Consider the following 205,954-nt stretch of genomic DNA (forward strand, 5'->3'; position numbering starts at 1 on the left):
GTGTCGTCGATCATCTGCGGATTGCCGCACAACATGACCCGCGAATGTTCAGCCGACAGCTCCACGCCCGCCGCCCGTTCCAGCTCACCGTTTTCGATCAGTGTAGTAATGCGACCGTTCAACGCTCCGGGATGGGCTTCACGGGTGACTGTCGGGATGAAACGCAACTTGTGTGCGTGTTCACTCAAGTATTCACGTTGCGCCAGCCCGGCAATCATCTGCTGATACGCCAGCTCCCGCGCTTCGCGCACGCTGTACACCAGAATGATCCGTTCGAATTTTTCCCAGACCTCGAAGTCCTGAAGGATCGACAGAAAAGGCGCCACCCCGGTACCGGTGGATAACAGCCACAGATCACGGCCGTCAACGAAGCGATCAAGGGTCAGGTAGCCGAATGCTTGGCGATCCACCAGCAAGGTATCGCCGATCTGCAGTCGGCTCAGCTCGCTGGTGAACTCGCCGCCCGGCACTACGATGGAGAAAAATTCAAGAAACTCGTCAAAGGGTGACGACACCATCGAATAGGCGCGCCACACAGTGCTGCCATCGGCCTTGGTCACGCCGAGCCGGGCGAATTGCCCAGCCCGGAAACGAAAACCGGCATCACGACTGGTGCGCAAAGTGAACAGGCTGGAGGTCAAGGGCTGCACGTCGAGCAAGGTCTGAGCGGTAAACTTCTCTGCACTGGCGGTCATGGGGCACTCCGTTGAACGATGACCAGCAGTGTCCCGCAAATCTGCGCGCTTAAACACCGATGATTGGTAATGGCTTTATCAACGCACGCCACCGACAACTATTAACCGCATTTAAAGCAAGCAAGCTATGCAAACTAAAATTTAGGATGACAAGTTGCATACTAAAACTTCGCTATTGCTAATAACGCTTTATGACCACACACGCATTCTCAAGAGCGAAAAAATTTAAAACTCTTCGTAGGAAACGTCCTACACTTCGACCCGTGCCGGATCTTTTGGATCCACTCGGCGCCCCCGCAACACCAACGGAGAGTTTTTAATGGAAACGTGGAAGGAGTCGCAATTAAAGCAACTGACTTTCGCCAAGGGAATAGATGCCGCTTATCCGATCTTGCTGAAATTTGCCGAGAATCTAGGATTTAACTTCTGCGCAATTTCAGTCACTTCGCCGCACCGGGAAATTCATCTTAATGCCTTGCAAATCAACAACTACCCTGACGAATGGAATCAACAATATGCACAAAAAAACTTCCGGAAAATTGATCCGGTAATAGCACACTGCAACCACTCAATGTTACCCATCGTATGGAATGAAACGGTATTCGCCGAAACGCCTCAGTTATGGGAATCACTGAAGGAACACAGACTGCAACACGGCTGGTCTCAGGCGTTCCATAACGAGGAAAGCGGCTTGTGCAGCATTATCAGCCTTGCCCGAAAGCACTGCCCGATCAGTCCGCTCGAGTTGTATGAGCATTTTGGCTATATGTTCTACGCCACCAGCTACTTGAGCGAACTGTTCGCCAGGGCCTTGCCCGCACAGCCCGCCAAGTCCCGCCAACCGCATCTTTCACCCCGAGAACTGGAGGTGCTGCAATTGTCCGCCAGTGGCAAAACGGCTTATGAGATCTCGAAAATCCTCAGCTTGAGCGAACGCACCGTGAACTATCACGTGCAGAACGTTATCGGGAAGCTCAACGTCTGCAACAAGATTTCCGCTGTCATCGCGGCCGCCAGAGCCGGAATCATCTAGACCCATTGCTTTGCCCCCGATTAAAACGTGCGGGTATTCCCGCAGAAAAAAACGTACCATTTATGCCCTTCCTGAGTGATGACGCCAGCCGTTTGCGTTGCAGTCCACTCGGTCGGGTTCCGCCGTACGTCACCCAGGCAGCGGGACATCCGTCGATTATCCTGAGTCCCCGCCCCATGCCTTTGCTCGATACGCCCTTCGCCCAACTCGACCTGATCCGCCAGCCCGAACAGCAAAACGAACCGCTGCAGGCGTTCGATGCCGCCGATGAATATTTGCTCAATCATCTGGCCGCGCAGCAACCGACGGCTGACACGCGGGTTCTGGTGCTCAACGACAGCTTCGGCGCGCTGGCCGCCAGTCTGCTCGGCAAGGTGACGGTCAGCAGTAGCGGTGATTCGTTTCTGGGCTTTCAAGGGCTGGAAAAAAACCTGCTGCGCAATGGCCACGCGTTCGACGCGATTTGCGGTATCCCGGCCAGTGAGCCCTTGCTCGGGCCGTTCGATCGGGTATTGATCCGCGTACCGAAAACCCTGGCCTTGCTGGAGGAACAACTGATTCGCCTGCAAGGACAACTGGCGCCCGGCGCTGAAGTGGTCGCAGCAGCGATGGTCAAACATCTGCCGCGCGCAGCGGGCGACCTGCTGGAGCGCTACGTCGGCCCCGTACAGGCATCACTGGCGGTAAAAAAAGCTCGGCTGCTGATCGCCACACCTGAGGCGAAAACGCCAGCCGTGTCGCCCTACCCGTCTCGCTATCGCCTTGACGATCCGGCCATTGAGTTGCTTAACCACGCCAACGTGTTCTGCCGCGAAGGCCTGGACATCGGCACCCGCGCGTTTCTCCCGCATCTGCCGAAGAATCTTGGCAGTGCACGAGTCGCCGACCTGGGTTGCGGTAACGGTGTACTGGCCATTGCCAGCGCACTGCAAAACCCGGACGCACAGTACACGCTGGTCGATGAATCGTTCATGGCCGTGCAGTCGGCTGCCGAAAACTGGCGCGCCGCGTTCGGTGATCGCGACGTGATCGTGCGTGCGGGTGATGGTTTGGCCGGTCAGGAGCCGCAATCGCTGGACGTGGTGTTGTGCAATCCGCCGTTCCATCAGCAGCAGGTCGTGGGTGATTTCCTCGCCTGGCGCATGTTCCAGCAAGCCCGCGAGGCGCTGGTGGTGGGCGGCGCGTTGTACATCGTCGGCAACCGTCATCTGGGTTATCACAGCAAACTGGCGCGGCTGTTCCGTGGTGTAGAGCAAGTCGCCGCCACACCGAAATTCGTGATCCTCAAGGCCCGCAAGTAAACCGCCAGGCAAAAAAAACCCTCCATCAGGAGGGTTACAAATCCGTACCCGAAGGCGCCGGGACGGAGTGATTCAGTGAGTGGTCAGGCCTGCGGCGTTCATGAACATGCGCATCAGGCTGGCGATGATAAACAGCGCGCCGACGCTACCAACCCAGATCATCGCTAACCAGCCGAGCCGCTGCCACAGCGGCTTTTTTTCAGCTTCTTCAATATCGTTCAGGGAATGTTTGCCGGTCATTGCTTCATCCTCCGTTTGAGGGAGATGGCGCTGCGGGCAGCGCCATCTTGATCACGCCTAGTGATAACCGTCTTCATGGGTGACCTTGCCGCGGAACACGTAGTAGCTCCAGAAGGTGTAACCCAGAATGAACGGGATGATGAACAGCGTGCCTACCAGCATGAAGCCCTGACTTTGCGGCGGTGCGGCGGCGTCCCAGATCGAGATCGACGGCGGCACAATGTTCGGCCACAGGCTGATACCCAGACCGCTGTAGCCGAGAAAAATCAGCACCAGGGTCAGCAGGAACGGCATGTAGTTGGCATTGCGCGCCACGGCACGGATCAAACCGTACATCGTCACCAGCACTAGAATCGGTACCGGCATGAACCAGAACAGATTCGGCATGCTGAACCAGCGTGTCGCGATGTCCGGGTGCGCCAGTGGTGTCCAGATACTGACGATACCGATCACGGCCAGCAGTACGAATGCCAGCGGCCGTGCCAGGTTATGCATCTGTTCCTGAAGCTTGCCTTCGGTCTTCATGATCAGCCAGGTGCAACCGAGCAAGGCATAAGCCACCACGAGCGCAGCGCCGCAGAACATCGTGAACGGTGTCAGCCAGTCCAGTGATCCGCCGGCAAACTGTCGATTGACCACCGGCAAACCATCGATGAATGCGCCGAGCGCCACGCCCTGGAAGAACGTCGCCGCCACCGAACCGCCGATGAATGCCTTGTCCCACAGGTGACGCTTGTCGTCCTTGGCCTTGAAGCGAAACTCGAATGCCACGCCGCGAAAAATCAAACCGATCAGCATGAATATCAACGGCAGGTACAGCGCCGAGAGCACCACCGAATAGGCCAGCGGAAAGGCGCCGAACAACGCCGCGCCGCCCAGCACCAACCACGTTTCGTTACCGTCCCAGACCGGGGCGACGGTGTTCATCATCACGTCACGGTCGGTCTTGCCCGGAATAAATGGGAAGAGAATCCCGATCCCGAGGTCGAAGCCGTCCATGACCACGTACATCATGATGCCGAAGATGATAATCACGGCCCAGATCAGCGGAAGATCAATACCCATGAGTCAAATCTCCTTGGTCAGGCTGGGAGCATCGTGATCGGCATCGGCCGTATCGTCCGCAGCGGACAGCGGACGGGCCGGCGTGCGTTGCTTGCCCGGACCACCTTCTGGCGTTTCTGCGCCTTCGCTGATCTTCGGCCCTTTGCGCACCAGACGCATCATGTAGCCCAGGCCGGCACCGAACAGGGCGAAATACACCACGACGAACATGATCAGCGTGATGCTCATCTGCACGAAGCTGTGATTGGACGACGCATCCGCCGTGCGCATCAGCCCGTAGACCACCCACGGCTGACGGCCGATTTCCGTGGTGAACCAGCCGGCGAGAATCGCGATCAACCCGGACGGCCCCATCCACAACGCCAGATACAGGAACGGACGTGAGGTGTAGAGGGTGTCGCGTTTACGCAGCCACAAGCTCCACAGACCGGTGAAGATCATCAGGAAACCGAGGCCGACCATGATCCGGAACGACCAGAACACGATGGTCGAGTTCGGCCGGTCTTCGGGTGGAAAATCCTTGAGCGCCGGCACTTGCTTGTCCAGCGAGTGGGTCAGGATCAGGCTGCCGAGGTACGGGATCTCCACGGCGAATTTGGTTTTCTCTTCTTTCATGTCCGGCCAGCCGAACAGGATCAGCGGCGTGGGTTCGTCACCCTTGTTTTCCCAGTGGCCTTCGATGGCAGCGATTTTTGCCGGTTGATGCTTGAGGGTGTTGAGGCCATGGAAGTCGCCGATGACGGCCTGGATCGGCGCGACGATCAATGCCATCCACATCGCCATCGACAGCATGGTGCGTATCGCCGGGTTGTCCTTGCCGCGCAACAGGTGCCAGGCCGCCGAGGAGCCGACGAAGAATGCCGTGGCCACAAACGCGGCAGTCGCCATGTGCATCAGGCGGTACGGGAACGAGGGGTTGAAGATGATGGCCAGCCAGTCGGTGGGAATGACTTGGCCGTTAACGATTTCGAAGCCCTGCGGGGTTTGCATCCAACTATTGGAAGCGAGAATCCAGAACGTCGAGATCAATGTGCCGATCGCCACCATCACCGTGGAGAAAAAGTGCAGGCCGCGTCCGACCTTGTTCCAGCCAAACAGCATCACCCCTAGGAAACCGGCCTCGAGGAAGAACGCCGTGAGCACCTCATAGGTCAGCAAAGGCCCGGTGACGGCACCGGCGAAGTCCGAGAAGCGGCTCCAGTTGGTGCCGAACTGGTAGGACATAACCAGACCGGAGACCACGCCCATGCCGAAGTTGACGGCAAAGATCTTCGACCAGAAATGGTAGAGGTCACGGTAGGTGTCGTTATGAGTTTTCAGCCACAAGCCTTCGAGCACCGCCAGGTAGCTCGCCAGGCCAATGGTGATGGCCGGGAACAGGATGTGAAATGAGACGGTAAACGCGAACTGAATTCGGGCGAGATCGAGTGCCTCTAAACCGAACATAAGTCTTCCTCTGTCAGGTAATACCGGCTGCGGGGCTTGTGGCCCCTACGCCTACTGCCCCCACGGATATGGAGTGCGGCGAATTCTGATTCGTTCTTTTTTAACAACCATCGCAACGCAGGGAGTCTGGCCATCGGGCCGCCGGATCAATTCCGTTAGAGGCCTTGATCTGGATCAAGCAACGTTGAAAGAGTAGTCCCATTTCAGACGAAGAACCGCGTGGTCGTTTGCCGCGTGACAAGTTGCCTCACGGTTACGGCAATGCTCTGAAGTACATGCCATGTGGCGAAACGGCGTGCTCCCTTGTCGCAGGGAGTTGAGGGCGCGGGGATAATCGATGTCTGGCTAACTAAATTTTTTTTCATAGCAACTTCCTGTTACAGACTGGTGATAACCTCGCAGTTCCCCCTCGAACCAGACCTGCCTCCAGATGCCCAGCCAAGAGCCCCTGCTGTTACGTCACCATCGTCCGTTTCTCGCGTTCTGGCTGGCCCGGATTTTCACCGCCAGCGGGTTCCAGATGCTCACTGTGGCGATTGGCTGGAACCTGTATCAGTTGACCGGCAACGTGCTCGACCTGGGCCTGGTGGGTCTTGTCGAGTTCGCACCGCGCGTGCTGTTCATGCTGCACACCGGGCATGTCGCCGACCGCTATGACCGGCGCAGAGTCGCGGCGATCTGTCAGTCGTTGCAGGCCTTGATCGCTCTGGCGCTGGCCATTGGCAGCGCCACCGATCACGTCACCCGGGAAATGATCTTCATCCTCGCCTTCTTGCTGGGTGCGGCGCGCTCGTTCGAAATGCCGACCACGCAGGCGCTGCTGCCGAGCATCGTGCCCGCGTCGCTGTTCCCGCGCGCGGTCGCGGCCGCGCAATCGGCGCAACAGTCGGCGACCATCGTCGCCCCGGCACTCGGCGGTTTGCTTTATGCGTTCGGCAGCGTCTGGGTGTATGGCCCGACGGTGCTGCTTTATGTGATTGCCTGCTCGCTGATGCTCAACCTGCCCGCTCGGCAGACCCCGTTGAATAAAGGCAAAGCCACGCTGGATTCGTTGCTGGCGGGGATTCGTTTCATTCGCAGCCGTCCGGACATTCTCGGGGCGATCTCTCTGGATCTGTTCGCGGTGCTGCTTGGTGGCGCCACCGCGTTGCTGCCAGTATTCGCCAAAGACATATTGCTGACCGGGCCGTGGGGCCTCGGCCTGCTGCGCTCGGCGCCAGCGGTCGGCGCGCTGGGGATGTCACTGTTCCTCGCGCGGTTTGCCGTGGAGCGCAATGTCGGCCGGGTGATGTTCACCGCGGTGGGCATATTCGGCGTCGCCACCATCGCTTTCGGCCTGTCGACTTCGTTCTGGTTCTCGCTGGCCGTGCTGGTGGTGCTCGGTGCGGCGGACATGATCAGCATGGTGATCCGCGCCTCCTTCGTCCAACTGGAAACCCCGGACGAAATGCGCGGCCGGGTCAGCGCCGTAAACGGTCTGTTCATCGGCGCCTCGAACCAGTTGGGCGAATTCGAATCCGGCCTCACCGCCCACTGGTTCGGCACCGTGCCGGCAGTGGTCATGGGCGGAGTCGGTACGCTGGTGGTGACGGGGACGTGGATCAAACTGTTTCCGACATTGGCCAAACGGGATCGGATGACGGAGTTGGTGGAAGAAGCGAAGGTTTAGCGCTCGTCAGACCAACAACTCCCCCCCAACTTTCGCCCTTAATGCCTTGCCCCCAAGTTGTTCCACCAGCGCCAGAGCAAATTCCAGCACCGCACCAGAACCCTGGGCGGTGATGCAGTTGCCATCAACCACCACCGGTTGATCAACAAACGTACAGCCCGACAACTGATGACTGGCGCTCGGTAGACACGTCATGCGCCGCTGGCGCAAAACGCCGAAGGCTTGCAGGGCGACTGCCGGGGCTTCGGCGATGGCGGCGAACAGGCGTCCGGCGCTGGCCTGATCCTTGAGCAGTTGTTGCAGCGGCTGATGAGCCGCCAGGTGTTGTGAACCGACGCCGCCGCCGGGCAGGACGATCAGGTCGAAAGTCTGTGCCAGCACATCGATCAGCATGCCGTCGGCGGTCAGGCGGGTGCCGCGGGCACAGGTCAGCATGCGCCGACCTTCGATGCTGGCCGCCATCACTTCGATGCCGGCGCGACGCAATACGTCGATCAGGGTCACGCTTTGCAGATCATCGATGCCCTCGGCGAGGGTAATCAGGGCTCTAAAGGTCATGGGCGCTATCCGCTGAGTGATCTTCAAAGCGTAGTCAGCTTTACCCGGCCTCGTTCGGTCGTCGCCGTTACTTGATGTAAAGCTGCGTCGACATCCTGTTGCCCGGCGCGTTGATGGACATGTTGGTAAAGGTGAAGATACCGTCCTGCTTGCCAGCCAGGTCGAGCACATACAGATAGCCCAAGGTTTTCTTGCCGACCGTGCACTCGGTCAGATTGCCGTTATCAAAAGCGCAGACCGGGGTTCGTGTGCCGTTCACCTCAAAACCGTCCAACGCTACGTGCGCCTCGCGACCGTAGCCGACCTCCAGCACGTAAACCTTGATATTCGGGCCGCTGTGGTCGCAACGCGTCTGTTCCTGACCTTCAGCGATGTCTTCGAAGCCGCAGCTCGGTGACTCGACTTTCAACACCTTTAACTGAGTTAACGGTGGGGCCGACGCAGCCCAGGCGCCAGACGCCCCGCCCATCAGAACGGCCAATAGGCCGAAAGTCTTCAACCAGCGCTTGCTCATGCGTTACCCACCCCCCAAAAAATCAGCGCGCAGTATGGCGCAGTTGGACCCAACGCAAAACTTCGACGACGATCGACACCAACAACCGCCATATTCCTCACGCTGCTGGTATGATGCGCGGCTTTTTCCGGCCCACCACAATTTCTCAGGCGCTTGCGACTGTCTGTGCTTTGCTGTTGAGGTCGATACATTCACGGCGCCATGCGCGCCACGGGGAGCAGACATGCTGGAAAGGCTGTTTCAACTCAAGGCACACAACACCAACGTGCGGACCGAGATTCTCGCGGGCATCACGACTTTCCTGGCCATGGCCTACATTCTGTTCGTCAACCCGAGCATCCTCGGCGAGACCGGCATGGACAAGGGCGCGGTGTTTGTCGCTACCTGTCTGGCAGCCGCCATCGGTTCCACGGTCATGGGCCTGATCGCCAACTACCCGATCGCCCTCGCACCGGGCATGGGCCTGAACGCCTTCTTCACTTACACCGTCGTGCTGCACATGGGCCACACCTGGCAAGTGGCGCTGGGCGCGGTGTTCATCTCGGCCGTGTGCTTCTTCCTGCTGTCGATCTTCCGCATCCGTGAATGGATCATCAACAGCATCCCGCTGCCGCTGCGTTCGGCGATTGCAGCCGGTATCGGCCTGTTCCTGGCGCTGATCGCCCTGCATAACGCCGGCATTGTGGTCAGCAATTCGGCGACCATGGTCGGCCTCGGTGAGCTGAGAGCTCCGGCACCGATCCTCGCCACCCTCGGTTTCGCCCTGATCGTTGCCCTCGAAGCGCTGAAAGTACGCGGTGCGGTGTTGATCGGCATTCTCGCGGTGACCATCGTATCCATCGCCTTTGGCTTCACCGCGTTCAATGGCGTGACGTCGATGCCACCTTCGCTGGCCCCGACCTTCCTGCAGCTGGACATCATGGGTGCACTGGACATCGGTCTGGTCAGCGTGATCTTCGCCTTCCTGTTCGTCGACCTGTTCGACAACTCCGGCACTCTGATCGGCGTCGCCAAGCGCGCCGGCCTGATGGGCAAGGACGGCCACATGCCGAAAATGGGCCGTGCGCTGATCGCCGACAGCACCGCCGCCATGGCCGGCTCGCTGCTGGGCACCTCGACCACCACCAGCTACATCGAATCTGCTGCGGGCGTGAGTGCTGGCGGCCGTACCGGTCTGACAGCTGTGGTCGTCGCGATTCTGTTCCTGCTGGCGTTGTTCTTCTCGCCACTGGCGGCCAGCGTTCCGGCTTTTGCCACCGCACCGGCACTGCTGTTCGTCGCCGTCTTGATGATGTCGGGCCTGGCAGAAATAGAATGGGACGACATCACCGTCGCCGCACCGGTCGTGGTGACCGCGCTGGCCATGCCGTTCACGTATTCGATCGCCAACGGCATCGCGTTCGGCTTCATCGCCTGGACCGCGATCAAACTGCTGTCCGGTCGCGCCCGTGAGCTGAACCCGGCGCTGGTGATTCTGTCGATTCTGTTCGTGATCAAGTTGGGTTGGTTCAACGCATGACTTTCGATTCCCAAGCCTACGCCGCACAGCTCGAAGACAAGGTCACGCGCCTGCGTGACCTGCTGGCCCCGTTCGATGCGCCCGAGCCGAGCGTATTCGACTCGCCACTGCAGAACTTCCGTCTGCGCGCCGAATTCCGCCTGTGGCGCGAGGCCGGTGAGCGTCATTACGCGATGTTCTCTCAGGACGACAAACGCACGCCGATCCTGATCGAAGAGTTCCCGATCGCCAGCCTGCGCATCAATCAACTGATGCCACAGCTCAAGGCTGCGTGGCAGGCCAGCGCGGCGTTGAGCCACAAGCTGTTTCAGGTGGAGTTTCTGACCACCCTGGCCGGCGACGCGATGATCACCCTGTGCTACCACCGTCCGCTGGACGAGCACTGGCATGCGGCAGCGACCAAGCTGTCGGCAGATCTCGGGGTCAGCATCATCGGCCGCTCCAAGGGCAAACGCGAAGTGCTCGGCCAAGACTATGTAGTGGAGAAACTTGAAGTCGGCGGCCGCACGTTCAGCTATCGCCAGCCGGAAGGTGCCTTCACCCAGCCCAACGGCACCGTAAACCAAAAGATGTTGAACTGGGCTTACGAAGCATTGGGCGATCGCACTGACGATTTGCTGGAGCTGTACTGCGGCAACGGCAACTTCACCCTGCCGCTCGCGACCCGCGTCCGCAAAGTGCTGGCCACCGAAATCAGCAAGACTTCGGTCAACGCCGCACTGAGCAACCTCAGCGAAAACGCTGTGGATAACGTCACGCTGGTGCGTTTGTCCGCCGAAGAACTGACCGAAGCCCTCAACGAAGTGCGCCCATTCCGTCGCCTGCACGGCATCGACCTCAAGAGCTACGAGTTCGGCAGCGTGTTCGTCGACCCGCCGCGTGCCGGCATGGACCCTGACACCTGCGAGCTGACCCGGCGCTTTGACAACATCCTCTACATCTCCTGCAACCCGGAAACCCTGGCGGCCAACATCGCCCAGTTGCACGACACGCACCGCATTACCCAGTGCGCGCTGTTCGACCAGTTCCCGTGGACGCATCACATGGAGTCGGGCGTGTTGCTGACCCGCCGTTGATTGCTGTTGCCAGATACGAAGAAGCCGTCGTGAATGACGGCTTTTTTGTGGGCGCTTGTTTCAGGTTGTGCGATCACCGAACAAAAAACGCTAAGGCCGACGCCGTTCAATTGACCGATGTAACCATCTAGTACATTTTATCTCCACAGGCCGAAACTCATGGCCCAAGCCAAAAACAAGAAGTGGAGTTACCCCCATGTCCCCTATCGTTCTGGTGCTCAACGGCCCGAACCTGAACCTGCTTGGCACCCGTGAGCCCGCCACTTACGGCCATGAAACCCTGGCGGATATCTCGGCGCTGTGCGGTAGCGCCGGCGAAGAATTCGGCCTGGCCGTGGAATTTCGCCAGACCAACCACGAAGGTGAACTGCTCGACTGGATTCACGCCGCTCGCGGTCGTTGCGCCGGGATTGTCATCAACCCGGCAGCCTGGACGCACACCTCGGTGGCGATTCGCGACGCGCTGGTGGCCAGTGAGTTGCCGGTGATCGAAGTGCATCTGTCCAACGTCCATGCCCGCGAGCCGTTCCGTCATCACTCGTTTGTCTCGGCCATCGCCACGGCGGTGATGTGCGGGTTTGGCAGCCATGGCTATCGTCTGGCTCTGGAACACTTCAGCCAGCGGCTGAAGGGGCAAGCAGCATGAGCCGCAAAAACGTGATACTGGCCGGGTTGATCGGTGCTGGCATTCAGGCCTCCCGCACGCCGGCACTGCATGAGCACGAAGGCGACGCCCAGGGCTTGCGATATCTGTATCGGCTGATCGACCTGGATCAACTGCAACTGGACACCCATGCCCTGCCCGACTTGTTGCTGGCGGCCGAGCGCATGAACTACACCGGGCTGAACATCACCTTCCCCTGCAAGCAGGCGATTATCCCGCTGCTCGACGAACTGTCACCCGAAGCCCGCGGCATCGGCGCGGTCAATACCGTGGTGCTCAAGGACGGCAAACGCGTCGGCCACAACACCGACTGCCTGGGTTTTGCCGAGGGTTTTCGTCGCGGCTTGAAGGACGCCGCCCGTGAGCGTGTAGTCCAGATGGGCGCTGGTGGTGCAGGCGCGGCAGTGGCCCACGCGCTATTGAGCGAAGGCGTACAAAGGCTGAGCATTTTCGACGTGGACAGTGATCGCGCCGAGCATCTGGCGAACAACCTCAATGAGCATTTCGGCTTTGGCCGCGCAGTGGCCGGGCAGGATTTGCCGAGCGCAATGAATCAGGCTGACGGCTTGGTGAACACCACACCGATGGGCATGGCCAAACTGCCGGGTATGCCGGTGCCAGTCGAGTTGCTGCGCAAGGAATTGTGGGTGGCGGAGATCGTGTACTTCCCATTGGAAACCGAACTGCTGCGCAACGCCCGCGCCATAGGTTGCCGGACGCTGGATGGCGGCAACATGGCGGTGTTTCAGGCGGTGAAGGCGTTTGAGTTGTTCAGTGGCGTGGTGCCGGATGCGCAGCGCATGCTTGCGCACTTCCAAAGCATGAATGGCTAGCCAAATGAGGGGGCTTGCCCCCTCGTCTCATGTCAGGCCTGCAAGTAACGCAACACCGACTCGCAGATCATCTCGCGATGACGCTGCTTGATGCTCTCGTCCGGCAGATCAATCTGAAAAATCTCACCGAATGTGTGGCGGTTCGACACGCGATAGAAGCTGAACGAGCTGATCAGCAAATGCACGTCCAGCGCGTTGAGCCCGCTGCGGAAAACGCCTTCTTCGGCGCCCCGACGCAAAATCTCGCCGAGTGAATCGAGGATGGTGTTGTTCATCGCCTTGATCGCATCGGAACGCTTCACGAATTCGGCGTTGTGGATGTTTTCAATGCAGACGATGCGGACAAAATCGACGTTGCGGTCGTGATGATCGAAAGTGAACTCCACCAGCCGCCGGATCGCTACCACTGGCGACAGCTCGGCAAGGTGCAGACGGCTTTCCGTGTTACGAATATCGCCGTAGAGCTTCTCCAGCACCTCGACGTAGAGCTGCTCCTTACTGCCGAAGTAGTAATAGATCATGCGTTTGGAGGTGTGGATGCGTTCGGCGATCGCGTCGACGCGCGCGCCGGACAATCCTTGCTGGACGAACTCGACGATCGCCTCCTGCAGGATGTTCTCGCGGGTCTTTTCCGGATTGTTCTTGCGACTCTTGCGCGGCTCAACGGCGGGCTCGACGGGGGCTGCGGGGAGTTCTGAAGTCATTGTCATTGCGGGCTCACGGCCATCACTGCACAGGCTGGCGATTATGGGCTGCGCGGCACGGTGAAGGAAGCCGCGCGACCCGTGTTTAATCCCGCGCTTACGAATTTCCTACAACTTCGCCTGACGGACGGCGCCACTGCGTGATTTGGCCATCGCCGCCAGCCGCACCGCGACGTTCGCCGCGCCGTATCCGGCATAGCCGTTTTTACGCTGGATGATCTCGAAGAAGAAACGCCCCTCAAACGGCTCGGTGTAAACGTGAAACAGCTCACCACCCTGGGCGTCACGGTCATAGAGCACGTTGTAATACGCCAGCTCACTGAGGAACTCGTCGTCGAAGTCAAAACGCGCGGCAAGGTCGTCGTAATAGTTGAGCGGAATATCCAGCAGCGGCACGCCGGCCTCTTTGGCTCGGCTGACTTCGGCGAAGATATCGTCACAATCGAAGGCGATGTGATGCACGCCGGAGCCGCGGTAACTCGACAGCGCATGGGAAATCGCGGTGTTGCGGTTCTCGGAAATGTTCAGCGGCAAACGGATCGAGCTGTCACGACTGCGCAGCGCGCGGCTTTTCACCAGACCATAGGGGTCGGGCAGCACCACTTCGTCATCGGCCTCGAAATCCAGCAGGCTCTTGTAGAACAGCACCCAACTGTCGAGGCTATCCGCCGGCAGCGCCATGGCCATGTGATCGATGCGCTTGAGGCCACCGCGCACCTGCGCGTCTGGCAGCAGATTGAAGTCGGTGCCATACACATCGGCCGCCTCATCCACCAGATAAATCAGGCTGCCATCCGGCGCGCGCACTGCCGCCAGTTCCAATTCGTTAGGACCGACCAGACCGCGATAGGGCTGGCCCTTGTAGGCAACGGCACGCGCCAGAGCACTCGCGCTGTCCTTGACCCGCACGGCGGTGGCACACAGCGACGGGCCGTGTGCTTCGAAAAAGCTGTGTGCAAACGAATAGGGTTCAGCGTTGAGGATCAGGTTGATATCACCCTGGCGCAGCAGGCTCACACTCTTGGAGCGATGTTGCCCGGCCTTGACGAACCCCAGGCGTTCCAGCCAGTTCGACAACTTGGCGCCGAGGCTTTCATCGACAGCAAATTCGAGAAACTCGATGCCGTTGTACTCACTGGCCTTCGGCGTTTCGAAAAGGATTTCGCGGTTGGCCACGGGGGCCGCTTCCTGCTCTAGACGCTGACGGGTTTTCTCTTCCAGATAGAGCAGCGAGCGCAAGCCGTCTGCCGCATTGGCCCGTGGCGGTGCGGCGCGGAAGCCATCGTTGAAGATCTCCAGCGACAGCGGCCCGGTGTAGCCACTCTTGATGATCGGCGCGAGGAACCCCGCAAGATCAAACTCGCCCTGCCCCGGGAAGCAGCGAAAATGCCGACTCCACTCCAGAACATCCATCGCCAGAATCGGCGCATCGGCCATTTGCACGAAGAAAATCTTGTCGCCGGGAATCTCGGCAATGGCACGCGGATCGCCCTTGAGCGATAGCGTATGGAAGCTGTCGAGCAGCACGCCGAGGCTTGGGTGATCGGCCTGACGCACGATGTCCCAAACCTGTTGATACGTATTGACGTGACGGCCCCAGGCCAGTGCTTCATAGCCAATGCGCAAGCCACGGGCGCCGGCATGTTCAGCCAGCAAGCGCAGGTCATCGATGAGTATTTGCTGATCGCCGACGCTGTCCGCCGAAGCGTTGCTGCACACCAGCACCAGATCGGTGCCCAGTTCCTGCATCAGGTCGAACTTGCGCTCGGCCCGCTCCAGGTTGCGCGCCAGCCGATCACGGCGGCAGCCTTCAAAATCGCGGAACGGCTGAAACAGGGTGATGGCAATCCCGAGATCGGCGCACATCTGTTTAATTTCACGTGGACTGCCGTCGTAGTACAGAAGGTCGTTCTCGAAAATCTCCACCCCGTCGAACCCGGCGGCAGCGATGGCTTCGAGTTTTTCCGGCAGGGTGCCGCTCAAGGAAACGGTGGCTATGGAACGCTGCATGTTTCAACTCCCGGACTGCGCCGCTTTGTTGCGGGGGACCATTTTTGTCGTGGGGTAAATTATTGGCTGCATCACTTCGCGCAGCAATTTAAAGTGTACTACCCGGTTAGTTTTGCGTGCGATTATCGAACACAATGCCGTTTTGACGAATTGACGATTTTTCGTCCACTGCCCAACATCGACCGCACATTGAGTCCGGGCCTGAACCACCGGTCGCAGCGTGCAAACCAAAAAGCACACCAAATAAAAAATCCAAAAACGGGTGGAACACATGATTCCTTCACAGACTTCCCGCATGGCTCCGGCCATGAGCACTGCCACGGGTGGCATCGGCGACAAGATCCGCGGCGCCATGGCTGTCGGCAAGACCCGTTGGGGCATGCTGGCGCTGGTGTTTTTCGCCACCACCCTGAACTACATCGACCGCGCCGCCCTCGGCGTCATGCAGCCCATCCTCGCCAAGGAAATGAGCTGGACGGCGATGGATTACGCCAACATCAACTTCTGGTTTCAGGTCGGCTACGCCATTGGTTTCGTGCTGCAAGGGCGACTGATCGACCGGGTCGGCGTCAAGCGCGTGTTCTTCTGCGCCGTGCTGCTCTGGAGCCTGGCCACGGGTGCCCACGGCCTGGCGACATCGGCGGTCGGCTTCATGGTCTGCCGTTTCGTCCTCGGCCTGACCGAAGCGGCGAACTATCCCGCTTGTGTGAAAACCACGCGTCTGTGGTTCCCGGCGGGTGAACGCGCCGTCGCCACCGGCATCTTCAACGCCGGCACCAACGTCGGTGCCATGTTCACGCCGATGCTGCTGCCGCTGGTTCTCCACGTGTGGGGCTGGCAGGCCGCGTTCCTGTGCATGGCGGCGCTGGGCGGGATCTGGCTGTTGTTCTGGGGCCTGAAGTATTACAACCCGGAAGATCACCCGAGCGTGAAACAGTCCGAGCTGGATTACATCCAGCAGGAAGTCGAACCGGAGCAGGCCCGCGTGCCGTTCTCGAAAATCCTGCGGATGCGCGGCACCTGGGCCTTCGCCCTCGCCTACTCGCTGACCGCGCCGGTGTTCTGGTTCTACCTGTACTGGCTGCCGCCGTTTCTCAATCAGCAATACAACCTAGGCATCAACGTGACCCAGATGGGTATCCCGCTGATCATCATCTACGTCACCGCCGACTTTGGCAGCGTGGGTGGCGGCATTCTGTCCTCGTTCCTGATCGGTCGCGGGATGAACGCGATCAAGGCGCGGTTGCTGTCGATGTTCCTGTTCGCCTGCTGCATCATCGGCGTGGTCATGGCTGCCGGCTCCGCGAACCTGTGGGTTGCGGTGGCTGCTATTTCCCTGGCGATCGGTGCGCACCAGGCATGGACGGCGAACATCTGGAGCCTGGTGATGGACTACACGCCCAAGCACATGATGAGCACGGTGTTCGGTTTCGGCGGCATGTGCGCGGCGATCGGCGGGATGTTCATGACTCAGATCGTCGGCCACATCCTCACCGTCACCAACAACAACTACACCGTGTTGTTCACCCTGATTCCGGCGATGTACTTCATTGCGCTGACCTGGATGTACTTCATGGCACCGCGCAAGATTCCGACCGTTACCGAGTAACACTGTAAACACCTTGTAGGAGCTGCGGCACGCTGCGATCTTTTGATCCTGTTTTTAAAGATCAAAAGATCGCAGCGTGCCGCAGCTCCTACAGGATTTTGCCTGTTCATTCAGCGGCGACTTTGCTGCCACGCCGCCGCCAACCCGCTGCAACAGATCACCGCAATCCCGATCATCGTCAACAGACTCGGCGTGTGATTGAACAGCAGCCAACCCAACAACCCGGCAAACACAATCTGGCAATAACCGAACGGCGCCAGCAACGCCGGCGCGGCATGGCGGAACGCCTGAGTCAGAAACAAATGCGCGGTCATCCCGCAACTGCCCAGTGCCAGCATCAGCCCGGCGTGAGTCAGCGTCGGCACCTGCCAGAAGAACGGCACCAGCGCACTCATCACCAACGTGTTGCACAACCCGGCAAAGAAGTTGCTGGTGGTCGGGCTGTCGACTTCGGCGAGCTTGCGAGTCAGCAGTTGATAGAAGCAGAAAAAGAGTGCCGAGCAGAAGGGCAGCAACACCGCCGGCGTGAACAGTTCACCGCCCGGGTGGACGATGATCAGCACACCGATAAAGCCGCAAATCACCGCAATCCATTGGCCGCGCGTCACCCGCTCCTTCAGCAGTGGTACCGACAACGCCGTCACCAAAACCGGCGCCAGAAAGTTAACCGCCGTGGCTTCCGCCAGCGGGATGTACAAAAGTGCCGTGGTGAAGAACAGACTCGTGCCAAGCAGACACAGTGCGCGGGTCAACTGCCATAAAGGCTTTTTGGTGCGCAGGACACGCAACCCGGAACGCGGCAGAAAAATCCCCGCCATCAACAAGGTGTGCACGACATACCGCGCCCACACCACCATCACGATCGGATAGAACCCCGACAGATACTTCGACAGTGCGTCATGGCTGGAGAACAGGAAGGTCGCCACGACAATCAGCAAGATCCCCTTGAAGGGTTGGTTGACTCCGGAAAGTGGGGTGCTGACAGTCATTGGCTATCTCTGAAGAAAACAAGCTGAGGAAAAAAGCCTCAAGCAACAATCTAGAACCTGGTTCCAGATTACGACACCCGACAACCATAAAAGTGTGCGAACAGCGCACAGTTTTACAAGCGAGCAGGTGCAGAGGGCCCAAGTGAATTCAAGTTAGACGAACAGCTCCGAAGCCAGACTCGCCGCTGACAACTCTTCAGTGAATTTCAACAGCAACGGTGCCAGTTCGTGCAGCCTCGCCCCCGGCATCCGCGCACTCGGCCCGGCGATGCTCAGCACACCGATCACCCGTCCATCAGCGGGATGGCGCACAACCGCCGCAATTGCCGCAGTCCCCACCGCCGAACTTTCTTCGACGCAAGCATACCCTTGCTCCCGGGCGACCCGCAGACGCTCGAGCAATTCGATATTGGAGCGCGGCGCATTCGGCCCGATATCCGCCGGCACTTCGGCGCCTTGGCGTTCAACCAGCGACAACGCCTCAGCATCGCTCATGCACGCCAGCCACGCATGGCCCGACGCGGTGTAGAACAGCGGCGCATCGCGGCCCATGTCCGGGTCGTAACGCAAACCGCTGCGCGCGCCCTGAGCCTTGGCGATCCAGGTCTGGCGCTCGCCGTCGATAACCCCAAGTCGAATTAGCTCGCCGGTTTCCTGAGCCAAGCGGTCAAGCACCGGTTGCACGATATCGGCGCCGCTGCTCGACAGGTAACGAAACCCCATCGCCACCAGTTTGGTCGACAAGTGATACCGCAAGGTCTCCGGGTTCTGCCTTACATAACCCAGTCGGGTCAGCTCGGCGAGCAAGCGGTGAGTCGCACTTTTCGGGATGTCGATCTGCTCGGCGAGCGTTTGCAGCGCTAAACCGCGCGGCTCACTGGTGAGGTTTTCCAGCACGCTGAAAACCCTTTCGATCTGACTGCCGGCCATGATGAGATCCCACTGAAATTTGGCAGATTCTAAAATACATTCAGCACAACGTAAAATCTGGAACCATCTGATAATTTCACAAAAACCTTTATGGAATGGAATTCACCGAACGCTACAGGTTCTTACCCGTCAACCTGCCTGACGGCGTACGAATAGACGGACGATCGGACTGGCGCCACACTCACACACCAGCAACACTCATCACCACGATTAGAGAGAGGATTCCCACATGCTATGGAAAAAAGGCCGACGCAGTGACAACGTCGTCGATGCCCGTGGTGATGATGCTGGCGGTGGCGGCGGCATGCGCTTTGGTGGCGGCAAGGGGCTTAGCATCGGGGCCATCCTGTTGATCGTCGGCATTGGCTGGATCACCGGCCAGGATCCATTGCAGATCCTCGGGCAACTCACCGGGCAGATGACCGAGCAATCGGCACCCACCTCGCAAACCCGCCAGGCGCCGCCGGCCAATGATGAGCAGGCAGAGTTTGTCCGCTCGATCCTTGGCGACACCGAAGACACCTGGGGCGCGATTTTCCAGCAGGCCGACCGGCAATATAAGGACCCGACCCTGGTGCTGTTCAGCAATCGGGTCAACTCGGCGTGTGGTCTGGCCACCTCGGCCACCGGGCCGTTTTACTGCCCGGCGGATCAGAAGGTTTATCTGGACATGGCGTTCTTCCAGGAGATGTCGCAACGCTTCAAGGCGGCCGGCGACTTCGCCCAGGCCTACGTGATTGCGCACGAAGTCGGACACCATGTGCAGACGCTTCTCGGTGTCTCGGCGAAAATTCAGACAGCCCGCCAGCAAGGTCGGCAGATGGAAGGTGACGGTGGCTTGCTGGTACGTCAGGAGTTGCAGGCCGATTGCCTTGCCGGCGTCTGGGCCTACAGCGCACAGAAGCGTTTGAACTGGCTGGAACCCGGCGATATAGAAGAAGCCTTGAACGCCGCCAACGCCATCGGTGATGATCGCCTGCAACAACAGGGTCAGGGCCGTGTGGTGCCGGACTCGTTTACCCACGGTACGTCGGCGCAAAGGGTGCGCTGGTTCAAAACCGGATTCGCGCAGGGCCAGGTCGGCCAGTGCGACACCTTCGCGGCGAAAAACCTGTAAATGCATAAATGGCTTTTGGCTTTACTGATCTTTGGCAGCACAGCGCAAGCGGCCGGTGTCGACGCGATCAGCTCCGGGCGCCTGCAACTGAAGGCCGGGGAAATGGCGGTGGGCATAGGACCTGCGCCAGAGAAAATCGAGCGCGTGCTGATCGTCATTCACGGTCGCCTGCGCAACGCCGAGACGTATCGCAAGAGCGCCGAAAGCGCCGCCGAGATGGCCGGCCAAACCGCACACACACTGGTGATCGCGCCGCAGTTTCTCAATGAAAGTGATGTGGCCCTGTACTCGTTGCCCGCCACGGTGTTGCGCTGGAAAGGCAACGAGTGGATGGGTGGCGGTTTATCCACAGGGCCGAATCCGTTGAGCTCCTACGCGGCACTGGACGAAATCGTCGCCCGAGTCACCGATCGCAAGCAGTTTCCGGACGTGAAGCAGATAGTGATTTTCGGCCACTCCGGTGGCGGGCAAGTGGTGCAACGTTATGCCCTGCTCGCCAAGGATCAGCCGGCACTGAAGGCCAACGGCATCCGCCTGCGTTACGTGGTGGCCAATCCTTCTTCCTACGCGTATTTCAATGAGCAGCGGCCCGTGGCGTTCGATCACGCCAAGTGCATGGGTTTCAATCGCTGGAAGTACGGTCTGTCAGACATGCCGGTGTACGCCGGTGGGCAAACGCCGTTGCAGCTTGAAAGCAGTTACATCAAACGCGAGGTGATTTATCTGCTTGGGCAGCAAGACATCGACCCGCAGCACCCGGCGCTGGACAAGGGCTGTGAGGCTGAGGCGCAAGGGGCTTATCGTTTGATACGCGGCAAACTGTTTTTCGGCTATTTGCTGCGCCGTCACCCGGAAGGAGTGAATCAGCGGCTGGTGGAAGTGCCCGGGGTCGGGCATAACGGCGATGGGATGTTGACGTCGCCGGAGGGGCAGAAAGCGTTGTTCGAATAGAAGCAAAAGCAAAGATCGCAGCCTTCGGCAGCTCCTACAGGGGATTGCAATAGCAACTGTAGGAGCTGCCGAAGGCTGCGATCTTTTGATCTTAGGCCAACAACATCCGCCGCAACTCGACACAATCCTGCGCATGCCAATCCGTCAGCTCCGGCCACGGGTTATCCGGCAGATTCACCAACACCGTCCGCGCACCCGCCGCTCGCCCGCAATCCAGATCAAAGCGGTAATCGCCGACCATCACCATCTCGCTGGCCGGTACCGCCCAGGCTTCTGCCAACTTGAGCAACCCACCCGGATGCGGCTTGGGCGGCGCTTCATCACGGCCCAGCACATCTTCCACCGCAAAGCAGTCGGCCAGGCCAATCGCTTCGAGCGTCACATGCGCCAACTCCCGCGCATTGCGGGTAAGAATGCCAAGCCGATAACCGCGCGAATGCAGATCACGCACCAGTTCCACCGCCCCGGTGGCCGGCGTCGAGCCGAGCGCCAGATCGCGCTCGTGCTCCAGCAACCACGCATGTTTCTCTGCTGATTCATCCGCCGGCAACGCGGCGAGATGAGTGAGGATGTCGTCCTCCGGCGGAATCGCCAACGCCACACGAATCGCCGCGAAGTCATGCACGGCGACCGTCAGGGTGCCATCCATGTCGAACACCCAGTGCTTCACATCGGCCAGGCTCATGCCCAATCCTTGCGATGACGGATCAAGCCTTCCTGGGTCACCGACGCCACCAGTTGCCCGGCGCGGTTGAACACGCTGCCACGGGAGAACCCGCGAGAATTGCCGGCCCACGGACTGTCCATCGCGTAAAGCAACCAGTCATCGGCGCGCAGATCGTTGTGGAACCACAGCGCGTGATCGAGGCTGGCGACCTGCATGTCTTTCTGCCAGACCGATTTGCCGTGGGGCAGCATCGAAGTGGTCAGCAGGCCGAAGTCCGAGGCGTAGGCCAGCAGGTATTTGTGCAGCGCCGGAATGTCCGCCAGTGCGCCGTCGGCGCGGAACCACACGTACTTGATCGGATCCGCCGGTTGCGGGTTGTAGGGGTCTTTTTCGGTGACTGGGCGCACTTCGATCGGCTTCGGGCACAGCAGTTTTTCACGCATGTGTTCCGGGATCAGTTGCGCGCGTTGCTGGAACAGTTCCAGTTCCGACGGCAGGCTTTCCGGGCCGACTACTTGCGGCATCTGAGTCTGATGCACGAAGCCGTCTTCGTCATACTGAAACGAAGCGCTGCAGGTGAAGATCGGATGGCCCTTCTGGATTGCCGTGACGCGACGGGTGCTGAAGCTGCCGCCATCGCGCACACGGTCAACCGAGTACACCACCGGCAACTTGGCGTCGCCCGGACGCAGGAAATAACCGTGCATCGAATGCACATGGCGCGCTTCTTCAACCGTCTGACTGGCCGCCGACAGCGACTGACCGAGCACCTGACCGCCGAACAACTGACGGAAACCCAAGTCCTGGCTGCGACCACGGAACAGGTTTTCTTCGATCGGTTCCAGGGTCAGCAAATCGACCAGATCTTCCAACACTTGGCTCATTCAGACTCTCCTCACACAAAGCAATGCCGCGCAGTCTTGGCTGCGGCGGGCGATTCAGGTACTGGCACGGGCCAATGATATGGCGGCCATTGTAAACGTCCGTGTCAGCTTATCCATGCAAGGTTTGCAGCCACTGCTCCCGGGTAATCCGATACAGCACATGTCTTCTTAACGGGTGATCGACGGCAAGCTTGGGGTGATCAAAGTCATCGGCCGGCGCGTGATGCATGCCGATCGCCTGCATGACTTTCTCCGAAGGCAGATTTGGTTGCGCAGTGAACGACACGATTTCCTTCAGGGCCAATCGATCAAACCCGCAACGCAGAGCGGTCCAAGCCGCTTCACTGGCGTAACCCAGGCCCCAATGCTCCTTCGCCAGACGCCAGCCAATCTCCACCGCCGGGGTGAACGGCGCGTCGAAACCGACCACGCCAAGCCCGGTGAAACCGATGAATTCGCCGCTGTCCTTGCGCTCCAGCGCCCACAAGCCGTAGCCGTGTTCGGCAAAATGTCCGCGCACGCGACCGATCAACGCGGCACTTTCCAACCGGCTCAACGGCTCCGGAAAATAGCGCATCACCTGAGGATCGGCACACATCGCCGCAAATTCCGGCAAATCCTCATCCTGCCACTGACGCATCAGCAGCCGTGCGCTTTCCAGTTCCAGTATCGGCTCCATCGTGCCCCTCCGTTTCCATGCCGCAAGTCTACATCGCTGGTAGGATCCTTCACTCTTTCCTACACGTCTGACAGAAATCGCCATGCCACTGCCGCTGATCTACCACGAAGACTACAGCCCGGAGTTTCCTGCGGATCACCGCTTTCCCATGGACAAGTTTCGTCTTCTGCGCGATCACCTGGTCGACAGCGGCTTGACCCGTGACGCCGATCTGCTGCGCCCCGAAATCTGCCCCAACGACATCCTCGCCCTGGCCCATGACCGTAGCTATATCGAACGCTACATGAGCGGTGAGTTGTCCCGCGAAGACCAGCGGCGTCTTGGCCTGCCATGGAACGAAGCGCTGGCCCGACGCACGGTGCGCGCGGTGGGTGGTTCGATACTGGCGGCGGAAAAAGCCCTGGAGCATGGGTTGGCTTGCCACTTGGCCGGCGGCACCCATCACGCCCACTACGACTACCCGGCGGGGTTCTGCATCTTCAATGACCTGGCGATCATCAGCCAATATCTGCTGCAGAGCGGCCGGGTGAGCCGTGTGTTGATCTTCGATTGCGACGTGCATCAGGGCGACGGCACGGCGCGGATTCTGCACAACACCCCGGAGGCGATTACCGTTTCCCTGCACTGCGAGAAGAATTTTCCTGCACGCAAAGCGGAAAGTGACTGGGACATTCCATTGCCCAAAGGCATGGGCGATGCCGATTATTTGAAGGTCGTGGACGACACACTCAATTATCTGCTGCCCCTTTATCAACCGGATCTGGTGCTGTACGACGCCGGCGTCGATGTGCACAAGGACGACGCCCTCGGTTATCTGCAACTGACTGATGAAGGCGTCGCTGCCCGGGATGAAAGCGTGATGCGCCATTGCCTGGGCCGCGACATCCCGGTGATGGGCGTGATCGGCGGTGGTTACAGCAAGGACCGCCACGCCCTCGCCCGCCGCCACGGCATTCTCCACCACAGCGCGCAGCGCGTCTGGCAGTCACACGGCTGTCATTGAGCTGTGCTGCGTTACCCACAATGGCTGTGGAACGGCCTGTGGATAACCTGAGTGAAAGGGGCTGCAGCCCATACCGAACATGGCGCGCAGCGCGGCGGTTAATTTTTAACCAACCGCTACAAAGATCCCGGCTGTTAGAATGCGCGCCTTATCCCGCCATACCGCAGCGCACGCCATGACCCAGAACTCCGCCCCCTCCCACGCTCACGTCGCCATCATCGGCGGTGGCCCCGCCGGCCTGATGTCCGCCGAAGTGCTGAGCCAGGCCGGAGTCCGCGTCGATCTCTACGACGGCATGCCTTCGGTAGGCCGCAAGTTCTTGCTGGCCGGGGTCGGCGGCATGAACATCACCCACTCCGAAGCCTACCCGGCGTTCCTCTCGCGCTACGCCGAACGCGCGCCGCACATCGCTCCGCTGCTGCGCGGTTTTGATGCCGATGCGCTGTGCCGCTGGATTCATGAGCTGGGCATCGAAACCTTTATCGGCAGCTCTGGCCGCGTGTTCCCCACCGACATGAAAGCCGCCCCTTTGCTGCGCGCCTGGCTCAAGCGTCTGCGCGACAGTGGCGTAGTTATCCACACCCGCCATCGCTGGCTCGGTTGGGATGAACAAGGTGCGTTGCGCATCGACAGCCCGGAAGGCGAGAAATCCATCAACCCCGACGCCACCCTGCTCGCCCTCGGCGGCGGCAGTTGGTCGCGGCTGGGTTCGGACGGCGCGTGGATGTTGCCGCTGGAGCAGCGCGGTGTAGGACTGGCGCCGTTGCAGCCCAGTAATTGCGGCTTTGAAGTGCAGGCCTGGAGCGAATTACTCGTCAGCAAATTCGCCGGCGCGCCGCTGAAAAATATCGCCATCGGCCTGAACGACGATGTACCGCGCTTGGGCGAATGCGTGATCACGGCGACCGGGATTGAGGGCAGTTTGATCTACGCGTTGTCGGCACCGATTCGTGAGGCGATCAACCAGCACGGTTCAGCCACCATTCATATCGACCTGCTGCCGGGCCGACCTGTGGATAAATTGCAGGCAGCATTGAGCAAACCGCGCGGCTCGCGCTCGATGGCCAAGCATCTGCACAGCCAGATCGGGATTGATGGGGTGAAAGCGGCGTTGTTGCGTGAATTGACTGACGCTGCAACCTTTGCCGATCCGGCGCTGCTCGCTCGGGCGATCAAAGCGTTGCCGCTGACACTGATCAAAACCCGCCCGCTGGACGAAGCGATCAGCAGTGCCGGGGGCGTGACGTTCGAGGCGATGGACGAGCGGCTGATGCTCAAGGCGTTGCCGGGGGTGTTCTGCGCAGGTGAGATGCTCGATTGGGAGGCGCCGACGGGGGGCTATTTGCTGACGGGGTGTTTTGCCAGTGGCCGGGCGGCGGGGTTCGGGATGCTGGAGTGGCTTCGGCACAAAACCTTGTAGGAGCTGTCGAGTAAAACGAGGCTGCGATCTTTTGACCTTTAAAAACAAGATCAAAAGATCGCAGCGTGCCGCAGCTCCTACCTGGATAGCGCGCCTTCAGCAGAGGGTTATGGCTTACGCTTACGCGGTCCGGTGTTAAATACCGGCACCTTGCGCACAGGCTTGATCGAAGGCTCCGGCGCCTGAGTCTCGCCGCTATCGACCCACTTACCGAGATTACGCTTGCCGCCACCGCCGGACGATTTAGGCTTTTTAGGTTTCTTCGGCTTCTTGATCACCTGACCGCTGGCATCGGTATCCGGCACGCGGTGCTCAGGCTCGAAGTCAGGTTCGTTCTGACGCTTCAACGTCTGACGCGTGAGCATCTCGATCGCCGAGAGCATGTTCACCTCATCGGCACACACCAGCGAGATCGCCTCGCCCGTCGCACCCGCACGGCCAGTGCGGCCGATCCGGTGAATGTAATCTTCGGCCACGATCGGCAGGTCGAAGTTGACCACCAGCGGCAAATCTTCGATGTCCAGACCACGGGCCGCCACGTCGGTGGCCACCAGAATCTGCACTTCGCTGAGTTTGAACCGATCCAGCGCACGCTGGCGTGTCGCTTGCGGTTTGTCGCCATGGATGCCGTCGGCGTTGATGCCCAGACCCTGGAGTTTTTCCACCAGCGCATCCACGCCGTTGCGGGTCTTGGCGAATACCAGCACCTGCTTCCACTTGCCTTTGCGCATCAGGTGCACGAACAGTTCGGCCTTGCGCTTCTTGTCCACCGTCACGATCCACTGCTTGACGGTGTTGGCGGCAACGTTGCGCGGGCTGACTTCGATGCTCAGCGGGTCGTTGAGCATTTGCCCGGCCAGCAGGCGGATGTCATCGGAGAAAGTCGCGGAGAACAGCAGGGTCTGGCGCTTTTTCGGCAGCATGCGGTAAATGTTCGCCAGTTCTTCGGAGAAGCCCAGGTCGAGCATACGATCGGCTTCATCCAGCACCAGGGTTTGCAACTGATCGAGTTTCAGCGCGTTCTGGCGGAACAGGTCGATCAGGCGACCAGGCGTGGCAACAAGCACATCGACGCCGCCGCGCAGCTTCATCATTTGCGGGTTGATGCTGACGCCGCCGTAAACCGCATAAGTGCGCAGCGGCAGGTTTTCGGCGTACTGGCGCACGGACTCATGAACCTGCTCGGCCAGCTCGCGGGTCGGCACCAGAATCAGCGCACGCGCCGAATTCGCGGTGACTTTTGGGCCTTCCATAGCCAGCAACTGCAACAACGGCAAGGCGAAACCGGCGGTCTTGCCGGTACCGGTCTGGGCCGCTGCCATCAGGTCGCGACCGGCCAGAACGGCCGGGATGGCTTGCGCCTGCACCGGCGTCGGGGTCTGGTAGCCGAGCGTCTCGAGGGAGCGCAGCAAGGGTTCGATCAGGCCAAGGGAGGCGAAAGTCATGGGAGTACCGTAGGAAAATTCAGCGCAGTTGTGCGACACGAGTGTGCAATGGCGCGCAGTTTACCCTAATTCGCGCGCTGTTCCGTCGGAACGGCCGTCGGCACGTCTACCGGCGGCTGTGCCGGACGACGCCATTGCGGCAGACCGATCAGCACCACGGCACTGATGATCACCAGCATCGCCAGCGCTTCTTCAATGCCGATGGTCTCGCCGACAAACACGATCCCCAGCAACACCGCCACCGCCGGATTGACGTAGGCATAACTGGTGGCCGCCGCCGGACGCACATGCTTGAGCAGGTACATGTAGGAATTGAAGGCGATGATCGAGCCAAAAAAGATCAGATACGCCAGCGCCAACCAGCCTTCCATCGGCGGCACGGCTTGCAAGCGTTCACCACTCACCGCACTGCCGATCAGCAGGACAACACCGCCGACCAGCATTTCCACGGCACTGGCCATCGCGCCCTGCGGCAACGGCAGGTGCCTGCTCCATACCGAACCGAAGGCCCAGGTCGCCGCCGCGAAAATCAGCAAAGCAGCGCCCAAGGGGCTCGATTGCAGGTTGGACCCCATGTTGAGCATGGCAATGCCAACAATCCCCAGCGCCACCCCGGCCCATTCGAGACGAGTATTACGCGCGCCCCAGAAATAACCGCAGAGCAACGTAAACAGCGGCACCGTCGCCACCGCCAATGCCGCCACACCAGAAGCCACCCCCGTGTGCTCCGCCACACTCACCGCACCGTTACCAAAACTGAGCAGCAAAATCCCGATGATCCCCGCCGCTTTCCACTGCGCCCACGTCGGCGCCGGCGCCCCGCGCCAGCGCAGGAACGCGTACATCAACGTGCCAGCAATGATGAAGCGCACTCCGCCGAGCATCAGCGGTGGCCAATATTCAACGCCGATGCGAATCACCAGATAGGTCGAACCCCAAATCACATACAACGCAAAAAACGCGGCGATCAGCGGCAAGGAAAAACGGCGCAAGGCAGGCATGGGCAGCTCGACAGTCTGTGTCAGTAGATTGGTTATTCTAGAAAGGCCAGCGGGCAAAAATAAGTTACAAAACCTGTTTATCAGGCCAGTACACTTTTGAAATCACGGAGATCTACGGAATAAACCACGATTTCGAAAGACTGACACTTTCAGGAGTTAAGCCTTGGATAAATACGACCGCATGCTGCTCAGCGCCCTGCTCGAAAACGGCCGGGCGTCCTACGCCGACCTGGCGCGCAAAGTAAACCTCTCCGCCCCCGCCGTGGCCGAGCGCGTGGCCAAGCTTGAGGCATCGGGCGTGATCACCGGCTATGAAGCGAAAATTGATCTGTCGAAAATCGGTCTGCCGATCCAGTGTGTGATCGAGTTGCGTCTGAATCAAAACGGCAGCCAGAAGGTGTACGACGAATTGGTCAAAATTCCGCAACTGACCGAGTGCTTTCGGGTGACGGGCGATCCGTGCGTGATCATGAAGGCCGCAGTGGGGTCGATGCCGGAGCTGGAGGAGTTGATCAATCGGGTGGCGAAGTTCGGGTTCAGCAAGACTTCGATTGTGTTGTCGAGTGCCATCGAGAAGCGCGTGCCGCTGGGGCATATCGAAGGCAACGGCAAGTCTTGAGGCAATGATGTCCACTGCGGGAGCGGGCTTGCCCGCGAAGAGGGAGTGTCAGACAACACCTTTCTGAATGACACAGCGCATTCGCGAGTAAGTCCGCTAGCGAGAAGCCTTCAACCCTGGCGACGACTTTCCTGAGTCAGCAAGTGCGGCATATCTCGCATGCGCATCCATGGCTCATTGCGCCAATGCAGAAGTCTCAACGTTTCCCCTGCGCACATCATCAAACGTAGATGCGGATCTGAAACTGACTCCGAGCCCTGACGAAGCATCGGCACGACCTCATGGGTCAGCCAACGACGCAAATGACGGTTCTCCGGGGAGTAGTGGTAAACCAGCATTGCGTAAACGCCGGACTCACTCAACATCAAGGTCTCTTGAACACCATCGCTTCCCGACAGATACATTATCCGCCGCTGATCTTCATCAAGCTTCAGAACTTGTCGCCCATTGATTTCCAACCCCATCAGACGACCAAAATCACGGGCACAGAACCAGGCTTCTGCATGCAGCAGAGTTGCCCGCAGTTGAATGTGATGACGAATAAAAGCTTGTGGTGTTACGAAAGGTTCACGGATGAACGCTGAACCAGAATCTTCTGGAGGGTTGGGCGTAGCTTTGAACATGGCAAATCTCCTTTGAACGTCGGAGCTGCCAGCATCACTTGCAGATGATGGGTGGCAGCTGTGCACGGGTCTGCAAGACCGAGTAGGAGACCTCGGCAGACCCTAAGGTCTCCCGCACACAGCTACCATAAATCGATGGTCGCTAATTGAAGCGACGCGATTATAGGTTCGCCAGTGGTCTCCTAACAAACTAACGGCAGGCTTGCAGTCCCGATCGCTGAATTGGCAGCGACGAAAAGAGGTTAGCGGTGGGGCTATCAGAGCTCAAGACGGATAATCCCTAAACTTCAGTAGGATGCTTCGTCGAACTCTACACACCACTAAACAACCCGGTTCGCGAGTTTTTGAAAGCAACGGAAAATAGTCCAGGCCAAAACAAATCCACTGTAGGAGTGAGCCTGCTCGCGATGGCGATGTGTCAGTAAACATTGCTGGCGACTGATGCGCCGCCATCGCGAGCAGGCTCACTCCTACAAGGGTTCTTGTTGAGTTCGGGATCAGCGATAGCGCTGCAGATGCTCGCCAACTTTCGCAGCCGGCACTTTCTGCAATTTGCACAGCAGGTCATGGTTCAACTCGCGCACGCCATGCTTGTCGCGCAACTCTCCGGCCAGATGCGCCATCAAGTTAGCCGCCATCTCCGCATCCGCCATCGCCCGGTGAGCCTGACCAGTGTGCGGCAGGCGAGCGAACGTGGTGAGGGTGCCGAGCTTGTGATTCGGCGCGGCCGGCATCAACCGGCGGGCCAGCAGTAGTGAGCAGGCAAAATTCTGGAGACGGGTGCGTTTGATCCGCCCCAGTTCAAAATCCCAGAACTTCTGGTCGAACGAAGCGTTGTGTGCGACCAGTGGCGTGCAGCCGACAAACTCGTTGACCTCGTTCATCACCTGTTCCGCCGAGGGCGCGGTGCGCAGCATGGCGTTGCTGATGCCGGTCAGTTGTTCGATGAACGCGGGGACGCGCACGCCGGCGTTCATCAGGCTCTGGTAACGCTCGACGATGCGGCCGTTTTCCAGCATGACCACGGCGATTTCCGTGGCGCGGCAGCTGCTGTTCGGCGAGAGGCCGGTGGTTTCAAAGTCGATGACTGCAATGCGTTCCAAACCGGGTTCAACTCCGTTCAAATCAATTCTTCAGTAGCCGCTCAATTCTTCAGAAGCAGCGCGCCTTCGATCGGCACGTAGCGGCTGGCAGCGCGGATCAGCGAGTTGGCGGTCAGGCCCGGGACGCCATAGGCCACCGCTTGCACGCCGTGCTTGTTGATGATGCGTTCGAGCAGCATGTCGAAATCGCCATCACCGGAGGCCAGGACGATTTCGTCGACGTGATCGGCGGCGTCCATGATGTCGAGGGTGATGCCCACGTCCCAGTCGCCCTTGGCCGAGCCGTCGCTGCGCTGGATGTATGGCTTGAGCTTCACGATGAAGCCGAGGTTGCGCAGGATCTGCTGGAATTGCTGTTGCTTGCTGTCGCCACGGTCGATGGCGTAGGCGTAGGCCTCGACGATCTGCCCGTCCTTGCTGATGTCGGCCCACAGCGCGGCGTAGTTGAAGTGGCAACCATAGGCCTGACGCACGGTGTAGTAGAGGTTCTGCACGTCGGCGAACACTGCGATTTTTTTCACCGGAGTTCCTGTGAGCGCGCGAGCGCACGAAGCGGGATCAGGCGCCAGGCCCGAAAAAGGCGCTCAGTATGCCAGCCCGAAGGAAGGTTCCGCGAATAATCGCCCGCAGGCGCAAGGGTGCTACTGACGAGTGGTGAATGTGGCGAGGGGATTTATCCCCGCTGGGCAGCGTAGCGGCCCCGGTTTTTTGGGCCTGCTGCGCAGTCCATCGGGGATAAATCCCCTCACCACAGTTCGATGTCAACCTGGAAGGTTTGGGTCAGACGAAGGAATCGTCGTCATTGAAGAACGATGAGTTGTCATCGCTGTAGTCGGTATCAGTAAAGCCGCTCTGGTCGTTGCCGGCCATGCGCTGGTCATCGCCCCAGCCGTTGTTGCTTTGGTCTGCAACCTGCGCCGGTTCTTCCTTGATCACTTCAACAATCTCTTCCGGTTGCTGATTGTGATGGAACAGGCTGCTGATACCCTGCGCCAGCATCACGCCACCCGCCACACCAGCGGCAGTTTTCAGCGCGCCACCGAGGAAGCTGCTGCCCGCCGCCGGAGCAGCCTGTTGCGCGTAGTTGGGCGGCGGTACGCCGAAGTTCTGTTGTGGCGCGGGAGCGTTGAAGTTCTGCTGCGGTGCCGGTTCGCGCCAGCCGCCCGTCGATGCCGGGGCACTCTGTGTTGGCGCAGGACGCGAGCTGCCGCCGCCAAAGATGCTCGACAGAAACCCACCGCCACCGCTGGGTGCCGGCGCAGCACTCTGCGCCTTGGCCGATTGCAGCTCGGCCTGCAAACGCTGGACTTGCTGGGTCAGTTGTTTGTTCTGCTCGTCGAGGCTTTTGAGCGCCGCCTCTTGCACCAGAATCGCCTGGGTCATGAAATAGCCTGCCGACGGCTGGCGTGTCAGGTGTTCCTTGATCCGCGTCTCGGCCTGGGCATCGCGCGGGGCTGCCTCCGTTTCGGCCTGTTGCAGCCGGGAAAACAGTCCATCGATCAGGGTTTGCTCTTCGCTGTTCATGGCGACCTCGTAGATTGCCGGGGATAACATTGCCCTCGCCCACTTTGGACAAGGTGCTCTCCCGTAATGGAGACAGTGACAGGATGTTTCAACGACCTTTACCGAATGTTTACGTTTGCGTCCGCCCGCACATCATCGGTTAAAGTGAGCCACTGTTTTCGACCTGCGATACCGACTGATGAATGCCTTCGAAGTGCTGCGCGACTCTCTGTATTTTTTCAAACGCCATTTGGTCAGCATCGTGCAGTTGTGCCTGCCGCTGGTGATCGTCGAAGCGCTGTTGCAACAAGTGGTGGATCACGCCAGCGACCCGGACAGTTTTTCGGCGTCCAGCATCATTGTCGGCCTGCTGGTCTATCCGCTGTACACCGCCGCACTGATTCTGTTTCTCGACGCCCGCACCCGTGGCGAAGCCCCGCGCAATCTTGACCTGCTGGCGATGGCCGCACGCTTGTGGCCGCGTTTCGCCCTGCTCACGGCGCTCAACACGTTGCTGATCCTGCTGGGACTGTCGCTGTATTTTCTGCCGGGCCTGATGCTGATGGTGATGCTGGCGTTCGGCGAATATCTGCTGGTGCTGCGCGGCCTCAATCCGCTGCATGCCATGAAGGAAAGCCTGCGTCTGACACGCGGGCATTTCTGGCGGATTCTGCTGTGCATTCTTTGCGTGATGACGCCGTTGTGGTTGCTCAAAGGCGCAACGCTGGCGGTCTATCCAGAACCGCAGAACACGGCCATCACTGTGTTGATCGACAGCGCTCACGGCTTCCTGCAACTGTTCACCAGCGTGGTGCTGTTCCGTCTGTTCATGCTGATCAGCGAATTGCCTGACAAAAGAGACAGAGCGGTCTGACTGCTCTGGCCTTAGGTTTAAGACTCGCCCTCAGGTATGCTCGGGGCCACTTTCTGTAACGCTAAACCCGAGCCATGACCCGTCTACTGCGCTACACCCTGTTGCTCGTTGTGCTCGCCATCGCCGTGATTGGCGGGCTGATGTTCAGCTTGACCTGGCGTCCCGAACCCCGTGAAACCCTGCCGGTCAGTTGCACCGCAACCGCGCCGACGCTGGTGCCCGGGCAGGCACTGAAAGTCATGACCTGGAACGTGCAGTACCTGGCCGGCAAGCGTTATGTGTTCTGGAATGACCTGGCCGGGGGCGACGATGAAGCGCCGACGTTGGAAGACATGGCCTTCAGTCTCGATGAAGTGGCGCGGGTAATTCGAGATGAACAGCCCGACGTGGTGCTGTTGCAGGAGCTGGATGACGGCGCCAAGGCCAGCGATTATCAGGATCAACTCAAATTGCTGCAGGAGCGGGTCGCCGATCTGTACCCGTGTAGCGCCAGCGCCTTTGACTGGAAAGCCGATTTCGTCCCTGAACCGCACATCTTCGGCAGCGTTGGCCGGCAACTGGCGACGCTGAGCCGTTATCGCATCGAACACGCCGAGCGCCTGCAATTACCGGTCGCTTCGAGCAACTTCATCAGCCGCCAGTTCCAGCCCAAAGACGCCCTGCTCGCGACCAAGCTGCCGCTGAGCGATGGCGGGCAACTGACCGTGTTCAACACGCATCTGGAGCGCGCCAGCCAACCGGATGAGACTTTGCAGGCGCAAGTCACGGCGGTGGCCAAGGTGCTCGACAAGTATGAAAGCCAAGGTCTGCCGTGGTTGATCGGCGGCGATTTCAATCTGCTGCCGCTCGGTCAATATCGCCGTTTGCCAGCCGAGCAGCGCACGGCCTACTCCGCCGACAGCGAATTGCATCTGTTGTGGGACAAGTACCCGATGATCCCGACCAACAACGAGGCCAGCGGCATCGACCGCGCGCAGTGGCTGACCCACTACCCCAATGACCCCGGTCTCAATGGTCCGGATCGCACGGTCGACTATCTGTTCTACAGCCCGAAGATCAAACGGGTTGAAGCGATGGTGCGCCAGGACGATACGCTTCGGATTTCCGATCACTTGCCGGTCATTGCGCGGTTCCTGCTGCCGGTTGCGCCGTAGCAACAACTCTACGCCACGAACGATGCTCGGGCATTCGAATCAAACGCACGGAAGACCCATGAAAATCTTAATTGTATGCAAGGACATCGGCGGCTACGCACGCAAACTGGCTGAGCATTTGATGATCGATAACAACGTGTGCTTCATCGATACCTCGTCGATGTCGGACAGGTTTGATCGAGCCCCGAAGATCATTCGACGTCCGCTGAAACGCTGGGCCCAATGGCGGCATGTGAAAAAGACCCTTCGGGCGGCAGGGCGGTTTGACGCTGCCCTAATCATTAATCCGGCGCAAATCGACCCACAGCAATTGGCGGCTGGACTCAAGGCTTCCGATCGCAAGATCGCCTACCTTTACGACAGTTTCAGTCGCTGGCCGATGACCCGGGAAGAACTGGCTGATTATGACGAGGTGTTTTCATTCGACCCGCAGAATGCCGAGAGTTACGGCCTGAAAAAGCTCTACAACTTTATCTATGAAGACTACGTTGCAGACGGTGAACCGGGCGAATACTCGGCTTTCGTAGTGATGGCCGGCAAGGACCGCGTGCCGGCGCTCGAAGGCCTGGCGCGGGAATTTGATCGGCTCGGCGTTACCGATTACAAGTTTCTGGTGCAGTGCAAACCGATTCCGGGTGCTCATCCCGGTATCACTTTTTTCGAGCAGAGAATGTCGCTGGAATCCGTAGGTGAGTTAGTCAAACGCTCCAGGATCATTCTGGACATTTCCAAGCCTGGCCAGGCCGGTTTGAGCTTTCGTTTCTTTGAAGCCATGGCCTCGCGGAAAAAAGTGATCACCACCAACAAAAGCGTTGTCGATTATGACTTCTACAACCCGGTAAACATCCTGGTGATTGACGAGGCCAACCCGCTGATTCCGGAGCATTTCATCACGAGCCCGTATGTGGATGTCCCTGTGCAGATCTATGAAAAGTACACGTTGCAGGGTTGGACCAGGACCGTGTTTTCGCTTCAGTAAAACGCTGCGCGCTCAGGGTTTTCGCGGTTTGATCCGTGCAGTGGCCTCGGCCACCAACGGATCATCCGGCCAGTAATGCTTTGGATACCGCCCCTTCAAATCCTTCTTCACTTCGGCATAGGTGCTGCGCCAGAAGTTGGCCAGATCCTGCGTCACCTGCACCGGCCGGCGCGCAGGGGATAAAAGATGCAGTTTGACCACCTGCCGGCCACCAGCGATCCGCGGCGTTTCGGCCAGCCCGAACAACTCCTGCAAACGCACCGCGAGAATCGGCGGAAACTCGCTGTAATCCAGACGAATCGACGACCCCGACGGCACGCTCAGATGATGCGGCGCCAGTTCATCGAGACGTTGCGGCAGCGGCCATGGCAGTAGATTGCGCACGATGCTCGACAGATCCAGATTGGCGAAGTGACTGAGCCGCGAGACCTTGCCCAGATATGGCATCAGCCAGTCTTCGAGAGCGTTCAGCAGTGTCGCGTCGCTGACATCCGGCCACTGGCTTTCGTCCTGAGTATTGAGCTCCAACTGCCGCAACAACGCGACACGCGCCTGCCACTGACGCAGTTCCGGCGTCCACGGCAGCAGCTCCAGGCCTTTGCGCCGCACCAGATTGACCAGCGCCTGACTGCGCGCGGCTTCATCGAGGCCAGTCAACGGTTCACGACTCAGGATCAGTTCGCCTACCTTTCGCTGACGTTCAGCGCGCAACACGCCTTCGCGCTCGTCCCAATCCAGTTGATCGATGTTGCGTACCTGCTCGGCGAGCACCGAATCAAACAGCGCCGGATCAAAATCCGCCGCCAGATAAATTCGTTCTTCGCGCTGACCCTGTCGGCTGCCGAGGTCGGCGATGACGATCCACGGTTCTTTCATCAGGCTGTCGGCCTCGGCGAACAGCGCGGCGCGACCGTTGGCCAGTCGGTATTCGGCGCCTCCGGCACGACGTTGTTGGGCGACGCGATCCGGGTAGGCCAGCGCCAACAGTGCGCCGAGCCAGCGCGGGTGATCCGGATCGCTGACCGGCTCGCTCGCCTTGCCGCGTAAGTAACCGCGATACTGCCGCGCCAGTTGTCGGGCACGTTGCACGCCGCCCTGAGCGCCGCGTGCCGCGCGTTCTTCGCCGGACAACAACACCAGACGACTGTGCAAATCCGCCCCGGCGCCGCGCAAGATGTCGCGCTCGCCGAGCAACGCGGCGACATCGCAGGCCATGTTGGCCAGGCCCAACGCCTGCCCGCGCAGCAACAAATGGCCGATACGCGGATGCGCTGGCAATTCGGCCATGGCCTGGCCATGGGAGGTCAGCGCTTCACCTTCCAGTGCGCCGAGTCGCTGCAACAATTCCTGCGCCTGAGCATAAGCTGCCGTTGGCGGAACATCGAGCCAGACCAGCTCGCCCGGCGTCACCCCCCAGCGCCCCAATTGCAGCGCCAGGCTGGCCAGATCTGCCGACAGAATTTCCGCACTGCCATAAGCGGCCAGTTGCTCGTGCTGATCCTGCGACCACAACCGATAACACACACCCGGCTCCAGTCGCCCTGCCCGCCCCGCGCGCTGCGTGGCGCTGGCCTTGGAAATGCGTTGAGTGTCGAGGCGGGTCATGCCGCTGCCCGGATCGAAACGCGGCACCCGCGCCAGCCCGGCATCGATCACCACGCGCACGCCGTTGATGGTCAAACTGGTCTCGGCGATATTGGTGGCCAGCACCACTTTGCGCTGGCCGGCCGGTGCCGGGTCGATAGCGGCGCGTTGGGCGTTGAGATCGAGTTCACCGTGCAACGGGCAGAGCAGCACGTCGCTGCGCTCGCCGATGGCGTCGGCCAATTGTTGATGGACGCGACGGATTTCAGCCTGCCCCGGCAGGAACACCAACAGGCTGCCGGTTTCATCGTGCAGGGCTTCAAGGATGGTGGCGGTCACGCGCTGATCGATGTACTCGCCGGGCTGAAACGGCCGGCCCCAGCGCATGGTCACTGGATACATGCGTCCTTCGCTGCGCAGGATCGGTGCGTCGTCCAGCAAACCGGCCAGGCGTTCGCCTTCCAGCGTTGCCGACATCAGCAAAATCTTCAGCGGCTGTTCAGCTCGAAACAGCTCGCGACCGTTCAAACTCAGGGCCAGCGCCAGATCGGCGTCGAGGCTGCGTTCGTGAAACTCATCGAAGATCAGCAGGCCCACGCCTTCCAGCGCCGGGTCGTCCTGCAAACGGCGGGTGAGAATGCCTTCGGTGACCACTTCGATACGGGTGTTGGGGCCGACCTTGCTGTCGAGACGAATGCGATAGCCAACGGTTTCACCGACCTTTTCGCCCAGTTCGCTGGCCAGTCGTTCCGCTGCGGCACGCGCGGCGAGACGGCGCGGCTCCAGCATCAGAATGGTTTGCCCGTTCAGCCACGCTTCGTTGAGCAAGGCCAAAGGCACGCGGGTAGTTTTACCGGCGCCGGGCGGTGCTTCAAGCACGGCTTCGTGGCGTATCGCCAACGCTTCACGCAGGGCGGGTAAAACTTCGTCGATCGGCAAAGAAATCATGCTGGCTCCCAAACAGAGCGGCGAGTATAACGGCGAACTGCCAAGCGTTCGTCAGGGTCTTAACTTCACAAGACGAAGCTTCGTTATCAGATGACTCAGGAGATATTTCCCATGCGCTTACCTTTTCGCCTGATCGGCGGTGTGCTGGTCGCCACCCTGCTCACCCAGATCACCGCGTGCGGCTCGATTTTCTACCCGGATCGACGCGGCCAGATCGATGGCAAGATCGACCCGGCGATTGCCGTGCTCGATGCCGTGGGTCTGCTGTTCTACATCGTCCCGGGGCTGATCGCATTTGCAGTCGACTTCGCCACCGGCGCGATTTACTTCGAACCGGGCCACACCGCGCAAGTCGATCCGGCCAAGCTCAAGCAAGCCATCGGCCCGGACGGTCAGGTCGATAACCTGAAGTTGCAGGCTATTCTCGAATCTGAACTGGGCCGCAATCTGCCGCTGGATGACCCGCGCCTGATCCAGCACAAAGGCAGCACCCAACAACTGGCGATGTTCGGCCTGCAACCCGCCGCATAAGGAAACCATGCCCCCATGACCTCCAGCCCCGAACACGCCCGCCTGCTGCGGTTGGCGACCCGCGCCTCGGTGGCGGTGGCCTGTACGCTGATCATTGCCAAAGCCATCGCCTGGTGGCTGAGCGGTTCGGTGAGCATGCTCGCCGGCCTCACCGACTCGGCGCTCGATGGCATTGCTTCGTTGCTCAATCTGCTGGCGGTGCATTACGCGCTGCGCCCGGCGGATGACGATCATCGTTATGGCCACGGCAAAGCGGAATCCCTGGCCGGCATGGCGCAGGCCTTGTTCATCGGCGGGAGTGCGGTGTTGATCGCGTTTCAGGCCTATGAGCGGATCAAGCAACCTGAACCGCTCGGTGCGCCGTGGATCAGCATTGGCGTGATCATTTTCTCCCTGCTGCTGACGGTGGCCTTGCTGATTTTGCAGCACCGGGTAGTCAAGCAGACCGGCTCCAACGCCGTACGCGCCGACTCGCTGCATTACCGCTCTGATCTGCTGCTTAACGGCAGCATTCTGGTGGCGCTGGTGCTGGCCGGGTTCGGCTGGCAACAGTTGGACGCGTGGTTTGGCCTGGGGATTGCCGCGTACATTTTGTGGAGCGCGATCCAGATCGCCCGGGAAAGCTTTTCGGTGCTGATGGATGAGGAGCTGCCACCGGACGTCAGTCAGCACATGCTCGAACTGGCGTGCAGCGTACCGGGTGTGCTGGGCGCACATGACTTGCGCACGCGGATTTCCGGCAACCACTGGTTCGTGCAGCTGCATCTGGAATTGCCGGGGGAATTGACCCTGTCAGTAGCGCACGGCATCAGCGATCAGGCGGCGGATGCCATTCACAAAGCCTACCCACGGGCCGAAGTGCTGGTACACGCCGACCCGCAGGAAGTGGTCAAGGCTGAACGGGCGCAAACCCGGATTCAGTAACTTACCTGATAACCGCGACTGCTCAGGCAATTGCCCTGGGCCTGACGGTAGGCCTGGACCACTTCGGGCGCCGGCTGGTAAGTCGCGGTACGCGGATCGAAACCGCTTTGTTGCACCGCGTACTGATAGCACTGGTAACCGTCCTGTTGCACCTGCTCCGGCGACTGACCGTTGGCCGGGTAAGCCTCGACATCGTAGCCCTGTGATTGCGGCTGCGGCTGTTGCTGCACCGGCGGCTCGACCACCACGTAGTCCTGAGTCGCTTCCTGATAGGCGTAATAGGAACCGGCGGCAAGGAACAGCAACGCGCCACCTACCCACACTTCACGGGCGTAATCCGGCAAGTACTGGGTACGAATCCCGCGCGGTGGCTGCACGACGATGTAGCGCGGGCCTTGCGGGCGATACCAATAGCCGCCAGAGAAGAAGTAATCCTGCCCGCGATACGGCACGCGATAGTCACGATCCGGGAAACGGTCGATCACATGCCCCGGCCGATATTGCGGCCCCGGCCCCCAACCGTTGCCATGCCCGTCCGGACGACCTGGCCAGCGATTGTCGTTAGGCCGGTTGCCGGTCTGCCAATGCTGGTTGTTGTAGCCGTTCTGTGGACGCTCGTCGCGGTAGTAGCCCTGACGCGGTTCCTGGGTCTGGCGCACGGCGTCGGGACGCGGCTGGATCGGCAGACTGTTGGCCGGTAACTGTGGCGGTGGCGGCGGCTGGCGAACCGGGTTGGGATTGTAGGCTGGACGGTTCTGGTCGCGGTTCTGCCACTGGCCATTATCGTTGCGCTGCTGGCCGTTGTGCTCGAACTGGCGACTGTTGTCGCCACGAATGATTTCATTGTTCTGCGGCCGAGGCTGATTGTTACCGCCATGGCCCTGATTGTTGCCCTGATGCTCCGGACTGCGACCATTATTGTCCGGCCCGCGATTCTGCGGCTCATCGGCAAGCGCTTGCGCACTGACACTCACACACAGCAACCCAACACCGGCCAGACGCCAGATGCGCGACTTCATGCTTTTCCTCGCTGCGGCTCAGGGCCTGAAATTAAGAGGGGACTTGTCACTAAGACCGGGAATGTACACACCGGGTTCTGCAACAGGTTATCAGTCACGAGACTTATTTATTGAGGGCTGCACAAAAATCGCAGGCAAGAAAAAGGGAGACCCGTCGGCCTCCCTTCTAGAGAACTTCGTCCTGGCTCGACGCTTTTGACGTCGGCTCACCTCACGCCGTCTTCTGGACAGTGTGCAGCTCGGGGGCCGGCACATCCCCGGTGGGGGTGGCGACCGCGGCGGGCCTGATAGGCGGGCCGCTGTGGACTTTGTTACCGAGCAGTGATTCTGGTAATAAGAATAGGCCTGAGGCCGCGACAGAGGATTGCGAAGATTGCTTAAATAAACACCACTTGCGCAATTTTTAACCCTGGATAGATAATCCGCCGCAATAGTTACAACCAAGGACTGATTGATGAGCAAACTCGACCGTTACGACCTGAGCATTTTGGCGGAATTGCAGCGCGACGCCCGCATCTCCAACCAGGAACTGGCCGAGCGCATCGGTCTGTCACCCTCGCCGTGCTCGCGCCGGGTCAAGCAACTGGAAGACGACGGCTACATCTCGCGTCAGGTGGCGTTGCTGGATCGCAAGATGCTCGGGCTGAGCCTGACCGCTTATGTGCTGATTGGCATGGACCGGCACACACCGGAGCGCTTCGAGAATTTCGAAGCAGCGATTCGTACGTTGCCGCAGGTGTTGGAGTGCAGTCTGGTAACCGGCGTGGACGCTGATTATCAGTTGAAGGTGGTGGTGCCGGACATGGATCACTATCAGAAATTGCTGCTGGGGCATCTGACCCGGATTGATGGGGTGACCAGTGTGCGCTCGAGTTTTGTGCTGAATCAGGTGCTCAACAGCACCGAATTGCCGCTGACCCATTTGCGTAGCTGATTGCTTTCGTGGCGAGGGGATTTATCCCCGATCCAGTGCGCAGCACTGGCAAGATTTTGCAGCGAGGCGGATATTTTTGGGGTCGCTTCGCAACCCGTCGGGGATAAATCCCCTCGCCACAGGGTTCCAGACCAATGACTGCGGCACACCGACGCAGGTCAATGCCCCGCCGTTCGACCTTGGCGTATACTCGCCGCGCCCTTTTAGCCCCATGCGCGCCGGAGAACCCCGATGGATCCTGCACTACTTGAAGAATGGATGATGACTGGCCTGGTCAGCATCCTGATCATTTTCATGGGTTTCATCGTCTGGGATCTGGCGAAAAAATCCAAGGCCGGGCGCTTTGGCTCGCTCATTCTGTTCTTCGTGCTGGGCCTGGGTGTGGCCGCGTTCATCATCAAGAGTGTGGTGATCGGCCTGATCGAGTCCGGCGCTTTATAAGCGCGCCGGCACTTCTTTCCACTGGCCCTGATCTAGACCTTCGATCGTCCAGTCACCAATCCTGACCCGCACCAGCCGCAACGTCGGCAGGCCTACCGCAGCCGTCATGCGTCTCACCTGACGGTTGCGCCCCTCGCGTATCACCAATTCCAGCCAGCTTGTAGGTATGGTCATGCGAAAGCGTACCGGCGGATTACGCGGCCACAACTCAGGCTCCTCCAGTTGCCGAGCTTCGGCGGGCAAGGTCATGCCATCATTCAGTTCGACGCCGTCACGCAAACACTGCAACTGCTCGGCCGTCGGCTCGCCTTCGACTTGCACCCAATAGGTCTTGGCCAATTTGTGCTTGGGGTCGGCAATCCGCGCCTGCAACTGCCCGTCGTTGGTCAGCAGCAACAAACCCTCACTGTCGCGATCCAGGCGTCCGGCCGGATAAATACCGGGCACGTCGATGTAATCCTTGAGCGTCGCCCGCCCTTCGCCGTCGCTGAATTGCGTCAGCACATCGAACGGTTTGTTGAACAGGATCAGTTTCGGCTCAGCCGGCGGCGCCTTGGCAACACGGCGCGGGGAAGAAGACTGAGGCTTCGCGCCGGGGCGGCGGGAAGGTGGACGCGGGGGACGGGACATGGCGAAAAGAACATCTAACGGTCAGGGCTGCCAATGCTAGTAGCCTGACCGTTAAATGACCATCAACAAATCAGCGGAACGGCGGTTCGTCGAAGCTGCGCAGTTTGCGCGAGTGCAGCGAGTTGAGCTCGGTGCGCAGCAGATCCACCGCTTCGATGCCGATCTTCAAATGCTGGCTGACCGCACGCTCGTAGAACGCGTTGGCCGAACCCGGCAGCTTGATTTCGCTGTGCAGCGGCTTGTCCGAAACGCACAGCAACGTGCCGTATGGCACCCGCAGGCGATAACCTTGCGCGGCAATGGTGCCACTTTCCATGTCCACCGCCACGGCGCGGGACAGGTTGATCAACGGACGTTCCTGCGCCCAGCGCAGCTCCCAGTTACGGTCGTCGTAAGTCAGCACGGTGCCGGTGCGCAGGCGTTTTTTGAGGTCGTCGCCCTTCTCACCGGTAATGTTGGCGGCCGCTTGTTGCAGCGCCATCTGCACTTCGGCCAGTGCCGGGATAGGAATGTTCGGCGGCACCACGCGGTCGAGAATCCCGTCGCGACGCATATAGGCGTGGGCCAGCACGTAGTCGCCGATGGTCTGCGACTGACGCAGGCCGCCGCAGTGACCGATCATCAGCCAGCAATGCGGACGCAGCACTGCCAAATGGTCGGTGATGTTCTTGGCGTTGGACGGGCCGACGCCGATGTTCACCAGCGTCACACCATGGCCATCGCTGGCGATCAGGTGATAGGCCGGCATCTGATAACGGTGCCAGACCACACCGGCGGCAATCGCCGACGCTTCGCCGTGATCCATGCCCTTCTCGATGATCACGTTGCCCGGCAGCACCATGCGCACGAAACGGGGATCGCTGCGCAATTGCTCCAGACCATGAACGATGAACTGGTCGACGTAACGGTGATAGTTGGTCAGCAGGATCCACGGCTGCACATGGCGCCAGTCGCTGCCGGTGTAGTGCACCAGACGACGCAGCGAGAAGTCGACCCGCGCGGCATCGAACAGCGCCAGTGGCAGCGGATCGGTGTTTTCCCAATCGTAGAGGCCGTCGGCAATGCCATCGGTGGCGGCGGACAGGTCGGTACTCGGGAAGACGCGCGCCAGCACGGCGGCAGTGACGCCGGAACCGGCCAGCTCATCGCCCTGCTCGACCACGTACGGGTACGGAATATTTTGCTGACTGACGCCGACTTCAACAGTCACGGTGAAGTCGTGCATCAACGGCACCAGCTGTTCCAGCAGGTATTTGCGGAATGCTTTCGGATGGGTGACGGTGACGCTGTAAGTACCCGGCAGTTGCACCTTGGCGTAGGCGCGAGTGGTCTGCGGGACTTCGCCCTGGCAGTGGTAGGTCAGACGCAGTTCGGGATAACGAAACAGGGCACGCTGCCCGGCGTCGGGCTCGACGCGATCCTTGAGGTACCGCTTGAGCGCGGAATTCAGTGCGGTGGTGGCCTGCTCATGCAGCTCGGCCAGACGATCCACGGCTTGTTCGGCGGTTTGAACGACAATAAACGCTTCGGTCACGATCAGCTTCCTGTGTTCTGACTTGCAGAGCTTCATCTTGCCTGCATCGTGGCGCGACGGGAACAGTGGCGTTGTGGCTGCCGCACAATATATGACCCACCCACGCCCCCTGTAGGACTTGTATGGGGTCAGAAGCTTTGCGGGGTCGAGCGGGCAACGATGGCTTCGACATCAAGCCCACGCGGCAACGCACCATACACACGACCGCTACCACTCAACCGACTGGCAATAAACGCATCGCTCACCGCTGAATTCCCCGACTCCAGCAACAGCTTGGCCTGCAAGCCAAGGGCAATGTCCTCGGTCAATTGCCGTGCCCGATACTGAATATCGCCGGTGTCTTTGAACTGCGCCTGCAACTGCTGGATATGCGCGGCCAAGCGTTTATCGCCATGGCCGTCACCCAGTTCACTGAACAGCACGTCCAGTACACCCGGCTCTTTCGACAACGCGCGCAACACGTCAAGGCACTGCACGTTGCCCGAGCCTTCCCACGTCGAGTTGACCGGCGCCTCGCGGTACAGACGCGGCAGGATGCTGTCCTCGACATACCCGGCGCCGCCCATGCATTCCGCCGCTTCATTGATCATTGCCGGCGCGCGTTTGCAGATCCAGTATTTGCCCACCGCCGTCACCAACCGGGCGAACTGCGCTTCGTGGCGATCGTCCAAATGATCCAGCGCCTTGCCCATGCGCAGGCTCAGGGCCAGCGCGGCTTCGCTTTCCAGCGCCAGATCGGCCAGCACGTTCTGCATCAACGGTTGTTCGCTGAGCAACTTGCCGCCGACCTTGCGGTGCGCGCAGTGGTGGCTGGCCTGGGTCAACGCCTGACGCATCAGCGAACTGGAGCCGACCATGCAATCGAAACGGGTCATCGCCACCATCTCGATGATGGTCGGCACGCCACGCCCCTCTTCGCCGACCATCCACGCCAGCGCCCCGCGAAATTCCACTTCGCTGGAGGCGTTGGACTGGTTGCCGAGTTTGTTTTTCAGGCGTTGGATGTAGAACTGATTGCGCGTGTCGTCCGGGCGATGGCGCGGCAGCAGGAAACAGGTCAGGCCCTTGTCGGTCTGCGCCAGCGTGAGAAACGCATCGCACATCGGCGCCGAACAGAACCACTTGTGCCCGACCAGTTCATAAGCCTGGCCCGGACCGCTGGCGCCGACCGGATAGGCCTTGGTGGTGTTGGCGCGCACGTCGGTGCCGCCCTGTTTCTCGGTCATGGCCATACCGATGGTGACGCCAGCCTTGTGCGCAATGCCGACATTGCGCGGGTCGTATTCGGTGGCGAGGACTTTAGGCAACCATTGCTCGGCCAGATCAGGTTGCAAGCGCAGCGCCGGGACGCTGGCGAAGGTCATGGTCAGCGGGCAACCGCTACCGGCCTCGGCCTGGCTGTGCAGATAGGTCATGGAAGCACGGGCGACATGCGCGCCGTCATGCGGTTGCGCCCAAGGCAGCGAGGTCAGGCCATGCTCGACTGCCGTGCGCATCAGTTGGTGATAAGCAGGATGAAATTCCACCAGATCGATGCGATGACCGTAGCGGTCATGGCTGGCAAACACCGGTTTGTTCTGATTGGCGAGGAACCCGGCCTCCATCAACGGCCCGCCGGCCAGTGCGCCATAGGCATCAATCCGCGACTCGGCCCAACCGGCGCCGAACCTGCGCGACCACTCCTGCAACGGCAGGTCGATGCGATAGAGGTTGGTGCCGTCCAGCGACGGCGGCTGGTTGGTGACCTCGTGGGTTTCGGCAAACTGATGCAGGTTCATGACGGGTTCCTTTTTCAGCGAGAAGGTCAGTTAAGCACCGCCCAAACGCCGAACAAAGTGTCATATCCGCCGAATTTGCGGCGCTTTTACCCTATCAACAGCAGAGCACCCGTCGCTCCAGCGCAGACTGCAAATCTTCGAATTTCACCGGTTTGTTCAGGTAGTCGATCACTGCATCCGTGGCGCAAACCTCGCGATCCGCGCTCAACGCCAGCATGAACACCGGCAAGTGGGCGCACCCCGGCAAGGCGTGGATCTGACAGCACAGCGACGCGCCGTCATGGGCGGGCAACTGGCAATCGATCAAGACCGCATCAACAATTTCGCGCTGCAGGCAATCGAGCGCCGCTGCACCGTTTTCAGCGGTACGCACGCGGAAACCGAGTTTGAGCAGCATGCCGCGCATGACCAGTTGATTGACGGTGTTGTTGTCGACCAATAGCACCGTGCAGTCCTGCGGGGCACGGACGCAATCGCGCACATTCGCAGGGGGCGGCGCCGGCTCGACCACCGGCAATTCGAACTCCACGTCCAGCTGAAAGCGACTGCCACTTCCGGGTTCAGAGCGATGGGTGAGCTTACCGCCAAGCAGTTCGACCAGTTGTCGGCAGATCGCCAGCCCTACTCCCAATCCACCGTACTCACGGGTCATCGAACCGTCGAGCTGGAAGAAGCGCTGGTACATCGTCGCCTCACCCAGATCGGTAAAACCGATGCCGGTGTCGATCACAGCAAATGACAGCGCCAATCGATTGTCCGTCGACGGCTTGCCGGTGACCCGCAGCGCCAGCCCACCGACACGGGTGAACTTGATCGCGTTATCCAGCAGGCATTCCAGGCATTGCGCCAGTTTCGCGCTGTCACCGTGCAGGCGATCCGGCAGAGTCGGCAGCACGTCGACCTTGAAGTCCAGCGACTTGCTTGCCGCGTTGCCTTCGAACTGAGCGCGCAACCCTTCAACCACACCCCGCAGGCTGAAACTGCCCGACGTCGCCTTGAGCCTGCCGGCCTGCAATTCGGTGAGGGTGAGGATGCCGTTGACCATGCGCATCATGTCCCGGGCGGAACCGGCGGCGGTCTGGTGATATTGCTCAAGCTCGGGATCCAGATCGACGGTCTGCATCAGTTCCAGCGAACCGATCACACCGTTCATCGGCGTGCGCAGTTCGTGGGTCAGGGTCGCGAGGAATTCGTCCTTGAGCTTGTTGCTGTGGGCCAGTTGCTGGTTGAGCACTTCAAGTTTCTGCCCGGCATCAAACAGCGTCTGCGCCTGCTGCTCGCGCATCGCGTTGATGCGGTCAGCCAAGGCCAGCGACAACAAAGCCACTTCGATCGCCGAACCGATCTGGCTGGCGTACATCGTCAGGAACACGTTTGGCAGCAGGCCCAACACCATCAGCGTATTGATGACGCCGCCGAGCAGGAACGCCGACCATGCAATGATGAAATAGCGCGCCACGCGCAGGCCGCGCCACCAGGCGAGAATCCCCGCCGCAAAAATCACCACAGTGAAGGTCAGCGCCAGCGTCGTCGCCAGGCGCAGGGCCAGGGCGTAACTGGTCATCAGCGACAAACCGACTACCAACGCACCGAATGCAATCAGGGCGATCAGCAAACGGTCGAGCCAGCGGCTGTGGGTCTTGGTCTGCAAGAAGCTGCGGGCGAACTGGCTACCGAACAGGCCCGCGCAACCGATGAAGAACGGCGTTGCCGCGTTGGCCCACCACGGATTGTCCGGCCAGAAATACTCGACCGCCGCGCCGTTAACCGACAGTTGATAGAGGCCGAACGAGCCAATGTAGAAGATGTAATAGAGGTAGCTGGTGTCGCGCACGCTAAGGAAGATGAACAGGTTGTAAACCAGCATCCCCAGCAGCACGCCATAAATGATGCCCAGCACATACAGGCGCACTGGCTGATCTTCGAGATACGCAGTGCTCGACCACAACGTCACCGGCGCCTGGATCGAGCCTTCGCTGGCCAGTCGCAAGTAAAGGGTTTGTTGTTGATCCGGTTTGACGGCCAGGTTGAACAGGTAATTGTTCTGGCGGATCTCGCGACTGGCGAACGGCAAGGCGTCGCCGGTTTGCCGGATCAGGCGATAGTCGCCATTGGCATCGGCCATATAAAGGTCGAGATGATCGAGCGGTGGATAAGCCAGTTCCAGCAGCCAGGAGCGCTGTGCAGCGGGATTGCTCGGACGGTAATGCAGATCGATCTTCAGCCAGAACGCCGAACGCGAGTAACCGGCATTGAGCGTGGCTTTATCGTGGGCTTTGAAATTGCCGGCGGCGGCCTGCGCGCGGACGTCGGCAATATTCGCCTGACCGCTCGGGTCTTCGAACACTTGCAGCGACCGGCCCAGAGGGAGGCTCTGGGTGAATTCGTCGAATTCGACGGCGCTCGCCATGAGGGGCAAGCAGAACAACAACATCAGCAAATAGCGCATTGAAGCCCCAGCGTGGCTCGTCCGGTTGTGTCAGGAAGCCCCCCCATTCCCTTTGAGTAGACGTAAAACCGGTATTACCTGTTATTGGTTTGGATCCAGACTAGCATAGCCGTTGATGGCCATTGAGCACCATCGAAATTTTTCCTACAAAGGCTCTAGAACGGGCGTTTCAGAGCAAAGTACCGAGCTAGAGCTGTTGAGTTGGTCAGGTTGTGACAAACCGGTCAGCATTCTCTGACCGGGTTATCCGCCAGGCACAACGGCACTGAACCGAAAAATCAGGTTTGGTGGTAAGCTCGCGCACCATGAATATCTACAGCTCCCGCCCCGTTGTCCTCTGTCTCTCCGGCCACGACCCCAGTGGTGGCGCCGGCTTGCAGGCAGATATAGAAGCCTTGCTCGCGCAGGGTTGCCATGCGGCTCCGGCCGTCACCGCCCTGACCGTGCAAGACACCGTCAACGTCACTGATTTCCGCGTCCTCGACCGTGAGTGGGTATTGGCTCAGGCCAATGCCGTGCTCAACGACTCCGAAGTCGCGGCGGTCAAACTGGGCATGCTCGGTTCGCTGGAAATGGTCGACACCGTTGTCGAACTGCTTTCGGCGCACCCGCATTTGCCAGTGGTCTGCGACCCGGTGCTGCGCGCCGGCGGCGGCGGACGCCTGGGCAAGGACGAAGTCGGCTATGCGATGCGTGAGCGTCTGCTACCGCTATCAATCATTGCCACCCCCAACCTTCCCGAAGCCCGCATCCTCGCCGAACTGCCCGAAGGCACAGCGGACGAGTGCGCTGAAAAACTTTTGCCGTTCGTCAAAAACCTGCTGATCACCGGCGGTCATGGCGACGAAACTGAAATCCACAACCGCCTGTACAGCCGCGACGGCCTGCGTGAAACCTTCTATTGCCAGCGTTTGCCGGGCAGTTATCACGGCTCCGGTTGCACCTTGGCCAGCGCTTTGGCTGGCCGACTGGCCCAAGGCGAGAATCTCGCCAGCGCGGTACGCAGTGCATTGGATTACACCTGGCGCACCCTGCGCGATGCCGAACAACTGGGCAAAGGCCAGTTTGTGCCGCGTCGCCTGCCGCTGGATTTCTGCTCGTAACGTCGTGAGGTCTGCCTGATGAAACTACGTGGCCTGTACGCCATCACCGACAGCCAGTTGCTGGCCGGCAAATTCCTCTCGTACGTGGAGGCGGCGCTGGAAGGCGGCGTCACCCTGCTGCAATACCGCGACAAGAGCAGCGACGAGGCCCGGCGTCTGCGCGAGGCCGAAGCGCTGCGCGATTTGTGTGCGCGCTACAAGACGCAGTTGATCATCAACGATGACGCCGAACTGGCTGCACGCCTCAACGTCGGCGTGCATCTGGGCCAGACCGACGGCCCGCTGTCGCCGACCCGCGCCCTGCTCGGCTCGAAAGCGATCATAGGCTCGACCTGCCACGCGCAGATCGAACTGGCCGAACAAGCTGCCAGAGAAGGTGCGAGCTACGTCGCCTTCGGTCGCTTCTTCAACTCCAACACCAAACCCGGCGCGCCGACCTGCAGCCTCGACCTGCTCGACGAAGCCCGCCGCAAGCTGCATTTGCCGATCTGCGCGATCGGCGGCATCACCCTCGACAACGCCGCGCCGTTGGTGGCCCATGGTGTCGACCTGCTGGCCGTCGTCCACGGCCTGTTCGGCGCTGAAAGCACCGCCGAAGTGACCCGCCGCGCCCGCGCCTTCAACGAATTACTGAAAGTCTGATTTGAGAGCCCGATCATGTCTCGTTCCGAAACCCTGTTTGCCAATGCCCAGAAACACATCCCCGGTGGCGTGAACTCGCCGGTTCGCGCGTTCAAGAGCGTTGGCGGCACGCCGCTGTTCTTCAAACACGCCGAAGGCGCCTACGTCACCGACGAAGACGACAAGCGTTATGTCGATTACGTGGGTTCGTGGGGGCCGATGATCCTTGGCCACAGCCACCCGGACGTTCTGGACGCAGTGCGCAATCAACTGCAACACGGCTTGTCTTACGGCGCGCCGACCGCGATGGAAACCGAGATGGCCGATCTGGTCTGCTCGCTGGTGCCATCGATGGACATGGTGCGCATGGTCAGCTCCGGCACCGAAGCGACCATGAGCGCGATCCGTCTGGCCCGCGGTTACACCGGTCGTGACAGCATCATCAAGTTCGAAGGCTGCTACCACGGCCACTCCGACAGCCTGCTGGTCAAGGCCGGTTCCGGCGCACTGACCCAAGGCGTACCGAGTTCGGCTGGCGTGCCAGCGGCGTTTGCCAAACACACCCTGACCCTGCCGTTCAACGACATCGACGCGGTGGAAACAATGCTCGCCGAAGTCGGCCGGGACGTCGCCTGCATCATCGTCGAGCCAGTGGCCGGCAACATGAACTGCGTACCGCCGGCACCGGGTTTCCTTGAAGGCCTGCGCACACTCTGCGACAAGCACGGCGTGGTGCTGATTTTCGACGAAGTGATGACCGGTTTCCGCGTCGCCCTCGGCGGCGCTCAGGCCTACTACGGCGTGACCCCGGACCTGACCACGTTCGGCAAGATCATTGGCGGCGGCATGCCGGTCGGCTGCTTCGGTGGCAAGCGTGAAATCATGGAGCGCATCGCGCCGCTGGGCCCGGTGTATCAGGCGGGCACCTTGTCGGGTAACCCGTTGGCCATGGCCGCCGGCCTGACCACTCTGCGCCTGATCAGCCGTCCGGGTTTCCACGACGAACTAACCGACTACACCACACGCCTGCTCGACGGTCTGCAACAGCGCGCCGATGCCGCGGGGATTCCATTCGTGACCACGCAGGCAGGCGGCATGTTCGGCCTGTACTTCAGCGGCGCTGACGACATCGTCACTTTTGAAGACGTGATGGCCAGCGACGCAGCGCTTTTCGGTCGCTTCTTCCACCTGATGCTGGAAGGTGGCGTGTACCTGGCGCCGAGCGCATTCGAAGCCGGTTTCACCTCGATCGCACATGGCGAAGCCGAGTTGAAACTGACCCTGGACGCTGCCGAACGCGCCTTCGCTGCATTGAAGTAATAGCCGCACCGCTGACGTTGGCTATCGCCGACGTCAGCTTTCACCTACATCCACCCGGTTTTTCCGACGCACCTGCCAGAATTCACCCGTAAAGTGGGCGATATATTCCCCGCGCAGCAGAAAAACGAGTAAAGACTTTGTAAGGTTGGCCCTGCTTATTTCATAATGCGCGCTTATTGGATCCCTCGATGGGTCCGCGTGCCCTTCAGAGGTAAGTCGATTCCCATGAACCGCACCGGCCGCACCCTTGCCTTGGGCTGCCTGTTGCTCCTTCAGCCCCTGCTCGCGCATGCACAAGCAGGCGGCAACTCGTTGTTGATCCCGGCGATGGGTCGTTGCACCCTCAATACTCAGCCGCAAGACGTCACGCAGGCACTGGCCGCCTGCCAGAAAGCGGCGGACGAAGGGGATGCGCAAGCGCAATACGAGTTGGGTGAGTTCTACTACGACGGCAAGAATGCGCCGCGCGACCTCAATCAAGCCCTGAGCTATTTCGAAAAAGCCTCGTTGCAAGGCCACGCTCAGGCGCAATTCAAGCTCGGCACCATGTTCTTCCACGGTGAAGGCGTACAGGCCAACAATATTCAGGCGTACATCGTGCTGAAGATGGCGGCGGTCAACGGCGCCGAAGAGGCACTGGACACGGCCGACGAAGTCTCCGAAAAAATGTCCCGCGAAGATCTCGAAACCGCTACGCAGGTGCTCGGGCAAATTTTCCGTAAATACCTGATGGAACTGCAGAGCGCCGATGGGCGCACGCCGTTTTCGCCATTGCCTTAAGGGCTGTGGTGATTAACTTGTGGTGAGGGGATTTATCCCCGATCGGCTGCGAAGCAGTCGCAAGTCCATTCGGCAAGGCGTGTCAGAAAGAACCGGATTGCGGGGTTTGGGGCTGCTTCGCAACCCATCGGGGATAAATCCCCTCGCCACAAACTCATTCCAATCCAGAATCTGCTGTTACTTCTCAGGCATCGGCATCGGAAACGGCATCACATTGCCGACCGCGCCGCGGGCTTCGCTGATTTTCGGCGTGCCCAGACGCTCGACCTCGTCGATACGCACGATCGAATGCATCGGCACAAAGCTGCGCACCACGCCTTCAAACTGCGCCTTGAGCTTTTCTTCGCTCGGATCGACGACCACTTGCGTGCGCTCGCCAAAGACGAACTCTTCCACTTCCAGAAAGCCCCACAGATCACTTTGATAGATCTGCTTGGCGTACATTTCGAACACCTGGCCCTGGTTGAGGAAAATCACCTTGTAGATTGGAGCTTCGCGTTTGGTCATGGCGGGCGGACAACATCGGGGATAAAAATGAGGGCGCGAACTATAGCATAGCCACTGGACGCACAGCGGTAGGAACCTGAGGGCATGTTCCCTATAATGCGCGGTTCTTTGAATCACGTGACGACCAAAATCCATGGCCAAGAAGCTTTACATCGAAACCCACGGTTGCCAGATGAACGAGTACGACAGCTCGCGCATGGTCGATCTGCTGGGCGAACATCAGGCCCTGGAAGTCACCGCTCGCGCGGAAGACGCCGACGTGATTCTGCTCAACACCTGCTCAATCCGCGAGCGCGCCCAGGATCGGGTGTACTCGCAGCTCGGCCGTTGGCGCGAACTGAAGCTGGCCAACCCGGAGATGGTGATCGCCGTCGGCGGTTGCGTGGCAAGCCAGGAAGGCGCGGCGATCCGCGATCGCGCCCCGTATGTCGACGTCGTTTTCGGCCCGCAAACGCTGCACCGCCTGCCAGAGATGATCGACGCCGCACGCAGCACCAAGCTGCCGCAAGTCGACGTCTCGTTCCCGGAAATCGAAAAATTCGACCACCTGCCCGAGCCGCGTATCGACGGCCCGAGCGCTTACGTGTCGGTGATGGAAGGCTGCAGCAAGTACTGCACGTTCTGCGTGGTGCCCTACACCCGTGGCGAAGAAGTCAGCCGGCCGTTCGACGACGTGATCGCCGAGATCATCCACCTTGCCGAAAACGGCGTGCGTGAAGTGACCTTGCTGGGGCAGAACGTCAACGGCTATCGCGGCACCACCCATGATGGTCGCCTGGCGGATCTCGCCGAGCTGATCCGCGTGGTCGCCGCCGTCGATGGCATCGACCGCATTCGCTACACCACCTCGCACCCGCTGGAGTTCTCCGACAGCCTGATCCAGGCCCACGCCGACGTGCCGGAACTGGTCAAACACCTGCATTTGCCGGTGCAATCGGGTTCGGACCGGATTCTGGCGGCGATGAAGCGTAACCACACGGCGCTGGAGTACAAATCCAAGCTGCGCAAACTGCGCGCGGCGGTACCGGGGATCTGCATCAGCTCGGATTTCATCGTCGGTTTCCCCGGCGAAACCGAGAAAGATTTCGAACAGACCATGAAGCTGATTGCCGACGTTGGTTTCGACTTTTCCTACTCGTTCGTCTACAGCCAGCGCCCGGGCACACCGGCCGCTGATCTGGCGGATGACACCCCGGAAGAGCTGAAAAAGGAACGTCTGAACGCGCTGCAACACCGCTTGAATCAGCAAGGTTTCGAGATCAGCCGACAAATGGTCGGTTCGATCCAGCGGATTCTGGTGACCGATTATTCGAAGAAGGACCCGGGCGAGCTGCAAGGGCGCACCGAGAATAATCGTATCGTCAACTTCCGCTGCGACAATCCAACCTTGATCGGCCAGTTCGCCGACGTGCATATCGACGCGGCGCAACCGCATTCGCTGCGTGGCTCACTGATTCAGTAACACTGCATTGCCCCTGTAGGAGCGAGCCTGCTCGCGCCTACAGGGACAGCGCCAGACCCGGGAATCGCGTTGCGATATTTAAGAGCTTTCGCACCCACGCCTCTGGCGTTATCCTTGATTTCATCTTAATTGCCCCAGGGCGGCTAAATACGACCTTGAACGCACCCATAGAACCACATCGTTTTATCCTCGAGCCCTTTGAGGCTCGCCGCTTCGCCAATCTGTGCGGGCAATTCGACGAGCATTTGCGCTTGATCGAACAGCGCCTGACCATCGAGATCCGCAACCGCGGAAACCAGTTCGAACTGATCGGCGACCCCAAGCACACCACTTCTGCGGAAAACCTGCTGCGCCGCCTGTACCGGGAAACCAAGGGTACCGAGCTGTCGCCTGACATGGTGCACCTGTTCCTCCAGGAATCGGCCGTCGTAGAACTGGACAACCACGCCCCCGCCGAAGCCTCCGTCGCCCTGCGCACCAAGAAAGGCATGATTCGCCCACGCGGCTTGAATCAACTGCGCTATGTGAAGGAAATCCTCGGCAACGACATCAACTTTGGCATCGGCCCGGCCGGTACCGGCAAGACCTACTTGGCCGTGGCCTGCGCGGTTGATGCACTGGAGCGCGAGCAAATCCGCCGCATCCTGCTGGTGCGTCCGGCAGTTGAGGCGGGCGAAAAACTCGGCTTCCTGCCCGGCGACCTGTCGCAGAAGATCGACCCGTACCTGCGCCCGCTCTACGACGCGCTCTACGAGATGCTCGGCTTCGAATACGTGGCCAAGCTGATTGAGCGTCAGGTGATCGAAGTTGCACCGCTGGCTTACATGCGTGGCCGTACACTGAACAACAGCTTCATCATCCTCGACGAAAGCCAGAACACCACCGTCGAACAGATGAAGATGTTCCTGACGCGGATCGGCTTCGGCTCAACTGCGGTCATCACCGGCGACATTACTCAGGTCGACTTGCCGAAAGGCACCAAGTCCGGTCTGCACCACGTTATCGAGGTGCTGAAAGACGTACCGGGCATCAGCTTCACTCACTTCCAGCCTAAAGACGTCGTGCGCCATCCTTTGGTACAGCGGATCGTCGAAGCCTACGAGCGCTTCGAAAACCGTGACGAAGCACCCAAGGAAACCTCGCGAAATGCTTGAGCTAGACCTGCAAATCGCGACTGACGCGAGCGCGCCGAGTGAGGCCGATTTCCGCCTGTGGTGCGAACTGGCCCTGCGCCAGCGCACCGCTGACTCGGAAATGACCATTCGTCTGGTCGACGAGGAAGAAGGCCGCGAACTCAATCACACCTGGCGCCACAAGGACTACGCGACCAACGTCCTGTCGTTCCCCGCCGAAGTGCCCGACGAGTTTCTCGATATCCCGCTACTGGGCGATCTGGTGATCTGCGTGGCCGTGGTCGAGCGCGAAGCTGCTGAACAAGGCAAGGAACTAAAGGCCCACTGGGCACATCTGGTCATTCACGGCTGCTTGCATCTGCTCGGTTACGACCATATAGATGACGAAGAAGCCGAAGAAATGGAAGCACTGGAACGCGAGTTGCTTGCTGAACTGGGCTATCCCGATCCGTACGCGGACGACGAAACCGAACCATTCCCTATCGTTACAACAAAGGATTCAGAGTAATCGCTATGAGCGAAGATCGATCGAGCAACGGGCAGAAGTCTTGGCTGGGTAAACTGACCCAGGCTTTTGCCCACGAGCCGAAGAACCGTCAGGAGCTGCTTGAGCTGCTGCGCGATGCACATCAAAACAAGCTGCTGGACAGCGAAGCGCTGGCCATCGTCGAAGGCGCCATTCAGGTAGCTGACCTGCAAGTACGCGACATCATGGTGCCGCGCTCGCAGATGATCAGCATCAAGGCGACCCAGACACCCCGTGAATTCCTCCCCGCCGTGGTCGACTCGGCCCACTCGCGCTACCCGGTCATCGGCGAAAGCCATGACGACGTGATGGGCGTGCTGCTGGCCAAGGATCTGCTGCCGCTGATCCTCAAGGAGAACGGCGACAGCTTCAACATCAAGGACCTGCTGCGCCCGGCCACGTTCGTGCCGGAGTCCAAGCGTCTGAACGTGTTGCTGCGTGAATTCCGCGCCAACCACAACCACATGGCCATCGTCATTGACGAATACGGCGGCGTGGCGGGTCTGGTGACCATCGAAGACGTGCTGGAACAAATCGTCGGCGACATCGAAGACGAGCACGACGTCGAAGAAGACAGCTACATCAAGCCGCTGCCCAGCGGTGACTTCCTGATCAAGGCCCTGACGCCGATTGAGAACTTCAACGAGTTCTTCGACAGCGAGTTCTCCGATGATGAATTCGACACCGTCGGCGGCCTGGTGATGAGCGCGTTCGGGCACTTGCCAAAACGTAACGAAATCACTGAAATCGGCGCCTATCGTTTCCGCATTCTGAACGCCGACAGCCGTCGGATTCACTTGCTGCGACTTTCGCCAATCGCTCGGTAATCATTAAGGATAGAAATGCGCTGGACAACCCGCCCCGGCTGGCCCGGTAACCTGCTGGCCGTGGCGGCCGGTGCAATCACCACCCTCGCTCTGGCACCGTTCGATATCTGGCCGCTGGCCTTGCTGGCGGTCGGCCTGTTCTATGCCGGGTTGCGCGAGCTGAGCCCGCGTCAGGCGGTGGGCCGTGGCTGGTGCTTCGGTTTCGGCCTGTTCGGCGCCGGCACCAGTTGGATCTACTACAGCATCCACCACTTCGGCGGCGCTTCGGTGTTGCTGGCCGGTTTCCTGATGCTGCTGTTTACCGCAGCGATTGCGTTCTTCTTCGCCCTGCCCGCCTGGATTTGGGCGCGCTGGTTGCGTCGTAACGAAGCGCCGCTGGCCGATGCGCTGGCATTCGCTGCGTTGTGGGTGGGTCAGGAGGCGTTTCGCGGCTGGTTCCTTACCGGTTTTCCGTGGCTGTATTCCGGATACAGTCAGCTCGATGGGCCGCTGTCCGGTCTGGCGCCGGTCGGTGGCATGTGGCTGGTGTCGTTCGTTCTGGCGCTGACTGGCGCGCTGATCTACAACGCGCCGCGCCTGCTGCAAACCGGTCGCAAGGCTTTTGTTGCCGTTGGCCTGCTGTTGCTGGTCGGGCCGTGGGTGGCGGGCATTGCGCTCAAGGGTCACGCCTGGACCAGTCCGTCCGGCGCGCCGCTGACCGTTGCGGCGATTCAAGGCAACGTCGCACAAAGCATGAAATGGGATCCGGCAGAACTTAACGCACAGTTGGCGTTGTACCGCGATCTGAGTTTGCGCTCCAAACCAGTGGATCTGCTGATCTGGCCGGAAACCGCCGTGCCGGTGCTCAAGGAATCCGCCGAGGGTTACCTGAGCATGATGGGGACCTTCGCCGCCGAGCGTAAATCGGCCTTGATTACCGGTGTACCCATTCGCCAAACGGTGCATCACGAGAGACGCTTCTACAACGGTATTACCGTGGTTGGCGAAGGTGATGGCACTTACTTGAAGCAAAAACTCGTGCCGTTCGGTGAATACGTGCCATTGCAGGACATCCTGCGTGGACTGATCGCGTTCTTCGACCTGCCGATGTCCGACTTTGCCCGTGGCCCCGCGGACCAACCTCTGTTGCAAGCCAAGGGGTATCAGATCGCACCGTTCATTTGCTACGAAGTGGTCTATCCGGAGTTCGCCGCCAGTCTGTCGGCGCGTAGTGATCTGCTACTGACGATCAGTAACGACACTTGGTTCGGCACCTCGATCGGCCCACTGCAACACTTGCAGATGGCGCAAATGCGCGCCCTTGAGGCGGGTCGCTGGATGATCCGCGCGACCAACAATGGCGTGACCGGTTTGATCAACCCGTTCGGGCAGATCACCGAGCAGATTCCACAGTTCGAGCAAGGTATTTTGTACGGCGAAGTGGTGCCGATGCATAACCTGACGCCGTATCTGCAATGGCGTTCGTGGCCGCTGATCATTGTCTGCTTGCTGCTGTTTGGCTGGGCATTGATGGCGGGGCGGATGTCAAAAACGGTCTGATCACACAATTTTCAGATCCAACCCAATTGTGAGATTCGCCCCATTGTGGCGAGGGGATTTATCCCCGATGGGTGGCGAAGCCGCCCCGACCTGCAACAGCGGTGTGTCTGATACATCGCGCACACAGGTTTTGCGATGGCTTCGCCATCGATCGGGGATAAATCCCCTCGCCACAAAAACCCTATATCCAGTGGGCTGGGGGATCAGCGGTAAAACAATGAATACCCCACCTGCCCCACCGCTTCATTGAGCAACTGCCCGCTCTGCCAGATCGACTTGAACTCCGGCAGCCAGCCACCAAATGGCCTGGCGTTATCGGTGCCGAGAAACCCGACTGGCGCCGGCACCACTTCAAATCCCGCCTTCTCGAAACTCCAGACCGAGCGCGGCATATGCCAGGCCTGTGTCACCACGACCACGCGCTTGATCCCCTGCGGCAACAACATATCAGCACTGAATTTGGCGTTTTCCCATGTGGTACGGCTCTCACCCTCTTGCCAGCGCACAGTCACGCCGAAGTCATCCAGTAACGAGTCAGCCATCAATTTCGCCTCGGTCGGCGGCGTGCCGTAATGCAAGCCGCCACTGGTCAGAATCGGCAATCCCGACGCCTTAGCCAGCCGTGCCGCATAGCGCTGACGCTCCAGCCCCACGCCGGTCGGCTGATCCTCGCCCCAGGCCAGATCACCGCGCTCACGCCCGGAACCCAGCACTACAATCGCATCGGCCCGTTGCGCGAGCGTCGCCCACTCTTCGCGAGCCAGCGGCGGCTCGCGCTCAAGGGCCTTGGCGCCCCACTGCACGACCACCGGCAGACTCATCAGCCAGAGCCCTCCAAAACCAATGGCAAAACACAATCCAGCGAGGCGCGGCCGCGAGCGGCGCAGCCACCAGGCAGCCAGCAACAGTAGTAAAAGAATGCCGGGCGGCAGCAAAAGTTGTTTGATGAAGTAACGAAAAGGCATCGAGCATCTCCAAAGATGCCCGAAGCCTAAGTGGGTTAAACCAACGCGACAACCGATAGGGTGGGATCCTGTTGAAAAAGATCCGTTTCTTGACCTGCCATGCGCTTACTTGGCCTGCAAAGCACGCACCTTGACGGTGTCTTTGCGGGGCGCCTTGTCCTTGAGCCAGATGACCTTGGCCGAATGTGCTGCATCGAGCTGCTTCACTGCCTGCGACAAGCATCCGTGCGTTTCACGTTCACTGCGATCCAGATAGGCCTTGACCAGTTTGAACTCGGCGGGGCTCAAGCCACGCAATTCCAGTTCCAAGGGGCGCTCATCGCGCAGCCGATCAGCGGTTTTTGCAGCATCCAGGGCCATCCCCAGACGATCCATCAACCGTTCGTACAACTCAGGTTTCGTGACGTTTCTCTGCTGTTGCTCCACCATCCCTCACCTCATTGAAGATAAGACTCACTCCCCAGTTAGAGCTTAGCTTCGCTGCACAAACCGGCTACACGCCGCGACCAACGGCCCTCGCCAAGTATTTACCGGGCCAAACAGCTGTAATCAGGGTTTCCCTAGGCCAAGCGCGGTCATGTATGCTACGGCGCTTCCTGTCATTCCACTTCCAGCTCGTCCGGGCCATCCCGATGCCGCGTTGAAGAGGATTAGGCCACCCATATCCAGTACAAAAGTAGCCATGCACGAACAATATCAGCCCCGTGAAATCGAAGCCGCCGCCCAGTCGTTCTGGGACGAGCAAAAGTCCTTTGAAGTCAGTGAACAGCCAGGCAAGGAGACTTTCTACTGCCTGTCGATGTTCCCTTACCCCAGCGGCAAACTACACATGGGGCACGTGCGCAACTACACCATCGGCGACGTGATCTCCCGCTATCAGCGCATGCAAGGCAAGAACGTTCTGCAACCGATGGGTTGGGACGCCTTCGGCATGCCGGCAGAAAACGCCGCGATGAAAAACAACGTCGCGCCGGCCAAATGGACCTACGAAAACATCGCCTACATGAAAACCCAGCTTCGCAGCCTGGGCCTGGCGGTGGACTGGTCGCGCGAAGTCACCACCTGCAAGCCGGATTACTACCGCTGGGAACAATGGCTGTTCACTCGCCTGTTCGAAAAAGGCGTGATCTACCGTAAAAACGGCACCGTGAACTGGGACCCGATCGATCAGACCGTTCTGGCCAACGAACAGGTAATCGACGGTCGCGGCTGGCGTTCCGGCGCGCTGATCGAAAAGCGCGAAATCCCGATGTACTACTTCAAGATCACCGCTTACGCGGATGAGCTGCTGGAGAGCCTCGATGAACTGACTGGCTGGCCTGAACAGGTCAAGACCATGCAGCGCAACTGGATCGGCAAATCCCGCGGCATGGAAGTGCAGTTCCCGTACAACGTCGATTCCATCGGCGAAGCCGGTACCCTGAAAGTCTTCACTACCCGTCCGGACACGCTGATGGGCGCGACCTACGTCGCCGTGGCCGCCGAACACCCGCTGGCCACCCAGGCTGCGCAGAACAACCCTGAGCTGCAAGCGTTCATCGCTGAATGCAAGGGCGGCAGCGTTGCCGAAGCCGACGTCGCCACTCAAGAGAAAAAAGGCCTGCCGACCGGCCTGTTCGTCGAGCACCCGCTGACCGGTGAAAAACTCCCGGTATGGGTCGCCAACTATGTATTGATGCATTACGGCGATGGCGCAGTAATGGCTGTGCCGGCTCACGACGAGCGCGACTTCGAATTCGCCCACAAGTACAACCTGCCGGTGAAATCGGTGGTGCGTACCAGCTCCGGCGACACCAACCCGGCCCCGTGGCAAGACGCCTACGGCGAGCACGGCACGCTGATCAACTCCGCTGAGTTCGACGGTCTGGACTTCGCCGGCGCGTTCGACGCCATCGAAGTCGCACTGATCAAGAAAGAACTGGGCGCTTCGCGCACTCAGTTCCGCCTGCGCGACTGGGGCATCAGCCGTCAGCGCTACTGGGGCTGCCCGATCCCGATCATCCACTGCGATGCGTGCGGTGACGTGCCGGTGCCGGAAGACCAATTGCCAGTCGTATTGCCGGAAGACGTGGTGCCGGACGGCGCCGGTTCGCCGCTGGCACGCATGCCCGAGTTTTACGAGTGCAACTGCCCGAAATGCGGCCAGCCTGCCAAGCGTGAAACCGACACCATGGACACCTTCGTCGAGTCCTCGTGGTACTACGCCCGCTACGCCTCGCCGCACTTTGAAGGTGGCCTGGTGGAAAAATCCGCGGCCGACCACTGGCTGCCGGTTGATCAGTACATTGGCGGTATCGAACACGCGATCCTGCACCTGCTCTACGCGCGCTTCTTCCACAAGCTGATGCGCGACGAAGGTCTGGTGAGCTCCAACGAGCCGTTCAAGAATCTGCTGACCCAGGGCATGGTAATCGCCGAGACTTACTATCGTCGCGAAGCCAACGGTGCCTACACCTGGTTCAACCCGGCGGACGTCGAACTGGAACGTGACAGCAAGGCCAAAGTCATCAGCGCCAAGCTGATTGCCGACGGTCTGCCGGTGGAAATCGGCGGCACCGAGAAGATGGCCAAGTCGAAGAACAACGGCGTTGACCCACAGTCGATGATCGACCAGTTCGGTGCCGACACCTGCCGCCTGTTCATGATGTTCGCCTCGCCACCTGATATGAGCGCGGAATGGTCCGACTCCGGCGTCGAGGGTTCGCACCGTTTCCTCAAGCGTGTCTGGCGTCTGGCGCAGGCCCACGTATCTCAGGGCCTGCCGGGGAAACTGGATGTTGCGGGCCTGAACGACGAGCAGAAAGCCGTTCGCCGTGCGATCCACCTGGCCATCAAGCAGGCCAGCCACGACGTCGGCCAGAACCACAAATTCAACACCGCCATCGCTCAGGTGATGACGCTGATGAACGTGCTGGAAAAAGCCGCGCAAGGCACCGAACAGGATCGCGCACTGGTGCAGGAAGGTCTGGAAGCCGTGACGTTGCTGCTGGCGCCGATCACACCGCACATCAGCCATGAGCTGTGGAACCGACTGGGCCACGCCGATCCGGTGATCGACGCTGGCTGGCCAGCAGTGGACGAGACTGCGCTGGTGCAGGACAGCCTGACCCTGGTCATCCAGGTCAACGGCAAGCTGCGCGGTCAGATCGAAATGCCGGCCAGCGCGACTCGCGAAGAAGTCGAAGCCGCTGCTCGTGCCAACGACAACGTGCTGCGGTTCGTCGATGGCCTGACTATTCGTAAAGTGATCGTAGTGCCCGGGAAACTGGTCAATATCGTCGCCAGCTAATTGGATCGGGCGTCAGGTGTGCCTGGCGCCCAGTAAAACCTTTCGGGCCGCATGAACGGCCCACATGGTTTCAAGGGGAGCAACACAATGATCAAACGCAATCTGCTGGTGATGGGCCTCGCCGTCCTGTTGAGCGCCTGCGGTTTCCAGCTGCGCGGCACTGGCACCACCGAACTGACCATCAAGGAACTCGACCTGAGTGCGCGTAACGCCTACGGCGAGACCGTCACCCAACTGCGTCAGGTACTGGAATCCAGCGGCGTCAAGATTTACAGCGGCGCGCCTTACAAGCTGTACCTGGCTGACGAACAGGAAAGCCAGCGCATCCTCAGCTATGCCGGTGCCGGTCGTACGGGCGAGTATCAGGTCAACACCGTCTTGAGCTACGACATCCGTGGCGACAAAAACCTTTCGCTGCTGAGCGACAAGCTTGAAGTGCAGAAAGTGTTTATCCACGACGGCAACAACCTCGTCGGCTCCGATCAGGAAGCCAACGACGCCCGTCGCGATATTCGTCGCGAGCTGGTTCAGCGCATGATGCTGCGTCTGCAACAGCTGACCCCGGGTCAACTGGAGCAACTGCAACAGGCTGCCAATAACCGCGCCAAGGCAGAAGCCGACGCGCTGGAAGCGGCGCAAAAGGCTGAAGCGGAAACCCCGCGTCAGTCGCCGCTCGAAGTTCCGCAGCAGTAAGACGTTCGGGGCGCTCAGGCGCCCCGTTCGATTGCTCTTATGAAGCTCGCTCCCGCTCAACTCGGCAAACACCTGCAAGGCGCCCTTGCGCCGGTCTACATCATCAGCGGCGATGACCCTCTGCTATGTCAGGAAGCCGCCGATGCCATCCGCCTTGCTGCCCGCCAGCAAGGTTTCGACGAACGCCAGGTCTTCGCCGCCGACGCCAGTTTCGATTGGGGCACGTTGTTGCAGGCCGGCGCGAGCATGTCGTTGTTTGCTGAAAAGCGCCTGCTGGAACTGCGTCTTCCGTCGGGAAAACCCGGTGACAAGGGTGCTGCCGCCTTCATCGAGTACTGCTCACGTCCTGCCGAAGACACCGTCTTGCTGATCAGCCTGCCCAAGCTCGACGGCAGCGCGCAGAAGACCAAGTGGGGCAAGGCACTGGTTGAAGGCCAGCAAACCCAGTTCATCCAGATCTGGCCGGTGGATGCCAATCAACTGCCAAGCTGGATTCGTCAGCGCTTGTCTCAGGCCGGGTTGTCGGCCAGCCAGGACGCCGTCGAACTGATTGCCGCGCGTGTCGAGGGCAACCTGCTCGCCGCCGCGCAGGAAATCGAAAAGCTCAAGCTGATGGCCGAAGGCGGCCAGATCACCGTCGAAACCGTGCAGGCCGCTGTGGCGGACAGTGCGCGCTTCGATGTGTTTGGCCTGACCGATGCCGTACTCAACGGCGAACCGGCTCACGCCCTGCGCATGCTCGAAGGGCTGCGCGGTGAAGGTGTCGAACCGCCGGTGATTCTCTGGGCGCTGGCGCGGGAGTTGCGCCTGCTGGCCAATATCTCGCTGCAGTACAGCCAGGGCACGCCGCTGGACAAGGCCTTCAGCCAGTCCAAACCGCCGGTCTGGGACAAGCGCAAACCGTTGATGAGCAAAGCCCTGCAACGCTACTCGGCGCAACGCTGGGCGCAGTTGTTGCTGGAGGCCCAGCGCATCGATGCACAGATCAAGGGCCAGGCGGCCGGATCACCGTGGATGAGTCTGAGTCGGTTGGCACTGTTGATGGCTGGCCAACGTTTGTCATTGCCTGCCGAATAAGATCAAGAGATCGCAGCCTTCGGCAGCTCCTACACCAAGCCTTGTAGGAGCCGCCGAAGGCTGCGATCTTTTGATCTTGTTTTCCTACAAAACGACCTGCATTTGCCCTATAGACAGACGCCCGACATCGGCAGATTATTTCCCCCGCAAAACCCACTCACCCAAGAGAACCCTCATGAGCAAAAAGCCATCGAAACATGGCCCGAACAAGGCCAAATCCATCATCGCCCAACCCCTGTTCCGCAGTCGCCAGGAACGACCAACCAAGGGTAAAGGCAGCTACCGCCGCGAAGCCTTCCAGTCTGACAACTGGGAGGCTTCTTACTTTCTGGCTGCCTGAAACGGATGATCAATTCACCGCCTGATCCTGCGCCTGAAACACAAACGTCACTTTATCGGCCAGCGTTGTCGGCATTGTTACTTTGATAATAGGCCGCGTTTCACCAGTGAGCTCTTTGAACCGGAGCTGATCCCTCTGGACTTCCGCCAAGCCCGATGTGTTTCCGACAATCACATAAAAGAACGCCTCAATTGGCAAGACTTTCGCTTGCCCCTTTGCCCATGTCGTCATTTTCACGTCATTGGGTATGTCAAAAGCTCTTGGCGTCACCAGACGTCCTGCCTGCATTCCCTTTACAAAATTGGGGGCCGCCAGCGTATTAGCCGAATCTCTGACATCAAAACTGCATACACCTGCCCTGTTGTGATTAGAAGCAGCATGCTTGTTGTAATTCTCTGCCCATTTTTCAGGGGTATTGATGCCTTGGGCAGCGCAGGCAACGGTTGAGGGATAGCCGGAAATCCCGCCACAACCACGATCACTACGATGATCAGAATCCCCGTCCACTGGAAAGAAGCACAGAACTTCAATCTTGAGCTTCCCTGACGGTGTTTTCAGAACAGGATAGAAAATCAGTCCTTTGGTGTACCCCATGGCCAGTCTTTTCATTTTGTAGTCTGAACGGACAAACGAAAATGAGGTGCCTCCCACCCTTTCAGCGGTGGGGCTCGGATCCCAGACATCGAAGCCGGCCGCAGTAGCCGTTGCACGCAGCAAAATTCCACTGCAAAGAAAGGCGGGTCTGGAGTCCAACCCATCACATCGAAGAGTGGTGGTATCCCTGTAACGCGCCGACAATTCGCTGGCTACTTCCGGGCCGCTGGTGGCTAACGCTGCAACAGTCTGTATGCCCAACTGAGTTTGAACAGGCTCCTGCGAAGGGTCTTTTACAGAGCACCCTGCCAGCAAAAGAAACAGCATTAAAAGCGCTTTGCCTTTCATATGAGATTCCTCGAAAACTTGCTTCAAGAGGCAGCGATCGAGAAATTCAAACCACCACAATCCTGCCGGCATCGCTATTGAATCGAGGAAAAACACTGCTGAATAGCTGATAGAAATGACAGTTGCGCCGCGCTAATTCAGGGCATATGGTGATTAGCCGGCTGAATAGACCTCGTCCATATGCCTGAGCGATAACCGCTTCATTCCGCAGGCATGTTAAGGTCTGCACCTGATTCGTATCCTCTGGACCTGTGCATGCCCTTTTGTCTTTCCCATCGTTGGCCTGTTCGCCAATTGGTTGCTGCCACAAGTTTCATCCTGCTTGTTGCCTGTGCGGAAAAACCTACCGCCGCCGACGCGCAACCTCTTCAAGCGGCCCCTGTCGCCACGGCCCCAGCGATCATTCCGCCGGTAGTGCCGTCCGCCGTCCCTCTCGACCTTCAACCGACCCAGTCCTTTGCCGAATGGCAGGCGGGTTTTCGCAAGGATGCGCTCGCCGCCGGGATCCGCGCCGATCTGTTCGATCGTGCGTTTGCCAACGTCAGCTTCGACGCCAGCGTGATTCGTGCCGATCGCAGTCAGCCAGAGTTCTCCCGCCCAGTCTGGGAATACCTCGATGGCGCGCTATCGCCGCTGCGAGTACGCAAAGGCCAGGCGCTGATCAACCAGTACGCCGACATTCTGCAAAGCATCGAACAGCGTTATGGCGTTGATCGTCAGGCACTGGTGTCGGTGTGGGGTATGGAAAGTAACTTCGGTCAATTCCAGGGCAGCAAATCGGTGATCAACTCGCTGGCCACCCTCGCCTACGAAGGCCGCCGTCCGGGCTTTGCACACGCGCAATTGATCGCCGCGCTACAAATTCTGCAACAAGGCGATATCACACCCGAGAAGATGCTCGGTTCCTGGGCCGGCGCGATGGGCCAGACCCAGTTCATTCCGACCACCTACAACACCCACGCAGTGGATTTCGACGGTGACGGTCGCCGCGACATCTGGGGTAGCCCGGCCGACGCCCTGGCCTCGACTGCGCACTACCTGCAAAGCTCTGGCTGGCAGCGCGGCCAGCCTTGGGGTTTCGAGGTGCTACTGCCGAGCAGCTTCAACTACACGCTGGCGGACGGTGCGATTCGTAAAAGCGTCGCCGAATGGCGTCAGTTGGGTGTGACCCTGCCCAATGGCGGTCAGGTACCCGCAGGTTCCGAACAGCTGTCCGCCGCCCTGTTGCTGCCGGCCGGTTATCGTGGCCCGGCCTTCCTGATCCTTGACAACTTCCGGGCGATCCTCAAATACAACAACTCTTCGTCGTACGCCTTGGCCGTGAGTTTGTTGTCCGAGCGCTTCGATGGCGGTGGTCTGATCAATGGCACCTGGCCGAAAGATGACTTGCCGCTGAGCCGCACCGAGCGGATCGAATTGCAAACCTTGCTGAGTGCCCGCAACTACGATGCCGGCGCGGCGGACGGGATTATCGGCGCGAATACGCGCAAGGCAATCCGCAGTGCTCAGCAGTCGTTTGGCTGGCCAGCGGACGGGTATCCGACGCACAAGCTGCTCGAGAGCCTGCGTACCCAGTAAAAGGAAAAGATCGCAGCGTGGCGCAGCTCCTACACCGATTGATGTAGGAACTGCGGCACGCTGCGATCTTTTTGCATCACCCGGACTAACGTCGAACCACCACATCCTGCTCCAGCATCAACTCCTTCTTCCCCGCATCCAGGCGAACCAACGCCCCCAATGGCAACGTCAGGTTCGGATCACAATGCCCGCTGCGCCACCCGGACAGCACCGGAATCCGCAACGGTTCAAAGGTCTGCTTGAGCAAGCGATTCAACGCCTCGACATCAACTCCCGCGATATCCCCGACCAACACCCCGCGCAACTTGGCCAACTTACCGGCCAGACGCATCTGGGTCAGCAAGCGGTCGATGCGATACAACGGCTCGTTGATATCCTCGATCAGCAGAATGACCCCTTCGACGTCGATTTCGTAAGGCGTACCCAACGTCGCTGCGATCATCGCCAGATTGCCGCCGAGCAAGCGCCCGTGGGCAATACCCGGCTCGACCGTGGTCAACGGATAGGCCACGGGATGGCTGAGCACACTGCCCGCTTTCAGTTGACCGCGCAGCATGGCAAAGAATGAAGTGACGGTCGGCGGCTCTTTGTCACCCAACAGGTCGGCATTGAGCAACGGCCCGTGAAAGGTGACGAAACCCGCGTAACGACTGATGGCCAGATGCAACGCGGTGATGTCGCTGTAGCCGACAAACGGCTTGGCATTGCGACTCAACAGATCGAAGTCGATCCGATCCAGCAGTCGCGGTGTACCGTAGCCACCGCGCAAGCAGATGATCGCATCGACCTCAGGATCGGCGAACGCGGCATGCAGATCGTTAAGCCGCACGTCATCACTGCCAGCCAGATAGCCGTCTTTTTCATAGACTCCGGGAAACACACGCAGTCCATAACCCCGGGCGCGCATCCACTGCACAGCCTTGTCGGTGTCGAGGACGCCGGGGCCGGCGGGTGCGATAACGCCGATCAATCCCTCGGACGGCAGCGCTGGCACGGCACGATAAGGACAAAGTGTGTGGGTCGGTCGAACAGTCATCCATGAGTCTCCGCGTATAAAGTCATGGGCACACAGTAGTCAGGAACCGCGATAAACAGAAGAGGCTTTGCTCCTCCACGGCTCGCAGGAAAAGTGGCTGCGTGTTGTAGGACAGGCAAAAAAATGCCCGCCTGGCGTTGAAGCCTCGGCGGGCATTTTTCAGTTCAGCGCAGAAATCAGGAACCCAGCAGTTCAGCCTTGACCAGCTTCGCCTGCTCGTCGGCGTGGTACGAAGAACGCACCAACGGACCGGACGCAACGTTCTTGAAGCCCATCTTGTAACCTTCCTCGGCGAACCAGGCGAAGGTGTCCGGGTGCACGAAACGCTGCACAGGCAAGTGGCTGCGCGATGGTTGCAGGTACTGGCCCAGCGTCAGCATGTCGATGTCGTGTTCGCGCATGCGCTTCATGACTTCGATGACTTCTTCGTCGGTCTCGCCCAGACCCAGCATCAGGCCGGACTTGGTCGGAATGTGCGGCATCATCTGCTTGAAGCGTTGCAGCAGGGTCAGCGACCACTGGTAGTCCGAACCCGGACGCGCAGCCTTATACAGGCGCGGCACGGTTTCGAGGTTGTGGTTGAACACATCCGGAGGCTCGGCCGCGGTGATTTCCAGGGCGACGTCCATGCGGCCACGGTAGTCCGGGACCAGGGTTTCCAATTGCACATTCGGCGACAGTTTGCGGATTTCGCGGATGCAGTCGGCAAAGTGCTGGGCACCGCCGTCACGCAGGTCGTCGCGGTCAACCGAGGTGATCACCACGTACTTGAGCTTGAGGTCGGCGATGGCGATGGCCAGGCTTTCCGGTTCGTTGACGTCCAGTGGTTTCGGACGACCGTGGCCAACGTCACAGAACGGGCAGCGACGGGTGCAGATGTCACCCATGATCATGAAGGTCGCGGTGCCACCGGAGAAGCACTCGCCCAGGTTCGGGCAGGAGGCTTCTTCGCAGACGCTGTGCAGTTTGTGTTTGCGCAGCAGGCTCTTGATACGGTCAACTTCCGGCGAAACCGGGATGCGTACACGAATCCAGTCAGGCTTCTTCGGCAGCTCGGTGGTCGGAATGATCTTTACCGGGATGCGTGCAACCTTCTCGGCGCCGCGCAGCTTGACGCCGGCTTCAACCTTGGGACGCGGGGCCGGGCGCTCGGTCACGTCGAGCGTCGGGATCATGGTTTGCACTGCATCAGTAGTCATATCAGTCGATTCCGCCCGTCAGGGTCGTCTGCTCAGCATAGTCGAGGTGTTTGACGAGCTGCGCGCGCAGCCGGGCACTTACCTCGGCAAATTCAATCGATCCTGCATGATCGCTCAGCTGGGTCATCGCCAGCCCGGCGTAGCCGCAGGGATTAATCCGTCGAAACGGTTCCAGGTTCATATCCACGTTCAGGGCCAGGCCATGAAAGGAACAACCGTGGCGAATCCGCAAACCCAGAGAAGCGATTTTCGCTCCATCGACGTACACGCCGGGAGCATCTGGCTTGGCCGCGGCGGTCACGCCGTAGCTGGCCAGCAGTTCGATCAGGCAAAGCTCCATGCGGCTGACCAGATCACGCACGCCGAAACCCAGCTTGCGTACATCCAGCAACAGATAAGCCACCAGTTGCCCGGGGCCATGGTAGGTCACCTGGCCGCCGCGATCGACCTGCACCACCGGGATATCTCCCGGCAGCAACAAGTGTTCGGCCTTGCCGGCCTGGCCCTGAGTGAACACCGGCGGGTGTTCGACGAGCCAGATTTCGTCGGCGGCATCGCTGCCGCGTTCGTTGGTAAAACGCTGCATGGCATGCCAGACCGGCTCGTAAGCCATCTGGCCGAGCTCACGAAAGCCCAGCGTGCCCGGCATCACAACACCATGTGCACGAAACCGGTAGCCCGCAGCTCGCTGTTGATGTCGTACAGCTGGTCTTGACCGGTGGCGATGATGTGCAGCTGGATGGTGGTGTACTTGCCGTTGGTGCTTTGACGCTCGTCGATGCGCTCATCATTTATGGTCGCGTGCTTTTTGACGATGTCGATAATCTTGTCTTTGTTGCCAACACCCGTGTCGCTGATCACCTTAACCGGGTAGTCAGTGGCAGGGAATTCGATCTTTGGCGCCTTTACTTCGGTATCGGTCATGGCGTAACGGCCTCTTAAGCCGTGGTAACGCGCATGGCCCCGCACCGGATCGGGGCGAGGCCATGCAGGTCAACACAAATCAGTTGAACAAGCCGTAGAAGAATAGACGGATGCTATCCCACATGCGGCGGAAGATACCACCCTCCTCGACGCCATCCAGAGCGATCAGGTCGGCGCTGTGCACCACCTTGTCTTCCAGTTTGACTTCGACTTTACCGATCACGTCGCCCTTGGCGATTGGCGCGGTCAGTTGCGGGTTCATGGTCATGCTGGCAGCGAGCTTCTTCAACTGGCCTTTCGGCAGAGTCATGGTCAAGTCTTGAGCCAGGCCGGCCTTGACTTGATTGGTGGTGCCTTTCCACACCGGGGCCTGAGCCAGTTCGGTGCCCTTCTGATAGAAGGTCTGGGTTTCGAAGAAGCGGAAACCGTAGGTCAGCAGCTTCTGGGTTTCAGCGGCACGAGCCACTTCGCTGTTGGTACCGAACACTACGGCGATCAGACGCTGGCCATCACGTACAGCCGAGGACACCATGCAGTAGCCGGCTTCGTCGGTGTGACCGGTTTTCAGACCGTCGACGGTCTTGTCGCGCCACAGCAACAGGTTGCGGTTAGGCTGTTTGATGCCGTTCCAGAAGAACTCTTTCTGCGAGTAGATCGCGTAGTGAGCCGGGTCTTCGTGGATGATCGCGCGAGCCAGGATCGCCATGTCGTGCGCCGACGAATAGTGCTCAGGGTTCGGCAGACCGGTCGGGTTCATGAAGTGGGAGTTGGTCATGCCCAGATCGGTGACAGTCTTGTTCATCAGGTCGGCGAACGCATCTTCGCTGCCGGCGATGTGCTCGGACAGCGCCACACTGGCGTCGTTGCCGGACTGGATGATGATGCCGTGCAGCAGGTCGCTGACAGTCACCTGCGAGCCGACTTTGATGAACATCCGCGAACCGCCGGTACGCCAGGCGTTTTCGCTGACAGTCACCGGATCGTTTTCACCGATCTGGCCACGACGGATTTCCAGCGTAGCGATGTACGCGGTCATCAGTTTGGTCAGGCTGGCCGGCGGCAGACGCTGGTCACCGTTGTTCTCGACCAGCACGTTGCCGCTGCTGGCGTCCATGAGCACGTAAGCCTTGGCGGCCAGTTGTGGTGGCGATGGCATCATCTCGGCCGCGAAGGCGGCTGGCGAGAGGAGCAGCGGGACTAGCAGACACAGGCGTTTGGCAAAGGTGGTGATGTTCATCCGTCTCTCGAAATCGCTAATGGAAACTTGCCCAAGGGCAAAAACTAATCAAATAACCTTCTAACGGGTTATCGCGTGTTCAGTTGCTCACTCCAGTCACCCTTGCCGGGCTTTTGTTCTTCGACGAGCCAACAACCTGATTCACCCCCCAATCGCTGGTGAATCGTCAATCAAGTCCTACGTATTACTTACTCGGTGACCACACTTGGCGAACCAAGGTTGGCCAGGCGCACGCTGTTCTGGACCTGGGCAATTTCACCCGGCGAGCCGATCGGCCCCAGGCGTACCCGGTGCAGGGTCTGCTGATTGCGCACGATCGAGCTGATGAACACCGGAGCGCTCACCATCCCGCTGAGCTTCGACCTCAGGAGTTCTGCAGCGTCCGGGTTGGCGAACGCGCCCACCTGCAGATACTGGCCAGACGCTGTTGCAGAAGCGTTTTTTTTTGCGTCGAGCTGAACTGGCACAACAGCCGCGGCGTGTTGCTGCGGCGGGGGAGTCCATTGCTCGACGGTGCCGGCCGAAGCCGTGATCACCGGGGCGCTATTCTGCGCGACTTGCGGCTCGTTGAGCATCAAAGGCGCCGGACGGCCCTTGGCGGCCCACCATTGCTGTGGATCGATGCCTTCAACCTTGACTCGCGCGGTGCCGGTTTCGGCGTAACCGAGTTTCTTCGCGGCGGCATAGGACAAGTCAATGATGCGATCAGAGTAGAACGGCCCACGGTCGTTAACACGCAGGATCACCGTACGGTTATTGTCCAGGTTGGTCACCCGAACGTAACTTGGCAGTGGCAATGTCTTGTGGGCGGCACTCATGCCGTACAAGTCATAGACCTCGCCGTTGGCGGTGTTCTGCCCGTGGAACTTGGTGCCGTACCAGGACGCGGTGCCGGAAGCGACGTACGTCTTGGATTCCTGCAACGGGAAGTAGGTCTTGCCCAGCACCGTGTAAGGGTTGGCCTTGTACGCGCCGGTATGCAGGGTCGGCGTGGCATCAGGAATGCGCGAGACATCGACGTCCCACCACGGCGCGCCATCTTTGTGGGCGCGGTTGATGTCCAGCCCCGGCTGTGCGCGCACAGCGGTAGACGGTGCTTTTTGAGTCGGGGTACGGCTGGTCGAACAACTGGCGACCAGCACCGCCAACGCAGTGAATGCCACCAGCTTCAGGGGTTTATTGATAGGCAATGCCCGCATTACTTGACGCCCCGTGCTTGTACCAGCTGTTCAGACAGTTGATGTACGGCCATGGCGTACATCACGCTGCGGTTATAACGCGTGATCGCGTAGAAATTCTTCAGGCCCATCCAGTATTCAGGGCCGTTGTCGCCTTCGAGGCGAAATGCAGTGACCGGCATGTCATCGCGCAGCGCATCATGACTCGACCAGCCCAGCGCTCGCAACTCCCCGACGGTCTTTGTCGGTTCGATGCCGGTGGTCAGGCCTTCATCGACCTGCTCGCCGCGCACATCGGCGCGGCTGACCACAGGCTCGCCAGCGACCCAGCCGTGGCGCTTGAAATAACTCGCGACGCTGCCGATCGCATCATCCGGGTTGTTCCAGATATTGATGTGGCCGTCACCGTCGAAATCCACCGCATAGGCGCGAAAGCTGCTCGGCATGAATTGCGGCAGGCCCATGGCCCCCGCGTAGGAGCCTTTGAGGGTCAACGGATCGACCTGCTCTTCGCGCGCCAGCAGCAGGAACTCACGCAGTTCCTTGCGGAAAAATTCGGCACGGGGAGGATAGTCGAAACCGAGGGTGGACAAGGCATCGATCACCCGGTAATTACCGGTATTACGCCCGAAAAAGGTCTCAACGCCGATGATCGACACGATGACTTGTGCCGGCACGCCGTATTCCTGCTCGGCACGGGCCAGCGTGGCCTCGTGCTGGCGCCAGAAGTCCACACCACGGGCGATACGCGCGTCGGTGATGAACATCGGGCGGTATTCTTTCCACTGCTTGACCCGTTCGGCGGGCCTGGAGATGGCGTCGAGAATCGCCTGTTTGCGCGCTGCCTCGCGGAACACACCCATCAGTTGCTCACCGGCGAAACCGTAGTCGCGGGTCATTTCACCGACGAATTCGGCCACCTGAGGCGAGCCTTCGTATTCGCCGGCCAGCGCTTCCTGCACGCTGCCCAGGAGGCCTACCAGGCCAACCCATGGCGCGCATCGAGTCGCCCAGCCACGCATTACTTGCATTGAACTCTTCACCTTATTCAAACCTGTGCGATCCACTTGCGATGGGTATGGATCGACATCAAAACCCCAAACGCTGACAGCAGCGTCACCAGCGAAGTTCCTCCGTAGCTAATGAACGGCAACGGCACCCCTACGACCGGCAACAGGCCACTGACCATACCGATGTTGACGAAAACGTAAACAAAAAACGTCATGGTCAACGCCCCGGCGAGCAATTTGCCGAACAGCGTTTGCGCCTGAGCGGTAATCACCAGCCCCCGGCCAATCAACAGCAGATAGATCAAAAGCAGCGCGCAGATGCCGACCAGCCCGAACTCTTCACCCAATACCGCAATGATGAAGTCGGTGTGGCTTTCCGGCAGGAAGTCCAGATGCGACTGAGTGCCGAGCAACCAGCCCTTGCCGAAGACGCCGCCAGAACCGATCGCGGCTTTCGACTGAATGATGTTCCAGCCTGTACCGAGCGGATCGCTTTCCGGGTCGAGGAACGTCAGGATCCGTTGCTTCTGGTAGTCGTGCATGATGAAAAACCACATCGCCACCGACACTGGGATCGCAGCGGCCAGCACGCTGAGGATCCAGCGCCAGCGCAGCCCGCCCATGAACAGTACGAACGCTCCGCCGGCCAGAATCAGCAGCGAGGTGCCGAGGTCCGGCTGGCGCACGATCAGAACGAACGGCACACCGATCAGCATCAGGCTGATGCCAACGTGCTTGAGCTGTGGCGGCAAAGTGCGTTTGGACAGATACCAGGCAATGGTCGCCGGCATCAGAATCTTCATGAATTCCGAAGGCTGGAAGCGGATCACCCCGGGAATGTTGATCCAGCGTGTGGCGCCCATCGCGTTGTGGCCCATGATGTCCACCACCAGCAGCAACACCACGCCGATCACGTAGCCAAGCGGCACCCAACGGGCCATGAAGCGCGGTTCAAACTGGGCGATGACGATCATCGACACCAGACCGATGCCGAACGAAGTGGCCTGTTTGGCCAGCAAATCCCAGCTCTTGCCACTGGCCGAATACAGCACGAACAGGCTGCCGGCGGCGAGGATCAGCAGCAGGATCAGCAACGGGCCATCGATATGCAGTCTTTGTAGCAGCGTCGCGCGGCGACGCATCACATCCTCGCTGGAGAGCATGCGATCAAAATTATTCATCACGGGCCGTAGCCTCCGCACTGATTGGGCTGGCGTATTCGGCCTTCAAACGTCCGTCCTGATCGAGCAGCCAGGCGTCCATGACCTGACGAACTACCGGGGCGGCGACGCCGGAACCGGACTCACCGTTCTCGACCATCACAGACACGACAATGCGCGGATCATCGGCCGGGGCGAAACCGACGAACAAGGCGTGGTCGCGATGGCGCTCCTGAACCTTGGAACGGTCGTACTTCTCGCCCTGTTTGATCGCCACCACCTGGGCAGTACCCGACTTGCCGGCGATCCGGTATTGCGCGCCGATGGCCGCTTTTCGCGCGGTACCCCGGGCGCCATGCATGACCTGTTGCATGCCGTGGTTGACCTTGGTCCAGTCCGACGGATCACGCAGAATGATGTTCGGCATCGGGTTTTCGTCCACCGGCTTCACCCCTTCCAGCGATTTGGCCAGGTGCGGTCGGTTCCACACGCCTTTGTTCGCCACCAGCGCCGTGGCCTGAGCCAGCTGCAGCGGGGTCGACTGCATGTAGCCCTGGCCGATCCCGAGGATGAGGGTTTCGCCCGGGAACCAGGCCTGCTTGCGGGTCGCTCGTTTCCATTCACGGGACGGCATCAGGCCCGGGGATTCTTCGAACATGTCCAGCGAGACCTTCTGGCCGATGCCGAACTTGTTCATGTAAGCCGACAACCTATCAATGCCGAGCTTGTGCGCCAGATCATAGAAGTAGGTGTCGTTGGAACGCATGATCGCCGTGTCGAGGTCGACGAAGCCGTCACCGGTGCGGTTCCAGTTGCGGTATTTGTGGTCGTAGTTGGGCAGCATGTAGTAGCCCGGGTCGAACACCCGGCTGGACGCCGTCACCACGCCCGAATCGAGACCGGCAATCGCCACCGCCGGTTTGATCGTCGAACCCGGTGGGTACAGACCGCGCAACACGCGGTTAAACAGTGGCCGGTCAATGGAGTCACGCAACTCGGCGTAGGCCTTGAAGCTGATCCCGGTGACGAAAAGGTTCGGATCGAAGCTCGGCTGACTGACCATCGCCAGCACTTCGCCGGTCTTTGGATCGAGCGCAACCACCGCGCCACGGCGCCCGCCCAGCGCGGCTTCGGCAGCTTCCTGCAACTTGATGTCCAGGCTCAGGACGATGTCCTTGCCGGGAATCGGATCGGTTCGCTTAAGCACGCGCAAGACGCGGCCACGGGCATTGGTCTCGACTTCTTCGTAACCCACCTGCCCGTGCAGTTCCGGTTCGTAGAAACGTTCAATACCGGTTTTGCCGATGTGGTGGGTGCCGCTGTAGTTGACCGGATCGAGGGTTTTCAGCTCTTTCTCGTTGATCCGCCCCATGTAACCCACCGAGTGCGCAAAGTGCGCGCCCTGCGGGTAGTGGCGAACCAGTTGCGCGACCACTTCAACGCCCGGCAGACGGAACTGGTTCACCGCGATACGAGCGATCTGCTCTTCGGTCAGCTCGAACAGGATCGGCACTGGCTCGAACGGCCGGCGCCCCTGACGCATGCGCTTCTCGAAGATCCCCCGGTCTTCGGGCGTCAGCCCCAGCACTTCGACGATGACGTCGAGCACTTGCTGCCAGTCGCCGGAACGCTCGCGGGTCATGCTCAGGCTGAAGCTGGGACGGTTGTCCGCCACCACTACGCCGTTGCGGTCGAAAATCAGCCCGCGCGTCGGCGGAATCGGCTGCACATGTACGCGGTTGTTTTCCGACAGGGTCGAGTGATACTCGTACTGGATCACCTGCAGGAAATACAGCCGCGCGATCAGCACGCCAATCAGCATCACGATCACAATGGCCCCGAACACGACGCGGCTACGCACCAGGCGTGCGTCCTTTTCGTGGTCCTTGATGCGGATCGGCTGAGACATGTGGGCAGGCTTACTTGTGGTAAGGGTGACCGGACAGCACGGTCCAGGCACGGTACAACTGTTCGCCGATCAGAATCCGCACTAGCGGGTGCGGCAGCGTCAACGGTGACAACGACCAACGCTGATCAGCGCGGGCACAGACTTCCGGCGCCAGCCCTTCCGGGCCACCGACCATGAAATTGACCGTGCGTGAATCCAGGCGCCAGCGGTCGAGTTCGACCGCCAGTTGCTCGGTGCTCCAGGGTTTGCCGTGGACTTCCAGCGTGACGATCCGCTCGTTCGGCCCGACCTTGGCCAGCATGGCTTCGCCTTCCTGGCGGATGAAACGGGCCACGTCGGCATTCTTGCCACGGGTATTGAGCGGTATTTCCACCAGTTCCAGCGCCAGCTCGGACGGAAGACGCTTGGCATATTCATGCCAGCCTTCTTCCACCCATTTGGGCATGCGTGAACCGACGGCGATCAGTCGCAGTCGCACAGCAATCCCTTACAGCTGGTCTTTGTTGAGCTTGGTGAAATGCTCGTGGGTGTTTTCCGGGCTGTGGTGGGCAGCGCTGGCCGAACGGCTTTGCTCGGCACCGGCCCACAGGCGTTCCAGGTCATAGAACTGGCGAGCCGAGGCGGTCATCATGTGCACGATGACATCGTCCATATCCAGCAGCACCCAGTCGCTGTCGCCCTTGCCTTCTTCACCCAGTGGCTTGACGCCTTGGGCTTTGACGGCTTCGCGAACCTTGTCGAGCATCGCGCCGATCTGACGGTTGGACGTACCGGTGGCGATGATCATGTAGTCGGTGATGCTCTGCTTCTCGCGCACATCGATGATCTGGATGTCTTGCGCCTTGACGTCTTCCAGGGCTGCAACGGCAACCTTGACCAGCTCGTCGCCCTTCAGCGGCTCGTTGGAGCTGGCCACTTCTGGCAGCGGAGCGCTTTTGAATGTGCCTTTGCGCTTAACTTTCTTTACGTTGTCAGTCATATAAAACTCGTTTTGCTCATGTATTCGGCGCCTCGTCACACGTAGATCGTGTTACTTGAGCACGCCTTGTTCAATTCGACGCACGGTACAGACCGTGCGCATCGATGTAGGCCAGGACCGCGTCGGGCACCAGGAAACGTACCGACTTACCGCTGGCCAGCAGTTGACGGATCTGGGTGGCGGAGACCGCGAGCGGTGTCTGCCAGACGAATGCAATCTGTCCGCTCGGCCCTTTCAGGGCCAGCGGGTCGCTCACCGAACGCGCTGCCAGCAGGTTGCGCAAGGCATCCGGCGGTTCGCTGTCGGCGTCCGGGCGCTGTAGCACCAGGATGTGGCAATGCTGGAGCAACTCTTCCCAGCGGTGCCAAGTGGGCAGGCCGCAAAATGCGTCCCAGCCCAAAAGCAGAAAAACCTGGGTCTCGGCGGCCATTTCGGCACGCATCAACTCCAGGGTATCAATAGTGTAAGACGGTTTGTCCCGCTGCAATTCGCGGGCGTCTACCACCAGCGGCGGCACTCCGGCCACCGCGCACTCAACCATCGCCAACCGATCCTGCGCCGACACCTGCGGCGTATCGCGGTGTGGCGGTCGCGCGCTGGGCGTCAGGCGCAGTTCATCCAGTGCCAGCGCTTCGGCCACTTCCAGGCCTCCGCGCAAATGGCCGATGTGCACCGGGTCGAACGTTCCGCCCAGGATGCCAATGCGTCGTGGGCGGGACTCGCTGCCGGGCTGCGGCGCTGTCAGGTCGAGGTCGGTCAAGTCAGACCGTCGCCTGGCCGCGCAACTGGCCATCACCGACCACGATGTACTTCTCGCAGGTCAGTCCTTCGAGGCCCACCGGGCCGCGGGCGTGCAGCTTATCAGTAGAAATGCCGATCTCGGCACCCAATCCGTATTCAAATCCATCGGCGAAGCAGGTCGGGGTGTTGATCATCACCGACGCCGAGTCGACTTCCGCTACGAACCGGCGGGTGTCGGCGAGGTTTTCGCTGACGATCGAGTCGGTGTGGTGGGAGCCGTAATGGTTGATGTGCTCAATAGCCTGATCCAGACCGTCGACCACGCGGATCGACAGGATCGGCGCCAGATACTCGGTGTTCCAGTCGTCTTCGCTGGCCGCGACGGCTTCGATGATTGCCCCGGTGCGCTCGCAACCACGCAGCTCGACGCCTTTTTCGCGGAACTGGGCTGCCATCGACGGCAGGAAATCCTTCGCAACCGTTTGATCGACCAGCAAGGTCTCCATCGCACCGCAGATGCCATAACGGTAAGTCTTGGCATTGAAGGCGATACGCTGGGCCTTCGGGAGGTCGGCGTGCTCGCTGACATAAACGTGGCAGATGCCGTCCAGATGTTTGATCACCGGCACTCGGGCATCACGGCTGATACGTTCGATCAGGCCACGGCCACCGCGCGGCACGATCACATCGACGTACTCGGGCATGGTGATCATCGCGCCAACGGCGGCGCGGTCGGTGGTTTCGACAACTTGCACCACGGCTGCTGGCAACTCGGCCTCGGCCAGACCGCGCTGAATGCACGCGGCAATCGCCCGGTTGGAATGAATCGCCTCGGAACCGCCGCGCAGGATGGTCGCGTTGCCGGATTTCAGGCAAAGGCTGGCGGCGTCGATGGTCACGTTGGGCCGGGACTCGTAAATGATCCCGATCACGCCCAGCGGTACGCGCATCTTGCCGACCTGAATCCCCGACGGGCGGAAGCTCATGTCACGGATGGAGCCGACCGGATCCGGCAGCGCCGCGACCTGGCGCAGGCCGACGATCATGCCGTCGATACGCGCCGGAGTCAGTTCCAGACGTTCAAGCAACGCAGGCTCCAGACCATTGGCGCGACCGACAGCCAGATCCCGTTCGTTGGCTACCGCCAGCTCCGTGCGAGCGGCGTCCAAGGCATTGGCAGCAGCCTGCAAGGCGCGGTTTTTCTGCGCGGTGCTGGCACGGCCAATGACCCGGGAAGCTTCGCGGGCGGCGCGACCCAATCGGGTCATGTAGTCAAGAACGGACTCAGTCATGGTCTGCTGGGGTCTTGGCAAAGAGGAAAGCGGCAGATTATAGCTGTCGCGTCCCGGGACTAACAGCGGTGACGGGCGGATGGTCGAAATGGACTACAAATTGCCGATGTTCAGCCGGGATTAAGCCTCAAATTGTTATCATCTCGACCTCATTCAGCCTGGATAAACCTTGCCTGCCATGTCCAACCTCACCGTTCGCACCCGTGACGAGCGCCTGCCACTGGGACTTCCGGACGCTTTTTTCGACCGTGACGCCCAAGTGTTAGCGCAGGATCTGCTGGGCAAACTCATCCGCCACCGGGTCGGCGATTTGTGGCTCAGCGCCCGAATCATCGAAACCGAAGCCTATTACTGCGCGGAAAAAGGCAGCCACGCGTCCCTTGGCTACACAGAAAAGCGTAAGGCTTTGTTTCTGGATGGCGGCCACATCTATATGTATTACGCCCGTGGCGGCGATTCGCTGAACTTCAGCGCGCAAGGGCCGGGCAATGCGGTGTTGATCAAATCCGCCTATCCGTGGGTTGATGAGATCAGCGGCCCGGACAGTCTGGCGCAAATGCTGCTGAACAACCCTGATGCTCAAGGTCGCCCGCGCCCGCCGCAGAAGCTCTGCGCCGGCCAGACCTTGCTCTGCAAGGCGCTGGGACTGAAAGTGCCGGTGTGGGACGCCAAGCGCTTCGATCATGACCTTTTGCTGGTGAAAGAGGCCGGACCTGCGCCCTCGCACATCATTCAAACCACCCGCCTGGGCATCCCCCACGGCCGGGACGAACACCTGATGTACCGCTTCGTCGACGCCGCTTATGCGCAATGGTGTACGCGGAACCCGCTGCGCCGGGGCCAGGTCGAAGGTCGCGATTATTTTCTGCTGTGAACACACCCTTACGGGGTGATCAATGAAATGGAGTGGTTTGTATGGGCCCATGGCTCGATAGCGTTACCGGCTGGCTGGCGGCCAACCCTCAGTGGCTGGCCGTGGCGGTGTTCATTGTTGCCCTTGTCGAATGCCTGGCGATTGCCGGACTGATTGTGCCCGGCACCGTGTTGCTGTTTGCCGTGGCGGTGCTGGCCGGCAGCGGCGCGCTGTCGTTGAGTGAAACCCTGTTGCTGGGTTTTCTCGGCGGCATCCTCGGCGATTTGATCTCGTACTTCCTCGGTCGCCACTTTCACCAGAACATCCGAAGACTGCCGGGCCTGCGCCATCATCCGGAATGGATGGCCGGCGCCGAAAGCTATTTCCAGCGCTACGGCATTGCCAGTCTGTTGGTCGGACGCTTCATCGGCCCGCTACGCCCGATGCTGCCGATGGTTGCCGGCATGTGCGACATGCCCTTCCCGCGCTTTGCCGCCGTCAGCCTGCTCGCCGCCGCTGGTTGGAGCCTGGCCTATCTGTTGCCGGGCTGGGCCACGGGCGCCGCCTTCCGCCTGCCGTTGCCGGAAGGTTTCTGGCCGGAGGCGGGGATCGTTGCTGGCAGCATCGCGGTAATGGTCGGCCTGAGTGTGAACAGCAGCATGCGCCGCCACCGCCGCGCGACTATCTGGATCAGCAGCATGAGCTTGCTGATCCTGATTGGTCTGTTTATCGGATACCCGTACCTGACGGCACTCGACCAAGGCGTGATGACGCTGGTGCAAGAACATCGCCAACCCGTGCTGGATGAAATCGCGGTCACGCTGACCCTGATCGGCGAGTTCCGCAACATGCTGCTGTTCAGCATCCTCCTGACCGGCCTGCTGTTGCTGTGCCGGCAGTGGCGTCACGCGGTTTTCGCCGGCGGCACCCTCCTCGTCACCGCGCTGGCGAACACGGGGACCAAACTGTTTTTCGCCCGGGTCCGCCCGGAAGTACTGACCGATCCGATCACCAGCTACAGCATGCCCAGCGGCCATGCCTCGGGGTCGTTCGCGCTGTTTCTGACTCTGGCTGTACTTGCCGGACGCGGGCAACCGCCACGCATGCGCCTGACGTGGCTGCTGGTCGGCTGTATTCCGGCCCTGTCCATTGCCCTGTCGCGGGTTTATCTGGGGGCGCACTGGCCGACCGATGTGCTGGCCGGCGCGATGCTGGCATCGGGCGTATGTGCTGCGGCCCTGTGGCTGAGTCAGCGCCAGACACCGCTCAATGCCATGCCCTTCAAAGTCTGGTGGCTGATCCTGCCGGCGCTGGTGGTGCTGTTCAGCTTCTTCGTCTTTCGCCATCTGCCTCACACACTGCTGCGTTACGCCTACTAGATTCGGCTGCCCTTCCCTTCCCACGCCACTCTTTGAGGACTATTCCGACAAGAGTGGCGCTCCCGCCCTACGCCTGTTTTTTACCTCGCGGTAATTATTCCCAACTTAAAAACACCAACAACTTACATAACACCTAAATAATTAACTTAAGTTACATATTTAATTGCACCACCACAAACTCTCGCCTATCACTGCTCGAAAAATCATTTACATTCAACCCGCCCCACCCTCATCAACATTCAACTCATCAAGTTGAATACAGACGCCAACATTCAGCGTCATTGAATAAATATGCCCGATACAAAATCACGACATTCAAATACCCATAAATGCTATCGACACAGAGCAATCCATGAGTCCAAAAATAACGCGCAAACCGCCCACGTCGACAACACAAACAACTGAACCTAATACTTCTTTGCCGCGACAAACCGACGCCACATCGACACGAATGCCCGGGGCTGTCGACAACCCGTTTACGATCACCCCGAATCAACCACCCGCTCCCCACTCAGCAACCGATCACACCCGGCACCCTGCGGTGCAGGTCACCGAAATGCCGACGCGCACTCCTGTGGACCGCGCGAGCGAAACCTCTATCGATAAATACTGGTTCCCCGACAGTTTTCTGCGGGGCATGCAGGAAGCGGACGCTGACGGCTGGCGTTTTATCGTCGGGCGCAGATTTGTCGACGTCGAATATGAGGGTGTCCTGTGTACCGCTCACGCCGACTACGATGCAAACCTCAACGTCTATCGGTTGAAGACGCTGAAAGACAGGCATGCGCTCGGCCCGATCATCTATAAAAACGATGGCCGGCCAACCTGGCGCCTGACCCTCAACGAAAGCCAAAGGCCCTCTGTCAGCCCTGCACCACAGAACGTCAGCGACGCCGCACCCAAGCGGCCCAATACCTCCGTGGGCGAACTAGCTGATCAACCCCCCGCCGCTAAAAAGCCTCGCCCGGCCGAAGAGCCGATGTTCATCGACCCCAACCGTTACAGTCCTTCGCACCGTTCTCCGGACACCCAGGGTTATTACGAACTCAAGCCAAGGCTTGGGATGAAGGAAACGGACACATTGTTTGCCTTCAAGGATCAATACGCTCGATGGATTCAGGTCGACCCGCCCAGCGCAGGCTTCGGTTCGCATCCCACACATTTGACGCAATGGACCGATCAGGAGATTTGGGAGGCCTTCGCGATTCAAGGCCAGGACATAGAGCGCTTTCGTCTTCAGGCTCAAGCGTCCGGTAAACCACCGCAATGGGCCACCCCCCGGGAAACAGGAAATCCGCTCGATGTATTGATGCGTGATTCCCTGCGCTGGCTGCATCCGTCCATGACCGCGAAGGAACGCGAGACGTTCTTGCAAGCTTACAACCTGTTACCGAGCCAACTGACCCGCCTGCAACAACACATGAAGACAGCGCTGACGATGCCGGAGTGGGCAACGGTGCATAAACGTCTGATGGAAGAGGTCGACAACCCGCACCGGCTTGACCAATACAGCCTGGATGCAATCGAGGAATTGAATCTCAAACGTGAGGCCCGGCATGACTGGTACGACCCGGAAAGCAGCCTGACCGTTGAATTGCGCGAAGCCCTGCTGGCCAAAATGGGTTATCGGCGCAACGCGCAAAACTGCCTTTATCGAACCGATATTCCGGCGCTGTTCAGGGGCGATGAACGCACCCCGTTCGAGCTGGCAAAAGACGACGCCATGCTGCCCCGTTATGCCCACAGACGCGGTGCCACCACGCACAAACCGATGAGCGCCACGTTCAGCCTCAAGGAGGGGCAAATGTACGCCAGCGCGCCAGACCCTGAGTACCTGCGTTTCAACAGCCAAACCAACAAATACCCCGGCAGGGCCGCTGACGATACGCCCCCGAACAGCGATGCCAGCGACGGCAGCGATAGCGACATCAGCACCTCCTCTGCATGGTCCGACCCTGGGAGCCCCGTCGCGATGGATCGCGAACGCAACTACGAACGGATTCGAGAACGCCAGACGGAGATGTTTCTGTATGTCCTGGACACCCGCCAACTGGAAGTGGTCCCGCATGAACAAAACCATATGTTCAATTCATCCGCCCGGGACAACCCAGACACCTGGTTCCCCTCCGATGACCATGAAGGCCTGATTTCCGTGACTCAAAAGGGTCTGGACGCTGACCGGATCTGGTTGCTGGATTCCACGCTGACAAAAGCGGCGAAAGTGCACGACATCCACGACCAGGCCGGCGCAGACGCTGACCGTATTGAAGCGGTGACTCACGCAGGGCGCTCCAACCGATATGAATACGATCGGTTGATCGATGCCGTGGAAGCAGCGGGCAAACCCATACTTAAACTTTCCGGTAATAAAAACGAGTTTGGGGATGACATAACCTGGCCTGAATAAAGGCTCTTAAGTGCATTGGGTTACACCCAGTTTTATTGTTCAGACAACACAACTCGGCAATCAGCAAACCGGTACGGACACCGGGGCGCAATCACGCTTATTTTCAAAGGATTGAATCGTGTCAAAACTTATTGAACCGGCTATTACAGTTTCAACCGACAACATCATTCAGGTAACGCAGATCAGCACTTCGGCCAACATCCACGCGCCGCAGCCAGGAAGAGTCGAAGTAGCAGCCGATACATCCACTTCAACAGCGGACACCGCGCCCCCGGTTGACACTTCCCGACACACGCTCAAATCCCTCGACAAACATTTCGGGCCTTTGCGCATTGGCGAAATCTGGGTCACTCGCGTGGAACTCAACGCGTTGGGCGCCACCGTCAACGGTCAGGCCTTAAGCCCGTCGAGCGCCAATATGAAAACACCGGATCAGGCCTTTCTGAACGCGCTGAACTTTGATTCGGCGACCGTCGACACCCGCCTGAAGCACGCAGACATCTCCGACAGCGGTGTCGTGGCCACCCTCTTCTTTGAAATTGCCTGCAAGCGCTCGGTCGATGCGCCCCCCTTGTTCGTCAGCGCCAAACCGTTGCCCCCCGGCAGCGGGATGGATCGTCTCAACCAACTGAGCAACGCCGCGCAAAAACTGGATATTCATCGGGTCGACTCCCTCGACGACGCACCGGGCTGGATAAGCAGATCCAAAAGTTACCTGATGAGCGGTGCCGGCGTAGGGCTGCAAGCGTTCGGCATTTACAGCGGTTACAGGGGGATGATGGACGCGATAAAGCAAGGCGACTCGCTGGAGGCGGCATATCAGGGCGGATCGATCGCCGCCGAAGTCGGCTCGCTGATTATCGAGCGAGGCCTGACCAAAACCGGCGAAACGATGCTCAGAAACGGCTCGCAGGCCTTTGGCCGATTCCCGCTGACGTCGGCAGGCAAATTCCTGAGTCGGGGCGCCGGCCTGTTTGCCAGTGCGATCACCCTGCCGTTCGACATCAATGATGCCGTCAAGTCTTTCAATGCTGGCGCAGCGACCAGCGGCAAGGAGGCTCAGGATCACTATGTCAGCGGTGGCCTGAGCGTAGCGGGCGCCGGTATCAGTCTGGCGCTGGGCGTGGCGGCACTGGCCGGTTTCGGCAGTGTCGCCGGCCCACTGGGACTTGCTGCGGCGGCCATTCTTATCCTCGGCTCGATGATCTACCAGGCCGCCCGCGTCGTGGACGATATTGACGACTACATCGAACTGAGCACTCACGAACGCATACGCTCCGGCTGGTTCGCCTTCACCGGGAAGGAACTGGATAAAGAAGTGCTGGATCGTTTCAAAATCTCCAAAGCCTTCAGCGATCACACCAAGCAACTGGAGAGTTCGGCAAAAACCTTGCTGGAGGGTGCGTACAAAAATTTTGTGGAATATGTGGTGAACGGCAGTTTCAGCGTTGAACTCAAGCCTTTGAAAGTCTGGCGTCATGAGTGGAACGAGCATGCCGGGGAGTCAGCGTTCAAGCTCGACAGTGAACCTGTCATCGTCGGCGGCGATGACATCATCGATGCACGCGACGGCATACCGCCAAGCCTCAAGGGCAGCGTCAAAGGCGCGCCCGGCGATGACAAAGGGGTGCTTTGGCGACTCGATGACGGTAACGATCAAGTCGTTGGCGTCAAGGACAAGCCCAATCTCTTCAGTTATCGGGAGGGGCCAAAAAACCTGACGGGCGGCGATAAAGCCGATGAGTTTTACTTTGAGACCACCGAGAACGTACTCAACCAGGTGACAGCCCCAGCGCTTGCCAGCACGCTTGATGGCGGCAAAGGTTCCGACACCCTGGCCTTCGAAGGCCGCCGCCCTTTCACGGATACCCGCCACATCGGTTACGACATCAATCTGCACAGCGGAAAGTTGGCGTTGCGCAGCCACACACCCGCTACGGAAGCGGTCGAGCTGGCGCAGATCCAGGCCATCGAAAATATCTCGACATTGCCAAACGGCGTCAGCCGGGTCACCGGGGACGATCATGCCAATCGAATTTCGGCCAATGGCAACGATCACATCGCGACCGGTGCGGGCGATGACACCATCGCCATCCGCGGCGCGGATTGCCGTGTCGATGGCGGCCCCGGCCAGGATCGCTACTACATCGCCGATACCTCGGCTTTGGTCACGCTTATCGAAGATGGCCAACAATCGAGCACCATCGAGTTCGGTTGGCCCATCGAAAGGATTCAACGCTGGCAAATCGTCGGCACCTCGTTGATCGTCAACTCTTTGCGCGGCAAGGACGGTGAAGATCCCGAGCATGTCCTGACCCTCGAAAATGTCTACCAGTGGGTCGAAGGTCAGCGTCACCTGAAAAATGACCAACTGCTGTTCAAAACCCAGGACGGCTACGAGCTGGTGCTTCTCCTGCCCCCACAGATAAATGGATCTGACGATCCAGATGTTGAAGTCGTGATCAGCGTCATGGGCAAACCGTCCGTCAGCCCCGAGATCATCAACGGCGGCACGGCTCCGCTCACCGCGCAGGGATCGAAACGGCACTTTGTGGCACGGACCAACCGTCGGGTGGAGTTTGTTGCCCGCAGCGATCTGGCCGAAACATCCCGTGTCATCTTCCTTGACTTCAAGGACGCTGAAATTGCCGACGTCATCGTCAATTACCAGGTCGAAAAGCGCGATGGCGTATCGGGTAACGCCCACTTGATCTACCGCAACATCGACATTTCGTTGCTGCTTGCCTCGAAGATCGTGACGTTCAAAGGCGTCATCCAGGTCGCCCCACAAGCCAACGGCTACAGCGGTCGAAACAGCCTGAAGGTCACGACTCCGCGCCTGGCCCAAGACATTGTTCTGATCATGCAGGACGGTATCTCGTATCGACTGCAAATGCCCGACATGCCGTATTTGTCAGACGCCAATGAACCCGGCGACAAGATCCGCAGCGCACGAAGCTGCCTGAAGTTTCGTAACGGAAACTATCTGTTTTCCAGCCCCAAAGTCGCGCGCAACATTGCGCTGCCCGCCAAGCCCAGCCGGGTTGATATCGAGGCGACGTCGCACAACGGTATCTATGTACTGAAGGGCGAAAGCTCGACTTACGATATTTACCTTACGAGCAACACAATCATTCACCTGACGACCCCAGGCGCCACGGCAAAAATTGCCGATGCCTCAACCTGGAGCCTCTACACCGGGCAAATGACTGAAGTGATCACCCGCAACGATATTCAACTCGAAGGCCAACGCTTGAATGTTGGCAGCGCATTGATCGAGCTGCCGAGCATAGAAGATGACGCACCGGTCGAGTCTGTCAGCGTGGTGACCCGCTCCGGCAACATCTATGAGGTGGCATTCCTGTTTGAGTTGCTGCAGCTGTACCTGATCAATGCGCAGAGCTACTCCAGCGTCAATGCCCTCCTGGCCGACATGCGCCTGCACAAACAGCGCAATGAGCTGGCGGCTCGAGTCATTGTCCAGAACATTGGCGTGGTACCGAAAATAGACGGCACGGTGTATTACAACTCGACAAAAGACTACTGGGGAATCGACCAGCAACCGACGTACCGGATCAAACCCGAAGACCTGGTTATCGCATCGGCCAGCATTTCTTGATCCTGACTGAACCCGCTTAACGTCAGGCGCCCGGTGTGATGTTCATCGTCACACCGGTGCCAGTCTCAATCAGCCGACGGATCGGCTGACTTACCCACATGGAGTCACCCTTAATGCGCAACAAACCCAAAGCCACTCGACAATCGACCACGGGCGATACATCCGGCATCTCGACGCCCCGCTCAACCACGCCGGACAACGGGTCGGAGGATCTGAGTTTCAACCTGCCCGGTCGAATCAGGCCGGACGGCTCAAGCGAGACCACGTCAGGCGTGAGAGTCGAAACAACAACGGGAGGAACACTGCACCCGGAGCCTGCCGTCACGGTATCGCCGATAGCGGATATCGCCACGACGCAGCGCACCACCCCAACCTCTCCACTGGAACGCTATGTACAACATCCCGGGAGCGAATTATCCGCACCCGATGCGGCCGGACTGAGGTTGTACAAGAACAAAAAGTTTTTGGACGTTGCAGACGAGACGCCAGAAAGCGGCATACAAACGGTGATGGTGGAGTTCGATGAGGCGATGAAGGCCTATCGGGCAAAGCTGCCTGCAGAACGCAAGCCTTCCGGGCCACCGCTTTATCGTATCGCCGAAAGCAACACCTGGAGTTTGCAAAAGCCGATCGAGTACTACGACTACCCTCGGTACACCTCGTCTTATGCTCCGGATACCCGAGGCTACTATGCCGTTCACGAAAAAGTTACATGGCCCAATGAGATCGCCGGTTTACCACCTCATAGTTACGAGAACAGAGATGTCGGTTTCGCCGTCAAGGATGAACGTGACAGGTTGATCCGGGTCGACCCACTTATGGCTCGCGGAGATACCTCCGTGCCGTTGAAACTTGCGCATTGGACTGATGGCGATATCTGGAACGTGTACCGCCTGCGGGAGACGGAGGCATTGGTCTTCCGTAGCGAGGCAGACGCTCATGGTCGGGCACCTGACTGGGCCAGACGTTTCGATGAGCCGAACATCCACAAGTACCTGACCGACTCTTTGCGATGGTCTCATCCGCAAAAATCCCTGACCGAACGCGCAGATATCTTGCGAACCTACAATTTAAGCATCGCTCAACAGAATCGCCTGCGAGCGGATATGGAAGACGGCGTATTCCCCGAATGGGCCGAACAGCACAAGCGATTGACCCAGAGCAATGACGATCAGCGATTCAAGCAAATCGCTGAAGAACTGGAGCCGTACATTCTCAGACTGAGAAATGAGGGCGAGCGTCTGCGCGACTCATTACCCGACGTTGAAGAGCGATATGAAAGCGAGTTTCTTAACCGCTATCTGGAACATGCAGGTTACAAACGCAATGTACACGGCTTCTTATACCGAACCGACATCCCTGCCATGTTCCGGGCCGATCTGCGCACGCCTTTTGAACTGGCTCGGGACGAACGCCTGGTGAAATTACGAGGCAACCCGTCCGACTCCACGACCAAACGGGCGTTCAGTGCGACATTTGGTCTGGCCGATGGCTTGAACTACATGGGATTTAACTACTATTCCAATCCACGGCATTACAACAGCCAGGCCAACCGGTATCCAGGGCATTTGAGTGACAGCGATTCGTCTAGCGGACGTCGACATAGCACGGATGGGGAATCTGATACGTCGTTTGAGATGGACGACTCGCGAGACTATCCATTACTGCGGCGCGAACAGAAACTTGGCTTCCTTTATGTCATCGACACCCGCGGCATCGAGGTGGTCCCTCAAGCGGAAAACATTTATCTGAACAACATGCATTTTCTCGGGGACACACTGGAAGGCCGGATATCAATGCCTACGCGAGGTATCAGCGCCGAGAGGATCTGGCTGGTGCAATCGGACTTAAAACGGGCTGCCCGGGTTGAAGATATCTTTCGTGAAGCCGACGAAGACGCCGATGGAATCGAAAAAGCAACCTGGGCAGGCACTGACGCCAGCGCTATGTGGCGCTACGGCTACACCCCTTACGACGAGTTGATCAATCGAGTTGCCGATACCGGGGGAGTGATACTGGATTTACAAAAAGGCGAACATACATTTGCCAATGACATTGTGTGGCCCGTCCCCGAACATTACAGACCGTGACCCGCCACAATCCCTTTAACACTTGAATCACGCCATTCATTTCACAAATGAATGGCGTCTGACATCAAGCTCATCTGAGCGATAATTTCGTCCCCTCCAACATCCCAAAACGCCCATTCATCTTCATAAACAGCCATGATTTTCCTTATCATTATTCAAGTTACCCGCGTCCTGCGGACAACTTGAAGTTATGCCAAAGAAAAAAATCAAAACAAGGCTGGCAAGCGCCCCGAGTTAATTCAAAGTAAAACTAGGCGAACAGTTCGCCCTGCAATTCGTCGAGCAATGCCTGAATGGCATCGAGACGCTGCTGCGGGTCATCGAGTTGCAAAAGGTCGATCTTGTCTTCTTCAGCAAATGGCAGCAGATAAGCCAACTGATTCGCCAACGATTGCTGGCCGAGCGCATCAGTGCCCATGTTCAGCGCCTCGACCATCGGATGCTCGGCGAGCGCCTTCAGCAGCGCCACCAGGTCGGCGTCTTCGTCCTGCAACGGCTGCTCGGGCTCATCGTCCAGCCAGTCGACGTCGGCGAGCATCAACTGGTCGCGCTGCACTTCCGTGCGCAGCACATTGAAGCGCCGGCCGCCCTGCACGCGAATACCGAGCAGTCCGTTGTCCTGCTGCTGGAAATCGGTGATACGCGCTTCGCAGCCGACCAGGGCAAAACCCTCAGGAGCGACGCCGACTTCATGGCCGTCGAGGATGCACACCACGCCAAAGCCGCCGCCCTGTTTCATGCAGCGGCCGATCATGTCCAGATACCGCGCCTCGAAGATCTGCAAGTCGAGGTTGCAGCCGGGAAACAGCACCGTGTTCAGCGGGAAAAGCGGCAGACTCATAGTCATTTCCTTACACCACCATCGACACCGCCAACGGCAGGAACACCGCCGTGGCTACGCCCATCAGACTCATCGCCAGCGCCGCGAAGGCGCCGCACTCCTCACTTTCCTGCATCGCCACCGCCGTGCCGACCGCGTGGGCGGTCATGCCCAGCGCCATACCGCGCGCTTCGGGACTGTGTACGCCGAGACGGGTCAACAGCGTCGGGCCGAAGATCGCACCGATCACCCCGGTGATCAGCACGAAAACCGCCGCAAGCGCCGCGACACCACCGATCTGTTCGGCCACCAGCATGGCGATCGGTGAAGTCACCGACTTCGGCGCCATGGTCATCAAGATCATGTGATCGGCACCGAACCACCAGCCCAGCGCCACGCCCATGCCTGTGGCGACCACTCCGCCTATCACCAGCGTAGTAAAAATCGGCCAAAACAATTGGCGAATACGCCGCAAGTTCAAATATAGCGGCACCGCCAGGGCGACGGTCGCCGGGCCGAGCAGGATGCTGAGGATCTCGGTGCTCTTGCGGTACTCGGTGTATGTCAGGCCGCAGCCGACCAGCACGCCAATCACCAACAGCATGGAGACCAGCACCGGTTGCAGAAAGATCCAGCGGGTTTTCTCGAACGCGGCCAGCACCAACTGATAAGCGCCGAGGGTGATGCCGATGCCGAACAGCGGATGGTGAATCACCGACGTCCAGGCGCCGTGCCAATCGAAGAGCATCAGGATTCCTCCGACGGTGGCGCGTGACGCTTGACCAGGCGCTGCATCAGCACGCCGGCGAAGGCCATCGACAGAATCAGCGACACCACGAGGGCGCCGACAATCGCCCAGAAATCGGCGGCAATAGCCGTGGCATAAACCATCACGCCCACCGCCGGTGGCACCAGCAGCAACGGCAGATAGCGCAGCAAGCTACTGGCCGCCTGGTTCAACGGCTCGCCGACTTCGCCGCGAATGATCAGGAACACCAGCAACAACAGCAGGCCGATGATCGGCCCCGGCAGTACCGGCAGCAGCAAATGATTGAGCGCCGTGCCGAGCAATTGGAACAGCACCAGCATGGTCAGGCCACGTAGCAACATCCGACATCTCCGTCTTACTTTTCACCCTGCAAGTCGTCGGCATTATAAGCACGCCTGCGCTATGGATCGGCATTCGCCAAAAGCATGGTCGGTTGACCGGAGCAATTCGCCATGATGATCTACAGTGGTTCGCAGGGCGGTCATATCCCCCACCTGAAAAACTATAAAACCGATGAACCCAAGGAGAGTCTCAATGCCCTATGTTCCAGTTGCAGAGCTCAAAGATTATGTCGGCAAGGAACTCGGACGTTCCGAATGGCTCACCATCGATCAGGAACGCATCAACCTGTTCGCCGAAGCCACCGGTGATTATCAGTTCATTCACGTCGACCCGGTCAAAGCCGCGCAAACGCCATTTGGCAGCACCATTGCCCACGGTTTCCTGTCGTTGTCGCTGATCCCCAAATTGATGGAAGACATCCTGATCCTGCCGCAAGGCGTGAAGATGGTGGTCAACTACGGCCTCGACAGCGTGCGTTTCATCCAGCCGGTGAAGGTCAATTCCAAAGTTCGCCTGAAGGTCGATCTGGGCGAAGTGACCGAGAAAAAACCTGGCCAATGGCTGCTCAAAGCCACCGCGACACTTGAGATAGAAGGCTCGGATAAACCGGCCTATATCGCCGAGCCACTGTCGCTCTGCTTCGTTTAAGCGCCGGGATGCGAAGCAGCGCACGCTGTTTCGCATCCGCTCCCGTTCCAGCGGCTGTATAAGGTCACATAGCTGCGGCATACTCGGTCGCCTAATTGCCCGGATCCCGCTATGCGCTCACTCGCCTGTCTTGCACCCCTTGCCTTGACCCTGATGCTTGCCGCTTGCGGCGACGGCGAATCGCTGCTGCCTCCCGATGCGCGACTGCCGGATGGCGGACGCTATCGCGGCGAACTGGTCGATGGCTTGCTGCAAGGTCAGGGACGGGTCGACTATCCCAATGGCAGTTGGTACGCCGGGCAGTTCGACAAGGGGCAGTGGCACGGCCAGGGCGAATGGCATGGCAGCAATGGCGAGATCTATCGGGGCCAGTTCCAGCAAGGGCTGTTCGAGGGTCAGGGCAGCCTGACTACCAATGCCAGCAGTTACACCGGCAGCTTCAAGCAGGGCCGACGCGATGGCGAAGGCACCCTGAAAGAAAACGCCATGACTTACCGTGGCGAATTCAAGGCTGATCAGTATTCCGGGCTCGGCCGTCTGGAAATGGATGACGGCAGTTCCTATCAAGGCCAGTTCGCCCACGGCAAACCGAATGGCGAAGGCCAGCGCGGCGACTCCAGCGGCAACTCGTTCACCGGCCACTTCGTCAACGGCCAACTGGAAGGCAACGGCACCTTCAACAGCGCGGACGGCGACATCTATGTCGGCGGTTTCAAGAACAATCAGTTGCACGGCAAGGGCCGCTACGAAAACGCTGACGGCGACGTCTGGCTCGGCCAGTTCAAGGAAGGCGCGCTGACCGGCAAGGGCGAACTGATCGGCGCCGACGGCAGCCACTACGTCGGCACCTTCAGCGACTGGCGCTTCAGCGGTCAGGGCCGTTTGAATTTGTCCGATGGCAGCTTCTATGTCGGTGGATTCGACAGCGACAGTTATTCGGGACGCGGCACACTGGTGCTCACCGATGGCAGCGTGATGAGCGGCACCTGGATCAACGGCCAGCGCGTGCGCGATGCCGACGGCAAGTTGCTGCCCGACACTCTGGAACTCGGTTTGCTCGCTCAGGGTCGTCTACTCGACGACGCACTGGCCGCGATCCCGGCTTCGACCCCGGCCGTTGAGCTGTACACCCTGACCCTCGGCGGCGACGGCAAGCAGAGCGTGTTCCTGCGCGAGTCGGACTACGTCGCCAACATGCTCAACACGCGCTTCGGCGCCTATGGCCAGATCCGTCTGGTCAACCACCGCGACCACCTCGGCGACCGGCCGATGGCCACCCGCGAGAACCTGCGCCGCGCCGCGCAAACCCTGGCTGAACGCAGCGGCCCGGAAGACTTGTTGTTCATCTACCTGACCAGCCACGGCACCGCCGAACACGAACTGGTGCTCGACCAGCCGCGCATGGAGCTGGCCGACCTGCCCGCCGACGAACTCGCCGCGGTGCTGGCGCCGTTGAAAAACCGCGACAAGATCATCGTGATTTCGTCGTGCTACTCCGGCGGTTTCATCCCGGCGCTCAAAGACGAACGCACGCTGATCATGACCGCGTCGCGCGCCGACCGGGTGTCCTTCGGCTGCTCGGAAGAGGCCAACTTCACCTACTTCGGTGACGCACTGTTCGCCCAGGCGCTGAACCAGACCGACGATCTCGAACAAGCTTTCAAACTGGCCAAGGCCACCGTTGCCGAGCGCGAACTGGCGGACAATTTCGAAGCCTCGGAGCCGCAGATCTGGGCGCCGAAAACCGTGCTGTCGCACTGGCAACTGCTGCGTAAACAGCAAGCGAGAAAAGCTTTGCAAAGTGCTGCGTTGAACGACGGAGCGACAAAGAGCAACTAAGCTGAACAGTATCAAGGGAGAGACACTATGTACTTGACGCCTCAGCACGTATTGCTTGCCGGAGCCACCGGTTTGACCGGTGAACATCTACTCGACCGTTTGCTCAACGAGCCAACGATTACCCGCGTGCTTGCCCCTTCCCGCCGGCCATTGGCCGAGCATCCGCATCTGGAAAACCCGGTTGGCGACCCACAGGCGTTTCTGCCGCAACTCAGCGGTCGCGTCGACATCGCCTATTGCTGCCTAGGCACGACGATCAAACAGGCCGGCTCCGAAGCTGCGTTTCGCGCGGTGGATCTGGACATGGTCGTGGCGTTCGCCAAACGTGCGCGGGAAATGGGCGCGCGGCATCTGATCGTGATCAGTGCAATCGGGGCCGATCCGAAATCTTCGGTTTTTTACAACCGGGTCAAAGGGGAAATGGAACAGGCATTGCGCGCGCAGGACTGGCCGCAACTGACCATCTGCCGGCCGTCGCTGTTGCTTGGGGAACGTACCGAGCCGCGTCTGGGCGAGCAGCTAGCAGCACCGTTTTCAAAATTGATTCCCGGTAAGTATCGCGGGATCGAAGCCTGCCAACTGGCCCGGGCGATGTGGCGGCTGGCGCTGGAAGAACAGGATGGGGTCCGGGTGATCGAGTCGGATGATTTGAGGAAGCTCGGTAAATAATCCAGCGGTGTCTGGAATTGATCGTTCCCACGCTCCGCGTGGGAACGATCAGAACACCCGACTACAATCCGCCAGTCGCCTGAAACCCCACGCCAATCACCGTCAGCAAAGACAGCGGCAACAACAGCGTATCCAACAACGCACTCGCCGGCAGATCCACGCCCGGATAGCTCGGCGCTTCAGCGCCAAAGCGATCCATCGCACAACACCCGCCATTCAGCGCATACAAATCCAGCCGCGTCCCCGAATACACCACCGGCGCGCCCGGCTTCGCCGCATCGAGCGTGCGCGCAGTGGCACATCCCGTCAGTTGCAGCGCGAGCAAAACCACCAGCAGCTTATTCATCGCTGCTCAGATGATGCTCGCCCCAACGCGGCAGCATGTCCTGAGGAATACCCAGCAGATTGAGAATCCGCGCCACGACGAAATCGATCAGATCATCGATGGTCTGCGGCTGGTGATAGAAACCCGGCGACGCAGGAAGGATGGTCACGCCCATGTTCGACAGCTTGAGCATGTGCTCCAGATGAATGCTCGAATACGGCGCCTCGCGTGGCACCAGAATCAACTGGCGACGCTCCTTCAACGTCACGTCGGCGGCGCGTTCGATCAGGTTGTTGCAGGCGCCGGTAGCAATCGCCGACAGCGTGCCAGTGGAGCACGGCACCACCACCATCGCCGCTGGCGCGCCGGAGCCGGAAGCCACCGGCGACATCCAGTCTTCCTTGCCGTACACACGGATCTGCCCGGCGGCAGCTCCGGTGTATTCGGTCAGGAACGCCTGCATCATCTGCGGCTTGGGCGGCAGCGTGACATCGGTCTCGGTGGCCATCACCAGTTGCGCAGCCTTGGAGATCAGGAAGTGCACCTCGCGATCTTCACGCACCAGACAATCGAGCAGGCGCAAACCGTACTGCGCGCCTGAAGCGCCGGTCATCGCCAGCGTGATGCGTTCGGGGCCATTGCTCTCCAAACAAGTGTTCATTGCAGCGCCTCGGCGAGTTTTCCGTGCAGGCCGCCGAAGCCGCCGTTGCTCATGATGACCACGTGAGTGCCGGGCTGAGCCTGGCTCTTCACGCGTTCGATGATGCCTTCCAGCGAATCGCTGACAATCGACGGCACGGTGCACAGCGCAGCGGTCGCGCCCAGATCCCAGCCGAGGTTGGCCGGGGCGTACCAGATCACCTGATCGGCATCGACCACGCTGGCTGGCAAACCGTCGCGGTGCGCGCCGAGCTTCATCGAGTTGGAACGCGGTTCGATGATCGCAATCAGCGGTGCATCGCCGATGCGTTTGCGTAGACCGTCGAGGGTGGTAGCAATCGCCGTCGGGTGATGGGCGAAGTCGTCGTAAATGGTGATACCGCGAACCTCAGCGACTTTCTCCATGCGACGTTTGACGTTCTTGAACGCACTCAACCCGGCAATGCCCATCGACGGCACCACGCCGACATGACGCGCTGCCGCCAGCGCGGCCAAGGCGTTGGCGACGTTGTGCTGACCGGTCAGCTCCCACTCGACCGTGCCTTGGGACACGCCTTCGAACATCACTTCAAATGCAGAACCGTCTTCGCTAAGCAATTTGACCTGCCACTGACCGCCGGCCCCGGTGGTCTGCACCGGAGTCCAGCAGCCCATTTCGATCACTCGCTGCAACGCAGGCTCGGTTGTCGGGTGGATCACCAGGCCTTCGCTCGGAATCGTGCGCACCAAATGGTGGAATTGTCGCTCGATCGCCGGCAGGTCCGGGAAGATGTCCGCGTGATCGAACTCAAGATTGTTGAGGATCGCGGTGCGTGGGCGGTAGTGAACGAATTTCGAGCGTTTGTCGAAAAACGCGCTGTCGTACTCGTCAGCTTCGATCACAAAGAACGGCGTGCCGCCCAGACGCGCCGACACCGAGAAATTCTGCGGCACGCCGCCGATCAGGAAGCCCGGGCTCATGCCGGCGTGTTCCAGCACCCAGGCGAGCATGCTGCTGGTGGTGGTTTTGCCGTGGGTACCGGCGACGGCCAGCACCCAGCGACCTTGCAGCACGTGATCGGCCAGCCACTGCGGGCCGGAAACGTACGGCAGGCCTTTGTTCAGCACATATTCCACCGCCGGATTGCCGCGGGACATGGCGTTGCCGATCACCACCAGATCCGGCGCCGGATCGAGCTGAGCCGGGTCGTAACCCTGCGTCAGCTGAATGCCCTGGGCTTCAAGCTGCGTGCTCATCGGCGGATAGACGTTGGCGTCGGAACCGGTCACGTGGTGGCCCAGCTCTTTGGCCAGAACCGCCATCGAGCCCATGAAAGTCCCGCAGATACCCAGAATATGAATGTGCATAGTCGACCTCGTAAAACATGGCCGCAGGTTAGCGTAGGGAGGGGGAATTCGCACTCTTTAGGTGATGGGGCGGGAATGGCATTTGTGTTCGGCTGTGGATTGTCGCCCCTCACCCCAGCCCTCTCCCGAGGGAGAGGGAGCCGATCTCGGTTGCTTTCAAATGCTGAGTTCACGTCGATGATTCAGGTCGGCGTAAATCGCCAGAACACCTCGGTCAGTCCCCTCTCCCTCTGGGAGAGGGCTAGGGTGAGGGCTCTAACTGACCCGCCGCTCAATGCCATGTTTACGCAGCTTCCTGTAAAGCGTATTACGACTAACCCCCAACTGCTCAGCCGTATGCGTCATATGCCACCGCGTCTGTTCCAGCGTTTTAAGCAGCGCAACCCGCTCAGCATCTTCCAATGGATGCTCAGATACATCAGGTTGCAAAACCGCCACCCGCGCCTGCCGAATCATCGCCGGCAAATCCTCCACCCCGATCCGCCCTTCATCACACAACGCCGCCAACGTGCGCAGCACATTGCGCAACTGCCGCACATTGCCCGGCCAGTTGAACGCCAGCAGCGCCTCACGTGCAGGTTGTTCAATCAATATCGTTTCGCCGCCAGCCTCCTCGGCCAGCAGGAAGTCCAACAGTTGCGATTTATCACTGCGCTCGCGCAACGCCGGCAACGCCACTTCCAGCCCATTGAGCCGGTAATACAGATCCTCACGAAAGCTGCCGTCCGCAACCCGCTCCAGCAGATTGCGGTGGGTCGCGCTGATGATCCGCACATTGACCGCTTCCGGTTCCCCGCCAATCGGCACCACTTGCCGATCTTCCAGCACCCGCAGCAGGCGAGTCTGCAAGGCCAGCGGCATGTCGCCGATTTCATCGAGGAATAACGTGCCACCATCGGCCTGCTGCAACTTGCCGCGCATGCCGTCCTTGCGAGCACCAGTGAAGCTACCGCCGCGATAGCCGAACAGCTCGCTTTCGATCAGGCTCTCGGGGATTGCTGCACAGTTGAGTGCGACGAACGCCTTGCTCGACCGCTGACTGGCTTGATGCACCGCTTTGGCGAAGGCTTCTTTGCCGGAGCCCGTTTCGCCATTGATCAACAGCGGCACATCACGCTCGAAAACGCGCAGGGCTTTGCGGAAGTTCGCTTGCAGCGTCGCATCACCGAGGCAGATGCCCGACAAGCGTGGTGCCTCGGTGACAACTGGCGAACGCATGATCGGCGGCGGCTTGCGCGATTCGCCACGCAACACGGCAAACAGCTGCCGGCCATCGCAGGTGCGCAACGGCCAACTGGCGCTGGCATTGGCGCTCGCCCGGCCAAGCAATTCATCGAGCGAGCAATCGAAAAACGCCTCCACCGGTTTGCCGAGCAAGCCACCGCGGATATGTCCGAGCAGGTTCAGCGCACTCTGGTTGACCGCACTGATCCGCCCTTCCCCGTCAAACGCCAACAACCCTTCGCTGAACAGCCCTACGGATTCTGCCTGGAGGTGGAAACGCAGCAGCCATTGGTTATCGAAGCAACGCAGGAAGTAGCAGCTCTCGATCATCTTCGCCGACAGATTGACCAGCGCCATGGTGTGGAACTGGCTCTGGCGCGAGACGTCGTGGCGCGCCGAGGACACATCGAGCACGGCCAGCAACTCGCCGTGCGGATCGAACACAGGACTCGCCGAACAAGTCAGGCCCGTATGGCGCCCTCGAAAGTGTTCGTCCTGGTGAATAGTCAGCGCCTGACGCTCGACCAGACAGGTGCCGATCCCGTTGGTGCCTTCACAGGCTTCGCTCCAGTCGGCACCGAGCCAGAGGCCGGCGCGTTCGAAAATCTTGCGTTCGGCCGGCGCGGTGACGCAATTGAGGATCACCCCGCGCGCGTCGGTCAGCAGCACCGCGTGGCCGGCGCCGGAGAGTTGTTGATGCAGGCTGCTCATTTCATTGCCGGCAATCTGCAAGACCTGCTGCAGACGTTCGCGGCTTTCGAGGACGCGCCCGTGTTCAAGCACGGTGGGCGCCATGCTCAACGCGGGGTCGAGATGATAATCCTCAAGACAGCGCAGCCATGAGCGGGCGATTGACGGATCAGCTCCGGGCCCGTGCAGGTGAGGTTTGCCCTGGGTGGCGGTGAGAACCTGTTGGGCATGGCGACTCAAATGGTTGTCGTGCATTTCTTATTGTTCTCCCCGAGGCTCGGTGGCCCAATGCTTGAGGTGACGCCCAGCATCCTCCAGCCACCGGCGCATTGCAATGCTGGCAAGACTGCCCGGTCACTGACTGTGCCAAAAGCGGTACAAACTGTCACCGCATCTGTACCGAAACCGTCACAGCCTTCATCCACCCGTCCGACACAAACCGCGCAAGGCCTTGATTTACCTGACCTGCACGGCAGTGGCCCGACCTTTGCTCTACGCTTATAGCAAGCGCACTTGCGCGTTTCTCTAATAAGTACAAAGCCAAGGAGAACATCATGCGTTACGCTCACCCCGGTACTGAAGGCGCCAAAGTCTCGTTCAAAAGCAAGTACGGTAACTACATCGGCGGCGAGTTCGTCGCGCCTGTCAAAGGTCAGTACTTCACCAATACTTCGCCGGTCAACGGCCAGCCAATTGCCGAATTCCCCCGCTCCACTGCCGAAGACATCGACAAGGCACTGGACGCCGCCCACGCTGCCGCCGATGCGTGGGGCGCGACCTCCGTGCAGGCGCGCTCACTGATCCTGTTGAAAATCGCCGACCGCATCGAAGCCAACCTCGAACTGCTGGCGATCACCGAAACCTGGGACAACGGCAAAGCCATCCGCGAAACCCTCAACGCCGACATCCCGCTCGCCGCCGACCACTTCCGCTACTACGCCGGTTGCATCCGCGCCCAGGAAGGCAGCGCTGCCGAAATCGACGGCAACACCGTGGCTTATCACATTCATGAACCGCTGGGCGTGGTCGGCCAGATCATCCCGTGGAACTTCCCGATCCTGATGGCCGCGTGGAAACTTGCGCCAGCCCTGGCCGCCGGTAACTGCGTGGTGCTCAAACCTGCCGAGCAAACTCCGCTGGGTATTTCCGTGCTGGTCGAACTGATCGGCGACCTGCTGCCGCCGGGCGTGCTGAACGTTGTTCAAGGCTACGGCAAAGAAGCCGGCGAAGCGCTGGCGACCAGCAAACGCATCGCCAAGATTGCCTTCACCGGGTCAACCCCGGTCGGCTCGCACATCATGAAATGCGCTGCCGAAAACATCATCCCGTCCACCGTGGAACTGGGCGGCAAATCGCCGAATATCTTCTTCGAAGACATCATGCAGGCCGAGCCGACTTTCATCGAGAAAGCCGCCGAAGGTCTGGTGCTGGCGTTCTTCAACCAGGGCGAAGTCTGCACCTGCCCTTCCCGCGCACTGGTTCAGGAATCGATCTACGACGAGTTCATGGCCGTGGTCATGAAGAAAGTCCTGCAAATCAAACGTGGCGATCCGCTGGACACCGACACCATGGTTGGCGCTCAGGCGTCCGAGCAGCAATTCGACAAGATCCTGTCCTACCTGGAAATCGCCAAGGGCGAAGGCGCAGAGCTGCTGACCGGCGGCAAGGTGGAAAAACTCGAGGGCAACCTGTCGACCGGCTATTACATCCAGCCGACCCTGCTCAAGGGCACCAACAAGATGCGCGTGTTCCAGGAAGAAATCTTTGGCCCGGTGGTGAGCATCACCACGTTCAAGGACGAAGCCGAAGCCCTGGCCATCGCCAACGACACCGAGTTCGGCCTTGGCGCCGGCCTGTGGACCCGCGACATCAACCGCGCCTACCGCATGGGCCGCGCGATCAAGGCCGGTCGCGTGTGGACCAACTGCTACCACCTGTACCCGGCGCATGCCGCGTTCGGGGGGTACAAGAAGTCCGGCGTCGGCCGTGAAACCCACAAGATGATGCTCGACCACTATCAGCAGACCAAAAACCTGCTGGTGAGCTACGACATCAATCCGTTGGGCTTCTTCTAAAGCATAGGGGCGAGGCAGATATTTCTGCCTCGCCCTTTCGACCGCTTTCGCGAGCAGGCTCGCTCCCACAGGGACTGCGTGCCCCCGCAATGCTCGACTCGACACACATCCAATGTGGGAGCGAGCCTGCTCGCGAAAGCGATGTGCGATTCAACCCAATGGTCCCCGGCCCCGCAACTGGGCCAATAAAACAATAAGAATGGTGAACCCTATGCCTAGCGAATCCCCTGCTGGCGCTCCGGCGACTGGCTCCTCCGTCGACTTCGAAAAAGTCGGTTCGGACTACTTCCAACAACGCGAACTGAAAAAAGGCGCCGCCGGCTGGGTGCTGCTGGTGGGGCTTGGGGTCGCTTATGTGATCTCCGGCGATTATGCCGGCTGGAACTTCGGCCTGGCTCAGGGCGGGTGGGGCGGCATGTTCCTCGCGACACTGCTGATGGCCACCATGTACTTGTGCATGTGCTTTTCCCTGGCCGAACTGTCCTCGATGATTCCTACTGCCGGTGGCGGTTACGGATTTGCCCGCAGCGCGTTCGGCCCTTGGGGCGGCTTCCTGACTGGAACCGCGATCCTTATCGAATACGCCATCGCCCCTGCTGCGATTGCCGTGTTCATCGGCGCTTATTGCGAATCGTTGTTTGGCATCGGCGGCTGGATGATTTATCTGGCGTTCTACATCATTTTTATCGCCATCCACATTTTCGGGGTGGGCGAAGCGTTGAAGCTGATGTTCGTCATCACGGCCATTGCTGCTCTGGCGCTCGGCGTATTTCTGGTGGCTATGGTGCCGCACTTTGACGTCGCCAATTTGCTCGACATCCCAGTGACTAACGCTACCGGCGCCAGCAGTTTCCTGCCGTTCGGCTATGTCGGCGTGTGGGCGGCGATTCCTTACGCGATCTGGTTTTTCCTCGCGGTGGAAGGTGTGCCGCTGGCCGCAGAAGAAACCAAAAACCCCAAGCGCGACCTGCCACGCGGGCTCATCGGCGCCATGCTGGTGCTGCTGGCGTTTGCCCTGCTGATTTTGATCGTCGGGCCGGGCGGCGCAGGTGCCAACTCGCTGCTGACGTCGGGCAACCCGCTGGTTGAAGCGTTGAGCAAAGCCTACGGCGGCTCGACCTGGATGGGCGGTTTCGTCAATCTCGTGGGCCTGGCCGGGCTGATCGCCAGTTTCTTCTCGATCATCTACGCCTATTCGCGGCAGATTTTCGCCTTGTCCCGCGCAGGCTACCTGCCGCGCAAATTGTCCGAAACCAACAAAAGCAAGGCACCGGTGCTGGCGCTGGTGATTCCGGGGATCATCGGTTTCGGGTTGTCGCTGACCGGCCAGGGCGACTTGCTGATTCTGGTGGCAGTGTTCGGCGCGACCATTTCCTATGTGCTGATGATGGCCGCGCACATCACCCTGCGCATCCGCCGCCCCAAAATGGATCGTCCGTACCGTACGCCCGGCGGCATCTTCACCTCGGGTGTTGCGCTGGTGCTGGCCTGCATCGCCGTGATTGCGGGTTTCCTGGTCGATCCGCGGGTCGTGATCGGCGCCGCTATCATCTATGGAGTGTTAATTGCTTACTTTGCTTTCTACAGTCGACATCACTTGGTAGCAGGTACGCCGGAGGAAGAATTCGCGGCGATTCAGAACGCTGAAAAAGCCCTGCACTGACGGTCGAAAACCACGGCGCAGGCCTCGCCTGCGCCGTCACGGAGAATTCTGTATGGCGAGTTTCGCTCACACGGTCGGCGCCCAGACCTACCGCTTCGACAGCCTCAAGGACGTCATGGCCAAGGCCAGCCCAGCACGTTCGGGGGATTTTCTCGCCGGGGTTGCCGCGCTCAATGACGGCGAGCGCGTGGCCGCGCAAATGGCGCTGGCCGACATCCCGCTCACGCATTTCCTGCAAGAAGCGCTGATCCCTTATGAGTCCGATGAAGTCACCCGCCTGATCATCGACACCCACGACAAACAAGCCTTCGCCGTAGTGAGCCACCTCACCGTCGGCGGTTTCCGCGACTGGCTGCTCAGCGACGCCGCCGATGAAACCAGCCTGCGCGCCCTCGCCCCCGGCCTGACCCCGGAAATGGTCGCTGCTGTATCGAAGATCATGCGCGTGCAGGATCTGGTGCTGGTCGCGCAGAAAATCCGCGTCGTCACAAAATTTCGCGGCACCCTTGGGCTGCGTGGACGTCTGTCGACCCGACTGCAACCGAACCACCCGACCGACGAGCCGTCCGGCATCGCCGCGAGCATTCTCGATGGCCTGCTGTACGGCAACGGCGACGCAATGATCGGCATCAACCCGGCCACCGACAGCATCGCCTCGATCTGCGCGATGCTGGAAATGCTCGACGCGATCATTCAGCGCTACGACATCCCGACCCAGGCCTGCGTGCTGACCCACGTCACCACTTCCATCGAAGCGATCAACCGCGGCGTGCCGCTGGACCTGGTGTTCCAGTCGATTGCTGGCACCGAAGCGGCCAACGCCAGTTTCGGCATCAACCTGAATGTTTTGCAGGAAGGCTATGACGCCGGGTTGAGCCTGAATCGCGGCACCCTCGGGCAGAACCTGATGTATTTCGAAACCGGCCAGGGCAGCGCGCTGTCGGCCAACGCTCACCACGGCGTCGATCAGCAGACCTGCGAGACGCGGGCTTACGCCGTGGCGCGACATTTCAAGCCGTTCCTGGTGAACACCGTCGTAGGATTTATCGGCCCGGAATACCTCTACAACGGCAAACAGATCATTCGCGCCGGCCTCGAAGACCACTTCTGCGGCAAGTTGCTCGGCGTGCCGATGGGCTGCGACATCTGCTACACCAACCACGCCGAAGCCGATCAGGACGACATGGATACCCTGCTGACCCTATTAGGTGTGGCCGGGATCAACTTCATCATGGGCATCCCCGGTTCCGACGACATCATGCTCAACTACCAGACCACCTCGTTCCACGACGCCCTCTACGCACGCCAGACTCTGGGCTTGAAACCGGCACCTGAGTTCGAACAATGGCTGGCCAACATGGGTATCTTCACTCAGGCTGACGGCAAGGTCCGCTTCGGCAACAACCTGCCGCCGGCCTTCCGCCAGGCACTGGCGCAACTGGGATGAGCCTTATGGAAAATCCGCCCGTCGACCCGCAAAACCCATGGCTGGAACTGCGCCGCCTAACCCCGGCACGGATTGCTCTTGGCCGCACCGGCACCAGTTTGCCGACCAGTGCCCAGCTTGATTTTCAGTTTGCCCACGCACAGGCGCGGGATGCGGTGCATCTGCCGTTCGATCATGCAGAACTCAGCGCGCAACTCAGTGAACGCGGGCGTGAAAGCCTGCTTTTGCACAGCGCAGCGGTGGATCGCAACAGTTACCTGCAACGTCCGGATCTGGGGCGCAAGCTCAGTGACGGGTCAGCGCAGACCTTGCACGATTACGCAGCCGCGCATCCGGGCGGCGTCGATCTGGCGATTGTCGTGGCCGACGGTTTGTCAGCACTGGCGGTGCATCGGCATACGTTGCCGTTTCTCACTCGCATGGAAGATCAGATGAGTGCTGACGGATGGTCGATTGCGCCCGTCGTTCTGGTGGAACAGGGACGGGTCGCCGTCGGTGATGAAATCGGTCAACTGCTCGGCGCAAAAATGGTCGTGATGCTGATTGGAGAGCGCCCTGGCCTGAGTTCGCCAGACAGCCTCGGTTTATATTTCACCTACAATCCAAAAATCGGACTGACCGACGCCTACCGCAATTGCATTTCCAACGTGCGGCTAGAGGGCTTGAGCTACGGCATGGCGGCGCATCGCTTGCTGTATCTGATGCGCGAAGCCTGTCGGCGGCAGCTGTCGGGAGTCAACCTGAAGGATGAAGCACAGGTTCAAACGTTGGAGTCGGACGCAGGGGCGGACATGAAAGGAAACTTCCTACTCGGTCCGCCCCCAACCTGAACCGTTTCCGCATTGCGTTTCTGCAAAGGTTTCAGGCAGGATCGATGCACGGCCGCCAGGGTTTCCCATCGCCGTCAGAGCAGTTGAAGACAGCCACTTGAAGACGAGACCTATCATGCGGATTATTCAAGCGACCCTCGAACATCTGGATTTGTTGACCCCGTTGTTCGTCAAATATCGCGAGTTCTACGGTTCCCTGCCTTACCCGGATTCCTCCCGCGCGTTCCTCGAAAAACGCCTGCGCCGCAAAGAGTCGGTGATCTATCTGGCCCTGGCCGATGATGACGACAAGAAACTCATGGGTTTCTGTCAGCTGTATCCAAGCTTCTCCTCGCTGTCACTCAAACGCGTGTGGATCCTCAACGACATCTATGTCGCCGAAGATGCCCGACGCCAATTGGTCGCCGACAACCTGATCCGCACCGCGAAAAAAATGGCCAAGGAAACCCAGGCCGTGCGCATGCGCGTTTCCACCAGCAGCAACAACGAAGTCGCGCAGAAAACCTATGAGTCCATCGGATTCAAGGAAGACACCGAGTTCAAGAACTATGTGCTGCCGATCAGCGAAGAGCTCTGACGGCGTTGGCAGCCTGTGATGAGGGAGCAAGCTCCCTCGCCACAAAGAATGCCTACCTGACAATTGTTCACACCCCGACATTCCTCGCTACAAAACCAACACGCGTTTCATCCTTCAGACCGTATAATCCCGAGCTTTCCGGCTTGTAAGAAAAACTACACCTGCTTGTAGGCTTACACGAAGTCATCCGCACGGGCCTGCAGAGTTGGGCCATCACCACAGGTGCCTCCATGGATTTCAACCCGCTCGACCTTATCCTGCATCTCGACGTCTACCTCGATTTGCTGGTGAACAACTATGGGCCATGGATCTACGCCATCCTGTTTCTGGTGATTTTCTGTGAAACCGGTCTGGTGGTGATGCCGTTCCTGCCGGGCGACTCGCTGCTGTTCATCGCTGGCGCCGTTGCGGCTGGCGGTGGCATGGACCCGGTGCTGCTGGCCGGTCTGCTGATGCTCGCGGCAATCATGGGCGACAGCACCAACTACGTGATCGGACGAACGGCCGGGGAAAAATTGTTCAGCAATCCGAACTCGAAAATCTTCCGCCGCGACTATCTGCAGAAAACTCACGATTTCTATGACAAGCACGGCGGTAAAACCGTAACCCTCGCGCGCTTCCTGCCGATCATCCGCACCTTTGCTCCATTCGTCGCCGGCGTTGCGAGGATGCCCTACCCGCGCTTTTTCGGTTTCAGCGTCCTGGGCACCATTCTCTGGGTTGGTGGCCTGGTAACGCTGGGGTATTTCTTCGGCAATGTACCTTTCATCAAGAAGAACCTGTCGTTGCTGGTGGTCGCGATCATTCTGCTGTCGCTGGTGCCGATGATCATCGGCGTGGTTCGCAGCCGTTTCGGCGGCACCAAAGCCCAATCGCACTAAGCCTGTGTGGTCGCTCAGCGCCTGGCGGCGTCGGCGCATTCTGGCGAAGCACCCGATTGCCGACGACCTGTGGCAGCGGGTGCGCCATCACCTGAGTTTTCTTGACGGCATCACGGCCGCCGAAGACCAGTGGCTGCGCGAGGCCTGCGTCTTGTTCCTCGACGACAAACACCTGAGCGCCCTGCCCGGCGTCGAACTGCATCAGGAGCAACGCCTGCTGCTCGCCGCACAAGCGCAATTGCCGCTTCTGCACCTGGGCGACTTGAACTGGTATCAGGGCTTTCACGAGATCGTCCTCTATCCCGACGACTTCCTCAGCCCGCAGCGCCATCGCGATGCCAGCGGCGTCGAGCATGAATGGGATGGCGAACACAGCGGCGAAGCCTGGCAGCAGGGGCCGATCATTCTGGCCTGGCCTGGCGTGATGGCCAGTGGTGGCTGGGAAGGCTACAACCTGGTGATTCACGAACTGGCGCACAAACTCGACATGCTCAACGGCGATGCCAACGGCCTGCCGCCGCTGCACGCCGACATGCGCGTCAGCGACTGGGCCGAGGTGATGCAAAAGGCCTACGACGACCTCAATCTGCAACTCGATGACAACCCTGACGCCGAAACCGCCATCGATCCCCACGCCGCCGAGAACCCGGCCGAGTTCTTCGCCGTCACCAGCGAGTATTTCTTCAGCGCACCGGATCTGCTGTACGAGGCTTATCCACAGGTCTACTTGCAACTGAAGCTTTTCTACCGGCAGGATCCGTTGGGCAGGTTGCAGCAACTTCAGGCCACAGACCCGGTCTATCAGGCGCAAGACTGAGCGCCGAACGACGCTCAGTACATGGCGTAGGTTGCAGAATATGCCTATAATCGCCGCCACTTTTTGGTCAATCCGGCCAAGTGTTTTTGGTCAACTACGGGGGCAACGCCCAATGAGCTACAGCAAGATTCCGGCTGGCAAAGACCTGCCGAACGACATCTACGTCGCGATCGAGATCCCGGCCAACCACGCGCCGATCAAATACGAAATCGACAAAGACAGCGATTGCCTGTTCGTTGACCGTTTCATGGCCACCCCAATGTTCTACCCGGCCAACTACGGTTACATCCCTAACACCCTGGCTGACGACGGTGATCCCCTCGACGTGCTGGTTGTGACCCCTTACCCGGTTGCTCCAGGCTCGGTGATCCGCGCGCGTCCAGTCGGCATCCTGAACATGACCGACGACGGCGGCGGCGATGCCAAAGTCATCGCAGTGCCACACGACAAGCTGTCCCAGCTGTACGTCGACGTGAAGGAATACACTGACCTGCCTCCTCTGCTGATCCAGCAGATCGAGCACTTCTTCGCGAACTACAAAGATCTCGAAAAAGGCAAGTGGGTCAAGATCGAAGGCTGGGCCGGTGCAGACGCCGCCCGCGAAGCGATCACCAAGTCGGTTGCTGCCTACAAAGGCTAAGCGCTTGCGACCTGCGTGATGCTTGCAGAAAACCCCGGTTGATCCGGGGTTTTTTATGCGCGAGATCAGCTTCCTTAAACAGGACGTTTAAAATCCGCGCGACGCGGTTTTAACTTGTTTAATTTCCCACAAGAACGTCTTACATCCAGTCGCAAAATTCAGCCCGTTTTTGAACGCCCGGTTTATTCAAACCGCTCTGGCACGGCCGTAGACTCCGTGTTTATGAGAAAGAACACTAGCGGTCCAAGATTCAAGGCACTCCTGGAAAAAGCGAACATCTCTACCACGGGTTTCGCAAAGTTCTGGGGCACGGAAGCCCAAAATGTCCACAACTGGTACACCCGGGGCGTCCCGGCGTATCGCATGGAAGAAGTCTCACGCCTGCTGTCCGTCAACAGCGAATGGCTGAAAACCGGCGAAGGCACCAAAGAGGCGCCGAGCCTGACGCCGCCTGCCAGCAATGGCGACACCTTTGACGCCCACGCCATCCGCGGCGCGTACACCGTCATCGACCCCAACGACATCGACCTGGCGTTCTTCAAGGAAACGCCGCTCACCAAAGACTCCGGCAAAACCCACGTCATCCTCGATCCGGATCAAACCATCCGCCTGCCCCGCGCCCACCTGGACCAACTGGAAGTGCGCCACAGCGATGCCATCTGCGCCCACATGATCGGCAACAGCATGGCCGAGCGCATCGAAGACGGCTCGATACTTGCCATCGACCGCGGCCTGACCCAGGTCGTCGACGGCGAAATCTACGCCATCGAACACGACGGCATGCTGCGCATCAAATACCTGCACCGCATGCCCGGCAACGGCCTGCGCCTGCGCAGCCACAACAGCGCCGAATACCCGGACGAAGTCTTCCGCCCAGCGCAGATTGAAGAGCAGCGGATTCATATATTGGGCTGGGTGTTCTGGTGGTCGACGCTGAGCAAGAGACGGCCGGTGGTACCGTTTCTCTAACCCGAAGGCTTGCTCCTCCCCTGTAGGAGTGAGCCTGCTCGCGATGAGGCCCGGATAGACAGTACAAATCTCGGATTTTGGCCAGTCAGATCGCTCTAACCCGCACTTCACACTGGGAATCCAAAGCAAAACTCAGTATCCTGCGCCCCACATTCGCGCATCGACCCGCTCCCGCGGCTCAGATGACGCCCGACGCGGCAGACCAACGTCTGCCAAGTCTCACAGCCGGACGCAGATCCGGGTGTACATTTTGAAGGCTGGCGCGGTTTACCAAAAATGAACCAAGCCAGTCCCCGAGAAGCCGGCCACAAGCCGGCTTTTTAATGCCTACTGGAAAGTGCTCAGATCACAGCCGCTCGACACATGATAGAGCCATGAAACAGCGGCTTACGCTTTCACGGCATCAGCGCTAACGCTCGAAGGCATCCTCAGCGAGCGTTAATTTATACTCGCCCGCCGGTCAGTTCAAAAACACCCATCAGCACAGGGATGCGCCCATGTCCGTTCCAACCTACGATCAGTTCATCGAACCGATCCTACGTTTTCTCGCCTCCAAATCTGAAGGTGTACCCGCGCGGGAGGCTCACGAAGCCGCAGCAAAAACGATGCAACTGACCGAGGCACAGCGTGAAGAACAGCTCGCGAGTGGGCAGTTCACCTACAAGAACCGATCAGGCTGGGCGCACGATCGACTCAAGCGTGCCGGTCTTTCCAGCAGTGCCAAACGCGGTTATTGGAAGTTGACTGATGCGGGCGTGCAGTACGCCAAGGAGCATGCATTTCCACTGTCGGCCAAGGATGTGGAGCATTTAGCGATCGGCTACATGAATGTGAAGCTGAAAGTCGCGCCTGATGCCGAGCCACTGGATGACCAACCAAATGTGGAGCCAGATCTGGCCTCCGCTACCGAAAGCCCTGACGACCGACTGGAGCGAGCGCTAAAAGAATTGCGCGATGCCACGGCGGCCGACCTTTTGGATAACTTGCTGCAAGTCAGCCCCAACCGCTTCGAAGTGATCGTGCTGGATGTGCTTCATCGCCTGGGTTACGGCGCCAGTCGTAATGATCTGCAACGTGTCGGCGGTTCCGGTGATGCCGGCATCGACGGCATTATCTCGCTCGATAAATTGGGGCTGGAGAAGGTTTACGTTCAGGCCAAGCGCTGGCAGAACACGGTTGGCCGGCCTGAATTGCAGGCGTTCTACGGAGCGCTCGCGGGGCAAAAAGCCAAGCGCGGCGTTTTCATCACCACCTCCGGCTTTACGGCGCACGCTGTTGACTTCGCCAAATCGGTGGACGGAATTGTGTTGGTAGATGGCACGCGGCTGGTGCATCTAATGATGGATCATGAGGTGGGCGTGACATCTCGTTTGTTGCGGTTGCCGACGCTGGATCGCGATTACTTTGATGAGGAATAACGTTGAAGTTGCTGCTGTTCGAACCTTCTAGCTAAATCTCCACATTGGGCTTGTGGTCAAAAGTGATGGCACACTAGAATTACGGCGACTGTTCTACCACCCCCCACGGATCGAGGGTTACATCAGCGCGGGGCAAGGCCGGGACTGAATTCAGTTTAGGTTGATGTGCAGGTCAAGGAGACCACTATGTCGGACGCAAACATCAGGGAAAAATACTTCGTTTACCACCTCACCTCCGTTGAGAATCTGGATGGAATCTTTAAGGAAGGCCTAAAGCCTCGGGCCAGTCTGGAAAATTTCACCGACGTCGCAGACAGCGAAATCCTCAAGAAGCGCAAAGCGCTCAATCTTGATCGCTATGTGCCATTCCACTGGTTCGCTGCGAATCCGTTTGATGGGCGGGTACAGCTCAGCCGGCCCAAAGAGAAGTTCGTCCTCATCTCCGTCTTTCGATCATTTGCCAAACAAAACGATTGGAAAATTATTCCCCGGCACCCACTCGCTGATGATGCGATCCAACTGCTCGATTACAACGCAGGTTTTGAAGCAATTAATTGGGAGCTGATGAGTACTCGGGATTATCAGAACCCGGAATGCAAAAGCGTTTGCATGGCCGAATGCCTATCTCCGGAAGTGGTAAACCCCAAAAACTTTTCCAGGATTTATACACCCAACGATGAAGTCAGCTCGCTTTGTGAGGCTAAAATGCGCGTGGCAAAGCTTGCGACTCCCATCAGCGTGAATCCCGGAATGTTCTTATAAATGAACTACACCAGCCTGAATCCAGAGAAAGCTCTGATTTGGCGTATCGTCCATCGCGATAACCTGCCCTGGATTCTGGACAACGGTCTGCATTGCGCAAACTCGGAAGCACAGGCACCTCAGTACGTGAATATCGGTAGCGTCGACTTGATCGACAAGCGCCGTTCCCGTCAGGTGCCTATCGCACCGGATGGCGTTTTGGCCGATTACGTGCCCTTCTACTTCACGCCCTTCTCGGTGATGATGCAGAACATTCATTCTGGGTGGAGTGTTCAGCAACGCAGCAATGACGAGATCGTGATTCTGGTCTCAAGCCTGTATCGCGTTGAAGAGCTCGGCCTACCGTTTGTCTTCACAAACGCGCACGCCTATCCGAGTTGGACAAACTATTACAGCGATCTGGCGAATCTCGACCAGATCGATTGGTCTATCCTTCAACGGCGCGACTTCAAACGCGATCCTGATGATCCTCGCAAAATGGAGCGTTATCAGGCTGAGGCGCTGATTCACCATCACTTACCGATTACGGGACTACTGGGCATCATGTGCCACACCGATGCAATGAAAGTACGCATAGAAGCAGACGTTGCCGCTAGAGGCCTGACGTTGCCGGTTCATGCGCGCCCCAAATGGTATTTCCAATGATCAGATTTACCCAAGGCAACCTGCTGGAAGCCAAAACCGAAGCCCTCGTCAACACGGTGAATACCGTTGGCGTGATGGGCAAGGGCATCGCATTGATGTTCAAAGAACGCTTTGCGCAGAATTACCGTCTCTATGCTGCAGCGTGCAAGGCGAAGGAAGTAGAAACCGGCAAGATGCATGTGACGGCCACCAATGAGCTCGATGGCCCTCGCTGGATCGTGAACTTCCCAACCAAACGCCATTGGCGTTCTCCGTCTCAAATGGTGTGGATCACTGAAGGCTTGCATGATCTGCGTCGGTTTCTGCTTGAGAACGACGTGAAATCCGTCGCCGTCCCGCCTCTGGGTGCTGGTAACGGCGGTTTGAAGTGGCCTGAAGTCCGTGAGCAGATTGTCGAAGTGTTGGGGGACCTGGACGCTGATGTGTTGGTATTCGAGCCCTCGAACCAGTATCTGAACGTCGCCAAACGTTCGGGCGTAGAAAAGCTCACGCCAGCGCGCGCGCTTATCGCCGAACTGGTTCGTCGCTACTGGGTGTTAGGCATGGAGTGCAGTCTGCTGGAGATCCAGAAGCTGGCCTGGTTTCTTGAGCGCGCTATCGAGCAGTTGCCGGATACCGAGAACCCGCTGAATCTGAAGTTTGTCGCGCACAAATATGGGCCGTACGCCAACCGGCTGGAACATCTGCTCGATAACCTCGATGGCAGTTATCTGCACTGTGACAAACGCATCAGTGACGCTGGCATTAGCGATGTGATCTGGTTTGATCAAGAGCGCAAAGCCTTTTTGCAGACGTATCTGAAGACTGAGGCCAAGGAATACTCCCAGGCTTTAGAACGCACTGCCGAGTTGATTGACGGTTTTGAATCGCCATTCGGTATGGAGTTGTTGGCGACAGTCGATTGGTTGCTAAGCCAGGAAGGCGTGTCTGCGACCGTTCCTGCAGTGCGTGAGGCGTTGAAGCATTGGGACGGTGGCGCTGGTGCTGCTGCTCGCAAGAGCAAACTGTTTGATGATCAGGCACTTGATATTGCGCTCAAGCGCCTGACCTCCAGCAGTTTCCGACCTGAATTAGCGGCCTGAGTGATTCCCTGTTAGCCGGGGAGTTGTTCAGCAGGCCCCGCTGCACAATTCCCATCTCCCGCGGAAAGAGCAGTCCTCAGGAACGGCGAATTATGACGGGTTGAGAAAGGTGAAGTTGTCGGGGGGCAGTACGATTCTGCTGACCCTTCAGAAATTATTCCGGACACTTGGACGCATTTTATTTTTGCGGCCCTGTACCTAGTTTTTATCGGGACCTGCACCCTGGCGTATATTGCTTTCTGAAGCATTTGGTTTTCGATTGCTCCATTGCCCGGAGTTAGCCGAAGTCCACAGTTAGCCAAGCTATAAGTCCGAGAATGACTCCACAAGGAAGTTGAAATTTGATCCCCCGCATTCTGAGTTCACACCTGAAATCTGCCACCGCAACAACTCTATGCCTCTGCCTATCCGCATGCGTCGGGGTAGGCATCTCCCTCCCAGAAAAAGTCACCCTGAAAACTGACGCCTACAAAGCGCAGAGCTACCGTTCAATCACACCGCAAATAACCAGAACAGCAACATCAACACCCACCCGTGAATGGTGCGGGATCACTGTATGGGCGCTGGTTATCCCGGTGCCGTTGAAGCTGCCGGTCTGCCATTCGTACTCCGAGCAATCCTTCGGCAGTGACGAATTCGGGAGAGAGACCGTTCTGCTCAACACGAAGCAAACAGTGTCATCCCCGCTCTACGCCTGTGGCCCACTCATGGTGCTGGGGCCGATCGTTCACGGTTACCAAGGCAATGTACTGTGCGGTGTTTTTCCTAAATGATCAGGTATTTCAGGGATAACTAAACGACTTCACCAACGTCAACTCCCCCACCGCCCGCATCGGGATCAAAAAAGTCTCCATCTTCTCGCTCGGCGTCCCTTCCTCGGTAATCACCGTCACCTGCGCCGTCGTCAGCGCCTGCACCGCATCGGCTTCGCCATCTTCATCACTGCGATAACCACCACCGAAGTAATTCACATACACCAGATACTGCCCCTTGATCGGCGCCGGCATGGCGAAGATTTCCGGGCCGTAGCCGGTGGTCACGTCGACGTCCAGGCCGGCGCCGTTGTCCGCGACGCGGTTGCCGTACCAGATGTGGCCGCCGTCGGGGGTGATGAGGTGCAGGTCGAGGTCGGTGCCGTCGCTGTCCCAGGCCAGCAATACGCGCAGTTTTGGCGGGGTGGCGCCGCCGCTGGTGTTAAGGAATTGGGTGCGGTGGCGTTGCTTGCCGTCGGGGCTGCGGACTTCGACGCTGTTGCTGCCGTTGGGGAAGGAGAACGGGCGGTCGAAGCGGCCGCTGTCGTCGATTTTCAGCGGCATGCTGACGCCGTTGACGATCAGGCGACCGGGTTCATTGCTCTTGGGTGTGGCTTTGATTTCGCCGCTGATGCGTGCGGTGTTGGCCTGGCCGATCGGGGTGTTTACCGATGAGGCCGGGTAGTTGACGGTCTGGCGGAAGCTTTCGCCCTCACCTTCGGGGGCGCCGCTGCGCCAGCCGCCGATCGGGGTGTCGAGTTTGACGCTGTCGGCGGCGATGGTCGGCGATAGCGCGGTCAACGTGCAGAGCAACAGCAAGACCTGTGGATAACGGAGTGTCATGGTCTATTCCAGCAAGAGGTGACGGGCGAGCCCTTCGATGTAGGTTTCATCCTGGCCGTTGGGATGTGCTTCAAAGGCCAAGTGCAAATATTCGTGAGTCAGGTCGAGGCGATCCTGCAGGGTCAGCACGCCGCGCACGTAAATGCGCTGGCGTTCGCGGTCGACGAAGGGTCGGCCAAAAGCGAGTTTGCACACCGCGAACGTGCTGACTTCGTTGTAGCCGGTTTCGCTTTCGAGCTTCGGGCGCCAGCCGCGACGCTGCTTCTGCAGCCAGTCTTGCGCGGCGGGCAGCGCTTCGCAGGAGGCGACCGGGTTGTCCCAGCGGCTGAGGCTGGCGCGTGGATAGGCGTGCAGCAGGATTGCGTCGTAGCGTTGGCCGGCGTTGGCTTGTTCGACAGCTTGTTGCCACGCCAGTTTGTCCGGGCCGGGTTGATCGGAGTGATAGGTGACGGTACTGCCGGCCAGGACCAGATCCGCAGTCCATGCGGCGATGCTGCGCGATTCGCTGGACGCCGGACGCGGGGCGACGCGCTGGCGATTGCTGCTGTCGTCGATGCTCAGGCAGTCGCCGTTGCGTGTGGCGTTTTGCAGCAGGTAGGTGCGAATTGCCACGGCGAGGGCCTTCGCGGCTTCAGCAGGTTCGGGCTTGGCTTCGCGCTCCAAAACCCGGGCGACGTATTCTTCGCGATCCAACCTTGCGACGAGTTTGTCGTTGAGCAGAAACAGTTCACCGTCGCTGTGGATATCCAGCGCATTGCCGTTGGCGAATTCGACGCGGTAGTCGCCCTGCAGCGGGCCGGAAGTCACCGCACGGTCACCAGCCAAAACCCGCACGACCGGATAGCGCGAGAACAGGCCGACCTCAACGCAACGCCCCGTATCTGCCAGCCACGCGGCCGGTAACACCGTCGCCAGTGCAGCACCGTAATGACGCAAGACCATCTGACTGGTGCCACGCCCACCCGCCCACACAGGCGAACCGTCCGCCGTCCAACCGGCAAACCCGCCCTGCCGCGATTGCGGGTCCTGATCGCCGAGCCAGCTCCAGGTTTTCACCCGCAGGCGACCGCCGAGCTCACCGACGACATTACCGTCGGCGGCGTTCAACACCACGTCGAGCAGCACACGGCGCATCTGATCTTGAGCGGGAAGCGCAGACAAAACCTTCAGCAAGTCAGCCACAGAAACCCGCGTGGCCGGTTGCACCGACGGCAAATCCAGCAACCACGACGGCGCCTTTCGCGCCTGCCAGTAAGTGCGCCAATCGCTGGCAGCAATCCCCAGTCGCGCAGGCTCGAAATACAACCCGCACGACTTCACCAGCGCCTGATCCCGCTCGATCTTGCCGCCCGCCGAGCAGCAATAGACTTCCTCTTTCGACTGCCCGCGACATTCATAAGCCGGTTCCCGCGCGCCGGTATCCACCAGCCACGCGTAGACAAACAGCTTCCACAGACTGCCCAGTGGCGTATCCAGCGACGACGGCAACGGTTCGCGAGCGATCATCTGCGTCTGACTCAACGACAACAACTCACCCTTGTAAGCCACGCGCAACGGCTCATCCTGCGCCGTCGCCAGCGCAGGAATCACACACATCAGCAGCCACAGCAGCGGCCGGGTCATGTCAGTTGACCGTGACCTGACCGAGAGCGGCTTTCGCTTCCTGGGCCTGATGCTGCGGCGCGTACACCTGAGTGAAACGCACTGGCGGCAGATTGAACTGGCCTTTCTGCGAGAAACGCACCAGATGGCGCAGGCGCAATTCGCCGCTCAGCGCATCCACCGGCACCGCGTAAGCCAGTTGCCCCGGCTCGAAACGCGCCTTCTCCAGCGAGGTCGGCTCGGTGCCGTCCTTGCCCTGCAACTTGATGCCCCACGTGGTGCGCTCGACATCGGCGCCCGGTGGCAGCGGCACTTCGAGCATGCCGTAGCGCAGCGGCTTCGGCGCTTTGCTGGTGAGGATCACTTCGTCCAGATACAGGCTGTCGCTGGACAGCGGTTTAGTGCCGACGGGCTCCAGTTTGAAGGTGAACGCTTCGTCGCCCGGCACCAGACGCGACAGACGACGGGTGATGGTCACGGCCATTGGATCGACAGCCGGTTGCTGGGTCTGGAAGCTCAACGCTGCACGCAGCGGACGCTCCTGAGTCCCGGACACTGTCAACACGCTCGGCACCGGTGTCGCGCCCTGCCACGTCCAGTACATTTCACCGGTCGCGCCGTAATTTTTCTTCCAGCCATCGCCCGGTGTCAGCGCGATGGTCGGCGAAGCCTGGGCGATGCTGCGTTGCAGCCACGTCAGCGCCAGCGCGCGTTCGAGGGTCGATTGCTGTGGTAGCAGACGTTGCAACAACGCCGTCGCACGCGCCTGATCAAACGGTTGCAGCGACAGGTTCAGCGCCTCGGCGAACGGCTGCGAACTGACCGCCAGACGCTGTTGCGCAGCGCCGACCTGACGATTGAAGGCATCCGGCAACGCGACTTTTGCCTGGGTGGCGAGCGAAGCGGTCAAGACCCTCGCCGCCGCCAGACCGAGCGCCGAATCCGTCTCGCTCATCACCAAGCTGTCTGCGCCATCGTCCATCATCGTTTCAGCATTGCCTTCACCGGCCTTGGCCAGATCGTCCATCAAACCGCTGAGCAATGTGTTGACCGGCAAATGCATCTGTTTGGCGAACGACAGAATCAGCGCACGTTGTAGCAATGGCGTGTTCGGCGCCTGCTTGGCGTACACCTCCAGCACGCGCTGCCAGTGCTCCGGCGGCAAGGTCAGCTCCAACACCTGGCTGGCGTTCCAGTCGGCGTAATAGGCATATGCCGTGAGGAATGCATCCGGCTCACCGTCGAATCCCCACCAGGTGAAGCTCGCCGACGGCCCAGCCATTTGCACCAGTCGCAGGCGGCTGTTCTGCATGATCAGACGCAAACGATCGCGGATCTGCGGGTTCGATGCCAGCGACGGATAAGCGATGCTCAGTGGCAGCAAACGGCTGGCCGTCTGTTCGACGCCGCCATATGGATAGCTGAGCAGATCATCAAGAGCGGAACGGAACAGCGCTTGCGGGCTGTCATCCAGACGCAGACGAATGTTGGTGGCGTCTGCCGGCAGGCTCAGCGCCGTATCGCCACTGGCCACATCGAGATTCTGAGTCTGCGTCACTTGCCAGCCATCACCGGTCGCGCTCAAGCGCACGGCCAAGGCATCAGTGATTTTTCCGTCCTGTACAAGCTCCGCCGTCCACTCGCCAGAAGCTAGCGCAAATGCTGGCAGCGGCAGATAGTTGATGCCGTTGTTCAGGGTCACCAGCAGGCGTTGTTCGGCGCCAGCGTAGTGAGTGACCAGTTCAGCCTTGACCGGTTTCTCGGCCTGACTGAAAGCGAACACGCCGAGTTGCGGCTGATCGCCCTTGCGGAATTTGCTCGGCCCGCTCCACTTCAGGTACAGCGGTTTTTCCGAACGGACGAATTGCTTCTTCTGCCCGACCTGACCGTCATCGGCTATCGCCCGCGCGGTGATGCGCCAGCGGGTCAGCGAGTCCGGCATCTTGAAGGTGAAACGGGTTTTGCCATCGGCACCGGTCAGCAATTCCGGCTGCCATGCGGCGGTATCGACATCTTCACGACGCGGACGCTCCAGCACTTTCACCCCGCGTTCGCTGCGATTGGCTTTGCCCGGCGCACCGGGGCTGCCCGGCAACGCTACGTCGTAACTGATGAACGACAAACTGGCGCTGGTGCGCACATTGTTGCGGCGCGGGTGGTAGAAGAACTGGTCGATGGTCGGCGCGACTTCCGGTTGCAGCGCGTAGACCATTTCGTCGACGACACTGACGGTCAGGTGCGCCGGTACGGCTTTGCCGGCGAACTGCGTGGTCAGATCAACAGTGACGGTATCGCCCGGCAGATACACCGCTTTGTCAGTGCTGATCGCCACGTCGATCTGCGGCGCAATCACCTTGATCCCGGCGTTCTGGAAGCTGTACTGCCCGCCCTTGGTGTAGAGCACGGAAAAGGTCAGGTTCGGCGCGAAGTTGTCCTTCACCGGAATGCGCGCGCGGTATTGGGTGTCGCTGAGTTTTTCCAGTTTCAACCAGTCGCCGCCCTTGGCCAGCAGCGCGGTGGCTTCGACCTTGTCGCGTTCCAGTGACAGCAAGGCATCGCTCACCGGTTCGGGGAACGTGATCAGCGCCAGCGCTTCATCACCGGCCTTGTATTCAGGCTTGTCGAGGACGATTTCCACGGTGCCCGGCACGGCTTTGACGCCGTCGCCAGTGACCGAATGACCGGTGGCACCGAGGACACGGCCGTGTTGATCCTTCAGAGTCAGGTTGTAGGTGCCTGGACGTTCAAACGCGAGGCTGAAGCCTTTATCCGTCGCCGCGAGTTTACCTTCGCCAGTGCTCTGATCTTCCAGACGCACCCAGCTGTAGCTGCTCGGCGTGACCGCTTTGCTTTGCTCGGTGCCACCCTCGTTGGCATAGCTGAACGCGACCTTGTCGTTGACCGCACTGAAGCGTTGCGGCGCGCTCAAGCGGAAGCTCGCGGCACCACGGTCGATGAGGATTTCCTTGGTGGTCTTGACCCGATACGCCGCACCATCGCTGGCGAACACGGTGAGCATGTAGCGACTCGGTTTGTCGGCGGCCGGCAGGTCGAGGGTCGCGTTGCCTTTGCTGTCAGTGGTCAGTTCGGTGCTGGTCAATTCCACCGGGAATTGCCCGAGGTATTGCAGTTCGTTGTCGACCATCGACAATTGCTGGGCACGCAGGCTCAGGGTCAGTTTGGCGTTGGCCACCGGTTTGCCGTCCGGGTACAGCAGCACCAGACTGCCTTTGACCGGCTCGCCGGTGCGGTAATCCTGCTTGGCCAGGTTCAGCGAAATCTCGAAGTGCGGCTTGATGTATTCGGCCACACGGAAGGCGCTGCTGTAGGCCTGATCCTTGTAGTTGAAGCGAATCTCGTACCCACCCGCCACGGCGTTGTCCGGTAACTGGAAACGGCCCTGAGTACCGGCCTTCGAATCAAGTTTCAGATCGAGGTGTTGCAGTTCGGTGCCGGTGGCATCGAGCACGCTGACGCTGACATCCGCCGCACCCGGCAGCACCGAGTCGCGCGCATTCTTGAACTCGCGACCGACAATTTTCAGCGATACCCAATCCCCCGGGCGATACAGCGGCCGGTCGGTGAAAGCGTAGAGTTTGGTGTCGTAGATTTCGCTGTCGTAGTAGAAGTTCTCGGAGACGAATACACCGCCCTCCTCGTCCTCGCCAATCACGAACGAACGCTCGGGGCTGACGTGTTTCAGACGCAGCAAACCGTCCGCATCGGTGGCACCGCTGCTCATTACGCCGAGGCCGTCAGTCCACAGCACATTGACCTTCGGCACCGAACTGCCTTCGTGTTTGCGCGCGGCCCAGACCAGCAATTCATCACCGGCAATCTTGCTCACCGCCACGGTGTTGGAGACGAACACCATGGTGGTGGCGCGGTACTTGCCGATCAGCGCTTCGACCAGATACAGACCCGGTTTCAGGTTGCCCAACGGAATGTAGACGTTGCCCGGCGCGACGCTGACGAAGTCACTGGAAGACCCGGCCAGATTGACCCCGGCCGGTGGTTGAATCGGTTTGGCCTGCCACAGCGGATATCGGAACTGGCTGACCACTGGCAAACCCGGAATCAGTGCGAATTGAGGCTGTGCGTCATACGGTGTCGGTGCGGCGATGGCGTTGCCCATCTTCAGTTCCGGCACTTCTTCGGTGACCTGTTTGCGCGATTCATAGGAGAACGCACGCTGCATCACCCGACGGGATTTGCGGTACCAGTTGTCCCACAGATACGCGAGGGTGTTGGACAGGCCTTCGCCCTTGAACTGACCGTCGCTGACCACGCGATGCAGGTTCTTCTGGCGCTTGAGGAAGTCCAATGGCTTGTCGATGCGGTACACACGAATATCGGCGCCGCCGTAAGGCTCCATGCGGAAACGGCGATAGTCGCGGCCAGGTGCTTCAAGGCGCACCATCGCCTGTTCGTCGGCGGCGAAACTGCTGTCCGCCAGCAGGAAAAAGCTCTCACCGGACACTGGCGTGTAGCCGCTCGGCTCCACCGAATCTTCGGCATTAACAGTCGCCAGCGGCAGCAGCAGTGCCAGCAACAGAGGAATTTTTGCGCAGAGTCGCAACATGCGGGCACCGGTCATTGGGAGAGAAAGTTCAGTCGATAGACGCCGATGAAGTTGGGGTTGGCTGCGTCGGGTATCCATCGGGTGTCCTTCCATGTCATGAGTTGCTGCAGGCTTGCCGAACGCATGCCGTTGTCAGTGGGGGTGGTGGTGCCGGTGTGATAGGCGATGTAGCGACCCATCCAGATCATCAGGTGCTGGTCGTCGCCCTGATCGAAGAACATCAGGTCACCGGGCCGCGCCTGCGACACGTCGCGGCTGACCAGATGACTGTTGAACTGAATCAGTTTGATCGCGTTGACGTACGGCCCGACCTTGCCGCCGCCCTGCTGCCATTGCTGGGCGAGCTTGCGCTGGTCATCGCTCAGCGACAGCTCCGGCGGCAGATAGCGATTGGACAGGCCATTGCTGCGCAGCCATTTGTCGTCATGGACTTTCAGCGCTTCATTGGCGGCGAAACGCACCAGCCCGGCGCAATCCTGCTGGTACCAGCGCGGGCTCGGGCCTTGGCTCAGTTGCTCCTGGGCGATGCGCACGAACCAGGCGCGGAACACTTGGGACTGCGCCGGATCGAGCGCCGGGGCTTCCATGGCGCGAGCACCCGCGCCAAGCAACAGCGCAAGCAGGCCGAGGCTGCGAATCAGTGCCGTCACAGCGCTTTCCATTCCAGCGGCAGCCATTGCCAATGGCCGTCCGGCTCGCTGCCCTCAGGCAGGGTCAGGGCATATTTGCCATAGCCGCCGAGGGTGCGCAGTTTCGGGATCAGGTAGGTTTGCGCGGCGTTGTAGAACACCGGCTCCATGTCCTGAGGCAGGCTGTCGAGGGTTTCCTGCTGCATCAGTTGCGCCATGGAATCCGGGCCGAAATAGATCGGCATCAGCACATCTTTGGGCAGTACGTCGGCCATCGGCGGGAAGCGCTTGTCGAGGGTGCCGAGGGCTTTGTCGACCAGTTTGTCGTCGAGTGAGAACAGCAACGTCGAACCGTGACGCGCGAGGCTGACTTTCATGAAAGCCTTGCCGCTGATGGCTTCAGGATTATCGGCAGTCTTGGCGGCGTACGGGCCGAAATTGGAGCTGACCTGGCGCTGCCAGAGGTGGCTCTGGCCTTCCTGCTTCTCGACCACCGGAAAGACGTTTTCTTCGACGTTGGACTCGAAAGCGCCGACCATCGAACCGAACAGTTTGCCGAGATCGCCATCGAGTTTGCTGCTGTCGTCGTCTTTCAGACTGGCCACCAGCAACGGCGTGTAGAGCCGCGAACCGGCGTACCAACACAGCCCGGCCGCGCCGGCCACGTGTTCGGTGAGTGTCTGCGCTACGGCGTCTTCGGCACCGAGTTTCAGCAGCAACGGCTTCTGCGGTTCGGCTGCTATCGGCAGGGTCACGCAGGCACTCGCGCCCAGCGGCATGGCTTGCCAGACCGGTTTGAAATCGAAGTCCGGCTGGTTTTCCAGCTCATCCATGGCGAGGTAGCTGTGCCAGCCCTTATCGTCCATGTCGAAACGCAGGCCGGCGAAGTTCGGAATGAAGCGTTGGTAGCCCATGGCAAGAACGCTGGAGTTGACCGACAGGCGTTGTTTGATTTCAGGGGTTTTGGCAGGCAGGCCGAATGCTTCGGGGAACAGTTTTTCGCCGTTGAGCAGTGCTGCCAGCGCTTGCGAAGAGACGTGGCCCGGCTCCTCTTGGGTGCCGCTGTCAGAGTCGTAGTACTTGTTCGGATTGGAGAGCACTACCAGTTTGTCGCCGCGCGAAGCGAACAGCAGCGATTTGCTGGCGTTGTAGCTGAGCTGATACAGCGGCACCTCGTCGCTACCGATTTTGAGGTTACCCAACACGCTTAGCTGCGAATCATCCAGCGCGACCTTCGCCAACGGTTCCAGCAGCTTGGCCAGACCGCCGCGATCCATCACCAACAGGAAATCCTTCAAGCGACCATCAGCCCCCCGCCACAGCGCGACGTCCGCCGGTTGATCGAAAAGCTGTTCGATCAGGCTGTCCTGCAACTTCAGGTCATGCTCGTAGATGATCCGGCGCAGACTGCCGATCAAGCCCAGGCGATCGGCGTGGGTTTCGTAATAGAAGACGAAATCTTCGGTGAGCGTGGCCTTGAGAAACGGCACCGTCAGCAAGTCCTTGGGCAACTGGCTCAGGGAGTGCGTTTCCAGCAAGGCGTCGGGGCGGCTCAGACCGAGTTTGTCACTGGCAAGCTCTGCCGGCGGCGCCTTGGGCTTGAGCAGCAGCCAGCCAAAACCTCCCGCCACGCCGGCCACCAGGACCAATCCGATCAGCAGTGCCGGCCAGCGCCGGGAAGGTTTGCCGGCAGGTGTCGGGACGGCCGGAGAAGCAGCGTTATCACTCATGTTCACAAAACCCGAAGTTCATCCGTGGAGCGGGATGCTTAATAGTTGAAAGTCTTGACCAGCAGCAGATCACCGATCGCCCGCAGGGGCACGATGAATGTTTCGCGTTTTTCGTCGACGGTGTTTTCGTTGAGCACCAGCGTGATTTGCGAGGTGATTACCTCGTTCTGGTTGCTGGTCTCCTCGAAGTTATAGCCGCCGTTGCCAAAGTTGCCCCAATAGTTGACGTAAACCAGATAGGTGCCATGCAGCGGCGCGGTCATGGTGAACATTTCCGGGCCGGGACCATCGACGCCATCCGGGTCGAGCCCGCCGCCATTGCTCAGCGCCGGCCGCGCCCAAAAGGCATGCTGGCCATCGGGCGTGACAATGTGCAGATCGAGCTCGGCCTTCGGATCGTCCCATCCCAAGACAAGACGAATTTTCGCCGGCGTGCGCAGGTTATTTGCTTCATAAAATTGCACGCGCTTGAGCGACTGGCCCTCGGCGCTGATCACCTCGACGCTGTTGGAACCGGCGCCGAACGCATAGGGCCGGGCGAAACGGCCCAGGTCGTCGGTGTACAGATTCAGTGGGTTGCCGTTCACGGCGAGACTGTGCGGCGGGCGCATATGCCCGATGGCCTTGAGCTGGCCCTGGATCATCGTGCGATTGCGCTGGATGCCGCGATCGATCGGCGGCGTGGGATAGGCGACTTGCGGGTTTTCCGTGCGATCGAGCAAGCCGTGGTAGCGCCAGCCGCCCACCGGCTCCGACATCTCTGCTGTCGGCGCGGCCAGCAGCGCAGGCGCGCAGGCCAGGCCGATCAGCAGCAAAAGAAATGAACGCATGTATTGCCTCCTGCCATGCCTGAACGAAACCTTGCACCCGATCCTCGGTACTTCACAGCGGTGGAAACTGCGTTTCGTCTGAAAGACCCGTGACTGTCGGGTCGTAGAAGGCGCGAAGATTAGCCATTCGGCAGTTTTTTAACAATCGGATACATCGGCTTTTGCGGTAGGAATCAAGCACATTTATTGAGCGTGAGCCGAATAGCCGACTTATTCGGCTCACAAAATGAGCCGAATAAACGCCACGCTTACTGGCTCATTGGCACAATGTCATCTTTGGCCCCTGAGAATCATCCCCGCAAGACCCGCTCATTTGCCCATAAACCCCCTATCTGCTAGTGTCGCGCCGGTTTAACGTCAACCGGAAACTGCCGCCATGGCCCGCAAAAAAGCTGCACTGGATTTCGAACAGTCCCTCGCCGACCTGCAAACATTGGTCGAGCGTCTGGAGAACGGTGAATTGTCGCTGGAAGACTCGCTGACCGCTTTCGAGCAGGGCATCGGGCTGACCCGTGATTGCCAGGCAGCGCTGGCCCAGGCCGAGCAGAAGGTGCAAGTGCTGCTGGAGCGTGATGGCGAACTCGCCGAGGAACCCTTCGACGCGGAACAGCCAGAATGATTGCAGCGTATTCGGCGACCAGCCAGGCCCGAGTCAACGCGGCGCTGGAAACCCTGTTCAACGCCCCGCTGCCGGAGCTGGCGCGTCTCTACGAGGCCATGCGCTATAGCGTGATGAACGGCGGTAAACGCGTGCGTCCGCTGCTGGCCTACGCCGCGTGCGAAGCGCTCGGTGGCAAGGCTGAGCAAGCCAACGGCGCAGCGTGCGCGGTTGAACTGATCCACGCGTATTCGCTGGTTCACGACGATTTGCCGGCGATGGACGACGATGATCTGCGACGCGGCCAGCCGACTACCCACAAAAAATTCGATGAAGCCTGCGCAATCCTCGCTGGTGACGGCTTGCAGAGCCTGGCGTTCAGCGCCTTGCTCGATCCGCATCTGAGCAATCTCGACGCCGACATCCGTCTGCAAATGGTCACGGCTCTGGCTCAAGCCGCAGGCCCGGCGGGTATGGTCGGTGGTCAGGCCATCGATCTCGGTTCGGTCGGGCTCAAACTCGATCAGAAAGCCCTCGAACAGATGCACCGGCACAAGACCGGCGCGCTGATCGAAGTCAGCGTCAAACTCGGCGCCCTGGCCAGCGGCCGTGCCGAAAAGGATGAACTGAAAGCCCTGCAAACTTATGCACAGGCCATTGGCCTGGCCTTTCAGGTGCAGGACGACATTCTCGACGTCGAAAGCGATACCGCGACCCTCGGCAAACGCCAGGGTGCCGACATCGCCCGCGACAAGCCAACCTACCCGGCCCTGCTGGGTCTGGACGCCGCCAAGGCCTACGCCCTGGAACTGCGCGATCAGGCGCTGCACGCCCTGCGACCGTTTGACGCGGCCGCCGAGCCTTTGCGCGAGCTGGCCCGGTATATCGTCGATCGGCGCAACTGACGGCGATTCAGCCAAAAAAGACCAACGCGTGGGCAGGGGGCGATGCATCAGGTAAACTGCCGCATCTTTTATACCTATAACGATTCGCCTGATGCCCACGACGTTTCATGAGATTCCCCGCAAGCGCCCGACCACGCCCCTGCTCGACCGCGCGAACACGCCGGACGGCCTGCGCCGGTTAGGCGAAGCCGAGCTGGAAACCCTGGCTGATGAGTTGCGCCTGGAATTGCTCTACACGGTCGGCCAGACCGGTGGGCATTTCGGTGCCGGCCTGGGCGTCATCGAGCTGACCATCGCGTTGCATTACGTCTTCGACACCCCGGACGACCGGCTGGTGTGGGACGTCGGTCATCAGGCGTATCCGCACAAGATCCTCACCGGACGCCGCGAGCGCATGGAATCCCTGCGCCAGAAGGACGGCATCGCCGCCTTCCCGCGTCGTGCCGAGAGCGAGTACGACACCTTTGGCGTCGGCCACTCCAGCACGTCGATCAGCGCAGCGCTGGGCATGGCGATTGCCGCCCGCCTGCAAAACAGTGATCGCAAGGCGATTGCCGTGATCGGCGATGGCGCGTTGACCGCAGGCATGGCCTTCGAGGCGCTGAACCACGCGCCGGAAGTCAACGCCAACATGCTGGTGATCCTCAACGACAACGACATGTCGATCTCGCGCAACGTCGGCGGTCTGTCGAATTATCTGGCGAAGATCCTTTCCAGCCGGACTTACGCGAGCATGCGTGAAGGCAGCAAAAAAGTGCTGTCGCGCCTGCCCGGCGCCTGGGAAATCGCCCGCCGCACCGAAGAATACGCAAAAGGCATGCTGGTTCCCGGCACGCTGTTCGAAGAGTTGGGCTGGAACTACATCGGCCCGATCGACGGCCACGACCTGCCGACCCTGATCGCTACACTGCGCAACATGCGCGATCTGAAAGGCCCGCAGTTCCTGCACATCGTCACCAAAAAAGGCAAAGGCTTCGCCCCGGCGGAAGTCGACCCTATCGGTTACCACGCGATTACCAAGCTCGAACCTGTCGACGCTCCGGCCGCTGCACCGAAAAAAGCTGGCGGGCCGAAGTATTCGGCGGTGTTTGGCGAATGGCTGTGCGACATGGCTGCATCTGATCCGCGTCTGGTCGGGATCACCCCGGCAATGAAGGAAGGCTCGGATCTGGTGGAGTTCAGCGAACGTTTCCCGCTGCGCTACTTCGATGTGGCAATTGCCGAGCAACACGCGGTGACGTTCGCTGCCGGCATGGCCTGCGAAGGCGCGAAACCGGTGGTGGCGATCTACTCGACGTTCCTCCAGCGCGGTTACGACCAGCTCGTTCATGACGTAGCGGTACAGAACCTCGACGTGCTGTTCGCCATCGACCGCGCAGGTTTAGTGGGCGAAGACGGCCCGACCCACGCCGGCAGCTTCGATCTGTCGTACCTGCGCTGCATCCCGGGCATGGTCATCATGACCCCGAGCGATGAAAACGAACTGCGCAAAATGCTCTCCACCGGCCACCTGTACAACGGCCTGGCGGCGGTGCGTTACCCGCGTGGCAGCGGCCCGAATGCAGCCATCGAGAAAGACCTCGAGCCGATTGAAATCGGCAAAGGCATCGTCCGTCGCCAGGGCAGTAAAGTCGCCCTGCTGGTGTTCGGCGTGCAACTGGCCGAGGCGCTGAAAGTCGCCGAAAAGCTGGATGCTACCGTGGTCGACATGCGCTTCGTCAAACCGCTCGATGAAGAGCTGGTACGCGAGATTGCCGGCAGCCACGAGTTGCTGGTCACCATCGAAGAGAACGCGATCATGGGCGGCGCCGGTGGCGCGGTCAGCGAATTTCTCGCACGCGAGAACATCCTCAAGTCGATGCTGCACCTGGGCTTGCCGGATGTTTACGTCGAGCACGCCAAGCCTGCGCAGATGCTGGCGGAATGCGGACTGGATGAGGCAGGGATCGAGGCGTCGATTCGCGAGCGTCTGGAACTGCTCAGCAAGTAACACGCAATACCCATGTGGGAGCGAGCCTGCTCGCGAATGCGGACTTTCAATCAACCACTGTTGACTGATTTACCGCCTTCGCGAGCAGGCTCGCTCCCACATTTGATTTGTGTACACCTGAAACACCCACGGACCACCGATGAACCTCTCACGCCTCGCCCTGCCCTTCCTTCTGCTGCCAACCGCCAGCGCCCTCGCCGACACCTTCGAACGCGATCAAGCCCTGAAACTGCCGGACACGCTGATCTCCGCCAACCGCCAGGTCGAAGCACGCAACGACAGCAGCGCCGCCAACACTGTGTTCACCCGCGAAGACATCGACCGCCTGCAACCGAGCGACGTGCCGGACCTGCTGCGCCGGGTGCCGGGCGTTCAGGTCGCGCAGGCCGGCGGGCGCGGCAGTCTGCCGGGGATCTACATTCGCGGCACGCAATCGGCGCAGAGCCTGGTGCTGATTGATGGCCAGCGCATCGGCAGCTCCACTTCCGGCGACAGCAACCTGCAACACCTGAACATCGAACAGATCGAGCGCGTGGAAGTGCTGCGCGGCTCGCGCTCGGTGATTTACGGCAGCGATGCGATTGGCGGGGTGATTCAGATCTTCACCCGGCGCGGCAGTGAACAAGGTCTGCAGCCACGCCTGCACGTCGGCTTCGGCAGCAACCAGACTTGGGAACGTAGTCTCGGTTTGTCCGGTGGCGATGACAAAACCCGCTTCAACCTTGGCGCCAGCCTCGATGAAACCGCCGGCCTCGACCGCACCCACGCGTCGTATCCGAGCGACGGCGATCATGACGCCTACCGCAACAAGTCCGTCAGCCTGAGCCTCAGCCATGCGCTGACCGATGACATCGAAGTCGGCGCCAATCTGCTGGATAACAGCGGCAAGAGCGAGTTCGACAATCCATTCGGACGTTATGACTACGTCACGGATACTTCCCACCAGCAGCAGCCGTACAGTGACTTCAACGTCAGCAGCATCAGCAGTTACGTCGATGCTCGGGTCAACGACCTCTGGAAAACCCGCGTCGAATTTGGCCACAGCGAAAACCGCGAGAAGACCCTCGACAAGCTCAGCGACGAGCGCACGGTGTTCAACACCTACCGCGACTCGGTGAACTGGCAGAACGACCTGACCCTGAATCCGCGCAACAGCCTGATCCTCGGCGGCGACTGGTATGAAGACCGAGTCAACAGCAGCACCGCCTTCGACGAGGACAGCCGCTGGAACCGCGCGGCGTTTATCCAGCATCGCTATCAGGCCGACAGCTTCTCCACGGAACTGGGCCTGCGCCACGACGACAACCAGCAGTTCGGCAGCCAGAACACCTGGAGCGGCACGTTCACCCTGCCGCTGAACCCGGACAACGATTTGCTGCTGAGCTACAGCGAGGGCTTCCGCGCGCCGACCTTCAATGACCTGTACTACCCGGACTTCAGCAACCCGAACCTGAAGCCGGAAACCTCCAAGAGCTACGAACTGCAATGGCGCAGCCAGTTGAGTGACAACGCTCGACTGGAAGCTTCGCTGTACCGCACCGATCTGGAAGACGCGATTATCTTCGGCAGCAACTCGCGGCCGGAGAATGTGGCCTCGGCACGAATCAATGGCTTTGAAGCAGCGCTGAAGCAGGAGCTGTTTGGCTGGCAGAGCAATCTTGGCGTGGCGATTATCGATCCGCGTGATCGTGATACAGGTCACACCTTGGCGCGACGGGCACGGCGTACGGCCAGTTGGGATATGGACCGTCAGTTCGATCGATTGAGCCTCGGCGCGAGTTGGCAATTAGTCAGCGCCAGTTACGACGACTTGAAAAACACTCAGCCACTGGGTGGCTACGGCACGCTCGGGCTGCGTAGCAGCTGGGCGCTGAACCGCGAGATCAAGCTGGATCTGAAGGTCGATAACTTGCTGGACAAGGGTTACAGCCGCGCGAACTACAGTTACGACGGCAGTCAGTATGGCTATCGTGAGGAAGGTCGGGCGTGGATGTTTGGGGTGACCTGGACGCCTGAGCTGCGCTGAAATTCCCTGTAGGGATTATTTGTCTGGTGCGATCACTTGGCAGAGCTTGGCGGTGGCGGCGATCATTTGGCCGCTCGGCCGTTCGAGGCCTTTATCGGTGACCAACAGCAGTTTCCCCTGCCTCACCGCTGCCACCTGCGGCCAAGCCCTCCACGCCTCAAGCTGCGCCTGATCACCTGCGAGAATCACCTCGGGATCACGCTGCAACACCGCTTCGACACTCACTTGCGGTGCCGGCAGGCTCAGGTCGCCAAAGACATTGCGCGCACCACACACCTCAAGCGCATCGCTGATGATCTGCCCACCGCCGATGGTATAGAGCGGCTTGTCCCAGACTTGATAAAACACTTTCAGCGGCGTATCCCGGCGATAGCGCTGGCGCAGGCCGTCGATTTGTCTACGAAGATCCGCCGCACGTTGCACCCCACGTTCCGGGCGCCCCAGTTGCCCGGCGATGTCTTCGATCTGCGTGGTGAGTTGTTCGAACGTATGCGGCTCGGCGACGTAAGTCGGGATGTTCAACCGCTTGAGCTGGTCACGCTGCGCCGGGCCGACACTGCCGGGCCAGAGCAACAGCAGATCGGGTTTGAGGCTGAGCAAACGCTCCATGTCGAGTTGGCCATAGCGACCGACTGAGGGAACATTCGCAATCGCAGCAGGCCGATCGCCCCCATCCAGCACGCCAACCAGCAGATCGGCCGAATCCAGATCAACGACGATTTCAGAAAGAGACGGCGCGAGACTGACCACGCGCAGAGCGGCCAGCGTCGACCCGCTGACGGCCAGCAGCAGAACCGCCAGCCAGAGACGGCGCATCAGCCGAGTTGACGCGGGATACGGTAGAGGTAGAACAGCACCGCCGTGGACAATGCCAGCAACATCAGCGGTACGGCTTCAAGGCCGACGAATACCGCCAATGCGCCGATCCACGCCGGCAACGCCGCGGCGAGAAAGGCAGTTCGGCGCCGCGCCGCGAGCGCGATCCATGCAGTCGGCTCATCCGGGGTATCGAGGGCTTTTTGCGTGGCGATCAGCGCATGTTTGTAGCGGCCGAAAAATTTCAGGCTGACAAACATTGAGGCAACACCAGCGATAAAGAACGGCATCGCCAGTACCGGCAGGATCGCCTCGCTTTGACCGAACACGGCGTTGAGCACGAACAACGGCACCAGCGCCAGCGTCAGGTATTTCCACCAGTCGACGCTGAGGCGACGGCGCACCTGACCGCGAGTCACGCCCGGTCTACCTCGCCCTGATGCTCATTGCCCATCATGTGGTCGAGTTTGCTGGCCTTGGTCGCCAGGTACAGTTTGTTGTGCGGGTTGTGGCCGGTGTGCAACGGCACGCGCTCGGCGACGACGATGCCCATGTCGGTCAAGGCTTTGACCTTGCGCGGGTTGTTGGTCATCAGACGCAGGGATTTCACACCCAGATGCTCGAGCATCGGCAGGCACATGGCGTAGTCGCGCTGGTCGGCGGCGAAGCCAAGACGCTCGTTGGCTTCAACGGTGTCGGCGCCGCCGTCCTGCAATTCGTAGGCACGGATCTTGTTCAACAGACCGATGCCGCGACCTTCCTGGCGCAGGTACAGCAGGACGCCACGACCTTCGCGAGCGATGGCTTTGAGCGCGCCCTCGAGTTGCGAACCGCAGTCGCAACGCTGGCTGAACAAGGCATCACCCGTCAGGCATTCGGAGTGCAATCGGCCGAGTACCGGGGCTCCGTCGGCAAAATCACCCAGGCTCAGCACGACGTGCTCGCGACCGGTGGCTTCATCGAGAAAACCGTGCATGGTGAATTGCGCAAAAGGCGTTGGCAGCTTGGAAGCGGCGACAAAAACGACAGGCACCGGTGTGCTCCTGATCTAAAAAAGTCTGAAGATTCGCTGGGCGGCATTGTAACAGCAGGTTCCTACAGACGCTTAGGCTGAATTATCGGGCATAACGATCAAAAAGTTTGATGACTCCCGGACAACATGGACCGCTGTAGGAGCTGTCGAGTGAAACGAGGCTGCGATCTTTTGATCCTGATTTTTAAGATCAAGATCAAAAGATCGCAGCGTGCCGCAGCTCCTACAGGGGTTTCGCGTCAGGGCAAACTAAACGGATAAGGCTGCTTCCAGCGCTCGAATACCGGCTTCAGCTCGCCGCTTTTCACCAGTTGCTCCATGCGCTGGTCAAACAGCGCCATCAACGTCCGCGCTTGTGGCGTATTGGCGAAACACAGGTACAGCGGCAATTCAGCGATATGAGTGGTGCGGAACTGCGAAGGATCCCTGGCCCGGCTGAGCACATAGTCGATCTCCGTCAGCGCGTCGATGTAATAGTCGGCGCGGTTGTGGGTCAGCATCGACAGAATCCCGGTACGCCGGACGACTTCGTTATAGCCGCGCACGTTGGGCAAATAATTCTGATAGTCGTAGCCACGTACCCAAGCCAGTCGGTAACTGCCCAAGGTTTCCGGCGTCGGCGCCGGGTTGCTGGCAAGGCCCAGCGCGTAAACGTGGTCGGTGTCGAAATTCCAGCGCGGATAAAGCAGTTCGCTGAATTCTTGATGATAAGAGCCGACACAGGCATCGACCTCGCCGCGCTGGGCCAGCCCCACTGAACGGGTGTACGGCTCGGTGCGAATATTCAGCTTCACCCCGGCCGGCTCGAACACCTTGCGCAAGATATCCCAGCCCAGCCCATGGCCGTCGGCGGCGGTGTAGTCTTCCCAGTCTTCGCTGGCCAGGTGGATGACCGAGGGCGCTGGCACTGATTCCTGCGCACTGGCCACTGTGCCCAGCAGGGCAAAAACCAATAGCACCAACCAGCGTCCAGCCATCCCTAGTTACCTCACTTGACGCCTGGGCCCCGCAAGGTCAGGCGAAAATCCACACCAGTCCCTGCATCGCCAGCCAGGCAAACACGCCGGCCAGCACGTCGTCGAGCATGATGCCGACGCCGCCATGGACATGCCGGTCGATCCAGCGAATCGGCCAAGGCTTGAGAATATCGAAGAAGCGGAATACCAGAAAACCCGCGAGCAACCAGTACCAGCCTTCCGGCACCAGCCATAGGGTGATCCACATCCCGACCATTTCGTCCCAGACGATGCCTTCGTGGTCGTGCACCCGCAGATCATCGGCGACCTTGCCGCACAGCCAGAAGCCGAACAGCATGGTGATCCCGAGCATCAGCCAGTAACCCCAGTCGGGCAGCATCTGCCACAACGGGATAAAGGGTAGCGCAACTAACGAGCCCCACGTGCCCGGCGCCTTGGGCAAGGTGCCCGAACCGAAGCCGAACGCGAGGAAATGCCAGGGATTGCGCCAGACAGACGGCGGAACGAATTCGGCCGGAACCTGTTTCGGGTGATCTGTCACGGTGTCTCCTGAAAATGTTGATAACCCCGGATTTGCGGGGTGATGTCGTGGCCGTCTCGATCCAGCAGCACCACGCCCTGCCCCTCTGCCACGCGACCGATCACATGGATCGGCCAACCGGCAGCCAGCAGCGCCGGCAACTCGACAGACGGTAACGTGAATGCCAGCACGTAATCATCGCCACCACTGAGCGCCGCGCGCTCGGCGCCGCGCTGGCCGAGAAACGCCACTAAAGCATCCGACAACGGTACGCGCTCGCGTTCAATCTCAAGCCGCACCTTCGACGCCAGGGCGATGTGCCCGCAGTCAGCGAGCAGGCCATCGGAGATATCCAGCGCTGACGTGGCTTTACCGCGCAGCGCCTGACCGAGGGCCAGTTGCGGTTGCGGCGACCAATAGTGATCGAGCAGCGGCTGGGCGATGTCCAGCGCGGCGTCGCGCTGACCCAATACCAGCGGTAACGCACCGGCGGCATTGCCCAGTTCACCGCCGACACACAGCAAGTCACCCGGTTGCGCGCCGCTACGGGTCAAGGCCTGACTGGCCGGGACGCGGCCGAACACGGTGACGGTCAAGCTCAACGGCCCGCGCGTGGTATCGCCACCGACCAATGCCACGCCGCAGCTCTGCGCCATGCGGTTCAAACCACGGGCATAGGCTTGCAGCCAATCGGCGGTCACCGTCGGCACAGTCAGGGCAAGGGTAAAGGCAACGGGCGTGGCGCCCATGGCGGCCAGATCGCTGACCGCGACGGCCAGCGAGCGCTGACCGAGCAGAAACGGATCGCAGGGGTCGGCGAAATGCACACCGGCCACCAGCGTATCGGTGGAAATCGCCAGCTGTTCCCCGGGAGGAACCGCCAGCAAGGCGCAGTCGTCGCCGATCCCCAGTGCAACGCCTTCGCCGCCCTGCGCACAGAGCGCGGCGGCGAAGTAATTGCGGATCAGCTCAAACTCGCCCATGACTGAGAAAAAGTATTCAAGCGCCGATCAGCGCTTGAACGCCTTCACTTCAGCTTCACGCAGGCGCGGGGCCAGCTTGTCGAGTACGCCGTTGACGAACTTGTGGCCGTCGGTTGAACCGTAGACTTTCGCCAGTTCGATCCCTTCGTTGATTACCACACGGTACGGCACGTCGACACGTTTGAGCAGCTCCCAGGCGGACAGGCGCAGTACGCACAATTCAACCGGGTCGAGCTCTCCGATGGTCAGGTCCAGGCACGGCGCCAACGCGGCGTCGATCTCGGTCAGGCTCGCTGGAACACCGTGCAGGATGTCGTGGAAGTAGCTGGCATCGGCATAGGTAAAATCGTTATCGACGCGAAACTGCGCTTCGATTTCGTTCAGCGAGGTACTGGCCATGTGACGCTGATACAGTGCTTGAGTCGCCAACTGACGGGCAGCCCGGCGCTTCTCGCTTTTCGAAGGCTTGCCGGCGTCCGCTGGACGTGGCTCGCGCGGGTTGAAACGATCGCTTTCGTCGCTAATCACTTGGCCTCCAACTGCGCCAGCAGGCTGACCATTTCCAGAGCGGACAGGGCAGCTTCAGCACCTTTGTTACCGGCCTTGGTGCCGGAACGTTCGATGGCTTGCTCGATGGAATCAACGGTCAGAACGCCGAAAGCGACCGGCACGCCGAACTCCATGGACACCTGGGCCAGGCCCTTGGTGCATTCGCCCGCCACGTATTCGAAGTGCGGAGTACCGCCACGAATGACCGCGCCGAGAGCGATGATGGCTGCGAACTCGCCTTTCTGGGCGACTTTCTGCGCAACCAGCGGAATTTCGAAGGCGCCAGGTGCGCGGATGATGGTGATGTCGCTTTCGCTCACGCCGTGGCGAACCAGGGCATCAACTGCACCGCTGACCAGGCTTTCAACGACGAAGCTGTTGAAACGGCCCACTACCAAAGCGTAGCGGCCTTTAGGGGCGATGAAGGTACCTTCGATGGTCTTCAGGGTCATTCGTCAGATCTCTTAAAGAGCCGGGACGCGTTTGCTACGCATCCCTCAGTGATTTATTTGCCGCGAAATCAGGGCCGGAAACAACCGGTCATTATTCGGAGGGCACGTATTCTACAACTTCCAGATCGAAACCGGATATCGCATTAAATTTCATTGGCGCCGACATCAGGCGCATTTTGCGTACGCCAAGGTCGCGCAGGATCTGCGAACCGGCACCGACGATGCTGTAAGTGGTCGGTTTTTTCACCACAGCCTGATCGGCGGTTTCGCGGATGTGCGCCAGCAACACGTCGCCATCGAGCGGGTGACCGAGCAACAGCACCACACCGCTGCCAGCCTCGGCAACCGCCGTCATGGCGGCGCGCAGACTCCAGCGGCCCGGTTGTTTGACCATCAACAGGTCGCGCAGCGGGTCCATGTTGTGTACGCGAACCAGGGTCGGTTCTTCGGCGCAGACGGTGCCCAGCGTCAGGGCCATGTGCACGTCGCCTTCCACGGAATCACGATAGGTCACCAGGTTGAATTGGCCCAGTTCGCTGTCCAGTGGCTGCTCGGCAATCCGCTGAACGGTACGTTCGTGGATCATCCGGTAGTGAATCAGGTCGGCAATGGTGCCGATCTTGATGTTGTGTTCGGCGGCGAAGGCTTCCAGTTCGGTGCGACGGGACATGGTGCCGTCGTCGTTCATCACTTCGCAGATCACGCCGCTCGGCTCGAAACCGGCCATGCGCGCCAGGTCGCAAGCGGCTTCGGTGTGGCCGGCACGCGCCAGGGTGCCACCGGCCTGCGCCATCAGCGGGAAGATATGGCCGGGGCTGACGATGTCTTCAGCCTTGGCGTCTTTGGCGGCAGCCGCTTGCACGGTGCGCGCACGGTCGGCAGCGGAAATGCCGGTGGTCACGCCTTCGGCGGCTTCGATCGAGACGGTGAACTTGGTGCCAAAACCGGAACCGTTGCGTGGCGCCATCAGCGGCAGCTTCAGCAGTTCGCAGCGCTCACGGCTCATCGGCATGCAGATCAGGCCACGGGCGTGCTTGGCCATGAAGTTGATGTGCTCGGCCTTGCAGCATTCGGCGGCCATGATCAGGTCGCCTTCGTTCTCGCGGTCTTCGTCATCCATGAGGATGACCATCTTGCCTTGGCGGATGTCTTCAACCAGTTCTTCGATGCTATTGAGCGCCACAAGGCACCCCCTTGGGTCAGGATTTGAGATAGCCGTTGGCGGCCAGAAAGCTTTCAGTGATGCCACCAGCGCTTGGCTCTGCGGCCTTGTCGCCGAGGAGCAGACGCTCCAGATAACGCGCCAGCAAGTCGACTTCCAGGTTCACCCGGCGACCTGGCTTGTAGGAAGCCATGATGGTTTCGCTCAAGGTGTGCGGGATGATCGTCAGCATGAACTCGGCGCCATCGACCGCGTTCACGGTCAGGCTCGTGCCGTCGACGGTGATCGAGCCTTTATGGGCGATGTACTTGGCCAGCTCTTTCGGTGCGCGGATGCGAAATTCCACGGCGCGGGCATTATCAGCGCGGGAGACGATTTCACCGACACCGTCGACGTGACCGCTGACCAAGTGCCCGCCGAGACGGGTGGTCGGGGTCAGTGCTTTTTCCAGATTGACCGGGCTGCCGCTTTTCAGGTCGTTCATGGCGGTGCAGTCGAGGGTTTCGCGGCTGACGTCGGCAGCGAAGCCGTCGCCCGGCAGCTCAACGGCCGTCAGGCAGACGCCGTTGACCGCGATGCTGTCGCCGAGTTTGACGTCGCTCAGGTCGAGCTTGCCGGTTTCAACATGCACCCGCACATCACCGCCCTTTGGGGTCAATGCACGGATACTGCCGATGGATTCGATGATGCCGGTAAACATGGGGTTCTCCTTGAGAACGAAGCCAGCGCTAACGCGATGGCCGGGAATTATACGCTCGCCGAAAGGACAGGGATGGCAGTGACTCGCCAGTCATCGCCAACCGCGCGGATTTCAGTGATTTTCAGCTCGGGAGCGTCCTTCATATAGCTCAGCGGCCAATCCAAAAGCGGACGCGCCGTGGAGCCGAGGAACTTGCCGGCGATGAAGATCACGAACTCATCGACCAGACCGAGCTGAGCAAAGGCACCGGCCAGACGAGGGCCGGCCTCGACCAGCACTTCGTTGACGCCACGGTTGGCCAGTTCGATCAGTAATTGATGCAAATCGACCTGACCGTCATCACCCGGCACGACCAAACATTCCGGGCCATTGGCGTATTGCTCTTCGACCGCCATGCAGGTGGCGACCAACGCCGGGCCAGCCTTGAAGAACGGCGCGTCCAGCGGCACCCGCAGGCGTCCGTCGATCAGCACGCGCAGCGGCGGACGGCTCATGGCCAGTGCGGTTTGCCCGGCATCCAGACCCAGCTCATCAGCGCGCACGGTCAAGCGTGCGCCGTCAGCCAGCACCGTGTCGGCGCCGGTCAGCACCGCCGCCGCTTGCGCGCGCAAACGCTGCACCGCCGAACGTGCGGCCGGGCCGGTGATCCATTGACTCTCGCCGCTTTCCATCGCCGTGCGGCCGTCGAGACTCATGGCCAGTTTGACCCGCACGAACGGCAAGCCGTGTTCCATGCGTTTCAGAAAACCCTGATTGAGCTTGCGCGCCTCAGCTTCCAGTACGCCGCTTTCAGTCGCAATGCCGGCATCGGCCAGACGTTGCAAGCCACGGCCCGCCACTTGCGGGTTCGGATCACGCATCGCCGCGACCACCCGAGCCACGCCGGCATTGACCAACGCATCGGCGCACGGCGGGGTGCGGCCATGGTGGCTGCACGGCTCGAGGGTGACGTAAGCGGTCGCCCCCCGGGCCAGCTCACCGGCAGCGCGCAAGGCGTGGACTTCAGCGTGAGGCTCGCCGGCGCGTTCGTGCCAGCCTTCGCCGACGATCTGCCCGTCCCGCACCACCACGCAGCCAACCCGGGGATTAGGATGCGTGGTGTAGTGACCTTTGCGCGCCAGTTCCAGCGCGCGGGCCATGAAGTGGGCGTCGAGGATGGCCTGCTCGGCGGCGCTGGTCATTCTTTCACCGGTTCGCGGGCGAGGCGGTCGATCTCTTCGCGGAACTCGTTGAGGTCCTGGAAGCGCTTGTAGACCGAAGCGAAACGGATGTAGGCGACTTCATCAAGCTTTTGCAGCTCGGCCATCACCAGTTCGCCGACCACGAGGGATTTGACCTCGCGCTCGCCGGTGGCGCGCAGCTTGTGCTTGATGTGAACCAAAGAGGATTCGAGGCGCTCGACGCTCACCGGACGCTTCTCCAGGGCGCGTTGCATGCCCGCGCGGAGTTTTTCTTCGTCGAACGGCTGGCGGCTGCCATCGGTTTTGATCAGGCGCGGCAACACCAGTTCGGCCGTCTCGAATGTCGTGAAACGTTCGCCGCAGGCCAGGCATTCACGCCGGCGGCGCACCTGTTCGCCCTCGGCGACCAGACGCGAGTCGATGACCTTGGTGTCGTTGGCACCGCAGAAGGGACAGTGCATGGTGGCTGGCAACAAAAAAAGGGAGGGCCATGGTAGCGCATCCCGGTGGCAAGACAAGCCATAGGGTTTGCGGTATACAGACTGGCATGATCGTTTGATCCATGGATTTCATTTTGCCGGAGCTGCCAATGTCGTTACGTCCGCTCGTTTTGCTCAGTTTTTTAAGCCTGCTGGTGGCCTGCAGCAGCGATGCGCCCAAGCCTCAGCCGCCCACTCCAGGCCCGGCGCCACAGCAGGCGCAGAAAAAAGCCAAGGAAGCCGCCGACCTCGGCCCGTTGCCGGCGTATCAGCGCGAACTGAGTGGCACCTTGCAAGGTGTGCCGGCCGGTGCCGAAGTCGAACTGGCGCTACTGGTGATCGATGCAAAGGATCGCCCGCAGCAATTGCTCGCCAGTTCCAGCCTGATCGGCAACAACCAGATTCTGCCGTTCCATGTGCGCTTCAACCCCGAGGCCTTCCCGGCCGGGGCGCGGGTTGAACTGCGTGGCCGCGCCAGCCAGTCTGGCCAGTTGATCCTGCATCTGCCGTCGCAAACCATTACCCAGCCGACCACTCAGGCATTGGGCCAACTGCAATTCGTCAAAGCACCATGAATGCACCGCTCGACCTGCAACAGGCGTTGGGTGAACTGCTCGGCGACGCCAGACTGAAAGCCTGTGCGTTGCCGGACACCGATTTGCAGTTGTGGCTGATTGACGGCGACAACATGGCGCGCGAATTCAGCCAGGAAGAAACCCAACGAATTCTGCACGAGCCGCCCTACTGGAGCTTTTGCTGGGCCAGTGGTCTGGCGGTGGCGCGTTATCTGGCCGAGTTTCCCGAGTGGGTGCGCGGCAAACGCGTCCTGGATTTTGGCGCCGGTTCCGGCATCGCCGGGATTGCGGCGGTGAAGGCCGGGGCGTTGGAAGTGGTGGCCTGCGATCTCGATCCGCTGGCGATCGCGGCGTGTCGGGCGAATGCCGAACTCAACGATGTGCAGATGAGTTATTCGACGGATTTCTTCGCCGAAGCGGATCGCTTTGACCTGATTCTGGTGGCTGATGTGTTGTATGACCGGGCGAATCTGCCGTTGCTCGATGCGTTTCTCAGCCGTGGCCGTGAAGCGCTGGTGGCCGATTCGCGGGTTCGGGATTTTCGCCATCCGTTGTATGAGCGCATTGAAATGCTTGAGGCCATGACCTTGCCAGATCTGGCGGAGCCGGAAGAGTTTCGGCATGTGAGCCTTTACCACGCGCGTCGCGATCTTTTGCGCCACCCCTTATAGTGCGTTCATTGACGCTTAAAAGAGATCCCCCATGAGTCAACAAACGCCGTACATCTTCGACGCCACGACTGCCGATTTCGACCAGTCGGTGATCGAGGCTTCCTTCAATAAACCCGTGCTGGTGGATTTCTGGGCCGAATGGTGTGCGCCGTGCAAGGCGCTGATGCCGATGCTGCAAGGCATTGCCGAGAGCTATCAGGGCGAGTTGCTGCTGGCCAAGGTCAACTGTGACATCGAGCAGGACATCGTGGCCCGCTTTGGCATTCGCAGCCTGCCGACTGTGGTGCTGTTCAAGGACGGTCAACCGGTCGACGGTTTTGCCGGCGCGCAACCGGAATCCGCCGTACGTGCCTTGCTAGAACCCCATGTGCAGATGCCGGCGCCGACCGCGGCCGATCCATTCGAACAGGCTCAGGCCTTGTTCGATGACGGTCGTTACGCCGATGCCGAAGCCGCGCTGGTGGTGATGCTCAACGAAGACAACACCAACGCCAAGGCATTGATCCTGTACGCCCGTTGCCTGACCGAGCGCGGCGAACTGGACGAAGCGCAAACCGTGCTCGACGCGGTCAAGAGCGATGAGCACAAAGCCGCGCTCGCCGGGGCGAAGGCGCAGATCAAATTTCTGGGCCTTGCCCGCGACCTCCCGGACGCTGCCGACCTGAAAACCCGTCTGGCGCAAAACCCGCAGGACGATGAAGCGGTGTATCAACTGGCGATTCAGCAACTGGCTCGTCAGCAATACGAAGCGGCTCTGGATGCCTTGCTCAAGCTGTTCATCCGTAATCGCAGCTACGGCGAAGGTTTGCCGCACAAGACCTTGTTGCAGGTGTTCGAGTTGCTGGGCAACGATCACCCTCTGGTGACCGCCTACCGTCGCAAGTTGTTTGCCGCGCTGTACTAAGCGTTTACTCGATCCAGCTGTAGAGCGGCGTATCCCCGCCGCTCACCACTTTCACATCCGAACTGTGCCGCAGCCGCACCAGCAAGCGTTTGCCTGCCCCTGCGCTGCCGGTCAGCCCTTCCAGTTGTTCGAGCAGATCCGGCCCGCTGAGTTGCCCGGCCTTGCGCAGCAAATCCCGGGCAGCCTGCCACAACGCATCGTCCTGATTGAGCGGTTTCGCCGCTGGCGCCGAAGCGGCCGCCGCTTGAGCTATTTGCGGCTGCGCACCAAGGACTGAGCCCAGCTTCGCCCAGTCGCTGTCATCCAGTTCCACCGTCAAATCCACCGGCACGTCGCCGACGGTTCCACGTATCCGCAACATTGAGTTCGCTCCCACATATTTCTGACCTGCATGCTCCCACGGGACTTGTGTAACGCCAAGCGCACGGGCAAACTCTGCGCACTTTCGTTATAAGATTACATAACAAACTCTTCACTTTACTTCCCGGAGACCGCCATGCGTCGTCTGATGCTCGCTTTGCCGTTTGCCCTGTTGCCGCTGGCCATCGCCCATGCTGCTGATGAGCATGACCACGATCATGAACACGGCAGCCTTGGCGCGCACGAACATGGAGTCGGTCGTTTGAACGCCGCGCTGGATGGCCAGACTCTGGAACTGGAGCTGGAAAGCCCGGCGATGAATCTGGTCGGTTTCGAACACGCCGCCACCACGGATGCCGACAAGGCCAAAGTCGCCGCCGCCCGCGCCCAACTGGAAAAGCCTCTGACGCTGTTCAAGCTGCCAGCCGCTGCCGGTTGCAAAGTGGTCAGTCAGGAACTGGAAAGTCCGTTGTTCGGTGACAAGCCGGATGCCGATGATCACGACGACGGTGAAGCGGGCAAGGACGGCCACGAGCATCATCACGACCACAGTGAAATCCACGCGCACTATCAGTTCAAGTGCGCAGCTCCGGGCGCCTTGAAGACGCTGGATCTGGCGAACATTTTCAGCACCTTCCCGGCGACGCAGAAAATTCAGGTACAACTGATCAGTGCCAGCGGTCAGCAAGGCACCGAAGTGACGGCCAAGGCTGCTGCGCTGAAGTTCTGATTCCAACGCTGCCCTGTGCAGGAGCTGCCGAAGGCTGCTCCTGCAGGGGCTATGAAAACTTTTGAAACTGGCGCCATGACCCAAGCACTCATCGAACTGTCCGACCTGGGCTTCAGTTGGCCCGGCCACCCGCCGCTGCTGGACATCCCGGCGTTTCGTCTGGAGCCGGGTGAAACCCTGTTCCTCAAAGGCCCCAGCGGCAGCGGCAAGACCACCCTGCTCGGCCTGCTCGGCGGTGTGCAGAAACCCGATCGTGGCAGCATTCGTCTGCTCGGCCAGGAACTGACCGCACTGTCCGCCGGCGCCCGCGACACCTTCCGCGTCGATCACACCGGCTATATCTTCCAGCAGTTCAACCTGCTGCCGTTTCTCTCGGTGCGTGAGAACGTCGAACTGCCCTGCCACTTCTCCAGGCTGCGTGCCGAACGGGCGAAGCAGCGTCACGGCAGCGTCGATCAAGCCGCCGCCACCCTGCTTGCTCACTTGGGTTTGAAGGACGAAAGCATCCTCAGTCGCCGCGCCGACTCGTTGTCGATCGGCCAGCAACAAAGGGTCGCCGCCGCCCGCGCTCTGATCGGTCAGCCGGAACTGGTGATCGCTGACGAACCGACCTCGGCGCTGGACTACGACGCCCGAGAAAACTTCATTCGCCTGTTGTTCGCCGAATGCCGCGAGGCCGGTTCCAGTCTGCTGTTCGTCAGCCACGACCAGAGTCTGGCGCCGCTGTTCGACCGTCATCTGTCCCTGGCCGAACTCAATCGCGCCGCCACGTCTGCCGAGGTCTGAGATGTATCTGTTTCGTCTGGCCATGGCCAGCCTGGCCAACCGCCGCTTCACCGCGTTGCTCACCGCATTCGCCATCGCCCTGTCGGTCTGCTTGCTGCTCGCCGTCGAGCGGGTGCGCACCGAGGCCAAAGCCAGTTTCGCCAGCACCATCAGCGGCACTGACTTGATCGTCGGCGCCCGTTCCGGCTCGGTGAATCTGCTGCTGTACTCGGTGTTTCGCATCGGCAACGCCACCAACAACATCCGCTGGGACAGCTTCGAACACTTCGCCAACAACCCGAAAGTGAAGTGGGCGATCCCGATGTCCCTCGGCGATTCCCATCGTGGCTACCGGGTGATGGGCACCACCGAAGCGTATTTCGAGCATTACCAGTACGGCCGCCAGCAGCACCTGCAACTGGCCGATGGCCGCGCGTTTGCCACCGATCCGTTTGAAGTGGTGCTCGGCGCCGAAGTCGCCGACGCGCTGCATTACAAGCTTGGCGACAAACTGGTCCTGGCCCATGGCGTAGCGGCGATCAGTCTGGTCAAACACGATGACAAACCGTTCACCGTGGTCGGCATTCTCAAGCGCACCGGCACCCCGGTGGATCGCACGTTGCACATCAGCCTCGGCGGCATGGAGGCGATTCACATCGACTGGCACAACGGTGTGCCGGCGCGGGGCAACGGGCGGATCACGGCCGATCAGGCGCGCAACATGGACCTGGCGCCGCAAGCGATCACCGCGTTCATGCTTGGCCTCAACAGCAAGATTTCCACTTTCGCGCTGCAACGCGAGATCAATGAATTCCGTGGTGAGCCAATGCTGGCGATCCTGCCGGGTGTGGCCTTGCAGGAGTTGTGGAGCCTGATGAGCACCGCCGAGAAAGCGCTGTTCGTAGTCTCGCTGTTCGTGGTGCTGACCGGTTTGATCGGCATGCTCACGGCGATTCTCACCAGCCTTAACGAGCGTCGCCGCGAGATGGCGATTCTGCGTTCGGTCGGTGCGCGGCCGTGGCACATCGCGAGTCTGCTGGTGCTGGAAGCCTTTGCCTTGGCGTTGACCGGGGTGATCGCCGGGCTGGCGTTGCTGTATATCGGCATCGCTGCTGCGCAGGGTTATGTGCAGGCCAATTACGGATTGTTCCTGCCGCTGGCGTGGCCGAGCGAGTATGAATGGACGCTGCTCGGTGGCATTCTGGCGGCCGCGCTGCTGATGGGCAGCGTGCCGGCCTGGCGCGCGTATCGCCAATCCTTGGCCGATGGCCTGTCGATTCGTTTATGAGGATGTTTTCCATGCCCCGCGCCGTGCTCGCGCTGTTGTTGCTGGTCGCCCTGCCCGTGTGGGCGGCGGCGCCGAAAGATTTGACCTGGTCGGAAATGATCCCGCCGGACGCGGCGCCGGAAGTGCCGAACATGACCCCGCTGCACGATCTGTCGAAGATGAGCGATGCGCTGTCTGCCGAAGCCGCGCCAGCGGCGAAACAGGACATGCCGAATGCTCCGGTTGTGCAATCACTCGATGGTCAGAACATTCGTCTGCCGGGCTACATCGTGCCGCTGGAGGTCAATGAAGAAGGACGCACCACGGACTTCTTGCTGGTGCCGTATTTCGGCGCCTGCATCCATGTGCCGCCACCGCCGTCGAACCAGATCGTGCATGTGAAAAGCGAGTTGGGCGTGAAGCTCGATGAGTTGTATCAGCCGTATTGGGTCGAAGGGCCGATGCAGGTTAAAGCGTCGAGCAGCGAACTGGCGGATGCCGGGTATCAGATGGAGGCGGACAAGATTTATGTGTATGAGCTGCCGGAGTGAATCCGACAGTTCTGTGTTGTTTGTAAGGGCCTCATTGCTGGCAAAGGTTCCACAAAAGCAGGCTCCTTCACTGTTTCATTGAGCTGAGTCAAAAGACCGTATCAGTTGGCTTCGTACCATAGGACATCAGAAACTTTTAACGTCCTTTTGGAGCCCCCATGAACAAGTCCTTGCTCAGCGCCTCGCTGTTTGCCCTCGCGCTCGCAGCCCCGCTCGCCCACGCTCACGAAGCCGGCGACATCCTGATTCGTGCCGGTGCAATCACCGTCAACCCGAAGGCCGACAGCTCCAGCGTCAAGGTCGATCAGGGTCCGCTGAGCGGCACCAATCTGGGCGGCAAGGCGACCATGAGCAGCGACACTCAACTGGGCCTGAACTTCGCTTACATGCTCACCAACCACGTCGGTATCGAGTTGCTCGCGGCCACCCCGTTCGAGCATGACGTGAAGCTCAAAGGCACCGCCCTGCCAGCAGCCAACGGCAAACTCGGCACCCTGAAACACCTGCCACCGACCCTCAGCGTCGTTTACTACCCGCTGGATTCGAAGTCGGCGTTCCAACCGTATGTCGGCGGCGGCATCAACTACACCTGGATTTACGACGAGCACGTCGGCAGCGAAGCCAGCGCCAATGGTTTCAGCAATTTCAAGGCGAAGAATTCCTGGGGTCTGGCGTGGCAAGTGGGTGCGGACTACATGCTGACCGACAACATCATGCTCAACGCTCAAGTGCGCTACATCGATATCGATACTCGCGCGACTGTGGAGAACAACGCTGTGGCGCCGGGTACTCGCGCACGGGTGAATGTGGATGTGGATCCGTTCATCTACATGGTGGGTTTGGGCTATAAGTTCTAAGCCCGTTTTACAGAACGTTCACGTGGTGGTGAATGAGGCTTGGTGGTGAGCAGCTTGAACTGAAGGGGACTGCTGCGCAGTCGATCGGGGATAAATCCCCTCGCCACAGGGATTGAGATAAATTCCGGCCGTGAAAAAGGCGCCTGTCAAAAGGCGCCTTTTTCATGTCTGCGGTAATGCTATTTTCCGAGCAACCGCGCCAGCCCCACGCTCATCGGCGTCTGCTGTGGCAGTTTGAACCGCTCCAGCAACCGCCGGTTGTTCGCCCGCGAGTGGCGGATGTCGCCGGAGCGTGCCGGGCCGTAGCTGACCGGTGGCAACTCGCCGACCACTGATTGCAGGGCTACAAGCATCTGCTTGAGGCTCATCGCCTCGTTCCAGCCAACATTCACAGGTCCCACGTCCACATCAGGCTTTTCGATCGCCTGCACCAGAATATCGACCAGATCCTCGACATACAGGAAATCACGCGTCTGCTCACCATCGCCGAACACGGTGATCGGGAGACCTTTCTGCGCGCGTTCGCTGAAAATGCTGATCACACCGGAGTACGGCGAGGACGGATCCTGACGCGGCCCGAAGATGTTGAAGAAGCGGAAGATCGCCGGTTCCAGACCATGCTGGCGACGGTAGAAATCGAAGTAATGCTCGCCGGCCAGTTTGTCCGACGCGTAGGGCGTCAGCGGAGCCTTTGGCGTGTCTTCATCGATCGACTCGCCCTCGCCATTGTTGCCGTACACCGCTGCGCTGGAGGCGTACAACACACGCTTGACCCCGGCCAGACGCATGGCTTCGCAGACATTCAAGGTGCCGATGAAGTTGCTCTGGTGAGTCTTCACCGGATCATCCACCGACGCCTGCACCGAAGCCACCGCCGCCAGGTGGGCGACTGCGTTGCAGCCTTGCATCGCCTGGGCAACGAGCGCAGCGTCGGCGACATCGCCAACGATCAATTCAACCTTGGGATTGTGCAGCGGCAGGTTGCTGCGCTTGCCGGTCGACAGATCGTCCAGCACCCGAACCGAATGCCCTTTGGCGAGCAAGGCGTCGGTCAGATGCGAGCCGATGAAACCGGCTCCGCCGGTGATTAAAACAGTACCTTCAGCCATGACGGTAGAACCTATCCAGTAAGCCCGGGAGCGCGGCACGCCAGGCGCGCGGTTTGATCCCGAAAGTGTGCAGAATTTTCTTGCAGGCGAGCACCGCGTGTTGCGGTTCTTCGGCGGCGTCCGGTCGCGCGGCGTGGGCCTGGGCGGTCGGCGCTTCGATGGCCAGTGCGTGCAGGCTGCGGGCCTCGGTCAGAATCGCCTGACCCAGCGCCAGCGGTGTGGTCGCCTCGTGGCCGGCGTAGTGATAAGTGCCCCACAGCGGCGCTGCGCAATCGAGTTGCTTGAGCACCGAAATGATCACTCGGGCGGCGTCGTCGACCGGTGTTGGATTACCCCGGCGATCATCCGCCATGAGCAATTCTTCCGGTTGCTCGGCGCGGGCAAGGAAACGTCCGAGGGTGCCGTCGGGGCTGTCATCAAGCAGCCAGCCGAAACGCAGCAACACGTGTTGCGGGCACGTCGCGCGAACACTTTGTTCGATGCGCCACAACGCTTGACCGCGCAGGCCCAGCGGCACCGGTTCGTCTTTTTCGCTGTAGGCGGTGGCACGCGAGCCGTCGAACACCCGATAACTGGAGGGTTGCACAAGGACGATGTTGTGATGCTGGCACAGTTCGGCCAGCCGCTCGATCGCGCGTTCCTGCCCGGCCATGCGGCTTTCGCTGACAGTCTCGGCCTGGAACCAGTCGAAATAGTAGGCAAGGTTGATCAACGCATCGGGACGGGTGTCGTCGAGCAGTTGCGTCAGGCTCGCGGCATCCCAGCCGTCTTCGGGGGGGCGGGGGGCGAGGAAACCGATGTCTTCTTCCGCACCGAGGCGAATCAGCGCCTGCCCAAGGGCATTTCCGCCGCCCAGTAACATAAGGCGCATTCGCATAGAGTCAGCAGGCCCAGTCTGATTGGAACGATGGCTTTGGCGACGATGCTTGTGGCGCCGTCGTCGATAATTGCCGGAATCGTTGCATTTTGCGGGTTTAGTGCGCAACCGTCACCCGTAAAGTGTCGATGGCCGGGATTTGCTCGCGAAGGGGCCGGCACTCCCACCACACCATCCTGCAGTCAGGTGAGCGATTGCTGTGGCAACACCACTGAGGGATGCTCCGGCACCACATCATCCGCCGGCTCGCGCTTGGGCAACAAAACCTGCTGTGGATAAGTCTGCGCGAAATGCACCCAAGGGCTGTTATCCACAAGTTTTTTCAAGCGCTGGTTGAACGCCCGGCTCACCGCGTATTGCCCGCCCGACACCGTGCGGAACTGCGCCGTCAGCACTACGCCGTTGAGATCCATCTTGTCCACGCCAAACACATCCAGCGGCCCTTGCAGGTTGTACTTGAGGAACGGGTCTTCGCGGATCGAATCGCCAGTCTCGCGGATCAGCTCGATCGCCTTTTCCACATCCGTGTCGTAGGTGAATTGCACCGAGAAGAACGCATAGGCGAACTGCCGCGATTGGTTGGTGACAGCCTTGATCTGGCCAAACGGCACCGAGTGGACAAAGCCCTTGCCGTCACGCAGGCGCAGGGTGCGAATGGTCAGCCCTTCCACCGTGCCGGCATGCCCGGAATCGAGCACCACCCAATCGCCGATCGACAGGGTGTCTTCGATGATGATGAACAAACCGGTGATCACATCCTGAACCAGCTGTTGCGAACCGAAACCGATGGCCAGACCGACCACCCCGGCACCTGCCAGCAGCGGCGCCACATTGATCCCCAGGTTGGCCATGGTGGTGATCGCGCAGATCACCACGAGGATGATTTTGATCGCATTGCGCAGCAGCGGCAGGATGGTTTTCACCCTTGTGCTGGGCTGGCGCGCCGCGCGTTTGCTGACCGGTGGTTTCAGCGCTTCCTGAATCGCCGTGTCGAGCACCACCCACAACAGCCACGTCACAAGGAAGATCAGGCCGATACTGCTCAGGGCATTGCTGATCGCCCGGCCGACCGTGCTGCTCTGGGCGAAATCGAGCAGCGACACGCCCCAGATCCGCCCGAGGATATCGATGAAGGCTATCGCGATGACGATCCGCAGCAAGGCATGCAAGAGACTGAGAAAACGCTCCTTGTAAGCGCTGCTGCGCTGGATCGCTTCGGCTTTTCGCGACTTGAACAGGTGTTGCAGGATTGTGCTGAGAAACACCGTACCGATCAGCAGCACGGTGGTGAACAGCGCGCAGCGCAGGGCCTTTTGATTGTCCTCGCCGATACCGATCAGATTGACCGCCGACACCAGCACCATCAACACGATGGGCCAATACCACAAGCCAGAGAAAATCCGCAGCGACTCCTGCAACGACGGCTGTTTCAGGCGCTGGCTCAGCGGCCGATTACGGATCAGGTGCGCCACCGGACGGCGTAGGCGAATCACCACCAGGCCAAAGATGACCGAGGCAATCAGCCCGGTGAACACCGCAACGCTGCTGGTGATGTTCCCACCCAATTGCCGGGCGATCTGCGGGCTGGTCAGCGCATCGCTGAGGGCGGCGAGGAAACCGATCAGGAACAGCGGTCGCGGGCAATAACGGCGAATGATCCGCGCGGCCGGGCGTTTGTGGCCGACATTGAACATCACCACCACGCACAGCAGCATCGACGTGGAAAAGATGCCGCTGCTGGTCGCGTAGGCAAAACACAGCGCCAGCGCTCGCCCCACCGAGGCTTGCAGAAAGTGGCTGACGTACAACGTCAGTGGTAGGCAGATCAGTGCCGGCACGGTATAGGGCAGCAGGTAGCCGAGCAGATCCTGACTGCGCTGGCGCGTACGAAACCAGCGGCCCTCGCGCAGACGTTTGGCCAACAGGCTGCCGAGCACGGTCAGCAGAGCGAAGCTACCGAGCCAGACACCGGACAACATCAGGAAATCCCCGGCAACGCTCCAGCCCGAACGGTTCGACGGTTGATTGACCAGTTTGTCGACTTCATCGGCGGCGCGGTCAGCACGCAGGCGCCAGGCGTCGACTAGATGTTCGTTGAGGTCGAGTTTGTCTTGTACGTCATCGATGCTCGAACTGATGGCGCCGAGCAGTCCGCCCTGGACAATCGGCTCGGGTTTGGCCGCCTCCTCTGTGGCGGCAGGGAGACCCGGCAGCGCGGCGGCTTCGAGCTCGTTGGCACCGAGAAACAACAATGCTCCCAGCAGAATGGCGATCCTGAACTTGATCAAAACTCCGATCTCCCGTTGGCTGAACCTGTAAGGAACTGATCGGCATTTGCCTGGCAAGTTCAAGATCGCCCTCACCCCAGCCCTCTCCCGGAGGGAGAGGGAGCCGACCGGGTTGTTCTCACGAGGTACATCGACCTGAGCTTCCAACGTCGAACTCAAGTTCCGAAAACAATGAAGATCAGCTCCCTTCCCCCTCGCCCCCTCTGGGGGAGAGGGTTGGGGTGAGGGGGTAGGCCTTTGATCTTTGCGCCCAAGGCAAATATCAAATGCCCTCCTCGGTATTTTTCCGCCCACCGCAAACCCCGACACTGCGCTCAATCCAAACCTACCGGAGTGCCGTCATGCCCATTGCCTTGCTTGCGCTGACTCTCAGCGCATTCGCCATCGGGACGACCGAGTTCGTCATCGTTGGCCTGCTGCCTACCATCGGTGCCGATCTCGGCGTCAGTCTTCCTTCCGCCGGCCTGCTGGTCAGCCTCTACGCACTGGGCGTCGCCATCGGTGCGCCGGTGCTGACCGCGCTCACTGGCAAAGTCCCGCGCAAATTGTTGCTGCTGTCGCTGATGGTGCTGTTCACCCTCGGCAACCTGCTGGCCTGGATGGCGCCAAGTTATGAATCGCTGGTGTTGGCGCGGATCGTCACGGGGCTTGCCCACGGCGTGTTCTTCTCCATTGGCTCGACCATCGCCACCAGCCTGGTGCCGAAGGAAAAAGCTGCCAGCGCGATTGCGATCATGTTCACTGGCCTGACCGTGGCGCTGGTCACTGGCGTCCCACTGGGCACGTTCATCGGCCAGCATTTCGGCTGGCGTGAAACCTTCCTCGCCGTCTCGACGCTGGGTGTGATCGCGTTCATTGGCAGCCTGCTCTACGTGCCGAACAACATTGCCCACAGCAAACCGGCGTCTCTGCTGCAGCAGCTGCAAGTGCTGAAACAACCTCGCCTGCTGCTGGTGTACGCCATGACGGCCATCGGTTACGGCGGCTCGTTCATCGCCTTCACGTTTCTGGCGCCGATCCTTCAGGACATTTCCGGCTTCAGCGCCAGCACCGTCAGTCTGGTGCTGCTGGTCTACGGCGTGTCAGTGGCGGTCGGCAACATCTGGGGCGGCAAACTGGCTGACAAACGTGGGCCGATCAGTGCGCTGAAAATCATCTTCGCCCTGCTCGCGGCGGTGTTGTTCGTGCTCACCTTCACTGCCGGCAATCCTTGGCTGGCGTTGGCAACGGTGCTGGTCTGGGGCGCAGTGGCGTTCGGCAACGTGCCGGGCTTGCAGGTGTATGTGGTGCGTCAGGCTGAACATCACACCCCGAATGCGGTGGATGTGGCGTCGGGGCTGAATATTGCTGCGTTCAATCTGGGGATTGCCGGCGGTGCGTGGGGGGGTGGCTTGATCGTCGAGCACATTGGCCTGATTCATACCGCGTGGATTGGTGGTCTGGTAGTGTTGGTGGCGCTGGCCCTCACCGCGTGGAGCGGTCGCCTCGACCGCCTCGGCCCGACCTATGCCGAAAGCTCCGAGCGCATCGTCACTGGCCACTGATTCAACACCAATCCCTTGTGGGGGCGAGCCTGCTCGCTCCGACTGTTGGTTTTGTGGTGGTTTCTTGAATATGTACCGTCCGTAACGCCATCGAAACTTTCCCGAACCGCCCGCAGTCATCAACAGACAGAGGCTGTACGGGGACTTTCGACGGGAGGGCGGCATGGCAACGATTCATATCGGTACTTTCGACTGGCGCTACGCCCATGAACACGACAATCCGCACGGCGAATCCGCTGGCGAAAGAGCGCAGGCATGAGCATTTCAGAACCGGTCGGCTTCACCGACGAAGGCTCCGTCGTAGCGCCATCTGTGCGTACTTTCACTGTGCTGACGGTCAACACCCACAAGGGCTTCACCGCGCTCAACCGGCGTTTCATCCTGCCGGAGCTGCGTGAAGCGGTGCGTAGCGTGGCTGCTGACGTGGTGTTCCTTCAGGAAGTCCACGGCACCCACGAACACCATCCCAAGCGCTACACCAATTGGCCGACGATGCCGCAGTACGAGTTTCTTGCCGACAGCCTCTGGCCGCAGTTCGCCTATGGGCGCAACGCCGTATACCCGGACGGCGATCACGGCAATGCCCTGCTGTCGAAATTCCAGATCATTCGCCACGACAACCTCGACGTTTCGATCAGCGGCCATGAAAACCGTGGCCTGCTCCACTGCGTGCTGCGCCTGCCCGGCGACGGCGTCGAGGTGCATGCGATTTGTGTGCATCTGGGCCTGCGCGAAAGCCACCGCAACGCTCAGTTGAAACTGCTCGGCCAACGCCTCGCCGAGCTGCCCGATGACGCACCGGTGATCGTAGCCGGAGACTTCAACGACTGGCGCCAGCGTGCCGACGCACTGCTCAAGCCTTGCGGTCTGCGTGAAGTATTCGCCGAACATCACGGCAAGCCGGCGCGCAGTTTTCCGGCGCGTCTGCCGACCCTGCGACTGGACCGTATCTACGTGCGCAACCTCAAGGCCAGCCAGCCGAAAGTCCTGTCCAACCGGCCCTGGTCCCACCTTTCCGACCACGCACCGTTATCGGTGGAGATCGAACTATGAGCAGCGCACCGCTGGAGAAGTCCGCCGTAGAACCGATGACCGTCAACCCGCCGATACGCGAGCCCGGCCACGTTGCTGTCGAATATGGCTGGCAGGGCAACAACCGGGTCGAGCTGCTGGAAAACGGCGAGGAGTATTTCCCGCGAGTGTTCGCTGCAATGCGGGCGGCGAAAAGCGAGATTCTGCTGGAGACCTTTATCGTTTTCGAAGACAAGGTCGGCCAGGAGTTGCAGGAGATCCTGATCGACGCCGCCCGTCGCGGCGTGCGCACGACCGTCAGCCTCGATGGCTTCGGTTGTGGCGAGCTGACCACCGGTTATCTCGCCGCCCTGAGCGAAGCCGGCGTACATCTGCAGATGTTTGATCCCGCCCCCAAACATTTGGGCATTCGCACCAACTGGTTCCGCCGCTTGCATCGCAAGATCGTGGTGGTCGACGGCATGATCGCGTTCATTGGCGGGATCAATTTTTCCGGCGACCATTTGTTGGATTTCGGACCGGAAGCCAAACAGGACTACTCGGTGGAGGTTCAAGGCCCGGCGGTGGCCGATATCCACCATTTCGCCCTGCTGCAAAGTGGTCGCCCCGGTCGGGCACGGTTCTGGTGGCAACGCCGGCGCCAGCGTCGCGCCGAAATGGCTGTCACCGATCACGACGGGCAGGTGCGCCTGGTGTTTCGCGACAACGATCAGCACAACACCGATATCGAAGACGTGTACTTGCAGGTGCTGCGCCGCGCCAAACGGCGGGTGGTGATTGCCAACGCTTATTTCTTCCCCGGCTATCGTTTGTTGCGCGAGATCCGCAACGCCGCCCGGCGCGGTGTTGATGTGCGGCTGATCCTGCAAGGCCAGCCGGACATGCTGGTGGCCAAACTCGCCGCGCGCATGACCTATGACTATTTGCTCAAGGCCGGCGTGCAGATCCACGAATATTGCCAGCGCCCACTGCACGGCAAAGTCGCGCTGGTGGACGACGAGTGGAGCACCGTAGGCTCGAGCAATCTCGACCCGCTGAGCCTGTCGCTGAACCTGGAAGCCAACGTGCTGATCCGCGACCGCGCTTTCAATCAGGAACTGTTCCGGCGCCTCGAAGACCTCAGCCAAAACCACTGCAAAGCCATGGACGCCGGCAAGTCGCCCCGCGGACGTATCTGGCACATGACGGTGGGTTTTCTGGTGTTTCACTTTCTGCGGCATTTTCCGGCGATGGCCGGTTGGCTGCCTGCGCACAAACCACGGCTCAAGCCATTTCGAGGTGATCACTCATGAGCCATTCCGAAGCCCCGGCAACCCATCATGCCGCGCCAGCGACGCACTCACGCTGGAGCAAATGGAAACGTCCGCTGACGGCGCTGTTTTTCCTCGCACTGATCGTGCTGCTGACGATGTTCGCCCGTCGTATCGAATGGGCCGAGGTGCTGCAAACCCTCGCCGACTTCAAGGTGCGCACACTGATCATCGCCGCCAGCGTGACCCTGCTGAGCTTTCTCACCTACGCCAGTTTCGACCTGATCGGCCGCACCTATATTCGCCAGGACCTGACCTGGAAGCAGATTCTGCCGGTAGGGATCATCAGCTACGCGTTCAACCTCAACCTCAGCGCCTGGGTCGGCGGCATCGCCATGCGTTATCGGCTGTACTCGCGCCTGGGTGTGAGCAAAGGCAACATCGCCAAAATTCTCGGCCTGAGCCTGGCGACCAACTGGTTTGGCTACATGACCATCGCCGGCGTGGTATTCAGCAGTGGCCTGGTGAGCATGCCGCCGGGCTGGAAAGTCAGCACCACGGCGTTACAAGGCATTGGTGTGTTGTTGCTGTTGATCAGCGCCGGGTATCTCGCCGCGTGCCAATTCTCGAAACGGCGCGAGTGGTCGATTCGCGGTGTGGAGATCAATTTGCCGTCGCTGCGCATGGCGGTGTTGCAACTGTTGCTTGGCGCGTTGAACTGGTCGCTGATGGCGGCGGTGATTTTCACGTTACTGCCGAGCAAACTCGACTATCCGCTGGTGCTCGGCGTGTTGCTGATCAGCGCGATTGCCGGGGTGATCACGCATATTCCGGCGGGGCTTGGCGTGCTCGAAGCGGTGTTCGTCGCGCTGCTGCAACATGAGGCGTCGCGGGGCAGTCTGGTGGCTGGATTGCTGGCGTACCGGGCGATTTATTTTCTGTTGCCGCTGTTGATTACGGTGGTGATGTATCTGCTGGTGGAAGCGAAGGCCAAGTCATTGCGGATCGAGAAAACACCGTCCTGATTCTGTTTTGCAGTTACCGGCCTCTTCGCGAGCAGGCTCGCTCCCACATTTGAAATGCGCCCCCTGTGGGAGCGAGCCTGCTCGCGAAGGCGTCCGAGAGAACACCACAGCCTATGAAGACTGGATAATGCTCAACCGCTCGCCCACCACCATCTCGGTAATCCAGTCGACCAATATCGACGTATACGCCTGCTGCGAAACCGGCTCGCTCAACGCATGGTCCGCCCCGTCGATGATCCGGTGGGTCAGCGAGTGCGTCTGCTGACACGCCGCGCGGTAACTCATGATCGTCGCGTGGGGCACGAAGTCGTCGGTCTCCGATTCCACCAGCAACACATCTCCGGTGAACTGTGAACACGCATGCAGCGCCCGATTGCTGTCGGCGCGTATCAGCGTGCCGCGATAATCGCGCAGGTCAGCCTTGTCCAGTTCACGCTTGGGCGTGTGCCATTGTTCGTCGCGGTACAGCGCCGGCACCCGCAACGCCAGCCAGCGCACCGGGCGTAAAGACGTGAGGATGGAAGCCAGATAACCGCCATAACTGGTGCCGACCACGGCAATCGCTGACGTGTCGAGTGCCGGGTGTGAGAGCAGGCGATCGTAAGCCGCCAGCAGATCACGCAGATTATCTTCGCGGCTGACCCGAGTTAGCGGTATCCCGGTGCCGCCCGTGTGGCCGCGCAAGTCGAAGGTCAGACACACACAGCCGAGACCGGCGATGCCTTTGGCTCGCTCCAGATCCCGCTCCTGGCTACCGCCCCAACCGTGAACAAACAACACCCCCGGCACTTTCGATTTGGGACTGAGAAATGTCCCGCTCATCTGTTCATCATCAATGTCGATTTGAATGCTTTCGCTTCTAGCCGTCATAGGATTTGACCGTTACGTATTTAAGGAGAAATTCGCTGTTCTCGGCCGGGCCGCGATACACCTCGATGGCATCCGCCGGCAGCGGCTGATCGATATAGGTTTCCACCGAAGACACGCGAATCGCGCGCATCGTCGGGTCGTTGACGAAGCTTTGCAGCGCCGCCACTTCCGCGCTGCTGGCGCCGCCCATGCGCCAGGATTGTTCGAGTACGCCGCTGCGGGTTTTGCCGTTGCTGTCCAGCCCTTGGGCAATGTCGTAGTTGCGGCGCGAGGCATAAAAGCGTGGATAGGCTTCATTGGCAGCGTTATCGAAAACCTGCGCCTGCTCGATAGCCAAACGCACATCGTCTGGCAGATCCAGCGCCAGCAGATCTTCATAACCGCCCTGCACCACCAACAGATTCGACCCGCCGTAGACGTCTTCGCCGTGAGCATCCTCGGTCAAGTATTGATCACCGCAGTAGCTCAGCACTTTATCGCCGATGAATGACTGGCCGACGCTGTGGGTGATGACTTCGCTTAAATCCTGCTCCAGCACCACGCCTTCGCGGAACAGCTTTTCAGCTTCGGGGCGGGCAAGGATTTCGTCGAAGGCGTCGAGGCTCTTGATCACTTCCTGACCACGACCGGCGCAGGCGTGAATCGGCTTCAAGCGGATCGGCCCCCTGTACAGCAAATGCTCGGCGGCGGGCCGCGCATCGTCGAGGGCAAACACGCTCAAACCGTCAAGCACAACGTTGCGCACGCGCTCGGAAAACAGCGGCGACCAGCCCTGTGGCGCGTGGGCCTGTTGGCTACGCAAGCCGTGGCTGATGGCTTTGGTGCAGATGAAATCATGCTCGACATAGCCACCCCACAAATCATCCGGGCCTTTGATGCCCAATTCGTGAGCATGAGCGGCGCCGACAATGGTTTGCGTCGGTAACAGATAGAGGTCACGGTCGCGATGTTTCTCGGGGTTATAGCTGCCACCGAACTTGAACCCGAGAATCTGCGCCAGCCAGCGGGCCAGGGCTTTGTTGGTTTGCACTTCGTGCTGCGGCGCGTCGTTGCGCACGGAGTGAGCGACGACGGTTTTCTTGCGGGGTGTCGGGGTCATGCGTTCCCCCTTTCAGCAGCGCGGTGAATGTAGAAGGGAAAGGTGCAGAGATCAGGCCAACGGCAGGATCGGGAAAATGTTCGGTTAATCAGTCGTTTGCCGAAATCGTGCTGGCATCAAGCCTGTTTCAATCTGCACGACCGGGCGCAAAACCCCGGCAATTTGCACGATCCCCGGCATCACGCCGCTCCCACAGGGATATGCATTGCCGGGACTACCGGGTTAAACCAAACCGCCCCCGATAATCACTCGGCGCCAACCCGGTAATCTTCTTGAAGATCGCCCGGAACGCCCCCGGGTCCTGATAGCCCACCGTCCACGCAATGTGATCAATCGTGCCATTGGTGAACTCGAGCATTTCCCGCGCCTTACCCACTCGCAGATGCTGACAATATTCGGTCGGTTTCAACCCGGTCGCCGCGCGGAATCGGCGCAGGAATGTCCGCTCCTCCAGCCCCGCGCGCTCAGCCATCGCAGCCAATGAAACGTCCGTAGCGCCAGTGCCTTGCAACCAATGTTGAACCTTGAGAATGGCTGCATCGCCGTGACTGAGGATCGGTGCAAAATTACTCCCGCAGGCACTGGCGCTGTCGCTGTGTTCAACCACCAGAAACCGCGCAGTGCCAGTGGCGATGCTCGGCCCGAGCAGACGATCGACCAGGCGCAACCCCAACTCAGACCAGGCCATCAGTCCGGCGGTGGTGATCAGGTCGCCGTCATCGACAATCGGTGTGTCGGCCTTGAGCTTGATCTTCGGATAACGTTCGGCGAAGTCCTTGGCCGACGTCCAGTGCGTGGTGGCGCTGCGGCCGTCGAGCAGACCGCTTTCGGCCAGCAGCCACGAACCGACACAGACACCGCCCAACGTCGCGCCGCCTGCATGCTGTTCGCGCAGCCATTGCGCCAGGCTGGCTGGCATTTGCGCCGAGGAAAACCCGGCGATGGACGGCGGAATCAGCACCGCCAGCAAACCACTGTCGACACCCGGACAACTCTCGAAAACCCGCGCCGGTGCCTGATCGCCGTCGACGTGCCAATGACTGACCCGCAGCAACGGCAACTGCGCAGACTGATGCTCCGCAGCAATCCGGTTGGCTACCGCGAACAGGTCGGTCAGGCCATGCACCGCCGCCATTTGCGCACCGGGATAAATCAGCACGCCCAGTTCGGCGATGGCAGCCCTTTCTGCGCCCATTGTCAGTTTTCCCCTGTCTATTGTCGGTGCGGCCAATCCTCGAATCGCTGGTAAGCGCCAATACTGAAGCCACTTCCAGCCAATCCATCGAGGACACACCCATGGCCAAGCAAGCGCTCATCGTAGTCGATATCCAGAACGACTACTTCCCCCAAGGCAAGTGGCCGCTGGCAGGTGCCGACGCCGCCGCCGACAACGCCGCACGACTGATCGCAGCCTTCCGCGAAGCCGGCGATTCGGTGGTGCATATCCGCCACGAATTCACCTCACCCGACGCACCGTTTTTCACTCCAGGTTCCGACGGCGCCAAGCTGCATCCGAAAGTGCTCAACCGCGCCGACGAACCCGTGGTGCTCAAGCATTTCGTCAACTCGTTCCGCGAAACCGAGTTGCAATCAATCCTCGACGAACAAGGCATCAAGGAGCTGGTGGTGGTCGGCAGCATGAGCCACATGTGCGTCGACGGCATCACCCGTGCAGGCGCGGATCTGGGTTATGCAGTGACGGTGATTCATGATGCCTGCGCCAGCCGCGATCTGGAGTTCAACGGCCTCACAGTGCCGGCGGCGCACGTCCATGCAGCTTTCATGTCGGCACTGGGTTTTGCCTACGCCAGCGTGATCTCAACCGACGAGTTCCTTCAACGCTGAGCCACCGCGAAACACTTTGCAAAAACCTGCGCCCGCCCCGTTGCGGGCGTTTTTGCATGCGCCGAAAAAATCTCACGCGTGAGCCATTGATGGCACTTTGAATTGGTTGTAGTGTGGCCCACGCGTGAGATGTTCATAACGGAGTCACTGCCATGAAAAGCCACTCCCCTGCTTCAGCGTCAGCAAGTCCAAAGGGAGAGCGCTCGAAACCGTCCGCGAAAAAACCGTCGAGCTTTTATATGAAGCAGATGCGCGCGGGCCTGGCCGCTGCCGGTTATGTGAAACACGAAACTTGGGTGCTTCCGGAAAACCGAAGCTTGCTCAAGCAAATGGAGCAACAGCTACGCCAACCGATTCTGGCTGGCTCATTCATGTCGGAGAATTACATGAGCGCAGGCAACAACTGGAACATCGATAGCCTCTTCAACGCCCTCAAGGCACTGGACGAGGTGGCTTCGCAGGAGATCACACTGTCTCTGATCCAGAGCTCCGAACCCAGCATCAAGCTGGAAATGAACGAATTCGGCGGTCTGCCGATTCACATCGCCCTGGCCGGTCAGCAGATCATCGTCGACACCGTGCTGGTAGACATCGATTCGATCACCGACGTGCGCGCCTTCAACGATGCCGTGCTGCGCAGCCGTGAAATGTTCCCGCTGTCGTCGATCGGTATTGAGTCGATGCCGAACGGGCAGACCGTTTACAACATGTTTGGCGCCCTCAGCGCCGACTCGAGCCTGACCAACGTCGTCACCGAGGTGAAAACCCTGGTCGACAACGTGCAGCGCGCGAGCGAAGCCTTCGAACACTTCTTCAAGTAATCAACAGGGAATATCCAATGACTCAGTCCATCTGGAGCAAGTTGTTCACCGCACTGCGCGGCGGCGCCAATGAAGTCGGCGAAAGCATCGTCGACCAACAGGCCCTGCGTATCCTCGACCAGGAAATCCGCGACGCCGACACCGCCCTGTCGAACGCCCGTCGTGAACTGGTCACCATCATGGCCAAGCACAAACTGGCCGCCGACCGCGTGAGCGAGTACGACGCCAAGATCAAAGACCTGGAAGCCAAAGCTGTTTCGGCCCTGAATGCCGGCCGTGAAGACTTGGCGATGGAAGTGGCCGAAGCGATTTCGACACTGACCAACGACCTGACCGCCGAGAAAAAGCTGAGCGACGAATTCGGCACCTACGCCGACAACATGCGCAAAGACATCAACAAGGCCGAAGCCCGCATCAAGAGCCTGCGCCAGCAAGTGGACATGGCCAAGGCCCGTGACAGCGTGCAGAAGGCCCAGGTCAGCGCGTCCATCGCCAGCGGCGGCGCCAACGGCAAACTGGAAACCGCCGTCGGCACCCTGAATCGTCTGCAAGCCAAACAGCAGCAACGTGCGGCAGAGCTGAGCGCGGCAGACGAACTGGCTGATGCCTCGACCGGCAACGACCTGGACCGCAAACTGCGCGACGCCGGGATCACGCCGAACGAAGGCAGCGCCAATGCGATTCTTGAGCGTCTGAAGCAGAAGTCGACTCAGTAACACCGTTCCCCGTGTAGGAGCTGCCGAAGGCTGCGATCTTTTGATCTGGATTCAAGATCAAAAGATCGCAGCCTTCGGCAGCTCCTACATGGTTTTCAGCACCCACAACATATGCATTTTGCCTGCTCGTTCACCGCGCAGCCCGGTACACTAGCGACGTTTTTTTGCCGACGAACACCTCCACCCGCTTCAAGGAACGTACCCATGGGATGGTTTAAAGATTTGCTGGGCACCAGCAACTGGCAGAACGCTTCGCCAACGCCGACCGTTGCCAGCGGCCCACTCGGGATGGCGCAAGGCAAAGGTGTCAGGTTCGATACGACTCTGGCGCTGCTGCTTGATGGCTCGACCTCGGTGCGTGTGCCCTTCGATCAGGCGATCTGGAGCGCCGGCTGGGTCGACCTCGGCCAGTCCAACAAGCTGCACCGCTATTACATGAACGACGAGGATTTCTGGGTACAGATCCACGTCACCGGCGACGACCAGGTCGAATCGGTCACGCTGTTCAACTATATCGGTTACGTGACGGTCAACAGCGACGCCGAACTTCAGCGCCTCGCTGGCCCGAGCAGTCAGATCGGTTTGCCGACCTACACCCACGAAGGTGTCGAATACACCCGCGAATGGGGCACCGAACAGGGCCAGACCGAGCTGGTTCCAATGACCGAACAAGTGGTCAATCCGGACGAGAGCTACACCATCGCACACCATTCGATGCTCTATGCACGCGAAACCGGCCTGACCGATCGCCGCGAACTGCTGCTGTTTTCCGTCGAGCAGGACGAAGAAGGCACCGTCAGCCTGAGCACCTCACTGGGCATCTCGCTGTACACGACTGACCTGAGTACCATTTAAATAAGGAAGTTTTTCATGCTGGAAGTTCTGGCCGTTTCCCTGAACAAAACCGCGTTGACCGGTTTCGTCGTCTACCTGATCGGCGCCGTGCTGCTGTTCATGCTGTTTCAGTTCGTCTACACCCGCGTCACCCCGCACAAAGAGTTCGAGCTGATTCGTTCCGGCAACACGGCCGCTGCCGTTGCGCTGGCCGGTGCAATCATCGGTTTCGCCATTCCCGCCAGTAACGTGATTGCCTTTTCGGTCAACGTTGTCGACTTCGTGGTTTGGGCGGTGATCGCCGCAGTGGTGCAACTGCTGGCGTTCCTTGGCACGACCCTGGTGCTTAAAGGTACTTCGCAGCGCATCGCCAACGGTGAAATCGCTGCTGGCATCTACGTCGCCGCCGTAGCGATTAGCGTCGGCATGCTCAACGCTGCGTGCATGACGCCGTCCAACTGACCGGCAGGAAGCCTTAGATGAAACGAAGTAAATACGTTCAGTTGTCCCTCGCAGCGTCGGTGGCCATGGCCATTTCCGGTGAAGCGGCGGCAGTGGATCAGCCGCGCAACTTCCAGAGCGTGGAACAGTGCGTCGATGCCGAAGTCGCCGCTGATGTTTGCTCGAATGCCTACGTGGCGGCCTTGACCGAACACCGGCGCATCGCCCCGGCGTATGACGACAAGGCCAAGTGCGACGCGGATTTCGCCGCTGATTGGTGCCAGAAGAATTCCGACGGCCGCTTCGTGCCGAAACTCGGTGGCTTCAAAGTGCCGCAGCCCGGTGAAGCCGCGCAAAATCTCGATGCCATCGCCGACGCGCAGATGCCAGCGGGTGACACAACATCCAGCAACGCGGCCCAAAGCACTTCGCACTACTCCGGTGGTGGGGGCGGCGGCAATGGCATGTTGACCGGATGGCTGATCGGCAATGCGATGAGCAACAACCAGAACCGCACGGTTTACCGCGACCGTGATACGCGCCAGACCTACAACACCTCCACGCAGTACCGCAAAATCGAATCGGCGCCTCGCAGCCAACCCGACTACGAGAGCAGCAAAAGCAAACCGGTCAACGTCGCCTCGTCGACTTCCCGTGGCGGCTTCGGCAGCCAGTCCAGCGCCCGCAGTGGTTGGGGGGGCTGGGGCAGCAGTTCCGGTCGCTCGAGCAGCTGACGATGAAAAAGATCCTCTGCGCCGAGCGCCCCGACTGGAAACACACGGCCGAGAGCCTCGGCTTCATGTTCCACACCATCGACGACGAGCCGTACTGGGACGAAAGCGCTTACTACCAGTTCACACTCGCGCAGATCGAAAACGATCTCGAGGACCCGACCACCGAACTGCACGAGATGTGCATGGACCTGGTCGACCGCGTGGTGCACAGCGAAGAACTGCTGGATCGCCTGAGCATTCCTGCTGCGTACTACGACATGATCCGCACGTCCTGGCTGGAAGGTCATCCGCATCTGTATGGGCGCATGGACTTTTCCTACAGCGGCAACGGCCCGGCGAAACTGCTGGAGCTCAACTACGACACGCCGACCAGCCTCTACGAAGCGGCGGCGTTCCAGTGGGGCTGGCTGGAGCAATGCATTGAGCGCGGCACGCTGCCGCGCCATGCCGACCAGTTCAACAGCATCGACACCAAGCTGCATCAGGCTTTCGCCGAGTTGCAACTCAAGCGTCCGTTCTACTTCGCCTCGATGAAAGACTCGGTCGAAGACAAGGGCACCACGGACTACCTGAGACTGATAGCGGAAAAAGTCGGCATCGAATCACGCCACATCGACATTGAAGACATTGGTTTGACCGCCGATGGACGCTTCGTCGATCTGCAGGATCGCTGGATCCCTCACCTGTTCAAGCTGCACGCCTGGGAGTTCATCTTCCAGGAACCGTTCGGCGCGGCGATTGCCGAATGCGACACGCAGTTTTTCGAGCCGGCGTGGAAGGCGATCCTGTCGAACAAAGGCGCGTTGCCCTTGCTGTGGGAACTGCACAAGGGCCATCCGAATCTGCTCGCGGCGCATCTCGACCCGAATCCGGCCAGCGCCGTGCCCAAGGGCTGGGTGCGCAAACCGTATTTTTCCCGGGAAGGTGCCAACATCGAACTGCAAACGGCGGAAGGTCTGATCGTCAAAGAAGACGGGCCCTACACCGATGCGCCATTTATCCTGCAGGAGTTTGCGCCATTGCCGAAGTTCGATGCCAGCTACACGCTGATCGGTTCTTGGGTAATCGGCGATCAGGCCGCGGGAATTGGTGTGCGTGAGGACAACAGTTTGATCACCAAGGATTCGAGCCGGTTTCTGCCGCATCTGATCCTCGACTGAAGATCCATCGCCCACAAAAAAGGCCCGTCGTGTTGAACGACGGGCCTTTTTTGTTCAGAGCGGATGCAGCATCACTCTTCTTTAATACAGCTTAGAACGGAATATCGTCATCGAAGCTGTCGAAATCCGGAGCCGGTTGCGGTGCGGCCTGCTGTGGAGCCGGGGCCGAACGCTGCTGTGGAGCCGATTGCTGCGGGCGCGGAGCCTGCTGACGTGGAGCTGGAGCGGACTGCTGGTAGTTGTTGCCGCCGCCTTGTTGGTCGCCCTGTTGTGGACGGCCGCCGAGCAGTTGCATGGTGCCTTGCATGTCGACCACGATCTCGGTGGTGTAACGCTTGATACCGTCTTTTTCCCACTCACGGGTCTGCAGCTTGCCTTCGATGTAGACCTGCGAACCCTTACGCAGGTATTCGCCAGCGATCTCGGCAACCTTGCCGAACATCGACACACGGTGCCATTCGGTCTTCTCGACCTTCTGACCGGTTTGCTTGTCGGTCCACTGTTCGCTGGTTGCCAGACTCAGGTTGGTCACGGCGTTACCGTTAGGCAGGTAGCGAACTTCGGGATCCTGGCCGCAAGTGCCGACCAATATGACTTTGTTAACCCCACGGGCCATAACGTTCTCCTAGGCTTCGCAAGCAGCCCCGGCCGGGTTGTTCACCAGGCGTTCGAGGGTGTCGCGATCCACTAATTCTTTGTCCAGTTTGATGTAAACAGCCGCTTCATCAGCAACTATCACTGCATCTGTTACCCCCACGAGGGCCTTGAGGCGCTCGACCAGACCCGCTTCGCGGATCGCCTCGGGCGACAACGGCAAGCGTAGGCTCGTCACGTAGGGAGGTTCGCGCATGGTAACAGCAAAGGCCAGCCAGATGGCAGCCAGACCGGCACATCCGAGGAACACAACCGACAGACCGCCATGCTGAAACAACCAGCCGCCAAGTATCCCGCCGAGTGCAGAGCCGAGGAACTGACTGGTGGAATACACGCCCATGGCCGTGCCCTTCCCGCCCGCCGGTGAAACCTTGCTGATCAGCGACGGCAATGAAGCCTCCAGCAGATTGAACGCGGTGAAGAACACCACCGTGCCGATCACCAGAGCCCGCAAGCTGTCACCGAACTGCCAGAAGAATAGCTCAGTGAGCATCAGCGTCATGACGGCGCCGAGCAAAATTCGTTTCATTTTGCGTTTCTTCTCGCCGTAGATGATGAACGGGATCATGGCGAAGAAGGAGATCAGCAGCGCGGTCAGGTAGACCCACCAATGCTGCTCCTTGGGCAACCCGGCTTTTTCCACCAGCGCCAAGGGCAAAGCAACGAAGCTCGACATCAGCATCGCATGCAACACAAAGATGCCCAGATCGAGGCGCAGCAGATCCGGATGCTTGAGTGTCGGCATCAAGGCCTGACGCGCCACGCCCGATTCACGATGCTGCAACGGCCCGGTGGATTTCGGCACCATGAACATGATGATCAGGATGCCTACCAGCGCCATCGCGCCTGTGGCGAGGAACAGTCCGGACAAGCCGAAAGCGCTGGTCAACAAAGGCCCGACCACCATGGCCACGGCGAACGAAAGGCCGATGGTCATGCCAATCATGGCCATGGCTTTGGTACGGTGCTGTTCGCGGGTCAGGTCGGAGAGCAACGCCATGACCGCAGCGGAAATCGCCCCGGCGCCCTGCAGGATCCGACCGGCAATCACACCCCAGATCGAATCGGCTTGAGATGCCAAAACGCTGCCGAGGGCAAAGACGATCAGCCCCAGGTAAATCACCGGACGACGGCCAATGCGGTCGGAAATGACCCCGAACGGAATCTGAAAAATCGCCTGAGTCAGGCCGTAAGCGCCGATTGCCAGACCGATCAGGGCCGGAGTCGCTCCCGCCAGATCCATGCCGTAGGTCGCCAGTACCGGCAACACCATGAACATGCCAAGCATACGGAAGGCGAACACCAGGGCCAGACCGCTCGCCGCGCGGGTCTCGCTGCCACTCATGCGTTCGCTGTGGAGATCGTGCATGGAAAAACCTCGTGTGAACCGGCGGCGATTCTACCAGTCCCATCGGAAGACGGGGTATATCGCGACGCTATGACGCGTATAGATGAAACACTCTTCATGCAGGGTAAAAAACGCTTCGCTTGATAGTGTGCATCCATCCAGTATTTGCCCGTATACTCCTACGTTTTCGACGCCCGCCGAGCGAGGCCACTTTGGACAAGATCCTGATACGTGGGGCCCGTACCCACAACCTGAAGAACATCGACCTGACCCTGCCACGGGACAAACTGATCGTCATCACCGGCCTGTCCGGATCCGGCAAGTCGTCCCTGGCTTTCGACACACTGTACGCCGAAGGTCAGCGCCGCTATGTCGAATCCCTGTCGGCCTACGCCCGGCAGTTCCTGTCGATGATGGAAAAACCCGACGTCGACACCATCGAAGGCCTGTCGCCGGCGATCTCCATCGAACAGAAGTCGACCTCGCACAACCCGCGATCCACGGTCGGCACCATCACCGAAATCTACGACTATCTGCGTCTGTTGTATGCACGCGTCGGCACGCCGCGCTGCCCGGATCACGACATTCCACTGGAAGCGCAGACCGTCAGCCAGATGGTCGACCTGGTGCTGGCCCAGCCGGAAGGCAGCAAACTGATGCTGCTGGCACCGGTGATCCGCGAGCGTAAAGGCGAACACCTTTCTGTTTTTGAAGAACTGCGCGCTCAAGGCTTCGTCCGCGCCCGGGTCAACGGCCGCATTTGTGAACTCGACGAGCTGCCGAAACTGGATAAACAGAAGAAGCATTCGATTGATGTGATCGTCGACCGCTTCAAGGTTCGCGCCGATTTGCAGCAACGTCTGGCCGAATCCTTCGAGACCGCGCTGAAACTGGCCGATGGCATCGCCCTCGTGGCGCCGATGGACGACGAGCCGGGCGAAGAAATGATCTTCTCCGCGCGCTTCGCCTGCCCGATCTGCGGCCATGCGATCAGCGAGCTGGAGCCGAAGCTGTTTTCCTTTAACAACCCTGCCGGCGCCTGCCCGACCTGCGACGGTCTGGGAGTGAAGCAGTTCTTCGACATCAAGCGGTTGGTCAATGGCGACCTGACCTTGGCCGAAGGTGCCATTCGCGGCTGGGACAGGCGCAACGTCTATTATTTCCAGATGCTCGGCTCACTGGCCTCGCACTACGGCTTCAGTCTGGAAGTGCCGTTCAACGAACTGCCGGCCGATCAGCAGAAATTCATCCTGCACGGCAGCGGTTCGCAGAACGTCGACTTCAAATACCTCAACGACCGCGGCGACATCGTCAAACGTTCGCACCCGTTCGAAGGCATCGTGCCGAACCTGGAGCGCCGTTACCGCGAAACCGAATCGGCGAGCGTGCGTGAAGAGCTGGCAAAATTCCTCAGCACGCAGTCGTGCCCGGATTGCCGTGGCACCCGCCTGCGTCGCGAAGCGCGGCACGTGTGGGTCGGTGAAAAGACATTACCGGCGGTGACCAACCTGCCGATCGGCGATGCCTGCGTGTACTTCGGTGAACTGAAGATGACCGGTCGCCGTGGCGAGATTGCCGACAAGATCCTCAAGGAAATCCGCGAGCGTCTGCAATTTCTGGTTAACGTCGGTCTCGATTATCTGTCGCTGGATCGCAGTGCCGACACCCTGTCCGGAGGCGAGGCGCAGCGGATTCGCCTGGCGAGTCAGATCGGTGCCGGCCTGGTTGGCGTCCTCTACATCCTCGATGAACCGTCAATTGGTCTGCATCAGCGCGATAACGACCGGCTGCTTGGCACGCTCAAGCATTTGCGTGACATCGGCAACACGGTAATCGTGGTCGAGCACGACGAGGACGCTATCCGTCTGGCCGACTACGTGGTGGATATCGGCCCGGGCGCCGGTGTACATGGCGGGCGGATCGTTGCCGAAGGTACGCCAGCCGAAGTCATGGCACACCCTGATTCTCTGACCGGCAAATACCTGTCGGGGCGGGTCAAGATCGAAGTGCCAGCCAAGCGTACGCCGCGCAACAAGAAGCTGACCCTGTCGCTCAAGGGCGCGCGGGGCAACAACCTGCGCAACGTCGACCTGGAAATCCCGATCGGCTTGCTGACGTGCGTAACCGGCGTGTCCGGCTCGGGCAAGTCGACGCTGATCAACAACACGCTGTTCCCATTGAGTGCCACCGCACTCAACGGCGCCACGACGCTGGAAGCGGCGGCCCATGACAGCATCAAAGGCCTGGAGCATCTCGACAAAGTCGTCGATATCGACCAGAGCCCGATTGGCCGCACGCCGCGCTCCAACCCGGCGACCTACACCGGACTGTTCACTCCGATCCGCGAACTGTTCGCCGGCGTGCCCGAGTCGCGCTCCCGTGGTTACGGCCCGGGGCGTTTCTCCTTCAACGTCAAGGGTGGTCGCTGCGAAGCCTGCCAGGGCGATGGCCTGATCAAGGTTGAAATGCACTTCTTGCCGGATATCTACGTGCCGTGCGACGTGTGCAAGAGCAAGCGCTACAACCGCGAAACCCTTGAGATCAAATATAAGGGCAAGAGCATCCACGAAACCCTCGAGATGACCATCGAGGAAGCCCGGGTGTTCTTCGACGCTGTGCCGGCGCTGGCGCGCAAGCTGCAGACGTTGATGGATGTAGGGCTTTCGTACATCAAGCTGGGGCAGTCGGCGACGACCCTGTCCGGCGGTGAAGCGCAGCGGGTCAAACTGTCTCGTGAACTGTCCAAGCGCGATACCGGCAAGACGCTGTACATCCTCGATGAGCCGACCACCGGCCTGCACTTCGCGGATATCCAGCAACTGCTCGATGTATTGCATCGCCTGCGCGACCACGGAAACACTGTCGTGGTGATCGAACACAACCTCGACGTGATCAAGACGGCCGACTGGCTGGTTGATCTCGGACCGGAAGGCGGTTCCAAAGGTGGGCAGATCATTGCAACCGGCACGCCGGAACAAGTGGCCGAGATGAAGCAATCTCACACCGGCCATTACCTCAAGCCGTTGTTGATCCGCGACCGGGCTTAAACTCCAGGCATGAAAAAGCCCCTGTCACTTCATCAGTGACAGGGGCTTTTTTGTATCAGTGCAATCAGGTGTGAGATTGCAGGTAGTTCTCGAGACCGATCAGCTTGATCAGGCCCAACTGCTTTTCCAGCCAGTAGGTGTGATCTTCTTCAGTGTCGTTGAGCTGGACCCGCAGGATCTCGCGACTGACGTAGTCACCGTGCTGCTCGCACAACTCGATGCCTTTGCACAGCGCGGCGCGAACTTTGTACTCAAGACGCAGATCTGCTTCGAGCATCGAAGGCACGGTAGTGCCGACATCCAGATCATCCGGACGCATGCGCGGCGTACCCTCAAGCATCAGAATCCGGCGCATCAACGCATCAGCGTGACCGGCTTCTTCTTCCATTTCGTGGTTGATTCGCTCGTAGAGCTTGGTAAACCCCCAGTCCTCATACATCCGCGAATGAACAAAATATTGGTCACGCGCGGCCAGTTCGCCGGTCAGCAACGTGTTGAGGTAATCGATAACGTCTGGGTGGCCTTGCATCGCCCTACATCTCCCTGCTTGAAAGTCTGTAGTTTGAACCAAGCTGACTGCAAGGTCACCCACTTCGCGCAATAAAAGCGAAGATATTCTGAGAAAAGCAGCCTAAATAACGCAAAAACCGCCCTTAATGCGGGCGGTTCTGCTTCTCGTTTAGACTTCGTTAAGCTGTACGCTGAGCAGCTTTGCGATTGCTTCTCCATACGCTGGATCGGCCTTGTAGAAGTGCTGCAACTGACGGTCGACGACGTCAGGAGAAACTCCACCCATTGCACCGGCAATGTTGCTGACCAACAATGCTTTCTGGTCATCGCTCATCAAGCGGAACAGCGCACCGGCGTGGCTGTAGTAATCGGTGTCTTCACGGTGATCGTACCGATCAGCTGAGCCGCTCAGGGCCAAGGCAGGCTCAGCGTAGTGCGGAGCTTGTTTTGGCGATTCGATGTAGCTGTTTGGCTCGTAATTCGGCGCCGCTCCACCGTTGCTGCCGAAAGCCATCGAGCCGTCGCGCTGGTAAGTGTTTACCGGGCTGCGCGGGGCATTCACCGGCAATTGCTGGTGATTGGTGCCAATACGGTAGCGGTGCGCATCGGCATAAGCGAACACGCGACCTTGCAGCATGCGGTCTGGCGACAGACCGACGCCTGGCACCATGTTGCTCGGGCCGAATGCAGCTTGTTCAACTTCGGCGAAGTAGTTCAGCGGGTTACGGTTCAGTTCCAGCTCACCGACTTCAATCAGTGGAAACTCTTTCTGCGACCAGGTCTTGGTCACGTCGAAAGGGTTCTCGTAATGCGCCGCAGCCTGGGATTCGGTCATGATCTGAATGCACACGCGCCACTTCGGGAAGTCACCGCGCTCGATCGCTTCGAACAGATCGCGCTGGGCGTAGTCCGGGTCGGTGCCCGCCAAACGCGCGGCATCTGCCGGTGCAAGGTTCTTGATCCCTTGTTTAGTCTTGTAGTGCCATTTCACCCAGTGACGCTCGCCCTTGGCGCTGATCAGGCTATAGGTGTGGCTACCGAAGCCATGCATGTGGCGGTAGCCGTCAGGAATGCCGCGGTCAGAGAACAGGATGGTGACCTGGTGCAAGGCTTCCGGGGAGTGCGACCAGAAATCCCACATCATCTGCGCACTTTTCAGGTTGCTTTGCGGCAGGCGCTTTTGCGTGTGGATGAAGTCTGGGAACTTCAGTGGATCGCGAATGAAGAACACAGGCGTGTTGTTACCGACGATGTCCCAGTTACCTTCCTCGGTGTAGAACTTCAACGCGAAGCCACGCGGATCGCGCTCGGTATCAGCCGAACCACGCTCGCCACCCACGGTGGAGAAGCGCAGGAAGGTTGGGGTCTGCTTGCCGATAGATTCGAACAGCTTGGCGCTGGTGTACTCAGTGATGTCGCGAGTGACCGTGAATGTACCGTAGGCGCCCGAACCTTTGGCGTGTACGCGACGCTCAGGAATGTTTTCACGGTTGAAATGGGCAAGCTTCTCGATCAGGTGAAAATCGTCGAGCAGCAGCGGACCACGCGGGCCGGCAGAGCGAGAATTCTGGTTATCAGCGACAGGTGCGCCACTGGCGGTCGTAAGCGTTTTGATTTGGCTCATACGGACTTCTTCCTCTGTCAGTCTTGGAACTGCCGGCTAATCGGCTTGGTGTGAATTATTGATCATCAATGTGACACCTACAAATTCATTAACTTGCAGACATCGATAGATAATTACTAATTATGTTTACCAGCACATAGTGCCAACAGAACTGTGTCGGAAGCTTGTACGAACAGCGCATTTTCTTGCGGGCACAAAAAACCGGGCACTAGGCCCGGTTCTTCGTTTCAGACTGACGTCTTACTCGGCGGATACAGCTTCGCCGGCAGTAGCACGATCAACCAACTCGACGTACGCCATAGGCGCGTTGTCGCCAGCGCGGAAACCGCACTTGAGGATGCGCAGGTAGCCACCCTCACGGGTAGCGTAACGCTTGCCCAGGTCGTTGAAGAGCTTACCAACGATAGCTTTCGAACGAGTACGGTCGAAAGCCAGACGGCGGTTAGCCAGGCTGTCTGTCTTGGCCAGAGTGATCAGCGGCTCAGCAACGCGACGCAGTTCTTTGGCTTTTGGCAGAGTAGTTTTGATCAGCTCGTGCTCGAACAGCGACACCGCCATGTTTTGGAACATGGCCTTGCGGTGCGAGCTGGTGCGGCTCAGGTGACGACCACTTTTACGATGACGCATGGTTCATTCCTTACCAAACACTACGTTCGGTGATTACGACGATCAGGCAGTCGCCTTGTCGTCCTTCTTAAGACTTGCAGGCGGCCAGTTGTCGAGGCGCATGCCGAGGGACAGACCGCGGGAGGCCAGAACGTCCTTGATTTCAGTCAAGGATTTCTTGCCCAGGTTCGGAGTCTTCAACAGCTCTACTTCGGTACGCTGAATCAGGTCGCCGATGTAGTAGATGTTTTCCGCCTTAAGGCAGTTAGCCGAACGTACAGTCAGTTCCAGATCGTCAACCGGGCGAAGCAGGATCGGATCGATCTCGTCTTCCTGCTCGACAACCACTGGCTCACTGTCACCCTTGAGGTCGACGAACGCAGCCAACTGCTGTTGCAGAATGGTTGCAGCGCGGCGGATAGCCTCTTCAGGATCCAGAGTACCGTTGGTTTCCAGATCAATAACCAGCTTGTCCAGGTTGGTACGCTGCTCGACACGGGCGTTTTCCACCACGTATGCAATACGGCGAACCGGGCTGAACGAAGAGTCAAGCTGCAAGCGACCGATGCTGCGGCTTTCGTCTTCATCGCTCTGACGCGAGTCGGCTGGTTCATAACCACGACCACGAGCTACGGTGAGCTTCATGTTCAGGGCGCCGTTAGACGCCAGGTTAGCGATTACGTGATCGGGATTAACGATCTCGACATCATGATCCAGCTGAATATCGGCAGCGGTAACCACCCCCGAACCCTTCTTCGACAAGGTCAGCGTAACTTCGTCACGACCGTGCAGCTTGATGGCCAGACCTTTAAGGTTCAACAGGATTTCAATTACGTCTTCCTGTACACCTTCGATGGCGCTGTACTCGTGGAGCACACCGTCAATCTCGGCCTCGACTACTGCGCAGCCGGGCATTGAGGACAACAGGATGCGTCGCAGCGCGTTGCCCAGGGTGTGGCCAAAACCACGCTCGAGAGGCTCGAGAGTGATCTTGGCGCGGGTTGGACTGACAACCTGCACATCAATATGGCGGGGTGTCAGGAACTCATTTACCGAAATCTGCATGGATGCACCTATTTTCTAGCCCTTACTTGGAGTAGAGCTCGACAATCAGGCTTTCGTTGATGTCGGCGGACAGATCACTGCGAGCAGGAACGTTCTTGAAAACGCCCGACTTCTTCTCAGTGTCTACTTCTACCCATTCTACGCGGCCACGTTGGGCACACAGATCGAGAGCTTGGACAATGCGAAGTTGGTTTTTTGCTTTCTCGCGAACTGCAACCACGTCACCAGCACGAACCTGATACGACGGAACGTTTACGGTCTGACCGTTAACGCTGATCGACTTGTGCGATACCAGCTGGCGGGATTCGGCACGAGTCGAACCAAAGCCCATACGGTATACAACGTTGTCCAGACGGCATTCGAGCAGTTGCAGCAGGTTTTCACCGGTTGCACCTTTCTTGCCAGCAGCTTCTTTGTAGTAGCCGCTGAACTGACGCTCGAGAACGCCGTAGATACGACGGACCTTCTGCTTTTCACGCAGTTGGGTGCCGTAGTCGGACTGGCGACCGCGGCGTTGGCCGTGGATACCAGGTGCTGCTTCAATGTTGCACTTCGATTCGATCGCGCGCACGCCGCTCTTCAGAAAGAGATCGGTGCCTTCGCGACGAGCGAGTTTGCATTTTGGACCAATGTAACGAGCCATTCTTTACAATCTCCTGGATTACACGCGGCGCTTCTTCGGCGGACGGCACCCGTTGTGCGGGATTGGCGTCACGTCGGTGATGCTGGCGATCTTGTAGCCACAGCCGTTCAAAGCGCGGACTGCGGATTCACGACCTGGACCTGGACCTTTGACATTAACGTCGAGGTTTTTCAGGCCATATTCCAGCGCAGCTTGACCAGCACGTTCAGCAGCTACTTGAGCAGCAAACGGGGTGGACTTGCGGGAACCGCGGAAACCCGAACCACCGGAGGTAGCCCAGGAAAGAGCGTTACCTTGACGGTCGGTAATGGTCACGATGGTGTTGTTAAAAGATGCATGGATGTGGGCGATGCCATCAACCACTGTCTTTTTAACTTTTTTACGAGGACGAGCAGCAGGTTTTGCCATGATTAAATTCCTGTCGATTCGCTGGGGCGATTACTTGCGGATCGGCTTACGCGGACCTTTACGGGTACGCGCGTTGGTCTTGGTACGCTGACCGCGCACTGGAAGACCGCGACGATGACGCAGACCGCGATAGCAACCGAGGTCCATCAAGCGCTTGATTTTCATGTTGATTTCGCGACGCAGGTCACCTTCAGTGGTGAACTTCGCCACTTCGCCACGCAGCTGTTCAATTTGCTCGTCGCTCAGATCTTTGATCTTTGCTGCTGGGTTTACCCCAGTCACTGCACAGATCTTCTGCGCAGTAGTGCGACCAACACCATAGATGTAGGTCAGCGAGATAACAGTATGCTTGTTATCTGGAATGTTAACGCCTGCAATACGGGCCATTCAGTGGGACTCCAATTGACAGCTACCTACGCCCCGGAAGCCAAGAAATAGGGCGCGAGATAATATCGCTGTAATAACAAATAATCAACCCGGTAGCGCACTAGCTACCGGGCTTGAAGCACAATCACACTCAGCCTTGGCGCTGTTTGTGACGCGGTTCCGCGCTGCAAATTACTCGAACAACACCTTCGCGGCGAATAATCTTGCAGTTACGGCACAGCTTTTTCACCGATGCACGAACTTTCATCACCAACTCCTCGAACCTTATGGGTACTCAGCGCAACATGCCGCTGCCGTAACCCTTCAGGTTGGCTTTCTTCATCAGGGATTCGTACTGGTGCGAAACGAGGTGCGATTGTACTTGGGACATGAAGTCCATCACAACCACGACCACGATCAGCAACGAGGTCCCGCCAAGGTAGAACGGAACGTTTGCCGCAACCACCAGGAACTGGGGCAACAGACATACGGCCGTCATATATAGAGCACCGAACAGGGTCAAACGGGTCAGAACGCCATCAATGTAGCGCGCCGACTGCTCGCCTGGACGGATGCCCGGAATAAAGGCACCGGACTTCTTCAGGTTTTCCGCTACGTCTTTCGGATTGAACATCAACGCCGTATAGAAGAAGCAGAAGAAAATAATCCCTGCACTAAACAGCAGAATATTCAACGGCTGACCAGGAGCGATCGACTGCGAGATGTCCTGCAACCAGCCCATACCTTCAGACTGACCGAACCAGGTACCCAACGAAGCCGGGAACAGCAAAATGCTGCTCGCGAAAATAGCCGGAATAACACCGGCCATGTTCACCTTCAGCGGCAAGTGGCTAGTCTGCGCAGCAAAGACCTTGCGGCCCTGCTGACGCTTGGCGTAGTGAACAGCAATACGACGCTGACCACGCTCAATGAACACCACAAAACCGATAATCGCTACTGCCAGCAAACCGATCGCAACCAGGGCAAAAATGTTGATATCACCCTGACGCGCAGACTCGAAAGACTGCCCGATCGCTCTCGGAAGACCGGCGACGATACCTGCGAAAATCAACATCGAGATACCGTTGCCAACACCACGCTCAGTAATCTGCTCACCCAGCCACATCATAAACATCGCACCAGCCACAAAAGTGGATACCGCGACGAAATGGAAGCCAAAGTCACCAGTGAACGATACGCCCTGCCCCGCCAGACCAATGGACATGCCAATTGCCTGAACGAGAGCGAGAACGACAGTGCCGTAGCGGGTGTACTGAGCAATCTTGCGACGCCCAGCTTCACCTTCCTTCTTCAACTGTTCCAGCTGCGGGCTGACGGCTGTCATCAGTTGCATGATGATCGATGCCGAAATGTACGGCATGATCCCCAGTGCAAAGATGCTCATCCGTTCCAGCGCGCCGCCGGAGAACATGTTGAACAAGCTAAGAATGGTCCCCTCATTCTGTCGAAACAGTTCTGCGAGTCGGTCCGGGTTGATACCTGGAACCGGGATGTGTGCGCCTATTCGGTAGACGATAATCGCCAGGAACAGAAAACGCAGACGAGCCCAGAGTTCAGACATACCGCCTTTGCCGAGCGCAGAGAGAGCACCTTGCTTAGCCATTTATTCCTCGAACTTGCCGCCAGCTGCTTCGATAGCCGCACGCGCACCTTTGGTGGCGCCGATTCCCTTGCCGATAGTGACAGCGCGAGTCACTTCACCGGACAGCATGATTTTCACACGCTGTACGTTGACGTTGATCACGTTGGCATCTTTCAGGGACTGCACGGTGACGATGTCGCCTTCCACTTTAGCCAGCTCGGACAAACGCACTTCTGCGCGGTCCATGGCTTTCAGGGAAACGAAACCGAACTTCGGCAGGCGACGATGCAGCGGCTGTTGACCGCCTTCAAAGCCTGGAGCGATGGTGCCACCGGAGCGGGAGGTCTGACCTTTGTGGCCACGGCCACCAGTCTTACCCAAACCGCTACCGATACCACGGCCCGGACGATGCTTTTCGCGACGGGAACCCGGCGCTGGACTCAGATCATTGAGTTTCATCGATTAACCCTCGACACGCAGCATGTAGTAAGCCTTGTTGATCATCCCGCGATTCTCGGGAGTATCCTGGACTTCTACAGTGTGACCGATGCGACGCAGACCCAGACCCTTAACGCACAATTTGTGGTTAGGGATGCGGCCGGTCATGCTTTTGATCAGCGTTACTTTAACGGTAGCCATGATCAGAAGATCTCCTTGACAGTCAGACCACGCTTTGCAGCGATGGACTCAGGAGATTGCATGGCTTTCAGACCCTTGAAAGTGGCGTGAACCACGTTTACCGGGTTAGTCGAGCCGTAGCACTTGGCCAGAACGTTCTGAACGCCAGCAACTTCGAGGACAGCACGCATAGCGCCGCCAGCGATGATACCGGTACCTTCAGAAGCAGGCTGCATGTACACCTTCGAAGCGCCGTGAGCAGACTTCATTGCGTACTGCAGAGTTGTGCCATTCAGGTCAACTTGAATCATGTTGCGGCGAGCAGCTTCCATTGCCTTCTGGATCGCAGCAGGCACTTCACGCGACTTGCCACGGCCGAAGCCAACACGCCCTTTACCATCACCAACCACGGTCAACGCGGTGAAAGTGAAGATACGGCCGCCTTTAACGGTTTTGGCTACGCGGTTAACTTGAACCAGCTTCTCAATGTAGCCTTCGTCGCGCTTTTGGTCGTTATTTGACATAACTTAGAACTCCAGCCCAGCTTCACGAGCAGCATCAGCCAGCGCTTTAACGCGGCCGTGGTACTTGAAGCCAGAGCGGTCGAAAGCCACTTGCGAGACGCCAGCGGCCTTAGCACGCGTAGCGACCAGCTGGCCAACCTTTGTGGCCGCGTCGATGTTGCCAGTGGCACCATCACGCAGTTCTTTATCCAAAGTCGAGGCGCTTGCCAGGACTTTGTTGCCGTCGGCCGAGATGACCTGGGCGTAGATGTGCTGCGAAGAGCGGAACACGCAGAGACGCACGACTTCGAGTTCGTGCATTTTCAGGCGTGCTTTGCGAGCGCGACGCAGTCGAGTAACTTTTTTGTCGGTCATTTGCTATGCCCTACTTCTTCTTGGCTTCTTTACGACGGACGACTTCGTCCGCGTAGCGCACACCTTTGCCTTTGTACGGCTCTGGTGGACGGAAGTCGCGGATCTCGGCGGCCACTTGACCTACCAGCTGCTTGTCGATGCCCTTGATCAGGATATCGGTCTGGCTAGGAGTCTCAGCGGTGATGCCTTCCGGCAGTTCGTAATCCACTGGGTGCGAGAAGCCAAGAGCCAGGTTCAAAACCTGACCTTTTGCTTGCGCTTTGTAACCAACACCGACCAGCTGGAGCTTGCGCTCGAAGCCTTGGCTTACGCCTTGGACCATGTTGTTTACCAACGCACGCGTGGTACCGGCCATTGCGCGAGTCTGTTGATCGCCATTGCGAGCAGCAAAACGCAGCTCACCAGCTTCTTCAACGATCTCAACGGACGAATGGATGTTCAGTTCAAGAGTGCCCTTGGCACCCTTCACCGAAAGCTGTTGGCCTGCGAATTTTACTTCGACACCGGCTGGCAGCTTAACGGGGTTCTTAGCGACGCGAGACATGCTTATCCCCCCTTAGAACACAGTGCAAAGAACTTCGCCGCCGACACCGGCAGCGCGCGCAGCACGATCCGTCATCACACCTTTGTTGGTGGAGACGATAGACACGCCAAGACCGCCACGAACTTTCGGCAGATCTTCAACGGACTTGTACTGACGCAGGCCTGGACGACTAACGCGCTTCACTTCTTCGATAACCGGACGGCCTTCGAAGTACTTCAGCGAGATGGACAACGACGGCTTAGCGTCGGTGGTGATCTGAAAATCCGCGATGTAACCTTCGTCCTTCAGGACTTTTGCTACAGCCACCTTCAGCGTGGAAGACGGCATGCTTACGACAGACTTTTCAGCCATCTGGGCATTACGGATTCGAGTTAGCATGTCCGCTAACGGGTCCTGCATACTCATGGGCTAGACGCTCCTAAAACAGAAAAATTAGCCTTGCGGCTACTACTTGTCGCCGAGAACTTCCGGGCATGAACAACACGGGCTCAGGCGAGCCGGTCATTCTAGACACACCCCAGAAATGAATCAAGCCCCAAAAGGGGCTTGATTCACATTCAAGGCCACCGATGGTCAGGTTCTTGCAAACCCGACCATCAAGGCTTTGACAACGATTACCAGCTGGCTTTAACCAGACCTGGAACGTCACCACGCATTGCAGCTTCACGCAGCTTGTTACGGCCAAGGCCGAACTTGCGGTAAACGCCGTGCGGACGACCAGTCAGGCGGCAACGGTTACGCATGCGCGAAGCGCTTGCGTCACGTGGTTGCTTCTGCAGAGCTACGGTAGCTTCCCAGCGCGCTTCTGGACTTGCGTTCAGATCAACGATGATAGCTTTCAGCGCTGCACGCTTGGTGGCGTACTTGGCAACGGTGAGCTGACGCTTCAGCTCACGGTTTTTCATGCTCTTCTTGGCCATTTTCCTACTCCAATCAGTTGCGGAACGGGAATTTGAAAGCACGCAGCAGAGCGCGGCCTTCATCATCGTTCTTGGCAGTGGTGGTCAGGGTAATGTCCAGACCGCGGAGAGCATCGATCTTGTCGTAGTCGATTTCCGGGAAAATGATCTGCTCTTTCACGCCCATGCTGTAGTTACCACGACCATCGAAGGACTTGGCATTCAGGCCGCGGAAGTCGCGAACCCGAGGCAGGGAGATCGACAGCAGACGATCCAGGAACTCGTACATACGCTCACGGCGCAGAGTCACCTTGACGCCGATCGGCCATCCTTCGCGGACTTTGAAGCCAGCGATGGATTTACGAGCGTAGGTCACAACGACTTTCTGGCCGGTGATCTTTTCCAGGTCAGCAACAGCGTGCTCGATGACTTTTTTGTCGCCGATCGCTTCGCCCAGACCCATGTTCAGGGTGATCTTTGTAACGCGCGGAACTTCCATCACGTTCGAAAGCTTAAGTTCTTCCTTAAGTTTCGGAGCGATTTCCTTCCGGTAAATCTCTTTTAGTCGTGCCATGGTCTTCTACCTAGCAGTGTTCAAGCATCAACCGCTTTTTGGGTCGACTTGAAGACACGAATTTTTTTACCGTCTTCTACTTTGAAACCAACGCGGTCAGCCTTGTTGGTTTCGCCATTGAAGATGGCTACGTTAGAAGCGTGCAGTGGCGCTTCTTTCTCGACGATACCGCCTTGTACGCCCGACATCGGGTTAGGCTTGGTATGACGCTTGACCAGGTTCAGACCACCAACAACCAGACGGTTGTCAGCAAGAACCTTCAGCACCTTACCGCGCTTACCTTTGTCTTTGCCGGCGATCACGATGATCTCGTCGTCACGACGAATCTTTTGCATGTCGGATCTCCTTACAGCACTTCTGGGGCGAGCGAGACGATCTTCATGAACTTCTCAGTACGAAGTTCACGGGTCACTGGCCCAAAGATACGGGTGCCGATCGGCTCTTGCTTGTTGTTCAGAAGAACAGCAGCGTTGCCATCAAAGCGGATAATGGAGCCATCAGCACGACGTACGCCGTGACGAGTGCGGACTACAACAGCAGTCATCACTTGGCCTTTTTTCACTTTACCGCGAGGAATTGCTTCCTTCACGGTAACTTTGATGATGTCACCGATACCAGCGTAACGACGATGGGAGCCACCCAGCACCTTGATGCACATAACACGGCGAGCGCCGCTGTTATCGGCCACATCGAGCATGGATTGAGTCTGAATCATATAATTTCTCCGACCCCTAGTCCTTAGACTTCCACAGCGCGTTCGAGAACATCAACCAGCGCCCAAGACTTGGTCTTGGCCATCGGACGAGTTTCACGAATAGTGACTTTGTCGCCGATGTGGCACTGATTGGTTTCGTCGTGCGCGTGCAGCTTAGTCGAACGCTTAACGTATTTACCGTAGATCGGGTGCTTAACGCGACGCTCGATCAGAACGGTGATGGTTTTGTCCATCTTGTCGCTGACAACACGGCCAGTCAGCGTACGGACAGTTTTTTCGGCTTCAGCCATGATCACTTACCTGCCTGCTGGTTAAGCACAGTCTTCACGCGAGCGATGTCACGCTTAACTTGCGAGAGCAGATGAGACTGCCCCAACTGGCCAGTTGCTTTCTGCATACGCAGATTGAACTGGTCGCGCAGCAAGCCGAGCAGTTGCTCGTTCAGCTGCTGTGCGGATTTTTCACGAAGTTCATTCGCTTTCATCACATCACCGTCCGTTTAACAAAGGCGGTGGCGAGCGGCAGCTTTGCAGCAGCCAGGGCAAAAGCCTCACGCGCCAGCTCTTCAGTTACACCCTCGATTTCATACAGGACTTTGCCTGGCTGAATCTGGGCAACCCAGTATTCCACGTTACCCTTACCTTTACCCATACGAACTTCGAGGGGCTTTTTGGAGATCGGCTTGTCCGGGAATACACGGATCCAGATCTTGCCGCCACGTTTAACGTGACGGGTCAGAGCACGACGCGCTGACTCGATCTGACGAGCGGTGAGACGACCACGAGCTACAGACTTCAGCGCGAACTCGCCGAAGCTGACTTTGCTACCGCGCTGAGCCAGACCACGGTTGTGGCCTGTCATCTGCTTGCGGAACTTCGTACGCTTAGGTTGCAACATTTGGCGTACCCCTTACTTAGCAGCTTTTTTACGAGGCGCTGGTGCTTGTGGTTTCAGTTCTTCTTGGCGACCACCAATTACTTCGCCTTTGAAGATCCAAACCTTTACACCGATCACACCGTAAGTGGTGTGAGCTTCGTAGTTGGCATAGTCGATGTCGGCACGCAGGGTGTGCAATGGCACACGACCTTCGCGATACCATTCAGTACGTGCGATTTCAGCACCGCCGAGACGACCGCTCACTTGGATTTTGATGCCTTTGGCACCAATGCGCATGGCGTTCTGTACAGCGCGCTTCATAGCGCGACGGAACATTACGCGACGCTCCAGCTGCTGAGCTACGCTCTGCGCAACCAGCATACCGTCGAGCTCCGGCTTGCGGATCTCTTCGATATTGATGTGCACAGGCACACCCATTTGCTTGGTCAGGTCCTGACGCAGTTTCTCAACATCTTCACCTTTCTTCCCGATAACGATACCTGGACGAGCGGTGTGAATGGTGATACGTGCAGTTTGCGCCGGACGATGGATATCGATACGGCTTACGGACGCGCTTTTTAGTTTGTCTTGGAGATACTCGCGCACCTTCAGATCAGCGAACAAATAGTCCGCATAAGTCCGACCGTCTGCGTACCAGACGGAGGTGTGCTCCTTGACGATTCCCAGGCGAATGCCAATGGGATGTACTTTCTGACCCATCTCTTCGACTCCGTTACTTGTCAGCAACCTTGACAGTGATATGGCAAGACCGCTTGACGATGCGATCAGCACGGCCTTTGGCACGTGGCATGATGCGCTTCAGCGAACGCCCTTCGTTGACGAAAACGGTGCTGACCTTCAGGTCATCAACGTCTGCGCCTTCGTTATGCTCGGCGTTGGCTACGGCCGACTCCAGCACTTTCTTCATGATCTCGGCGGCTTTCTTACTGCTGAAAGCCAACAAGTTGAGCGCTTCGCCCACCTTCTTCCCGCGAATCTGGTCGGCGACCAAGCGGGCTTTCTGGGCGGAGATTCGAGCGCCCGACAACTTAGCGGCTACTTCCATTTCCTAACCCCTTAACGCTTGGCTTTCTTGTCTGCCACGTGCCCACGATAAGTGCGGGTACCGGCAAACTCGCCCAGTTTGTGGCCGACCATGTCTTCGTTAACGAGAACTGGGACGTGTTGACGACCGTTGTGTACTGCGATGGTCAGACCGACCATTTGTGGCAGGATCATGGAACGACGCGACCAAGTCTTAATTGGTTTGCGATCGTTCTTTTCCGCCGCCACTTCGATCTTCTTCAGTAGGTGAAGATCAATAAAAGGACCTTTTTTCAGAGAACGTGGCACTGTCGTATCCCTCTATTTACTTGCGACGACGGACGATCATTTTGTCGGTACGCTTATTACCACGAGTCTTCGCGCCCTTAGTCGGGAAGCCCCATGGCGATACCGGATGACGACCACCAGAGGTACGACCTTCACCACCACCATGTGGGTGGTCAACCGGGTTCATGGCAACACCACGAACGGTTGGGCGAACGCCACGCCAGCGTTTGGCACCAGCTTTACCCAGCGAACGCAGGCTGTGCTCGGAGTTCGAGACTTCGCCCAGCGTCGCACGGCATTCAGCCAGGACTTTACGCATTTCACCGGAGCGAAGACGCAGGGTAACGTACACACCTTCACGAGCGATCAGCTGAGCCGAAGCACCAGCGGAACGAGCGATCTGTGCGCCTTTACCTGGCTTCAATTCGATGCCGTGTACGGTGCTACCAACTGGAATGCTGCGCAGTTGCAGCTGGTTGCCTGGCTTGATCGGAGCCAAAGCACCCGAAATCAGCTGGTCGCCAGCGCTCACGCCTTTAGGGGCGATGATGTAACGGCGTTCGCCGTCTGCGTACAACATAAGAGCAATGTGAGCAGTACGGTTTGGATCGTATTCGATACGCTCGACAGTGGCTGGAATGCCATCTTTGTCGTTGCGACGGAAGTCGACCATACGATAATGCTGCTTATGACCACCACCGATGTGACGCGTGGTAATACGGCCATTGTTGTTACGACCACCAGTCTTCGATTTTTTCTCGAGCAGCGGTGCGTGAGGAGCGCCTTTATGCAGCTCCTGGTTGACCACCTTGACCACAAAACGGCGGCCAGGGGAAGTCGGTTTGCATTTAACGATTGCCATGATGCACCCCTTCCTTACTCAGCACTGCTGCTGAAATCGAGATCTTGGCCTGGCTGAAGGGAGATAACTGCCTTCTTCCAGTCATTGCGCTTGCCCAGACCGCGAGCCGTGCGCTTGCTCTTACCCAGAACGTTCAGGGTAGTAACACGCTCAACTTTCACGCTGAACAGGCTTTCGACGGCCTTCTTGATTTCCAGCTTGGTTGCGTCAGTTGCAACCTTGAAAACGAACTGGCCTTTCTTGTCAGCCAGAACCGTAGCCTTCTCGGAAACGTGCGGGCCAAGCAGAACTTTAAATACGCGTTCCTGGTTCATCCCAGCAGCTCCTCGAATTTCTTCACGGCCGACACGGTGATCAACACCTTGTCGTATGCGATCAGACTAACTGGATCGGAACCTTGAACGTCACGTACATCGACGTGCGGCAGGTTACGAGCAGCCAGGTACAGGTTCTGATCAACAGCGTCCGACACGATGAGAACATCGGTCAGGCTCATGTTGTTCAGCTTGCCCAGCAGATCTTTGGTTTTTGGAGTTTCAACAGCGAAATCCTGAACCACGATCAGACGATCAGTACGCACCAGCTCAGCAAGGATGGAACGCATTGCTGCGCGATACATCTTCTTGTTCAGCTTCTGGGAGTGATCCTGTGGACGAGCTGCGAAAGTGGTACCGCCGCCACGCCAGATAGGGCTACGGATAGTACCGGCACGAGCACGGCCAGTACCTTTCTGACGCCATGGGCGCTTACCGCCACCACGAACGTCGGAACGGGTCTTTTGCTGCTTGCTACCCTGACGGCCGCCGGCCATATAGGCCACGACTGCTTGGTGAACCAGCGTCTCGTTGAACTCGCCGCCAAATGTCAGTTCGGAAACTTCGATCGCTTGAGCGTCATTTACATTTAATTGCATGTCAGCTTCCCCTTAACCGCGAGCCTTGGCTGCTGGACGTACAACCAGGTTGCCGCCAGTAGCGCCAGGAACAGCACCCTTGACCAACAACAGATTGCGTTCAGCGTCCACGCGCACTACTTCCAGGGACTGCACGGTCACGCGCTCAGCGCCCATATGACCGGACATTTTTTTGCCCTTGAATACACGACCAGGAGTCTGGCACTGGCCGATAGAGCCTGGGACGCGGTGGGATACGGAGTTACCGTGGGTGTTATCTTGCCCGCGGAAATTCCAACGCTTGATCGTACCCTGGAAGCCTTTACCTTTGGACTGACCGGTTACATCAACCAGTTGACCAGCAGCGAAGATTTCAGCGTTGATCAGATCGCCAGCCTGGTAGTCGCCTTCTTCAAGACGGAACTCCATGACAGTGCGACCAGCGGCAACGTTCGCCTTAGCGAAGTGGCCAGCTTGAGCAGCTGTAACACGCGAAGCACGACGCTCGCCTACAGTGACTTGCACTGCACGATAGCCATCGGTCTCTTCAGTTTTGAACTGGGTGACGCGATTCGGTTCGATCTCAATGACCGTGACCGGAATGGAGACACCTTCTTCGGTGAAAATACGGGTCATACCGCATTTACGACCGACTACACCAATAGTCATGTTGTAAACCTCATGAGTGTACGGGGCTTTCACCCGCTATGGCCGCCCATTTCAGAGCGTTACACGACTAAGACCGAGTCTTAGCCGAGGCTGATCTGCACTTCCACACCGGCCGCAAGATCAAGCTTCATAAGAGCATCAACGGTTTTATCCGTTGGCTGGACGATGTCCAGAACGCGCTTATGAGTGCGGATTTCGTACTGGTCACGCGCGTCTTTGTTGACGTGCGGGGAAACCAGAACGGTGAACCGCTCTTTACGGGTAGGCAGTGGAATTGGACCACGCACTTGAGCACCAGTACGTTTCGCGGTTTCCACGATTTCCTGGGTTGATTGGTCGATCAGGCGATGGTCAAAAGCCTTCAACCTGATACGGATTTGCTGATTTTGCATTGGATTTCAGACTCCGGCTGCTATTCCCACCGAGCGCAATACGCCCGTTAAAAGGAGGCGCAATTCTATAGACGCCCCAGATAGGTGTCAACCCAATAAAAAAGCCCCCGCTGAGCGGGGGCTTTTTCAATTCACCAAGCTAACTCTATAAAAGAGATTACTCGATGATTTTGGCTACGACGCCAGCGCCGACGGTACGACCGCCTTCACGGATAGCGAAACGCAGACCATCTTCCATCGCGATGGTTTTGATCAGGGTAACAACCATTTTGATGTTGTCGCCCGGCATTACCATTTCTACGCCTTCCGGCAGTTCGCAGTTACCAGTTACGTCGGTAGTGCGGAAGTAGAACTGTGGACGGTAGCCTTTGAAGAACGGAGTGTGACGACCGCCTTCTTCCTTGCTCAGCACGTACACCTCAGCTTCGAACTTGGTGTGCGGCTTAACCGAACCCGGCTTAACCAGAACCTGACCACGCTCAACGTCGTCACGCTTGGTACCGCGCAGCAGAACGCCGCAGTTCTCGCCAGCACGACCTTCGTCGAGCAACTTACGGAACATTTCAACACCGGTGCAGGTGGTGACGGTAGTGTCACGCAGACCAACGATTTCCAGTGGATCTTGAACCTTAACGATACCGCGCTCGATACGACCGGTTACAACAGTACCGCGACCCGAGATCGAGAACACGTCTTCGATTGGCATCAGGAACGGCTTGTCGATAACACGAACTGGATCCGGAATGTAGCTATCCAGAGTTTCAACCAGTTTACGAACGGACGTAGTGCCCATTTCGTTATCGTCTTTGCCTTCCAGAGCCATACGAGCAGAACCGATGATGATCGGAGTGTCGTCGCCTGGGAAGTCGTAAGTGCTCAGCAGATCGCGCACTTCCATCTCAACCAGTTCCAGCAGCTCAGCGTCGTCTACCAGGTCAGCCTTGTTCAGGTAAACCACGATGTACGGAACGCCAACCTGGCGGGACAGCAGGATGTGCTCACGGGTTTGCGGCATCGGACCATCAGCGGCCGAGCAAACCAGGATTGCGCCGTCCATCTGGGCAGCACCGGTGATCATGTTCTTCACATAGTCAGCGTGACCTGGGCAGTCAACGTGAGCGTAGTGACGGATCAGCGAGTTGTATTCAACGTGCGCGGTGTTGATGGTGATACCACGAGCTTTTTCTTCTGGTGCGCTGTCGATCTTGTCGAAGTCAACGATTGCGGAACCGTAAACTTCGGAGCAAACGCGAGTCAGAGCAGCAGTCAGAGTGGTTTTACCGTGGTCAACGTGACCGATGGTGCCAACGTTGACGTGCGGTAGGGAACGATCAAATTTTTCTTTAGCCACGACAATTAACTCCTAGCCTAAAGGGGCTGAATCAGCCTTGTTTTTTGGTAACAGTCTCGACGATGTGCGACGGGGCTGTATCGTATTTTTTGAATTCCATAGAGTAGCTTGCGCGACCCTGGGACATGGAACGAACGTCGGTCGCATAACCGAACATCTCACCCAGTGGTACTTCGGCACGAATTACCTTGCCGGACACTGTGTCTTCCATACCCTGGATCATGCCGCGACGACGGTTAAGGTCGCCCATCACATCACCCATATAGTCTTCAGGCGTAACAACCTCTACCGCCATGATCGGCTCGAGCAACTCACCACCACCCTTCTGGGCCAGTTGCTTGGTCGCCATGGAAGCAGCCACTTTAAACGCCATCTCGTTGGAGTCGACGTCGTGGTAAGAACCATCGAACACGGTAGCCTTCAGGCCGATCAGCGGATAGCCGGCAACGACGCCGTTCTTCATCTGCTCTTCGATACCCTTCTGGATAGCCGGGATGTATTCCTTAGGAACCACACCACCTACTACTTCGTTCACGAATTGCAGACCTTCCTGACCTTCGTCAGCAGGAGCAAAACGGATCCAGCAGTGACCGAACTGGCCACGACCGCCGGACTGACGAACGAACTTGCCTTCGATTTCGCAGTTCTTCGTGATGCGCTCACGATAGGAAACCTGAGGCTTGCCGATGTTGGCTTCGACGTTGAACTCACGGCGCATCCGGTCAACCAGGATGTCCAGGTGCAGCTCGCCCATGCCGGAGATGATCGTTTGACCAGTCTCTTCATCAGTTTTAACGCGGAAAGACGGGTCTTCCTGAGCAAGTTTGCCCAGAGCGATACCCATTTTTTCCTGGTCATCCTTGGTCTTAGGCTCTACGGCAACCGAAATAACCGGCTCCGGGAAGTCCATACGAACCAGGATGATTGGCTTGTCAGCGTTGCAGAGGGTTTCACCAGTGGTGACGTCCTTCATGCCGATCAGGGCCGCGATGTCGCCAGCGCGTACTTCCTTGATCTCTTCACGGGCGTTTGCGTGCATTTGCACCATACGACCCACGCGCTCTTTCTTGCCTTTAACCGAGTTGATCACGCCGTCGCCGGAGTTCAACACGCCCGAGTAAACGCGGACGAAGGTCAAAGTACCCACGAATGGGTCGGTAGCGATCTTGAACGCCAGAGCCGAGAACGGCTCCGCATCGTCTGCATGACGCTCCAGCTCGATTTCTTCGTTATCCGGGTCAGTACCCTTAATAGCAGGAATGTCGGTTGGTGCAGGCAGGAAGTCGATAACGGCGTCGAGAACCAGGGGAACACCCTTGTTCTTGAAGGAAGAACCGCAGACAGCCAGAACGATTTCGCCGGCGATAGTACGCTGACGCAAAGCAGCTTTGATCTCTTCGATCGTCAGCTCTTCGCCTTCCAGGTACTTGTTCATCAGCTCTTCGTTGGCTTCAGCAGCAGCTTCAACCATGTTGTTGCGCCACTCTTCAGCCAGCTCTTGCAGCTCGGCAGGAATGTCCTTGCGAACAGGGACCATACCTTTGTCAGAGTCGTTCCAGTAGATAGCTTGCATGTTGATCAGATCAATCTGACCCTGGAAGTTATCTTCAGAACCGATGGCCAACTGAATCGGCACCGGAGTGTGACCCAGACGCTGCTTGATCTGACCGATCACGCGCAGGAAGTTGGCGCCAGCACGGTCCATCTTGTTTACGTAAACAAGACGTGGAACGCCGTACTTGTTGGCTTGACGCCATACGGTTTCCGACTGAGGCTCAACACCCGAAGTACCGCAGAACACAACGACAGCGCCGTCGAGTACGCGCAGGGAACGCTCAACTTCAATAGTGAAGTCTACGTGGCCCGGGGTATCGATTACGTTGAAGCGATGCTCGTCTTTGTACTGCTTCTCGGAACCCTTCCAGAAGGCGGTGATGGCAGCAGAAGTAATGGTAATACCACGCTCCTGCTCCTGCACCATCCAGTCTGTGGTCGCGGCGCCATCATGCACCTCGCCCATTTTGTGACTTTTGCCGGTGTAAAAAAGGACGCGCTCGGTGGTGGTGGTTTTACCAGCATCCACGTGAGCGACGATACCGATGTTACGGTAGCGACTAATCGGAGTAGTACGAGCCATAAAGCCCTCGCAAAATTAGTGAAGCTAAAATTAGAAGCGGTAGTGCGAGAAAGCTTTGTTGGCTTCGGCCATACGGTGCACGTCTTCACGCTTCTTAACAGCAGCACCTTTACCTTCAGCAGCATCCAGCAGTTCGCCAGCCAAACGCAGAGCCATAGACTTCTCGCCACGCTTACGTGCGAAGTCTACCAACCAGCGCATTGCCAGAGCGTTACGACGGGAAGGACGAACCTCGACCGGAACCTGGTAAGTAGCACCACCAACGCGGCGCGACTTCACTTCGACCAGCGGAGCGATGGCGTCGAGTGCTTTTTCGAAGAGTTCCAGGGGATCGGTGCCAGCCTTACGGGTCGCAACGGTTTCCAGGGCACCATAAACGATACGCTCGGCAACGGCTTTCTTGCCGCTTTCCATAACGTGGTTCATGAATTTGGCGAGGATCTGGCTTCCGTATTTCGGATCGTCCAGAATCTCACGCTTTGCTGCTACGCGACGTCTTGGCATGATAAGCCCTCAAGCGGTCTTCAGGTTAGCTCGGGACAGATCCAATGGATGCGTGCCCGACCTTACTCTTATCGACTCAATAAAATGAAAATCTGCAAAACGGCCGATTACTTCGGACGCTTGGTACCGTACTTCGAACGACCTTGGTTACGACCTTTAACGCCGGAAGTATCCAGGGAGCCGCGAACGGTGTGGTAACGAACACCTGGCAAGTCTTTTACACGACCGCCGCGGATCAGTACCACGCTGTGCTCTTGCAGGTTGTGGCCTTCACCACCGATGTACGAGGAAACCTCGAAACCGTTGGTCAGACGCACACGGCATACTTTACGCAGTGCCGAGTTAGGTTTTTTCGGCGTAGTGGTGTACACACGGGTGCACACGCCACGACGTTGCGGGCAGTTCTGCAGCGCAGGTACGTCGGATTTCTCGACGATACGCTTACGCGGCTGACGTACCAGCTGGTTGATAGTTGCCATCTACTAGCTCCACTGTTGTCTTGCGACGCTATTGTCTTGCAAGAAAAGCAAAATGGCAGGAACGAATTCCCGCCAAATTTAGGGGATCAAGAGTCTAAAGAGGATCTTGCCCCCAGTCAAGGCAAGGCCCCGACCTCCCCGCCCCTCGAACCTCGACAAATTGTCTCGATTCGATGAACGGAGCGATCAGGGCCTTACGCTCATTTATCGCAGAACTCAGTTACCGCTCGAGTTCAGCGCTTCGGTCAGTGCAGCTTCCACTTCACTGGCGCTTACGCGCAACGGTTTGTCAGCTTCACGACGACGCTTGCGCTCGCTGTGATAAGCCAGACCGGTACCGGCCGGGATCAGACGACCCACAACCACGTTTTCTTTCAGGCCGCGCAGGTAATCGCGCTTGCCGGTTACGGCCGCTTCGGTCAGTACGCGAGTGGTTTCCTGGAAGGAAGCCGCCGAGATGAACGATTCGGTCGACAACGACGCCTTGGTAATACCCAGCAGTACGCGAGTGTACTTGGACACGAACTTGTCTTCGCCGCCCAGACGCTCGTTCTCTACCAGTACGTGAGTGAGTTCCATCTGGTCGCCCTTGATGAAACTGGAATCGCCGGATTCAGCGATCTCAACTTTACGCAGCATCTGACGCAGGATGGTCTCGATGTGCTTGTCGTTGATCTTCACGCCTTGCAGACGGTAAACGTCCTGGATCTCGTTAACGATGTACTTGGCCAGCGCGCTCACACCCAGCAGACGCAGGATGTCGTGCGGATCGCTTGGGCCGTCGGAGATAACTTCGCCGCGGTTTACCTGTTCGCCTTCGAACACGTTCAGGTGACGCCACTTCGGAATCAGCTCTTCGTACGGATCGCTACCGTCGTTCGGGGTAATAACCAGACGGCGCTTGCCTTTGGTCTCCTTACCGAACGCGATGGTGCCGCTGACCTCAGCCAGAATCGACGCTTCTTTCGGACGACGAGCTTCGAACAAGTCGGCAACACGCGGCAGACCACCGGTGATGTCACGGGTTTTCGAAGTTTCTTGCGGGATACGAGCGATAACATCACCGATCGCAATCTTCGCACCGTCCGCAACACCGACCAGGGCGTTGGCTGGCAGGAAGTACTGAGCGATAACGTCAGTGCCTGGCAGCAACAGATCCTTGCCGTTGTCGTCGACCATCTTCACTGCAGGACGGATTTCCTTACCGGCAGCTGGACGATCTTTCGCGTCGAGTACTTCAATGTTGGTCATACCGGTCAATTCGTCAGTCTGACGCTTGATCGTGATGCCTTCTTCCATGCCCACGTAGGTCACGGTACCTTTCATTTCGGTAACGATTGGGTGAGTGTGCGGATCCCACTTGGCCACGATTGCGCCAGCGTCGACCTTGTCACCTTCTTTAACCGAAATCACAGCACCGTACGGCAGCTTGTAACGCTCGCGCTCACGACCGAAGTCATCAGCGATTGCCAGCTCACCGGAACGGGACACAGCTACCAAGTGACCATCCACTCGCTCAACGTGCTTCAGGTTGTGCAGACGGACGGTACCGCCATTCTTCACCTGAACGCTGTCGGCTGCGGAAGTACGGCTTGCCGCACCACCGATGTGGAACGTACGCATCGTCAGCTGGGTACCCGGCTCACCGATGGACTGGGCAGCGATAACGCCGACCGCTTCACCGATGTTCACCTGGTGACCACGAGCCAGATCACGGCCGTAGCACTTGGCGCAGATGCCGTAGCGGGTTTCGCAGCTGATCGGCGAACGCACGATCACTTCGTCGATGCTGTTCAGCTCGATGAACTCGACCCACTTCTCGTCAACCAGAGTGCCGGCAGGAACGATAACGTCCTCGGTACCTGGCTTGAATACGTCACGGGCGATAACACGACCCAATACGCGCTCACCCAACGGCTCTACAACGTCACCGCCTTCAATGTGCGGAGTCATCAGCAGACCGTGTTCGGTGCCGCAATCGATCTCGGTTACAACCAGATCCTGCGCCACGTCTACCAGACGACGAGTCAGGTAACCGGAGTTCGCAGTTTTCAACGCGGTATCCGCCAGACCTTTACGAGCACCGTGAGTCGAGATGAAGTACTGAAGTACGCTCAAACCTTCACGGAAGTTCGCAGTAATCGGCGTTTCAATGATGGAACCGTCCGGCTTGGCCATCAGACCACGCATACCGGCCAGCTGACGAATCTGTGCTGCGGAACCCCGCGCACCCGAGTCGGCCATCATGTACATCGAGTTGAAAGACTCTTGATCGACTTCAACGCCATGACGGTCGATGACTTTCTCTTTCGAGAGGTTGGCCATCATCGCCTTGGAAACTTCGTCGTTCGCTTTCGACCAAAGGTCGATCACTTTGTTGTACTTCTCGCCCTGGGTTACCAGGCCGGAGGCGTACTGGCTCTCGATCTCTTTCACTTCGTCGGTGGCAGCACCGATGATGCGAGCTTTTTCATCCGGGATAACGAAGTCGTTAACACCGATGGAAACGCCGGAAATGGTCGAGTAAGCGAAACCGGTGTACATCAACTGGTCAGCGAAGATCACGGTCTCTTTCAGACCAACCACGCGGTAGCACTGGTTGATCAGTTTCGAGATCGCCTTTTTCTTCATCGGCAAGTTGACGACGTCGTACGACAGACCTTTTGGCACAACCTGGAACAACAGCGCACGGCCGACAGTAGTGTCGACGATACGGGTACCGCTCACGCTGTTGCCGTCACGGTCGTTGACGGTTTCGTTGATACGAACTTTAACCTTGGCGTGCAGTGCGGCTTCGCCGGCACGGAACACACGGTCAACTTCCTGCAGATCCGCGAATACACGACCTTCGCCCTTGGCGTTGATCGCTTCACGAGTCATGTAGTACAGACCCAATACAACGTCCTGCGACGGAACGATGATTGGCTCACCGTTAGCTGGCGACAGAATGTTGTTGGTCGACATCATCAACGCACGCGCTTCGAGCTGGGCTTCCAGCGTCAGCGGTACGTGCACGGCCATTTGGTCGCCGTCGAAGTCGGCGTTGTACGCGGCGCAGACCAGCGGGTGCAGCTGGATAGCCTTACCTTCGATCAGTACCGGTTCAAACGCCTGGATACCCAGACGGTGAAGGGTCGGTGCACGGTTGAGAAGAACCGGGTGTTCGCGAATCACTTCAGCGAGAACGTCCCAAACCTCTGGCAGTTCGCGCTCGACCATTTTCTTGGCCGCTTTGATGGTGGTCGCGAGACCACGCATTTCCAGCTTGCCGAAAATGAACGGTTTGAACAGCTCGAGAGCCATCTTCTTCGGCAGACCGCACTGGTGCAGACGCAGGGTCGGACCTACGGTAATTACCGAACGACCGGAGTAGTCAACACGCTTACCGAGCAAGTTCTGACGGAAACGACCTTGCTTACCCTTGATCATGTCAGCCAGGGATTTCAGAGGACGCTTGTTCGAACCGGTGATAGCGCGGCCACGACGACCGTTGTCGAGCAGTGCATCGACAGCTTCCTGCAACATACGCTTTTCGTTGCGCACGATGATGTCCGGAGCGGACAGATCCAGCAGGCGCTTCAAACGGTTGTTACGGTTGATCACTCGACGATACAGATCGTTGAGGTCGGAAGTCGCGAAACGACCGCCATCCAGCGGGACCAGTGGACGCAGATCTGGCGGCAGAACCGGCAGAACGGTCAGCACCATCCACTCTGGCAGGTTGCCGGAACCCTGAAAGGCTTCCATCAACTTCAGACGCTTGGACAGCTTCTTGATTTTGGTTTCGGAGTTGGTTTGCGGAATCTCTTCGCGCAGACGGCCAATCTCGTGCTCCAGGTCGATAGCGTGCAGCAGTTCGCGGACAGCCTCAGCACCCATGCGGGCGTCGAAGTCGTCACCGAACTCTTCCAGCGCTTCGAAGTACTGCTCGTCGTTCAGCAGCTGACCTTTTTCAAGTGTGGTCATGCCTGGATCGATAACGACATAGCTCTCGAAGTAGAGAACGCGTTCGATATCACGCAGGGTCATGTCCATCAGCAAGCCGATACGGGACGGCAGCGATTTCAGGAACCAGATGTGGGCAACCGGCGAAGCCAGTTCGATGTGCGCCATGCGCTCACGACGAACCTTGGCCAGTGCAACTTCAACGCCGCACTTCTCGCAGATCACACCACGGTGCTTCAAGCGCTTGTACTTACCGCACAGGCACTCGTAATCCTTTACCGGGCCAAAGATCTTGGCGCAGAACAGGCCGTCACGCTCAGGTTTGAACGTACGGTAGTTGATGGTTTCCGGCTTTTTAACTTCACCGAACGACCACGAACGGATCATCTCAGGCGAGGCCAATCCAATACGGATGGCGTCGAACTCTTCGACTTGACCCTGGTTTTTCAGCAAATTCAGTAGGTCTTTCAAGGCCTTTCCTCCTGGCGGAGCAGAGAGCGGGCAATCCTGCCCCGCTCTCGATTCGCGTCACGTGTTATTCGGTTTCCAGATCGATATCGATGCCGAGGGAACGAATTTCCTTGATCAACACGTTGAAGGACTCGGGCATGCCCGGCTCCATACGGTGATCGCCATCCACGATGTTTTTGTACATCTTGGTACGGCCGTTCACATCGTCCGACTTCACTGTGAGCATTTCTTGCAGAGTGTAAGCAGCACCGTATGCTTCCAGTGCCCAGACCTCCATCTCCCCGAAACGCTGACCACCGAACTGCGCCTTACCACCCAGCGGCTGCTGGGTAACCAGGCTGTACGAACCGGTAGAACGAGCGTGCATCTTGTCGTCTACCAAGTGGTTCAGCTTCAGCATGTACATGTAGCCAACGGTAACTGGACGCTCGAACTTGTTGCCGGTACGGCCGTCAGTCAGCTGCATCTGGCCGCTTTCCGGCAGGTCTGCCAGTTTCAGCATGGCCTTGATTTCGCTTTCCTTGGCGCCGTCGAATACTGGGGTGGCCATTGGAACACCGCCACGCAAGTTCTTCGCCAGATCCAGGATTTCCTGATCGGAGAAGCTGTCCAGATCTTCGTTACGACCGCCGATCTGGTTGTAGATCTCGTCCAGGAAGGTGCGCAGCTCAGCGACTTTACGCTGCTCTTCGACCATCCGGTTGATCTTCTCGCCCAGACCTTTGGCCGCGAGGCCCAAGTGGGTTTCAAGGATCTGACCAACGTTCATACGCGAAGGTACGCCCAGTGGGTTGAGGACGACGTCGACCGGGGTGCCATTGGCATCGTGCGGCATGTCTTCAACCGGCATGATCACGGAGACCACACCTTTGTTACCGTGACGACCGGCCATCTTGTCGCCCGGCTGGATGCGACGACGGATTGCCAGGTAAACCTTGACGATTTTCAGCACGCCTGGAGCCAGGTCATCGCCCTGCTGCAGTTTGCGCTTCTTGTCTTCGAACTTGTCGTCCAGCAGACGGCGGCGATCAACGATGTAGGCCTGAGCCTTCTCGAGTTGCTCGTTCAGAGCATCTTCAGCCATGCGCAGTTTGAACCACTGACCATGCTCAAGACCGTCGAGAACTTCGTCGGTGATGTCCTGACCTTTCTTCAGACCTGCGCCACCTTCAGCCTTGTGGCCTACCAGAGCGGAACGCAGACGTTCGAAAGTCGCGCCTTCAACGATACGGAACTCTTCGTTCAGATCCTTGCGGATCTCGTCCAGTTGGGACTTCTCGATCGACAGTGCACGAGCATCACGCTCAACGCCGTCACGAGTGAAGACCTGTACGTCGATGACAGTACCTTTGGTGCCGGTTGGCACGCGCAGGGAGGTGTCTTTAACGTCGCTGGCTTTTTCACCGAAGATCGCACGCAGCAGCTTTTCTTCCGGAGTCAGTTGAGTCTCGCCTTTCGGAGTGACCTTACCAACCAGGATGTCGCCTGCGCCTACTTCAGCACCTACGTAAACGATACCGGCTTCGTCCAGCTTGTTCAGTGCAGCTTCACCCACGTTCGGGATGTCCGCAGTGATTTCCTCTGGGCCAAGCTTGGTGTCACGGGCCACACAGGTCAGTTCCTGAATGTGGATCGTGGTGAAACGGTCTTCCTGAACAACACGCTCGGAAAGGCAGATGGAGTCTTCGAAGTTGAAGCCGTTCCATGCCATGAACGCGATGCGCATGTTCTGCCCCAGAGCCAGCTCACCCATATCGGTGGACGGGCCGTCGGCCATGATGTCGCTACGCTGAACGCGATCACCCTTGCTCACCAGCGGACGCTGGTTGATGCAGGTGTTCTGGTTCGAGCGGGTGTATTTGGTCAGGTTGTAGATGTCGACACCAGCTTCGCCGGTTTCAACTTCGTCATCAGCAACACGAACCACGATACGACTGGCATCAACGGAGTCGATCACGCCGCCACGACGAGCCACGACGCAAACGCCGGAGTCACGAGCTACGTTACGCTCCATGCCGGTACCTACCAGCGGCTTGTCAGCGCGCAGGGTTGGTACAGCTTGACGCTGCATGTTCGAACCCATCAACGCGCGGTTGGCGTCGTCGTGCTCGAGGAACGGGATCAGCGACGCTGCAACCGAAACTACCTGCTTCGGCGAAACGTCCATCAAAGTGACTTCTTCAGGCGCCTTGACGGTGAATTCGTTCAGGTGACGTACGGCTACCAGCTCGTCGATCAGGACTTTCTGGTCGTTCATGGTCGCCGAAGCCTGCGCGATCACGTGATCGGCTTCTTCAATGGCGGACAGGAACACGATCTCGTCGGTGACCACACCCTCTTTCACCACACGGTACGGGCTTTCCAGGAAGCCGTACTGGTTGGTGCGCGCGTAAGCGGCCAGGGAGTTGATCAGACCGATGTTCGGACCTTCCGGCGTTTCAATCGGGCATACACGACCGTAGTGAGTCGGGTGTACGTCACGAACTTCAAAGCCAGCACGCTCACGAGTCAGACCGCCAGGGCCGAGTGCAGAAACACGACGCTTGTGGGTGATCTCGGACAGCGGGTTGTTCTGGTCCATGAACTGAGACAGCTGGCTGGAACCGAAGAACTCTTTCACCGCCGCAGCCACTGGCTTGGCGTTGATCAGGTCTTGCGGCATCAGGCCTTCGCTTTCAGCCATCGACAGACGCTCTTTGACCGCACGCTCAACACGTACCAGGCCAACGCGGAACTGGTTCTCGGCCATTTCGCCTACACAGCGAACACGACGGTTGCCCAGGTGGTCGATGTCATCGACGATGCCTTTACCGTTACGGATGTCGACCAGAGTCTTCAGTACCGCGACGATGTCTTCCTTGCACAGCACGCCCGAACCTTCGATCTCGGTGCGACCGATACGACGGTTGAACTTCATCCGGCCGACCGCAGACAGGTCATAGCGCTCAGGGCTGAAGAACAGGTTGTTGAACAGGGTTTCGGCAGCGTCTTTGGTTGGCGGCTCGCCTGGACGCATCATGCGATAGATCTCGACCAGCGCTTCCAATTGGTTGCTGGTGGAGTCGATCTTCAGCGTGTCAGAGACGAACGGGCCACAGTCGATGTCGTTGGTGTACAGAGTTTCGATGCGCACAACGCCGGACTTGGCAATTTTTGCCAGGACTTCGGTGTTCAGTTCGGTGTTGCACTCTGCCAGGATTTCGCCGGTAGCCGGATGCACAATGACCTTGGCGGTAGTGCGGCCCAGGACGTAGTCCAGAGGCACTTCCAGCGTCTTGATCCCGGCTTTTTCGATCTGATTGATGTGGCGCGCGGTAATACGGCGGCCCGCTTCAACGATGACCTTGCCTTTTTCATCCTGGATGTCCAGAACGGCAATTTCACCACGCAGACGCGATGCAATCAGTTCCAGGCTGAGGGTTTCGCCGCTCAGGTGGAATACGTTGGTGGTGTAGAACGCGTCCAGTACTTCTTCGGTGGTGTAGCCGAGCGCGCGCAGCAGTACCGAGGCCGGCAGCTTGCGACGACGGTCGATACGCACGAATACGCAGTCTTTCGGGTCGAACTCGAAGTCCAGCCACGAACCGCGGTAAGGAATGATGCGCGCGGAGTAAAGCAGTTTGCCGGAGCTATGCGTCTTGCCGCGGTCGTGGTCGAAGAACACGCCCGGGGAACGGTGCAGCTGGGAAACGATTACACGTTCGGTACCATTGATTACGAAGGTACCGTTCTCAGTCATCAGGGGAATTTCACCCATGTAGACTTCTTGCTCTTTGATGTCCTTGATCGCTTTGTTCGACGACTCTTTGTCGAAAATGATCAGGCGCACTTTTACCCGCAAAGGTACGGCGAAAGTTACACCGCGCAATACGCATTCTTTGACATCAAATGCCGGTTCGCCCAGGCGATAACCGACGTACTCCAGCGCAGCATTGCCGGAGTAGCTGATGATCGGGAAAACGGATTTGAAGGCCGCATGCAGGCCCACGTCGCGGAACTGATCTTTAGTCGCTCCCGCTTGCAAGAATTCACGATACGAATCCAGCTGGATGGCCAGGAGGTAAGGCACATCCATGACGTCCGGCAACTTGCTAAAGTCCTTGCGGATACGTTTTTTCTCAGTATATGAGTAAGCCATCAGCGTTCCCCAGCTTGGTCACCTGCTTGTTTGGCCCCTCCCGACGGGAGCAGCCAGAAAATCGTGCAAACCCCATGGTTTGCGCCACCACATCGGGTGGTTACAGCACCTTTATCAGCACCGACCCAGTCGGCTGCCAATAACGGAAAAAGGCCGGTGGCAAGAGCCACCAGCCATCAGCCTGTCGCTTGACGCTCGGGCTGGAGGAGCAAAGTCGAAGCTTACTTCAGCTCGACTTTAGCGCCTGCTTCTTCCAGCTTCTTCTTGGCGTCTTCAGCAGCGTCTTTCGAAACGCCTTCCAGAACAACCTGAGGAGCGCCGTCTACTTTCTCTTTGGCTTCTTTCAGGCCCAGACCGGTCAGCTCGCGAACTGCTTTAATGGCGTTTACTTTCTTCTCGCCAGCTTCCAGCAGAACAACGTTGAACTCGGTTTGCTCTTCAACAACAGCGGCAGCAGCAGCTGGGCCAGCGGAAGCAGCTGCAGCAGTAACGCCGAACTTCTCTTCCATTGCCTTGATCAGCTCAACGATTTCCATTACGGATTTTTCGCCGATTGCGTCGATGATTTGTTCGTTAGTCAGAGACATGACTTATTTCCTGAATTGGGGGACGGCCTACGCGACCATCGAAATAAACAAAAAACGCGAGAAGTTGACGAGCCTTAGGCTGCGGCAGCTTCTTTCTGGTCGCGAATTGCCGCCAGAGTACGAGCCAATTTGCTGGTAGCGCCTTGAATCACGCTCATCAGCTGAGAAATTGCTTCGTCACGGGTCGGCAGGGTTGCCAGTACGTCGATCTGATTAGCTGCGAGGAACTTGCCCTCGAACGCAGCTGCCTTGATCTCGAACTTGTCCTGACCCTTGGCAAACTCTTTGAAGATACGGGCAGCAGCGCCCGGATGTTCGTTCGAGAATGCAATCAGGGTCGGGCCGGTGAACACGTCGTTGAGAACACTGTATTGAGTGTCAGCAACGGCGCGCTTGAGCAGGGTGTTACGTACAACACGTACGTATACGCCAGCTTCACGAGCCTCTTTACGGAGTCCGGTCATTGCGCCTACTGTTACGCCACGGGCATCAACCACGACAGCGGACAGAGCGACTTTGGCAGCCTCGTTGACATCAGCGACGATGGCCTTCTTGTCTTCGAGATTAATTGCCACGGGTTTAACTCCTGCTTGTTACCGTTTCATTCGATCGAAACCGAATGTCGTTTTGGTGTCTGATTCGGTAAGGAACCGGGAGCACCATCTGCGTAGGCTTTTGGTTTAAGGCTTGCGCCGCCTACGGTCTTGGATAGCCCCCGCCAGGCAGGGACCCCAATATTTCAATTGGCGCGATCAATCGCGCCAACCTTTGTCTTACGCGTCCAGCGAGCTCTGGTCGATGACCAGACCTGGGCCCATAGTGGTGCTCAGGGTAACGCGCTTGACGTAAATACCTTTCGAAGAAGCTGGCTTGATGCGCTTCAGATCAGCGATCAGGGCTTCAACGTTTTCCTTCAGCTTGACGGCGTCGAAGCCCATCTTGCCAACGGAAGTGTGAATGATGCCGTTTTTGTCGGTGCGATAACGAACCTGACCAGCCTTGGCGTTTTTAACCGCGGTGGCTACGTCTGGAGTTACGGTGCCGACTTTAGGGTTAGGCATCAGACCACGTGGACCGAGGATCTGGCCCAGTTGACCTACTACGCGCATGGCATCCGGGGATGCAATCACTACGTCATAGTTCAGGTCGCCGCCTTTCATTTCGGCAGCCAGGTCGTCCATACCTACGCGGTCAGCGCCGGCAGCCAGAGCGGCTTCAGCAGCTGGACCCTGAGTGAACACAGCAACGCGAACAGTCTTGCCAGTGCCGTGTGGCAGCACAGTAGCGCTACGAACAACCTGGTCGGATTTACGCGGGTCTACACCCAGGTTTACAGCAATGTCAAACGACTCGCTGAACTTGACAGTCGACAGCTCAGCCAGCAGAGCAGCGGCATCTACAATGTTGTAGGCCTTGCCTGCTTCGATTTTGCCGGCGATAGCCTTTTGACGCTTAGTCAGCTTAGCCATTACACACCCTCCACGTTAAGGCCCATGCTACGAGCAGAACCGGCGATAGTACGCACGGCTGCATCCATATCAGCTGCAGTCAGATCCGCGTTTTTGGTTTTCGCGATTTCTTCCAGCTGAGCACGGGTAACAGTGCCAACCTTAACGGTGTTCGGACGAGCGGAACCGCTGGTCAGACCGGCCGCCTTCTTCAGCAGAACCGAAGCAGGGGTGGATTTGGTTTCGAAAGTGAAGCTACGGTCGCTGTAGACAGTGATGATCACTGGAGTCGGCAGACCTGCTTCAAGACCCTGAGTACGGGCGTTGAAGGCCTTGCAGAATTCCATGATGTTCACGCCGTGCTGACCCAAAGCAGGACCAACAGGTGGGCTTGGATTAGCCTGAGCGGCCTTCACTTGCAGCTTGATGTAAGCGGTAATCTTCTTGGCCATGAGGCACTCCAATTACGGGTTCGAACGCCTCGAAAGGCTCCCCGGTTACTTGCGCGTTTATCCCAGTGACGACAAAACCCCACAGCCTATGGCTGCGGGGTTGGGATGCTTGTCCAGTTAGACCTTTTCGACCTGACTGAACTCCAACTCTACCGGGGTAGAGCGACCGAAAATGAGCACAGCCACTTGGATGCGGCTCTTTTCGTAGTTAACTTCTTCAACGACACCATTGAAATCAGCAAATGGACCGTCATTGACTCGTACCGTTTCACCTGGTTCGAAGAGAGTCTTCGGCTTAGGCTTGTCGCTACCATCAGCAACACGACGCAGAATCGCCTCTGCCTCTTTATCAGTGATCGGCGCCGGTTTATCAGCAGTACCGCCGATGAAACCCATCACCCGAGGAGTATCCTTGACCAAGTGCCAAGTACCCTCATTCATATCCATCTGTACCAGCACATAACCTGGGAAGAACTTGCGTTCGCTTTTGCGCTTCTGGCCATTACGCATTTCAACCACTTCTTCAGTGGGAACCAGAATTTCGCCGAAGCCATCTTCCATGCCAGCCAGCTTTACTCGCTCAACGAGCGAGCGCATGACATGCTTCTCGTAACCCGAGTAAGCATGCACAACGTACCAACGCTTAGCCACGGGACACCCTTAGCCGACAATCAAGGAAACAAGCCAGCCGAGCAGGGAATCTAGCCCCCACAACAGCAACGCCATAACCAGTACAACAGCCACGACAATCAGGGTGGTCTGTGTGGTTTCTTGGCGAGTTGGCCAAACGACTTTACGAATCTCGGTGCGAGCTTCCTTAACCAGTACAAAGAAAGACTTGCCCTTCGCAGTCTGCAGGCCTACAAAGGCAGCTACAGCAGCAATCACAAGTAGAGCGAGTACGCGGTACAGGATCGGCGAAGCGGCGTAGTACTGATTGCTAACAACGCCAACAGCCACCAAAGCAACTACTACAAGCCACTTGAGTAGATCGAAGCGAGAGCTTTGAGCTTCAGCTTTAGGAGTCATCTATGAAGATCCTGTGAAAAGAAAGCCAGATACACCGAGTGAATCTGGCAGGTCAGGAGGGAATCGAACCCCCAACCTACGGTTTTGGAGACCGTCGCTCTGCCAATTGAGCTACTGACCTAAAACAAAATCAGGCCGACCATTATGCCGGCCTGAAAAATACATTACAACCGCTTATTCGATGATTTTGGCTACGACACCAGCGCCGACGGTACGACCGCCTTCACGGATAGCGAAACGCAGACCATCTTCCATCGCGATGGTTTTGATCAGGGTAACAACCATTTTGATGTTGTCGCCCGGCATTACCATTTCTACGCCTTCCGGCAGTTCGCAGTTACCAGTTACGTCGGTAGTGCGGAAGTAGAACTGTGGACGGTAGCCTTTGAAGAATGGAGTGTGACGACCGCCTTCTTCCTTGCTCAGCACGTACACCTCAGCTTCGAACTTGGTGTGCGGCTTAACCGAACCCGGCTTAACCAGAACCTGACCACGCTCAACGTCGTCACGCTTGGTGCCGCGCAGCAGAACGCCGCAGTTCTCGCCAGCACGACCTTCGTCGAGCAACTTACGGAACATTTCAACACCGGTGCAGGTGGTGACGGTAGTGTCACGCAGACCAACGATTTCCAGTGGATCTTGAACCTTAACGATACCGCGCTCGATACGACCGGTTACAACAGTACCGCGACCCGAGATCGAGAACACGTCTTCGATTGGCATCAGGAACGGCTTGTCGATAACACGAACTGGATCCGGAATGTAGCTGTCCAGAGTTTCAACCAGTTTACGAACGGACGTAGTGCCCATTTCGTTATCGTCTTTGCCTTCCAGAGCCATACGAGCAGAACCGATGATGATCGGAGTGTCGTCGCCTGGGAAGTCGTAAGTGCTCAGCAGATCGCGCACTTCCATCTCAACCAGCTCCAGCAGCTCAGCGTCGTCTACCAGGTCAGCCTTGTTCAGGTAAACCACGATGTACGGAACGCCAACCTGGCGGGACAGCAGGATGTGCTCACGGGTTTGCGGCATCGGACCATCAGCGGCCGAGCAAACCAGGATTGCGCCGTCCATCTGGGCAGCACCGGTGATCATGTTCTTCACATAGTCAGCGTGACCTGGGCAGTCAACGTGAGCGTAGTGACGGATCAGCGAGTTGTATTCAACGTGCGCGGTGTTGATGGTGATACCACGAGCTTTTTCTTCTGGTGCGCTGTCGATCTTGTCGAAGTCAACGATTGCGGAACCGTAAACTTCGGAGCAAACGCGAGTCAGAGCAGCAGTCAGAGTGGTTTTACCGTGGTCAACGTGACCAATGGTCCCAACGTTGACGTGGGGCAGGGAACGATCAAATTTTTCCTTAGCCATCGATATCACCCTCAAACAGAAGAATTAGACAAACAATATCAACCATTAAAACAAAGGCAGATATTTTCATATCTGCCTTGTTATATGGAGCTCTTGAGCGGATTTGAACCGCTGACCTCACCCTTACCAAGGGTGTGCTCTACCAACTGAGCTACAAGAGCAAAACACTTTGCACAACCTGCAAACTTGGAGCGGGTAGCGGGAATCGAACCCGCATCATCAGCTTGGAAGGCTGAGGTTCTACCACTAAACTATACCCGCAGAGCTTACAGCTCACGCTCAAATCTGGTGGAGGGAGAAGGATTCGAACCTTCGAAGTCGTAGACGTCAGATTTACAGTCTGATCCCTTTGGCCGCTCGGGAACCCCTCCTAATCAGGCCGGCATTCTATACTATGCCAAACCCCTGTCAAGCATTTTCTCATTTAAAAACCTGAGGTTAGCTGCATTGACACCACCCCGCCTCGTTAACCTTTGAAAGGTCTTCACTGCGGAGCGGGCGCCATTCTATTCAAACTATTCAGCAGGTGCAACCCCCTCGCACAGCATTATTTTATGTTTTAACTCATTGAATTCCTTGGAAAGGTTTTGCAGTTGCGCATCCCCCAGCAAACGCTGGCTTTCAGGTGCAATACGCAGCCAGTAACCTGTCGCAGGAACATCATTCGCTGAAAGTTCAGCCTTGATATCCATCTCAGCCAAACGCTGGCTCAGCGGCATAACTTGCTCCTCACGAGCAAATCCACCCAAATAAAGGCACCTCTCCTCAGTCCGCGGCACACCAGGCCTTGCCTTAGAAGCACCGACACTCTCGCTCAACAGACGAATATCCTGCTGCGAGCCTTTATACAAACTGAGAGGGGTTACGTCTTTTGCCCGCAAGGGTGCTTCCTGCTGATGCCAGACGTAATAGAAAACATTGAGAACAAGGAGCAGCAGGAACAACCAACGCATACATACCTCAGGACAAAGGACACGCCATAGCCAAACCTACGAATACAAGATCAGGAACAATCCTGGCCTCAGGCGCGACATCTGCAACCAACCCAGCATCACCACCCGTAATGAAAACAGTGAAGCCGTCCCCCCAATATGCTCGCGCCATTTCGAGCTGGGTGAGCACGAACCCCCTCAGCATCATGGAGCAGCCGCGCTCCACCGCCTCTACAGTGTTTCGACCGGGCGCCTGACTGGTTAATGCACGCTCTGCTGCAAGATCGCCATAACGAATTTTTCGGGTATGGGTTCGTAACTGACTGCGCATCAACGGCATACCCGGACAGATGAAGCCACCGAGATGCCCCCCATCTTGCGCAATGAAGTCGGCGGTAACCGCCGTGCCGAAATCAAGCACCAGGCACGCACCTTTAGCCAAGTGAAACCCGCCGAGCATAGCCAGCCAACGATCAAGCCCTAGACGCTCGTATTCTTCGTAACCGTTTACAACACCGGACATCTCACGAGCAGGCTCCGCGCATATGACCGTTACTCCAAACTCCTGCTTAAGCATCTGAATTAATGCACCGGTTTCCTCGGCGGAACGAACACTCACTAATCGGCACTTGCTTAACGACACCCCACTCAGCGCCCACAGACCTTCACTGAGCGCCTGATCTGAGTCGACCACCCCCTCCGCGATCAAAGTAACAGCCTCAGCATTCAGCACACGCCATTTTATAAAGCTGTTGCCGCAGTCCAGCTCAAGAATCATCACGCAACCTCAGGCTGAGCTCGCCACCACTAAAGACTTTTTCCACGCCATTCACCTGTAATCGCAACGCACCCTGACTATCAATACCGAGCACTACACCATCTATTTGGTTGACACCAGCAATCAACGACACGAAACGCTTCTGCCACAAATGATTTTCCTCCCATTCCGCCTGGAGAACCGAAAAACCATGCATTTGCTGCCGCTGTATGTATGCCTGCAACTGCTCGCTCAATTCAGCGACCAGGACATTGCGATCACAGTTTTTGCCAGACTCAAGCCGCATAGACGTCCATTGTTGGTCGACCTCTTCTGCAACCTGCATATTCACGTTAATGCCTATACCTAGCACCACGTGACACACATCTGCCGGATCTCCAATCAGCTCCAGCAGAATGCCGGCAATTTTCTTATTGCCCGCCAGAACATCGTTGGGCCACTTCAAACCTGCACCGGGCACCCCCATCTTCCGCAGGGCCTGCATAACGGCCAATCCAACAACGAGACTCAGGCCTTCAAGCTGGCGCATTCCACCATCAATACGCAGAACAAGACTGTAATAAAGGTTTTCGGCAAACGGACTTACCCACTTGCGCCCTCTACGTCCGCGCCCGGCGACCTGCCGCTCGGCAAGCACCAAGAAGGGCGCCGATTGGCCTTGGCCAATCGCGCGCAATGCCTCTGCGTTGGTGGAGTCGATAGAATCAAAGACAGTTATTGGCCAGCCGACTTTCATTCCCGCCATTTTTAGAGGATCGAGCAGCATCAATGGAGCAGCCAACTGATAGCCACGGCCTCGAACTTTGTGGATAGATAGCCCAAGCTCAACCTCAAGATGCTGAAGCTGCTTCCACACCGCACTTCGGCTAATTCCCAAGGCTGCACCCAGGTCTTGACCAGAATGGAATCGCCCATCCTTCAGAAGATTCAACAACGTCAGCATGCAGGTCTCGCCTCACAATGAGGCCCGAATAATAGCCATGCCCCGGGCCGTTGCATAGAAATCAAGCAGGCGCATTTCCTGCGGGCAAAACAAAACCCCAACTGCTTTCGCAATTGGGGTTTCGGAATTTAATCTTGACGATGACCTACTCTCACATGGGGAAACCCCACACTACCATCGGCGATGCATCGTTTCACTGCTGAGTTCGGGATGGGATCAGGTGGTTCCAACGCTCTATGGTCGTCAAGAAATTCGGGTACTGAGTCGTGACCTGTTGGCCTCGCTTCAGCAAATTGGGTATGTGACAGCTGTCGGTGTTTTGTGAACATCGAACTTTCGGTTCGTTTCGTCTTCACACACCGCAATCTGGCCTTTCGACGCAAATTGCTTGGGTGTTATATGGTCAAGCCTCACGGGCAATTAGTATTGGTTAGCTCAACGCCTCACAGCGCTTACACACCCAACCTATCAACGTCGTAGTCTTCGACGGCCCTTCAGGGAACTCAAGGTTCCAGTGAGATCTCATCTTGAGGCAAGTTTCCCGCTTAGATGCTTTCAGCGGTTATCTTTCCCGAACATAGCTACCCGGCAATGCCACTGGCGTGACAACCGGAACACCAGAGGTTCGTCCACTCCGGTCCTCTCGTACTAGGAGCAGCCCCTCTCAAATCTCAAACGTCCACGGCAGATAGGGACCGAACTGTCTCACGACGTTCTAAACCCAGCTCGCGTACCACTTTAAATGGCGAACAGCCATACCCTTGGGACCGGCTTCAGCCCCAGGATGTGATGAGCCGACATCGAGGTGCCAAACACCGCCGTCGATATGAACTCTTGGGCGGTATCAGCCTGTTATCCCCGGAGTACCTTTTATCCGTTGAGCGATGGCCCTTCCATACAGAACCACCGGATCACTAAGACCTACTTTCGTACCTGCTCGACGTGTCTGTCTCGCAGTCAAGCGCGCTTTTGCCTTTATACTCTACGACCGATTTCCGACCGGTCTGAGCGCACCTTCGTACTCCTCCGTTACTCTTTAGGAGGAGACCGCCCCAGTCAAACTACCCACCATACACTGTCCTCGATCCGGATAACGGACCTGAGTTAGAACCTCAAAGTTGCCAGGGTGGTATTTCAAGGTTGGCTCCACGCGAACTGGCGTCCACGCTTCAAAGCCTCCCACCTATCCTACACAAGCAAATTCAAAGTCCAGTGCAAAGCTATAGTAAAGGTTCACGGGGTCTTTCCGTCTAGCCGCGGATACACTGCATCTTCACAGCGATTTCAATTTCACTGAGTCTCGGGTGGAGACAGCGCCGCCATCGTTACGCCATTCGTGCAGGTCGGAACTTACCCGACAAGGAATTTCGCTACCTTAGGACCGTTATAGTTACGGCCGCCGTTTACCGGGGCTTCGATCAAGAGCTTCGCGTTAGCTAACCCCATCAATTAACCTTCCGGCACCGGGCAGGCGTCACACCCTATACGTCCACTTTCGTGTTTGCAGAGTGCTGTGTTTTTAATAAACAGTCGCAGCGGCCTGGTATCTTCGACCGGCATGAGCTTACGGAGCAAGTCCTTCACCCTCACCGGCGCACCTTCTCCCGAAGTTACGGTGCCATTTTGCCTAGTTCCTTCACCCGAGTTCTCTCAAGCGCCTTGGTATTCTCTACCCAACCACCTGTGTCGGTTTGGGGTACGGTTCCTGGTTACCTGAAGCTTAGAAGCTTTTCTTGGAAGCATGGCATCAACCACTTCGTCATCTAAAAGATGACTCGTCATCAGCTCTCGGCCTTAGAATCCCGGATTTACCTAAGATTCCAGCCTACCACCTTAAACTTGGACAACCAACGCCAAGCTGGCCTAGCCTTCTCCGTCCCTCCATCGCAATAACCAGAAGTACAGGAATATTAACCTGTTTTCCATCGACTACGCTTTTCAGCCTCGCCTTAGGGACCGACTAACCCTGCGTCGATTAACGTTGCGCAGGAAACCTTGGTCTTTCGGCGTGGGTGTTTTTCACACCCATTGTCGTTACTCATGTCAGCATTCGCACTTCTGATACCTCCAGCAAGCTTCTCAACTCACCTTCACAGGCTT

201 protein-coding genes, 4 tRNA genes and 2 rRNA genes (2 of these 207 only partly in view) are annotated in these 205,954 nt (G+C 58.9%); 79 read left to right on the plus strand and 128 right to left on the minus strand.

Annotated elements, in window-relative coordinates; translation table 11 throughout:
- Nucleotides 1-695, minus strand: the 5' portion of a protein-coding gene (locus tag ACA074_RS24100; protein WP_401267276.1) for a ferredoxin--NADP reductase. 82 nt of this gene lie to the left of the window's left edge; the window shows 695 of its 777 coding nt (coding positions 1-695); its start codon is at nucleotides 693-695; its stop codon lies off the left edge, out of view.
- Between the two features lie 319 nt (nucleotides 696-1,014).
- On the opposite strand from ACA074_RS24100, the gene ACA074_RS24105 reads away from it, so the two are divergent.
- Together ACA074_RS24105 and ACA074_RS24110 are read left to right on the plus strand one after the other, a co-directional pair.
- Complete coding sequence (locus ACA074_RS24105; protein WP_497677933.1) at nucleotides 1,015-1,728, plus strand: autoinducer binding domain-containing protein; 714 nt, start codon at nucleotides 1,015-1,017, stop codon at nucleotides 1,726-1,728.
- Between the two features lie 176 nt (nucleotides 1,729-1,904).
- Complete coding sequence (locus ACA074_RS24110; protein ID WP_489879980.1) at nucleotides 1,905-3,029, plus strand: methyltransferase; 1,125 nt, start codon at nucleotides 1,905-1,907, stop codon at nucleotides 3,027-3,029.
- A 72-nt stretch (nucleotides 3,030-3,101) separates the two neighbouring features.
- Here the strand turns inward: ACA074_RS24110 and ACA074_RS24115 are convergent, their stop codons facing one another.
- From ACA074_RS24115 to ACA074_RS24125, 3 genes are read right to left on the minus strand one after another with little or no spacing between them, the layout of a single operon-like run.
- A complete protein-coding gene (locus tag ACA074_RS24115) occupies nucleotides 3,102-3,269 on the minus strand; it encodes a DUF2474 domain-containing protein (protein ID WP_187681201.1) in 168 nt (55 codons plus the stop codon).
- A 57-nt stretch (nucleotides 3,270-3,326) separates the two neighbouring features.
- The gene (gene cydB / locus ACA074_RS24120) at nucleotides 3,327-4,334 is read right to left on the minus strand and encodes a cytochrome d ubiquinol oxidase subunit II (protein ID WP_095190343.1); all 1,008 of its coding nucleotides are present in this window, start codon (nucleotides 4,332-4,334) and stop codon (nucleotides 3,327-3,329) included.
- Between the two features lie 3 nt (nucleotides 4,335-4,337).
- Nucleotides 4,338-5,780, minus strand: coding sequence for a cytochrome ubiquinol oxidase subunit I (locus ACA074_RS24125; protein WP_401267284.1), 1,443 nt, complete (start codon nucleotides 5,778-5,780; stop codon nucleotides 4,338-4,340).
- 430 nt (nucleotides 5,781-6,210) lie between these two features.
- Between ACA074_RS24125 and ACA074_RS24130 the strand changes: the two genes are divergently transcribed.
- On the plus strand, nucleotides 6,211-7,449 hold the full coding sequence (locus ACA074_RS24130) for an MFS transporter (RefSeq protein WP_187681203.1): 1,239 nt from the start codon (nucleotides 6,211-6,213) through the stop codon (nucleotides 7,447-7,449).
- 6 nt (nucleotides 7,450-7,455) lie between these two features.
- Here ACA074_RS24130 and ACA074_RS24135 read toward each other — a convergent pair whose 3' ends face one another.
- Together ACA074_RS24135 and ACA074_RS24140 are read right to left on the minus strand one after the other, a co-directional pair.
- A complete protein-coding gene (locus ACA074_RS24135; protein ID WP_497615391.1) occupies nucleotides 7,456-8,007 on the minus strand; it encodes a DJ-1 family glyoxalase III in 552 nt (183 codons plus the stop codon).
- Nucleotides 8,008-8,074: 67 nt separating this feature from the next.
- Complete coding sequence (locus tag ACA074_RS24140) at nucleotides 8,075-8,521, minus strand: DUF4879 domain-containing protein (RefSeq protein WP_489879952.1); 447 nt, start codon at nucleotides 8,519-8,521, stop codon at nucleotides 8,075-8,077.
- Nucleotides 8,522-8,744: 223 nt separating this feature from the next.
- Between ACA074_RS24140 and ACA074_RS24145 the strand changes: the two genes are divergently transcribed.
- From ACA074_RS24145 to ACA074_RS24160, 4 genes are all read left to right on the plus strand, one after another.
- The gene (locus ACA074_RS24145) at nucleotides 8,745-10,040 is read left to right on the plus strand and encodes an NCS2 family permease (RefSeq protein WP_305439918.1); all 1,296 of its coding nucleotides are present in this window, start codon (nucleotides 8,745-8,747) and stop codon (nucleotides 10,038-10,040) included.
- Entirely contained in the window at nucleotides 10,037-11,116 is a 1,080-nt protein-coding gene (trmA, locus tag ACA074_RS24150; protein ID WP_187681207.1) for a tRNA (uridine(54)-C5)-methyltransferase TrmA, read from the plus strand. Before ACA074_RS24145 ends, trmA begins: the two co-directional genes overlap by 4 nt.
- 196 nt (nucleotides 11,117-11,312) lie before the next feature.
- Nucleotides 11,313-11,762: a type II 3-dehydroquinate dehydratase gene (gene aroQ / locus ACA074_RS24155; protein WP_497677934.1), complete on the plus strand. Its 450-nt coding sequence runs from the start codon at nucleotides 11,313-11,315 to the stop codon at nucleotides 11,760-11,762.
- The gene (locus ACA074_RS24160; protein WP_497677935.1) at nucleotides 11,759-12,613 is read left to right on the plus strand and encodes a shikimate dehydrogenase; all 855 of its coding nucleotides are present in this window, start codon (nucleotides 11,759-11,761) and stop codon (nucleotides 12,611-12,613) included. Before aroQ ends, ACA074_RS24160 begins: the two co-directional genes overlap by 4 nt.
- Before the next feature lie 32 nt (nucleotides 12,614-12,645).
- On the opposite strand, the gene ACA074_RS24165 is transcribed toward ACA074_RS24160, so the two are convergent.
- Nucleotides 12,646-13,323 carry a TetR/AcrR family transcriptional regulator gene (locus ACA074_RS24165; protein WP_187681210.1) on the minus strand — a complete coding sequence of 226 codons (678 nt, stop codon included), beginning with the start codon at nucleotides 13,321-13,323 and terminating at the stop codon, nucleotides 12,646-12,648.
- Between the two features lie 102 nt (nucleotides 13,324-13,425).
- Nucleotides 13,426-15,327, minus strand: coding sequence for a 3-dehydroshikimate dehydratase QuiC (quiC, locus tag ACA074_RS24170; RefSeq protein WP_187681211.1), 1,902 nt, complete (start codon nucleotides 15,325-15,327; stop codon nucleotides 13,426-13,428).
- 271 nt (nucleotides 15,328-15,598) lie between these two features.
- Between quiC and ACA074_RS24175 the strand changes: the two genes are divergently transcribed.
- Complete coding sequence (locus ACA074_RS24175; protein WP_187681212.1) at nucleotides 15,599-16,936, plus strand: MFS transporter; 1,338 nt, start codon at nucleotides 15,599-15,601, stop codon at nucleotides 16,934-16,936.
- Between the two features lie 110 nt (nucleotides 16,937-17,046).
- On the opposite strand, the gene ACA074_RS24180 is transcribed toward ACA074_RS24175, so the two are convergent.
- Nucleotides 17,047-17,925, minus strand: coding sequence for a DMT family transporter (locus ACA074_RS24180; RefSeq protein WP_187680931.1), 879 nt, complete (start codon nucleotides 17,923-17,925; stop codon nucleotides 17,047-17,049).
- Between the two features lie 153 nt (nucleotides 17,926-18,078).
- Complete coding sequence (locus ACA074_RS24185) at nucleotides 18,079-18,855, minus strand: IclR family transcriptional regulator (RefSeq protein WP_489879949.1); 777 nt, start codon at nucleotides 18,853-18,855, stop codon at nucleotides 18,079-18,081.
- 229 nt (nucleotides 18,856-19,084) lie between these two features.
- Between ACA074_RS24185 and ypfJ the strand changes: the two genes are divergently transcribed.
- A complete protein-coding gene (gene ypfJ / locus ACA074_RS24190) occupies nucleotides 19,085-19,972 on the plus strand; it encodes a KPN_02809 family neutral zinc metallopeptidase (RefSeq protein ID WP_187680933.1) in 888 nt (295 codons plus the stop codon).
- Complete coding sequence (locus ACA074_RS24195) at nucleotides 19,973-20,923, plus strand: alpha/beta hydrolase family protein (protein ID WP_497615396.1); 951 nt, start codon at nucleotides 19,973-19,975, stop codon at nucleotides 20,921-20,923.
- A gap of 91 nt (nucleotides 20,924-21,014) precedes the next feature.
- On the opposite strand, the gene ACA074_RS24200 is transcribed toward ACA074_RS24195, so the two are convergent.
- From ACA074_RS24200 to ACA074_RS24210, 3 genes are all read right to left on the minus strand, one after another.
- Nucleotides 21,015-21,608, minus strand: coding sequence for an HAD family hydrolase (locus ACA074_RS24200; protein WP_401267309.1), 594 nt, complete (start codon nucleotides 21,606-21,608; stop codon nucleotides 21,015-21,017).
- Nucleotides 21,605-22,474, minus strand: a complete 870-nt coding sequence (gene tesB, locus ACA074_RS24205; protein WP_497615397.1) for an acyl-CoA thioesterase II — start codon at nucleotides 22,472-22,474, stop codon at nucleotides 21,605-21,607. The genes ACA074_RS24200 and tesB overlap by 4 nt, the downstream gene beginning before the upstream one ends.
- A 109-nt stretch (nucleotides 22,475-22,583) precedes the next feature.
- Nucleotides 22,584-23,153 carry a GNAT family N-acetyltransferase gene (locus tag ACA074_RS24210; RefSeq protein ID WP_497615398.1) on the minus strand — a complete coding sequence of 190 codons (570 nt, stop codon included), beginning with the start codon at nucleotides 23,151-23,153 and terminating at the stop codon, nucleotides 22,584-22,586.
- Between the two features lie 82 nt (nucleotides 23,154-23,235).
- Here ACA074_RS24210 and ACA074_RS24215 point away from each other — a divergent pair, with 82 nt between their 5' ends.
- Together ACA074_RS24215 and ACA074_RS24220 are read left to right on the plus strand one after the other, a co-directional pair.
- Nucleotides 23,236-24,156 (plus strand): histone deacetylase family protein, encoded by a 921-nt coding sequence (locus tag ACA074_RS24215; protein WP_489879945.1) that lies wholly within the window; start codon nucleotides 23,236-23,238, stop codon nucleotides 24,154-24,156.
- A gap of 175 nt (nucleotides 24,157-24,331) precedes the next feature.
- Nucleotides 24,332-25,576, plus strand: a complete 1,245-nt coding sequence (locus tag ACA074_RS24220) for a TIGR03862 family flavoprotein (protein ID WP_497677936.1) — start codon at nucleotides 24,332-24,334, stop codon at nucleotides 25,574-25,576.
- Nucleotides 25,577-25,683: 107 nt separating this feature from the next.
- Here the strand turns inward: ACA074_RS24220 and rhlE1 are convergent, their stop codons facing one another.
- Together rhlE1 and yedA are read right to left on the minus strand one after the other, a co-directional pair.
- On the minus strand, nucleotides 25,684-27,021 hold the full coding sequence (rhlE1, locus tag ACA074_RS24225) for an RNA helicase RhlE1 (protein WP_401267318.1): 1,338 nt from the start codon (nucleotides 27,019-27,021) through the stop codon (nucleotides 25,684-25,686).
- Nucleotides 27,022-27,086: 65 nt separating this feature from the next.
- Nucleotides 27,087-28,022 (minus strand): drug/metabolite exporter YedA, encoded by a 936-nt coding sequence (gene yedA / locus ACA074_RS24230; protein ID WP_305439938.1) that lies wholly within the window; start codon nucleotides 28,020-28,022, stop codon nucleotides 27,087-27,089.
- A gap of 163 nt (nucleotides 28,023-28,185) precedes the next feature.
- Here yedA and ACA074_RS24235 point away from each other — a divergent pair, with 163 nt between their 5' ends.
- The gene (locus tag ACA074_RS24235; protein ID WP_497677937.1) at nucleotides 28,186-28,641 is read left to right on the plus strand and encodes an Lrp/AsnC family transcriptional regulator; all 456 of its coding nucleotides are present in this window, start codon (nucleotides 28,186-28,188) and stop codon (nucleotides 28,639-28,641) included.
- A gap of 110 nt (nucleotides 28,642-28,751) precedes the next feature.
- Here ACA074_RS24235 and ACA074_RS24240 read toward each other — a convergent pair whose 3' ends face one another.
- From ACA074_RS24240 to ACA074_RS24255, 4 genes are all read right to left on the minus strand, one after another.
- Complete coding sequence (locus ACA074_RS24240) at nucleotides 28,752-29,264, minus strand: BRO-N domain-containing protein (RefSeq protein WP_187680943.1); 513 nt, start codon at nucleotides 29,262-29,264, stop codon at nucleotides 28,752-28,754.
- 497 nt (nucleotides 29,265-29,761) lie between these two features.
- Nucleotides 29,762-30,367 carry a 3'-5' exonuclease gene (locus ACA074_RS24245; RefSeq protein ID WP_187680944.1) on the minus strand — a complete coding sequence of 202 codons (606 nt, stop codon included), beginning with the start codon at nucleotides 30,365-30,367 and terminating at the stop codon, nucleotides 29,762-29,764.
- Between the two features lie 41 nt (nucleotides 30,368-30,408).
- Nucleotides 30,409-30,888, minus strand: a complete 480-nt coding sequence (locus ACA074_RS24250; RefSeq protein WP_221730158.1) for a LabA-like NYN domain-containing protein — start codon at nucleotides 30,886-30,888, stop codon at nucleotides 30,409-30,411.
- A 259-nt stretch (nucleotides 30,889-31,147) separates the two neighbouring features.
- On the minus strand, nucleotides 31,148-31,891 hold the full coding sequence (locus tag ACA074_RS24255) for a DUF2076 domain-containing protein (protein WP_401267322.1): 744 nt from the start codon (nucleotides 31,889-31,891) through the stop codon (nucleotides 31,148-31,150).
- A gap of 178 nt (nucleotides 31,892-32,069) precedes the next feature.
- Between ACA074_RS24255 and ACA074_RS24260 the strand changes: the two genes are divergently transcribed.
- The 3 genes from ACA074_RS24260 to ACA074_RS24270 all read left to right on the plus strand — a co-directional run bounded on the left by ACA074_RS24260 (nucleotide 32,070) and on the right by ACA074_RS24270 (nucleotide 34,877).
- Nucleotides 32,070-32,744, plus strand: a complete 675-nt coding sequence (locus ACA074_RS24260) for a YciC family protein (protein WP_401267324.1) — start codon at nucleotides 32,070-32,072, stop codon at nucleotides 32,742-32,744.
- A 74-nt stretch (nucleotides 32,745-32,818) separates the two neighbouring features.
- Entirely contained in the window at nucleotides 32,819-33,898 is a 1,080-nt protein-coding gene (locus ACA074_RS24265; RefSeq protein WP_489879939.1) for an endonuclease/exonuclease/phosphatase family protein, read from the plus strand.
- 58 nt (nucleotides 33,899-33,956) lie between these two features.
- Nucleotides 33,957-34,877 (plus strand): WaaS/CpsH family glycosyltransferase, encoded by a 921-nt coding sequence (locus ACA074_RS24270; protein WP_497677938.1) that lies wholly within the window; start codon nucleotides 33,957-33,959, stop codon nucleotides 34,875-34,877.
- A 12-nt stretch (nucleotides 34,878-34,889) separates the two neighbouring features.
- Here the strand turns inward: ACA074_RS24270 and hrpB are convergent, their stop codons facing one another.
- Nucleotides 34,890-37,409, minus strand: coding sequence for an ATP-dependent helicase HrpB (gene hrpB / locus ACA074_RS24275; protein WP_497677939.1), 2,520 nt, complete (start codon nucleotides 37,407-37,409; stop codon nucleotides 34,890-34,892).
- A gap of 111 nt (nucleotides 37,410-37,520) precedes the next feature.
- Here hrpB and pmcY point away from each other — a divergent pair, with 111 nt between their 5' ends.
- Nucleotides 37,521-37,940, plus strand: coding sequence for a periplasmic Zn2+ metallochaperone PmcY (gene pmcY / locus ACA074_RS24280; RefSeq protein ID WP_187680958.1), 420 nt, complete (start codon nucleotides 37,521-37,523; stop codon nucleotides 37,938-37,940).
- Nucleotides 37,941-37,955: 15 nt separating this feature from the next.
- A complete protein-coding gene (locus ACA074_RS24285; protein ID WP_187680959.1) occupies nucleotides 37,956-38,864 on the plus strand; it encodes a cation diffusion facilitator family transporter in 909 nt (302 codons plus the stop codon).
- On the opposite strand, the gene ACA074_RS24290 is transcribed toward ACA074_RS24285, so the two are convergent.
- Nucleotides 38,858-39,883 carry a DUF6515 family protein gene (locus ACA074_RS24290; protein ID WP_497677940.1) on the minus strand — a complete coding sequence of 342 codons (1,026 nt, stop codon included), beginning with the start codon at nucleotides 39,881-39,883 and terminating at the stop codon, nucleotides 38,858-38,860. The genes ACA074_RS24285 and ACA074_RS24290 overlap by 7 nt on opposite strands.
- 454 nt (nucleotides 39,884-40,337) lie before the next feature.
- On the opposite strand from ACA074_RS24290, the gene ACA074_RS24295 reads away from it, so the two are divergent.
- Together ACA074_RS24295 and ACA074_RS24300 are read left to right on the plus strand one after the other, a co-directional pair.
- A complete protein-coding gene (locus tag ACA074_RS24295; protein ID WP_042561225.1) occupies nucleotides 40,338-40,817 on the plus strand; it encodes an Lrp/AsnC family transcriptional regulator in 480 nt (159 codons plus the stop codon).
- Between the two features lie 231 nt (nucleotides 40,818-41,048).
- Nucleotides 41,049-41,258, plus strand: a complete 210-nt coding sequence (locus ACA074_RS24300) for a DUF2788 domain-containing protein (RefSeq protein ID WP_042561226.1) — start codon at nucleotides 41,049-41,051, stop codon at nucleotides 41,256-41,258.
- Here the strand turns inward: ACA074_RS24300 and ACA074_RS24305 are convergent.
- From ACA074_RS24305 to ACA074_RS24320, 4 genes are all read right to left on the minus strand, one after another.
- Nucleotides 41,253-41,888: a pseudouridine synthase gene (locus ACA074_RS24305; protein WP_305439951.1), complete on the minus strand. Its 636-nt coding sequence runs from the start codon at nucleotides 41,886-41,888 to the stop codon at nucleotides 41,253-41,255. The two genes, ACA074_RS24300 and ACA074_RS24305, sit on opposite strands and share 6 nt — an antisense overlap.
- 70 nt (nucleotides 41,889-41,958) lie before the next feature.
- Nucleotides 41,959-43,458 (minus strand): AMP nucleosidase, encoded by a 1,500-nt coding sequence (amn, locus tag ACA074_RS24310; RefSeq protein ID WP_187680961.1) that lies wholly within the window; start codon nucleotides 43,456-43,458, stop codon nucleotides 41,959-41,961.
- A 92-nt stretch (nucleotides 43,459-43,550) separates the two neighbouring features.
- Nucleotides 43,551-45,200 carry an acyl-CoA dehydrogenase family protein gene (locus tag ACA074_RS24315; protein ID WP_497677941.1) on the minus strand — a complete coding sequence of 550 codons (1,650 nt, stop codon included), beginning with the start codon at nucleotides 45,198-45,200 and terminating at the stop codon, nucleotides 43,551-43,553.
- Between the two features lie 94 nt (nucleotides 45,201-45,294).
- Nucleotides 45,295-47,649 (minus strand): 7TM diverse intracellular signaling domain-containing protein, encoded by a 2,355-nt coding sequence (locus ACA074_RS24320; protein WP_497677942.1) that lies wholly within the window; start codon nucleotides 47,647-47,649, stop codon nucleotides 45,295-45,297.
- A gap of 305 nt (nucleotides 47,650-47,954) precedes the next feature.
- On the opposite strand from ACA074_RS24320, the gene ACA074_RS24325 reads away from it, so the two are divergent.
- The 4 genes from ACA074_RS24325 (at nucleotide 47,955) to ACA074_RS24340 (ending at nucleotide 51,473) form a co-directional block, all read left to right on the plus strand.
- Nucleotides 47,955-48,752, plus strand: a complete 798-nt coding sequence (locus ACA074_RS24325) for a hydroxymethylpyrimidine/phosphomethylpyrimidine kinase (protein ID WP_047303578.1) — start codon at nucleotides 47,955-47,957, stop codon at nucleotides 48,750-48,752.
- Nucleotides 48,753-48,770: 18 nt separating this feature from the next.
- On the plus strand, nucleotides 48,771-49,394 hold the full coding sequence (gene thiE / locus ACA074_RS24330) for a thiamine phosphate synthase (protein WP_401267344.1): 624 nt from the start codon (nucleotides 48,771-48,773) through the stop codon (nucleotides 49,392-49,394).
- A gap of 15 nt (nucleotides 49,395-49,409) precedes the next feature.
- Nucleotides 49,410-50,693, plus strand: coding sequence for a glutamate-1-semialdehyde 2,1-aminomutase (gene hemL / locus ACA074_RS24335; protein ID WP_187678835.1), 1,284 nt, complete (start codon nucleotides 49,410-49,412; stop codon nucleotides 50,691-50,693).
- A 225-nt stretch (nucleotides 50,694-50,918) separates the two neighbouring features.
- Nucleotides 50,919-51,473, plus strand: coding sequence for a tetratricopeptide repeat protein (locus ACA074_RS24340; protein ID WP_042561233.1), 555 nt, complete (start codon nucleotides 50,919-50,921; stop codon nucleotides 51,471-51,473).
- 177 nt (nucleotides 51,474-51,650) lie between these two features.
- On the opposite strand, the gene ACA074_RS24345 is transcribed toward ACA074_RS24340, so the two are convergent.
- Complete coding sequence (locus ACA074_RS24345) at nucleotides 51,651-51,980, minus strand: DUF1820 family protein (RefSeq protein ID WP_003185742.1); 330 nt, start codon at nucleotides 51,978-51,980, stop codon at nucleotides 51,651-51,653.
- Between the two features lie 133 nt (nucleotides 51,981-52,113).
- Here ACA074_RS24345 and miaB point away from each other — a divergent pair, with 133 nt between their 5' ends.
- The 5 genes from miaB to lnt all read left to right on the plus strand — a co-directional run bounded on the left by miaB (nucleotide 52,114) and on the right by lnt (nucleotide 57,467).
- Complete coding sequence (gene miaB, locus ACA074_RS24350) at nucleotides 52,114-53,442, plus strand: tRNA (N6-isopentenyl adenosine(37)-C2)-methylthiotransferase MiaB (protein ID WP_095190302.1); 1,329 nt, start codon at nucleotides 52,114-52,116, stop codon at nucleotides 53,440-53,442.
- A 155-nt stretch (nucleotides 53,443-53,597) separates the two neighbouring features.
- A complete protein-coding gene (locus ACA074_RS24355) occupies nucleotides 53,598-54,596 on the plus strand; it encodes a PhoH family protein (RefSeq protein WP_221730176.1) in 999 nt (332 codons plus the stop codon).
- Nucleotides 54,589-55,083, plus strand: a complete 495-nt coding sequence (ybeY, locus tag ACA074_RS24360) for an rRNA maturation RNase YbeY (protein WP_401267347.1) — start codon at nucleotides 54,589-54,591, stop codon at nucleotides 55,081-55,083. Before ACA074_RS24355 ends, ybeY begins: the two co-directional genes overlap by 8 nt.
- A gap of 5 nt (nucleotides 55,084-55,088) precedes the next feature.
- On the plus strand, nucleotides 55,089-55,928 hold the full coding sequence (locus ACA074_RS24365; RefSeq protein WP_187678832.1) for a CorC family transporter: 840 nt from the start codon (nucleotides 55,089-55,091) through the stop codon (nucleotides 55,926-55,928).
- 15 nt (nucleotides 55,929-55,943) lie between these two features.
- Nucleotides 55,944-57,467, plus strand: a complete 1,524-nt coding sequence (gene lnt, locus ACA074_RS24370) for an apolipoprotein N-acyltransferase (RefSeq protein WP_489879929.1) — start codon at nucleotides 55,944-55,946, stop codon at nucleotides 57,465-57,467.
- 203 nt (nucleotides 57,468-57,670) lie between these two features.
- Here lnt and ACA074_RS24375 read toward each other — a convergent pair whose 3' ends face one another.
- On the minus strand, nucleotides 57,671-58,432 hold the full coding sequence (locus ACA074_RS24375) for a YdcF family protein (protein ID WP_401272234.1): 762 nt from the start codon (nucleotides 58,430-58,432) through the stop codon (nucleotides 57,671-57,673).
- Between the two features lie 105 nt (nucleotides 58,433-58,537).
- A complete protein-coding gene (locus ACA074_RS24380) occupies nucleotides 58,538-58,861 on the minus strand; it encodes a hypothetical protein (RefSeq protein ID WP_401272233.1) in 324 nt (107 codons plus the stop codon).
- 253 nt (nucleotides 58,862-59,114) lie between these two features.
- Here ACA074_RS24380 and leuS point away from each other — a divergent pair, with 253 nt between their 5' ends.
- From leuS to arfA, 4 genes are all read left to right on the plus strand, one after another.
- On the plus strand, nucleotides 59,115-61,721 hold the full coding sequence (gene leuS / locus ACA074_RS24385; protein WP_497677943.1) for a leucine--tRNA ligase: 2,607 nt from the start codon (nucleotides 59,115-59,117) through the stop codon (nucleotides 61,719-61,721).
- 87 nt (nucleotides 61,722-61,808) lie between these two features.
- Complete coding sequence (locus tag ACA074_RS24390; protein WP_401269004.1) at nucleotides 61,809-62,414, plus strand: LPS-assembly lipoprotein LptE; 606 nt, start codon at nucleotides 61,809-61,811, stop codon at nucleotides 62,412-62,414.
- A gap of 39 nt (nucleotides 62,415-62,453) precedes the next feature.
- Entirely contained in the window at nucleotides 62,454-63,491 is a 1,038-nt protein-coding gene (gene holA, locus ACA074_RS24395; protein WP_401269007.1) for a DNA polymerase III subunit delta, read from the plus strand.
- A 175-nt stretch (nucleotides 63,492-63,666) separates the two neighbouring features.
- On the plus strand, nucleotides 63,667-63,831 hold the full coding sequence (gene arfA / locus ACA074_RS24400) for an alternative ribosome rescue factor ArfA (RefSeq protein WP_047602548.1): 165 nt from the start codon (nucleotides 63,667-63,669) through the stop codon (nucleotides 63,829-63,831).
- A gap of 9 nt (nucleotides 63,832-63,840) precedes the next feature.
- On the opposite strand, the gene ACA074_RS24405 is transcribed toward arfA, so the two are convergent.
- Nucleotides 63,841-64,773: a hypothetical protein gene (locus ACA074_RS24405; protein ID WP_497677944.1), complete on the minus strand. Its 933-nt coding sequence runs from the start codon at nucleotides 64,771-64,773 to the stop codon at nucleotides 63,841-63,843.
- Between the two features lie 255 nt (nucleotides 64,774-65,028).
- Here ACA074_RS24405 and ACA074_RS24410 point away from each other — a divergent pair, with 255 nt between their 5' ends.
- Nucleotides 65,029-66,351 (plus strand): lytic murein transglycosylase, encoded by a 1,323-nt coding sequence (locus ACA074_RS24410; protein WP_497677945.1) that lies wholly within the window; start codon nucleotides 65,029-65,031, stop codon nucleotides 66,349-66,351.
- Nucleotides 66,352-66,436: 85 nt separating this feature from the next.
- Here ACA074_RS24410 and ACA074_RS24415 read toward each other — a convergent pair whose 3' ends face one another.
- The 13 genes from ACA074_RS24415 to ACA074_RS24475 form a co-directional block, all read right to left on the minus strand.
- Nucleotides 66,437-67,387 (minus strand): S66 peptidase family protein, encoded by a 951-nt coding sequence (locus ACA074_RS24415; protein WP_497615413.1) that lies wholly within the window; start codon nucleotides 67,385-67,387, stop codon nucleotides 66,437-66,439.
- 176 nt (nucleotides 67,388-67,563) lie between these two features.
- Nucleotides 67,564-68,562, minus strand: a complete 999-nt coding sequence (gene lipA / locus ACA074_RS24420; protein ID WP_161986515.1) for a lipoyl synthase — start codon at nucleotides 68,560-68,562, stop codon at nucleotides 67,564-67,566.
- Between the two features lie 25 nt (nucleotides 68,563-68,587).
- A complete protein-coding gene (lipB, locus tag ACA074_RS24425) occupies nucleotides 68,588-69,235 on the minus strand; it encodes a lipoyl(octanoyl) transferase LipB (protein ID WP_008087909.1) in 648 nt (215 codons plus the stop codon).
- Entirely contained in the window at nucleotides 69,235-69,510 is a 276-nt protein-coding gene (locus tag ACA074_RS24430; protein ID WP_401269017.1) for a DUF493 domain-containing protein, read from the minus strand. Before ACA074_RS24430 ends, lipB begins: the two co-directional genes overlap by 1 nt.
- Nucleotides 69,511-69,589: 79 nt before the next feature.
- A complete protein-coding gene (locus ACA074_RS24435) occupies nucleotides 69,590-70,747 on the minus strand; it encodes a D-alanyl-D-alanine carboxypeptidase family protein (protein WP_187678823.1) in 1,158 nt (385 codons plus the stop codon).
- 188 nt (nucleotides 70,748-70,935) lie between these two features.
- A complete protein-coding gene (locus ACA074_RS24440) occupies nucleotides 70,936-71,946 on the minus strand; it encodes a septal ring lytic transglycosylase RlpA family protein (RefSeq protein ID WP_401269019.1) in 1,011 nt (336 codons plus the stop codon).
- On the minus strand, nucleotides 71,946-72,956 hold the full coding sequence (gene mltB, locus ACA074_RS24445) for a lytic murein transglycosylase B (protein ID WP_187678821.1): 1,011 nt from the start codon (nucleotides 72,954-72,956) through the stop codon (nucleotides 71,946-71,948). The genes ACA074_RS24440 and mltB overlap by 1 nt, the downstream gene beginning before the upstream one ends.
- Before the next feature lie 17 nt (nucleotides 72,957-72,973).
- Nucleotides 72,974-74,077 carry a rod shape-determining protein RodA gene (rodA, locus tag ACA074_RS24450; protein WP_187678843.1) on the minus strand — a complete coding sequence of 368 codons (1,104 nt, stop codon included), beginning with the start codon at nucleotides 74,075-74,077 and terminating at the stop codon, nucleotides 72,974-72,976.
- A gap of 31 nt (nucleotides 74,078-74,108) precedes the next feature.
- Nucleotides 74,109-76,004, minus strand: a complete 1,896-nt coding sequence (gene mrdA, locus ACA074_RS24455; protein ID WP_497677946.1) for a penicillin-binding protein 2 — start codon at nucleotides 76,002-76,004, stop codon at nucleotides 74,109-74,111.
- 10 nt (nucleotides 76,005-76,014) lie between these two features.
- Nucleotides 76,015-76,482 carry a 23S rRNA (pseudouridine(1915)-N(3))-methyltransferase RlmH gene (gene rlmH, locus ACA074_RS24460; RefSeq protein ID WP_003185785.1) on the minus strand — a complete coding sequence of 156 codons (468 nt, stop codon included), beginning with the start codon at nucleotides 76,480-76,482 and terminating at the stop codon, nucleotides 76,015-76,017.
- Between the two features lie 9 nt (nucleotides 76,483-76,491).
- Complete coding sequence (gene rsfS, locus ACA074_RS24465; protein ID WP_401269023.1) at nucleotides 76,492-76,983, minus strand: ribosome silencing factor; 492 nt, start codon at nucleotides 76,981-76,983, stop codon at nucleotides 76,492-76,494.
- A gap of 70 nt (nucleotides 76,984-77,053) precedes the next feature.
- A complete protein-coding gene (gene nadD / locus ACA074_RS24470) occupies nucleotides 77,054-77,776 on the minus strand; it encodes a nicotinate-nucleotide adenylyltransferase (RefSeq protein WP_262410337.1) in 723 nt (240 codons plus the stop codon).
- Nucleotides 77,745-79,016 carry a glutamate-5-semialdehyde dehydrogenase gene (locus tag ACA074_RS24475; RefSeq protein ID WP_497677947.1) on the minus strand — a complete coding sequence of 424 codons (1,272 nt, stop codon included), beginning with the start codon at nucleotides 79,014-79,016 and terminating at the stop codon, nucleotides 77,745-77,747. Before ACA074_RS24475 ends, nadD begins: the two co-directional genes overlap by 32 nt.
- Nucleotides 79,017-79,194: 178 nt before the next feature.
- Between ACA074_RS24475 and ACA074_RS24480 the strand changes: the two genes are divergently transcribed.
- From ACA074_RS24480 to ACA074_RS24500, 5 genes are all read left to right on the plus strand, one after another.
- Nucleotides 79,195-79,890: a DNA-3-methyladenine glycosylase gene (locus tag ACA074_RS24480; protein WP_497679348.1), complete on the plus strand. Its 696-nt coding sequence runs from the start codon at nucleotides 79,195-79,197 to the stop codon at nucleotides 79,888-79,890.
- Nucleotides 79,891-79,931: 41 nt separating this feature from the next.
- The gene (locus ACA074_RS24485; protein WP_401269029.1) at nucleotides 79,932-81,248 is read left to right on the plus strand and encodes a bifunctional DedA family/phosphatase PAP2 family protein; all 1,317 of its coding nucleotides are present in this window, start codon (nucleotides 79,932-79,934) and stop codon (nucleotides 81,246-81,248) included.
- Between the two features lie 556 nt (nucleotides 81,249-81,804).
- Nucleotides 81,805-83,655, plus strand: coding sequence for a hypothetical protein (locus ACA074_RS24490; protein ID WP_497677948.1), 1,851 nt, complete (start codon nucleotides 81,805-81,807; stop codon nucleotides 83,653-83,655).
- 118 nt (nucleotides 83,656-83,773) lie between these two features.
- A complete protein-coding gene (locus tag ACA074_RS24495; protein ID WP_497677949.1) occupies nucleotides 83,774-87,274 on the plus strand; it encodes a calcium-binding protein in 3,501 nt (1,166 codons plus the stop codon).
- A gap of 113 nt (nucleotides 87,275-87,387) precedes the next feature.
- Nucleotides 87,388-89,364, plus strand: a complete 1,977-nt coding sequence (locus tag ACA074_RS24500) for a hypothetical protein (RefSeq protein WP_497677950.1) — start codon at nucleotides 87,388-87,390, stop codon at nucleotides 89,362-89,364.
- Nucleotides 89,365-89,614: 250 nt separating this feature from the next.
- Here the strand turns inward: ACA074_RS24500 and ACA074_RS24505 are convergent, their stop codons facing one another.
- The 3 genes from ACA074_RS24505 to ACA074_RS24515 are packed head-to-tail and all read right to left on the minus strand — an operon-like array spanning nucleotide 89,615 to nucleotide 91,294.
- Nucleotides 89,615-90,205, minus strand: a complete 591-nt coding sequence (locus tag ACA074_RS24505; protein ID WP_401269039.1) for an LON peptidase substrate-binding domain-containing protein — start codon at nucleotides 90,203-90,205, stop codon at nucleotides 89,615-89,617.
- Between the two features lie 10 nt (nucleotides 90,206-90,215).
- A complete protein-coding gene (locus ACA074_RS24510; RefSeq protein WP_187678812.1) occupies nucleotides 90,216-90,932 on the minus strand; it encodes an LrgB family protein in 717 nt (238 codons plus the stop codon).
- Nucleotides 90,932-91,294, minus strand: coding sequence for a CidA/LrgA family protein (locus tag ACA074_RS24515; protein ID WP_401269043.1), 363 nt, complete (start codon nucleotides 91,292-91,294; stop codon nucleotides 90,932-90,934). Before ACA074_RS24515 ends, ACA074_RS24510 begins: the two co-directional genes overlap by 1 nt.
- A gap of 193 nt (nucleotides 91,295-91,487) precedes the next feature.
- Between ACA074_RS24515 and ACA074_RS24520 the strand changes: the two genes are divergently transcribed.
- The 3 genes from ACA074_RS24520 (at nucleotide 91,488) to ACA074_RS24530 (ending at nucleotide 94,451) form a co-directional block, all read left to right on the plus strand.
- The gene (locus ACA074_RS24520; RefSeq protein ID WP_007909575.1) at nucleotides 91,488-91,943 is read left to right on the plus strand and encodes a MaoC family dehydratase; all 456 of its coding nucleotides are present in this window, start codon (nucleotides 91,488-91,490) and stop codon (nucleotides 91,941-91,943) included.
- Nucleotides 91,944-92,054: 111 nt separating this feature from the next.
- Nucleotides 92,055-93,782 (plus strand): C13 family peptidase, encoded by a 1,728-nt coding sequence (locus tag ACA074_RS24525; RefSeq protein WP_187678810.1) that lies wholly within the window; start codon nucleotides 92,055-92,057, stop codon nucleotides 93,780-93,782.
- Between the two features lie 27 nt (nucleotides 93,783-93,809).
- The gene (locus ACA074_RS24530; protein ID WP_187678809.1) at nucleotides 93,810-94,451 is read left to right on the plus strand and encodes an oxidoreductase; all 642 of its coding nucleotides are present in this window, start codon (nucleotides 93,810-93,812) and stop codon (nucleotides 94,449-94,451) included.
- A gap of 61 nt (nucleotides 94,452-94,512) precedes the next feature.
- On the opposite strand, the gene ACA074_RS24535 is transcribed toward ACA074_RS24530, so the two are convergent.
- The 4 genes from ACA074_RS24535 to ACA074_RS24550 all read right to left on the minus strand — a co-directional run bounded on the left by ACA074_RS24535 (nucleotide 94,513) and on the right by ACA074_RS24550 (nucleotide 98,952).
- Nucleotides 94,513-94,797 carry a YceK/YidQ family lipoprotein gene (locus ACA074_RS24535; protein WP_187678808.1) on the minus strand — a complete coding sequence of 95 codons (285 nt, stop codon included), beginning with the start codon at nucleotides 94,795-94,797 and terminating at the stop codon, nucleotides 94,513-94,515.
- Nucleotides 94,790-95,437: a flavin prenyltransferase UbiX gene (gene ubiX, locus ACA074_RS24540; RefSeq protein ID WP_497677951.1), complete on the minus strand. Its 648-nt coding sequence runs from the start codon at nucleotides 95,435-95,437 to the stop codon at nucleotides 94,790-94,792. The genes ACA074_RS24535 and ubiX overlap by 8 nt, the downstream gene beginning before the upstream one ends.
- Nucleotides 95,434-96,783, minus strand: a complete 1,350-nt coding sequence (mpl, locus tag ACA074_RS24545) for a UDP-N-acetylmuramate:L-alanyl-gamma-D-glutamyl-meso-diaminopimelate ligase (RefSeq protein WP_187678806.1) — start codon at nucleotides 96,781-96,783, stop codon at nucleotides 95,434-95,436. Before mpl ends, ubiX begins: the two co-directional genes overlap by 4 nt.
- 255 nt (nucleotides 96,784-97,038) lie before the next feature.
- Nucleotides 97,039-98,952, minus strand: coding sequence for a sigma-54-dependent Fis family transcriptional regulator (locus tag ACA074_RS24550; protein ID WP_497677952.1), 1,914 nt, complete (start codon nucleotides 98,950-98,952; stop codon nucleotides 97,039-97,041).
- A 299-nt stretch (nucleotides 98,953-99,251) separates the two neighbouring features.
- Between ACA074_RS24550 and exaC the strand changes: the two genes are divergently transcribed.
- The 13 genes from exaC (at nucleotide 99,252) to darG (ending at nucleotide 112,503) form a co-directional block, all read left to right on the plus strand.
- Nucleotides 99,252-100,772 carry an acetaldehyde dehydrogenase ExaC gene (gene exaC / locus ACA074_RS24555; protein ID WP_401269054.1) on the plus strand — a complete coding sequence of 507 codons (1,521 nt, stop codon included), beginning with the start codon at nucleotides 99,252-99,254 and terminating at the stop codon, nucleotides 100,770-100,772.
- A gap of 211 nt (nucleotides 100,773-100,983) precedes the next feature.
- A complete protein-coding gene (gene eat / locus ACA074_RS24560; protein WP_497658167.1) occupies nucleotides 100,984-102,435 on the plus strand; it encodes an ethanolamine permease in 1,452 nt (483 codons plus the stop codon).
- 52 nt (nucleotides 102,436-102,487) lie between these two features.
- On the plus strand, nucleotides 102,488-103,882 hold the full coding sequence (locus ACA074_RS24565) for an ethanolamine ammonia-lyase subunit EutB (RefSeq protein ID WP_064392162.1): 1,395 nt from the start codon (nucleotides 102,488-102,490) through the stop codon (nucleotides 103,880-103,882).
- Complete coding sequence (eutC, locus tag ACA074_RS24570; protein ID WP_497677953.1) at nucleotides 103,879-104,712, plus strand: ethanolamine ammonia-lyase subunit EutC; 834 nt, start codon at nucleotides 103,879-103,881, stop codon at nucleotides 104,710-104,712. Before ACA074_RS24565 ends, eutC begins: the two co-directional genes overlap by 4 nt.
- A gap of 115 nt (nucleotides 104,713-104,827) precedes the next feature.
- Nucleotides 104,828-105,289, plus strand: coding sequence for a GNAT family N-acetyltransferase (locus tag ACA074_RS24575; protein ID WP_007910890.1), 462 nt, complete (start codon nucleotides 104,828-104,830; stop codon nucleotides 105,287-105,289).
- A gap of 230 nt (nucleotides 105,290-105,519) precedes the next feature.
- A complete protein-coding gene (locus ACA074_RS24580; protein WP_489879916.1) occupies nucleotides 105,520-106,170 on the plus strand; it encodes a DedA family protein in 651 nt (216 codons plus the stop codon).
- A 4-nt stretch (nucleotides 106,171-106,174) separates the two neighbouring features.
- Nucleotides 106,175-106,987 (plus strand): M90 family metallopeptidase, encoded by an 813-nt coding sequence (locus tag ACA074_RS24585; protein ID WP_497677954.1) that lies wholly within the window; start codon nucleotides 106,175-106,177, stop codon nucleotides 106,985-106,987.
- Nucleotides 106,988-107,099: 112 nt separating this feature from the next.
- A complete protein-coding gene (gene ppa, locus ACA074_RS24590) occupies nucleotides 107,100-107,627 on the plus strand; it encodes an inorganic diphosphatase (RefSeq protein ID WP_003205933.1) in 528 nt (175 codons plus the stop codon).
- 222 nt (nucleotides 107,628-107,849) lie between these two features.
- On the plus strand, nucleotides 107,850-108,596 hold the full coding sequence (locus tag ACA074_RS24595; RefSeq protein WP_401269062.1) for a S24 family peptidase: 747 nt from the start codon (nucleotides 107,850-107,852) through the stop codon (nucleotides 108,594-108,596).
- Nucleotides 108,597-109,093: 497 nt separating this feature from the next.
- Nucleotides 109,094-110,014 (plus strand): restriction endonuclease, encoded by a 921-nt coding sequence (locus ACA074_RS24600; RefSeq protein WP_187678798.1) that lies wholly within the window; start codon nucleotides 109,094-109,096, stop codon nucleotides 110,012-110,014.
- Between the two features lie 186 nt (nucleotides 110,015-110,200).
- On the plus strand, nucleotides 110,201-110,776 hold the full coding sequence (locus tag ACA074_RS24605; protein WP_497677955.1) for a DarT ssDNA thymidine ADP-ribosyltransferase family protein: 576 nt from the start codon (nucleotides 110,201-110,203) through the stop codon (nucleotides 110,774-110,776).
- A complete protein-coding gene (gene darT / locus ACA074_RS24610; protein ID WP_187678797.1) occupies nucleotides 110,777-111,421 on the plus strand; it encodes a type II toxin-antitoxin system toxin DNA ADP-ribosyl transferase DarT in 645 nt (214 codons plus the stop codon).
- Nucleotides 111,418-112,503, plus strand: a complete 1,086-nt coding sequence (gene darG / locus ACA074_RS24615; protein WP_187678796.1) for a type II toxin-antitoxin system antitoxin DNA ADP-ribosyl glycohydrolase DarG — start codon at nucleotides 111,418-111,420, stop codon at nucleotides 112,501-112,503. The genes darT and darG overlap by 4 nt, the downstream gene beginning before the upstream one ends.
- A 782-nt stretch (nucleotides 112,504-113,285) precedes the next feature.
- On the opposite strand, the gene ACA074_RS24620 is transcribed toward darG, so the two are convergent.
- Genes ACA074_RS24620 through ACA074_RS24645 form a run of 6 tightly spaced genes read right to left on the minus strand, consistent with a single transcriptional unit; the run spans nucleotide 113,286 to nucleotide 123,471 of the window.
- Complete coding sequence (locus tag ACA074_RS24620; protein WP_497677956.1) at nucleotides 113,286-114,098, minus strand: YfaP family protein; 813 nt, start codon at nucleotides 114,096-114,098, stop codon at nucleotides 113,286-113,288.
- A 3-nt stretch (nucleotides 114,099-114,101) separates the two neighbouring features.
- Nucleotides 114,102-115,721: a DUF2300 domain-containing protein gene (locus tag ACA074_RS24625; RefSeq protein WP_497677957.1), complete on the minus strand. Its 1,620-nt coding sequence runs from the start codon at nucleotides 115,719-115,721 to the stop codon at nucleotides 114,102-114,104.
- Nucleotide 115,722: 1 nt separating this feature from the next.
- Nucleotides 115,723-120,297 (minus strand): alpha-2-macroglobulin family protein, encoded by a 4,575-nt coding sequence (locus tag ACA074_RS24630; protein ID WP_497677958.1) that lies wholly within the window; start codon nucleotides 120,295-120,297, stop codon nucleotides 115,723-115,725.
- Complete coding sequence (locus tag ACA074_RS24635) at nucleotides 120,294-120,944, minus strand: DUF1175 domain-containing protein (protein ID WP_187678839.1); 651 nt, start codon at nucleotides 120,942-120,944, stop codon at nucleotides 120,294-120,296. The genes ACA074_RS24630 and ACA074_RS24635 overlap by 4 nt, the downstream gene beginning before the upstream one ends.
- Complete coding sequence (locus ACA074_RS24640; RefSeq protein ID WP_497677959.1) at nucleotides 120,929-122,641, minus strand: DUF2138 domain-containing protein; 1,713 nt, start codon at nucleotides 122,639-122,641, stop codon at nucleotides 120,929-120,931. The genes ACA074_RS24635 and ACA074_RS24640 overlap by 16 nt, the downstream gene beginning before the upstream one ends.
- 38 nt (nucleotides 122,642-122,679) lie before the next feature.
- On the minus strand, nucleotides 122,680-123,471 hold the full coding sequence (locus ACA074_RS24645; protein WP_497677960.1) for a YfaP family protein: 792 nt from the start codon (nucleotides 123,469-123,471) through the stop codon (nucleotides 122,680-122,682).
- A 376-nt stretch (nucleotides 123,472-123,847) separates the two neighbouring features.
- On the opposite strand from ACA074_RS24645, the gene ACA074_RS24650 reads away from it, so the two are divergent.
- The 4 genes from ACA074_RS24650 (at nucleotide 123,848) to ACA074_RS24665 (ending at nucleotide 128,990) form a co-directional block, all read left to right on the plus strand.
- On the plus strand, nucleotides 123,848-124,090 hold the full coding sequence (locus ACA074_RS24650) for an exodeoxyribonuclease VII small subunit (RefSeq protein WP_003228627.1): 243 nt from the start codon (nucleotides 123,848-123,850) through the stop codon (nucleotides 124,088-124,090).
- Nucleotides 124,087-124,974: a (2E,6E)-farnesyl diphosphate synthase gene (gene ispA, locus ACA074_RS24655; RefSeq protein WP_497677961.1), complete on the plus strand. Its 888-nt coding sequence runs from the start codon at nucleotides 124,087-124,089 to the stop codon at nucleotides 124,972-124,974. The genes ACA074_RS24650 and ispA overlap by 4 nt, the downstream gene beginning before the upstream one ends.
- Nucleotides 124,975-125,065: 91 nt before the next feature.
- The gene (gene dxs, locus ACA074_RS24660) at nucleotides 125,066-126,964 is read left to right on the plus strand and encodes a 1-deoxy-D-xylulose-5-phosphate synthase (RefSeq protein ID WP_497677962.1); all 1,899 of its coding nucleotides are present in this window, start codon (nucleotides 125,066-125,068) and stop codon (nucleotides 126,962-126,964) included.
- Nucleotides 126,965-127,103: 139 nt separating this feature from the next.
- Nucleotides 127,104-128,990 (plus strand): TonB-dependent receptor domain-containing protein, encoded by a 1,887-nt coding sequence (locus tag ACA074_RS24665; RefSeq protein ID WP_497677963.1) that lies wholly within the window; start codon nucleotides 127,104-127,106, stop codon nucleotides 128,988-128,990.
- Between the two features lie 15 nt (nucleotides 128,991-129,005).
- Here ACA074_RS24665 and ACA074_RS24670 read toward each other — a convergent pair whose 3' ends face one another.
- From ACA074_RS24670 to nrdR, 12 genes are all read right to left on the minus strand, one after another.
- The gene (locus ACA074_RS24670; RefSeq protein WP_497677964.1) at nucleotides 129,006-129,806 is read right to left on the minus strand and encodes a cobalamin-binding protein; all 801 of its coding nucleotides are present in this window, start codon (nucleotides 129,804-129,806) and stop codon (nucleotides 129,006-129,008) included.
- Nucleotides 129,806-130,225 (minus strand): MFS transporter, encoded by a 420-nt coding sequence (locus ACA074_RS24675; RefSeq protein ID WP_401270285.1) that lies wholly within the window; start codon nucleotides 130,223-130,225, stop codon nucleotides 129,806-129,808. Before ACA074_RS24675 ends, ACA074_RS24670 begins: the two co-directional genes overlap by 1 nt.
- A complete protein-coding gene (gene ribA / locus ACA074_RS24680; RefSeq protein ID WP_095188498.1) occupies nucleotides 130,222-130,839 on the minus strand; it encodes a GTP cyclohydrolase II in 618 nt (205 codons plus the stop codon). Before ribA ends, ACA074_RS24675 begins: the two co-directional genes overlap by 4 nt.
- A gap of 239 nt (nucleotides 130,840-131,078) precedes the next feature.
- A complete protein-coding gene (locus tag ACA074_RS24685) occupies nucleotides 131,079-131,816 on the minus strand; it encodes a substrate-binding periplasmic protein (RefSeq protein ID WP_497677965.1) in 738 nt (245 codons plus the stop codon).
- Nucleotides 131,817-131,853: 37 nt separating this feature from the next.
- Nucleotides 131,854-132,357: a phosphatidylglycerophosphatase A family protein gene (locus ACA074_RS24690; RefSeq protein ID WP_007910933.1), complete on the minus strand. Its 504-nt coding sequence runs from the start codon at nucleotides 132,355-132,357 to the stop codon at nucleotides 131,854-131,856.
- Nucleotides 132,354-133,319, minus strand: a complete 966-nt coding sequence (gene thiL, locus ACA074_RS24695; protein WP_497677966.1) for a thiamine-phosphate kinase — start codon at nucleotides 133,317-133,319, stop codon at nucleotides 132,354-132,356. The genes ACA074_RS24690 and thiL overlap by 4 nt, the downstream gene beginning before the upstream one ends.
- Before the next feature lie 27 nt (nucleotides 133,320-133,346).
- Nucleotides 133,347-133,847: a transcription antitermination factor NusB gene (gene nusB / locus ACA074_RS24700; RefSeq protein ID WP_489879899.1), complete on the minus strand. Its 501-nt coding sequence runs from the start codon at nucleotides 133,845-133,847 to the stop codon at nucleotides 133,347-133,349.
- Nucleotides 133,844-134,320 (minus strand): 6,7-dimethyl-8-ribityllumazine synthase, encoded by a 477-nt coding sequence (gene ribH, locus ACA074_RS24705; protein ID WP_003228649.1) that lies wholly within the window; start codon nucleotides 134,318-134,320, stop codon nucleotides 133,844-133,846. Before ribH ends, nusB begins: the two co-directional genes overlap by 4 nt.
- A 91-nt stretch (nucleotides 134,321-134,411) precedes the next feature.
- Nucleotides 134,412-135,503, minus strand: a complete 1,092-nt coding sequence (gene ribBA, locus ACA074_RS24710; protein ID WP_497245395.1) for a bifunctional 3,4-dihydroxy-2-butanone-4-phosphate synthase/GTP cyclohydrolase II — start codon at nucleotides 135,501-135,503, stop codon at nucleotides 134,412-134,414.
- 16 nt (nucleotides 135,504-135,519) lie between these two features.
- A complete protein-coding gene (locus ACA074_RS24715; protein WP_187678778.1) occupies nucleotides 135,520-136,182 on the minus strand; it encodes a riboflavin synthase in 663 nt (220 codons plus the stop codon).
- Nucleotides 136,183-136,229: 47 nt separating this feature from the next.
- On the minus strand, nucleotides 136,230-137,363 hold the full coding sequence (ribD, locus tag ACA074_RS24720) for a bifunctional diaminohydroxyphosphoribosylaminopyrimidine deaminase/5-amino-6-(5-phosphoribosylamino)uracil reductase RibD (protein ID WP_497677967.1): 1,134 nt from the start codon (nucleotides 137,361-137,363) through the stop codon (nucleotides 136,230-136,232).
- Nucleotides 137,360-137,824 carry a transcriptional regulator NrdR gene (gene nrdR, locus ACA074_RS24725; protein ID WP_007910946.1) on the minus strand — a complete coding sequence of 155 codons (465 nt, stop codon included), beginning with the start codon at nucleotides 137,822-137,824 and terminating at the stop codon, nucleotides 137,360-137,362. The genes ribD and nrdR overlap by 4 nt, the downstream gene beginning before the upstream one ends.
- Before the next feature lie 128 nt (nucleotides 137,825-137,952).
- On the opposite strand from nrdR, the gene ACA074_RS24730 reads away from it, so the two are divergent.
- Genes ACA074_RS24730 through trxA form a run of 3 tightly spaced genes read left to right on the plus strand, consistent with a single transcriptional unit; the run spans nucleotide 137,953 to nucleotide 139,992 of the window.
- Nucleotides 137,953-138,417: a YbaY family lipoprotein gene (locus ACA074_RS24730; RefSeq protein ID WP_187678776.1), complete on the plus strand. Its 465-nt coding sequence runs from the start codon at nucleotides 137,953-137,955 to the stop codon at nucleotides 138,415-138,417.
- Nucleotides 138,414-139,088: a class I SAM-dependent methyltransferase gene (locus ACA074_RS24735; RefSeq protein WP_187678775.1), complete on the plus strand. Its 675-nt coding sequence runs from the start codon at nucleotides 138,414-138,416 to the stop codon at nucleotides 139,086-139,088. The genes ACA074_RS24730 and ACA074_RS24735 overlap by 4 nt, the downstream gene beginning before the upstream one ends.
- A gap of 31 nt (nucleotides 139,089-139,119) precedes the next feature.
- A complete protein-coding gene (trxA, locus tag ACA074_RS24740; RefSeq protein ID WP_497677968.1) occupies nucleotides 139,120-139,992 on the plus strand; it encodes a thioredoxin in 873 nt (290 codons plus the stop codon).
- A 4-nt stretch (nucleotides 139,993-139,996) separates the two neighbouring features.
- On the opposite strand, the gene ACA074_RS24745 is transcribed toward trxA, so the two are convergent.
- On the minus strand, nucleotides 139,997-140,353 hold the full coding sequence (locus ACA074_RS24745; RefSeq protein ID WP_497677969.1) for a hypothetical protein: 357 nt from the start codon (nucleotides 140,351-140,353) through the stop codon (nucleotides 139,997-139,999).
- Nucleotides 140,354-140,488: 135 nt separating this feature from the next.
- On the opposite strand from ACA074_RS24745, the gene ACA074_RS24750 reads away from it, so the two are divergent.
- From ACA074_RS24750 to ACA074_RS24770, 5 genes are all read left to right on the plus strand, one after another.
- Nucleotides 140,489-141,082 carry a DUF2796 domain-containing protein gene (locus ACA074_RS24750; protein WP_497615443.1) on the plus strand — a complete coding sequence of 198 codons (594 nt, stop codon included), beginning with the start codon at nucleotides 140,489-140,491 and terminating at the stop codon, nucleotides 141,080-141,082.
- A 75-nt stretch (nucleotides 141,083-141,157) separates the two neighbouring features.
- Nucleotides 141,158-141,868, plus strand: coding sequence for an ABC transporter ATP-binding protein (locus ACA074_RS24755; RefSeq protein WP_187678771.1), 711 nt, complete (start codon nucleotides 141,158-141,160; stop codon nucleotides 141,866-141,868).
- 1 nt (nucleotide 141,869) lies between these two features.
- On the plus strand, nucleotides 141,870-143,135 hold the full coding sequence (locus tag ACA074_RS24760) for an ABC transporter permease (protein ID WP_401270248.1): 1,266 nt from the start codon (nucleotides 141,870-141,872) through the stop codon (nucleotides 143,133-143,135).
- 11 nt (nucleotides 143,136-143,146) lie between these two features.
- Entirely contained in the window at nucleotides 143,147-143,665 is a 519-nt protein-coding gene (locus tag ACA074_RS24765) for a DUF3299 domain-containing protein (RefSeq protein WP_187678769.1), read from the plus strand.
- Nucleotides 143,666-143,823: 158 nt separating this feature from the next.
- Complete coding sequence (locus tag ACA074_RS24770) at nucleotides 143,824-144,522, plus strand: OmpW/AlkL family protein (protein ID WP_497658182.1); 699 nt, start codon at nucleotides 143,824-143,826, stop codon at nucleotides 144,520-144,522.
- A 179-nt stretch (nucleotides 144,523-144,701) separates the two neighbouring features.
- Here ACA074_RS24770 and pgnE read toward each other — a convergent pair whose 3' ends face one another.
- The 3 genes from pgnE to ACA074_RS24785 all read right to left on the minus strand — a co-directional run bounded on the left by pgnE (nucleotide 144,702) and on the right by ACA074_RS24785 (nucleotide 148,796).
- The gene (pgnE, locus tag ACA074_RS24775; protein WP_497677970.1) at nucleotides 144,702-145,631 is read right to left on the minus strand and encodes a UDP-N-acetylglucosamine epimerase PgnE; all 930 of its coding nucleotides are present in this window, start codon (nucleotides 145,629-145,631) and stop codon (nucleotides 144,702-144,704) included.
- Complete coding sequence (locus ACA074_RS24780; RefSeq protein WP_100847084.1) at nucleotides 145,624-146,508, minus strand: sugar nucleotide-binding protein; 885 nt, start codon at nucleotides 146,506-146,508, stop codon at nucleotides 145,624-145,626. Before ACA074_RS24780 ends, pgnE begins: the two co-directional genes overlap by 8 nt.
- A gap of 182 nt (nucleotides 146,509-146,690) precedes the next feature.
- On the minus strand, nucleotides 146,691-148,796 hold the full coding sequence (locus ACA074_RS24785; RefSeq protein WP_497677971.1) for a mechanosensitive ion channel family protein: 2,106 nt from the start codon (nucleotides 148,794-148,796) through the stop codon (nucleotides 146,691-146,693).
- 341 nt (nucleotides 148,797-149,137) lie between these two features.
- Here ACA074_RS24785 and ACA074_RS24790 point away from each other — a divergent pair, with 341 nt between their 5' ends.
- From ACA074_RS24790 to ACA074_RS24805, 4 genes are all read left to right on the plus strand, one after another.
- Nucleotides 149,138-150,340 carry an MFS transporter gene (locus tag ACA074_RS24790; protein ID WP_489879889.1) on the plus strand — a complete coding sequence of 401 codons (1,203 nt, stop codon included), beginning with the start codon at nucleotides 149,138-149,140 and terminating at the stop codon, nucleotides 150,338-150,340.
- Nucleotides 150,341-150,595: 255 nt separating this feature from the next.
- Nucleotides 150,596-151,393 carry an endonuclease/exonuclease/phosphatase family protein gene (locus ACA074_RS24795; RefSeq protein WP_401270236.1) on the plus strand — a complete coding sequence of 266 codons (798 nt, stop codon included), beginning with the start codon at nucleotides 150,596-150,598 and terminating at the stop codon, nucleotides 151,391-151,393.
- On the plus strand, nucleotides 151,390-152,664 hold the full coding sequence (gene clsB / locus ACA074_RS24800) for a cardiolipin synthase ClsB (RefSeq protein WP_401270234.1): 1,275 nt from the start codon (nucleotides 151,390-151,392) through the stop codon (nucleotides 152,662-152,664). The genes ACA074_RS24795 and clsB overlap by 4 nt, the downstream gene beginning before the upstream one ends.
- On the plus strand, nucleotides 152,661-153,647 hold the full coding sequence (locus ACA074_RS24805; RefSeq protein ID WP_497677972.1) for a lysylphosphatidylglycerol synthase domain-containing protein: 987 nt from the start codon (nucleotides 152,661-152,663) through the stop codon (nucleotides 153,645-153,647). Before clsB ends, ACA074_RS24805 begins: the two co-directional genes overlap by 4 nt.
- Nucleotides 153,648-153,758: 111 nt before the next feature.
- Here ACA074_RS24805 and ACA074_RS24810 read toward each other — a convergent pair whose 3' ends face one another.
- The 3 genes from ACA074_RS24810 to ACA074_RS24820 all read right to left on the minus strand — a co-directional run bounded on the left by ACA074_RS24810 (nucleotide 153,759) and on the right by ACA074_RS24820 (nucleotide 156,811).
- Nucleotides 153,759-154,517, minus strand: coding sequence for an alpha/beta hydrolase family protein (locus ACA074_RS24810; protein WP_187678760.1), 759 nt, complete (start codon nucleotides 154,515-154,517; stop codon nucleotides 153,759-153,761).
- Complete coding sequence (locus tag ACA074_RS24815; RefSeq protein ID WP_497677973.1) at nucleotides 154,507-155,616, minus strand: DUF3182 family protein; 1,110 nt, start codon at nucleotides 155,614-155,616, stop codon at nucleotides 154,507-154,509. The genes ACA074_RS24810 and ACA074_RS24815 overlap by 11 nt, the downstream gene beginning before the upstream one ends.
- A gap of 214 nt (nucleotides 155,617-155,830) precedes the next feature.
- Entirely contained in the window at nucleotides 155,831-156,811 is a 981-nt protein-coding gene (locus ACA074_RS24820) for a GlxA family transcriptional regulator (protein WP_489879885.1), read from the minus strand.
- Between the two features lie 101 nt (nucleotides 156,812-156,912).
- On the opposite strand from ACA074_RS24820, the gene ACA074_RS24825 reads away from it, so the two are divergent.
- The 7 genes from ACA074_RS24825 (at nucleotide 156,913) to ACA074_RS24855 (ending at nucleotide 162,167) form a co-directional block, all read left to right on the plus strand.
- Entirely contained in the window at nucleotides 156,913-157,461 is a 549-nt protein-coding gene (locus ACA074_RS24825) for a cysteine hydrolase family protein (RefSeq protein WP_401270223.1), read from the plus strand.
- 152 nt (nucleotides 157,462-157,613) lie between these two features.
- A complete protein-coding gene (locus tag ACA074_RS24830) occupies nucleotides 157,614-158,282 on the plus strand; it encodes a YjfI family protein (RefSeq protein WP_305440061.1) in 669 nt (222 codons plus the stop codon).
- A gap of 17 nt (nucleotides 158,283-158,299) precedes the next feature.
- Nucleotides 158,300-158,998: a PspA/IM30 family protein gene (locus tag ACA074_RS24835; protein WP_401270218.1), complete on the plus strand. Its 699-nt coding sequence runs from the start codon at nucleotides 158,300-158,302 to the stop codon at nucleotides 158,996-158,998.
- Nucleotides 158,999-159,202: 204 nt separating this feature from the next.
- Complete coding sequence (locus ACA074_RS24840) at nucleotides 159,203-159,853, plus strand: DUF2491 family protein (RefSeq protein ID WP_497677974.1); 651 nt, start codon at nucleotides 159,203-159,205, stop codon at nucleotides 159,851-159,853.
- A 15-nt stretch (nucleotides 159,854-159,868) separates the two neighbouring features.
- Entirely contained in the window at nucleotides 159,869-160,294 is a 426-nt protein-coding gene (locus ACA074_RS24845) for a DUF350 domain-containing protein (RefSeq protein WP_489879884.1), read from the plus strand.
- Nucleotides 160,295-160,311: 17 nt separating this feature from the next.
- Complete coding sequence (locus ACA074_RS24850; protein ID WP_187679991.1) at nucleotides 160,312-161,007, plus strand: DUF1190 domain-containing protein; 696 nt, start codon at nucleotides 160,312-160,314, stop codon at nucleotides 161,005-161,007.
- A 2-nt stretch (nucleotides 161,008-161,009) separates the two neighbouring features.
- Nucleotides 161,010-162,167: a glutathionylspermidine synthase family protein gene (locus tag ACA074_RS24855; RefSeq protein WP_497677975.1), complete on the plus strand. Its 1,158-nt coding sequence runs from the start codon at nucleotides 161,010-161,012 to the stop codon at nucleotides 162,165-162,167.
- 91 nt (nucleotides 162,168-162,258) lie between these two features.
- Here ACA074_RS24855 and ACA074_RS24860 read toward each other — a convergent pair whose 3' ends face one another.
- The gene (locus ACA074_RS24860) at nucleotides 162,259-162,783 is read right to left on the minus strand and encodes a single-stranded DNA-binding protein (protein WP_008081898.1); all 525 of its coding nucleotides are present in this window, start codon (nucleotides 162,781-162,783) and stop codon (nucleotides 162,259-162,261) included.
- A 9-nt stretch (nucleotides 162,784-162,792) separates the two neighbouring features.
- Entirely contained in the window at nucleotides 162,793-164,190 is a 1,398-nt protein-coding gene (locus tag ACA074_RS24865) for an MFS transporter (RefSeq protein ID WP_187679966.1), read from the minus strand.
- A 191-nt stretch (nucleotides 164,191-164,381) separates the two neighbouring features.
- On the opposite strand from ACA074_RS24865, the gene uvrA reads away from it, so the two are divergent.
- Nucleotides 164,382-167,216 carry an excinuclease ABC subunit UvrA gene (gene uvrA / locus ACA074_RS24870; RefSeq protein WP_489879882.1) on the plus strand — a complete coding sequence of 945 codons (2,835 nt, stop codon included), beginning with the start codon at nucleotides 164,382-164,384 and terminating at the stop codon, nucleotides 167,214-167,216.
- 64 nt (nucleotides 167,217-167,280) lie between these two features.
- On the opposite strand, the gene bfr is transcribed toward uvrA, so the two are convergent.
- From bfr to ACA074_RS25130, 52 genes are all read right to left on the minus strand, one after another.
- Complete coding sequence (gene bfr, locus ACA074_RS24875; RefSeq protein ID WP_401270205.1) at nucleotides 167,281-167,745, minus strand: bacterioferritin; 465 nt, start codon at nucleotides 167,743-167,745, stop codon at nucleotides 167,281-167,283.
- 150 nt (nucleotides 167,746-167,895) lie between these two features.
- Entirely contained in the window at nucleotides 167,896-169,350 is a 1,455-nt protein-coding gene (locus ACA074_RS24880) for a catalase (protein ID WP_497615452.1), read from the minus strand.
- Nucleotides 169,351-169,590: 240 nt separating this feature from the next.
- On the minus strand, nucleotides 169,591-169,977 hold the full coding sequence (rplQ, locus tag ACA074_RS24885; protein ID WP_003176402.1) for a 50S ribosomal protein L17: 387 nt from the start codon (nucleotides 169,975-169,977) through the stop codon (nucleotides 169,591-169,593).
- A 42-nt stretch (nucleotides 169,978-170,019) separates the two neighbouring features.
- Nucleotides 170,020-171,021, minus strand: a complete 1,002-nt coding sequence (locus tag ACA074_RS24890) for a DNA-directed RNA polymerase subunit alpha (protein ID WP_003186012.1) — start codon at nucleotides 171,019-171,021, stop codon at nucleotides 170,020-170,022.
- A 22-nt stretch (nucleotides 171,022-171,043) separates the two neighbouring features.
- Nucleotides 171,044-171,664 carry a 30S ribosomal protein S4 gene (gene rpsD, locus ACA074_RS24895; RefSeq protein WP_003176404.1) on the minus strand — a complete coding sequence of 207 codons (621 nt, stop codon included), beginning with the start codon at nucleotides 171,662-171,664 and terminating at the stop codon, nucleotides 171,044-171,046.
- A gap of 18 nt (nucleotides 171,665-171,682) precedes the next feature.
- Nucleotides 171,683-172,072, minus strand: a complete 390-nt coding sequence (rpsK, locus tag ACA074_RS24900; protein WP_002555466.1) for a 30S ribosomal protein S11 — start codon at nucleotides 172,070-172,072, stop codon at nucleotides 171,683-171,685.
- 30 nt (nucleotides 172,073-172,102) lie between these two features.
- The gene (rpsM, locus tag ACA074_RS24905; RefSeq protein WP_003186020.1) at nucleotides 172,103-172,459 is read right to left on the minus strand and encodes a 30S ribosomal protein S13; all 357 of its coding nucleotides are present in this window, start codon (nucleotides 172,457-172,459) and stop codon (nucleotides 172,103-172,105) included.
- Nucleotides 172,460-172,589: 130 nt separating this feature from the next.
- On the minus strand, nucleotides 172,590-172,706 hold the full coding sequence (gene rpmJ / locus ACA074_RS24910; RefSeq protein WP_002555468.1) for a 50S ribosomal protein L36: 117 nt from the start codon (nucleotides 172,704-172,706) through the stop codon (nucleotides 172,590-172,592).
- 27 nt (nucleotides 172,707-172,733) lie between these two features.
- Nucleotides 172,734-174,062 (minus strand): preprotein translocase subunit SecY, encoded by a 1,329-nt coding sequence (gene secY, locus ACA074_RS24915; protein WP_150595170.1) that lies wholly within the window; start codon nucleotides 174,060-174,062, stop codon nucleotides 172,734-172,736.
- The gene (gene rplO / locus ACA074_RS24920; protein WP_003228720.1) at nucleotides 174,063-174,500 is read right to left on the minus strand and encodes a 50S ribosomal protein L15; all 438 of its coding nucleotides are present in this window, start codon (nucleotides 174,498-174,500) and stop codon (nucleotides 174,063-174,065) included.
- Between the two features lie 3 nt (nucleotides 174,501-174,503).
- Complete coding sequence (gene rpmD / locus ACA074_RS24925) at nucleotides 174,504-174,680, minus strand: 50S ribosomal protein L30 (RefSeq protein WP_003176408.1); 177 nt, start codon at nucleotides 174,678-174,680, stop codon at nucleotides 174,504-174,506.
- A gap of 2 nt (nucleotides 174,681-174,682) precedes the next feature.
- Nucleotides 174,683-175,183: a 30S ribosomal protein S5 gene (gene rpsE, locus ACA074_RS24930; protein WP_003176409.1), complete on the minus strand. Its 501-nt coding sequence runs from the start codon at nucleotides 175,181-175,183 to the stop codon at nucleotides 174,683-174,685.
- A 3-nt stretch (nucleotides 175,184-175,186) separates the two neighbouring features.
- Complete coding sequence (gene rplR / locus ACA074_RS24935) at nucleotides 175,187-175,537, minus strand: 50S ribosomal protein L18 (protein WP_003186037.1); 351 nt, start codon at nucleotides 175,535-175,537, stop codon at nucleotides 175,187-175,189.
- A 10-nt stretch (nucleotides 175,538-175,547) separates the two neighbouring features.
- Nucleotides 175,548-176,081: a 50S ribosomal protein L6 gene (rplF, locus tag ACA074_RS24940; protein WP_003228722.1), complete on the minus strand. Its 534-nt coding sequence runs from the start codon at nucleotides 176,079-176,081 to the stop codon at nucleotides 175,548-175,550.
- 12 nt (nucleotides 176,082-176,093) lie between these two features.
- Nucleotides 176,094-176,486 (minus strand): 30S ribosomal protein S8, encoded by a 393-nt coding sequence (gene rpsH, locus ACA074_RS24945; RefSeq protein ID WP_007966178.1) that lies wholly within the window; start codon nucleotides 176,484-176,486, stop codon nucleotides 176,094-176,096.
- Nucleotides 176,487-176,695: 209 nt separating this feature from the next.
- Entirely contained in the window at nucleotides 176,696-177,001 is a 306-nt protein-coding gene (gene rpsN, locus ACA074_RS24950) for a 30S ribosomal protein S14 (RefSeq protein ID WP_003228726.1), read from the minus strand.
- A 13-nt stretch (nucleotides 177,002-177,014) separates the two neighbouring features.
- Nucleotides 177,015-177,554 (minus strand): 50S ribosomal protein L5, encoded by a 540-nt coding sequence (rplE, locus tag ACA074_RS24955; RefSeq protein WP_003210069.1) that lies wholly within the window; start codon nucleotides 177,552-177,554, stop codon nucleotides 177,015-177,017.
- Between the two features lie 20 nt (nucleotides 177,555-177,574).
- A complete protein-coding gene (rplX, locus tag ACA074_RS24960; protein WP_003186046.1) occupies nucleotides 177,575-177,889 on the minus strand; it encodes a 50S ribosomal protein L24 in 315 nt (104 codons plus the stop codon).
- Nucleotides 177,890-177,900: 11 nt separating this feature from the next.
- On the minus strand, nucleotides 177,901-178,269 hold the full coding sequence (rplN, locus tag ACA074_RS24965) for a 50S ribosomal protein L14 (RefSeq protein ID WP_002555479.1): 369 nt from the start codon (nucleotides 178,267-178,269) through the stop codon (nucleotides 177,901-177,903).
- Between the two features lie 23 nt (nucleotides 178,270-178,292).
- On the minus strand, nucleotides 178,293-178,559 hold the full coding sequence (gene rpsQ / locus ACA074_RS24970) for a 30S ribosomal protein S17 (protein WP_003194644.1): 267 nt from the start codon (nucleotides 178,557-178,559) through the stop codon (nucleotides 178,293-178,295).
- 2 nt (nucleotides 178,560-178,561) lie between these two features.
- Complete coding sequence (rpmC, locus tag ACA074_RS24975; RefSeq protein ID WP_002555481.1) at nucleotides 178,562-178,753, minus strand: 50S ribosomal protein L29; 192 nt, start codon at nucleotides 178,751-178,753, stop codon at nucleotides 178,562-178,564.
- Nucleotides 178,753-179,166, minus strand: a complete 414-nt coding sequence (rplP, locus tag ACA074_RS24980) for a 50S ribosomal protein L16 (RefSeq protein ID WP_003232424.1) — start codon at nucleotides 179,164-179,166, stop codon at nucleotides 178,753-178,755. The genes rpmC and rplP overlap by 1 nt, the downstream gene beginning before the upstream one ends.
- Nucleotides 179,167-179,178: 12 nt before the next feature.
- Nucleotides 179,179-179,865, minus strand: a complete 687-nt coding sequence (rpsC, locus tag ACA074_RS24985; RefSeq protein WP_003176422.1) for a 30S ribosomal protein S3 — start codon at nucleotides 179,863-179,865, stop codon at nucleotides 179,179-179,181.
- A 13-nt stretch (nucleotides 179,866-179,878) separates the two neighbouring features.
- Complete coding sequence (gene rplV, locus ACA074_RS24990; RefSeq protein ID WP_003103908.1) at nucleotides 179,879-180,211, minus strand: 50S ribosomal protein L22; 333 nt, start codon at nucleotides 180,209-180,211, stop codon at nucleotides 179,879-179,881.
- A gap of 11 nt (nucleotides 180,212-180,222) precedes the next feature.
- Nucleotides 180,223-180,498, minus strand: a complete 276-nt coding sequence (gene rpsS, locus ACA074_RS24995; RefSeq protein WP_003228731.1) for a 30S ribosomal protein S19 — start codon at nucleotides 180,496-180,498, stop codon at nucleotides 180,223-180,225.
- Nucleotides 180,499-180,514: 16 nt separating this feature from the next.
- Nucleotides 180,515-181,339, minus strand: a complete 825-nt coding sequence (gene rplB, locus ACA074_RS25000; RefSeq protein ID WP_042561342.1) for a 50S ribosomal protein L2 — start codon at nucleotides 181,337-181,339, stop codon at nucleotides 180,515-180,517.
- A gap of 14 nt (nucleotides 181,340-181,353) precedes the next feature.
- A complete protein-coding gene (gene rplW / locus ACA074_RS25005; protein ID WP_002555488.1) occupies nucleotides 181,354-181,653 on the minus strand; it encodes a 50S ribosomal protein L23 in 300 nt (99 codons plus the stop codon).
- Nucleotides 181,650-182,252 carry a 50S ribosomal protein L4 gene (gene rplD / locus ACA074_RS25010; protein WP_150602056.1) on the minus strand — a complete coding sequence of 201 codons (603 nt, stop codon included), beginning with the start codon at nucleotides 182,250-182,252 and terminating at the stop codon, nucleotides 181,650-181,652. The genes rplW and rplD overlap by 4 nt, the downstream gene beginning before the upstream one ends.
- 12 nt (nucleotides 182,253-182,264) lie before the next feature.
- Nucleotides 182,265-182,900 carry a 50S ribosomal protein L3 gene (gene rplC / locus ACA074_RS25015; protein WP_007253310.1) on the minus strand — a complete coding sequence of 212 codons (636 nt, stop codon included), beginning with the start codon at nucleotides 182,898-182,900 and terminating at the stop codon, nucleotides 182,265-182,267.
- Nucleotides 182,901-182,980: 80 nt separating this feature from the next.
- Nucleotides 182,981-183,292, minus strand: coding sequence for a 30S ribosomal protein S10 (gene rpsJ / locus ACA074_RS25020; RefSeq protein WP_003186070.1), 312 nt, complete (start codon nucleotides 183,290-183,292; stop codon nucleotides 182,981-182,983).
- A gap of 157 nt (nucleotides 183,293-183,449) precedes the next feature.
- A complete protein-coding gene (gene tuf / locus ACA074_RS25025; protein WP_497615453.1) occupies nucleotides 183,450-184,643 on the minus strand; it encodes an elongation factor Tu in 1,194 nt (397 codons plus the stop codon).
- A 31-nt stretch (nucleotides 184,644-184,674) separates the two neighbouring features.
- Nucleotides 184,675-186,780: an elongation factor G gene (fusA, locus tag ACA074_RS25030; protein WP_497677976.1), complete on the minus strand. Its 2,106-nt coding sequence runs from the start codon at nucleotides 186,778-186,780 to the stop codon at nucleotides 184,675-184,677.
- A 30-nt stretch (nucleotides 186,781-186,810) separates the two neighbouring features.
- On the minus strand, nucleotides 186,811-187,284 hold the full coding sequence (gene rpsG / locus ACA074_RS25035; RefSeq protein WP_007916467.1) for a 30S ribosomal protein S7: 474 nt from the start codon (nucleotides 187,282-187,284) through the stop codon (nucleotides 186,811-186,813).
- Between the two features lie 107 nt (nucleotides 187,285-187,391).
- Complete coding sequence (gene rpsL / locus ACA074_RS25040; protein ID WP_003186084.1) at nucleotides 187,392-187,763, minus strand: 30S ribosomal protein S12; 372 nt, start codon at nucleotides 187,761-187,763, stop codon at nucleotides 187,392-187,394.
- A gap of 216 nt (nucleotides 187,764-187,979) precedes the next feature.
- The gene (gene rpoC, locus ACA074_RS25045; protein ID WP_016984189.1) at nucleotides 187,980-192,179 is read right to left on the minus strand and encodes a DNA-directed RNA polymerase subunit beta'; all 4,200 of its coding nucleotides are present in this window, start codon (nucleotides 192,177-192,179) and stop codon (nucleotides 187,980-187,982) included.
- A gap of 64 nt (nucleotides 192,180-192,243) precedes the next feature.
- Nucleotides 192,244-196,317, minus strand: coding sequence for a DNA-directed RNA polymerase subunit beta (gene rpoB / locus ACA074_RS25050; protein WP_064392269.1), 4,074 nt, complete (start codon nucleotides 196,315-196,317; stop codon nucleotides 192,244-192,246).
- Between the two features lie 221 nt (nucleotides 196,318-196,538).
- Nucleotides 196,539-196,904 (minus strand): 50S ribosomal protein L7/L12, encoded by a 366-nt coding sequence (gene rplL / locus ACA074_RS25055; protein ID WP_489881489.1) that lies wholly within the window; start codon nucleotides 196,902-196,904, stop codon nucleotides 196,539-196,541.
- A gap of 74 nt (nucleotides 196,905-196,978) precedes the next feature.
- On the minus strand, nucleotides 196,979-197,479 hold the full coding sequence (rplJ, locus tag ACA074_RS25060; protein WP_489881490.1) for a 50S ribosomal protein L10: 501 nt from the start codon (nucleotides 197,477-197,479) through the stop codon (nucleotides 196,979-196,981).
- Nucleotides 197,480-197,677: 198 nt separating this feature from the next.
- The gene (rplA, locus tag ACA074_RS25065; protein WP_016984191.1) at nucleotides 197,678-198,373 is read right to left on the minus strand and encodes a 50S ribosomal protein L1; all 696 of its coding nucleotides are present in this window, start codon (nucleotides 198,371-198,373) and stop codon (nucleotides 197,678-197,680) included.
- Complete coding sequence (rplK, locus tag ACA074_RS25070; protein WP_003228756.1) at nucleotides 198,373-198,804, minus strand: 50S ribosomal protein L11; 432 nt, start codon at nucleotides 198,802-198,804, stop codon at nucleotides 198,373-198,375. The genes rplA and rplK overlap by 1 nt, the downstream gene beginning before the upstream one ends.
- 117 nt (nucleotides 198,805-198,921) lie before the next feature.
- Complete coding sequence (gene nusG, locus ACA074_RS25075; RefSeq protein ID WP_007916492.1) at nucleotides 198,922-199,455, minus strand: transcription termination/antitermination protein NusG; 534 nt, start codon at nucleotides 199,453-199,455, stop codon at nucleotides 198,922-198,924.
- Nucleotides 199,456-199,464: 9 nt separating this feature from the next.
- A complete protein-coding gene (gene secE / locus ACA074_RS25080; protein ID WP_497677977.1) occupies nucleotides 199,465-199,833 on the minus strand; it encodes a preprotein translocase subunit SecE in 369 nt (122 codons plus the stop codon).
- Nucleotides 199,834-199,878: 45 nt separating this feature from the next.
- Nucleotides 199,879-199,954 (minus strand) — tRNA-Trp (locus ACA074_RS25085).
- 53 nt (nucleotides 199,955-200,007) lie between these two features.
- Nucleotides 200,008-201,201 (minus strand): elongation factor Tu, encoded by a 1,194-nt coding sequence (tuf, locus tag ACA074_RS25090; protein WP_497615453.1) that lies wholly within the window; start codon nucleotides 201,199-201,201, stop codon nucleotides 200,008-200,010.
- 85 nt (nucleotides 201,202-201,286) lie between these two features.
- Nucleotides 201,287-201,362, minus strand: a tRNA-Thr gene (locus ACA074_RS25095).
- Nucleotides 201,363-201,388: 26 nt separating this feature from the next.
- Nucleotides 201,389-201,462 (minus strand) — tRNA-Gly (locus ACA074_RS25100).
- A gap of 25 nt (nucleotides 201,463-201,487) precedes the next feature.
- Nucleotides 201,488-201,572 (minus strand) — tRNA-Tyr (locus ACA074_RS25105).
- A gap of 144 nt (nucleotides 201,573-201,716) precedes the next feature.
- Nucleotides 201,717-202,154 carry a hypothetical protein gene (locus tag ACA074_RS25110; protein ID WP_401272203.1) on the minus strand — a complete coding sequence of 146 codons (438 nt, stop codon included), beginning with the start codon at nucleotides 202,152-202,154 and terminating at the stop codon, nucleotides 201,717-201,719.
- A 7-nt stretch (nucleotides 202,155-202,161) separates the two neighbouring features.
- Nucleotides 202,162-202,911: a pantothenate kinase gene (locus ACA074_RS25115; protein WP_187679956.1), complete on the minus strand. Its 750-nt coding sequence runs from the start codon at nucleotides 202,909-202,911 to the stop codon at nucleotides 202,162-202,164.
- Entirely contained in the window at nucleotides 202,901-203,854 is a 954-nt protein-coding gene (birA, locus tag ACA074_RS25120; protein ID WP_497677978.1) for a bifunctional biotin--[acetyl-CoA-carboxylase] ligase/biotin operon repressor BirA, read from the minus strand. The genes ACA074_RS25115 and birA overlap by 11 nt, the downstream gene beginning before the upstream one ends.
- Before the next feature lie 132 nt (nucleotides 203,855-203,986).
- Nucleotides 203,987-204,102: ribosomal RNA gene (gene rrf, locus ACA074_RS25125) — 5S ribosomal RNA — on the minus strand.
- A gap of 151 nt (nucleotides 204,103-204,253) precedes the next feature.
- Nucleotides 204,254-205,954, minus strand: a 23S ribosomal RNA gene (locus tag ACA074_RS25130) (it continues 1,193 nt past the right edge of the window).

Source organism: Pseudomonas sp. LBUM1655 (assembly GCF_059716085.1).

Bases quoted from the DNA above. Each gene is read 5' to 3' on its own strand.
- ACA074_RS24105 (WP_497677933.1), top strand. From the start codon at position 1,015: ATGGAAACGTGGAAGGAGTCGCAATTAAAGCAACTGACTTTCGCCAAG.
- ACA074_RS24110 (WP_489879980.1), top strand. From the start codon at position 1,905: ATGCCTTTGCTCGATACGCCCTTCGCCCAACTCGACCTGATCCGCCAG.
- ACA074_RS24115 (WP_187681201.1), bottom strand. From the start codon at position 3,269: ATGACCGGCAAACATTCCCTGAACGATATTGAAGAAGCTGAAAAAAAG.
- cydB (WP_095190343.1), bottom strand. From the start codon at position 4,334: ATGGGTATTGATCTTCCGCTGATCTGGGCCGTGATTATCATCTTCGGC.
- ACA074_RS24125 (WP_401267284.1), bottom strand. From the start codon at position 5,780: ATGTTCGGTTTAGAGGCACTCGATCTCGCCCGAATTCAGTTCGCGTTT.
- ACA074_RS24130 (WP_187681203.1), top strand. From the start codon at position 6,211: ATGCCCAGCCAAGAGCCCCTGCTGTTACGTCACCATCGTCCGTTTCTC.
- ACA074_RS24135 (WP_497615391.1), bottom strand. From the start codon at position 8,007: ATGACCTTTAGAGCCCTGATTACCCTCGCCGAGGGCATCGATGATCTG.
- ACA074_RS24140 (WP_489879952.1), bottom strand. From the start codon at position 8,521: ATGAGCAAGCGCTGGTTGAAGACTTTCGGCCTATTGGCCGTTCTGATG.
- ACA074_RS24145 (WP_305439918.1), top strand. From the start codon at position 8,745: ATGCTGGAAAGGCTGTTTCAACTCAAGGCACACAACACCAACGTGCGG.
- trmA (WP_187681207.1), top strand. From the start codon at position 10,037: ATGACTTTCGATTCCCAAGCCTACGCCGCACAGCTCGAAGACAAGGTC.
- aroQ (WP_497677934.1), top strand. From the start codon at position 11,313: ATGTCCCCTATCGTTCTGGTGCTCAACGGCCCGAACCTGAACCTGCTT.
- ACA074_RS24160 (WP_497677935.1), top strand. From the start codon at position 11,759: ATGAGCCGCAAAAACGTGATACTGGCCGGGTTGATCGGTGCTGGCATT.
- ACA074_RS24165 (WP_187681210.1), bottom strand. From the start codon at position 13,323: ATGACAATGACTTCAGAACTCCCCGCAGCCCCCGTCGAGCCCGCCGTT.
- quiC (WP_187681211.1), bottom strand. From the start codon at position 15,327: ATGCAGCGTTCCATAGCCACCGTTTCCTTGAGCGGCACCCTGCCGGAA.
- ACA074_RS24175 (WP_187681212.1), top strand. From the start codon at position 15,599: ATGATTCCTTCACAGACTTCCCGCATGGCTCCGGCCATGAGCACTGCC.
- ACA074_RS24180 (WP_187680931.1), bottom strand. From the start codon at position 17,925: ATGACTGTCAGCACCCCACTTTCCGGAGTCAACCAACCCTTCAAGGGG.
- ACA074_RS24185 (WP_489879949.1), bottom strand. From the start codon at position 18,855: ATGGCCGGCAGTCAGATCGAAAGGGTTTTCAGCGTGCTGGAAAACCTC.
- ypfJ (WP_187680933.1), top strand. From the start codon at position 19,085: ATGCTATGGAAAAAAGGCCGACGCAGTGACAACGTCGTCGATGCCCGT.
- ACA074_RS24195 (WP_497615396.1), top strand. From the start codon at position 19,973: ATGCATAAATGGCTTTTGGCTTTACTGATCTTTGGCAGCACAGCGCAA.
- ACA074_RS24200 (WP_401267309.1), bottom strand. From the start codon at position 21,608: ATGAGCCTGGCCGATGTGAAGCACTGGGTGTTCGACATGGATGGCACC.
- tesB (WP_497615397.1), bottom strand. From the start codon at position 22,474: ATGAGCCAAGTGTTGGAAGATCTGGTCGATTTGCTGACCCTGGAACCG.
- ACA074_RS24210 (WP_497615398.1), bottom strand. From the start codon at position 23,153: ATGGAGCCGATACTGGAACTGGAAAGCGCACGGCTGCTGATGCGTCAG.
- ACA074_RS24215 (WP_489879945.1), top strand. From the start codon at position 23,236: ATGCCACTGCCGCTGATCTACCACGAAGACTACAGCCCGGAGTTTCCT.
- ACA074_RS24220 (WP_497677936.1), top strand. From the start codon at position 24,332: ATGACCCAGAACTCCGCCCCCTCCCACGCTCACGTCGCCATCATCGGC.
- rhlE1 (WP_401267318.1), bottom strand. From the start codon at position 27,021: ATGACTTTCGCCTCCCTTGGCCTGATCGAACCCTTGCTGCGCTCCCTC.
- yedA (WP_305439938.1), bottom strand. From the start codon at position 28,022: ATGCCTGCCTTGCGCCGTTTTTCCTTGCCGCTGATCGCCGCGTTTTTT.
- ACA074_RS24240 (WP_187680943.1), bottom strand. From the start codon at position 29,264: ATGTTCAAAGCTACGCCCAACCCTCCAGAAGATTCTGGTTCAGCGTTC.
- ACA074_RS24255 (WP_401267322.1), bottom strand. From the start codon at position 31,891: ATGAACAGCGAAGAGCAAACCCTGATCGATGGACTGTTTTCCCGGCTG.
- ACA074_RS24260 (WP_401267324.1), top strand. From the start codon at position 32,070: ATGAATGCCTTCGAAGTGCTGCGCGACTCTCTGTATTTTTTCAAACGC.
- ACA074_RS24265 (WP_489879939.1), top strand. From the start codon at position 32,819: ATGACCCGTCTACTGCGCTACACCCTGTTGCTCGTTGTGCTCGCCATC.
- ACA074_RS24270 (WP_497677938.1), top strand. From the start codon at position 33,957: ATGAAAATCTTAATTGTATGCAAGGACATCGGCGGCTACGCACGCAAA.
- hrpB (WP_497677939.1), bottom strand. From the start codon at position 37,409: ATGATTTCTTTGCCGATCGACGAAGTTTTACCCGCCCTGCGTGAAGCG.
- pmcY (WP_187680958.1), top strand. From the start codon at position 37,521: ATGCGCTTACCTTTTCGCCTGATCGGCGGTGTGCTGGTCGCCACCCTG.
- ACA074_RS24285 (WP_187680959.1), top strand. From the start codon at position 37,956: ATGACCTCCAGCCCCGAACACGCCCGCCTGCTGCGGTTGGCGACCCGC.
- ACA074_RS24290 (WP_497677940.1), bottom strand. From the start codon at position 39,883: ATGAAGTCGCGCATCTGGCGTCTGGCCGGTGTTGGGTTGCTGTGTGTG.
- ACA074_RS24295 (WP_042561225.1), top strand. From the start codon at position 40,338: ATGAGCAAACTCGACCGTTACGACCTGAGCATTTTGGCGGAATTGCAG.
- ACA074_RS24300 (WP_042561226.1), top strand. From the start codon at position 41,049: ATGGATCCTGCACTACTTGAAGAATGGATGATGACTGGCCTGGTCAGC.
- ACA074_RS24305 (WP_305439951.1), bottom strand. From the start codon at position 41,888: ATGTCCCGTCCCCCGCGTCCACCTTCCCGCCGCCCCGGCGCGAAGCCT.
- amn (WP_187680961.1), bottom strand. From the start codon at position 43,458: ATGAAGCTCTGCAAGTCAGAACACAGGAAGCTGATCGTGACCGAAGCG.
- ACA074_RS24315 (WP_497677941.1), bottom strand. From the start codon at position 45,200: ATGAACCTGCATCAGTTTGCCGAAACCCACGAGGTCACCAACCAGCCG.
- ACA074_RS24320 (WP_497677942.1), bottom strand. From the start codon at position 47,649: ATGCGCTATTTGCTGATGTTGTTGTTCTGCTTGCCCCTCATGGCGAGC.
- ACA074_RS24325 (WP_047303578.1), top strand. From the start codon at position 47,955: ATGAATATCTACAGCTCCCGCCCCGTTGTCCTCTGTCTCTCCGGCCAC.
- thiE (WP_401267344.1), top strand. From the start codon at position 48,771: ATGAAACTACGTGGCCTGTACGCCATCACCGACAGCCAGTTGCTGGCC.
- hemL (WP_187678835.1), top strand. From the start codon at position 49,410: ATGTCTCGTTCCGAAACCCTGTTTGCCAATGCCCAGAAACACATCCCC.
- ACA074_RS24340 (WP_042561233.1), top strand. From the start codon at position 50,919: ATGAACCGCACCGGCCGCACCCTTGCCTTGGGCTGCCTGTTGCTCCTT.
- ACA074_RS24345 (WP_003185742.1), bottom strand. From the start codon at position 51,980: ATGACCAAACGCGAAGCTCCAATCTACAAGGTGATTTTCCTCAACCAG.
- miaB (WP_095190302.1), top strand. From the start codon at position 52,114: ATGGCCAAGAAGCTTTACATCGAAACCCACGGTTGCCAGATGAACGAG.
- ybeY (WP_401267347.1), top strand. From the start codon at position 54,589: ATGCTTGAGCTAGACCTGCAAATCGCGACTGACGCGAGCGCGCCGAGT.
- ACA074_RS24365 (WP_187678832.1), top strand. From the start codon at position 55,089: ATGAGCGAAGATCGATCGAGCAACGGGCAGAAGTCTTGGCTGGGTAAA.
- lnt (WP_489879929.1), top strand. From the start codon at position 55,944: ATGCGCTGGACAACCCGCCCCGGCTGGCCCGGTAACCTGCTGGCCGTG.
- ACA074_RS24375 (WP_401272234.1), bottom strand. From the start codon at position 58,432: ATGCCTTTTCGTTACTTCATCAAACAACTTTTGCTGCCGCCCGGCATT.
- ACA074_RS24380 (WP_401272233.1), bottom strand. From the start codon at position 58,861: ATGGTGGAGCAACAGCAGAGAAACGTCACGAAACCTGAGTTGTACGAA.
- leuS (WP_497677943.1), top strand. From the start codon at position 59,115: ATGCACGAACAATATCAGCCCCGTGAAATCGAAGCCGCCGCCCAGTCG.
- ACA074_RS24390 (WP_401269004.1), top strand. From the start codon at position 61,809: ATGATCAAACGCAATCTGCTGGTGATGGGCCTCGCCGTCCTGTTGAGC.
- holA (WP_401269007.1), top strand. From the start codon at position 62,454: ATGAAGCTCGCTCCCGCTCAACTCGGCAAACACCTGCAAGGCGCCCTT.
- arfA (WP_047602548.1), top strand. From the start codon at position 63,667: ATGAGCAAAAAGCCATCGAAACATGGCCCGAACAAGGCCAAATCCATC.
- ACA074_RS24405 (WP_497677944.1), bottom strand. From the start codon at position 64,773: ATGAAAGGCAAAGCGCTTTTAATGCTGTTTCTTTTGCTGGCAGGGTGC.
- ACA074_RS24410 (WP_497677945.1), top strand. From the start codon at position 65,029: ATGCCCTTTTGTCTTTCCCATCGTTGGCCTGTTCGCCAATTGGTTGCT.
- ACA074_RS24415 (WP_497615413.1), bottom strand. From the start codon at position 67,387: ATGACTGTTCGACCGACCCACACACTTTGTCCTTATCGTGCCGTGCCA.
- lipA (WP_161986515.1), bottom strand. From the start codon at position 68,562: ATGATCCCGACGCTCGACGTGACCGAGCGCCCGGCCCCGCGTCCCAAG.
- lipB (WP_008087909.1), bottom strand. From the start codon at position 69,235: ATGCCGGGCACGCTGGGCTTTCGTGAGCTCGGCCAGATGGCTTACGAG.
- ACA074_RS24430 (WP_401269017.1), bottom strand. From the start codon at position 69,510: ATGACCGATACCGAAGTAAAGGCGCCAAAGATCGAATTCCCTGCCACT.
- ACA074_RS24435 (WP_187678823.1), bottom strand. From the start codon at position 70,747: ATGAACATCACCACCTTTGCCAAACGCCTGTGTCTGCTAGTCCCGCTG.
- ACA074_RS24440 (WP_401269019.1), bottom strand. From the start codon at position 71,946: ATGCGGGCATTGCCTATCAATAAACCCCTGAAGCTGGTGGCATTCACT.
- mltB (WP_187678821.1), bottom strand. From the start codon at position 72,956: ATGCAAGTAATGCGTGGCTGGGCGACTCGATGCGCGCCATGGGTTGGC.
- rodA (WP_187678843.1), bottom strand. From the start codon at position 74,077: ATGCGTCGCCGCGCGACGCTGCTACAAAGACTGCATATCGATGGCCCG.
- mrdA (WP_497677946.1), bottom strand. From the start codon at position 76,004: ATGTCTCAGCCGATCCGCATCAAGGACCACGAAAAGGACGCACGCCTG.
- rsfS (WP_401269023.1), bottom strand. From the start codon at position 76,983: ATGACTGACAACGTAAAGAAAGTTAAGCGCAAAGGCACATTCAAAAGC.
- nadD (WP_262410337.1), bottom strand. From the start codon at position 77,776: ATGGCCAGTTGCGCGGCCAGGCGACGGTCTGACTTGACCGACCTCGAC.
- ACA074_RS24475 (WP_497677947.1), bottom strand. From the start codon at position 79,016: ATGACTGAGTCCGTTCTTGACTACATGACCCGATTGGGTCGCGCCGCC.
- ACA074_RS24480 (WP_497679348.1), top strand. From the start codon at position 79,195: ATGTCCAACCTCACCGTTCGCACCCGTGACGAGCGCCTGCCACTGGGA.
- ACA074_RS24485 (WP_401269029.1), top strand. From the start codon at position 79,932: ATGGGCCCATGGCTCGATAGCGTTACCGGCTGGCTGGCGGCCAACCCT.
- ACA074_RS24490 (WP_497677948.1), top strand. From the start codon at position 81,805: ATGCCGACGCGCACTCCTGTGGACCGCGCGAGCGAAACCTCTATCGAT.
- ACA074_RS24500 (WP_497677950.1), top strand. From the start codon at position 87,388: ATGCGCAACAAACCCAAAGCCACTCGACAATCGACCACGGGCGATACA.
- ACA074_RS24505 (WP_401269039.1), bottom strand. From the start codon at position 90,205: ATGAGTCTGCCGCTTTTCCCGCTGAACACGGTGCTGTTTCCCGGCTGC.
- ACA074_RS24510 (WP_187678812.1), bottom strand. From the start codon at position 90,932: ATGCTCTTCGATTGGCACGGCGCCTGGACGTCGGTGATTCACCATCCG.
- ACA074_RS24515 (WP_401269043.1), bottom strand. From the start codon at position 91,294: ATGTTGCTACGTGGCCTGACCATGCTGGTGCTGTTCCAATTGCTCGGC.
- ACA074_RS24520 (WP_007909575.1), top strand. From the start codon at position 91,488: ATGCCCTATGTTCCAGTTGCAGAGCTCAAAGATTATGTCGGCAAGGAA.
- ACA074_RS24525 (WP_187678810.1), top strand. From the start codon at position 92,055: ATGCGCTCACTCGCCTGTCTTGCACCCCTTGCCTTGACCCTGATGCTT.
- ACA074_RS24530 (WP_187678809.1), top strand. From the start codon at position 93,810: ATGTACTTGACGCCTCAGCACGTATTGCTTGCCGGAGCCACCGGTTTG.
- ACA074_RS24535 (WP_187678808.1), bottom strand. From the start codon at position 94,797: ATGAATAAGCTGCTGGTGGTTTTGCTCGCGCTGCAACTGACGGGATGT.
- ubiX (WP_497677951.1), bottom strand. From the start codon at position 95,437: ATGAACACTTGTTTGGAGAGCAATGGCCCCGAACGCATCACGCTGGCG.
- mpl (WP_187678806.1), bottom strand. From the start codon at position 96,783: ATGCACATTCATATTCTGGGTATCTGCGGGACTTTCATGGGCTCGATG.
- ACA074_RS24550 (WP_497677952.1), bottom strand. From the start codon at position 98,952: ATGCACGACAACCATTTGAGTCGCCATGCCCAACAGGTTCTCACCGCC.
- exaC (WP_401269054.1), top strand. From the start codon at position 99,252: ATGCGTTACGCTCACCCCGGTACTGAAGGCGCCAAAGTCTCGTTCAAA.
- eat (WP_497658167.1), top strand. From the start codon at position 100,984: ATGCCTAGCGAATCCCCTGCTGGCGCTCCGGCGACTGGCTCCTCCGTC.
- ACA074_RS24565 (WP_064392162.1), top strand. From the start codon at position 102,488: ATGGCGAGTTTCGCTCACACGGTCGGCGCCCAGACCTACCGCTTCGAC.
- eutC (WP_497677953.1), top strand. From the start codon at position 103,879: ATGAGCCTTATGGAAAATCCGCCCGTCGACCCGCAAAACCCATGGCTG.
- ACA074_RS24575 (WP_007910890.1), top strand. From the start codon at position 104,828: ATGCGGATTATTCAAGCGACCCTCGAACATCTGGATTTGTTGACCCCG.
- ACA074_RS24580 (WP_489879916.1), top strand. From the start codon at position 105,520: ATGGATTTCAACCCGCTCGACCTTATCCTGCATCTCGACGTCTACCTC.
- ppa (WP_003205933.1), top strand. From the start codon at position 107,100: ATGAGCTACAGCAAGATTCCGGCTGGCAAAGACCTGCCGAACGACATC.
- ACA074_RS24595 (WP_401269062.1), top strand. From the start codon at position 107,850: ATGAGAAAGAACACTAGCGGTCCAAGATTCAAGGCACTCCTGGAAAAA.
- ACA074_RS24600 (WP_187678798.1), top strand. From the start codon at position 109,094: ATGTCCGTTCCAACCTACGATCAGTTCATCGAACCGATCCTACGTTTT.
- ACA074_RS24605 (WP_497677955.1), top strand. From the start codon at position 110,201: ATGTCGGACGCAAACATCAGGGAAAAATACTTCGTTTACCACCTCACC.
- darT (WP_187678797.1), top strand. From the start codon at position 110,777: ATGAACTACACCAGCCTGAATCCAGAGAAAGCTCTGATTTGGCGTATC.
- darG (WP_187678796.1), top strand. From the start codon at position 111,418: ATGATCAGATTTACCCAAGGCAACCTGCTGGAAGCCAAAACCGAAGCC.
- ACA074_RS24620 (WP_497677956.1), bottom strand. From the start codon at position 114,098: ATGACACTCCGTTATCCACAGGTCTTGCTGTTGCTCTGCACGTTGACC.
- ACA074_RS24625 (WP_497677957.1), bottom strand. From the start codon at position 115,721: ATGACCCGGCCGCTGCTGTGGCTGCTGATGTGTGTGATTCCTGCGCTG.
- ACA074_RS24630 (WP_497677958.1), bottom strand. From the start codon at position 120,297: ATGACCGGTGCCCGCATGTTGCGACTCTGCGCAAAAATTCCTCTGTTG.
- ACA074_RS24635 (WP_187678839.1), bottom strand. From the start codon at position 120,944: ATGGAAAGCGCTGTGACGGCACTGATTCGCAGCCTCGGCCTGCTTGCG.
- ACA074_RS24640 (WP_497677959.1), bottom strand. From the start codon at position 122,641: ATGAGTGATAACGCTGCTTCTCCGGCCGTCCCGACACCTGCCGGCAAA.
- ACA074_RS24645 (WP_497677960.1), bottom strand. From the start codon at position 123,471: ATGCGTTCATTTCTTTTGCTGCTGATCGGCCTGGCCTGCGCGCCTGCG.
- ACA074_RS24650 (WP_003228627.1), top strand. From the start codon at position 123,848: ATGGCCCGCAAAAAAGCTGCACTGGATTTCGAACAGTCCCTCGCCGAC.
- ispA (WP_497677961.1), top strand. From the start codon at position 124,087: ATGATTGCAGCGTATTCGGCGACCAGCCAGGCCCGAGTCAACGCGGCG.
- dxs (WP_497677962.1), top strand. From the start codon at position 125,066: ATGCCCACGACGTTTCATGAGATTCCCCGCAAGCGCCCGACCACGCCC.
- ACA074_RS24665 (WP_497677963.1), top strand. From the start codon at position 127,104: ATGAACCTCTCACGCCTCGCCCTGCCCTTCCTTCTGCTGCCAACCGCC.
- ACA074_RS24670 (WP_497677964.1), bottom strand. From the start codon at position 129,806: ATGCGCCGTCTCTGGCTGGCGGTTCTGCTGCTGGCCGTCAGCGGGTCG.
- ACA074_RS24685 (WP_497677965.1), bottom strand. From the start codon at position 131,816: ATGGCTGGACGCTGGTTGGTGCTATTGGTTTTTGCCCTGCTGGGCACA.
- thiL (WP_497677966.1), bottom strand. From the start codon at position 133,319: ATGGGCGAGTTTGAGCTGATCCGCAATTACTTCGCCGCCGCGCTCTGT.
- ribH (WP_003228649.1), bottom strand. From the start codon at position 134,320: ATGACCCTGAAGACCATCGAAGGTACCTTCATCGCCCCTAAAGGCCGC.
- ACA074_RS24715 (WP_187678778.1), bottom strand. From the start codon at position 136,182: ATGTTTACCGGCATCATCGAATCCATCGGCAGTATCCGTGCATTGACC.
- ribD (WP_497677967.1), bottom strand. From the start codon at position 137,363: ATGACCAGCGCCGCCGAGCAGGCCATCCTCGACGCCCACTTCATGGCC.
- nrdR (WP_007910946.1), bottom strand. From the start codon at position 137,824: ATGCACTGTCCCTTCTGCGGTGCCAACGACACCAAGGTCATCGACTCG.
- ACA074_RS24730 (WP_187678776.1), top strand. From the start codon at position 137,953: ATGTCGTTACGTCCGCTCGTTTTGCTCAGTTTTTTAAGCCTGCTGGTG.
- ACA074_RS24735 (WP_187678775.1), top strand. From the start codon at position 138,414: ATGAATGCACCGCTCGACCTGCAACAGGCGTTGGGTGAACTGCTCGGC.
- trxA (WP_497677968.1), top strand. From the start codon at position 139,120: ATGAGTCAACAAACGCCGTACATCTTCGACGCCACGACTGCCGATTTC.
- ACA074_RS24745 (WP_497677969.1), bottom strand. From the start codon at position 140,353: ATGTTGCGGATACGTGGAACCGTCGGCGACGTGCCGGTGGATTTGACG.
- ACA074_RS24750 (WP_497615443.1), top strand. From the start codon at position 140,489: ATGCGTCGTCTGATGCTCGCTTTGCCGTTTGCCCTGTTGCCGCTGGCC.
- ACA074_RS24755 (WP_187678771.1), top strand. From the start codon at position 141,158: ATGACCCAAGCACTCATCGAACTGTCCGACCTGGGCTTCAGTTGGCCC.
- ACA074_RS24760 (WP_401270248.1), top strand. From the start codon at position 141,870: ATGTATCTGTTTCGTCTGGCCATGGCCAGCCTGGCCAACCGCCGCTTC.
- ACA074_RS24765 (WP_187678769.1), top strand. From the start codon at position 143,147: ATGCCCCGCGCCGTGCTCGCGCTGTTGTTGCTGGTCGCCCTGCCCGTG.
- ACA074_RS24770 (WP_497658182.1), top strand. From the start codon at position 143,824: ATGAACAAGTCCTTGCTCAGCGCCTCGCTGTTTGCCCTCGCGCTCGCA.
- pgnE (WP_497677970.1), bottom strand. From the start codon at position 145,631: ATGGCTGAAGGTACTGTTTTAATCACCGGCGGAGCCGGTTTCATCGGC.
- ACA074_RS24780 (WP_100847084.1), bottom strand. From the start codon at position 146,508: ATGCGAATGCGCCTTATGTTACTGGGCGGCGGAAATGCCCTTGGGCAG.
- ACA074_RS24790 (WP_489879889.1), top strand. From the start codon at position 149,138: ATGCCCATTGCCTTGCTTGCGCTGACTCTCAGCGCATTCGCCATCGGG.
- ACA074_RS24795 (WP_401270236.1), top strand. From the start codon at position 150,596: ATGAGCATTTCAGAACCGGTCGGCTTCACCGACGAAGGCTCCGTCGTA.
- clsB (WP_401270234.1), top strand. From the start codon at position 151,390: ATGAGCAGCGCACCGCTGGAGAAGTCCGCCGTAGAACCGATGACCGTC.
- ACA074_RS24805 (WP_497677972.1), top strand. From the start codon at position 152,661: ATGAGCCATTCCGAAGCCCCGGCAACCCATCATGCCGCGCCAGCGACG.
- ACA074_RS24810 (WP_187678760.1), bottom strand. From the start codon at position 154,517: ATGACGGCTAGAAGCGAAAGCATTCAAATCGACATTGATGATGAACAG.
- ACA074_RS24815 (WP_497677973.1), bottom strand. From the start codon at position 155,616: ATGACCCCGACACCCCGCAAGAAAACCGTCGTCGCTCACTCCGTGCGC.
- ACA074_RS24820 (WP_489879885.1), bottom strand. From the start codon at position 156,811: ATGGGCGCAGAAAGGGCTGCCATCGCCGAACTGGGCGTGCTGATTTAT.
- ACA074_RS24825 (WP_401270223.1), top strand. From the start codon at position 156,913: ATGGCCAAGCAAGCGCTCATCGTAGTCGATATCCAGAACGACTACTTC.
- ACA074_RS24830 (WP_305440061.1), top strand. From the start codon at position 157,614: ATGAAAAGCCACTCCCCTGCTTCAGCGTCAGCAAGTCCAAAGGGAGAG.
- ACA074_RS24835 (WP_401270218.1), top strand. From the start codon at position 158,300: ATGACTCAGTCCATCTGGAGCAAGTTGTTCACCGCACTGCGCGGCGGC.
- ACA074_RS24840 (WP_497677974.1), top strand. From the start codon at position 159,203: ATGGGATGGTTTAAAGATTTGCTGGGCACCAGCAACTGGCAGAACGCT.
- ACA074_RS24845 (WP_489879884.1), top strand. From the start codon at position 159,869: ATGCTGGAAGTTCTGGCCGTTTCCCTGAACAAAACCGCGTTGACCGGT.
- ACA074_RS24850 (WP_187679991.1), top strand. From the start codon at position 160,312: ATGAAACGAAGTAAATACGTTCAGTTGTCCCTCGCAGCGTCGGTGGCC.
- ACA074_RS24855 (WP_497677975.1), top strand. From the start codon at position 161,010: ATGAAAAAGATCCTCTGCGCCGAGCGCCCCGACTGGAAACACACGGCC.
- ACA074_RS24860 (WP_008081898.1), bottom strand. From the start codon at position 162,783: ATGGCCCGTGGGGTTAACAAAGTCATATTGGTCGGCACTTGCGGCCAG.
- ACA074_RS24865 (WP_187679966.1), bottom strand. From the start codon at position 164,190: ATGCACGATCTCCACAGCGAACGCATGAGTGGCAGCGAGACCCGCGCG.
- bfr (WP_401270205.1), bottom strand. From the start codon at position 167,745: ATGCAAGGCCACCCAGACGTTATCGATTACCTCAACACGTTGCTGACC.
- ACA074_RS24880 (WP_497615452.1), bottom strand. From the start codon at position 169,350: ATGAGCCAAATCAAAACGCTTACGACCGCCAGTGGCGCACCTGTCGCT.
- rplQ (WP_003176402.1), bottom strand. From the start codon at position 169,977: ATGCGTCATCGTAAAAGTGGTCGTCACCTGAGCCGCACCAGCTCGCAC.
- ACA074_RS24890 (WP_003186012.1), bottom strand. From the start codon at position 171,021: ATGCAGATTTCGGTAAATGAGTTCCTGACACCCCGCCATATTGATGTG.
- rpsD (WP_003176404.1), bottom strand. From the start codon at position 171,664: ATGGCTCGTTACATTGGTCCAAAATGCAAACTCGCTCGTCGCGAAGGC.
- rpsK (WP_002555466.1), bottom strand. From the start codon at position 172,072: ATGGCAAAACCTGCTGCTCGTCCTCGTAAAAAAGTTAAAAAGACAGTG.
- rpsM (WP_003186020.1), bottom strand. From the start codon at position 172,459: ATGGCCCGTATTGCAGGCGTTAACATTCCAGATAACAAGCATACTGTT.
- rpmJ (WP_002555468.1), bottom strand. From the start codon at position 172,706: ATGAAAGTTCGTGCATCGGTGAAAAAGCTGTGCCGTAACTGCAAGATT.
- secY (WP_150595170.1), bottom strand. From the start codon at position 174,062: ATGGCTAAGCAAGGTGCTCTCTCTGCGCTCGGCAAAGGCGGTATGTCT.
- rplO (WP_003228720.1), bottom strand. From the start codon at position 174,500: ATGAAACTCAATGATCTGAGTCCAGCGCCGGGTTCCCGTCGCGAAAAG.
- rpmD (WP_003176408.1), bottom strand. From the start codon at position 174,680: ATGGCTACCGTTAAAGTAACGCTGATCAAAAGCATGACCGGCCGCATC.
- rpsE (WP_003176409.1), bottom strand. From the start codon at position 175,183: ATGTCAAATAACGACCAAAAGCGCGACGAAGGCTACATTGAGAAGCTG.
- rplR (WP_003186037.1), bottom strand. From the start codon at position 175,537: ATGACCGACAAAAAAGTTACTCGACTGCGTCGCGCTCGCAAAGCACGC.
- rplF (WP_003228722.1), bottom strand. From the start codon at position 176,081: ATGTCTCGCGTCGCTAAGAACCCCGTTAAGCTGCCAGCCGGTGTCGAA.
- rpsH (WP_007966178.1), bottom strand. From the start codon at position 176,486: ATGAGTATGCAGGACCCGTTAGCGGACATGCTAACTCGAATCCGTAAT.
- rpsN (WP_003228726.1), bottom strand. From the start codon at position 177,001: ATGGCCAAGAAGAGCATGAAAAACCGTGAGCTGAAGCGTCAGCTCACC.
- rplE (WP_003210069.1), bottom strand. From the start codon at position 177,554: ATGGCACGACTAAAAGAGATTTACCGGAAGGAAATCGCTCCGAAACTT.
- rplX (WP_003186046.1), bottom strand. From the start codon at position 177,889: ATGCAAAAGATTCGTCGTGACGACGAGATCATCGTGATCGCCGGCAAA.
- rplN (WP_002555479.1), bottom strand. From the start codon at position 178,269: ATGATTCAGACTCAATCCATGCTCGATGTGGCCGATAACAGCGGCGCT.
- rpsQ (WP_003194644.1), bottom strand. From the start codon at position 178,559: ATGGCTGAAGCCGAAAAAACTGTCCGTACGCTGACTGGCCGTGTTGTC.
- rpmC (WP_002555481.1), bottom strand. From the start codon at position 178,753: ATGAAAGCGAATGAACTTCGTGAAAAATCCGCACAGCAGCTGAACGAG.
- rplP (WP_003232424.1), bottom strand. From the start codon at position 179,166: ATGTTGCAACCTAAGCGTACGAAGTTCCGCAAGCAGATGACAGGCCAC.
- rpsC (WP_003176422.1), bottom strand. From the start codon at position 179,865: ATGGGTCAGAAAGTACATCCCATTGGCATTCGCCTGGGAATCGTCAAG.
- rplV (WP_003103908.1), bottom strand. From the start codon at position 180,211: ATGGAAGTAGCCGCTAAGTTGTCGGGCGCTCGAATCTCCGCCCAGAAA.
- rplB (WP_042561342.1), bottom strand. From the start codon at position 181,339: ATGGCAATCGTTAAATGCAAACCGACTTCCCCTGGCCGCCGTTTTGTG.
- rplW (WP_002555488.1), bottom strand. From the start codon at position 181,653: ATGAACCAGGAACGCGTATTTAAAGTTCTGCTTGGCCCGCACGTTTCC.
- rplD (WP_150602056.1), bottom strand. From the start codon at position 182,252: ATGCAATTAAATGTAAATGACGCTCAAGCGATCGAAGTTTCCGAACTG.
- rplC (WP_007253310.1), bottom strand. From the start codon at position 182,900: ATGACTATTGGTGTAGTCGGTCGTAAATGCGGTATGACCCGTATTTTC.
- rpsJ (WP_003186070.1), bottom strand. From the start codon at position 183,292: ATGCAAAATCAGCAAATCCGTATCAGGTTGAAGGCTTTTGACCATCGC.
- fusA (WP_497677976.1), bottom strand. From the start codon at position 186,780: ATGGCTCGTACTACTCCGATTAGTCGCTACCGTAACATCGGTATCGTC.
- rpsG (WP_007916467.1), bottom strand. From the start codon at position 187,284: ATGCCAAGACGTCGCGTAGCAGCAAAGCGTGAGATTCTGGACGATCCG.
- rpsL (WP_003186084.1), bottom strand. From the start codon at position 187,763: ATGGCAACTATCAACCAGCTGGTACGTCAGCCGCGTAAGCGTATCGTC.
- rpoB (WP_064392269.1), bottom strand. From the start codon at position 196,317: ATGGCTTACTCATATACTGAGAAAAAACGTATCCGCAAGGACTTTAGC.
- rplL (WP_489881489.1), bottom strand. From the start codon at position 196,904: ATGTCTCTGACTAACGAACAAATCATCGACGCAATCGGCGAAAAATCC.
- rplA (WP_016984191.1), bottom strand. From the start codon at position 198,373: ATGGCTAAGCTGACTAAGCGTCAAAAGGCTATCGCCGGCAAAATCGAA.
- rplK (WP_003228756.1), bottom strand. From the start codon at position 198,804: ATGGCCAAGAAGATTACCGCTTACATCAAGCTGCAAGTGAAGGCCGCT.
- secE (WP_497677977.1), bottom strand. From the start codon at position 199,833: ATGACTCCTAAAGCTGAAGCTCAAAGCTCTCGCTTCGATCTACTCAAG.
- tuf (WP_497615453.1), bottom strand. From the start codon at position 201,201: ATGGCTAAGGAAAAATTTGATCGTTCCCTGCCCCACGTCAACGTTGGG.
- ACA074_RS25110 (WP_401272203.1), bottom strand. From the start codon at position 202,154: ATGCGTTGGTTGTTCCTGCTGCTCCTTGTTCTCAATGTTTTCTATTAC.
- ACA074_RS25115 (WP_187679956.1), bottom strand. From the start codon at position 202,911: ATGATTCTTGAGCTGGACTGCGGCAACAGCTTTATAAAATGGCGTGTG.
- birA (WP_497677978.1), bottom strand. From the start codon at position 203,854: ATGCTGACGTTGTTGAATCTTCTGAAGGATGGGCGATTCCATTCTGGT.